204 protein-coding genes, 2 tRNA genes, 1 other RNA gene and 1 riboswitch (1 of these 208 running past the window's edge) are annotated in these 227,519 nt (G+C 64.1%); of the genes, 105 read left to right on the forward strand and 102 right to left on the reverse strand.

Annotated elements, in window-relative coordinates:
* The first annotated feature begins 332 nt into the window (after positions 1-332).
* The 6 genes from M4J40_RS17955 to M4J40_RS17980 all read left to right on the forward strand — a co-directional run bounded on the left by M4J40_RS17955 (position 333) and on the right by M4J40_RS17980 (position 7,390).
* Positions 333-1,331, forward strand: coding sequence for a substrate-binding domain-containing protein (locus M4J40_RS17955; protein ID WP_251755796.1), 999 nt, complete (start codon positions 333-335; stop codon positions 1,329-1,331).
* 38 nt (positions 1,332-1,369) lie between these two features.
* A complete protein-coding gene (locus tag M4J40_RS17960) occupies positions 1,370-2,659 on the forward strand; it encodes a sugar ABC transporter substrate-binding protein (RefSeq protein WP_251755797.1) in 1,290 nt (429 codons plus the stop codon).
* Positions 2,660-2,820: 161 nt separating this feature from the next.
* A complete protein-coding gene (locus tag M4J40_RS17965; protein WP_311134160.1) occupies positions 2,821-3,756 on the forward strand; it encodes a sugar ABC transporter permease in 936 nt (311 codons plus the stop codon).
* A complete protein-coding gene (locus tag M4J40_RS17970; protein ID WP_251755798.1) occupies positions 3,749-4,627 on the forward strand; it encodes a carbohydrate ABC transporter permease in 879 nt (292 codons plus the stop codon). Before M4J40_RS17965 ends, M4J40_RS17970 begins: the two co-directional genes overlap by 8 nt.
* Positions 4,628-4,629: 2 nt before the next feature.
* The gene (locus M4J40_RS17975) at positions 4,630-6,324 is read left to right on the forward strand and encodes a GH32 C-terminal domain-containing protein (RefSeq protein ID WP_251755799.1); all 1,695 of its coding nucleotides are present in this window, start codon (positions 4,630-4,632) and stop codon (positions 6,322-6,324) included.
* A 22-nt stretch (positions 6,325-6,346) separates the two neighbouring features.
* Complete coding sequence (locus M4J40_RS17980; protein ID WP_251755800.1) at positions 6,347-7,390, forward strand: ABC transporter ATP-binding protein; 1,044 nt, start codon at positions 6,347-6,349, stop codon at positions 7,388-7,390.
* A gap of 9 nt (positions 7,391-7,399) precedes the next feature.
* Here M4J40_RS17980 and M4J40_RS22575 read toward each other — a convergent pair whose 3' ends face one another.
* A complete protein-coding gene (locus M4J40_RS22575) occupies positions 7,400-8,302 on the reverse strand; it encodes a helix-turn-helix domain-containing protein (RefSeq protein ID WP_251755801.1) in 903 nt (300 codons plus the stop codon).
* Between the two features lie 160 nt (positions 8,303-8,462).
* Positions 8,463-9,500: an alcohol dehydrogenase catalytic domain-containing protein gene (locus M4J40_RS17990; protein ID WP_251756062.1), complete on the reverse strand. Its 1,038-nt coding sequence runs from the start codon at positions 9,498-9,500 to the stop codon at positions 8,463-8,465.
* Between the two features lie 336 nt (positions 9,501-9,836).
* Between M4J40_RS17990 and ahcY the strand changes: the two genes are divergently transcribed.
* The 7 genes from ahcY (at position 9,837) to trxA (ending at position 23,560) form a co-directional block, all read left to right on the forward strand.
* Entirely contained in the window at positions 9,837-11,234 is a 1,398-nt protein-coding gene (ahcY, locus tag M4J40_RS17995; RefSeq protein WP_251755802.1) for an adenosylhomocysteinase, read from the forward strand.
* A 454-nt stretch (positions 11,235-11,688) separates the two neighbouring features.
* The gene (locus M4J40_RS18000) at positions 11,689-14,181 is read left to right on the forward strand and encodes a PAS domain-containing sensor histidine kinase (protein ID WP_251755803.1); all 2,493 of its coding nucleotides are present in this window, start codon (positions 11,689-11,691) and stop codon (positions 14,179-14,181) included.
* Positions 14,178-15,701: a tRNA (adenosine(37)-N6)-threonylcarbamoyltransferase complex ATPase subunit type 1 TsaE gene (gene tsaE, locus M4J40_RS18005; RefSeq protein ID WP_251755804.1), complete on the forward strand. Its 1,524-nt coding sequence runs from the start codon at positions 14,178-14,180 to the stop codon at positions 15,699-15,701. Before M4J40_RS18000 ends, tsaE begins: the two co-directional genes overlap by 4 nt.
* A 40-nt stretch (positions 15,702-15,741) precedes the next feature.
* Positions 15,742-16,485 carry a nucleotidyltransferase family protein gene (locus M4J40_RS18010; RefSeq protein WP_251755805.1) on the forward strand — a complete coding sequence of 248 codons (744 nt, stop codon included), beginning with the start codon at positions 15,742-15,744 and terminating at the stop codon, positions 16,483-16,485.
* A 3-nt stretch (positions 16,486-16,488) separates the two neighbouring features.
* Positions 16,489-19,554: a double-strand break repair protein AddB gene (gene addB / locus M4J40_RS18015; RefSeq protein WP_251755806.1), complete on the forward strand. Its 3,066-nt coding sequence runs from the start codon at positions 16,489-16,491 to the stop codon at positions 19,552-19,554.
* Positions 19,551-23,048, forward strand: coding sequence for a double-strand break repair helicase AddA (gene addA / locus M4J40_RS18020; RefSeq protein WP_251755807.1), 3,498 nt, complete (start codon positions 19,551-19,553; stop codon positions 23,046-23,048). Before addB ends, addA begins: the two co-directional genes overlap by 4 nt.
* A 191-nt stretch (positions 23,049-23,239) precedes the next feature.
* A complete protein-coding gene (gene trxA, locus M4J40_RS18025; protein WP_251755808.1) occupies positions 23,240-23,560 on the forward strand; it encodes a thioredoxin TrxA in 321 nt (106 codons plus the stop codon).
* Between the two features lie 72 nt (positions 23,561-23,632).
* On the opposite strand, the gene M4J40_RS18030 is transcribed toward trxA, so the two are convergent.
* Genes M4J40_RS18030 through M4J40_RS18040 form a run of 3 tightly spaced genes read right to left on the reverse strand, consistent with a single transcriptional unit; the run spans position 23,633 to position 26,519 of the window.
* Positions 23,633-23,878 (reverse strand): FeoC-like transcriptional regulator, encoded by a 246-nt coding sequence (locus tag M4J40_RS18030; RefSeq protein ID WP_251755809.1) that lies wholly within the window; start codon positions 23,876-23,878, stop codon positions 23,633-23,635.
* Positions 23,879-23,883: 5 nt separating this feature from the next.
* Positions 23,884-26,289 (reverse strand): Fe(2+) transporter permease subunit FeoB, encoded by a 2,406-nt coding sequence (gene feoB / locus M4J40_RS18035; RefSeq protein ID WP_251755810.1) that lies wholly within the window; start codon positions 26,287-26,289, stop codon positions 23,884-23,886.
* On the reverse strand, positions 26,286-26,519 hold the full coding sequence (locus M4J40_RS18040) for a FeoA family protein (RefSeq protein ID WP_251729277.1): 234 nt from the start codon (positions 26,517-26,519) through the stop codon (positions 26,286-26,288). Before M4J40_RS18040 ends, feoB begins: the two co-directional genes overlap by 4 nt.
* Before the next feature lie 821 nt (positions 26,520-27,340).
* On the opposite strand from M4J40_RS18040, the gene M4J40_RS18045 reads away from it, so the two are divergent.
* Positions 27,341-31,969: a 2-oxoacid:acceptor oxidoreductase family protein gene (locus tag M4J40_RS18045; RefSeq protein ID WP_251755811.1), complete on the forward strand. Its 4,629-nt coding sequence runs from the start codon at positions 27,341-27,343 to the stop codon at positions 31,967-31,969.
* A gap of 295 nt (positions 31,970-32,264) precedes the next feature.
* Positions 32,265-33,953, forward strand: coding sequence for a methyl-accepting chemotaxis protein (locus tag M4J40_RS18050; protein ID WP_251755812.1), 1,689 nt, complete (start codon positions 32,265-32,267; stop codon positions 33,951-33,953).
* 80 nt (positions 33,954-34,033) lie between these two features.
* On the opposite strand, the gene M4J40_RS18055 is transcribed toward M4J40_RS18050, so the two are convergent.
* From M4J40_RS18055 to M4J40_RS18090, 8 genes are all read right to left on the reverse strand, one after another.
* Positions 34,034-34,888, reverse strand: coding sequence for a ferredoxin--NADP reductase (locus M4J40_RS18055; RefSeq protein WP_405030767.1), 855 nt, complete (start codon positions 34,886-34,888; stop codon positions 34,034-34,036).
* Between the two features lie 204 nt (positions 34,889-35,092).
* Positions 35,093-35,395, reverse strand: coding sequence for a hypothetical protein (locus M4J40_RS18060; protein WP_251755813.1), 303 nt, complete (start codon positions 35,393-35,395; stop codon positions 35,093-35,095).
* A 104-nt stretch (positions 35,396-35,499) separates the two neighbouring features.
* Positions 35,500-36,261 carry a 1-(5-phosphoribosyl)-5-[(5-phosphoribosylamino)methylideneamino]imidazole-4-carboxamide isomerase gene (gene hisA / locus M4J40_RS18065; RefSeq protein WP_251755814.1) on the reverse strand — a complete coding sequence of 254 codons (762 nt, stop codon included), beginning with the start codon at positions 36,259-36,261 and terminating at the stop codon, positions 35,500-35,502.
* Positions 36,258-36,905, reverse strand: a complete 648-nt coding sequence (gene hisH, locus M4J40_RS18070) for an imidazole glycerol phosphate synthase subunit HisH (protein ID WP_251755815.1) — start codon at positions 36,903-36,905, stop codon at positions 36,258-36,260. Before hisH ends, hisA begins: the two co-directional genes overlap by 4 nt.
* Positions 36,902-37,381, reverse strand: a complete 480-nt coding sequence (locus tag M4J40_RS18075) for a DUF2628 domain-containing protein (protein ID WP_251755816.1) — start codon at positions 37,379-37,381, stop codon at positions 36,902-36,904. Before M4J40_RS18075 ends, hisH begins: the two co-directional genes overlap by 4 nt.
* A 12-nt stretch (positions 37,382-37,393) precedes the next feature.
* Positions 37,394-37,987, reverse strand: a complete 594-nt coding sequence (gene hisB, locus M4J40_RS18080; RefSeq protein WP_251755817.1) for an imidazoleglycerol-phosphate dehydratase HisB — start codon at positions 37,985-37,987, stop codon at positions 37,394-37,396.
* Between the two features lie 41 nt (positions 37,988-38,028).
* Positions 38,029-39,087 carry a tRNA epoxyqueuosine(34) reductase QueG gene (queG, locus tag M4J40_RS18085; RefSeq protein ID WP_311134161.1) on the reverse strand — a complete coding sequence of 353 codons (1,059 nt, stop codon included), beginning with the start codon at positions 39,085-39,087 and terminating at the stop codon, positions 38,029-38,031.
* Between the two features lie 24 nt (positions 39,088-39,111).
* Positions 39,112-39,804, reverse strand: a complete 693-nt coding sequence (locus M4J40_RS18090) for a glutathione S-transferase family protein (protein ID WP_251755818.1) — start codon at positions 39,802-39,804, stop codon at positions 39,112-39,114.
* Positions 39,805-40,009: 205 nt separating this feature from the next.
* Here M4J40_RS18090 and M4J40_RS18095 point away from each other — a divergent pair, with 205 nt between their 5' ends.
* The gene (locus M4J40_RS18095; protein WP_251755819.1) at positions 40,010-40,819 is read left to right on the forward strand and encodes an undecaprenyl-diphosphate phosphatase; all 810 of its coding nucleotides are present in this window, start codon (positions 40,010-40,012) and stop codon (positions 40,817-40,819) included.
* A 10-nt stretch (positions 40,820-40,829) separates the two neighbouring features.
* Here M4J40_RS18095 and M4J40_RS18100 read toward each other — a convergent pair whose 3' ends face one another.
* Positions 40,830-41,810, reverse strand: a complete 981-nt coding sequence (locus M4J40_RS18100) for a complex I NDUFA9 subunit family protein (RefSeq protein ID WP_251755820.1) — start codon at positions 41,808-41,810, stop codon at positions 40,830-40,832.
* A 225-nt stretch (positions 41,811-42,035) separates the two neighbouring features.
* Between M4J40_RS18100 and M4J40_RS18105 the strand changes: the two genes are divergently transcribed.
* The 13 genes from M4J40_RS18105 to M4J40_RS18165 all read left to right on the forward strand — a co-directional run bounded on the left by M4J40_RS18105 (position 42,036) and on the right by M4J40_RS18165 (position 53,049).
* Positions 42,036-42,120, forward strand: a tRNA-Leu gene (locus M4J40_RS18105).
* A 240-nt stretch (positions 42,121-42,360) separates the two neighbouring features.
* Complete coding sequence (locus M4J40_RS18110) at positions 42,361-43,548, forward strand: FprA family A-type flavoprotein (RefSeq protein WP_251755821.1); 1,188 nt, start codon at positions 42,361-42,363, stop codon at positions 43,546-43,548.
* A gap of 174 nt (positions 43,549-43,722) precedes the next feature.
* Entirely contained in the window at positions 43,723-44,337 is a 615-nt protein-coding gene (locus M4J40_RS18115) for a ribonuclease D (protein ID WP_251755822.1), read from the forward strand.
* A 245-nt stretch (positions 44,338-44,582) separates the two neighbouring features.
* Entirely contained in the window at positions 44,583-45,323 is a 741-nt protein-coding gene (gene lptC / locus M4J40_RS18120) for an LPS export ABC transporter periplasmic protein LptC (protein ID WP_251755823.1), read from the forward strand.
* Between the two features lie 86 nt (positions 45,324-45,409).
* Positions 45,410-45,958, forward strand: a complete 549-nt coding sequence (gene lptA / locus M4J40_RS18125) for a lipopolysaccharide transport periplasmic protein LptA (protein ID WP_251755824.1) — start codon at positions 45,410-45,412, stop codon at positions 45,956-45,958.
* Positions 45,959-45,986: 28 nt separating this feature from the next.
* A complete protein-coding gene (gene lptB / locus M4J40_RS18130) occupies positions 45,987-46,763 on the forward strand; it encodes an LPS export ABC transporter ATP-binding protein (RefSeq protein ID WP_405030768.1) in 777 nt (258 codons plus the stop codon).
* 104 nt (positions 46,764-46,867) lie between these two features.
* Positions 46,868-48,388 (forward strand): RNA polymerase factor sigma-54, encoded by a 1,521-nt coding sequence (gene rpoN, locus M4J40_RS18135; protein WP_251755825.1) that lies wholly within the window; start codon positions 46,868-46,870, stop codon positions 48,386-48,388.
* A 348-nt stretch (positions 48,389-48,736) separates the two neighbouring features.
* Positions 48,737-49,342 carry a ribosome hibernation-promoting factor, HPF/YfiA family gene (gene hpf / locus M4J40_RS18140; RefSeq protein WP_251755826.1) on the forward strand — a complete coding sequence of 202 codons (606 nt, stop codon included), beginning with the start codon at positions 48,737-48,739 and terminating at the stop codon, positions 49,340-49,342.
* 93 nt (positions 49,343-49,435) lie between these two features.
* Positions 49,436-49,900, forward strand: a complete 465-nt coding sequence (gene ptsN / locus M4J40_RS18145) for a PTS IIA-like nitrogen regulatory protein PtsN (RefSeq protein WP_251755827.1) — start codon at positions 49,436-49,438, stop codon at positions 49,898-49,900.
* A 106-nt stretch (positions 49,901-50,006) separates the two neighbouring features.
* Positions 50,007-50,507: an MmcB family DNA repair protein gene (locus M4J40_RS18150; protein ID WP_251755828.1), complete on the forward strand. Its 501-nt coding sequence runs from the start codon at positions 50,007-50,009 to the stop codon at positions 50,505-50,507.
* A gap of 226 nt (positions 50,508-50,733) precedes the next feature.
* Complete coding sequence (locus tag M4J40_RS18155; RefSeq protein ID WP_251755829.1) at positions 50,734-52,134, forward strand: hypothetical protein; 1,401 nt, start codon at positions 50,734-50,736, stop codon at positions 52,132-52,134.
* Positions 52,135-52,224: 90 nt separating this feature from the next.
* Positions 52,225-52,653, forward strand: coding sequence for an Hsp20 family protein (locus M4J40_RS18160; protein WP_251729297.1), 429 nt, complete (start codon positions 52,225-52,227; stop codon positions 52,651-52,653).
* A 120-nt stretch (positions 52,654-52,773) separates the two neighbouring features.
* Entirely contained in the window at positions 52,774-53,049 is a 276-nt protein-coding gene (locus tag M4J40_RS18165; RefSeq protein ID WP_405030769.1) for a DUF1150 family protein, read from the forward strand.
* On the opposite strand, the gene M4J40_RS18170 is transcribed toward M4J40_RS18165, so the two are convergent.
* A complete protein-coding gene (locus M4J40_RS18170; protein ID WP_251755830.1) occupies positions 53,027-54,103 on the reverse strand; it encodes a hypothetical protein in 1,077 nt (358 codons plus the stop codon). The two genes, M4J40_RS18165 and M4J40_RS18170, sit on opposite strands and share 23 nt — an antisense overlap.
* Positions 54,104-54,175: 72 nt before the next feature.
* Between M4J40_RS18170 and M4J40_RS18175 the strand changes: the two genes are divergently transcribed.
* Positions 54,176-55,186, forward strand: coding sequence for a heparan-alpha-glucosaminide N-acetyltransferase (locus tag M4J40_RS18175; protein WP_251755831.1), 1,011 nt, complete (start codon positions 54,176-54,178; stop codon positions 55,184-55,186).
* A gap of 88 nt (positions 55,187-55,274) precedes the next feature.
* Here M4J40_RS18175 and fabI read toward each other — a convergent pair whose 3' ends face one another.
* The 3 genes from fabI to fabA are packed head-to-tail and all read right to left on the reverse strand — an operon-like array spanning position 55,275 to position 57,926.
* Complete coding sequence (fabI, locus tag M4J40_RS18180) at positions 55,275-56,105, reverse strand: enoyl-ACP reductase FabI (protein ID WP_251755832.1); 831 nt, start codon at positions 56,103-56,105, stop codon at positions 55,275-55,277.
* 51 nt (positions 56,106-56,156) lie between these two features.
* Positions 56,157-57,383 carry a beta-ketoacyl-ACP synthase I gene (fabB, locus tag M4J40_RS18185; RefSeq protein WP_251755833.1) on the reverse strand — a complete coding sequence of 409 codons (1,227 nt, stop codon included), beginning with the start codon at positions 57,381-57,383 and terminating at the stop codon, positions 56,157-56,159.
* A gap of 33 nt (positions 57,384-57,416) precedes the next feature.
* On the reverse strand, positions 57,417-57,926 hold the full coding sequence (gene fabA / locus M4J40_RS18190; protein ID WP_251755834.1) for a 3-hydroxyacyl-[acyl-carrier-protein] dehydratase FabA: 510 nt from the start codon (positions 57,924-57,926) through the stop codon (positions 57,417-57,419).
* A 328-nt stretch (positions 57,927-58,254) separates the two neighbouring features.
* Here fabA and irrA point away from each other — a divergent pair, with 328 nt between their 5' ends.
* The gene (gene irrA / locus M4J40_RS18195; RefSeq protein WP_251756067.1) at positions 58,255-58,665 is read left to right on the forward strand and encodes an iron response transcriptional regulator IrrA; all 411 of its coding nucleotides are present in this window, start codon (positions 58,255-58,257) and stop codon (positions 58,663-58,665) included.
* A gap of 19 nt (positions 58,666-58,684) precedes the next feature.
* Here irrA and M4J40_RS18200 read toward each other — a convergent pair whose 3' ends face one another.
* The 5 genes from M4J40_RS18200 to M4J40_RS18220 form a co-directional block, all read right to left on the reverse strand.
* Entirely contained in the window at positions 58,685-59,470 is a 786-nt protein-coding gene (locus M4J40_RS18200) for a GntR family transcriptional regulator (protein WP_251755835.1), read from the reverse strand.
* Complete coding sequence (locus tag M4J40_RS18205) at positions 59,467-60,336, reverse strand: BadF/BadG/BcrA/BcrD ATPase family protein (protein WP_251755836.1); 870 nt, start codon at positions 60,334-60,336, stop codon at positions 59,467-59,469. Before M4J40_RS18205 ends, M4J40_RS18200 begins: the two co-directional genes overlap by 4 nt.
* 279 nt (positions 60,337-60,615) lie before the next feature.
* A complete protein-coding gene (locus M4J40_RS18210) occupies positions 60,616-62,070 on the reverse strand; it encodes an NAD-dependent succinate-semialdehyde dehydrogenase (protein WP_251755837.1) in 1,455 nt (484 codons plus the stop codon).
* Between the two features lie 59 nt (positions 62,071-62,129).
* Positions 62,130-62,882, reverse strand: a complete 753-nt coding sequence (locus tag M4J40_RS18215; RefSeq protein WP_251755838.1) for an RluA family pseudouridine synthase — start codon at positions 62,880-62,882, stop codon at positions 62,130-62,132.
* A gap of 70 nt (positions 62,883-62,952) precedes the next feature.
* Positions 62,953-64,476, reverse strand: a complete 1,524-nt coding sequence (locus M4J40_RS18220) for a hypothetical protein (RefSeq protein ID WP_251755839.1) — start codon at positions 64,474-64,476, stop codon at positions 62,953-62,955.
* 408 nt (positions 64,477-64,884) lie between these two features.
* On the opposite strand from M4J40_RS18220, the gene M4J40_RS18225 reads away from it, so the two are divergent.
* Positions 64,885-65,337 carry an RbsD/FucU family protein gene (locus M4J40_RS18225; RefSeq protein WP_251755840.1) on the forward strand — a complete coding sequence of 151 codons (453 nt, stop codon included), beginning with the start codon at positions 64,885-64,887 and terminating at the stop codon, positions 65,335-65,337.
* Between the two features lie 132 nt (positions 65,338-65,469).
* Entirely contained in the window at positions 65,470-66,402 is a 933-nt protein-coding gene (gene rbsK / locus M4J40_RS18230; protein ID WP_251755841.1) for a ribokinase, read from the forward strand.
* Between the two features lie 9 nt (positions 66,403-66,411).
* Here the strand turns inward: rbsK and xylB are convergent, their stop codons facing one another.
* Positions 66,412-67,887 (reverse strand): xylulokinase, encoded by a 1,476-nt coding sequence (xylB, locus tag M4J40_RS18235; RefSeq protein WP_251755842.1) that lies wholly within the window; start codon positions 67,885-67,887, stop codon positions 66,412-66,414.
* A 208-nt stretch (positions 67,888-68,095) separates the two neighbouring features.
* Here xylB and M4J40_RS18240 point away from each other — a divergent pair, with 208 nt between their 5' ends.
* Positions 68,096-70,537 carry a glycoside hydrolase family 3 protein gene (locus tag M4J40_RS18240; RefSeq protein ID WP_251756068.1) on the forward strand — a complete coding sequence of 814 codons (2,442 nt, stop codon included), beginning with the start codon at positions 68,096-68,098 and terminating at the stop codon, positions 70,535-70,537.
* A gap of 282 nt (positions 70,538-70,819) precedes the next feature.
* On the opposite strand, the gene M4J40_RS18245 is transcribed toward M4J40_RS18240, so the two are convergent.
* Complete coding sequence (locus tag M4J40_RS18245) at positions 70,820-70,981, reverse strand: hypothetical protein (protein ID WP_251755843.1); 162 nt, start codon at positions 70,979-70,981, stop codon at positions 70,820-70,822.
* On the opposite strand from M4J40_RS18245, the gene M4J40_RS18250 reads away from it, so the two are divergent.
* Positions 70,980-72,029: an HD domain-containing phosphohydrolase gene (locus M4J40_RS18250; RefSeq protein ID WP_251755844.1), complete on the forward strand. Its 1,050-nt coding sequence runs from the start codon at positions 70,980-70,982 to the stop codon at positions 72,027-72,029. The two genes, M4J40_RS18245 and M4J40_RS18250, sit on opposite strands and share 2 nt — an antisense overlap.
* A 34-nt stretch (positions 72,030-72,063) precedes the next feature.
* Positions 72,064-74,604: an ATP-binding protein gene (locus M4J40_RS18255; protein ID WP_251755845.1), complete on the forward strand. Its 2,541-nt coding sequence runs from the start codon at positions 72,064-72,066 to the stop codon at positions 74,602-74,604.
* Here the strand turns inward: M4J40_RS18255 and kdsA are convergent.
* Positions 74,598-75,455: a 3-deoxy-8-phosphooctulonate synthase gene (kdsA, locus tag M4J40_RS18260; protein WP_251755846.1), complete on the reverse strand. Its 858-nt coding sequence runs from the start codon at positions 75,453-75,455 to the stop codon at positions 74,598-74,600. The genes M4J40_RS18255 and kdsA overlap by 7 nt on opposite strands.
* 64 nt (positions 75,456-75,519) lie before the next feature.
* A complete protein-coding gene (galE, locus tag M4J40_RS18265; RefSeq protein WP_251755847.1) occupies positions 75,520-76,512 on the reverse strand; it encodes a UDP-glucose 4-epimerase GalE in 993 nt (330 codons plus the stop codon).
* A gap of 276 nt (positions 76,513-76,788) precedes the next feature.
* Between galE and M4J40_RS18270 the strand changes: the two genes are divergently transcribed.
* Together M4J40_RS18270 and gdhA are read left to right on the forward strand one after the other, a co-directional pair.
* Positions 76,789-77,847: a two-component system response regulator gene (locus M4J40_RS18270; RefSeq protein ID WP_251755848.1), complete on the forward strand. Its 1,059-nt coding sequence runs from the start codon at positions 76,789-76,791 to the stop codon at positions 77,845-77,847.
* A gap of 404 nt (positions 77,848-78,251) precedes the next feature.
* On the forward strand, positions 78,252-79,607 hold the full coding sequence (gene gdhA, locus M4J40_RS18275; protein WP_251756069.1) for an NADP-specific glutamate dehydrogenase: 1,356 nt from the start codon (positions 78,252-78,254) through the stop codon (positions 79,605-79,607).
* A gap of 33 nt (positions 79,608-79,640) precedes the next feature.
* On the opposite strand, the gene rnk is transcribed toward gdhA, so the two are convergent.
* From rnk to ffs, 5 genes are all read right to left on the reverse strand, one after another.
* Complete coding sequence (rnk, locus tag M4J40_RS18280; protein WP_251755849.1) at positions 79,641-80,060, reverse strand: nucleoside diphosphate kinase regulator; 420 nt, start codon at positions 80,058-80,060, stop codon at positions 79,641-79,643.
* Between the two features lie 323 nt (positions 80,061-80,383).
* Complete coding sequence (gene recR / locus M4J40_RS18285) at positions 80,384-80,989, reverse strand: recombination mediator RecR (RefSeq protein ID WP_251755850.1); 606 nt, start codon at positions 80,987-80,989, stop codon at positions 80,384-80,386.
* A gap of 72 nt (positions 80,990-81,061) precedes the next feature.
* A complete protein-coding gene (locus M4J40_RS18290; RefSeq protein WP_251755851.1) occupies positions 81,062-81,388 on the reverse strand; it encodes a YbaB/EbfC family nucleoid-associated protein in 327 nt (108 codons plus the stop codon).
* A gap of 70 nt (positions 81,389-81,458) precedes the next feature.
* Positions 81,459-83,252 (reverse strand): DNA polymerase III subunit gamma/tau, encoded by a 1,794-nt coding sequence (locus tag M4J40_RS18295; protein WP_251755852.1) that lies wholly within the window; start codon positions 83,250-83,252, stop codon positions 81,459-81,461.
* A gap of 23 nt (positions 83,253-83,275) precedes the next feature.
* Positions 83,276-83,372: signal recognition particle sRNA small type (gene ffs, locus M4J40_RS18300), an RNA gene on the reverse strand.
* 215 nt (positions 83,373-83,587) lie between these two features.
* Between ffs and M4J40_RS18305 the strand changes: the two genes are divergently transcribed.
* The 4 genes from M4J40_RS18305 to M4J40_RS18320 are packed head-to-tail and all read left to right on the forward strand — an operon-like array spanning position 83,588 to position 89,373.
* A complete protein-coding gene (locus M4J40_RS18305; RefSeq protein WP_251755853.1) occupies positions 83,588-85,465 on the forward strand; it encodes an extracellular solute-binding protein in 1,878 nt (625 codons plus the stop codon).
* Between the two features lie 25 nt (positions 85,466-85,490).
* Positions 85,491-86,597 (forward strand): microcin C ABC transporter permease YejB, encoded by a 1,107-nt coding sequence (locus tag M4J40_RS18310; protein ID WP_251755854.1) that lies wholly within the window; start codon positions 85,491-85,493, stop codon positions 86,595-86,597.
* The gene (locus M4J40_RS18315) at positions 86,594-87,724 is read left to right on the forward strand and encodes an ABC transporter permease (RefSeq protein WP_251755855.1); all 1,131 of its coding nucleotides are present in this window, start codon (positions 86,594-86,596) and stop codon (positions 87,722-87,724) included. The genes M4J40_RS18310 and M4J40_RS18315 overlap by 4 nt, the downstream gene beginning before the upstream one ends.
* An 8-nt stretch (positions 87,725-87,732) precedes the next feature.
* Positions 87,733-89,373 (forward strand): ABC transporter ATP-binding protein, encoded by a 1,641-nt coding sequence (locus M4J40_RS18320; protein ID WP_251755856.1) that lies wholly within the window; start codon positions 87,733-87,735, stop codon positions 89,371-89,373.
* Positions 89,374-89,542: 169 nt separating this feature from the next.
* Here M4J40_RS18320 and M4J40_RS18325 read toward each other — a convergent pair whose 3' ends face one another.
* A complete protein-coding gene (locus M4J40_RS18325; RefSeq protein ID WP_251755857.1) occupies positions 89,543-89,995 on the reverse strand; it encodes a DUF1284 domain-containing protein in 453 nt (150 codons plus the stop codon).
* A gap of 9 nt (positions 89,996-90,004) precedes the next feature.
* Positions 90,005-90,553, reverse strand: coding sequence for a GcrA family cell cycle regulator (locus M4J40_RS18330; RefSeq protein ID WP_251755858.1), 549 nt, complete (start codon positions 90,551-90,553; stop codon positions 90,005-90,007).
* Between the two features lie 479 nt (positions 90,554-91,032).
* On the opposite strand from M4J40_RS18330, the gene M4J40_RS18335 reads away from it, so the two are divergent.
* Genes M4J40_RS18335 through M4J40_RS18345 form a run of 3 tightly spaced genes read left to right on the forward strand, consistent with a single transcriptional unit; the run spans position 91,033 to position 94,207 of the window.
* Complete coding sequence (locus M4J40_RS18335; RefSeq protein WP_251755859.1) at positions 91,033-92,262, forward strand: aspartate aminotransferase family protein; 1,230 nt, start codon at positions 91,033-91,035, stop codon at positions 92,260-92,262.
* A gap of 14 nt (positions 92,263-92,276) precedes the next feature.
* Positions 92,277-93,212, forward strand: a complete 936-nt coding sequence (argF, locus tag M4J40_RS18340) for an ornithine carbamoyltransferase (protein ID WP_251755860.1) — start codon at positions 92,277-92,279, stop codon at positions 93,210-93,212.
* Positions 93,212-94,207 (forward strand): Hsp33 family molecular chaperone, encoded by a 996-nt coding sequence (locus M4J40_RS18345; protein WP_251755861.1) that lies wholly within the window; start codon positions 93,212-93,214, stop codon positions 94,205-94,207. Before argF ends, M4J40_RS18345 begins: the two co-directional genes overlap by 1 nt.
* Positions 94,208-94,227: 20 nt before the next feature.
* On the opposite strand, the gene M4J40_RS18350 is transcribed toward M4J40_RS18345, so the two are convergent.
* The 7 genes from M4J40_RS18350 to aroA form a co-directional block, all read right to left on the reverse strand.
* Positions 94,228-94,710, reverse strand: a complete 483-nt coding sequence (locus M4J40_RS18350; RefSeq protein WP_251755862.1) for an NUDIX hydrolase — start codon at positions 94,708-94,710, stop codon at positions 94,228-94,230.
* A gap of 40 nt (positions 94,711-94,750) precedes the next feature.
* Positions 94,751-95,089, reverse strand: coding sequence for a lipopolysaccharide assembly protein LapA domain-containing protein (locus tag M4J40_RS18355; RefSeq protein ID WP_251755863.1), 339 nt, complete (start codon positions 95,087-95,089; stop codon positions 94,751-94,753).
* A gap of 28 nt (positions 95,090-95,117) precedes the next feature.
* Positions 95,118-95,408 (reverse strand): integration host factor subunit beta, encoded by a 291-nt coding sequence (gene ihfB / locus M4J40_RS18360; RefSeq protein ID WP_100081969.1) that lies wholly within the window; start codon positions 95,406-95,408, stop codon positions 95,118-95,120.
* Between the two features lie 39 nt (positions 95,409-95,447).
* On the reverse strand, positions 95,448-96,404 hold the full coding sequence (gene sppA / locus M4J40_RS18365) for a signal peptide peptidase SppA (RefSeq protein ID WP_251755864.1): 957 nt from the start codon (positions 96,402-96,404) through the stop codon (positions 95,448-95,450).
* 409 nt (positions 96,405-96,813) lie between these two features.
* Positions 96,814-98,508: a 30S ribosomal protein S1 gene (rpsA, locus tag M4J40_RS18370; protein WP_251755865.1), complete on the reverse strand. Its 1,695-nt coding sequence runs from the start codon at positions 98,506-98,508 to the stop codon at positions 96,814-96,816.
* Positions 98,509-98,735: 227 nt separating this feature from the next.
* Positions 98,736-99,431, reverse strand: a complete 696-nt coding sequence (cmk, locus tag M4J40_RS18375; protein ID WP_251755866.1) for a (d)CMP kinase — start codon at positions 99,429-99,431, stop codon at positions 98,736-98,738.
* Entirely contained in the window at positions 99,424-100,776 is a 1,353-nt protein-coding gene (gene aroA / locus M4J40_RS18380) for a 3-phosphoshikimate 1-carboxyvinyltransferase (RefSeq protein WP_251755867.1), read from the reverse strand. The genes cmk and aroA overlap by 8 nt, the downstream gene beginning before the upstream one ends.
* A 338-nt stretch (positions 100,777-101,114) precedes the next feature.
* Between aroA and M4J40_RS18385 the strand changes: the two genes are divergently transcribed.
* Together M4J40_RS18385 and M4J40_RS18390 are read left to right on the forward strand one after the other, a co-directional pair.
* A complete protein-coding gene (locus M4J40_RS18385) occupies positions 101,115-101,495 on the forward strand; it encodes a TIGR02300 family protein (RefSeq protein WP_251755868.1) in 381 nt (126 codons plus the stop codon).
* 277 nt (positions 101,496-101,772) lie between these two features.
* Positions 101,773-101,848, forward strand: a tRNA-Ala gene (locus M4J40_RS18390).
* Between the two features lie 140 nt (positions 101,849-101,988).
* Here the strand turns inward: M4J40_RS18390 and trpA are convergent.
* From trpA to M4J40_RS18410, 4 genes are all read right to left on the reverse strand, one after another.
* Entirely contained in the window at positions 101,989-102,825 is an 837-nt protein-coding gene (gene trpA / locus M4J40_RS18395) for a tryptophan synthase subunit alpha (RefSeq protein WP_251755869.1), read from the reverse strand.
* On the reverse strand, positions 102,822-104,045 hold the full coding sequence (trpB, locus tag M4J40_RS18400) for a tryptophan synthase subunit beta (RefSeq protein WP_251755870.1): 1,224 nt from the start codon (positions 104,043-104,045) through the stop codon (positions 102,822-102,824). The genes trpA and trpB overlap by 4 nt, the downstream gene beginning before the upstream one ends.
* 2 nt (positions 104,046-104,047) lie before the next feature.
* Positions 104,048-104,701 carry a phosphoribosylanthranilate isomerase gene (locus tag M4J40_RS18405; RefSeq protein WP_311134165.1) on the reverse strand — a complete coding sequence of 218 codons (654 nt, stop codon included), beginning with the start codon at positions 104,699-104,701 and terminating at the stop codon, positions 104,048-104,050.
* Positions 104,702-104,768: 67 nt separating this feature from the next.
* A complete protein-coding gene (locus tag M4J40_RS18410; protein WP_251755871.1) occupies positions 104,769-106,022 on the reverse strand; it encodes a penicillin-binding protein activator in 1,254 nt (417 codons plus the stop codon).
* A 182-nt stretch (positions 106,023-106,204) separates the two neighbouring features.
* Between M4J40_RS18410 and M4J40_RS18415 the strand changes: the two genes are divergently transcribed.
* The 5 genes from M4J40_RS18415 (at position 106,205) to gshB (ending at position 109,476) form a co-directional block, all read left to right on the forward strand.
* Positions 106,205-106,510, forward strand: coding sequence for a Dabb family protein (locus M4J40_RS18415; RefSeq protein ID WP_251755872.1), 306 nt, complete (start codon positions 106,205-106,207; stop codon positions 106,508-106,510).
* Positions 106,507-107,454: a 16S rRNA (cytidine(1402)-2'-O)-methyltransferase gene (gene rsmI, locus M4J40_RS18420; protein WP_251755873.1), complete on the forward strand. Its 948-nt coding sequence runs from the start codon at positions 106,507-106,509 to the stop codon at positions 107,452-107,454. Before M4J40_RS18415 ends, rsmI begins: the two co-directional genes overlap by 4 nt.
* Positions 107,455-107,472: 18 nt before the next feature.
* Positions 107,473-108,102: a LysE family translocator gene (locus tag M4J40_RS18425; protein ID WP_251755874.1), complete on the forward strand. Its 630-nt coding sequence runs from the start codon at positions 107,473-107,475 to the stop codon at positions 108,100-108,102.
* A gap of 2 nt (positions 108,103-108,104) precedes the next feature.
* Entirely contained in the window at positions 108,105-108,461 is a 357-nt protein-coding gene (locus tag M4J40_RS18430) for a YraN family protein (RefSeq protein WP_251755875.1), read from the forward strand.
* A 76-nt stretch (positions 108,462-108,537) separates the two neighbouring features.
* Positions 108,538-109,476, forward strand: a complete 939-nt coding sequence (gene gshB, locus M4J40_RS18435) for a glutathione synthase (RefSeq protein WP_251755876.1) — start codon at positions 108,538-108,540, stop codon at positions 109,474-109,476.
* A 10-nt stretch (positions 109,477-109,486) separates the two neighbouring features.
* Here gshB and M4J40_RS18440 read toward each other — a convergent pair whose 3' ends face one another.
* The gene (locus M4J40_RS18440) at positions 109,487-109,951 is read right to left on the reverse strand and encodes an SH3 domain-containing protein (RefSeq protein WP_251755877.1); all 465 of its coding nucleotides are present in this window, start codon (positions 109,949-109,951) and stop codon (positions 109,487-109,489) included.
* 262 nt (positions 109,952-110,213) lie between these two features.
* On the opposite strand from M4J40_RS18440, the gene M4J40_RS18445 reads away from it, so the two are divergent.
* A complete protein-coding gene (locus M4J40_RS18445) occupies positions 110,214-111,200 on the forward strand; it encodes a D-glycerate dehydrogenase (RefSeq protein WP_251755878.1) in 987 nt (328 codons plus the stop codon).
* Positions 111,201-111,299: 99 nt separating this feature from the next.
* On the opposite strand, the gene M4J40_RS18450 is transcribed toward M4J40_RS18445, so the two are convergent.
* Entirely contained in the window at positions 111,300-112,304 is a 1,005-nt protein-coding gene (locus tag M4J40_RS18450; RefSeq protein WP_251755879.1) for an adenosine kinase, read from the reverse strand.
* Between the two features lie 116 nt (positions 112,305-112,420).
* Between M4J40_RS18450 and M4J40_RS18455 the strand changes: the two genes are divergently transcribed.
* Positions 112,421-113,089: a sulfate transporter family protein gene (locus tag M4J40_RS18455; RefSeq protein WP_251755880.1), complete on the forward strand. Its 669-nt coding sequence runs from the start codon at positions 112,421-112,423 to the stop codon at positions 113,087-113,089.
* 6 nt (positions 113,090-113,095) lie between these two features.
* On the opposite strand, the gene M4J40_RS18460 is transcribed toward M4J40_RS18455, so the two are convergent.
* Both M4J40_RS18460 and accD read right to left on the reverse strand, forming a co-directional pair.
* Positions 113,096-114,418, reverse strand: a complete 1,323-nt coding sequence (locus tag M4J40_RS18460; RefSeq protein WP_251755881.1) for a folylpolyglutamate synthase/dihydrofolate synthase family protein — start codon at positions 114,416-114,418, stop codon at positions 113,096-113,098.
* A 90-nt stretch (positions 114,419-114,508) separates the two neighbouring features.
* Positions 114,509-115,384, reverse strand: a complete 876-nt coding sequence (gene accD / locus M4J40_RS18465; protein ID WP_251755882.1) for an acetyl-CoA carboxylase, carboxyltransferase subunit beta — start codon at positions 115,382-115,384, stop codon at positions 114,509-114,511.
* Positions 115,385-115,682: 298 nt separating this feature from the next.
* Between accD and M4J40_RS18470 the strand changes: the two genes are divergently transcribed.
* From M4J40_RS18470 to M4J40_RS18490, 5 genes are all read left to right on the forward strand, one after another.
* Entirely contained in the window at positions 115,683-116,153 is a 471-nt protein-coding gene (locus M4J40_RS18470; protein ID WP_251755883.1) for an L-2-amino-thiazoline-4-carboxylic acid hydrolase, read from the forward strand.
* Between the two features lie 90 nt (positions 116,154-116,243).
* Positions 116,244-117,536: a LacI family DNA-binding transcriptional regulator gene (locus tag M4J40_RS18475; protein WP_251755884.1), complete on the forward strand. Its 1,293-nt coding sequence runs from the start codon at positions 116,244-116,246 to the stop codon at positions 117,534-117,536.
* The gene (locus M4J40_RS18480) at positions 117,505-118,992 is read left to right on the forward strand and encodes a hypothetical protein (protein ID WP_251755885.1); all 1,488 of its coding nucleotides are present in this window, start codon (positions 117,505-117,507) and stop codon (positions 118,990-118,992) included. Before M4J40_RS18475 ends, M4J40_RS18480 begins: the two co-directional genes overlap by 32 nt.
* Before the next feature lie 521 nt (positions 118,993-119,513).
* The gene (locus tag M4J40_RS18485) at positions 119,514-120,458 is read left to right on the forward strand and encodes a tyrosine recombinase XerC (RefSeq protein WP_251755886.1); all 945 of its coding nucleotides are present in this window, start codon (positions 119,514-119,516) and stop codon (positions 120,456-120,458) included.
* 104 nt (positions 120,459-120,562) lie between these two features.
* Positions 120,563-121,480 carry a DMT family transporter gene (locus M4J40_RS18490; protein WP_251755887.1) on the forward strand — a complete coding sequence of 306 codons (918 nt, stop codon included), beginning with the start codon at positions 120,563-120,565 and terminating at the stop codon, positions 121,478-121,480.
* Positions 121,481-121,484: 4 nt separating this feature from the next.
* Here M4J40_RS18490 and lpdA read toward each other — a convergent pair whose 3' ends face one another.
* The 9 genes from lpdA to M4J40_RS18535 all read right to left on the reverse strand — a co-directional run bounded on the left by lpdA (position 121,485) and on the right by M4J40_RS18535 (position 133,101).
* The gene (gene lpdA, locus M4J40_RS18495; protein ID WP_251755888.1) at positions 121,485-122,873 is read right to left on the reverse strand and encodes a dihydrolipoyl dehydrogenase; all 1,389 of its coding nucleotides are present in this window, start codon (positions 122,871-122,873) and stop codon (positions 121,485-121,487) included.
* Positions 122,874-122,927: 54 nt separating this feature from the next.
* Entirely contained in the window at positions 122,928-123,560 is a 633-nt protein-coding gene (locus tag M4J40_RS18500; protein WP_251755889.1) for a LysE family translocator, read from the reverse strand.
* 121 nt (positions 123,561-123,681) lie between these two features.
* Positions 123,682-124,905, reverse strand: a complete 1,224-nt coding sequence (odhB, locus tag M4J40_RS18505; RefSeq protein WP_251755890.1) for a 2-oxoglutarate dehydrogenase complex dihydrolipoyllysine-residue succinyltransferase — start codon at positions 124,903-124,905, stop codon at positions 123,682-123,684.
* Positions 124,906-124,967: 62 nt separating this feature from the next.
* Positions 124,968-127,937, reverse strand: a complete 2,970-nt coding sequence (locus tag M4J40_RS18510; RefSeq protein WP_251756071.1) for a 2-oxoglutarate dehydrogenase E1 component — start codon at positions 127,935-127,937, stop codon at positions 124,968-124,970.
* Between the two features lie 135 nt (positions 127,938-128,072).
* The gene (gene sucD, locus M4J40_RS18515; RefSeq protein WP_251755891.1) at positions 128,073-128,987 is read right to left on the reverse strand and encodes a succinate--CoA ligase subunit alpha; all 915 of its coding nucleotides are present in this window, start codon (positions 128,985-128,987) and stop codon (positions 128,073-128,075) included.
* Between the two features lie 4 nt (positions 128,988-128,991).
* Positions 128,992-130,188 (reverse strand): ADP-forming succinate--CoA ligase subunit beta, encoded by a 1,197-nt coding sequence (gene sucC, locus M4J40_RS18520; RefSeq protein ID WP_251755892.1) that lies wholly within the window; start codon positions 130,186-130,188, stop codon positions 128,992-128,994.
* A gap of 115 nt (positions 130,189-130,303) precedes the next feature.
* Positions 130,304-131,266: a malate dehydrogenase gene (mdh, locus tag M4J40_RS18525; protein ID WP_251755893.1), complete on the reverse strand. Its 963-nt coding sequence runs from the start codon at positions 131,264-131,266 to the stop codon at positions 130,304-130,306.
* A gap of 147 nt (positions 131,267-131,413) precedes the next feature.
* Entirely contained in the window at positions 131,414-132,589 is a 1,176-nt protein-coding gene (gene zapE / locus M4J40_RS18530) for a cell division protein ZapE (protein ID WP_251755894.1), read from the reverse strand.
* 8 nt (positions 132,590-132,597) lie between these two features.
* Positions 132,598-133,101 (reverse strand): protease inhibitor Inh/omp19 family protein, encoded by a 504-nt coding sequence (locus M4J40_RS18535; RefSeq protein ID WP_251755895.1) that lies wholly within the window; start codon positions 133,099-133,101, stop codon positions 132,598-132,600.
* A 204-nt stretch (positions 133,102-133,305) separates the two neighbouring features.
* On the opposite strand from M4J40_RS18535, the gene M4J40_RS18540 reads away from it, so the two are divergent.
* The 3 genes from M4J40_RS18540 to M4J40_RS18550 all read left to right on the forward strand — a co-directional run bounded on the left by M4J40_RS18540 (position 133,306) and on the right by M4J40_RS18550 (position 135,150).
* Entirely contained in the window at positions 133,306-133,638 is a 333-nt protein-coding gene (locus M4J40_RS18540) for a hypothetical protein (protein WP_251755896.1), read from the forward strand.
* Positions 133,619-134,449 (forward strand): DUF429 domain-containing protein, encoded by an 831-nt coding sequence (locus M4J40_RS18545; protein ID WP_251755897.1) that lies wholly within the window; start codon positions 133,619-133,621, stop codon positions 134,447-134,449. Before M4J40_RS18540 ends, M4J40_RS18545 begins: the two co-directional genes overlap by 20 nt.
* A 197-nt stretch (positions 134,450-134,646) precedes the next feature.
* Positions 134,647-135,150 (forward strand): GNAT family N-acetyltransferase, encoded by a 504-nt coding sequence (locus M4J40_RS18550; RefSeq protein ID WP_251755898.1) that lies wholly within the window; start codon positions 134,647-134,649, stop codon positions 135,148-135,150.
* A 100-nt stretch (positions 135,151-135,250) separates the two neighbouring features.
* On the opposite strand, the gene gyrB is transcribed toward M4J40_RS18550, so the two are convergent.
* The 7 genes from gyrB to mutM form a co-directional block, all read right to left on the reverse strand.
* On the reverse strand, positions 135,251-137,680 hold the full coding sequence (gyrB, locus tag M4J40_RS18555) for a DNA topoisomerase (ATP-hydrolyzing) subunit B (RefSeq protein WP_251755899.1): 2,430 nt from the start codon (positions 137,678-137,680) through the stop codon (positions 135,251-135,253).
* A gap of 193 nt (positions 137,681-137,873) precedes the next feature.
* Positions 137,874-139,025 carry a DNA replication/repair protein RecF gene (gene recF, locus M4J40_RS18560; protein ID WP_251755900.1) on the reverse strand — a complete coding sequence of 384 codons (1,152 nt, stop codon included), beginning with the start codon at positions 139,023-139,025 and terminating at the stop codon, positions 137,874-137,876.
* Between the two features lie 20 nt (positions 139,026-139,045).
* Entirely contained in the window at positions 139,046-140,164 is a 1,119-nt protein-coding gene (gene dnaN, locus M4J40_RS18565) for a DNA polymerase III subunit beta (RefSeq protein ID WP_251755901.1), read from the reverse strand.
* A 337-nt stretch (positions 140,165-140,501) separates the two neighbouring features.
* Complete coding sequence (gene dnaA, locus M4J40_RS18570) at positions 140,502-141,965, reverse strand: chromosomal replication initiator protein DnaA (RefSeq protein WP_251755902.1); 1,464 nt, start codon at positions 141,963-141,965, stop codon at positions 140,502-140,504.
* A 324-nt stretch (positions 141,966-142,289) separates the two neighbouring features.
* Entirely contained in the window at positions 142,290-142,694 is a 405-nt protein-coding gene (locus tag M4J40_RS18575) for a rhodanese-like domain-containing protein (protein ID WP_251755903.1), read from the reverse strand.
* 664 nt (positions 142,695-143,358) lie between these two features.
* Positions 143,359-143,625 (reverse strand): 30S ribosomal protein S20, encoded by a 267-nt coding sequence (gene rpsT, locus M4J40_RS18580; RefSeq protein WP_251755904.1) that lies wholly within the window; start codon positions 143,623-143,625, stop codon positions 143,359-143,361.
* Between the two features lie 165 nt (positions 143,626-143,790).
* Positions 143,791-144,666, reverse strand: coding sequence for a bifunctional DNA-formamidopyrimidine glycosylase/DNA-(apurinic or apyrimidinic site) lyase (gene mutM, locus M4J40_RS18585; RefSeq protein WP_251755905.1), 876 nt, complete (start codon positions 144,664-144,666; stop codon positions 143,791-143,793).
* A 123-nt stretch (positions 144,667-144,789) separates the two neighbouring features.
* On the opposite strand from mutM, the gene ubiE reads away from it, so the two are divergent.
* The gene (gene ubiE, locus M4J40_RS18590) at positions 144,790-145,545 is read left to right on the forward strand and encodes a bifunctional demethylmenaquinone methyltransferase/2-methoxy-6-polyprenyl-1,4-benzoquinol methylase UbiE (protein WP_251755906.1); all 756 of its coding nucleotides are present in this window, start codon (positions 144,790-144,792) and stop codon (positions 145,543-145,545) included.
* A 25-nt stretch (positions 145,546-145,570) separates the two neighbouring features.
* A complete protein-coding gene (gene ubiB / locus M4J40_RS18595) occupies positions 145,571-147,094 on the forward strand; it encodes a 2-polyprenylphenol 6-hydroxylase (RefSeq protein ID WP_251755907.1) in 1,524 nt (507 codons plus the stop codon).
* Here the strand turns inward: ubiB and M4J40_RS18600 are convergent.
* Entirely contained in the window at positions 147,091-147,798 is a 708-nt protein-coding gene (locus M4J40_RS18600) for a Crp/Fnr family transcriptional regulator (protein WP_251755908.1), read from the reverse strand. The two genes, ubiB and M4J40_RS18600, sit on opposite strands and share 4 nt — an antisense overlap.
* Before the next feature lie 150 nt (positions 147,799-147,948).
* On the opposite strand from M4J40_RS18600, the gene msrA reads away from it, so the two are divergent.
* Positions 147,949-148,617: a peptide-methionine (S)-S-oxide reductase MsrA gene (gene msrA, locus M4J40_RS18605; RefSeq protein WP_251755909.1), complete on the forward strand. Its 669-nt coding sequence runs from the start codon at positions 147,949-147,951 to the stop codon at positions 148,615-148,617.
* On the forward strand, positions 148,614-149,192 hold the full coding sequence (locus tag M4J40_RS18610) for an NADPH-dependent FMN reductase (RefSeq protein WP_251755910.1): 579 nt from the start codon (positions 148,614-148,616) through the stop codon (positions 149,190-149,192). The genes msrA and M4J40_RS18610 overlap by 4 nt, the downstream gene beginning before the upstream one ends.
* 3 nt (positions 149,193-149,195) lie before the next feature.
* Here the strand turns inward: M4J40_RS18610 and M4J40_RS18615 are convergent, their stop codons facing one another.
* On the reverse strand, positions 149,196-150,509 hold the full coding sequence (locus M4J40_RS18615; RefSeq protein ID WP_251755911.1) for a cobyrinate a,c-diamide synthase: 1,314 nt from the start codon (positions 150,507-150,509) through the stop codon (positions 149,196-149,198).
* Between the two features lie 73 nt (positions 150,510-150,582).
* On the opposite strand from M4J40_RS18615, the gene M4J40_RS18620 reads away from it, so the two are divergent.
* Positions 150,583-151,698, forward strand: coding sequence for a cobalt-precorrin-5B (C(1))-methyltransferase (locus tag M4J40_RS18620; RefSeq protein ID WP_251755912.1), 1,116 nt, complete (start codon positions 150,583-150,585; stop codon positions 151,696-151,698).
* Here M4J40_RS18620 and cobM read toward each other — a convergent pair.
* Genes cobM through cbiE form a run of 3 tightly spaced genes read right to left on the reverse strand, consistent with a single transcriptional unit; the run spans position 151,695 to position 154,071 of the window.
* The gene (gene cobM, locus M4J40_RS18625; protein ID WP_251755913.1) at positions 151,695-152,477 is read right to left on the reverse strand and encodes a precorrin-4 C(11)-methyltransferase; all 783 of its coding nucleotides are present in this window, start codon (positions 152,475-152,477) and stop codon (positions 151,695-151,697) included. The two genes, M4J40_RS18620 and cobM, sit on opposite strands and share 4 nt — an antisense overlap.
* Positions 152,474-152,854 carry a cobalamin biosynthesis protein gene (locus M4J40_RS18630; RefSeq protein WP_251755914.1) on the reverse strand — a complete coding sequence of 127 codons (381 nt, stop codon included), beginning with the start codon at positions 152,852-152,854 and terminating at the stop codon, positions 152,474-152,476. Before M4J40_RS18630 ends, cobM begins: the two co-directional genes overlap by 4 nt.
* The gene (gene cbiE / locus M4J40_RS18635; RefSeq protein WP_251755915.1) at positions 152,851-154,071 is read right to left on the reverse strand and encodes a precorrin-6y C5,15-methyltransferase (decarboxylating) subunit CbiE; all 1,221 of its coding nucleotides are present in this window, start codon (positions 154,069-154,071) and stop codon (positions 152,851-152,853) included. The genes M4J40_RS18630 and cbiE overlap by 4 nt, the downstream gene beginning before the upstream one ends.
* Here cbiE and M4J40_RS18640 point away from each other — a divergent pair.
* Positions 154,070-154,849 carry a cobalt-precorrin-6A reductase gene (locus M4J40_RS18640; RefSeq protein ID WP_251755916.1) on the forward strand — a complete coding sequence of 260 codons (780 nt, stop codon included), beginning with the start codon at positions 154,070-154,072 and terminating at the stop codon, positions 154,847-154,849. The genes cbiE and M4J40_RS18640 overlap by 2 nt on opposite strands.
* Here M4J40_RS18640 and cobJ read toward each other — a convergent pair.
* The 7 genes from cobJ to M4J40_RS18675 are packed head-to-tail and all read right to left on the reverse strand — an operon-like array spanning position 154,825 to position 162,890.
* Positions 154,825-155,592 carry a precorrin-3B C(17)-methyltransferase gene (cobJ, locus tag M4J40_RS18645; RefSeq protein ID WP_251755917.1) on the reverse strand — a complete coding sequence of 256 codons (768 nt, stop codon included), beginning with the start codon at positions 155,590-155,592 and terminating at the stop codon, positions 154,825-154,827. The two genes, M4J40_RS18640 and cobJ, sit on opposite strands and share 25 nt — an antisense overlap.
* Positions 155,589-156,320: a precorrin-2 C(20)-methyltransferase gene (locus tag M4J40_RS18650; protein ID WP_251755918.1), complete on the reverse strand. Its 732-nt coding sequence runs from the start codon at positions 156,318-156,320 to the stop codon at positions 155,589-155,591. The genes cobJ and M4J40_RS18650 overlap by 4 nt, the downstream gene beginning before the upstream one ends.
* Positions 156,317-156,943 carry a precorrin-8X methylmutase gene (locus tag M4J40_RS18655; protein ID WP_251755919.1) on the reverse strand — a complete coding sequence of 209 codons (627 nt, stop codon included), beginning with the start codon at positions 156,941-156,943 and terminating at the stop codon, positions 156,317-156,319. The genes M4J40_RS18650 and M4J40_RS18655 overlap by 4 nt, the downstream gene beginning before the upstream one ends.
* 2 nt (positions 156,944-156,945) lie before the next feature.
* Positions 156,946-158,160: a precorrin-3B synthase gene (cobG, locus tag M4J40_RS18660; protein ID WP_251755920.1), complete on the reverse strand. Its 1,215-nt coding sequence runs from the start codon at positions 158,158-158,160 to the stop codon at positions 156,946-156,948.
* Positions 158,157-161,483, reverse strand: a complete 3,327-nt coding sequence (cobN, locus tag M4J40_RS18665) for a cobaltochelatase subunit CobN (RefSeq protein ID WP_251755921.1) — start codon at positions 161,481-161,483, stop codon at positions 158,157-158,159. Before cobN ends, cobG begins: the two co-directional genes overlap by 4 nt.
* A gap of 16 nt (positions 161,484-161,499) precedes the next feature.
* The gene (cobW, locus tag M4J40_RS18670) at positions 161,500-162,528 is read right to left on the reverse strand and encodes a cobalamin biosynthesis protein CobW (RefSeq protein ID WP_251755922.1); all 1,029 of its coding nucleotides are present in this window, start codon (positions 162,526-162,528) and stop codon (positions 161,500-161,502) included.
* On the reverse strand, positions 162,525-162,890 hold the full coding sequence (locus tag M4J40_RS18675; RefSeq protein WP_251755923.1) for a DUF1636 domain-containing protein: 366 nt from the start codon (positions 162,888-162,890) through the stop codon (positions 162,525-162,527). Before M4J40_RS18675 ends, cobW begins: the two co-directional genes overlap by 4 nt.
* Before the next feature lie 90 nt (positions 162,891-162,980).
* Positions 162,981-163,189: riboswitch (cobalamin riboswitch) on the reverse strand.
* A gap of 263 nt (positions 163,190-163,452) precedes the next feature.
* Here M4J40_RS18675 and M4J40_RS18680 point away from each other — a divergent pair.
* Positions 163,453-165,678, forward strand: a complete 2,226-nt coding sequence (locus tag M4J40_RS18680) for a transglycosylase domain-containing protein (protein WP_251755924.1) — start codon at positions 163,453-163,455, stop codon at positions 165,676-165,678.
* Positions 165,679-165,687: 9 nt separating this feature from the next.
* Here the strand turns inward: M4J40_RS18680 and M4J40_RS18685 are convergent, their stop codons facing one another.
* Together M4J40_RS18685 and M4J40_RS18690 are read right to left on the reverse strand one after the other, a co-directional pair.
* The gene (locus M4J40_RS18685) at positions 165,688-166,437 is read right to left on the reverse strand and encodes a M48 family metallopeptidase (RefSeq protein ID WP_251755925.1); all 750 of its coding nucleotides are present in this window, start codon (positions 166,435-166,437) and stop codon (positions 165,688-165,690) included.
* 105 nt (positions 166,438-166,542) lie between these two features.
* A complete protein-coding gene (locus tag M4J40_RS18690; protein WP_251755926.1) occupies positions 166,543-166,926 on the reverse strand; it encodes a DUF2852 domain-containing protein in 384 nt (127 codons plus the stop codon).
* 539 nt (positions 166,927-167,465) lie between these two features.
* Here M4J40_RS18690 and M4J40_RS22445 point away from each other — a divergent pair.
* Positions 167,466-168,197, forward strand: a complete 732-nt coding sequence (locus M4J40_RS22445) for a cold-shock protein (protein ID WP_257235291.1) — start codon at positions 167,466-167,468, stop codon at positions 168,195-168,197.
* A gap of 123 nt (positions 168,198-168,320) precedes the next feature.
* On the opposite strand, the gene M4J40_RS18705 is transcribed toward M4J40_RS22445, so the two are convergent.
* Entirely contained in the window at positions 168,321-168,683 is a 363-nt protein-coding gene (locus M4J40_RS18705; protein ID WP_251755927.1) for a cupin domain-containing protein, read from the reverse strand.
* Between the two features lie 47 nt (positions 168,684-168,730).
* Complete coding sequence (locus M4J40_RS18710; protein WP_251755928.1) at positions 168,731-169,588, reverse strand: amidohydrolase; 858 nt, start codon at positions 169,586-169,588, stop codon at positions 168,731-168,733.
* Positions 169,589-169,752: 164 nt separating this feature from the next.
* Between M4J40_RS18710 and M4J40_RS18715 the strand changes: the two genes are divergently transcribed.
* Complete coding sequence (locus M4J40_RS18715) at positions 169,753-170,595, forward strand: fumarylacetoacetate hydrolase family protein (RefSeq protein WP_251755929.1); 843 nt, start codon at positions 169,753-169,755, stop codon at positions 170,593-170,595.
* An 82-nt stretch (positions 170,596-170,677) separates the two neighbouring features.
* Here the strand turns inward: M4J40_RS18715 and M4J40_RS18720 are convergent, their stop codons facing one another.
* Positions 170,678-171,565 (reverse strand): GntR family transcriptional regulator, encoded by an 888-nt coding sequence (locus M4J40_RS18720; protein ID WP_251756072.1) that lies wholly within the window; start codon positions 171,563-171,565, stop codon positions 170,678-170,680.
* Positions 171,566-172,366: 801 nt separating this feature from the next.
* On the opposite strand from M4J40_RS18720, the gene M4J40_RS18725 reads away from it, so the two are divergent.
* The 3 genes from M4J40_RS18725 to M4J40_RS18735 all read left to right on the forward strand — a co-directional run bounded on the left by M4J40_RS18725 (position 172,367) and on the right by M4J40_RS18735 (position 176,071).
* Complete coding sequence (locus tag M4J40_RS18725) at positions 172,367-173,353, forward strand: ABC transporter substrate-binding protein (RefSeq protein ID WP_251755930.1); 987 nt, start codon at positions 172,367-172,369, stop codon at positions 173,351-173,353.
* A gap of 188 nt (positions 173,354-173,541) precedes the next feature.
* The gene (locus tag M4J40_RS18730) at positions 173,542-175,074 is read left to right on the forward strand and encodes a sugar ABC transporter ATP-binding protein (protein WP_251755931.1); all 1,533 of its coding nucleotides are present in this window, start codon (positions 173,542-173,544) and stop codon (positions 175,072-175,074) included.
* A 28-nt stretch (positions 175,075-175,102) separates the two neighbouring features.
* Entirely contained in the window at positions 175,103-176,071 is a 969-nt protein-coding gene (locus M4J40_RS18735; protein WP_251755932.1) for an ABC transporter permease, read from the forward strand.
* Between the two features lie 86 nt (positions 176,072-176,157).
* Here the strand turns inward: M4J40_RS18735 and M4J40_RS18740 are convergent, their stop codons facing one another.
* Together M4J40_RS18740 and M4J40_RS18745 are read right to left on the reverse strand one after the other, a co-directional pair.
* Positions 176,158-178,623 carry an ATP-binding protein gene (locus tag M4J40_RS18740; RefSeq protein WP_251755933.1) on the reverse strand — a complete coding sequence of 822 codons (2,466 nt, stop codon included), beginning with the start codon at positions 178,621-178,623 and terminating at the stop codon, positions 176,158-176,160.
* A 300-nt stretch (positions 178,624-178,923) separates the two neighbouring features.
* Positions 178,924-180,459, reverse strand: coding sequence for a YifB family Mg chelatase-like AAA ATPase (locus M4J40_RS18745; RefSeq protein WP_251755934.1), 1,536 nt, complete (start codon positions 180,457-180,459; stop codon positions 178,924-178,926).
* Between the two features lie 427 nt (positions 180,460-180,886).
* On the opposite strand from M4J40_RS18745, the gene M4J40_RS18750 reads away from it, so the two are divergent.
* The 3 genes from M4J40_RS18750 to M4J40_RS18760 all read left to right on the forward strand — a co-directional run bounded on the left by M4J40_RS18750 (position 180,887) and on the right by M4J40_RS18760 (position 183,427).
* Positions 180,887-182,242, forward strand: a complete 1,356-nt coding sequence (locus tag M4J40_RS18750) for an MFS transporter (RefSeq protein ID WP_251755935.1) — start codon at positions 180,887-180,889, stop codon at positions 182,240-182,242.
* 89 nt (positions 182,243-182,331) lie between these two features.
* Positions 182,332-182,898 (forward strand): XRE family transcriptional regulator, encoded by a 567-nt coding sequence (locus tag M4J40_RS18755; RefSeq protein ID WP_251755936.1) that lies wholly within the window; start codon positions 182,332-182,334, stop codon positions 182,896-182,898.
* A gap of 1 nt (position 182,899) precedes the next feature.
* Positions 182,900-183,427 carry an N-acetyltransferase gene (locus M4J40_RS18760; protein ID WP_251755937.1) on the forward strand — a complete coding sequence of 176 codons (528 nt, stop codon included), beginning with the start codon at positions 182,900-182,902 and terminating at the stop codon, positions 183,425-183,427.
* Here M4J40_RS18760 and M4J40_RS18765 read toward each other — a convergent pair.
* Together M4J40_RS18765 and M4J40_RS18770 are read right to left on the reverse strand one after the other, a co-directional pair.
* On the reverse strand, positions 183,415-184,242 hold the full coding sequence (locus M4J40_RS18765; RefSeq protein ID WP_251755938.1) for an RNA methyltransferase: 828 nt from the start codon (positions 184,240-184,242) through the stop codon (positions 183,415-183,417). The two genes, M4J40_RS18760 and M4J40_RS18765, sit on opposite strands and share 13 nt — an antisense overlap.
* 3 nt (positions 184,243-184,245) lie before the next feature.
* Positions 184,246-185,181, reverse strand: coding sequence for a class I SAM-dependent methyltransferase (locus tag M4J40_RS18770; protein WP_251755939.1), 936 nt, complete (start codon positions 185,179-185,181; stop codon positions 184,246-184,248).
* Positions 185,182-185,531: 350 nt separating this feature from the next.
* Here M4J40_RS18770 and rph point away from each other — a divergent pair, with 350 nt between their 5' ends.
* The 3 genes from rph to hemW are packed head-to-tail and all read left to right on the forward strand — an operon-like array spanning position 185,532 to position 188,138.
* Entirely contained in the window at positions 185,532-186,254 is a 723-nt protein-coding gene (gene rph, locus M4J40_RS18775) for a ribonuclease PH (RefSeq protein WP_251755940.1), read from the forward strand.
* Between the two features lie 11 nt (positions 186,255-186,265).
* Positions 186,266-186,931: a non-canonical purine NTP pyrophosphatase gene (locus M4J40_RS18780; protein WP_251755941.1), complete on the forward strand. Its 666-nt coding sequence runs from the start codon at positions 186,266-186,268 to the stop codon at positions 186,929-186,931.
* A 4-nt stretch (positions 186,932-186,935) separates the two neighbouring features.
* Positions 186,936-188,138, forward strand: coding sequence for a radical SAM family heme chaperone HemW (gene hemW, locus M4J40_RS18785; RefSeq protein WP_251755942.1), 1,203 nt, complete (start codon positions 186,936-186,938; stop codon positions 188,136-188,138).
* Between the two features lie 11 nt (positions 188,139-188,149).
* On the opposite strand, the gene M4J40_RS18790 is transcribed toward hemW, so the two are convergent.
* Positions 188,150-189,478, reverse strand: coding sequence for an FAD-binding oxidoreductase (locus M4J40_RS18790; RefSeq protein WP_251755943.1), 1,329 nt, complete (start codon positions 189,476-189,478; stop codon positions 188,150-188,152).
* A 194-nt stretch (positions 189,479-189,672) separates the two neighbouring features.
* Between M4J40_RS18790 and M4J40_RS18795 the strand changes: the two genes are divergently transcribed.
* Entirely contained in the window at positions 189,673-190,443 is a 771-nt protein-coding gene (locus tag M4J40_RS18795) for a carbon-nitrogen hydrolase family protein (RefSeq protein WP_251755944.1), read from the forward strand.
* An 80-nt stretch (positions 190,444-190,523) separates the two neighbouring features.
* Here M4J40_RS18795 and secB read toward each other — a convergent pair whose 3' ends face one another.
* Positions 190,524-191,015: a protein-export chaperone SecB gene (secB, locus tag M4J40_RS18800; protein ID WP_254004947.1), complete on the reverse strand. Its 492-nt coding sequence runs from the start codon at positions 191,013-191,015 to the stop codon at positions 190,524-190,526.
* Between the two features lie 135 nt (positions 191,016-191,150).
* Positions 191,151-191,780, reverse strand: coding sequence for an FxsA family protein (locus tag M4J40_RS18805; protein WP_251755946.1), 630 nt, complete (start codon positions 191,778-191,780; stop codon positions 191,151-191,153).
* 123 nt (positions 191,781-191,903) lie between these two features.
* Between M4J40_RS18805 and M4J40_RS18810 the strand changes: the two genes are divergently transcribed.
* Genes M4J40_RS18810 through M4J40_RS18825 form a run of 4 tightly spaced genes read left to right on the forward strand, consistent with a single transcriptional unit; the run spans position 191,904 to position 194,628 of the window.
* Entirely contained in the window at positions 191,904-192,605 is a 702-nt protein-coding gene (locus M4J40_RS18810) for a Tim44/TimA family putative adaptor protein (protein WP_251755947.1), read from the forward strand.
* Positions 192,606-192,612: 7 nt separating this feature from the next.
* Positions 192,613-193,707, forward strand: coding sequence for a murein transglycosylase A (locus tag M4J40_RS18815; RefSeq protein ID WP_251755948.1), 1,095 nt, complete (start codon positions 192,613-192,615; stop codon positions 193,705-193,707).
* 2 nt (positions 193,708-193,709) lie between these two features.
* Entirely contained in the window at positions 193,710-194,273 is a 564-nt protein-coding gene (locus tag M4J40_RS18820; RefSeq protein WP_251755949.1) for a Smr/MutS family protein, read from the forward strand.
* A 1-nt stretch (position 194,274) separates the two neighbouring features.
* Complete coding sequence (locus tag M4J40_RS18825) at positions 194,275-194,628, forward strand: helix-turn-helix domain-containing protein (protein ID WP_251755950.1); 354 nt, start codon at positions 194,275-194,277, stop codon at positions 194,626-194,628.
* 9 nt (positions 194,629-194,637) lie between these two features.
* Here M4J40_RS18825 and M4J40_RS18830 read toward each other — a convergent pair whose 3' ends face one another.
* On the reverse strand, positions 194,638-195,864 hold the full coding sequence (locus tag M4J40_RS18830; RefSeq protein ID WP_251755951.1) for an alpha/beta hydrolase: 1,227 nt from the start codon (positions 195,862-195,864) through the stop codon (positions 194,638-194,640).
* 112 nt (positions 195,865-195,976) lie between these two features.
* Between M4J40_RS18830 and M4J40_RS18835 the strand changes: the two genes are divergently transcribed.
* On the forward strand, positions 195,977-197,350 hold the full coding sequence (locus tag M4J40_RS18835) for a glutamine synthetase family protein (RefSeq protein ID WP_251755952.1): 1,374 nt from the start codon (positions 195,977-195,979) through the stop codon (positions 197,348-197,350).
* A 40-nt stretch (positions 197,351-197,390) separates the two neighbouring features.
* On the opposite strand, the gene ppk2 is transcribed toward M4J40_RS18835, so the two are convergent.
* The gene (gene ppk2 / locus M4J40_RS18840; protein WP_251755953.1) at positions 197,391-198,377 is read right to left on the reverse strand and encodes a polyphosphate kinase 2; all 987 of its coding nucleotides are present in this window, start codon (positions 198,375-198,377) and stop codon (positions 197,391-197,393) included.
* A 126-nt stretch (positions 198,378-198,503) separates the two neighbouring features.
* Here ppk2 and M4J40_RS18845 point away from each other — a divergent pair, with 126 nt between their 5' ends.
* From M4J40_RS18845 to cysK, 10 genes are all read left to right on the forward strand, one after another.
* A complete protein-coding gene (locus tag M4J40_RS18845; protein WP_251755954.1) occupies positions 198,504-199,886 on the forward strand; it encodes an ATP-binding protein in 1,383 nt (460 codons plus the stop codon).
* A 165-nt stretch (positions 199,887-200,051) separates the two neighbouring features.
* A complete protein-coding gene (locus tag M4J40_RS18850; RefSeq protein WP_251755955.1) occupies positions 200,052-201,086 on the forward strand; it encodes a substrate-binding domain-containing protein in 1,035 nt (344 codons plus the stop codon).
* 91 nt (positions 201,087-201,177) lie between these two features.
* Positions 201,178-202,635 (forward strand): phosphate ABC transporter permease subunit PstC, encoded by a 1,458-nt coding sequence (pstC, locus tag M4J40_RS18855; protein WP_251755956.1) that lies wholly within the window; start codon positions 201,178-201,180, stop codon positions 202,633-202,635.
* A complete protein-coding gene (pstA, locus tag M4J40_RS18860; RefSeq protein ID WP_251755957.1) occupies positions 202,632-203,969 on the forward strand; it encodes a phosphate ABC transporter permease PstA in 1,338 nt (445 codons plus the stop codon). Before pstC ends, pstA begins: the two co-directional genes overlap by 4 nt.
* Before the next feature lie 22 nt (positions 203,970-203,991).
* A complete protein-coding gene (pstB, locus tag M4J40_RS18865) occupies positions 203,992-204,810 on the forward strand; it encodes a phosphate ABC transporter ATP-binding protein PstB (RefSeq protein ID WP_251755958.1) in 819 nt (272 codons plus the stop codon).
* A 16-nt stretch (positions 204,811-204,826) separates the two neighbouring features.
* Complete coding sequence (gene phoU / locus M4J40_RS18870; RefSeq protein ID WP_251729558.1) at positions 204,827-205,540, forward strand: phosphate signaling complex protein PhoU; 714 nt, start codon at positions 204,827-204,829, stop codon at positions 205,538-205,540.
* Positions 205,541-205,564: 24 nt separating this feature from the next.
* A complete protein-coding gene (gene phoB, locus M4J40_RS18875; RefSeq protein WP_251729433.1) occupies positions 205,565-206,260 on the forward strand; it encodes a phosphate regulon transcriptional regulator PhoB in 696 nt (231 codons plus the stop codon).
* Between the two features lie 105 nt (positions 206,261-206,365).
* On the forward strand, positions 206,366-207,571 hold the full coding sequence (gene coaBC, locus M4J40_RS18880; RefSeq protein ID WP_251755959.1) for a bifunctional phosphopantothenoylcysteine decarboxylase/phosphopantothenate--cysteine ligase CoaBC: 1,206 nt from the start codon (positions 206,366-206,368) through the stop codon (positions 207,569-207,571).
* Between the two features lie 45 nt (positions 207,572-207,616).
* Complete coding sequence (gene dut, locus M4J40_RS18885) at positions 207,617-208,063, forward strand: dUTP diphosphatase (protein WP_251755960.1); 447 nt, start codon at positions 207,617-207,619, stop codon at positions 208,061-208,063.
* Positions 208,064-208,213: 150 nt separating this feature from the next.
* The gene (gene cysK, locus M4J40_RS18890; protein ID WP_251755961.1) at positions 208,214-209,179 is read left to right on the forward strand and encodes a cysteine synthase A; all 966 of its coding nucleotides are present in this window, start codon (positions 208,214-208,216) and stop codon (positions 209,177-209,179) included.
* On the opposite strand, the gene M4J40_RS18895 is transcribed toward cysK, so the two are convergent.
* The 6 genes from M4J40_RS18895 to M4J40_RS18920 form a co-directional block, all read right to left on the reverse strand.
* A complete protein-coding gene (locus M4J40_RS18895) occupies positions 209,143-209,709 on the reverse strand; it encodes an NUDIX hydrolase (protein WP_251755962.1) in 567 nt (188 codons plus the stop codon). The two genes, cysK and M4J40_RS18895, sit on opposite strands and share 37 nt — an antisense overlap.
* Positions 209,710-209,830: 121 nt before the next feature.
* Positions 209,831-210,550, reverse strand: a complete 720-nt coding sequence (gene dnaQ / locus M4J40_RS18900; protein ID WP_251755963.1) for a DNA polymerase III subunit epsilon — start codon at positions 210,548-210,550, stop codon at positions 209,831-209,833.
* 68 nt (positions 210,551-210,618) lie between these two features.
* The gene (gene coaE / locus M4J40_RS18905; protein WP_251755964.1) at positions 210,619-211,200 is read right to left on the reverse strand and encodes a dephospho-CoA kinase; all 582 of its coding nucleotides are present in this window, start codon (positions 211,198-211,200) and stop codon (positions 210,619-210,621) included.
* The gene (locus M4J40_RS18910) at positions 211,197-212,015 is read right to left on the reverse strand and encodes a shikimate dehydrogenase (protein ID WP_251755965.1); all 819 of its coding nucleotides are present in this window, start codon (positions 212,013-212,015) and stop codon (positions 211,197-211,199) included. Before M4J40_RS18910 ends, coaE begins: the two co-directional genes overlap by 4 nt.
* Positions 212,012-212,599, reverse strand: a complete 588-nt coding sequence (locus tag M4J40_RS18915; protein ID WP_251755966.1) for a Maf family protein — start codon at positions 212,597-212,599, stop codon at positions 212,012-212,014. Before M4J40_RS18915 ends, M4J40_RS18910 begins: the two co-directional genes overlap by 4 nt.
* A 3-nt stretch (positions 212,600-212,602) precedes the next feature.
* Positions 212,603-213,460, reverse strand: coding sequence for a pyruvate, water dikinase regulatory protein (locus M4J40_RS18920; RefSeq protein ID WP_251755967.1), 858 nt, complete (start codon positions 213,458-213,460; stop codon positions 212,603-212,605).
* Positions 213,461-213,982: 522 nt separating this feature from the next.
* Between M4J40_RS18920 and hemE the strand changes: the two genes are divergently transcribed.
* The 8 genes from hemE (at position 213,983) to M4J40_RS18960 (ending at position 223,203) form a co-directional block, all read left to right on the forward strand.
* A complete protein-coding gene (gene hemE / locus M4J40_RS18925) occupies positions 213,983-215,029 on the forward strand; it encodes a uroporphyrinogen decarboxylase (protein ID WP_251756073.1) in 1,047 nt (348 codons plus the stop codon).
* Positions 215,029-215,463, forward strand: a complete 435-nt coding sequence (hemJ, locus tag M4J40_RS18930; RefSeq protein WP_251755968.1) for a protoporphyrinogen oxidase HemJ — start codon at positions 215,029-215,031, stop codon at positions 215,461-215,463. Before hemE ends, hemJ begins: the two co-directional genes overlap by 1 nt.
* Positions 215,464-215,712: 249 nt before the next feature.
* Positions 215,713-216,978, forward strand: coding sequence for a transcription termination factor Rho (gene rho / locus M4J40_RS18935; protein WP_100080831.1), 1,266 nt, complete (start codon positions 215,713-215,715; stop codon positions 216,976-216,978).
* Between the two features lie 169 nt (positions 216,979-217,147).
* Positions 217,148-218,443 carry a tRNA uridine-5-carboxymethylaminomethyl(34) synthesis GTPase MnmE gene (mnmE, locus tag M4J40_RS18940; protein WP_251755969.1) on the forward strand — a complete coding sequence of 432 codons (1,296 nt, stop codon included), beginning with the start codon at positions 217,148-217,150 and terminating at the stop codon, positions 218,441-218,443.
* A 387-nt stretch (positions 218,444-218,830) separates the two neighbouring features.
* A complete protein-coding gene (mnmG, locus tag M4J40_RS18945) occupies positions 218,831-220,702 on the forward strand; it encodes a tRNA uridine-5-carboxymethylaminomethyl(34) synthesis enzyme MnmG (protein WP_251756074.1) in 1,872 nt (623 codons plus the stop codon).
* Complete coding sequence (gene rsmG, locus M4J40_RS18950; RefSeq protein ID WP_251755970.1) at positions 220,702-221,406, forward strand: 16S rRNA (guanine(527)-N(7))-methyltransferase RsmG; 705 nt, start codon at positions 220,702-220,704, stop codon at positions 221,404-221,406. The genes mnmG and rsmG overlap by 1 nt, the downstream gene beginning before the upstream one ends.
* Entirely contained in the window at positions 221,403-222,236 is an 834-nt protein-coding gene (locus M4J40_RS18955; protein WP_251755971.1) for a ParA family protein, read from the forward strand. Before rsmG ends, M4J40_RS18955 begins: the two co-directional genes overlap by 4 nt.
* Before the next feature lie 82 nt (positions 222,237-222,318).
* On the forward strand, positions 222,319-223,203 hold the full coding sequence (locus M4J40_RS18960) for a ParB/RepB/Spo0J family partition protein (protein WP_251755972.1): 885 nt from the start codon (positions 222,319-222,321) through the stop codon (positions 223,201-223,203).
* A gap of 117 nt (positions 223,204-223,320) precedes the next feature.
* Here M4J40_RS18960 and M4J40_RS18965 read toward each other — a convergent pair whose 3' ends face one another.
* The 4 genes from M4J40_RS18965 to M4J40_RS18980 form a co-directional block, all read right to left on the reverse strand.
* Complete coding sequence (locus M4J40_RS18965; protein WP_251755973.1) at positions 223,321-224,469, reverse strand: MalY/PatB family protein; 1,149 nt, start codon at positions 224,467-224,469, stop codon at positions 223,321-223,323.
* A gap of 103 nt (positions 224,470-224,572) precedes the next feature.
* Positions 224,573-224,965, reverse strand: a complete 393-nt coding sequence (locus M4J40_RS18970; protein ID WP_251755974.1) for a VOC family protein — start codon at positions 224,963-224,965, stop codon at positions 224,573-224,575.
* Positions 224,962-225,558 carry a septation protein A gene (locus M4J40_RS18975; protein WP_251755975.1) on the reverse strand — a complete coding sequence of 199 codons (597 nt, stop codon included), beginning with the start codon at positions 225,556-225,558 and terminating at the stop codon, positions 224,962-224,964. The genes M4J40_RS18970 and M4J40_RS18975 overlap by 4 nt, the downstream gene beginning before the upstream one ends.
* A gap of 22 nt (positions 225,559-225,580) precedes the next feature.
* Positions 225,581-226,252 carry an outer membrane lipoprotein carrier protein LolA gene (locus M4J40_RS18980; RefSeq protein WP_251755976.1) on the reverse strand — a complete coding sequence of 224 codons (672 nt, stop codon included), beginning with the start codon at positions 226,250-226,252 and terminating at the stop codon, positions 225,581-225,583.
* Positions 226,253-226,479: 227 nt separating this feature from the next.
* On the opposite strand from M4J40_RS18980, the gene M4J40_RS18985 reads away from it, so the two are divergent.
* Positions 226,480-227,154 (forward strand): YggS family pyridoxal phosphate-dependent enzyme, encoded by a 675-nt coding sequence (locus tag M4J40_RS18985; protein ID WP_251755977.1) that lies wholly within the window; start codon positions 226,480-226,482, stop codon positions 227,152-227,154.
* On the opposite strand, the gene M4J40_RS18990 is transcribed toward M4J40_RS18985, so the two are convergent.
* Positions 227,139-227,519: the 3' portion of a DsbE family thiol:disulfide interchange protein gene (locus tag M4J40_RS18990; protein WP_251755978.1), read on the reverse strand. Its footprint extends 204 nt past the window's final position; the window shows 381 of its 585 coding nt (coding positions 205-585); the start codon falls outside the window, past its right edge — the gene reads right to left on this strand; the stop codon is at positions 227,139-227,141. The two genes, M4J40_RS18985 and M4J40_RS18990, sit on opposite strands and share 16 nt — an antisense overlap.

Raw genomic sequence — 227,519 nt, forward strand, 5'->3', positions numbered from 1 at the left:
TCCCAGGCAGCTTTCGGCCCGCACCAACCTCTGGGAGGGCGAGGCGAGCCGGCTGGTCTTCTCCGACAGCGTGGCGACGCCGATCCGCAAGGCCAAGCACGGCGACAGCTCGGGCGTCAGGGGCGCCGCCTTCCTCTGGAAGGAGTAGGCGAGCAGAGCCAAGCAGAAGGCATGCGCAATCCGAGCCCCCCTCCGAACGGCGGGCTCGCTTTCCCTTGACAAGACTGGATCGGAATGGCATTGGGTAAACGATAACTCACGGCGCGAGCCGCAAAACGGTCGAGGAAGCCGTTTGCGAAGGATACAAAGGCGCCTGGGGAGGGGAGTTGCTCGTGGCCGTTTCGCTGCAAGATATTGCAAGCCTCGCCGGGGTGTCGGTCAAGACCGTCTCCGGCGCGCTGCATGGCGGCTCGGCCCGCATGGCGGACGAAACCCGCGACCGCATCCGCAAGATCGCCGAAGAGCTCGGCTACGTCACCAACTTCGCCGCCCGCAGCATGCGGCAAGGCTGGATGCCGCTGATTGCCATCATCGGCGACGAACTGCTCACTTCCCCCTTTGCAACAGAGATCATCCGCGGACTCGACAACTCGGCTCGCAAGGCCGACCTCTCGGTTTTCTTCACCACCATCGGCGGCGACCGCGACATCATCAAGGTCTATGACGACGTCAGTCGCTTTCGGCCGCGCGCCATCGGCTACGCGGCGATGTATCACAAGGAAGTCGTCCTGCCGCCTGAGGTCGCCGACCGCATTGGCGTCATGATCAACTGCCGCGATGCATCAGGGCGTGTGGCCTCGCTCGTCCCCGACGAGGAAGGCGCCGGCAACATCATCACCAACCATCTGATCGATGCCGGCCGTCGCAAGATCGCCTTCCTCAACCTGCCGGGACTCTTGGCCGGCGAGCTGCGCGAACGCGGCTTTCGCGCAGCGTTGGACGAGGCGGGGCTTGAACCCGTGGCCGTGTTGCCGGCGGTGAAGCGAGCCATTTACGCCGGCCGTGCCCGAAGCCTCGTGGCCCAACACGTTGCCGATCTGATGGCCGGTCCTGACCGGCCCGATGCCATCCTCTGCGGCAACGATCGCGTTGCCATGGAGGTCTATGCCGCGCTTCGCAAGATTGGCGCCGGCATTCCCGACGATGTCGCCGTTGCGGGATTCGACAATCAGGTCGACATCGCCACGCGACTCGACCCGCCGCTGACGACCATGGCCCTGCCGCACAGAGCCATGGGCCGGATGGCAGCGGAGATACTTCAGGCGGCAGAACCGCCGGAGGGGGGGCTGAAACTGCTCCCATTCCAGCTCGTGGAGCGAGCTTCCGTCTGAGCTGGCGAGGAAACCAACGATTGGAGGAGTCTTTCGCAATGGGTAATCGTTTACTTAGCGCTCTTGTCGCCACCACCGCGCTGATGGCAATCACCACCGCCGCCGACGCCAAGACCGTCGTGCGCATGATGCATCAGGGCGATCCCGGCTGGGTGGCGCTCTACGGCAAGGTCGCCGAACGCTTCGAGGCGGCCAATCCGGATGTCGATATCGAGCTGATCTATGCGCCACATGACGCCTATAACGAGAAGTTCTCGTCGGCGGTGATGTCCAAGCAGCTGCCTGATATCATGGAGCTCGACGCCCCGTTCCTCGCCAACTACGTCTGGTCGGGCTACCTCAAGCCGATCAAGAGCTACATCGACCAGGACCTCCTTGACGACATGACGGCATCCAACGTCGCTCAGGGCACCTACCCGATCGACAAGGACCTCTACGCCATCGGTCTCACCGACAGCTCGGTGGTGCTCTATGGCAACAGGAAGTATCTCGAACAGATCGGCGCCCGCATCCCGACGTCCGTGGACGATGCCTGGACGCGCGCCGAGTTCGAGGACTACCTCGCCAAGTTGGCCAAGGTCGATGGCGTCAAGTGGCCGATCGACACCTTCCGCGGCTATGGCATCAAGACCGAGTGGGTGACCTATGCCTACCAGCCGATCCTCAACTCCTTCGGCTGCGACCTGATCGATCGCACGACCTGGACGGCAACCGGCACGCTCGACAGCCAGCCTTGCGTCGACGCGATGACCATGATGCAGACCTGGGTGAAGAACGGCTGGGTCGTGCCAATGTCGTCCGGCACCAACCAGTTCTACGCCGAAGGTCAGCCGGCGGCGCTCGCCTGGGGCGGTCACTGGTTCTACGCCGAAGCCGCCGCCAAGCTGAAGGACGACGTGGTGGTCATGCCACTGCCCAAGTTCGGCGAGAAGAGCGCCAGCCCCGACGGCACCTGGATCTGGGCGATCACCACCCAGTCCGAGCATCCCGACATCGCCGGCAAGTTCCTGAGCTTCCTCCTGAAGGACAAGGACTATCGCGACTATGCCGTGAGCCAGAGCGCCTATCCCGGCCTCAAGAGCTTCGCTGCCCAGTCGCCGCTCTATGCCGAGGGCGGCCCGATGGCCGTCGCCTTCGAGCAGGCATCGAAAGTGGCCGTGCCGCGCCCGCCGCATCCGGCCTACCCGACGATCACCTCCGCCTTCATGCAGGCCGTCGACCAGATCTTCAACGGCGAGGACGCCCAAAAGGCGCTGACGGCCGCCGCGGAGAAGATCGACGAGGACATCGCCGACAACGACGGGTACCCGCCGTTCGACGGCAACTGATGTCCTGCCCGCGAGCCCGCCGTTCTTCGGGACAGCAGGCTCGCGGCCGGAACGCCGGGCCACGCTGATCCGCGCCCGCCCGGCACGGCTTGCCGGCGCGCGTCCGCCCTCCCTTCGGGCGCGCGCCGCTCTCCTGCCATTCATCGCTCGGCGAGGGCCCCATGTCCGCACTCACCACCGTTCCGAAGCGGCGTCGCCGTTCCATCATTGCCCGCGTCGGCTGGTCGCGTTTCCTTCAGGAGATCGGCATGCTGGCACCGGCGATCGTGCTGATGACCGTCTTCCTGATCACGCCCTTCGTGCTGTCGTTCTGGACGGCCATGACCAACCAGCCGCTGGTGCCCCGGCCGACGCCGGTGCGCTTCATCGGGCTCAAGAACTTCCTGCGCATTCTCAACGACGACCTGTTCTGGACGTCGCTCTGGAACGTCACCCGCTTTACGCTCTGGGTGCTACCGGTGCAGTGCGGTCTGGCCTTCGTGACGGCGCTGATCCTCAACCAGAAGATTCCGTTCCGGAACGTGTTCCGCGGCATGTTCTTCCTGCCGGCCATCACGTCGATGGTTGTGGTCTGCGTCATCTGGGGCACGTTGTTTCAGTATCCGACCGGCCCGCTCAATCAGGTCGTGACGACACTGTCGGGCGGTCACATCCAGCCGATCGACTGGTTGGGCGACCCGAGCTGGGCGATGTTCTCCATCGTGCTCTTGTCGGCCTGGCAGGCCTATGGCTTCCAGATGATCATCTACCTCGCCGGCATGCAGGGCATTCCCGACGAACTCTACGATGCCGCCCGTATCGACGGCGCCGGCCGCTGGGGTCGTTTCTGGCACGTGACCATGCCGGGACTCAGGCCGACCCATGTCTTCGTTCTGGTCATCACCACCATCCAGGCCTTCAAGCTCTACACGCAGATCGCCATCCTCACCCAGGGCGGTCCGAACTCGTCGACCGAGACCGTGGTCCACTACATGGTGCGCTCCGGCTTCGAGGAGCAGAAGCTCGGCTACGCCTCGGCGGTGTCGGTGATTCTGTTCCTGATCGTCCTGGTCATCGCGCTCATCCAGCGCAGGCTCATGAGGCGCTTCGATGTCTGATCTCGCCCTTACCCCTCGCAAGTCGGCCACGTCGACAAACGGCTATCGCATCGTCCAGTCGATCTCGGTGTTCGTCATCGCGCTGGTGATCATCTCGCCGCTGTTCATGCTGTTCATCGCCTCCTTGAAGGACGATCGCTTCCAGATCCTCGCCGACATGGGATCCTTCCGGGCCTTCTGGGTGGACAACCCGACCTTCAACAACTTCCGCGAGGTCGGCAACTTCGCCGGCGATCTGGCCTTCGGCCGCTATCTCGGCAACTCGCTGTTCATCCTCGGCTCGACGGTGAGCCTCGGCCTCATCATCAACTCGATGGCAGGCTTCATCCTGGCCTGGGGCAGCCTGCCGGGGCGGGCATTGATCCTGTCGGTGATCATCGCGCTCTATGTGATCCCGCAGGAAAGCATCATCATGCCCCTGCTGATCATCGTGTCGCGGGCCGGTCTCTCCGACACCTTCACCGCGCAGATCCTGCCTTTCGTGGCAAGCCCGCTCTACACCTTCCTGTTCTACCAGTTCTTCGCGCAGTTGCCGAAAGAGCTCTACGAGGCCGCATCCATCGACGGCGCCTCGATCTTCCGTACCTGGTGGTCGATCTTCGTTCCGCTCAGCCTGCCGGCGCTCGCCACCGTCTCCATCCTGATGGGTATCGAGACCTGGAACCAGTATCTCTGGCCGATCCTGATCACCCAGACCGACTATGCCCGACCGATCTCGGTCGCCATCGCCACCTTCTTCGGTCAGGACAGCATCTACTGGGACCGGGCCATGGCCGCCTCGGTCATGATGATGATCCCGATCCTCGTGTTCTATCTCGCCTTCCAGCGCTGGTTCATCAGCTCCTTCGTCGGCTCGGCGGTGAAAGGTTGATCATGTCGCAAAGAGTTCCCGAGACCGGCCAGCCGAGCCCGGAAACGATCCCCCTTGCTCCGGCCTCGGCTGGCGAAACCGTCGAGCTGTTCCTGATGGCCCGGGGTTCGGAGCCCGCCGTCGTGACACTGGGCGACAACGGCGAGATCATAAGCCGGCGAACGGACGCCTTCGAGCGCCATCGCATGGTTCTCACGAAGCCGCTCGACCGTCTCAGCTTCGATCCCGAAACCGCAATTGTCTCGGCCGTCTACGCCTATGATCCGACGACGGTTCTCGATAGGGGCATTCGCGTGCTCCATGCCGGACCGGCACCGACGCCGCCCGCTTTTGCCGACGGCTATCACTTCCGGCCGCCTTTCGGCTGGATGAACGATCCCAACGGCCTGGGACGCTTCGACGGGCGCGCCCACCTCTTCTATCAACACTACCCGCATCGCCTGCGCTGGCACGCCATGCATTGGGGCCACGCCGTCTCCGACGATCTCATTCACTGGCGTCATCTGCCGGTGTTCCTTGAGCCAGGCGAGGCGGTGTTCGCAGCCAATGGCGCCGGAGGCGCTTTCTCGGGCTCCGCAGTGGTCATTCCGGGAGAAAGTGGCTTCCGGGCGTTTTTCACCGACCATATCGACGCCCGAAAGCCGGAGATGGAAGTCCAGTGCTCGATGCGTTGCCACGACGGCCTCACGGCCGACACGCCGCAGGTCGTGCTGGCCGGCCGGCCGGAGGGGCTGGGTCTCGGCGAGGATAACCGCGACCCTTACGTCTTCCTGGGCCCTGACGGGCGTCTCAAGATGCTGCTGGGCGGCCGCGATGAGAACGGCGGCGTCATCCTTCTCCACGAAACCGACGACCCGACCGGCGCAACCGGCTGGCGCTTCGTGGACCTCATTCATCGCGAACGGGAGTATGGACGCACCGTCGGAGAATGCCCAGCCATGCTTCCGCTCGATGGCCCTGCGGCGGATCCCGGCACCCGATGGCTGCTGATCTTCGGCCTTCTGATGAGCCGCGATCCGTCGACACGGCGGCGCAACCTCACCTTCGGTATCGTCGGGCGCTTCGACGGCAAGAGCTTCATGCCGGAGTTCCGGCAGGAACTCGACTTCGGCACCGATGCCTACGGCTTTCAGGCTTTCGTCGACCGGGATGGCCCTGTCGGAATCGCCTGGCTCGCCAACTGGACGGACATCGTCAAGACGGCCGACTGGCCAACCGCGATGACATTGCCGCGGCGTCTGCTCCTGAAGGATGGCGTTCTGGCGACCCCGCCGATCGAAGCGGCAATCTCCCTGCGACAGGCGCTTCTCGATGATCGGCGCCTCACCGCAGGCGAAACGGTGGCCTTCGATAACGGCACCGCCGAGATCATCATCGAGTTCGAAGAAACAGGCGTGCCGTTCGAACTGACGCTATCACATCCGACGCTGAAGCTCGCCATCGTCGCCGGACCAGATGGTCTTGCCATCGTCCACGAGGACGAGGAAAGCAGCACGCCGTCGCCGCACTATCTTGCAGCCGGCGCGAAGGTGCGCTCGATCCGGGTCTTCCTCGACCGGGGTTCGATCGAAGTGTTCGCCGACGACGGGCGCTACGCCGGAACCAAGCGGCTCGCCGATCCCGCCCCCATTACTGCCATTCGCCTCGACGCGCCACAAGGACGCGCCACCGCACTCGTCTGGCGGCTCGGCCTCTAGATACGATCCAGGGAGGAACATCATGGCCAGCGTTTCCATCGACAACGTCGCCAAGTTCTACGGCAACCATCAGGTCATCCACGGCATCGACATCGACATCGCCGACGGCGAGTTCGTGACGCTGGTCGGTCCATCCGGTTGCGGAAAGTCGACGCTTCTCCGAATGATCGCCGGTCTCGAGGAGATATCGGACGGCGACATTCGCATCGGCGACCGCCTCGTCAACGACGTGCCGCCGAAGGAACGGGACATCGCCATGGTGTTCCAGAACTACGCGCTCTACCCGCACATGACCGTGGCCCAGAACATGGGCTTCGCGCTGAAGCTGAAAGGCGAGAGCAGGGCCGCCATCGATGCGCGCGTCAAGGAAGCCGCAGCCATTCTGGCGCTCGAACCCTACCTCGACCGACTGCCCAAGCAACTGTCGGGCGGCCAGCGGCAACGCGTTGCCATGGGCCGGGCGATCGTGCGCAGCCCGCAGGTGTTCCTTTTCGACGAGCCGCTTTCCAATCTCGACGCCAAGCTGCGCGTACAGATGCGCGCCGAGATCAAGGATCTGCACCAGCGCCTCGGCACGACCACGGTCTACGTCACGCATGACCAGATCGAGGCCATGACCATGGCCGACCGCATCGTGGTGATGAAGGGCGGCGTTGTCGAGCAAGTCGGCCGGCCTCTCGAACTCTACGACCGGCCGAACAATCTGTTCGTCGCCACCTTCATCGGCTCCCCGGCCATGAATCTCCTGAAGGGTAAGGTGGAAAATGGCGGCTTCGTCACGGAGGACGGCACGGTTTTGCCACTGCCGCCCACGGCCCGGACAGGTGCGGTCACCTACGGCATCCGCCCCGAACACCTGATGCTCGACGAGACCGGCTTTCGCGCCGAAGTGGCAGTCCTCGAGCCGACCGGCGCCGAAACGCAGGTGCTCGCCCGCTGTGGAAGCCAGACACTGGTCGCCGTGCTGCGCGAGCGGGTCGAGCTCAAACCCGGAGACCGCATCGGCCTCAAACCGGATCTTTCGGCAGTGCACCTGTTCGACGAGGATGGGCGGCGGCTTCAGTAGCCTGACAACTCATGCCGCAGCGCGGGCCTTGCCTCGTGGGCCGGCCCGCCGCTCGGCACGGAAGGCCGATGGCGTACGCCCGATCAGGCGCAGGAAGTTTCGATTGAAGGTCGACAAGGTCTCGTAGCCGACATCCATGGCGATCGAGGTCACCATGTCCTCGGTCTCCGACAGGAGCTGGCAGGCCTTGTAGATCCTGAGATGGTTGATGTACTCGGCGCAGGAACAGCGCAGGTGCCGCTCGAACAGGCGCGAGAAGGCCGGAAGGGCCATGCCCTCCGTCGATGCCACTTCACGGCAGGTGAGACCGGGGCGGTTGAAGTTGGCGGCGATGTAGGCAAGCATCCGTTCGAGCCGTCGGGGCTGGGCGCACTGGTGCTCCATTCCCTTCAACGAGAGTGACCGGCGTTCGCCGTCCTGCTCCAGAACGCGCATCAACTCGAAGAACAGGGCGATGCGCTCGAATCCCTCCGCGACGAGCAGTGCTTCCATCAGGGCAGCCGCTTCTGTGGCGGCGGCCTCGGAGAACTCGATGCCCGACCGCGTTGCGTCGAGTAGAGTGGAGAGGCCGGCGCAATCGGAAAACTCAGCCATGCAGCGCTCGGCGAAACCCGCCCCCATCTGGAGCACCAGGTCGCGATCGCGGATACGGCCGTCCTCGCCACGGTCGGCGCCATCGGACACCCACATGTGCGGCAAGTTCGGCCCCGTCATGACCAGGTTGCCCGGGCCAAAATCGCCGGCATAGGTACCGACGTAGAACTGGCCGGAGCTGCGCCGGATCAAGTGCAATTCGTATTCCGGATGATGGTGCCAACCGGAGTAGGCGAAGGGATAGTCGTGCGAATAGACGCGGAAGGTCCGCTCGAGCGGAGCCTCGATCACCTCCAAAACGGGCTTTGTCTGACCCACCTTCGCCTCCCTTTGGTGGACAACGGAACCGTTCGAGCCGGCAATTCTAGCAGACTTGGCCGTCAACGCCGAGACAGGCTCTGTCAGGCGTCGAGCGCAACGGCTCCGCCGCTTGCGGGAACCGGAAGCCCTTCGAGGCAGCTTCCGGTTCCGATTGTCCTCAGAACGTGATCTGGACCTTGACGTCCGAAGGGTTCTGCTGGGCGGCGCGCTCGAAGGCCTCGACCGACTTGTCGAACGGGTAGGTTGCCGAAATCAGCGGCTTCAGGTCGATCTTGCCCGAGCCGAGCAGCGCCAGCGTGCGGTCCCACACGTTGGCATAGCGGAAGATGCCCGTCAGACTGATCTCCTTGACCTCCAGCGCCACCACGTCCAGCGGCACACGGTCCTGCGGCATGCCGACCAGAACCACCCGGCCACCCTGCGTCACCACGTCCAGCATGTCGTCGAAGGCCTTCGGAGCGCCGCTCGCCTCGAAGAACAGGTCGGCGCCCTTGCCGGCCGTCCGCGCCGAGACCACGTCGGCCAGCTTTTCCCTGGTGAGGTCGACGGCGATGACGCCGGGGACCTTGGCGATGATGTCGAGCTTGGCCTTGGCGACGTCGCTGACGATCACCTCCGAACAGCCCGACGCCAGCGCGGCGAAGGCCACCATCATGCCGATGGTGCCGGCGCCCGCCACAACGGCGATGTCACCGGGACGGATAGCGCCCTTGGCGGCGGCATAGACGCCGATCGCCAGCGGCTCGACCATGGCGCCCTCGGCAAAGGAGACGCTGTCGGGCAGCTTGTAGGTCAGCGCCGCCGGATGAATCACTTCCGGCGTCAGGCAGCCGTGGATCGGCGGCGTCGCCCAGAAGCGCACGGCCGGATCGAGATTGTAGTGACCCTCCAGCGTCTGGCGCGAGCCGAAATCGGGAATGCCGGGCTCCATGCAGACGCGATCGCCGACCCTGAGGTGGGACACCTTGGCGCCGACCGCCGTCACCACGCCCGAAGCTTCATGGCCGAGCACCATCGGCTCGTTGACGATGAAGTCGCCGATGCGGCCGTGCTTCAGATAGTGAACGTCGCTGCCGCAGATGCCCACGGCCTTGATGGCGACCCGAACCTCGCCGGCCGCCGGCGTCAGCGTGCCGGGGACCTCGATCTCCCGCAATGCGATATTGTTGACGCCTTCCAGAACGACCGCCTTGATTTTCATGTTCTTTCCTCCTCGCCGCTCGGGCGTGGCCGACCGACCGGATCTTCGTCCGGCAATGGGGAAAGCATGCCTGTTCCCTCCAGGAGCGACAAAGCGTGAGAGAGCGACTTTAGTGCATGATTTTACATCCGACTCCAGCTCTTTCGTAGCAAGGGCCGCTCTCGCTGCTTTCAAGTGAGCACGAGTCTTTCATCATGATATAAGGATCTCTTTATGTCATGATTGCGCTGGACATCGACTTCTCCTATAAGACACGGACCGGCGGCCGAAAGCCGCCTCGTTGCTTTCAATCAGAACACTCTTCCCACCCTCGCACCCGGAGATCCGTCGATGGTCGCCAAGGAATACATCGTCAAGGACATCTCGCTCGCCGACTGGGGCCGCACTGAACTCGACATGGCCGAGATCGAGATGCCCGGCCTGATGTCGGTGCGCGCCGAATATGCCGCCGCCCAGCCTCTCAAGGGCGCCCGCATCGCCGGTTCGCTGCACATGACCATCCAGACGGCCGTGCTGATCGAAACCCTGAAGGCGCTCGGCGCCGATGTCCGCTGGGCGTCCTGCAACATCTTCTCGACGCAGGATCACGCCGCCGCCGCTATCGCGGCCGCCGGCATCCCGGTGTTCGCGGTGAAGGGCGAGAGCCTCAGCGACTACTGGAGCTATACCGACCGCATCCTCGACTGGGGCAACGGCGAGACCGCCAACATGATCCTGGACGACGGCGGCGACGCGACGCTCCTTGTCACGCTCGGCTCCAAGGCGGAAAGCGATCCGTCCGTTCTCGCCGATCCGAAGTCGGAGGAAGAGGAAGAGCTCTTCGCGACCATCAAGGCGCGCCTTGCCAAGGATCCGACCTTCTATTCGCGCGCCAAGGCGAACATTCGCGGCGTCTCCGAAGAGACGACGACGGGCGTCATGCGCCTCTACCAGATGGAAACGCGTGGCGAGCTGCCCTGGCCGGCCTTCAACGTCAACGACAGCGTCACCAAGTCGAAGTTCGACAACAAGTACGGCTGCCGTGAGAGCCTGGTCGACGCCATCCGTCGCGGCACCGACGTGATGATGGCCGGCAAGGTCGCCATCGTCTGCGGCTATGGCGACGTCGGCAAGGGCTCGGCCCAGTCGCTGGCTGGCGCCGGCGCCCGCGTGCTGGTCACCGAAGTCGATCCGATCTGCGCCCTGCAGGCTGCCATGGACGGCTTCGAGGTGGTCACGCTGGAGGATGATATCCATCGCGCGGACATCATCGTCACCTGCACCGGCAACCTTCATGTCGTCACCGTCGATGACATGCGCAAGCTCAAGAACATGGCCATTGTCTGCAACATCGGCCATTTCGACAACGAGATCGACGTTGCCGGGCTCCGGAACTTCAAGTGGAAGAACGTCAAGCCGCAGGTCGACCTCGTCGAGTTCCCTGACGGCAAGAAGATCGTTCTTCTGTCGGAAGGCCGCCTCGTCAATCTCGGCAATGCCACCGGACACCCGAGCTTCGTGATGAGCGCCTCCTTCTCCAACCAGACGCTGGCCCAGATCGAGCTTTGGACCCGTGGCGACAAGTACGAGAAGAAGGTGCACGTGCTGCCCAAGCACCTCGATGAGAAGGTCGCCCAGCTGCACCTTGCCAAGCTCGGCGCCAAGCTCTCCAAGCTGACGACCGAGCAGGCCGACTACATCGGCGTCAAGACGACCGGCCCCTTCAAGTCGGCCATGTACCGCTACTAACAGCGCGTTCGATCGCTCCTGCTGCCCGTCCGCTCCCCCAGGGGATCGGGCGGGCATTTTGTTGTCGGCAAAGCCTTATCCACAGCTGTTCCACATATGCGGATTTTTCCGGGTCAACCTGCCCGCATTTACGAGACGTTAAGAAAAAGATGCAGGCCGAACCGCATAAGGCGAGTCCGGTCAGTCCCATGGCGCCACCCTACCCATGGTTATCGACTCCCTCTGGCCATTTGCCGAGGCGACAGAATGCCGGAACGTTCTGCGAACATTCGCCATTCGGAGACCGGTTGCGCACCGATGCGCCGAGCCGGCCGGCCACGACTCTTTTTGCCCCTCCTGAAAGGCGGTATTTTGAGGTGATTCGGATCGGCGGTGGGGCACGCGCCGGTTCGGGGTGGGCCTCTCTTCAGGCGGCACACCCTTTTGTTGATGCGGCCAAAAAGGGGACATGTGCATGCCGGGGCTGGGCCGGACACGATTGCCGTTTGTGGGGCATGTCGGGAAGATCGCCCTGCTCTCGACCATCCTGTCACCTGTGGCTGCGAGCCCGGCGCTCGCCCAGGCCATCAAGTTCGGCGCCGATGGCTCGATCTATTTCGAGCCGCTTCAGGTGGCCGCCCTGTCGGCTTTCGTATCGGCGATCTGCATTGCCGTGGTCTCGGCCGCCGCCCTGATCCGGGCGCGCCGCATGGCAGAAGAGGATCGCGAGCGCCTGCTGCGCGAGAACGCCGACCTGAAACTCGCCGCCGACCGCACCGAAGCCGCGCTCAATGCCGACGACCAGCGCACCGTGATCTGGGGCTCCCGCGACGAGGCGCCGAAGGTCATGGGGTCGCTGCCGGAAGCCTCGGGCGTGCCGCGCAGCCAGGTTGGCTTCCTTGCCTTCGGCCAATGGCTTGAGCCGGCCTCCGCCCAGCTTCTCGAGGCCCGCACCCGCTCCCTGCGCACCGATGGCGAGGCGTTCCTCGACGTGCTGACCACCACCACCGGCGTTCATATCGAGGCGGCCGGGCGGGTCAACGGTTCTCGGTGTTTCATCCGTTTTCGCAATCTCACCCGTGAACGCCAGCAATATGCCGAGCTCGCCGAGCGGTTCGAACGGCAGCGGACCCTCGTCGAAACCTTCGAGGGGCTGATCGACAAGGTATCGATGCCGGCTTGGACGCGCGACAAGTCCGGCCGTCTGGTCTGGGTCAACGCCGCCTATGCCCGCGCCGTCGAAGTGGCGAGCGCGACGCAGGCAGTGGCCGTCGGCGCCGAGTTTCTCGACACCGCTGCTCGCAAGGCGATCACGGACAGCCGCCAGACCGCACCGGTATTCGAGAAACGTCTCTCGGTCGTGGTGGGTGGCGCCCGGCGTGTGTTCGACGTCGTCGACGTCGAAACGTCTTCCGGCAGCGCCGGCATCGCCACGGACGTGTCCGAGCTGGAACAGGCTCAGGTGGAACTGCGCCGGACCATCGACAGCCACGCCCGCACGCTCGACCAGCTGGCCACCGCCGTTGCCATCTTCGGCGCCGACAAGCGGCTCAAGTTCTACAACGCCGCCTATCGCGCCCTGTTCGACCTCGACACCGCCTTCCTCGAATCCGGCCCGGACGACGCGGCCGTTCTCGATCAGTTGCGCGTGTCCCGCAAACTGCCCGAACAGGCCGATTTCCGCACATGGAAGCGCGAGCAGCTTTCGGCCTATCAGGCGATGGAGGCTCGCGAGAGCTGGTGGCACCTGCCGACGGGCCAGACGTTGCGTGTCATCGCCAACCCGCACCCGCAGGGCGGCGTCACCTATGTCTACGAAAACGTCACCGAGCAGATCGAACTCAAGAGCCGCTACAACGCGCTGACACGCGTGCAGGGCGAGACGCTCGACCATCTCTCCGAAGGCGTGGCGGTGTTCGGCTCCGACGGGCGTCTTCGCCTGTCCAATCCGGCCTTTGGCAGCCTTTGGAGACTCTCCGACGAAATGCTGGCCGGTCGGCCGCATATCAATGACGTTGTCGGCCACTGCATGGCCACCCACGGCAACCGCGAAGCGTGGGACCAGGTCCGCCTCGCCGTCGCCGGCCTCGCCGACAGCCGCAACCGCCTCACCGGCCGGCTCGATCGCCGCGACGGCGGGGTCATCGACTTCACCACCGTTCCGCTGCCGGATGGTGCAACACTGATCACCTTCGTCAACGTCACCGATTCGGTGAACGTCGAGCGGGCCCTCACGGAGAAGAACGAGGCGCTCGAGGAAGCCGACCAGCTGAAGAACGCCTTCATCCAGCACGTTTCCTACGAGCTGCGTTCACCGCTCACCAACATCATCGGTTTCGCGCAGCTGCTCGCCGACGACAACGCCGGCCCGCTCAACATCAAGCAGCGGGAATATACCGGCTACATCATGGACTCGTCGACGGCGCTCCTGGCCATCATCAACGACATCCTCGATCTCGCCACCGTCGATGCGGGCATCATCGAACTCGACCTCGGCGAGGTGGACATCCCCTCGACCGTCGACGCGGCCACCACCGGTCTTCGCGACCGGATCGCCGAGGCGCACATCGACCTGAAGCTCGACGTTCCCGCTGACATCGGCTCGTTCATCGCCGACGAGAAGCGCATCCGCCAGGTGCTCTACAACCTCCTGTCCAACGCCATCGCCTTCTCCGACGACGGTGGCGCGGTGTCGCTCTCCTGCCGGCGGACCGGGGAGGAAGTCTCGTTCACCGTCGAAGATCATGGCCGAGGCATTCCCGACGAATACCTTCAGGCAGTGTTCGAGCGCTTCGAGAGCCGCACCAACGGCGCTCGTCGGCGCGGTCCGGGCCTGGGCCTGTCCATCGTCAAGAGCTTCGTCGAGCTGCACAAGGGCAGCGTCGAGATCACCTCCAAGATCGGTGTCGGTACGCGGGTGGTCTGCCGGTTGCCGATAAACCCCAGTATCGCCGAAGCGGCCGAGTGAGCGCCGCTGCGATGAGCTCGCCACTTCGCCGAACCGTGAACGTGGCCGACGAGGCTGGTACGCTTCGCCTCGCCGACGACATTGCCGCCATCGCCCGCCCGGGCGACGTCGTCGCTCTTTACGGCGACCTCGGCATGGGAAAGAGCGCTTTCGCCCGCGCCGTTGTCCGGCGTCTTGCCGGCGAGCCCGACCTTGAGGTGCCCAGCCCGACCTTCACGCTGCTGCAGAGCTACGAGACCGGCCGCTTCCCCGTCCATCATTTCGATCTGTATCGTCTCGCCGATCCCGACGAGCTTATCGAAATCGGCTTCTCCGAAGCCGTCGGGGAAGGCCTTTCGCTGATCGAGTGGCCCGACCGGGCCGGTGACGAGTTGCCGGCGGAGCGACTCGACGTCGTCATCTCCGAGGGCGATGGCCTCAATGGGCGCCGTTTCTCGCTGGAAGCGCACGGGAACAGCTGGGCGGAGAGGCTCGACGAGACCTTCGGCGTTCGCGATCTTCTCGACCGATCAGGTTTGGCAGGCGCCGAACGGCGGCATTTGCATGGCGACGCCTCGACACGCAGTTTCGAGCGAGCGACGGTCGGCGAAAAGGCCGCGGTCGTGATGCGCTGGCCAGCCTGGCGCGCCTACCTGAAGCGAGCCGACGACGACCGTTACGAGGAGATCGTTCACCTCGCCGATAGTCTCATCGCCTTTTCGGCCATTGCCGACACGCTGCGTCGCAACGGCTTCCGCAGCCCGCGCGTTCTCGATCGCGACGCCGAGCGGCGACTGATGCTGGTCGAAGATCTCGGGTCGGATGGCATCGTGCGCGACGGCGTGCCGATCCCCGAACGCTACCTCGTCGCTGCCCGGCGGCTCGCCGACCTCGCGGTCGTAGCCTGGCCTGACGTCGCCGTCGATGACGCCGGTGGTCGCTGGCCGATGCCACGCTACGACCGAAGAGCCCTGGCGACGGAGGTGGGCCTCTTCGCCACCTGGTACGTCCCACACCTGACCGGTGCGTCGCTCGGAGCCGACGCCCTTGCCGAGTGGAATGATCTCTGGGACGGACTTCTTTCCCGCTTCGATGATGACCAGGCCCAGTTGGTGCTGCGCGACTACCACTCGCCCAACATCCTCTGGCAGACCTCGGGTGATGCCATCGGATTGATCGATTTCCAGGACGGGTTGCTCGGCTCTTCAGCCTACGACTTCGCGGCTCTCGTCACGGATGCCCGTGTCGACATTCCCGATGAACTCGCGGCGGCAATGACCGCCGCCTATGTGGATCGTCGGAGACTCCACGATTCCGGCTTCGACGCGGTCGACTTCGCAGAGCGCGTCGCGATCCTCGGCGCCCAGCGCAATGCCAAAATCCTCGGCCGCTTTGTCGAGTATGCCGCGCGCACCGGCCGCACCCATCATCTCCGCTTCCTGCCGCGCGTACGTCGAAACCTTGAGAAAGCGCTGGACGACAAGGTTCTCGCCGGCGTCAAGCTCTGGTATGAACGGCTCGGACTCGCTGCAAGGCCGTGAGCCCGCCCTTTCCAACCGCAGAGAGCCCGACCTTTTCAAGATGACCGATGCTGCTTTATCCTCCGCCTTCCGCCCTCGCCGGGCCATGGTGCTCGCTGCGGGACGTGGCAAGCGGATGCGTCCGATCACGGCGACCACGCCGAAGCCGCTGGTGGAAGTGCTTGGCCGCAGCCTGATCGATCGGGTGTTCGACCGCCTGGTCGAGGCCCACGTCGAGACCGCGGTGGTCAACGTTCACTATCTCGCCGATCTCATCGAGGTACACGTCGGCAAGCGGAGCGACCTTTCCGTCGTCGTCTCCGACGAACGCAACCTGCTGCTCGACACCGGCGGTGGCGTCGTCAAGGCGTTGCCGCACCTCGGCTCCGAGCCTTTCTATCATCTCAACTCCGACTCCATCTGGATCGAGGGCGTATCCGCCAACCTGCCGCTGCTGGCCCGCGCCTGGGATGGCGATCGCATGGATGGGCTGCTGCTGCTCGCCCCCATCGTCGGCTCGGTTGGCTATCACGGCGTCGGAGACTTCGACATGGCCGGTGACGGACGCCTGACCCGCCGGCGCGAACGAACGGTTGCCCCGTTCGTCTACGCCGGCGTCGCCGTTCTCAAGCCGGAAATATTCGTCGATCGCCCGCTTGAGCCCTTCTCGCTCAATCGCGTTTTCGACGAGTTGATCGGACAGGGACGCCTGCATGGCGTTCGGCTTGAAGGCACCTGGCTGCACGTCGGCACGCCCGAAGCGATCAGACAGGCGGAGCGGACCATCCTGACATCTGCGGAGTAGGCAATGGCTGGGCGCGTCTTCACCATTCACCCAGGAGCGCCCTTCCTCGCCACGCTGGCCGAAGCGCTCCTCGATGGCCGTCTGATCGCTGGCCGCGACTATCGGCACAGTCCGCTCGACCTTGCCGACGTCAGCATCTACCTGCCGACCCGCCGGGCCGGCGCGGCACTCAAGCAGGCATTCCGGGACGCCTTCGGAACCGGCGCGGTGATCTTGCCGCGCATCCTCTCCATATCCGACGTTCTGGAGGCGGAAGACGACCTCCTGGCACCGGAAGCACTCGATCTGCCGCCGGTCATCGCCGCGACCGAGCGCCGGCTTATGCTTGCGCGCCTCGTCGCCCACTGGCGTGAACGCGTGGCGAGCGACCAGTTGCTGACACCAGCCGGTCAGCCGGTGGCCGTACCGGGCTCGCCAGCCGAAGCGCTCAACCTTTCCGCCGACCTTCTCGCACTTCTTGACCAAGCCGAGCTCGAAGGCGTCGACTGGAGCAAGCTCGATGCGCTGGTTCCGGACGATTATGCGGCCTGGTGGCAGCTGTCGCTGAATTTTCTCAGGATCGCCATCGAGGCGTTGCCGGCCGCCATCGCCGAGCGCGGCCGTATCGGCGCCGGCCCCTTTCACCGCGCCATGGTCGAGGCGACCATTGCCCGCTGGCAACGACGGCCTCCGTCCGGCCCGGTGATCATCGCCGGCTCCACCGGTTCGGTACCGAGCACGGCCGACCTGATGTCCGCCGTGCTGGCGCTTTCCGAAGGCGCGGTGGTGTTGCCGGGCCTCGACGTCGCCGCGCCGGCCGAGACGATCGCCGCCAGCGTCTTCGATTGTGCCCATCCCGAGCACACCATGAACAAGCTCGTCGAGCGGCTCGGCGTCGAACGGGAGAACATCGGTCTGCTGGGTGAGCCGGTGGCGGAGATGACCGCCCGCACCGACATTGTCCGGCGGGCCCTTGTACCGGCCGCCGTTACCGATCTCTGGCCGCAGCATGCCGCCGTCCTCGATGCCGACCCCGAGGGTACCGATGCCGCACTGGCCGGGATTTCCCTCGCCGTTGCCGCCAACGAGGCCGAAGAGGCGCTCGCGGCGGCCATCGCCCTTCGCCAGTGTCTCGAAAACCCGGATGCGCGTTCGATCCTCGTCACACCCGACCGCACCATCATCCGCCGCGTCGTCGCCGAGCTCGAGCGCTTCGGCATCGAGGTGGAGGACACCGCCGGCCAACCGCTTCCGCAAACGCCATACGGGCAGCTTGCCCTGCTCCTGGTGGAGGCCGCCGTCGAGGACTTCCCACCGGTGAAGGTGGCGGCGATCCTTGGTCATCCGGCTGCGCGCTTCGGCTGGGCCGCATCGCGAATCCGCCCGGCTGGTCGCCTGATTGCCCGCAAGGTGCTGCGTGGTCCCCGCCTTTCGGGTGGTGTTTCCGCGATATCGAATGCCGTGCGGGCGTTGGCCGAGCAGGCCGATGCGAGGGGTGAGAGTACCATCTTGTCGGACGCCGTCGCCCTTGCGGATGTCTTCGGCGAAGCCATGGCACCACTTGTCGCCGCAGCAACCCTGTCGGCACCAACTCTCGTCGACTTTATCGGCGCCCTGCGCGAAACGCTTGGTCATGTCACCCGCCGTACCGAGGATGACCACGACGAACCGGGCCGGGCGGAACGGCAGCTTCTGTCGATTCTCGACGAGCACCTCCGGGCTCCCGATGATGCCGCGCAGGTGCTCACCCACACAGACTTCGCCCCCGTCCTGAGGGCCCTGATCGGCAATATCCTCGTACTGACGCCAACCCGGAATGCCCGTGTCCTGGCCACCGGGCCAATCGAAGCACGCCTTCTACCCACCGATCGCCTCGTGCTGGTCGGTCTCGACGAGGGCGTCTTCCCGCCCGTGACCGATACGGGAGCCTGGCTGTCGCGACCGATGCGCGCCGGTCTCGGCCTCAGTCCGCCTGAAGTACGTATCGGCCTGTCCGCGCACGACTTTTCCTCAGCGCTCGGCACCGTGGACACGGTGCTGATCCGCTCGGCACGGCGCGGTGGCGCGCCGACGGTTGCCACCCGCTTCCTCCAGCGTCTCACCAGCCTTATCGGTCCGGCACGGACGAAGGCCATGGAGGCGCGCGGCAATCGCTTCATCGACTGGGCTCGACGGCTCGACGACCGGCCAAACCTGCCCCGCGCCGCCCGCCCCAGCCCTGCTCCGCCAGTTGTGGCAAGGCCGCGCATGCTGCCGGTCACCGACATCGAAACACTGATCCGCGACCCTTATGCCATCTACGCCAAGCGCATCCTTAAGCTCAGGCCGCTCGACAGCTTCGGCGAAACGCCCGACTTCGGCACTCGTGGTACCCTCATCCACGATATTCTCGCCAACTTCGCGGCGACCTGGACCGCGCCCTGGGATGAGGCAGCCGTCGCAGCGCTGATCGAGTTCGGCCGGGGACGCTTCTCCGAGACGCTGGCCGCCCATCCGGACGTCCACGCGCTCTGGTGGCCGCGCTTTCAGGCGTTGGCCCGTTTCATCGTGCTGGAGTTCGAAGCCAGGCGCGGGCCACTCGCCCGCCATCCGGAGATCGAAGGCAGCATCAAGGTCACCGACGACTTCGCGCTGACCGGTCGAGCCGACCGGGTCGACATCGAAGAAGACGGTCGCGTCACCATCATCGACTTCAAGACGGGACGGGCACCGACGGCGGCACAGATCGCAGCGCAGCTGACGCCACAGTTGCCGCTTGAGGCGGTCATCGCCCGCCATGGCGGCTTCGCACGCCTGGCGAGCCCGCGCGAAGCGGCCGAACTCGTGCATGTCGTCCTGCGTGGCCTCGAAGGTCGCGACGAGATCGAAAGCTACACTGGTCACGCCCCGCGCGGCGGCGATCCGGTGACGCTGGAGGAGACGATAACCGAGTCGGAGGCTCGGCTGCGCGGCCTCGTTCGCGCCTATGCCGATCCCAAGCGGGGCTATCTGTCGCGTGCGCGCCCCTTCCGCAAGACCGATCGCGGCGACTACGACCATCTTGCCCGGGTCAGCGAGTGGAGCATCGAGGACGACGGAGGCGAGGAATGAAAATCCCGACCGCAACCCGTCAAACGCAGCTTCTCGCCACCGATCCCAAGGCCTCCGCCTTCGTGTCGGCCAACGCGGGGTCCGGAAAGACGTGGGTGCTGACGCGACGGGTGATCCGCCTGCTGCTCGACGGCGTCGATCCCGGTCGCATCCTCTGTCTCACCTTCACCAAGGCGGCAGCGGCCGAAATGTCCGGTCGCATCTTCGACGAGCTCGGCCGCTGGGCTGGTCTTGCCGACGACGACCTGATCGGCGTTCTGTCCGAGCTTGAGGGAAAGCCGGTGCAGCCGGAGCGTCTGGCGCCCGCACGGCGGCTGTTCGCACGGGCCATCGAAACGCCGGGCGGCCTGAAGATCCAGACCATCCATGCGTTCGCCGAGGCCTTGTTGCAGCGCTTCCCGCTGGAAGCGGGGCTCGATGGTCGTTTCCGCGTACTCGACGACGCCCGTGCCGCCGACCTCTACGCCGAGGCGCGAACCGAGCTTCTTACCACCTGCACAACCCATCCCGACAGTCCCGAGGGACGCGCGCTGTCCGAGCTGGTGGCGATCGCCGGCGACGAAGCGCTCGATCGCGCTCTGTCCGCCGTCGTCGCGGCTCGCGACGAGCTCTCCGCCTTCTTCGATGGCACGGCGTCGGTCGATGACGCGCTGGCCGCATTGCCGCAGGCACTTGGTGCGCCGGCCGGGGCAACCCGCGAGACGCTTGTCGGGGAAATGGCAACGTCGCCCGCGTTCTCGGATCAGTTTCTAAGTCGGCTCATCGATATTCTGGACGTGTCGAAGTCGAAGTCCATGAAGACGCTCGGCGAGGGGTTCCGTACGGCGCTGGCAGCCGCCGACGCCGAAGCGCGCCGTCCGCTTTGGCGCGCGCTGTTCCTGACAGCCAAGAACGAGCCGCGCAAACGCCCGTTCACCAAGGACGTCCTCGACGCGCTGCCGGAGGCGAGCGAGCGTTTCGAAGAGGAAGCAGAACGACTCATCGGCCTGGAACGAGCGCTGTCGGCGACGCTGTGGGGAACGCGCAGCGCCGCTCTCCTTCGCCTTGCCGACCGTATGATCGGTCTCATGGAAGCCAAGAAGGCGCGGCTCGGTCTCCTCGACTTCGACGACCTGATCGAGCGGGCCGCCGCTCTCCTGTCGCATTCGGACGCGACAGAATGGGTGCAATACAAGCTCGATGAGGGCCTCGACCACGTGCTTGTCGACGAGGCGCAGGACACCTCGCCGCGCCAGTGGCAGATCGTCGAGGCGCTTACCGGCGAATTCTCAGCCGGCGAAGGAGCCAGATCGGACCGCCGACGCACCGTCTTCGCGGTCGGCGACGAGAAGCAGTCGATCTACTCCTTTCAGGGCGCGGCGCCTCATCTGTTCGGTCTGACGCGCAAGACGCTGGGGCGACGCCTTGCCGACGCCGGGCTGCCGGTCCACGATCTCCGCCTGACCCTGTCCTTCCGGTCGACGGCAGCCGTAGTCGGCGCAGTCGATGCCGTGTTCCGGAATCCGGCGGCGCATGCCGGCCTTTCCACCGATCCCGGCCCGACCGTCCACGAGACGGTACGCGGCCACGAGCCAGGGCTTGTCGAGCTTTGGCCGGCCGTCGAGAAACTGCCGACGCCTCCACCCGGAAACTGGGAAGACCCGGTCGACGCAACCGCCGCCGCGAGCCCGGCCGTGCGCCTCGCCGCCCGCGTCGCCGAGGAGGTGGCTGGATGGCTGCGCTCGGGCGTTCGCATCGCCGCCACTGGCGCGCCGATCCGGCCCGGCGACATCCTGGTGCTCGTCCGCAAGCGCGGCGCTTTCGTCGAGGCGGTCAACCGGGCCCTAAAGCAGCGGGGCGTGGCGGTGGCCGGCGCCGACCGGCTCGACGTGGTCGGACACATCGTAACTCAGGATCTGCTGGCCGCCGTTCGCGTCGCGCTCCTGCCCGAGGACGACCTGACGCTCGCCACCGTCGCCAAGTCGCCGCTCATTGGTCTTTCGGAAGAGGCGCTGTTCCGTCTCGCCCACGGGCGACCCGGTCGTCTCTGGGACGCTGTCCGGCGACAGGCGGCCGACGGGGATGCCGACGCGGAACGGCTGCGCGCCATCGTCGCGCTCTGGATGAGCCGGGCTGATCGGAGCGAACCTTTCGTGTTCCTGTCACGGCTGGTCGGACCAGATGGCGGTCGGGCTGCCTATCGTGCCCGCTTCGGCCGCGAGGCCGATGAGGTTATCGACGAGCTGCTGACGCTCGCGCTGGCCTACGAAGGCGAGGAGACGGCCGGGCTCAACGGCTTTGTCGACCGGCTCGCCAAGGGAGGGGAGTTGATCCGCCGCGAGCTCGACGCCGAACGTGACGAAGTTCGCGTCATGACAGTGCACGGCTCGAAGGGACTGGAGGCGCCGATCGTGTTCCTGATCGATCCCGGCGACAAGCCAGCCAGCGAGAAGAACCTGCCCGACATTCTTGCGGTAAGCGATGGTCCCAACCCGCCGATCGTCTGGCGGCAGGCAGGCGCCTTCCGCCCGATGCCCGTGGAGACGGCGGCGACGGCCTTCATCACCGCCCAGGAAGAGGAATACAAACGGCTGCTCTATGTCGGACTGACACGCGCCCGGGACCGACTGATCGTCGCCGGCATCAAGGGCGCCGAGGAAGGCGCCGACCGTCGTTGGCACGGCCTTGTCGAGGCGGCGCTCCGAACCGAAGCCGAGACGGTGAAGGACAGTGATGGCACCGTCATCGCCTGGCGCTGGCATGCGCCTGACGAAGCTTCCCCTGCGCCACCTCAGCCGGCCAGAGCGAGCGCCGACGCGCCCATGCCGTTGCCAGACTGGCTGACCCGCAAGGTTACGGATGGTGCTCCGGCGGCAACCGAGATCGCTCCATCACGCGCCGCCAGGGCAAGCCAGAATGGCGCGCCGGGGGACACCTTCGATCCGGCCGCTGCGGCCCGGGGAACCTTGCTGCATCGCCTCTTCGAGCTTTTGCCCGACATAGAGCCACCCGGCCGCGCCGGCGCGGCCGACAGCTACCTCACCCGCCTCTTTCCAGACCTATCCGACAGCGACCGCAACACGTTGGTCGAGAGCACCGTTGCTCTGATGGCCCGACCGGATCTCGCGCGGCTGTTTTCCCCTGACGCGCGCGCCGAAGCGGTGATCGCCGGCAGCATCGCAACGCCGGGAGGCCGATCGATCTCCGTAAGCGGCAGCGTCGATCGACTGCTGGTCGAGCCGGACACCGTGACGATCGTCGACTACAAGACGGCGGCGCGTCCTCCGCGCACCGTTCCCGAGAAATATGTGCTGCAGCTCGCCCTCTATCGCGCGGTACTCATGCGCCTCTGGCCCGATCGATTGGTGCGTGCGGCGATTCTCTGGACTGCGACCGCGCGGTTCGACGAGGTTGCGACAACGACTCTGGACGCTGTGCTCGCAACATATCTCGAAAGCGTGGACGGCGGTGCGGAGTCCATTGATCACGAATACGAAATCGACGACCGCCCCTGAAGCAAGAATTCGTTGACGAGTCGGCTCAAAGCATTGTTTTGACGGAGATCTTCTTTCAGGAGGCTCAACGGGGCATCGCTCCCCCTGCTTCAGCCCTGCTTGACGCTGCGGGGTCCGCTCCTTAGCTTTCCGACAACAGGCGCGGCCCGACGATGAGTCGGCGCCGCGTCGTCCATCTCGCGAGGTCCGCCATGTCGACCAAGAAAGTCACCGATCAGTCGTTCCCAACCGACGTGCTTGCCTCGTCGACGCCCGTTCTCGTCGATTTCTGGGCCGAGTGGTGCGGCCCCTGCCGCATGATCGCTCCGGCACTCGAAGAGATCGCCGGCGAGCTCGACGGCAAGATCACCATTGCCAAGCTCAACGTCGATGAGAACGGCAATACGGCAATGAAGTACGGTGTCCGCTCGATCCCGACGCTGATCATCTTCAAGGATGGCGAGCCTGCCGCCATGAAGGTCGGCGCGGCGCCGAAGAGCGACCTCGCCGCCTGGATCAAGGCTGCGATCTGACGACCTATCATCATGATACAAAAAACCCCGGTTCCGCGAGGCGAAACCGGGTTTTTTTGTTTGGCAGGCTTTTCAGCTGGCCAGCTTGATGTCCCCGATCCACTCGAAGATTTCTTCGGCCTTGCAGGAGCAGCCGCAGGAGCCTGCCCTCGAGCAAGTGGCACCAGCGGCCAGAGGGCGCACCTTGCCCTTGGCAACCCAGAGATCCAGCACGGCGCGGACGGCGTCCTCGCCTGCATCGAAGTGCACCGCGACGTCGGTGAGGGACGCGTTGCCCCGCTCCTTCAGATAGTCACGAACGGTGGAGGGCGTCATCATGGGCGTCACTCCGCCGGCTGGGCGGCGAGCGAACGCCCCCGCGCCCGACCCGCCATCCACATGGCAGCGATGCCCGCTGCGAAGATGATGGCGGTCGCCAGCAACCAGCGGGTAGAGCTGGCCGGATGGTCGGCAAACGTCGCCGCCTGATAGAATGACACGGCGGCGAGATAGCCGATGGCAGTCGTCCAGATGGTCGCGAAGGCCGTCCACTTGCCGCCGATCTCGTGACGCATGGCGCCGAGGGCGGCGACACACGGCGTGTAGAGCAGGATCAGCAGCATGTAGGAGAAAGCCGCGGCGGTTCCGCCGAAGTGCGACTGCATGGCGCCGAACACCGAACCGTCGACCTCGAGCTCCTGAGCAGCGGCCGCGCTGTCGTCCACGTAGCCGACGTTAATCCCGAGCGGATCCACGATGCTACCGCCAAGCGCGCCCAGGTTCTCGGGGATGGTCGCGAGCGCGCCGAGAAGCTTGCCGCCGAGGCCGGGCTCTTCCTCAACGGTAGTAGCGCCTTCGACCACGGAGTTAGCACTGCCATCCGTGCCGACTTGCTCGTAGAGAGCATTCAGCGTGCCGATCACCGCCTCCTTGGCGAAGATACCCGTGAACAGGCCAACGGCGGCAGGCCAGTTGTCCCGCGTCACGCCCATCGGCTCGAACACCGGCACCAGCTCCTGGCTGACGACTGCCAGCACGCTGCCACGCGTGTTGTCCCGGTCCACGCTGCCATCGGTGCCGATCGCAGACAGGAAAGACAGCACCATGACGATCGGCACGATGACCTGACCGGCGCGCAGGATGAACTCGCGCAGACGCTGCCAGGCCTGGGCGACGACCGACCGGATGGTGGGAATGTGATAAGGCGGCAGCTCCATGACGAAGCGGGTCGGCTCACCGTCAAGCAGCGTCGATTTCAGAACGAGGCCGGTGAGCACGGCAAAGGCGAGACCGACGATATAGAGACCGAACACGATGTTTTGGCCGCTCACCGGGAAGAAGGCGGCGGCGAACAGCGCGAACACCGGAAGGCGAGCGCCGCAGGACATGAAGGGCGCCATCAGCGACGTCATGATGCGGTCACGACGGCTTTCGAGGGTACGCGTCGCCATGATGGCCGGCACGTTGCAGCCGAACCCGACGATCAGCGGGACGAAGGATTTGCCCGGCAGGCCGATCGCCCGCATGGCGCGATCCATGACGAAGGCCGCGCGGGCCATGTAGCCGGAGTCCTCGAGGAAGGACAGGAACAGGAACAGGCAGGCGATGATCGGCACGAATGTCGATACGGTCTGGATGCCCGAGCCGAAGCCGACCAGAGCCGCCTCGACGATCGGCGGAGTTCCGAGGGCGGCCAGCAACTCGCCGAGACCATCGACGAAAACGGCGCCAAATGCCTGATCGAAGAAGTCGATGAAGGCTCCGCCCACCGAGATGGTGAACAGGAACATCAGATACATGGCGAGCAGGAAGATCGGGACGCCCAGGACGCGATTGAGAACGACGCGGTCGATCATCTGCGACAGCGACGCGGATAGCCGCTGCGTGCGCCGGAAGACGCCGGCCATCAGTTCGCCGATGAAGCGATAACGGCCGTCGGCGATGACGATGTCGGCATCCTCGCCGGTCGCCGCTTCGATGGCGGCGCGGGCCTTGGCGACGTCGGCGGCCAAACTCGGGCCGGCAATGGTTTCGGCGAGAGTATCGCCTTCGATCAGCTTGAGCGCCACCCAATCCGGATCGGCCTTTGCCGCGCGCGCGGCATCTGCGACGAGGGGCGCCAGGGTGGAGATGGCCGCGACGACGGCCGGGTCCTGCTCGGGCCGGGCAATCGGCCTTGCTCCAGCGCGGGTCGCATCGATGATCGCCGCCTTGATGGCGCGACGGCGACCATGATGGCCGTGGTGATGACCGTGATGGTGGGCGTGCTCGTGACGACCGAGCCCACGTGTCGCAATCGTCGGGATGACAGGACATCCGAGCCGTTTCGACAACTCGTCGATGTCGATCTCCACGCCGTCCGCCTTCGCCATGTCCATCATGTTGAGGACGACGAGCATCGGCACGCCGAGTTCGATCAGCTGTGTGGTGAGGTAGAGATTCCGCTCGAGATTGGACGCATCGACGATGTTGAGAACGAGATCGGCCTCGCCGGACATCACGAAATCGCGCGCCACCCGCTCATCCTGCGAACCGGCGTCGGCACTGCCGATCAGGTAAACGCCCGGCAGATCGACCACATCCACCGACTGGCCTTCGTAGGCGAAGCGCCCAACGCGCTTCTCGACGGTGACGCCGGGCCAGTTGCCGACCTTCTGCGTTGCACCGGTCAAGGCGTTGAACAGGGTGGACTTGCCGCAATTGGGGTTGCCCACGACGGCGACGACGAGGGATTTTTCCGCGATCATCATACGGCCTCCAGTTCGAGGATGGCCGCTTCGGACTTGCGAAGGGTCAGCGTGAAGTTGCGAACGGAGATTTCGATCGGGTCGCCAAGCGGCGCCTTGCGTCGGACTTCCAGCACGGCGCCAGGGGTCAACCCCATGGCGAGCAGGCGCTGTCGGTAACCACGATCACCGGCAACTAGGCCCGTGACGCGGGCGCTGTCGCCCGGCTTCATGGTTTCGATCGAAAGTCCCATCTTGCGCACTCCGCCCAGTGGAGCGCCCGGCCGGATGATCCCGACCGGCAGCATCGACACTGCAACTCACTCTCAACTGTATATGTCTTCGTGCAGATGCCTCTCAATTCGTATTCGACCTTAGGCTTAACGAATCTCACGGAGGGGGACATGACAATCACAGTGATTTCAGTCCCCATGCGCTGGCAAACGCGGCAGTACAACAATGCTCATTGCGAGTAGAATCCAGCTGCTCCCGCGAGGCACGGAATACGCCGCGCCGAAAGGAGGCTGGAAATTCTCTTTTCCTCGGCTTAAACTTGCTTTCTGCGGTGAAGTTTGAACCGCAACGCCGCGCAACGAAACGAGCCCGATCAACATCTCATAGATAAACCGATTAATCTGCCGACGAATACTGTTCTCGCCCGTGCAGCGAGGACGATCAGCCCTCGGCCAAGCAGACTGGCAAGGATAGCCCGAGGAGACCGGGCGTTTCAGGATTTCTTCTTTGAGACCAGAGTGTTGATGAGAAGCAAAGGGAAACCGGAGATCCTTGGGCGAGGAAGGTGCCCTGCAAAAAACGCATAGCAGTAAAACCTTCGCAGTTTCACGTAGTCCCCGGTTGAGTACTTACGACAACGCTCTGCCGCGCCTCTATAACGGCAGAAGGGTCCATCGGTAACAACACCGAAGCCCAAGTAAGTTTCGTATAGTTTTGACTGAAATCAAGGTCAGAACTCCATCGGCAGCTGAACATCGGAGTACGTTGCCCGCGCCTCGGCCAGTGACTGATCGGACGGGGGCGGACAGAAACACCAGATGCAGCAGGACGGATGCAGCAAATGAGCGCGAAATATCCAGGTCTTCCCACGGTCATCAACGGCAACGGCGCCGTTGCCCATGTCATGGGCCAAGTATGCGGCGGTGTCATCGGCTACCCGATCACGCCTTCGACCGAAATTTCCGAAATCTACGAAAGCTTCCGCGCTGGCGGCGGCTGCAACGTTTGGGGTCGCCACCCCTTCTTCTACGAGCCGGAAGGTGAGCATTCGGCCCAGTCGGGCGCCCTTGGCGCGGCGCTGACCGGCGGCAAGTTCATCTCCAACGCCTCGTCCTCGCAGGGCATTCTCTACGGCCTCGAGTCGCACTACGTGACCGTTGGCAAGAAGGCCGGCGGCTTCGTGCTGCAGGTGGCCGCCCGCGTCGTGTCGAAGCATTCGCTCAACGTCATGGCCGGCCATGACGACGTCTATTCGCTGCTGCCCACCGGCTACACCATCCTGTTCGGCGCCAACCCGCAGGAAGCGGCCGACCTCGCCGCCATCTCCTACAAGGTATCCGCCCTGTCGCTGGTTCCGGTCGCCAACTCCATGGACGGCTTCGCCACCTCGCACATGCTGTCGGAAGCCAAGATGCCGGAGCCGGCGCTGCTGAAGGAATTCCTCGGCGACCCGACCGGCCGCATCAAGTGCCCGACCGTCGCCCAGGAGATCCTGTTCGGCGCCAAGGGCCGCGCCTATCAGCTGCGTCAGTGGCTGGTCCGCAAGAAGGACACCTTCGTCGCCGCCGACGCCACCTCGCTCAAGGCCTACATTGACGCCAACGAAGAGGCCATCGAGGCCGACAACGAAGGCAAGCTGATCGAGGCCGCCGCCAAGTGGGTTCCGGCCGAGCTCAAGGGCCAGTTCAAGCGCCAGTGGCTGAACGCCTGGGAGAAGGGCACCCGTCAGCTCGTCCCGGCGCTGGTCGACATCCACAACCCCGGCCTGACCGGTGGTGTGCAGAACCAGCCCGACTTCCAGTCCGGCGCCGCCGACCATCGCACTCATTTCGTCGTGGACGTGCCGAAGTTCGTCAAGCAGGCCATGGACGAGTACGGCGAGCTGACCGGCCGTCATTACTCGCCCGTCATGACCTACAAGACCGAAGACGCCGACTATGTGATGATCGGTCTCGGCTCGGTCACCGATGACGTCGAAGCCGTTGTCGACTACCTGCGCTCCAAGGGCCGCAAGGTCGGCTCGATCGCCATCAAGCTGCTTCAGCCGTTCCCGGAAGCCGAGCTGATCGCCGCCATCGCCGGCAAGAAGGCCGTCACGGTGCTCGAGCGTTCGGACGATACCGCCCTCACCAGCTTCGTCACGCAGGCCCTGTTCAAGGCCCGCGAGAACGCCGACGGCGGCCGTCACGAAGGCATCCCCGCCATCGACAAGCTGCCCAAGGTCACCACGGCCATCTTCGGTCTCGGTGGTCATGACCTGCAGTCGCGCCACATCGTTGCCGCCTTCGACAACATGGAAGCGGCCCGCAACAACCCGTTCGTCTACCTCGGCTCGCAGTTCTTCTCGAAGAACCCCAATGCGCGCATGAGCGAAGTCCAGGCCAAGCTCAAGGCTGCCTATCCGCAGACCGAGTTCATGGCTCTCGAGACGGGCGAGAATCCGCGTCTGCTGCCCGACGAGGCCTTCCGCGTCCGCTTCCACTCGGTGGGCGGCTACGGCACCATCGCCACCGGCAAGCTCCTGACCGACATCCTGGCCGGCGCCCTCGGCCTCTACTCCAAGGCCGCCCCCAAGTACGGCTCGGAGAAGTCCGGCGCGCCCACCAACTACTACATCACCCTGTCGCCGGAGCCGGTGAAGATCACCAACGCCGAGATCGAGGACGTCGAGATCGTCATCTCGCCGGACCACAAGGTCTTCGCGCACTCCAACCCGCTGCGCGGGCTTGCCAAGGGTGGCACCTTCATCCTGCAGACCTCGAAGTCGCCGCTCGAAGCGTGGCTCGACATGCCGGCCTCGGCCCGCAAGACGATCCGCGACCGCGAGATCAAGTTCCTGGTGGTCGACGCCTTCGCCGTCGCCAGCAAGAACGCGCCTTCGCCGGAACTCGCCACCCGCATGATGGGCATCGCCTTCATCGGCGCGCTCTGCGGCCACGAGAAGCGCATCACGGCCGGTGCCGACCGCAACGCCATCCTGGAGAAGGTGCGTCAGCAGATCTCCAAGAAGTTCGGCGCCAAGGGTGAAGCCGTCGTTGCCGGCAACATGGCGGTCATCGCCGAAGGTGCCGAAGCCACGCACGAAGTCGCCTACAACGACGCGGCCTTCCTGAAGGCCGAGGCCGATGCTCCGGCACACCAGGGCCGTTCGGTGGCGATCTCCGCCTCGATGTGCAGCCTCGAGACCAGCTCCCCGGCCGGCATCTTCGACGCCGAGTATTACGAGGACATGCTGGCTGGTCCCTTCAAGGACGGCACCATCGGCGAGTCGCCGGTTCTGCCGGGTACCGGCATGTTCATGCCGGCCGGTTCCGCCGCCATGAAGGACAAGGGTCTGTTCCGCCGGCAGGTGCCGGTGTTCGACGCCGAGAAGTGCACTGCCTGCCTCGAGTGCACCCTGGTCTGCCCCGACGCCGCCATGCCGTCGACGGTTCACGAGATCGATGACCTCGTTGCCACCGCCGCTCGTCAGATCGACGTTTCGGAAGCCCGCCGTGCCGAGATCGTGGGCAAGGTACCGGCGATCGCCGCTGCCATCCGCGAAGTCTACAAGGCTCAGCCGAAGGCCCGTGCCTTCCACGAGATCTTCGCCCAGGTGGCGCCGGGTATCGCCGCCGGCGATGCCTCGCTCGCCCTCGACTTCGACAAGATGACGTCGGTTCTCGCCAACTTCCCGGTGGCGCGTACCCGCCTGTTCTTCGACCAGGCCGAGAAGAAGGCGCCCGGTTCCGGCGCTCTCTATTCGGTCGGCCTCGACCCGTGGAAGTGCTCGGGCTGTCTCGAGTGCACCACCGTCTGCGGTTCCGATGCCCTGGTTCAGACGGAGCAGGACGACGCGCTGCTCGATACGCTTCAGGCTCGCTTCGAGTTCCTGACCAAGACGGCCAACACGCCGTCCCGCTTCACCGAGCAGCTCACCGGCGCCAACGCCAAGCGCCTCATCCTCGACCGTGACAACTACTATGCCATGACCGGTGGTCACGGCGGTTGTCGCGGCTGTGGCGAGGTCACCGCTCTGCGCCTGATCATGGCGGCGAACAACGCTCTCCAGGGCCGCGCCCGCAAGGAGCACATCGCCGAGGTGGAAGCGCTGATCGGCAAGCTCGAGGCTAAGCTCGCCAGCGTGACCGACGAGGCGCGCGCCGCCCGCATCAAGTCGTCGCTCGAGACGATCAACCATCACCTCTTCCTCTTGGAGAGTGGCCCGACGGGTGAAGGCCCGGCTGCCGCGGTGGTTGCCAACTCGACCGGCTGTTCGAGCGTTTACTCCTCGACCTTCCCGTACAACCCCTACCGCGATCCGTGGGTGAACAGCCTGTTCCAGGATGCTCCGGCGCTCGCCAAGGGCATCTACGAAGGCATCGCGGCCGACGTGCTGGTGAACTTCAGGGCCATGCGCATCGCCGAGCTCGAGCTCGACGACAAGTATGATCCGGCTGTCCACGACAAGATGTTCCGGACCTTCGGGTGGGAGCAGTTCAACGACACCGAACTCGGCCGCCTGCCGACCGTGTTCTCGATCGGCGGCGACGGCGCCACCTACGACATCGGCTTCGGCGCGCTGTCGCGGCTCCTGTCGACCAAGACGCCGATCAAGGTGATCGTGGTCAACACCGGCGTGTACTCCAACACCGGTGGCCAGGCTTCGACCTCGTCGCTGATCGGTCAGGACTCCGACCTCGCCCGCTATGGTGCGGCGCACGCCGGCAAGACCGACAACCGCAAGGAACTCGGCCTCATCGCCGCCTTCCACCCGTCCGTGATGGTGGTGCAGACCGCTACCTCCATCCAGGGCCACTTCCTGAAGAACGTCCTCTCCGCCCTGTCGCGGACGACGTCTCCGGCCATCATCGACGTCTACACGCCCTGCCAGGGCGAGCAGGGCATCGGTGACGACGTGTCGAGCGAGCATGCCCGCCTCGCCGTCGAGAGCCGCACCAGCCCGGTCTACGTCCACAATCCGGACGGCGGCTCGGTGCTGAAGGAGCGCTTCACGCTGGATGGCAACCCCGACGTCGAGCAGGACTGGACGACCCTCGTCCTGACCTACAAGGACGCCGACGGCAACGAGCAGACGAAGGAAGTGCCGCTCACCCCGGCTCACTTCGCCCACCAGGAAGGCCGCTTCAAGAAGCAGTTCACCGGCAAGCCGCTTGCCGATGACGTCAACAACGGCGTGTCGATCGATGAGTTCATCGACCTCAGCGACGAAGAGCGGGTCGGCAAGATCCCATTCATCTGGGAAGTCAAGAAGGGCAAGCTCATCCGCTTCCCGGTGCCGGCCCAGATCGTTCGCCTGGTCGAAGAGCGCCGTCGCTTCTGGCGCACGCTCCAGAACCTCGCCGGTATCGACGCTGCCAAGATCGATGAAGCCCATCAGGCTGAACTCGACGCCCTGCAGAGCCGCTACGACGAAGCTCTGGCGGAGATCGAGTCGCTGAAGGGTGCCTCGACCAGCGCCGCCGAGTAATACGGCGTAAAACTGAAGACTATCGGGCCGCCGGGCAACCGGCGGCCCTTTCTTTATTTGTCTACTTCGTCATAAATCGACTACGTCGAATTACGGTCCCGCGCGAAACAATATATCTTTTTAAGACCATATTAGTTCGCCCCGCCAAATATGCGGCACCGAGGACCGAATGCACGCCCCTCCCCTGGTGGCTCGGCAATGGGTCTCGTTTCTCTATCGTAAGCCATGTTGCCTCCGCCCTTTATCTCCGAGGGGCGGCGCTGACGCTTTCCCCAATTCTCCCCAGGGAGCCTTTATGCGGAACTACTTCGCTCGCGTATCCGTACGATTCTACTCGATCGTCGCCTTCGTCTTGATCGGACTGGGATTCATGGCCGGCTATGGCCTGTGGCAGCTGGCTGCCGAGATCAGAGCTGGACGCCTCGACCAGCTGCAGGCCGTCGTCGACAGCGCCGCGTCGATGGTGGTTGCGGAAGCAGAGCGCGTGTCGACTGGAGAGGTAGACGGCAAGACCGCCGCAGAGATCGTCGCCGACATCATGTCCAACATGCGCTTCAACACGTCGGACTACGTGTTCGTCATCGACGACAATGGCCTGATGCTCGCCCATCCCGATCCCAAACTGCGCGGCAACAATACCGCCTATACCCACAAGGGACCGGACGGGCGTACCGTCATCCGGGAAATGGTTGCCCTCGCCCGCAAGGAGGGCGAGGCGTCGATGACCTATGATTGGACCAACGCCAAGACCGGAGCCAGCGAGCCGAAGGCCGCAGTCGTGCGCCATATCGACGCCTTCGGGGGCCTTACCGTCGCCGCGACGACCGTCGTGGCCGACATCAACGCACAGATCCGAGCCGCGGCCGGACGCTACTCGGGATTGGCTGCCTTGCTGACCCTGGCGTTGACCGCCGTCGTTGTGTTGATCGCCCGATCGATCAGCCAGCCGATCGCCCGCATCCAGGGCGCCCTCAAGGCGGTCGGGGACAGGGACTATCACTTCGCAATCGACACCAGCGCCAACGGCGAGCTGGGCGACATGGCACGAACGCTGGCTCAGTTGCGCGACAGTCTCGCGGTTGGCGAGGAAGATCGCGCTGCCGGCGAGCGCTTGCGCGAGGAGATGCAGGCCCAGGTGACCGCCAATCGACTTCTTCTCGCCGACAATTTCGAGAAGTCGATCGGCGAAATGACCCGCGCCTTCGTGGCTTCGTCGGATAGCCTGCTCGGCTCGGCCCGACAACTGTCACAGGCCGCCGACGCCGGTATCTCCAATGCCCGTACGGTGGCCGACGCGGCCGACGAGTCGGTTCGCAATGTCGAGACCGTAGCGGCGGCCACCACACAGCTTGCCATGTCGGTAGAGGAAATCGCCAAGCAGGTTGCCGAGTCCAACAAGGTTGTCGGTCTCGCGGCCGAGGAGGCTATCCGCACGGAGGTCGACATCAACGCCCTCTCCGACTCTGCTGCGAAGATCGGCGAGGTCGTGGCCCTGATCAACTCGATCGCCGAGCAGACAAACTTGCTGGCGCTCAATGCCACCATTGAAGCGGCGCGAGCTGGCGAGGCCGGAAAGGGGTTTGCCGTCGTGGCGAGCGAGGTCAAGCAGTTGGCCTCTCAAACCGCACGGGCGACCGAGGACATTTCCTCCCGTGTCGCCGGCATTCAGAAAGCGACCGGCGACACCGTTTCATCGATCGGTCGCATCGTCGGAACCATCGACTCCATCCGCAGCATATCCGCGGCAATCGCCGGTGCCGTCGAGGAGCAGAGCGTCACAACGCAGGAAATCGCCGGCAACACCCAGCTCGCCGCCGACGGATCGGCGACGGTGACGCAGAACATCCACGCACTGTCGGGCAATGTCGGCACCACAGCCGAAGCGTCTCGGACCCTCGAAACGCTGTCGGGCGATCTCGCCGGGCGATCCGAGCGCCTGAAACAGGACGTCGCCGACTTCATCGCCATGCTGAAGTCCGCCTGACCCCGTTCAAAACATGACAAAGCAGAAAGGGCGCCCCGAAAGGACGCCCTTTTTTTGAGTCTGGTTGTCGCACCGGAACGTCAGCCGACGAAGGCGCGCTCGACGACGAATGTGTTGGGATCGTTGTTGGCGCCCTCGACGAGACCGAAATGCTCCAGGCGATCCTTGGTGTCCTTGATCATCGCCATCGATCCGCAGATCATCGCGCGATCGGTCGCGGGGTCGAAGGAGGGTACGCCGAGATCGGAGAACAGCTTGCCGGAATCGATCAGGTCAGTGACGCGGCCCTGGCGCGGATGGGGCTCGCGTGTCGCCGAATCATAGAGACGAAGCTTTCCGGCTGCGAGTTCGCCAAGGAACTCGTGATTGACCACTTCGTCGTAAAGCTCGCGCGCATAATCGAGCTCGGCCACTTCGCGACAGGTCTGGACGAGAATGACCTCGTCAAACTTCTCGTAGACCTCAGGATCGCGAATGAGGCTGGCGAAAGGAGCGACGCCGGTACCCGTCGACAGAAGATAGAGCCGCTTGCCCGGCAGCAACGCATCAATGACCAGCGTTCCCGTCGGCTTCTTGCGCAACAGAATGGTATCGCCGACCTTGACCTTCTGCAGGTATTCGGTCAGCGGGCCTCCCGGCACCTTGATCGAGAAGAACTCGAGTTCGTCGTCCCACGCCGGGCTCGCCACGGAGTAGGCGCGAAACACCGGTCGCTCGGCGTTGGGCAGGCCGATCATCACGAACTCGCCGGAGCGGAAGCGGAAGCTCGCCGGACGCGTGGTGCGGAAGCGGAACAGCCGATCGGTGTAGTGGCGAACTTCGGTCACCGTCTCAGCGAAGACGTTTTCGGGGATAGGGAAGGCCTGAGCGCCCTCGGCGCTGGTCGCAACGGTCGACGTATGGGCGTTCAAGGTCGGCTTCCTCTGCCTGTGCATATCGGACCGCGACCGGCGCAAACCAGCGCCATCGGGTCATGCTCACGTGCAAGGGTGATAGCACCCGCTTCCTTCCTAAATGAAGCAAACGAGTTGCAAATTCCAGTCATTCCAAGGAAAAAACCGCCGATGAGGCCGCATAGCTGAAATGCAAGGAGGGCGACCAAGGCCTCGCCCGCGGCCCAAGAAGGCCTCGTCCAGCATTCACCGGACCGCAGCCGCCCCCGCTCGCGAGGCACGTGCGGACTTGGCGCGAACCTCTTGCGCTGCCGGCGCGTTGCGCGACAGGCCGACGCGAACGGACATGGCGGCGAAGGCCGCCAGCTCGAAAGCCGTGACGGCGAGGACCACCGAGAGAGCGATCTTCCAGGCGGGCATCGCCAGCGCAAAAGCGCCGACGCCGGAACCGAAGGCCACGATTGCCGCCAGCAAGCCGAGCGCAACGAGGCGAACCCGCACACCGGCGACGAACCCCATCAGACCCGACATCGCGACTATGAACAGCATGGCCTTACTCCGGACAAATCCTGATATCCGGACTATGGCAGACCGCGCTTAGGACCCGCTTACAAAAATAGCTCAAATTTGATTGAATTCCGCGAGAGCCCTTGTCACACCCCGGACAGCACCGACGCAGGGCGGATGCCGGCAAGCCGCTCGAGGGCAGCTCGCGGATCCAGACGCCCGTCGTAAAGCGCCCGGCCGGTGATGGCGCCGTCGAGGATCGCCGATTCCGGCAGGCAGAGCCCCTCGATGTCGTCCATCGAAGCAAGTCCCCCGGAGGCGATCACCGGGATCGAAACGGCCCGGGCGAGCGCCAACGTGGCAGGAAGGTTCAGACCCTTCAGCACCCCGTCGCGATCGATATCGGTGTAGACGATGGCGGCAACGCCGGCGTCCTCGAAACGATGGGCAAGCTCAGTGGCGGTCAGTTCGGCGCTTTCCGCCCATCCCTCGACGGCAACCTTGCCGCCGCGCGCATCGATGCCGACCACGACGCGACCGGGAAAGGCCTTCGCTGCCGCCTTCACCAGATCCGGATCGCGCAGGGCCACAGTGCCAAGGATGACGCGGGAGATGCCCTTTGCAAGCCAGGCCTCGATGGCCGCCATGTCGCGAATGCCACCGCCAAGCTGGACCCTCATGTCCGGCGTCACCGCCGCCAGGATGGCCTCGACCGCCTCGCCGTTCACCGAGCGGCCGGCAAAGGCGCCGTTGAGGTCGACGACATGCAACCACGGAAAGCCGATGTCGCGGAAGGCGCGCGCCTGGGCAGCCGGATCGGCGTTGTAGACCGTGGCGGCGTTCATATCACCGAGCTTCAGGCGGACGCAGGCGCCGTCCTTGAGATCGATGGCGGGATAGAGAATCACGGGCGCCACCTCAGGAAGTTGGCAATGAGACCGAGGCCGAGCGTCTGGCTCTTCTCGGGATGAAACTGGGTGCCGGCAATGTTGTCGCGGCCGATCATGGCCGTGACCGGTCCGCCGTAGTCGGCAACGGCGACCAGCGCATCGGTTTCGCGCAGCGTCATGTGATAGCTGTGGACGAAATAGGCGTGCAGCCCGTTGTCTCCGGTCCGCAGTCCCTCAAGAAGGGCGTGGGGACGGACGAGATCCAGGGTGTTCCAGCCCATGTGCGGCACCTTGAGCGCGGGATCTCCCGGCGAGATCGGCTCGACATCACCATCGATCCAGCCAAGGCCTTCGGTAATCGCCTTTTCGAGGCCACGGCGCGCCATCAGCTGCATGCCGACGCAGATACCTAGGAAAGGCCGGCCTTTTCGCATGACCGTTTCGGTCAGCGCCTCGATCATGCCAGGAACGGCGGCGAGGCCCGCCTTGCAGTCGGCGAAAGCACCGACACCCGGCAGGACGACACGCTCGGCGGCGCGAACGGCGTCGGGATCGGAGGTGACGACGATGGTATCGCCGGCTCCGTCGCGAGCCGCCCGCTCAAAGGCCTTGGCCGCAGACCGCAGATTGCCGGACCCATAATCGATGATGGCGACGGTCATGGCCGCGCTCCGCTTTCAGGAAAAAGACCGAGGACGCCCGGTGGGACGCTTCTGCCGGGGTGCAGAACAGGAGGGGGCGTCGACGACGACGACGCAGGCCGCGGCTGGACGAGCCATGCGTCGAAGAAGCGCCGCTCGGCCGCATCACGGCTTTCGCCCTCCACGACGCCACTCTCCCGGAAGCCGCGCAGCCTCAGCGAGAGGCGCCGAACATCATTGGCGGCGACGCCGGTAGCGATCGCCAGAATCAGTTCGAAGCCCCCGGAGGTGACAGGCCCGAGCCAACGCTCGGAGAGGGTGATCAGGACAGCCAGCGCGATCCAGCCGCCAAGCCCCAGCCATTCACGATGCCGCAGGAACCACAACGGTCCGAACAGCAACGCCCAGACGGCAAAACCGTCGCGCACGAACACCGCACGCTCGGCGACAACTTCCGGAGCAGCCTTGTCCGGCAGATGAACGCTGAAGATGGCCATCAAACGTCTCCGTCAGGCTTCCAGCACGCCCTTGGTGGACGGCACGCGACCGCCCTGGGCCGGATCGATTGCGATGGCGAGCCTCAAAGCCCGCGCCAGCGCCTTGAAACAGCTTTCGGCGATATGGTGGTCGTTCGAGCCGTAGAAGGTCTCGACGTGCAACGTCAACCCGGCCTGCATGGTGAAGGCGCGGAACCATTCCTCAACGAGCTGGGTATCGAAACTGCCGATCTTGGCCGCGTGGAAAGCCGTGCGGAACACCAGATACGGACGGCCGGAGATGTCGATTACGACACGGGACAGCGCTTCGTCCAGCGGCAGCGTCACGTCGGCATAGCGGGTGATGCCGGCCTTGTCGCCCAGCGCCTTGCGAAAGCACTGGCCCAGCGCGATTCCGACGTCTTCGACGGTATGGTGATCGTCGATATGAAGGTCGCCCTTGGCTCTGACTTCCAGATCGATCAGCCCATGACGGGCAATCTGGGTCAGCATGTGATCGAAGAAACCCACACCGGTCGAGATGTCGGCGTCGCCACGACCATCGAGGTCGATACGGACGGAAATCTCGGTTTCGCGGGTCGAGCGGCTGAGGCTGGCCGTACGCATGGCTCGCTGTCACTCCTTCGGCGGGATTAATCCGGCTTCTATCAGGGGTGGCCGGAAATGGAAACGTCAAATGATTCGCGCCGCGGAGATCCCAACCGGTCGAGCGCCCAGCGGGCAGCATCGGCGACGACCGGGTCGGGATCGCCGAGGAGCGGAACGAGCGCCGGACCGAGCGCTGCGTCCTTCGAGTTGCCAATGGCAATGGCGACGTTGCGGATGAAGCGATTGCGACCGATCCGCTTGACCGGCGACCCGGAGAACAGAGCGCGAAAGGCGGCATCGTCCAGCGCTGCAAGGGCGGCAAGAGACGGAGCGGTGAGTTCTGGCCGTGGCCGCAGCTTCATTTCCGCAGCCGCGCTGGCGAACTTGTTCCATGGGCAGACGGCGAGACAGTCGTCGCAACCATAGATGCGGTTGCCCATGAGAGGCCTCAGATCCTCCGGAATGGGACCCGCATGTTCGATGGTGAGATAGGAAATGCAGCGGCGCGCGTCGATCTGATAGGGCGCAGGCAAGGCGCCGGTCGGACAGGCGTCGAGGCAGCGACGGCAGGCGCCGCACCGGTCGGTGGCCGGCTCGTCCGGCGTCATCTCGGCGGCCGAGAGGATCACGCCGAGAAACAGCCAGGAGCCGAAATCGCGCGAGACGAGGTTGGTATGCTTGCCCTGCCAGCCGACACCGGCCAGCGCGGCCAGCGGCTTTTCCATCAGCGGGGCGGTATCGACGAAAACCTTGACGTCGGCACCGGTGTCGCGCGCAACGAGACCCGCCACTTCCTTGAGGCGGCCTTTCAGCACGTCGTGATAATCGCGATGGCGGGCGTAGACGGAAATGTTGCCGACGGCGGGTCTTGCGAGATTGTCCAGCGGATCGCTGTCCGGACCGTAGTTCATTGCAAGAACCACCGCCGACCTTGCCTCGGGCCACAGCACGCGCGGATCGACCCGGCGGTCGAGCGTCTCCTCCATCCAGACCATGGAGCCGTGCCGCCCGAGGTCGACGAAGGCGCGCAATCGTCGCGCCTCGTCACCGAGCCGATCGACCGGGGCAATGCCGATCGCCGAAAAGCCGAGATCGCGAGCACGCGCGCGCCACGTCACGGGGCCGCTCCCTCGGAGGCAGCGTCAGAAATCGAGATCGGTGTAGATCGGCGCCGCGGGAAGACCGGGCAACCGGTCCGCCAGCAGGGTGCGGAAGGTCGGGCGCGACTTGATCCGGGCATACCAGTATTTGGCATTGAGATCCTCGTCCCAGGGAACATCACCGACATAGTCGACGACCGACAGCTCGGCGGCGGCGGCTAGGTCGGCGAAGGTCAGCTGCTCGCCCGAGAGCCAGTTGCGCGAGCCAGCCAGCCAGCCGACGTAGTGAAGATGATGCTTGATGTTGACCCGGGCAACCCTCAGCACCTGGTTGTCGGGCGAACCACCCCCCAGCTCCCGCGGCAGCTCCAGCTTCGTGATCTTTTCGTGCAGGAAATACTGCACTGCCTCTTCATGGGCCTTATGCAGGAACCAGTCGACGAGACGACGCATTTCGGCGCGCGCTTCGGGATGATTGGGCATCAGGCGACGATCCCCGAGCGCGTAGCCGCGCGTCTCGTCGACATACTCCATGATCGGACCGGCGCCGACGATCGGCGGGCCATCGTTCTCGACGAGCACCGGCACGTTTCCCGCCGGATTGAGTTCGAGGAACTCCAGCCGCCGTTCCCAGCTTTTCTCGACGACGAGGTCCACCTTCGCGTCATGCTCGGCGAGCATCAGCCGAACGAAGCGGGACGTGGTGGAAAAGGGATGATGATAGAGCTTGAGCATCGCGGCACCGGATCGCCGGCCGCGCCGGCGTCAGACAAGGAAGGTGGAGACAGTTCGCCTGGAGTATCCGTCAAAGCCCCGCGCCGCTCCGAAACGGAATGGCGGCAGGGCGTGAGACTGGCCTATAGAGCCGACGACATGTATGAACAAGCGGTTACCGACCTATCGCATTCGATCCACCCATTTTGACCGAAAGTTTCGCGACATGGATCTTACGGGCCTCATTCAAGCGCTTATCCTCGGCATTATCGAAGGTATCACCGAGTTCCTGCCCATTTCCAGCACCGGCCATCTGATCATTGCGGAACAGTGGCTCGGCGCTCGTTCGGACATGTTCAACATCGTCATCCAAGCCGGCGCCATCCTGGCGGTGACGGTGATCTACTGGAAACGGCTTCTTGGCTTCATCACGGGTTGGCGCAACCGGGAAACGCGCCTTTATCTCGGCAAACTGATCGTTGCCTTTCTGGTCACCTCGGTGCTGGGCCTTCTCGCCAAGAAGCTCGGCTTCAAGTTGCCGGAGACGGTGGTGCCAATTGCCTGGGCGCTGGTCATCGGCGGTTTCTGGATGATTCTCGCCGAGCATTACGCAGCCAAGAAGCCCGAAAGCAGCCATGTCAGCTGGACCGTCGCGGTGGTGGTCGGCGTGGCGCAGGTGATAGCAGGCGTCTTCCCGGGCACGTCACGGTCGGCCTCGACCATCTTCGCGGCCATGCTGCTCGGCACTGGAAACCGCGCGGCGGCCACCGAATTCGCCTTTCTGGTCGGCATCCCCACCATGTACGCCGCGAGCGCCTATGAGATCGTCTCCACCCTGAAGGACGGCGCAGCGACCGCCAGCGAGGACTGGCTGGCCCTCGCGATCGCCTTCGTCGCCTCGGCGATCACCGCCTTCGTCTCGGTCAAGTGGCTGCTGGGCTACATCCAGACCAACCGCTTCACCGCCTTTGCAGTCTACCGCGTGCTGTTCGGCGGCCTTCTGTTCGCCATGCTCCTGACCGGTTGGGTCCACTGAACCGAGGGCTTCAGGCCGGGCTGCCGTCGCGATCGTACTGACCGTGAGGGCGGAAGCGGATGGCATACTCCGGAAGCACCACGCCAAGCGATGTCGGCGAGATGCCGAAGGCGTCGAGCGTGCGGCCTTCGCCGACGGCGGCGGCCGACACGACGCTTCCCGTCTTCAGGAGCTCGACCTGATCGGGCGTCAGGGGCGCGCCGGGCATCCAGGCGGTCAATCGAGCCAGCAACGAGGCCAAACCGAAGGGGATCGTCAGAAAACGCCGCGGACGGCCGGTCTCGGCGAGCAGACGTTCGAGAATGGCCCGGAAGGTAAGCACCTCGGGCCCACCCAGTTCGTAGATGCGACCGCCCGCGATGTCGCCATCCACGGCACGGGCGACGGCGGCCGCAACATCACCTGCGAACACGGGCTGGAGGAGCGTCAGACCGCCACCGATCAAGGGCAGAACCGGGCTGAGCATGGACATCTCGCCGAATCGATTGATGAAGTGGTCCTCGGGGCCGAAGATGACCGAGGGTCTCAGGACCACCGCATTCGGCACGACATCGAGGACCGCCGCTTCACCGGCGGCCTTGGTCCGGGCATAGACCGAGCGGGACGCGGCGTCGGCGCCGATGGCGGAGACGTGGACGAGGCGGGAGATACCGGCAGCGGCAGAAGCTTCGGCCACCGCGCGAGCGCCGAAGGCCTGCACGGCCGCGTAGGTCTGGCGGCCGGTGGGAGCCAGAATGCCGACCAGATTGACGACAGCATCGGCACCGCTGATGGCCCGATCGATCGAGGCGCGATAGCGAAGGTTGGCTTGCATCGGCATGATCTGGCCAGGAGCGCCAAGGGGTAGCAGATGCGCCGCCAGATCGGGCCGTCGGCAAGCCGCCCGAATGCGCCAGCCCTCTTTGGCCAGTGCCCCAACGACATGGCGCCCCAGGAAGCCGGAGGCCCCGAAGACGGTAACGATCGGCTTTTCTTCCCGAACGAGGGGCATGGCAATCCCTTCCTGCGAACAGTTGCGATGAACGATCCCGGCCGCCAGCGATCACGATGGCCAGCGTCCCTGCAAAACCAACTTATTAAGGCAGGAAGCCGCGCCCTGTACAGACCGCACCGCGTAGCATTCCGTAGCCGGCACCATTTCGTCAGCAAGGATCGAAATGGCGGTTGACAACATCGCGCCGACCCCGTATTCACCCCGCCAGCCGACGACCCCTGTGCCCAGGTGGCGGAATTGGTAGACGCGCACGGTTCAGGTCCGTGTGCCGCGAGGCGTGAAGGTTCGAGTCCTTTCCTGGGCACCATCGTCGATCATCATGATCGACGCGATGTTGGCCTCATTTTCTGAATGCGAAACAACCTGCCTCACGGCGGGTTTTTTCATGCCTGCATTCCACGCGGGGCAGCCTTGCGGCGCATCGTTTTAGAACCGTTCCATGCTTGCCGAAATTTGGCAACGCGCATAATCCCTTGCTTGCAAACAACGACGAGCGCCGACGCGGCATTCGGCCGCGACGAGAGCCTATTTCGAGGAACGATACCCCATGATTGCCCAGCGCATCACCGACGACATCCATTCGCTTCGCGCCATTGACTGGGACCGAAAGCTGTTTGACGAGCTGGTGCCGCTGCCTGAGGGAACGACGTACAACTCCTACCTGATCCGTGGACGGGAAAAGACCGCACTGATCGATACGGTCTATCCGCCCAAGGCCGAGGAACTGCTCGCCGCGATCAAGGCGGCTGGCGTCGAGCGTCTCGACTACATCGTCGCCAATCACGCCGAACAGGACCATTCGGGCTCGATTCCCGCGCTTCTCGCGCTCTTCCCCGACGCGAAGGTGGTGACGAACGCCAAGTGCAAGCGCTTCATTCTCGACACGCTGCCCGTCGAGCGAGACGCCTTCGTCACCGTCCGCGATGGCGACACCCTCGACCTTGGCGGCAAGACGCTGTCGTTCCACCTGACGCCGTGGGTGCACTGGCCGGACACGATGGTGACTTTCGCCGTCGAGGATCGAGTCGCCTTCACTTGCGACTTCCTTGGCGCCCACTTTGCCACCACCGAGCTATTCGCTCGCGACGAGGCGCAGGTCGCCATCTCCGCGAAGCGCTACTATGCCGAGATCATGATGCCCTACCGTCGCTTCTCGGCCGAAGCGCTCGGCAAGGTCGAAGCGCTCTCTCCGCTCTTCGTGGCGCCCAGCCACGGCCCGGTTCATGATCGCCCGTCCTTCATCTTCGACCTCTACCGGAGCTGGACGTCCGACGAGGTAAAGCCGCTGGTCGTCATTCCCTACGTGTCGATGTACGAGAGCACGGCCAAGATGGTCGCCCTTCTGGTCGACAAACTCACCGAGCGCGATGTCGCCGCGCAGCCGGTCAACGTCGTCGACCTGGACAGCGGTGCGTTGGCCATGAGCGTCGTCGATGCCTCGACCATCGTCTTCGCCTCCCCAACGGTGCTGTCCGGTCCGCATCCGAGCCTTGCCGCTGCGGCCATCCTCATCAACGCGTTGTCCCCGAAGACACAGAAGGTGGCGGTGATGGGGTCCTTCGGCTGGGAAGGCAACCTTCCCGACCAGGTGATCGCCCTGCTGCCCCGCCTCAAGGCGGAGGTTCTGGAACCGGTCATGACCAAGGGACTGCCGCGGGAAGAGACTCTGGAGGAAATCGGCCGACTCGCCGACGAGATCGCCGGCCTCCGGGCCACCGAGGCGGCGGCGGCCTGATCGCCAGGCGGCCGGCTGGCGCACAATTTTCTTGCGCTTGTCCGGCCAGCGTCCGCATATACGGAAAATCGTTTCCTGGGACCGGCGACCATGCCGCCGGTCGCCTTTGCGTATCCACACGCCGTAATGGTCCTGCGACCTTTCGGCTGGAGCGCCAACCAGCAGAGTTCGACCATGACCATCCGCCTTCACGCCGGCGACCTTCCCGATCTCGACGCTTACGGCGATGTCGTCGCCATCGACACCGAGACACTCGGCCTCAACCCGCATCGCGACCGGCTATGCGTCGTGCAGTTGTCGCCGGGTGACGGATCGGCCGATGTCGTGCAGATCGCCCAGGGTCAAACCGCCGCGCCAAACCTCGTCCGTCTGCTCACCGACCCCAGGCGGATCAAGGTGTTTCACTTTGCCCGCTTCGACATCGCCATCCTCAAGCGCGCTTTCGGCATTACCGTATCTCCCGTGTTCTGCACGAAGATCGCGTCTCGGCTCACGCGCACCTACACAGACCGGCACGGCTTGAAAGACGTCACCAAGGAACTCCTCGGCATCGATATCTCCAAGGCGCAGCAGTCGTCGGACTGGGGCGCCACGACGCTCAGCCAGGCGCAGCTCGAGTACGCCGCCTCGGACGTGCTCAATCTTCACGCGCTGCGAGCGCGGCTTCTGGCGATGCTCGAACGCGAAGGGCGGACGGAAATGGCGGAGGCCTGCTTCCGCTTCCTGCCGACTCGCGCCGATCTCGATCTGGCCGGGTGGGCGAACGAGGACATTTTCGCCCACAGCTGAGTCCGGTTGCGCGACACCCCGGCGAGCGAACGTCATGGCGCCGTCGAAATGACGGAAAAGCGAGGCGTTCGCCGTCCGGCGATTGCCTGAATGTGATTGAAAGCCTCTCGCGACGCGGCAAGCGTTGGTTTATCTTTTTTGTCTAAAGTCCGCCGGGCAACCTTCGATCTGCCCGGCCCGCAAGGGTGATTGGGGCTCAATCGGGATCGAAGACAAGGGTACCGTCGACAAAACGGGAACGAGGGATGAGCGGCATCGCGGCGAACCGCGCTTTCGATGGCAGTGATCTGGAGCCGTTCGGCAACACCGCCGAGCGGGCACGTCAGTTTGCCATGGCGGCACGAGAAAGCAGACGCGTTCGCCGCCTGCGCGTTATCCTGCCGGCGGTCGGAGCTTTGCTTTGCCTGATCGTGGTGGGCGCCACGGTCATCACCCGCATCACCATAAGCCTCAGCATCGGCGACCTGAAGATTACCACCGAAGGGCTCGCCATGGATGCGCCGCACCTATCGGGCAGCGACGGCAAGGGGCGCACTTACGCCGTCAGCGCCGAAAGCGCCGTGCAGGACCTCGGCGATACGAGGATCATCCGCCTCAAGGGTATCGAGGCGACCGTGACCCAGGCCGACGGCAGCCGCGCCCGCCTTCTTGCGGACAGCGGCGTCTACGATTCCGCCGCGCAGACGGTGGTGCTCAAGGAAAACATCCGGTTGAGCAACTCCGACGGCTCTGGCGGCGCTCTGGAACGGGCGGAGATCAACCTTTCCACCGGATCGCTGACGTCCGACAGTCCGGTCGCATTCTCCTCTCGCCTTGGCGAGATCAGCGCCGAGAAGATGGGCGTCGAGAAGAAAGCCGGCACGGTGACCTTTTCAGGCGGCGTCCGCATGACCGTCGATCCGAGCGCCCACCCAGGCAGTGGCGACAAAGCACTTCCCAGCCGAACCGAACAGGGCGCAGGGGGCGCTCCGGAAGCGGCTCCCTGACAACAATCAGACGGCGCGGCGCTCCACCGGAGTCCACGACGTTCTAGCCGCCTCAAGAAGGCAGAAGGCAACTCAAGATGACCCGCATGCCACGTACCAGCCTTCTCAGCCGGGCCGCAGCCGCCGGCCTGCTGGTCGCCCTTACGCTCTCCTCGGCCCTCGCTGCCGATCAAACCGCAAAGCTACCGCCCAACGCCTACCAGGGCCTTGGAATGTCCTCCGACCAGCCGATCCAGTTTGAATCGGAACAGCTCGAGGTGCACGACCAGGACAAGACGGCAACCTTCATCGGTCACGTGATCGTTCGGCAAGGGGCAACCGTTCTGAAGACCGATCGCCTCATGGTGTTCTACCAAGGCTCGCCCACCGGGGAGGGGCCGCAGCAGGTCAGCCGCCTCGAGGCGAAGGGCAGCGTACTGGTGACGTCGGCCAGCCAGACGGCGAGTGGCGACGCGGCGACCTTCGACACAGCGGCCAATACCATCGTGCTCACCGGCAACGTCGTGCTCACCCAGGGCGACAATGTCATTCGCGGCTCGAAGCTCCTGATCGACATCAACACCAGCCAGGCCAAGATGCTGGGCGGGCGGGTGCAGATGCTGATCGCTCCGAAGTCGCTCGACACCAAGGGCTGATGCGCCCTCCACGCCGGAAACCAGAGCCTTGCTGAAGAGTTTCGCCCAGACTGAAAGCCCGTCGCCTCCCGCGGCGGCAGACACATCCGACCTTGTCGTCTTCAACCTCGTCAAGACTTTCGGCCAACGGCCGGTGGTGCGCGGCGTTTCCATGCAGGTTCGACGCGGAGAAGCCGTCGGCCTTCTCGGCCCCAACGGCGCCGGCAAGACCACGCTGTTCTACATGATAACCGGGCTGATCCCGGCCAACGGCGGCAGCATCTTCCTCGACGGGCACGACATCACCGGCTACCCGATGTTCCGTCGTGCCCGGCTCGGCATCGGCTATCTGCCGCAGGAAGCGTCGATTTTTCGAGGACTGACAGTCGAAAACAACATACGAGCGGTTCTCGAACTGGTCGAGCCGAACCGCGACGCCCGAGAGGCGGAACTCGATTCGCTGCTTGAGGAGTTTCACCTCGCCCACCTGCGCCGCCAGCCGGCGATCGCCCTTTCCGGTGGCGAGCGCCGACGCGCCGAGATCGCGCGAGCACTGGCAAGCCGACCGATCTTCATGCTGCTCGACGAGCCTTTCGCAGGCGTCGACCCAATCGCGGTCGGCGACATCCAGGCGCTGGTGCGTCACCTCACCGGGCGAGGCATCGGCGTTCTGATCACCGATCACAACGTTCGAGAAACGCTCGGCCTTATCGACCGCGCCTACATCCTGCATTCCGGCATGCTGCTGGTGGAGGGGACGCCCGACGACATCATTGCCGACGCCGACGCGAGGCGCGTTTACCTCGGCGAGCAATTTAGCCTTTGAAGCCGCCCTCTGCCTAGGTTATGAAGCAAGAAGCGGACCACCTTCGGCCGCCTCACTGACTTTCATGGCTTCCGCTTCGACGCGGAATGGACGGGGGTTGCTCGATGGCGCTGTCGGCGCGGCTCGAACTCAGACAAAGCCAGTCGCTGGTGATGACGCCGCAGCTGATGCAGGCCATCAAGCTGCTCCAGCTGTCCAACATGGATCTCGTCACCTATGTCGAGCAGGAACTCGAGCGCAATCCGCTCCTCGAGCGTGTCGATGATAGTGGTGACGGCGAGACGCCTGTTGTCGAGCCCGCCGATGCCGACATGCCGGCACGAGCCGATGCGCCGGACTGGTTCGAAACGGAAGGCGCCCCCAGCTCGGAGCGCGTTGCCAACGTTCTCGATACCGATATCGGCAACGTCTACCCCGACGATGCCGGTCAGCCCGAGCGCCAACCTCTCGACGTCGGTGCTCTCGCCGGGGGAGACTGGTCATCGGTCGGCCGTGGCGGCACCGGCGAGGACTACAGCCTAGAAAGCTTCGTGGCCGGCGAAATCAGCCTCGGCGACCACCTCGCCGAGCAGTTGGCCGTCGCCATCACGGACCCGGCGTTGCGCCTCATAGGCCACGATCTCATCGATCAGGTGGACGAGGCCGGCTACCTCAGAGCCGACCTTGCCGCGACCGCCGAGCGACTGGGCGCTTCGCTTTCCGAGGTCGAGAAGGTGGTTGCCGTGCTCCATACCTTCGAGCCAACCGGCATCTGCGCCCGCAACCTCTCCGAATGCCTGGCTTTGCAGCTTGCCGAGAAGGATCGGCTCGACCCGGCAATGCAGGCGCTGATCGCCCATCTCGATCTTCTCGCCCGGCGCGATCTCGCCGCGCTCAAGCGCCTTTGCGGCGTCGACGACGACGATCTCGGCGACATGATCAAGGAGATCCTGGCGCTCGACCCCAAGCCGGGCCATGCTTTCGGCACGACGCAGGTGCAGACGGTGGTGCCCGACGTGATGGTCCAACCGGCCGCCGATGGGGGCTGGACGGTGGAGCTCAACACCGACACGCTTCCGAAGGTACTGGTCAACCAGACCTATTACGCCGAGGTGTCGAAGACGGCCCGCGAGGATGAGAAAACCTATCTCGGCGAATGTTTCCAGTCGGCCAACTGGCTGACAAAGAGCCTGGATCAACGTGCCAAGACCATCCTGAAGGTGGCAACCGAGATCGTCCGCCAGCAGGATGGGTTCCTGACCTATGGCGTCGCCCATCTGAAACCACTCAATCTTCGGATGATCGCCGATGCGATCGGCATGCACGAATCGACGGTATCGCGCGTCACCTCGAACAAGTACATGGCGACGACGCGCGGCATCTTCGAGCTCAAGTACTTCTTCACCTCGTCAATTGCTTCCTCCGAAGGCGGCGACGCCCATTCGGCCGAAGCCGTGCGCCATCGCATCCGGCAACTGATCGACGCAGAGACCGCCGACGACGTGCTTTCCGACGATACCCTCGTCAAGATGCTGCGCGACGACGGCATCGATATCGCCCGTCGTACGGTCGCCAAGTATCGGGAAGCACTACGCATTCCCTCCTCCGTGCAGCGTCGGCGCCTGAAGCAGCTTGCCGGGGCGTAAAATCGCGGTAACCTTTCGGAAATCGGGGGTCATCCGGAAGGCGGATTGATATCGCCACCGGCCGACGCCACATCTGATGCATGCGGGCGCGTCGCCCGACAACGCCAGCTCAGGGGAGGTTCTCGGCTTTTCCGCTTCCAAACCCCCGATCGGCGCTTGCTCCGGCCGAGAGCCGCAGAGCAAGGGGGAAAGCGGCAACACCACCCACCGACGAGACGGAAAGCCGCGCCCCCGCTCGCCGGCGCCGGTCGAAACCCGCCAGACGCGGACGACCGGAGATCCGGGTGCTGGACGAGATATTTCCAGCAATCCGGTCGGTTCATAAAGGCGCGAGAAACGAGGACTCTGATGCCGCTTCGCATTACCGGAAAGAACGTCGACATCGGCCAGGCACTTCGCGAGCACATCACCACACGCACCACCGAGGAACTCGGGAAATATTACGACGGGACCTTCACCGGGCATGTCGTGGTGCAGAAGGAGGGCAAGGCCTACATTGTCGACTGCTCGATCCAGCTCGCCTCCGGCACGACGCTGCAATCGCGGGGTGAGGATTTCGAGGTTTATCCGGCAGCCGAGAAGGCAGTGGAACGAATCGGCAAGCGGATGCGGCGCCACAAGCGCAAGCTGAAGAACTTCAAGGGCGGCGAGTCGGCGGCCGGCGATCAGACGCCGGGCGGCCCGTCCTGGGGCGATATCGATGCCCAGACGACGGTGTTCGCCGCTTTCGACGACGAGGAGCTGGGCGAGGACTTCGCGCCGACCGTCGTGGCGGAGACTACGCAGAAAATCCGCACGATGAGTGTCGGATCGGCGGTCAGCGAACTCGACTTCACCGGAGCTCCCCTGGTGATCTTCCGCAACGCCGGCAACGGTGGCGTCAACGTCGTCTATCGCCGCAACGACGGGAATATCGGGTGGATAGACCCCTCGCTCAACGAAATCGCCGGCTGACGGGACTCATCCCATCTGTCCTTTTTCGGTTCACACCTATATGAAGGCGAGGGTCGGGGTTACCCGGCCCTCTGCCAAACTTGGAACAAGACGATGGATCTGAGCGACCTCCTTGTGATCGACGCAATCCTGCCGCGGCTCAAGACCGCCAACAAGAAGCAGGCGCTTCAGGAGATGGCCGCCAAGGCTGCCGCTCTCACCGGACGGGACGAGCGCGACATCTTCGAAACGCTGATGCAGCGCGAGAAGCTTGGCTCGACCGGCGTGGGACACGGCGTCGCCATTCCCCATGGCAAGCTGGTTGGCCTCGAGCGCTTGGTGGGCGTCTTCGCGCTCCTCGACCGGCCGATCGACTTCGATTCGCTCGACGGCGAACCGGTCGACGTGCTGTTCCTTCTGCTTGCGCCGGAAAGCGCTGGCGCGGATCACCTGAAGGCGCTGGCCCGCATAGCTCGCGTCCTGCGCGACGATGAAACGGCGGCGAAGCTTCGTGCCGCCGACGATGCCACGGCGATGTTTGCGCTTCTCACCGAGGATGTCCGCTCGGACGCTGCCTGAGGTCTGTTCTCCGCACACTGGTTGCCCTGTGCGGCGCGCTGCGATCGAGTTCATGGCCGTTGATTTCTAAAAACAAATCATGAACAATGGCGACGGAGACTTGATCATGCCCGTGCCGATCGCCGCGTTTTCCTCCCCAATCGAAAGCTTCGTCAACGACGGCCGACAATCGGAAGCCGCTCGCCTCGTGCAGCGCGGTGTCGGGCGTCTGTTGGCGGGCCATGGATTTTCCATTCTTTACGAGTTGCCACTCGCGTCGGGACGGCGCGCCGACGTGGTAGCCCTCGGTGGCAACGGCGACATACTCATCATCGAGATCAAGTCGTCGGTGGAAGATTTCCGCACAGACCGCAAATGGCCCGACTATCGACTCCACTGCGATCGGCTCTTCTTTGCCACCCACGCCGACGTTCCCACCGATATCTTTCCCGAAGAGGCCGGGTTGATCGTCGCCGACGGTTATGGCGGAGCGATCCTGCGGGAAGCTCCCAACCACCGGCTCGCCGCTGCCACGCGCCGAGCGGTGACCCTGCGCTTCGCCCAAGTGGCAGCGCGTCGCATCCAACAGCTGATCGATCCGCAGTTGCCGGACATGGGTGCCTTCTAGAGTGCCGCCGCGCAAGCTGGATTCAACGAATCAGCGACTTCGCCGGGTGCTAGTTCGAAGGGCGAACAGACCGAAGTCTATGCCAAAACAGCGGCTTCCAGCGTCCGTTCGCGACTAAGAGCGGGGGTGCGGCCGCTTGTCGCGGTGGATACGAGCGCTATCCTTTTTCCACCGACAACAGGGGCTGAGAGCATCGGGGGACGGTCGTAACCACCTGGAGGACGGCGTGCCGTATTATCATAGCTACTCCGGATCCGAAGCGGACAATCCACCGCGATCACCCAGCCGTCGATCGCCGGAAGCATCCGGCCCCTCGGCCGACCTTTACGCTCGCGTTGCGCGCCGATATTGCCCCCCGACGTTCAATCTTGGTACCGCCTTCGTCTCCGGGGTACGCGGTCCTGTCGTCGAGCGCGTGTTGCGAGCGTCGCCCTTCTGGAAGCTCATCGCTTTCGATCGTCTGGCGCCAGAGTCCGACGCTACCGCCCCCTCCGTGCTGGTGCTGCCGCCCTACGCCGGGCACTGTCCGACCCTTGTCCGAGACACCGTGGCTGCCTTCCTGCCCGATCATTCGGTACACGTCGCGGGTTGGGCCGACGCCCGACGCGTACCGCTTTCGGCCGGTCCCTTCGGGCTAGGCGAAGCCGTGGAGGCCGTCGCCGACATGATTGCCGAGATCGGAGGTCCGGTGCATGTGGTCGCGATCGCAGAAGCCGGCGTCATCGGCATCGCGGCCGCTGCCTTGCTTGCAAGAGGTAACCGCAGCCCAGCATCGTTGACGCTGATCGGCGGGCCGGTCGATTGCCGGGCCGATCATGCCGGACTTGCCGCCGAGGCAACCGTGCGCGGACTCGACTGGCTCGTCCGAACGGTGATTGCGCCTGTCCCGCCACCGTTCGAAGGCGCGTACCGGGAAGTGTTCCCAGGCTTCTTCGCCCTTACCGGCTTCCTGACGCGCCATCTCGATCGCTCTTCCATCGATCACAAGGAGCTGTTCCTGGGGCTGGTGTCCGGCGACGGTGACGGCGCCGACGGTCATCGGGGCTTCTTCGAAGAGTTCCTGGCGGTCATGGACGTACCCGCCGAACTCGTTCTGCAGTGGATCGAGGCGGTGTTGATCGAACGGCCATTCACTCCCGATCTCGGCAAAGCCTTCCCGCCAAACGGTGAGCCTCCCCTCGCCGGCACCCCCTTGATGACGGTAGAGGCCGGGCGCGATGCTTTCGGCGGAGGCGGCCAAACGCATGCCGCCCACCAGATGACTGGCCTGCCGCAAGGGGGGTGTCGCCATACCGAGGATGAGGCAGGCCGTTTCGCGCTCTTCAGCGGGGCGCGCTGGCGCGCCTCGATATTTCCACGTGTTGCCGACTTCATATCCAGCCATGCCGATCCGCCCGGACGATCGAGGCCGCGCAAGGTCGAGGATCTGTTGACACTGCCCGGACTTACGCCGGCACTTGTTGGCCGGCTCAACCGCGAAGGCATCTACTTCATCCATCAGCTCGCCCGTCTCGACGAGACTTCGGCAAACGATCTGGACAGGCGCCTTGGGACGGTTGCCCATCCGCTTGTCGGCCAACTCGGACGTCAGGCGCGCTTTCGCCTTGGCGAGATCGGTCGGCCTTGAACGGCGAAGACCGCAAGGCCATATAGAGCGCTGATCACCGGGTGCCTCAGGGGCCCGGTCAAGGTCGCTTCCTTGCGAGGACTTTGAAAGATGACGAGACTGGCAGGCTTCTCAAGCCCGTTTCTCCTGGGCTTCGACGAAATCGAGCGCGCGCTGGACCGAGTGTCGAAAGCCGCGAACGATGGTTATCCTCCGTACAACATCGAACGGATCGAACGCGAAGGCCCGGAAGGCGACGTGCTGCGCATAACGTTGGCCGTCGCCGGGTTCACGCGCGAGCAACTCGACGTTTCCGTCGAAGAGAACCAACTGGTGATCCGTGGCCGACAGGCGGACGACAAGTCTCGCCTCTATCTCCACCGAGGTATCGCAGCGCGGCAGTTCCAGCGCACCTTCGTTCTTGCCGAAGGTATCGAGATCCTCGGAGCCGATCTGCGAAATGGCCTCTTGTCGATCGATTTGGTCCGCCCGCCACTCGAGCGAGTCATTCGGCGGATCGAGATCAACGCCGAGGATTGACCATAAACGCGCCGGTCACCTTTTCCCACTAAATTGCGTTTCAGACCCGTTCGCCCTTCGTCGGCGAACGTGTCCCTCCCCCTGCCCGGTCAAGACCGCCAAGGGGAAAGGAGTAAAGCGATGGCTACTTTCACCAAGACCACTTCCGCCGACGACCGGAAGATCATGCCCGATGCTGCCTTCCGGCAACTCGGTGGTGGCACGGTTGCCTATCTGCGTCGCGTCTCCTCCGATGACGTGATCGCCGCCCATCCCGGGTATCTCGATCTCAGACCCGGCATGAAGCTGTGGGCGCTGCATTCGGCCGACGGACAGCCGATCATGCTGACGGACAGCCGTGAGGCGGCCATTGCCAACGCTACCGAGGCCGACCTTACACCGATGATGGTGCACTGATCGGGTTGCCGTCCGAAGCCATGGCGAGGGCCGCAAAGCCCTCGTCGGTCGGAAACCGCGAAGCGGCCTCGCTCGCAAGGCGGCGCGACGCTGCGATGTCGCCCACCTCTTCAAGAAGCCGGATGCGACGCCGCGGAACTTCCTTGAGATAGCGCTTGGCAAGGCCGGACAGGACGCCGTCGCCGGCGATCGCCGCATCGAGTCCGGCGAGCAGTGTCAAGGCGCGGCCAATATCGCCTGCCCTCTTGGCCGCCTCGGCGGCAAGCAATATCAGGCCAGGATTGGTATCCGGCAGAAGCCCCACAAGAGCATCCGGATCCAGATCGATACCGGCATCGAAGGCGGCGCGGGCTGCGGCGAATCGCGCATGAGCCGGCCAATCGATCGAAGAGACAAGAAGATTGCGGACTGCGGCTTCGACGAAGATATCCCGCCGGAAAGTCGCGGTAACCTTGCGAATGATGTTGAGGCTGTAGAGGTGGTCGTGAACTTCGTGACTTGAGCGGAGCGGCACCAGCGCAACCTCGCCCGGCAACCCGAGATCGGCAAGACGGGCACCGACACCGGCATCGTATGGATCGTAAGTCGGAACGATCACCCGCGCCATTCCCCTGCGTGGAACCGCAAGCAACTCCCCGAGATCGGCCTCCCCCGACCTTTTCGCAAGGCCGGCCGCCGCCGACTGGCTGCCCGGCTCCCCAATCCGGAAATCCGGCGCAAAGGCATAGAGCTCGGCGTCCGGGTATCTGGCTGCTGCTGCCGCGGCACCAAAAGCGCCCATCGAGCTGCCGTAGAGAATGATGCGCGCAGCCTTTGCCGTCGATGCCGCCTCGACGATCAGGCGATCGATATCGGCACCGCAGCTCCGATACCAGTTGTTCACCGGCTGGTTAAGAAGCAGAAGGCTGTGGCTCGTGCCCGCGAACAGACGCTCAAGACCGAACTTTCCAGCCGGCACCCGTACCTGACTGAAGACGACGACCAGCGTGTCGCCACCTGGGCGGAACTTGCTGGCGAGGTTGTACTCGCCTGCGCCGATCAAGGAAGATGTCATTTTCGAACTGCCGCCGGTTGCCTTGGCTGCGCCACTGCCGCACACCCTTGATCGACGCTGGAGAGACGGGACATGGCTGATTCGGTACCCCAGAGAGAGCATGGCGGCGGCCGTTCGCCGCGCCTGCCGCTGATCGACGTCACCCGTGGCGTGATGCTTCTCGCCATGGCCTCCTACCATTTTTCCTGGGATCTCGCCAACGTGCGGCTGGTCAGCTGGGGCGTCGCCAGCAACCCGCTCTGGCGCGCCTATGCGGCAGCAATCGCCGGCAGCTTCCTGCTGTTGTCCGGCATTTCATATCGCCTGGCCGAGCGCAACGGTTTCGACCCGTTCCGCTACGGAGGCCGTCTCGGCCGCCTTGCAATCGCCGCTGCGGCCGTTTCTGTCGCGACCTATTTGGTTTTTCCCGACGCCTGGGTGTTCTTCGGCATCCTGCACATGATGCTGCTGGCCAGCCTCCTCGCGCCGCTGCTTGTTCGTTTGCCGAACGGGGTCTTGCTCCTTCTCGCGGCTGCAGCGCTCGTTCTTCCTCAGGTCTGGCGATCGCCTGCATTCGACGGCATGGCATGGGGTTTTCTGGGTCTTGCGGAAACGCCACCGGTTGCCAACGATCTTGTGCCGCTGTTCCCGTGGATCACTCCCTATATCGTCGGTCTCGTTGCCGGCGGTCCGTTGGCGCGCCGTGGAGAAAGCCAAGCATGGCCGCTGCCCCGCCGTACACACTGGCTCGCCTGGATCGGCCGGCACTCGCTTCTGTTCTATCTCCTGCACCAGCCGTTGCTCTATGGCCTGGCTGTCGGCCTCGCGACTCTCATTCCGGTCGACCCGGCGGTCCAGAGGGCGAGCTTCGTCACCGACTGCCGCCTTGAGTACGAGCGCCACGGCGCGACCAAGGAGATGTCCGAGCGCTTCTGCGGCTGCGTCGCGACCTCGGTCGACGACACCGGCATCTGGGAGAATAGGGACGACGATCCCTCTTTCGGGCCCCTGCTCGCCACCGCCGTTCAGGCTTGCCAGGCCCAGCCATCGAGCGACATTGCCGATCCGTCGACGCCCGAAGGAACAGCGGACGGCAACGACTAGGTCCAATCGGCATTCAGCCTGGCGGCGGCGAACAAAAAAAGCCGGCAGGAGCCCCGCCGGCTTCAACGTCTTCCCGACTGATCCGACATCAGCCGGCGGGCCCCTCGGCAGATTCGCGGCGGTCCTGTTCCTTCAGCTCGCCAATGCGCGGCATCGACATGATCGAGTAGCCGGAATCAACGAAATGGATCTCGCCGGTCACGCCCGACGACAGATCCGACAACAGGTACAGGGCCGAGCGACCGACCTCGTCGATCGTCACGGTGCGCTTCAGCGGCGCGTTCTTCTTCTGGAAGTTGAACATCAGCCGGGCGTCGGTGACACCCGAGCCGGCCAGCGTGCGCACCGGACCGGCCGAGATGGCATTGACCCGAATACCGTCGCCACCGAAGTCGGCCGCGAGATAACGCACCGAGCTCTCGAGCGCCGCCTTGGCAACGCCCATGACGTTGTAGTTCGGCATGACACGCGTCGAGCCACCATAGGTCAACGTGAGCAGCGTGCCGCCCTCGGTCATCAACGCGGCCGCCTTGCGCGCCACTTCGGTGAACGAGAACACGGAGATGACCATGGTGCGCGAGAAATTGGCGCGCGTAGTGTCGGCGTAACGGCCCTTGAGCTCGTTCTTGTCGGAGAAGCCGATGGCATGCACCAGGAAATCCAGCCCTCCCCATTCGGCCTTGAGAGCCGCGAAGACAGCATCGACCGACGCCTCGTCCTCGACATCGCAAGGCAGAAGAAGCTTCGCCCCAACCTCTTCGGCCAGAGGCTTGACGCGCCGACCGAAGGCTTCGCCCTGATAGGTGAAAGCCAGTTCGGCGCCGGCGGCGGAGAGAGCCTTGGCGATGCCCCAGGCGATAGAATGGTCGTTGGCGACGCCCATAACGAGGCCGCGCTTGCCGGCCATGAGTCCATTCATGATCTGACGTCCCGAGAAGAAGAAACCGCCCGGCGAAGCCGGGCGGAAGGATCAGGCGGCGTAGCGCTGGAGAACCAGCGTTGCGTTTGTGCCGCCGAAGCCGAAGCTATTGGAAAGCACTGTGTCGATTTTGGCATCGTCGATCCGATCGCGCACGATCGGCATATCGGCAAAGGCCGGATCGATTTCCTCGATGTGCGCGCTCTTCACGATGAAGCGGTTATTTATCATCAGAAGCGAATAGATCGCTTCCTGCACCCCGGTGGCGCCCAGCGAATGACCGGTGAGCGACTTGGTCGCCGAAACCGGCGGACAGTTGTCGGCACCGCCGAACACCGTTCTGATCGCCTCGATTTCCGGTGCATCTCCGGCCGGCGTCGAGGTCGCGTGCGGATTGATGTAGTCGATCTTCTCTTTCACCGTGGAAAGAGCCTGACGCATGCAGCGCACCGCCCCCTCGCCCGAGGGTGCAACCATGTCGTAGCCGTCGGAGGTGGCGCCATAGCCGACGATCTCGCCATAGATCTTGGCGCCGCGCGCCTTGGCGTGCTCCAGCTCCTCGAGAACCAGCACACCGGCGCCGCCAGCGATGACGAAACCGTCGCGATTCTTGTCATAGGCGCGCGAAGCCGTAGCCGGCGTGTCGTTGTACTTGGAGGCCATCGCGCCCATGGCATCGAACAGCACGGACAACGTCCAGTCGAGTTCCTCGCAGCCGCCGGCGAACATCATGTCCTGCTTGCCGTACTGGATCATCTCGTAGGCGTTGCCGATGCAGTGGTTCGACGTGGCGCAGGCCGAGGAGATCGAATAATTGACGCCCTTGATCTTGAACCAGGTGGCCAGTGTCGCCGAGGCGGTGGAGCTCATCGCCTTGGGAACCGCGAACGGGCCGACCTTCTTGGACGAGCCGCTTTCGATGGTCTTCAAGGCCGACTCGACGATGACGCGCGTCGAAGCACCACCCGACCCCATGATGATCCCGGTACGTTCGTTGGAGATGTCGCCGGCCTCAAGGCCCGCGTCCAGGATCGCCTGATCCATGGCCACATGGTTCCAGGCGGTGCCGCCACCGTGGAATCGCATTGCGCGCCGGTCGACCACCGACGCAGGATCGAGGGTGGGCGATCCGTAAACCTGGCAGCGGAAGCCGTGCTCGGCGAAGGTCGGGGCGAAGGTAATACCGGAGCGGGCATCATGAAGGGACGCCAGCACCTCCTGCGTATTGTTGCCGATCGAGGACACAATGCCCATGCCGGTGACGACGACGCGTCTCATGGCTGTCTTTCCTTGTTCTGATACGGGCGGCGCTCAGGCGGCCTTGAACAGGCCGACGCGGAGATCCGTCGCCTTGTAAATGGTCTCGCCGTCGGCCTTCAGCCAGCCGTCGCCAATACCGAGCACCAGCTTGCCGCGCAGCACGCGCTTGAGATCGACGCCATACTCGACCAGCTTGACGGCAGGGGTGACCATGCCGCTGAACTTCACTTCACCGACCGAAAGAGCCCTTCCCTTACCGGGAGACCCCGACCAGCCGAGGAAGAAACCGAGCATCTGCCAGAGGGCATCAAGGCCCAGGCAGCCGGGCATGACCGGATCGCCCTTGAAATGGCAGGGAAAGAACCAGAGATCGGGCCGGATCGCCAAAGTGGCACGGATGAGGCCCTTGCCAAACTCGCCACCCTCCTCGGCGATCTCGGAGATGCGATCGAACATCAGCATCGGCGGCATCGGCAGTTGGGCATTACCCGGTCCGAACAACTCCCCGCGTCCGCAGGAAAGGAGATCCTCATACTCGTAGCTGTTCTTGCGAAGACTCATGCTGCTGTCCGTACCTTATCCCTTCGGGCCTGCCCAAGGCAGCGCCAATCGCCGTCCGTCAGGACGGTGTTCGTGGTGGCTCGATCTCTAGCACAGGCAAGGCGTCCTCGAAAGCCTTGGTACAAACGCGGCAATGGCCTTTTTGGCGCGTTCTTGCAGTCTCCACCCACTTTGCTAATATGTCGCAATCGAAAAAGCCGTCTGGCCTCCGCCGACCACCCAGGATAACGACATCATGGACCGCCCGCTTCCTTCCAGCCCGTCCACTGCCGCGACGGAGATGGCACACCGCACTGCCGTCGGCGCTCAATCGGCGGCCAGCGCCCCCATGATCACCAAGGTCCCGGTGCGCACGCGCCTCCGGGATGTCGGACTCAGGCCCACCCGCCAACGCGTGGCGCTCGCCGAGATCCTGTTTTCGCATGGTCACCGCCATCTTTCGGCCGAGGACCTGCACGCCGAAGCTCTGACGGCCAAGGTGCCGGTGTCGCTCGCCACCGTCTACAACACGCTCAACCAGTTCACCGAAGCCGGTTTGCTGCGCGAGGTAGCCGTCGAGGGCACGCGCACCTATTTCGACACCAATACCGACGACCATCACCATTTCTACGTCGAGGACGAGAACCGCGTGTTCGACATTCCCGGACCTCACGTGGAGATCGGCAACCTGCCGCCAGCGCCAGCGGGTATGGAAATCGTCCGTGTCGACGTGGTTGTCCGCCTGCGCAATATGCGCTGAGCACGTGGCGGCTCGTGAGTCACTCGCTCGATAGCGCCGCCACAACCTCGTAACCGTCGCCGCGACAAAAGGCTCGGCTGATTTCGACGGCGCGACCGCTCGCCGTGTAGCTGACGCGCTCCACCCGCATGGCCGGCGTTCCCTCGGCCAACTCAAGCAGCCCGGCTTCCACCGCCCCGAGCGCCACTGCCCGAAACCTCTCGACACCGCGCGTCGCCGGCAGACCGGCATCAGCCAGCGCGGCCGCAGGAGAGATTGTAGCGACCTCAAGATCGACAGTCGCCGCCGGCAGCGTGGTAAGTTCCAGAATACGTGGGCGGCCCTCCACGCAGTGGAGACGGTAGAGCCGAAGGACGCGCTCCCCCGGGCCAAGCCCCAGCGTCATTGCCTCCGGGGCCGACGGCGGCCCCGTCAAGCGGTCGACGAGGCGGGTCTCCACCGACTCGCCCTTTTCCGCCAGCTCGTCGGCATGGGACCGCAGCACTGTCTGACGTCTGTGAGCCGTATCTGAAGGCTGCCCCTCCTCCTTGCGGGCAGACTCGGTACGGGCGACGGTGGAGCCGCCTCCCGGACGGGTGGTCACGAGCCCTTCCGCCACAAGCGGCGCCATCGCCTGCCGCACGGTGATGCGAGAAATGGAAAGGCCAGCCGCTATCGCGCGTTCGGAGGGCAACGGCACGCCAGCCACGAGACGTCCGCTTGAAATGGCGGTCCTGAGGGCCGCCTCGAGGCGACGACAAAGCGGCGCATCCCCGCCGCGTTCGCGCCAGTCCTGACCGACCACCCGAGTAAAGGGCTCCATCATTCGCTGGCATCCCTTCTCGCAAGACTGAGCGCACCATCCAAGGCATCGCCTGCGGGTTCGGCAATCAAACAGGCAAATCGGGAGGACAGGCGCGGCAGATAGCTCGACGCGAGGCCACCCACCAAAGCGATCCGATCAATACCCTCACCGGCAAGACGACCGATCAGCGCTTCGATTTCGGCCACAGCGGCGGCAATGATCGCGCCGGCCGCAGCATCTCCAGCTTCCGCGTAATCGAAGACAACCGGTGCAAGAGCCGCCCAGTCGCTTGGACGCGCCGTCTTGCCGAACGCCGACAGCGCCGGGCCAGAGCCTCCCAAACGATCGAAGATCGTCGCCGTCATCGGAGACGGAGCGGCGAGCCCTTCATAAGCTTCGAGGGCCCTGCGCGCCGCGTTCCTGCCAATCAACACGCCCGAGCCACCGTCGGAGAGAGCAGCCCCCCAGCCGCCGACGCGAATACGCCTGTCACCCAGGCGGCCATAGGCCTGGCTCCCCGTGCCGACAATCACAATGCCGCCATCACCGCCGGCAAACGCGCCCTCAAGAGCGATCTCCGCGTCGGTGACGACCCGCAGGCGACCAAATCCGAACGGGGCACCGATCAGCCGAGCAGCCATCCCTGGATCCGCGGCGCCAGCGGCGCCGATCACCGCCACGACATCGGCTCGATCGCACTTGGCAAGGCCGGCAGTGGCGAGGGCCATGCTCACCGCCGCCTCAAGCGACATCACGGCACCTTCAGGATCGCTACCGATGTTGGCCGGACCGCCACGGCCTTCACCCAGCCAGCGCCCCGTACCGTCGACAAGACGAGCGCGAGCATTGCTGCCACCTCCGTCCATGCCGAGAAAAAGCCGACCCATAATGTCTCGCCGCCACCTTCGAAGACGCCACACGCACCAAAAACCAAGCAAAGACCGTCTCCGGTCGGCTGGCAATCGGTCTCAATGCGGTATCAACGACTATCTCGGCGGGCAGCCCGAAGAGACCGGATGAATCATCAGGATTTCCGGAGTTTCGATCCGAGTTCAACGACTAACTTGAGTCCACTCGATGAGTCCAAAATGGAGTCCGGAGGAGAGTCCGGAGAGGAGTCCAATTCGATAATCGGGCTTAAGCGGACGAGTCCGGATGACAACCGCTCAGCGGTCGAGTCCGGCGATTAGGAGATATTTTTTCTCAACATATTCGTCGATACCGTGGTGCGATCCCTCGCGGCCGTTGCCACTTTCCTTGACGCCGCCGAACGGCACCAGTTCGGAGGAAATGGCGCCGGAGTTGACCCCGACCATGCCGGCCTGAAGACCCTCGGCCACACGGAAGATACGGCCGACGTCGCGGGCATAGAAATAGGAAGCGAGGCCGAACTCGGTGTCGTTGGCGAGCCGGATAGCCTCCTCCTCGGCGTAGAAGCGGAACACAGGAGCAAGCGGCCCGAAGGTCTCTTCGCGAGCGACGGCCATCGCGCTGGTGACGCCAGTGAGCACGGTCGGTTCGAAAAAGCTGCCACCGAGCGGCGATCGACCACCGCCCGTCACGACCTTCGCCCCCTTGGCAAGCGCGTCGGCGACATGCGCCTCGACCTTCTCCACCGCCTTGGCATTGACAAGCGGCCCCTGCGTCACACCCGGCGTGCGGCCATCGCCGAGCTTGAGCGCCTTTACCGCCGCCGTGAGCTTCTCCACGAAAGCGTCGTGGATGCCTGCCTGGGCATAGATGCGGTTGGCACAGACGCAGGTCTGACCCATGTTGCGGAACTTGGAGGCCATCACCCCCTCGACGGCGCCGTCGAGATCGGCATCGTCGAAGACGATGAAAGGCGCGTTGCCGCCGAGCTCGGTATAGACCTTCTTCACGGTGCCGGCGCACTGGACGATCAGCTTCTTGCCGACCTCGGTCGAGCCGGTGAAGGAGACGACGCGGACCGCCGGATGGCTGGTCAGAACATCACCGATTACCGAAGACTTGCCTGTGACGACGTTGAGAACGCCCTTCGGCAGACCGGCACGAGCCGCGAGACGGGCAAGCGCGAGGGCCGTCAGCGGCGTTTCGGACGCAGGCTTCACCACCGCCGTGCAGCCAGCGGCCAGGGCCGGCGCTACTTTTCGGGTGATCATAGCCGCCGGGAAATTCCAGGGCGTGATGGCGGCCATGACACCGGCTGCCTCGCGAATCACAAGAACACGCGCCCCGTCCTTCGGCGAGGGCAGCGTTTCGCCTGCGATGCGCTTGGCCTCCTCGGCATAGAACTCGACATAACCGGCGGCATAATCGATCTCGCCCAAAGCTTCGGCCAGGGGCTTGCCCTGCTCGGACGTCATGATGAGAGCAAGATCGTCGCGGTGCTCGATCATGAGGTCGTACCAGCGACGAAGAAGGCGCGACCGCTCCTTGGCAAGAGTTCGCTTCCAGGCCGGCAAGGCGCACTCCGCCGCCTCGACAGCCCGCGTCGTACCGGCAGCATCGGTGAGGGGCACGCGCCCGACAACGGCGCCGGTCGAAGGATCGGTCACGTCGAGCGCAGGAACGCCGACGAACTCACCGTCGATCAGGCAAGCTTCCACGAGAAGCGAGGGATCCTTGAGCTGTAGCGTCATGATAGCGGCCTTTCATGCTTGATGGCGTACTGCGGCTCGGCCTTGCTTGGCGCAGCGTCTCAGACAGAGCCACGGCCGGCTAAGTCCGGCGTCGCGTCGGTCGACAGATGCAAGAGCACACCCTCTTCGTCGACGGCGCCAAGACGACCAAGTAGACGCAACATATGGGCAGGGACTCGCGCCTGTGCCAGGATGGGCGGCTTCTTGCGATAATAAGGAAGCTCCAGCTGACGCGCATGAAGATGAAGGTTGCGGTCGACGGACCGCGCAGCATCGCCGCCATAAACGCCGTCACCGACGATAGGGCATCCGAGGTGGGCCATGTGGACACGGAGCTGATGGGTACGACCGGTGCGCGGCATCAGATCGACCACTGACAGACGATCCCCCTTCGCGATCACCCGATAGTCGGTAACCGATGGTTGCCCCGATGGATCAACCTTCATCCACCATGAGCGCTTTTCATGGCTGACCTTGGCGAGCGGCGCATCCACGCGCCCCTCGTCGCTGGGCAAATGGCCGAGCACCACGGCAAGATAGGTTTTCTGCGCTTTCTGGCCTGAGAAGATCTCGCCGAGCTCGCGGACGGCGCGCCGATGTCGGCCCAGTGCCAGACAGCCTGATGTATCCTTGTCGAGACGGTGGCCAAGCTGCGGCGGGTTGGGCAGGCCGAACTGCAGAGCGGGAAAATGCTGGTCGAGGGTCTCGCCGCCCCCGAAGCCGGCATGCACCGGTATGCCGGCGGGCTTGTCGACGATGAGGACCGAGCCATCACGATAGAGAATGCGGGCAATCAACTCGTCGTCGGTCATGAAGCAATCCGGAACCCCGGCGATGTCCCGCCGTCTGGGCTTCATAACCCGAAGGGAGTTCGAAGCGAAGTCATTTCACCTCGCCCAGCAGAGTCGCGGTGTTGCAGGTCGCGCCAGCCGCCACCACGTCCATTTTTCCGGGCACGATGCCGAAGGTCGCAAAGACGCTGGACAGAACGGCATCGACAGGCTTGACGCTGCCGACAATCAACCGTTCGATTTCGTCACGAACACCACCCTCCGACATCACGTTCCTCGCATTGCCTTCCAGAGACACGAGCACTTGCGTCTCGGCTGCCAGTCGCTCCAGCCGGTTGGCGAAATCGATCGGCGCCCGAAGACTGGCAACCGCGTTGCCACCCCCTGGGCGGAAAACCATGTCGACCGGCGGATCCTCGGCAAAGGAGGAGCGTCCCTTGCCCCAGGCCGTCAGTCCTTCGGCCGCCAGCAGACGGACATAGTCAGACGCACCGGCTGGCGAGGCCGTCATCTCGGCAGCGAATGCCACACTGGCCCGCACCGGCCGGCCGATCACGGCGACTTCGGGACCTGCCGGACCGCAAACGATACGTCGGATGCGGGCATCGCCCGAGCTCAGAGTGACCTCAAGGGGCAGTTCCAGAGCGTCGGCGCCCGGGATGGCTAGTCCGCCAACGATGAAGCGCGTTGCGATACGAATGCTGGGAATGCCGACGAGACCGTCCTCACCGCCAATCAAAACCGCCGCCGATGCCTTCTCCGACACCATCATCACACTGACCGCGTTGATGCCGGTAATCGGCGACTTCAATTCGACGTTGATCGCGCCCTGGGCGAGACGGGCGCGCATGACCGCCTGTATGAACTCCAAAGGCCTGAGCGGTGCGGCAAGCGTCAGGTCGGGATCATCTCCGCTCAAGCTGATCACGCCGGAGAATGGCAAGGCCGTCTCGTCCGCCGCCCCTCCAAGAGCGAGGCGACGCAGAACAGCCAGGATATCGGCTGCTTGCGCCGAACTCCTGGCACTATCTTGATAGAGGGTTGCGAGCGCCGTCAGCAGTTCGGCCGGCTTGAACGATGCTTCGGCCACCATCGCCACACCGGTTTCGGTGCCCCCCTCGCGCGTGGCGAGGATCCGGCCGAGCTCCGCCACAAGGTCGGCGACGCGAAATGTCGTCTGGCCAAGCAGGGCCCGCTCGCCGACGGTGAGCGCACCGGTTGCCCCAAACAGCCGCGCCTCGATGGCGGCCGGCACCGTGGGCAGCTCCGGCACGGCGGTTGTCCGTTCGGTAAGGGCGGCAACGCCGGCCCGCGACGCCATTGCCGTAGCAGCAATGGTTCTGTGCCCCAAGCCGACCGGAGTGCCGAGCAGACTTCGAGCCGCCGTCGAAACGGTGACGCGTGTGACCTCCCCCGGTCCAGCGGTAAAGACCAGTCCGGACGGCCCAGGCAGAGCTTTGCCTTGCTCCGTCGTGACGACGATGTCAGCACCGTTTGCGAGGGCTCGCGCAGCAGATGCCGCGGCGGCAACAGGGGCCGCAGGTGCCTTCGCCGCTGCCAATGCCGCAACGGAGGCGGCTTCACCGGCGAACCGTCGGGTCGCAGACAGGCTCATCCAATCGATAGCCGCGAGAGACGGCAAGGCGACAAGCAAAACGCCGCCAGCAACGATGCCGGCGGTAGCCGGCCTCGGCAAGGAGCGGAGGCAAGAAAGAAAGGTTCTGAATGGCAAATCAGCAAAGACCAATGGCGGGTTTTGCGCGACTATTGCCTGAATTGTCTTCCGAGCGGTTAACTCGCGCTCGCAACTGACCATCAACGTAAGCTTTTTGCCGGATTGCCCCCGTGCAGGCCTGACAAAGCGCCGCCAACGGCCTATGGATGACATGGCGCTGGAGACGCCAAACGAGTCCTCGCAAAGTGGCAGCACCACCGTCGAACGAGGACCGGTACCGTTCTGTTGTCACGCATCGGCTTGCCGCCAGAAAACGCGGGTTTGCAAAGGGATGCGTCAGGAGGAAACATGCTCAAGGCCATCGATCCGCTGCTCAACCCCGACCTTCTCTACGTTCTGGCCTCCATGGGCCATGGCGACACGATCGCCATCGTCGACAGCAACTTCCCCATCCATTCGGTGGCGCAGGAGACCGTTTACGGCCACCCGCTGCGTCTCGACGGCGTATCGGCGCCGCGTGCGGCTCGGGCGGTGCTTTCGGTCCTGCCGCTCGACACCTTCATTCCCACAGCGGCCTTCCGCATGGAAGTGGTCGGCGAGCCGGAGAAGTGGACCGACGTCCAGCACGAGTTCCAGCAGGAAGTCTTCGATGCCGAGGGGCCGACCTTCAAGCTGGGGGGCATCGAGCGCTTTGCCTTCTATGACGCGGCCAAGAAGTCGTTCGCCGTGCTTCAGACCGGCGAGGGACGCCTCTACGGTTGCTTCCTTCTCACCAAGGGCGTGATTCCGCCGAAGGCCTGACATCGGGGACGCCCGAAACGGCCAAGATACCGATCTTTGGCACTTCCCACAGAGCCGACACAATCGGAAAGACCCGAGTATCCCGTCGCGGAGGGCTTCGGCATCTTCGCAAGTCGACAAGAGACCAACGACATGACCGATACCCAGAAATCCGGCGTTGCCATCCTCGGCATCTTTGCCGTCGACGTTACGTTCCTCGCTCCACGACTGCCGGCCATTGGCGAGACGCTGGCCGGTTCCGGTTTCGTCATGGGGCCGGGGGGCAAGGGGTCCAACCAGGCGGTAGCGGCGGCGCGGGCTGGCGGCGAGGTCAGTTTCATCACCAAGATCGGCAAGGACGCCTTCGGCGATATCGGTCTCAAGACCTGGGCCGAGGCCGGAGCCACCGCCCGCGTGCAGCGGATCGACACCCATCCGACCGGCTCGGCCTTCATCTTCGTCAACGACGCAAATGGCCAGAACGCCATCATCGTCTATGCCGGCGCATCGGGCACGCTCTCGCCCGATGACCTCGACCTCGAACAGGAGACGATCGCCAGGGCGAAGGTATTTGTGACACAACTCGAGCAACCGATCGACGCCGCCTTGCGCGGCCTCCAGATCGCCCGTGCCGCCGGCACGATCACCGTGTTCAATCCGGCACCGGCCACAGCCTTCCCGGACGAGATCTATCGGCTCTCAGATTATATCGCGCCCAATGAAACGGAAGCGGCCATGCTGACCGGCATTGCGCCGGGAACGGTGGACGACGCCCGCAAAGCAGGCGATGCCCTTCTCTCCAAGGGCGCCAGAAACGCGTTGATCACGCTCGGCGGCAACGGCGTTTTGTTGCACAACGCCACGCAGTCGGTGCATCTGCCTGCCCGCGCGGCCGGTGAGGTGATCGACACCACCGGAGCCGGCGATGCCTTTCTTGGAGGCTTCTCCGCGGCGCTTTCCAAGGGGCTCGATCCGATCGAAGCAGCTCGCTACGGTTCGGCGACGGCCGGCATTTCGGTGACACGGCGCGGAGCCGCTGCCTCGATGCCAACGGCAGCCGAGATCGAAGCCTTCCTCAAAAGCTGACGAACATCCTCACCGTGGAAACAGCGGCTTCAGCGCACGATAGAGATCGCGATAGAGCGGCAGGCGGGCGGCGAGCGCCGCCTGTCGTTCGGCATTGGGCTGGATGACATCGCGCAGTTCCGGCTTGCCACAGACCTCGGCAACGGTCTCGCCGGTCACGGCCAGGCGGGCAAGGCGCGCGACGCCGAAGGCTGGGCCACGCTCGCCCCCGACATAGCGCCGGATTGGCCGGCCAAGGGCGCTTGCCACCACCTCCATGACGATACGACCCCGGCTACCGCCGCCGACGGCGGCCAGAGCCGCCGGCACGGGACCGGCGGTTTCCAGGGCTGCCACGGCATCGACGAGCGTAAAGGCCATACCTTCGACAGCCGCTTGCAAGAGGTCGAGACCGTCAGTACCTCCATCCATGCCGAAAAAGACGCCACGCGCCGCCGGATCGTCGTGCGGCGTTCGCTCGCCTTGAAGATACGGCAGGAAAGTGACCGGCGAAATGGCCTGTCCTCGTTCCGCAACGGCCTCAAGCGCCGCACCCAAATCGGAAACACCGGTAACGCCGGCCGTCCAAGCCATGACCGAGGCGCCGTTGAGCATCGCCGCCATCTGGAACCACCGGTTTGGCAGGGCATGGGCGAAGGCATGCACCAGAACGGACGGATTGGGGCGGTAATCGGCGGTCGTGAGAAACAACTGGCTCGATGTACCGAGCGAAATGAAGGCATCGCCGTCGGCAACCGCACCGATGCCGATGCCGGCGGCAGCGGCATCGCCAGCACCGGCAACGACCGGGATACCTTCCGGAAGACCGGTGGCAGCGGCGGCACCAGGGGTGACGCGGCCGGAAATGTCAGGTCCTTCGAGAAGGCGGGGCAGCTGATCGAGATGGAGCCCGACCGCCTCGACGACGGTCACAGCCCATTGCCGCCTCGCCTCGTCGAGCAAAAGGCTGCCGGCGGCATCGCACATATCGGTGGCAAACTCGCCGGTCAGTTGCAAGCGCACCCAGTCTTTCGGCAACAATATGCGCTTGGTCGACGCAAGTGCGTCGGGTTCGTTGTGGCGCAGCCAGGCAATCTTCGGAGCGAGAAAGCCTGCCATGGCGGGGACGCCGGCGATCTGGCCCAGATCGGGCATGGCCGCGTTGAGTGCGATCGCCTCTGCGGCGGCTCGTCCGTCGTTCCAGAGGATGGCAGGACGGATGGGCCTGTCGTCGTCTCCGATCAAGACCGCACCGTGCATCTGACCGGAGAGCCCCACGGCCGCGACGCGGCTCAGTACGCCGGGCGTTGAGGCGGATACCTCGGCGAGCGCCTGTCGCACCGCTTGCCACCAGATGTCCGGATGCTGTTCGGACCAGCCTGGTGCCGGCCTGCTCGTGGCGAGCCCCACTTCCGCGTCGGCCACAGGCCGCTCATCTGAATCGACAATCAGGACCTTTACGGCCGACGTTCCGATATCGACCCCCAGGAAACAAGCGTCGCCCACAGTCCCCTCCCGTTCCTTCCGGCATTCGGTCTAGCCCGCCAGAACGGGACCCACCAGCCCTACGCCGTAGGCCGTTGGTCGAGGTGATGGCCTCTACCAACCGGCCCGCTCGCGACGACAACCGGAACATGCTATGAAGACTCGATTGTATCGTTTCATACAGGAGGTGTACGTGTCGGAACGGGATATCGAGGCACTTCTCGACGCTATGACGCTCGAGGAACAGGTGTCGCTGCTTGCCGGCGCCGATTTCTGGACAACGGTGGCGATACCGCGCCTTGGCATTCCCGCCATCAAGGTCTCGGACGGCCCCAACGGCGCCCGGGGTGGCGGTTCGCTCGTCGGTGGCGTCAAGGCGGCAAGCTTTCCGGTCGGCATAGCCCTTGGCGCCAGCTGGAACCCGGCGCTGGTCGAGGAAATCGGAGGCGCGCTCGCCGAGGAAGCGCGCTCGAAGGGGGCCTCGGTCCTGCTTGCGCCAACCATCAACATCCAGCGATCCGCCGTGAACGGCCGCAATTTCGAATGCTACTCGGAAGACCCATGCGTCACGGCGGAGCTCGCAGCCGCCTATGTCACCGGCCTGCAGAAAGGCGGCGTCGGCGCCACCGTCAAACACTTCGTCGGCAATGAGTCTGAAATTCAGCGGACGACCATGAGTTCGGACATTGGTGACCGCGCGTTGCGCGAGATCTATCTGCCGCCCTTCGAAGCCGCAGTGAAAACAGCCGGCGCCTTCGCCGTCATGAGCTCCTACAACCGCCTGAACGGAACCTTCACCTCAGAACACAAGGTGCTTCTGGGCGACCTGCTGAAGGACGAGTGGGGCTTTTCCGGCATCGTGATGTCCGACTGGTTCGGCTCCCACTCGACTGCACCAACCGTCGAGGCCGGTTTGGATCTCGAAATGCCCGGCCCGACGCGCGATCGCGGGGACAAGCTGGTTGCTGCGGTGCAAGCCGGTGAAGTCGAGGCGGGGAAGGTGCGAGAGGCGGCGCGACGCGTGCTGAAGCTGATCGAGCGCGTCGGCGGCTTCGACGCACCCGGCATTCCGGCCGAGCGCGCCATCGACAAGCCGGCGCATCGGGCACTGATCCGCAGGGCCGGCGCCGAGGCCATCGTACTCCTCAAGAACGACGGCATTCTGCCGCTTGATCTGACCGGACGGACGATTGCCGCGATCGGGCCCAACGCCGAAGCGGCGCAGATCATGGGTGGCGGCAGCGCCCAGCTCAATCCTCATTACGCCGTTTCACCGGCCGACGGCCTTCGCGTTCTCACGTCCGAAAACCAGTTGCGAACCACGCCCGGCGTGACCGCAAACCGGCTGATGCCGCTGATTGCCGGCCCCTTCGAGGTCGACGTCTACGGCCGCCCCGATTTCACCGGCCCCGTCGTCGAGCATCAGAGCCACCCGCTCGGTGAAGTGATGTGGTTCAACGAGGTCGCGCCCGGGGTTGCCGACGCGGACTTTTCGTTGAGGGCCACCACTCGCTTCACGCCGACCGAGTCGGCCGAGCATGTCTTCGGCCTCGTCAGCGTCGGACCAAGTCGGCTGATTGTCGATGGGAAGACCGTGGTCGATCTGCGAGGCGACTGGGCTCCGGGCGACAATTACTTCGAATGCGGTAACCGCGAGGTACGCGGGACAATCGCGCTCGAAGCGGGGCACCCGGTCGACGTCGTCGTCGAATACCGCTTCGTGCAGGCCATCGCCCTCAATCTCAAGGCCATTCGTGTCGGTGTCGCCGTGCCGCTGGGTGACAAGGCTTTCGCGGATGCCGTCGAACTCGCCCGCGTCTCCGATGTTGCCATCGTCTACGCCGGCCGTTCCGGGGAATGGGACACAGAGGGCAACGACCTTCCCGGCATCGATTTGCCGGGCCGGCAGGATGAACTGATCGCCGCCGTCGCCGCCGCCAACGCCAACACCGTCGTGGTGCTTCAGACCGGTGGTCCGGTGGCCATGCCCTGGCTCGACAGCGTGAGGGCGGTGATCGAGGCCTGGTATCCGGGGCAGGAAGCCGGCAACGCCATCGCCGACGTTCTGACCGGTGCCGCCGAACCGGGCGGACGTCTCGCGCAGACTTTCCCTCGGCACATCGCGAACACGCCCGTCATGACCGGCGATCCGCTGACCTATCCCGGCCAAACCGGCCATGTGGTCTATCGGGAGGGCGTTTTCGTCGGCTACCGGCATTATGAGAAGGCCGGCATCGAACCGCTGTTCCCGTTCGGACACGGCCTCAGCTACACCCGCTTCGACTGGGAGGCTCCGACGGTGGACCGACCGTCGTTCGATGGAGAGGGCATCGTTACCGTTCGCGTCCGGGTGACCAACAGCGGAGAACGCTCCGGCTCGGAGGTGGTGCAGCTCTACGTGGCTCCGCCGGCTTCTCGGATCGATCGGCCACTGAAAGAGCTGAAGGCCTTTGCAAAGCTTCAGCTCGCACCCGGCGAATCGACGGATGCGGTGATGACGCTTTCGGCGCGGGCGTTCTCCTATTTCGATACGGAGAGGAACGCCTTCGTCTCGGAAAAGGGGCGCTACCGACTGATCGCCGCCGCCTCCTCGGTCGTGACGCACGGCAGCGTCGACATCGAGTTGACGCGCGAAATCGTCGAAGCGGTGCAGGCTCGCTTCCACGACTGAGACCGGCATTGATGAAAAAAGAAACCCGGACATGGCCTGACCATGTCCGGGTTGGTAAGTCTGCAACCTGGTGGCTGCAGTGACCTAGAGGCGTGCTTTCGGAAAGTGAGCTGGGTTTCCGTCGGCTCGATGTTGTCGTTATGCCCTTGTCACCGAAGCCACGCCAGCGGCAATCGCCGCCCCGTCGCCAAGTCTTGCCAAGTCGTGAACGGGATCCGCCTTACCTTGTCATTTATGACAATACCAACGAGAGAATGGAAAGCTTACCTGGGCCAATTTGTCTCAATTTCGGCCTCCTGAGGGCAACAGGATGAATATTTCACTTACGATTTCTGTAAAATAAGTCTCTCCCAAGTTCATATCCCGTTTCTCATGCTCATTTTCTGAAGTTTCATGTTTCCCGGATACGTTGTCCTTCAGAATAATCCGCATGGAAACCGTCATGAAGCTCCTCCTGGTCGACGACAATCCAAGTAATCTCTTCATGCTCGGCAAACTGGCGCAGAGCTCAGGTATCGCCGACGTGCAGTCGTTTCGCGATCCCCTGCAGGCACTCGACGAGGCCCGCCGGACCTGCTTCGACCTGATCATCGTCGACTACATGATGCCGGGAATGGATGGGCTCACGCTCATTCGCGAGGTGCGCAGCCTCCCCGATTATGTCGATGTGCCCATTGTCATGGTCACCACCGTGGACCAGCGCGAGATCTGCTATGCCGCACTCGAAGCCGGCGCCACCGATTTCCTGACCAAGCCCGTCGACATGGCCGAAGCCAAGGCTCGCCTTCGCAACCTCGCCATGATGCGGGAAATGCAGAACAAGCTCCGAGACCGCGCCGACTGGCTGCAGACGGAGATGCAGAAAGCCTCCTACGACCGATCGGGCCTTGAAGAGGAGATCATCCTGCGTCTCGCGCGTGCCGTCGAGCGTCGAGATCCTTCGATCGGCAGCCACCTTGTGCGTGTCTCCCGCACCGCTCGCGAACTCGCCGAAGAACTTGGCCAGGGCGAGCCCTATTGCCAAGACCTCTACGTCGCCTCGCTGATGCATGACATCGGCAAGCTCGGCCTTTCCGACGACCTTCTCTACAAGACCGGTCCGTACACGAGCGACGAACGCCGCCGGATGCAGGAACACACGCTGATCGGCGGCGAAATCCTCGAGGGATCGAGATCGCGCGTCATCCGCCTTGCCGCCGAGATCGCCGAGACCCACCACGAATTCTGGAACGGTACCGGCTACCCGCGTGGCCTCAAGGAGACGGCGATCCCACTTGCCGGACGCATTGTCGCCGTGGCCGACGTGTTCGATGCCCTGACGTCGGAGCGACCTTACAAGACAGCTTGGACGGCCGAGGAGGCGGCCCGCTACATTGCCGACAACGCCGGCCAGCAGTTCGATCCAGAAGTCGCGAGGGCATTTTCGCTGCGCTACTTCCGCATCCTGAAGATCCGGGAACAAGGCGGGGCGCCCTTCGGCTTCGCCGCCTGACTTCTAGTGCGTTTCTTGCCGGACCCGATCCATCGTGACGACCACCACTCCTTCTTCATCCGGACTTGGCACCGGAAAGACCACGGCGCAAGACCGTCCGCTCAGGGGCGCGCTCCTGTATGTCGTCGTCGGCTTTCTGTTCCTTGTATCCGCCGTCGCTGTCTTTACCATCCTGATCCGCCAACAAGCCGACGTGGCGAATCTCGAGGAGACGCGTACGCTGGCCGCAGCCTATCGGCTCGACAGGGCGGCCGAGAAACTGCTGCGCTCGGTGGAGACGGCACGACGGGATCCTTCGGAGACCAACGCGCAAACGGTCATCGCGCGCTTCGTGCTGTTCGGCGCTACGGCGCGCGACTTCATGACATCCGCCCCCGACCGCACCAGCATCGACGCTGTGACGAAGATCGTTGCCGACGCCAAGACACTCATCGATCGTCTTGATGGCGCACGGAAGATCGACCCTCAAGCTCTCGATGCTCTCGGCATCCGCCTGGGCGACCTTCCCAGCCTCACATCGCGTCAAGCCGCTTACGCAGAAGCGGCGGAGACGGCCGCCCGTTCCGAAGAGCGCATGCTCCGCGAGAAGCTCTACCGCGTACTTGTCGTCCTCGTCGGCGCGCTGACGCTCTCCATGTGCATCTTCATTTTCAGCCTGATCCGGCAGATCCGCGAGATCTGGAGCTCGCGGCTGCGCCTCGAAGCGATGGCAGCCGAACTCAAGCAGGCCGTTGCCGCCGCCGAAGCGGCCAATCAGGCGAAATCGGCCTTTCTCGCCACGATGAGTCACGAGATCCGCACACCGATCAATGGTGTGCTCGGCATGGCGCATCTCCTCAAGGATACGCAGCTCGATGCCGAGCAGCGCGGTTTTGCCACCAACATCGAGACCTGCGGGCGCAGCCTGATCGCTCTCGTCAACGACATCCTCGATTTCTCCAAGCTGGAGGCTGGTTCTTTCGACGTCGATCGGGTCGTGTTCGATCCGGTGAGCACTGCCGAAGCGGCCATCTCGATGGTGGAAGCCTCCGTTCGCGAGAAAGGGCTCGTCGCCGTGTTGGCGCCTGAGATCGCCATGAGCGCCCGCTATTCGGGCGACTCGACGCGCGTCCGGCAGGTGCTGATCAACTTCCTTTCCAACGCGGTCAAGTTCACCGAAAGCGGCCTGATCGCCGTACGAATTCGCGAAGTGAGCGGTGGTGACAAGCCGATTGTGCGTTTCGAGGTGGAAGACACCGGAACAGGAATTTCCGAAGAGGGGCAAAAGCGCCTGTTCAAGGAGTTCTCGCAGGTCGACGCTTCGATCACCCGTCGCTTCGGTGGTACCGGCCTCGGGCTCGCCATCAGCCGGCGCATTGTCGAGGGACTTGGCGGGACAATTGGCGTCACGAGTCGGGAAGGACGGGGATCCACGTTCTTCTTCGAGCTACCGCTGGCGCGAGCCGAGGCAGCCGACCTCGATCCTGCTCCGCTCCACGGCGCCAGCGTTTGGGTGAAAGGGCGAACCACCGCCGAAGCCGCGGCAATCGTCACAACTTTCGCCTATTTCGGTGCCCATACCACGGAAGACGAGTCCGGCGCCGACATCGCGGTCATCGTCACGACGCTGCCGCCTGACCATCAACGCGCGCGCCTCGATATCGCCTTCTCGCAGACGGCGCCCCGTGTCGTCGGCAAACCCGCCCGCCCCGCCAATACCCTGACGCCGGCCATCGTTGCCGCCTCGATCGCCGGCAGTCTCGCAACGGAAGACAAGTGTCGCGCCCCGGGCGAAGACGCCGCCGTGCCGAAAGGCCTGAGGGTGCTGGTGGTCGAGGATAACCGCATCAACCAACAAGTGGCGCTGCGCCTCCTCTCCCGACTCGGCATCGAAGCCGCGCTGGCCGAGAACGGCGCCGAGGCGCTGGCCATGGTCAACGCTCGCGATTTCGACATCGTCTTCATGGACATGCAGATGCCGGTGATGGACGGGCTGGAGGCAACGAGAGCCATTCGCCGCTCTAGCGGGCGCGGTCGCAACGTGCCGATCGTCGCGATGACCGCCAATGCCTTTGCCGCCGACCGCGAGGCCTGCCTCAAGGCCGGCATGAACGGCTTCCTGCCCAAGCCCGTCGAACGGGACGATCTGCTATCCGTTCTCGCGGCCCTCCCCGAGGGAAGTGTGCCCGTGACGCGGGCACCCTCCACCGCCGAGGCAGTCCGCGGGGAAACGGTCAATCGGCGACGGATCGACGCACTTCTGCGCGAGCTTGGTCCGGAAGATACGGCTTTCCTGCTCGACTCCTTCGCTACCGACGTCGCCAGTCTTCTTGCCGACCTGTCGGAGGCGCTCGAACGCGGCGACACCGAACTCGCCAAGCGCAGTCTGCACACGCTGAAAGGCGCATCAGCCAACGTCGGCTTCGACGACCTGTCGCGGCAGGCAGCGGCGTTGATGGCCGATCTGCCGGATCCCGACGTCGGCGCCCTCGGCAAGCTGATGATGACCATCGCCAGCGCCGGCAGCGTCGTTTCCAACCTCAAGGCGGGGTTCGCGAAAGAGTCCCGGACCGGCGAGGCGCTGGCAGCTCAATAGGCCTCGATGAGCGCCCGCCCCTTGGCGGCGACGTCGAGCGCCTTGAGATCGGACAGAAGCGGTGCGATCCACGGCAGCGGCAGCATGTTTGGCCCATCCGATGGCGCCCGGTCCGGATCGTCATGCGCCTCGATGAACACGGCCGAACACCCGACCGCGACGGCCGCCCTGGCGAGCGCGGGAGCGAAGACGCGCTTTCCACCCGAGGATGAACCACGTCCGCCGGGTTCCTGCACCGAGTGGGTGGCGTCGAAGACCACGGGATAGCCGGTTTCGGCCATGGTCGGCAGCCCTCGGAAATCGGTGATCAGGGCACCATAGCCGAAAGACGTGCCGCGATCGGTGAGGAGGATGCGCTCATTGCCGGTCGAAGCCACCTTGTCGGCGACATTCTGCATGTCCCACGGAGCCAGGAACTGGCCCTTCTTGACATTGACCGCCTTGCCGGTCTCCCCGGCGGCGATCAGCAGATCGGTCTGCCGGCAGAGAAAGGCGGGGATTTGCAAGACGTCGACCACTTCACCCGCTCGGCGCGTCTGCTCGATATCATGGACGTCGGTGAGAACGGGACACCCCAGACGGCCTCGGATCTCGGCAAGGATGGAAAGCCCCGCGTCGATGCCAACGCCACGCGTACCCTTCAGCGAGGTGCGGTTGGCCTTGTCGTAAGAAGCCTTGAACACGAAGGGCACACCGGCCGCCTTGGCCGTATCCGCAAGGAAGGTGGCGATCTTCAGCGCATGTTCGCGGCTCTCGATCTGACAGGGGCCGGCGATCAGCACGAAGGGAGCGGCGTTGTCAAAGGTGACGGAGCCGACGGTGACGGCTTTTTGCGGCGTGGCGACGGCCATGGGCGGGAACCTTTCCGGAAGGAGGACGCCCGGCCTTTGACTGGCCGGGCGTGACGCGTTTGACTCAGCGCAGGATATTTCGGCCAGCCAGTGACTTTTCCCAAGCCAGGGCGTGGCTGACGATGGTGTCGAGATCGTCGAGCTTCGGCTGCCAGCCGGTGATGGAGCGCAACCGGCTCGAATCGGCAACCAGCGACGGCGGATCGCCGGCGCGGCGCGGCGCCATGCGGACGGGGAAGTCCACGCCCGATGCGCGTTTCACTGCGTCGATCACCTCGAGCACCGAGAAGCCACGGCCATAGCCCGCGTTGGCGACGAACGTGTCGCCACCATCCATCAGGTGCTTGAGCGCAAGGACATGCGCCTCGATGAGATCGCTGACGTGGATATAGTCCCTGAGGCAGGTCCCATCCGGCGTGGGATAGTCGGTGCCGAACACGTCCATGCCGTCGCGCTGGCCGAGGGCAGCCTGGGCGGCGATCTTGATGAGATGGGTGGCGCGTTTGCTCGACTGACCCGTGCGACCCTTCGGATCGGCTCCGGCGACATTGAAATAGCGCAGTGCCGCGTAGCGGAAGCCATAGGCAAGGGCGCTGTCGCGCAGCATGATCTCGGTCATCCACTTGGACGAGCCGTAGGGCGAGACCGGTCCGAGCGGCACCGTCTCGTCGATCAGATCGACGCCTGGTTCGCCATAGACGGCAGCCGTCGAGGAGAACAGGAAAGCCTTGACCTTGCCGCGCACGGCCGCCGCGATCAGCGAGCGCGATTTGACCGTGTTGTTCTCATAGTAGGATAGCGGATCGGTCACCGAGTCGGGGACCACGATCGACCCGGCGAAGTGGGCGACGGCAGTGATGCCGTGATCGGCGATCAGCTTGTCGACCAGATCGCCGTCGCCGATGTCGCCGACGACCAGCGTCGCCGCACCGGGAATGACGGCGTCGTAGCCGGTCGAAAGGTTGTCGAGCACGACAACGCTCTCGCCGTGATCGACGAGGGCATGCACCATGTGGCTGCCAATATAGCCGGCGCCACCGGTCACCAGAATGGACATTGAGAACTCCTCGGATCCTATCGGCACCTTTTCGGGGGTACCGGAAGCGAGACTTCTCTATCGCCCGTTTGGCTTTGCTTTTCCAGTGGGGCGATACCGAGGAGACGCAAATGTCCGTCAAGGCCATGCCCACTGAAATTCATGTGCACATTTTCAGCCAGTAGGGGAAATTAACGGCTCGTTAACTACTTTTTTCGCAGTTTCCTGCATATTTTTCAATGTCCGCGGTGAAGATGCGATTCGATAGCCGGGGCCGGAGAGGGAAGAGGATCGTTCATGGCTCGACTGTCGGGGCCGTTCATTCCAGTCATCGAAGACGCGGCGATACGGCGACTCCGCCTAGTCGACGCGTCGGATACCGGCGTGGAACGGCGGGCGATCACCGTTCTTCACATTGGCGATACGCCGGAGGATACTTTCCTGATCGGCCGCCTCGTCGGCGCGCTGCCCAGCTTCGCCGCCACTTTCGTGGCCGCCGGCACCCGAGAGGCGGCGCTTTCCGCATTGTCGCGCCAGCCTTGCGATGTCGTGCTATGCGAGTTCTGGATGGCCGGATGCACCACCATGGCGTTGATCGACGAGATCAAGCAGGTTGCGGACGTGCCGGTGATCCTGACCTCGGCGCTCGACAATGACGACATCGAACTGATCGGCCGCCGGGCCGGCGCCGATGGGCTTCTCACCAAGAGCGATCTGGCGGTGGCAACGCTCGACAGGGTTTTCTCGACGCTGCTCCCGCGGCGTCAGGCCCCGCGCCGCGACGCGGCGGCGATGCTCAGGGAACTGATGTCCAACCTCTACGCTACCGGACTCGCGCTTCGCCCCGAGCGGGGCCGCCACCGGATGGCGGACCAGGAGGCCAGGCGAGCCGCCCTCGTTCGCTCGATTGCCGACCTGGAGGCCGCCAGCCGGTTCGGTGCCGGTGTTCAGCGCTTCGACGCCATCCCCTTCTTTGTCGATGCGGTGAAGAAGCAAGACCTCAGAGCCGGGGCAGGGGGCAACATTACTTTCCTTGCCCCCTCGCTGCCGCTGCCGATCGAGACCAGCCCAACGCTCTATGCCGACCTTGTCGAAGGCTTCCTCGCTGAAGCCGGTGATGCGGCGGCGGCGGGCGGCGTGGCAACCGTCTCGCTCAGAGCATCGTCCGGCCGCCTTATCGCTACGGTTCGCCAGTCGGGCAGGGAGCCCATCGTGGGGGATGCCGAAGCGCGAGCAGCCGCGGCCGAACGACGCCTGCTGATCGAGGGGCTGGCGAGAGCTTGTGGCGGCGTGGTGACGTTTTCGGCCAGAAACGGGCATGCCCTTGAGGTCCCGCTTCGTCTATCCGGCACCTAACTGACTAGATATAAATATCGACCACCAATACTCGGCAACCTTGTGTGTTGCTCCCGGGTGATGGCGAGCGTTTGGCCGTGCGACGCCTTCTCCCATGCGGGTCGCGACATTTTTTGGGCGAATGCTCCTATAATGCCCACACCTCGGCTTGCATCTTGATTTTCTCTTCATCACAGTGCCTCTAGATTGGGCACTTTCTTGTTCTCGGAGACACGGGACACATCATTGGCCTCGCACAAGGTGCCTCGGTGCCTTTTGTCTGTACTCGCAAAGGTTGCGATTACAGCGAGAGCGACGTTTCCTTTGCAACGGCGGCCAAGGCCGTCGGGCGAAAGCAGCCCGATCGCAGCGCCACAATGTCCGGCTCTCGAAAGAGAGCTGGCGTGAAACGAAGGAAGTCGCAGTTGGTTTCGATCGATGAGAAGTTGGTTCCAGTTCTGTCGGAAGTGCTGAGCCGCAACCCGGCGGAATCGGAGTTCCATCAGGCTGTACGCGAAGTGCTGGAAAGCCTCGGCCATGTGGTGGTCAAGCATCCGGACTATCTGGCCGATGCCTTGATCGAGCGGATCTGCGAACCCGAGCGCCAGATCATATTCCGGGTCCCGTGGACCGACGACCGTGGCCAGGTTCACATCAATCGCGGCTTCCGCGTACAGTTCAACTCTGCGCTTGGCCCCTACAAGGGGGGACTGCGTTTCCACCCCTCGGTCAACCTGGGTATCATCAAGTTCCTGGGCTTTGAGCAGATCTTCAAGAATGCCCTGACCGGCCTGCCGATCGGCGGCGGCAAGGGGGGCTCCGATTTCGACCCCAAAGGCAAGTCGGAGGGCGAAATCATGCGTTTCTGCCAGTCCTTCATGATCGAGCTCAGCCGGCACGTTGGCGAACACACCGACGTACCGGCGGGAGACATCGGAGTCGGCGGGCGTGAGATCGGCTGGCTGTTCGGCCAGTACAAGCGCCTCACCAACCGCTTCGAGGCCGGTGTGTTCACCGGAAAGGGGCTCAGCTATGGCGGCTCCCTGGTTCGGCGGGAAGCCACCGGCTATGGCACCGTCTACTTCACCAGCGCCATGCTGGCCACCAGGGGCGCCGACCTTGAAGGCCGGAAAGTGGTGGTCTCCGGCTCAGGCAACGTAGCCATTTACGCCATGGAGAAGGCCATCCGCCGCGGCGGCAAGGTGATCGCTTGCTCCGACAGCTCCGGCTACATCGTCGACGAGGCGGGCATCGACCTCGATCTGGTAAAGGAAATCAAGGAAGTGCGGCGGGCCCGTATCTCGGACTACGTCGCACTGAAACAGAAGGGGACCCATTTCGTTCCAACCGACAAGGGCAGCATCTGGGATGTGCCCTGCGAGGTCGCGTTGCCCTGCGCAACGCAGAACGAACTCTCCGGCCGCGATGCCGCCACGCTGATCAACAATGGCGTCATCGCCGTCGCGGAAGGCGCCAACATGCCGTCGACCCCGGAAGCGGTGCATGCCTTCCAGGCAGCCGGCGTCCTGTTCGGTCCGGGCAAGGCCGCCAATGCGGGCGGCGTTGCCACGTCGGCCTTGGAGATGCAGCAGAATGCCAGTCGTGACAGCTGGACTTTCGAGGCCACGCGCGAGCGGTTGGCCGGAATCATGAGCGGCATTCATGATCGCTGCGCCGAAACGGCTCGCGAGTATGGAGTGGCCGGCAACTATGTGCTGGGCGCCAATATCGCCGGCTTCATCCGTGTTGCCGAGGCGATGCGCGCCCAAGGCATCATCTGATATCCAGTCCCGCGTGAGGGCGGCGCGCCGCCCTCACGATGCCGTCGCCAGATCTTCCACGCCAACTTCCAGCACCTGCAGTTGGCGCGTCTTGCCATCGCGATCCGCCCAATCGATGCTCTGTCCGGCAGTCAGACCGATCAGTGCGGCTCCAACCGGCGTCAACACGGAAATGCGCCCCTGCTCGATGTCCGCCTCGCCCGGGTAAACCAGGCGAATGGTCCTCGGCTCGGCTCCATCCAGGCTGAAGCGCACGACCGCGCCCATACGCACCGTCCCCTCCGCCAGTCGATTGTCCGCGACGACGCGCGCCCGATCGAGCTCCGCGGCCAACTGGTCGGCCGCCTTGGGATCGCGATCGGCGAGCGCATCGGCGAGATTGGCAAGACGCTCGTGATCCGACCGGGCGAGCGTGATGGCCGGCAAGCGACGCCGGCGTGTGGTTGTTGTCATGTTCATTCCTCCAAAAGAAAAAAGGGCCGCTCTCAGGCGGACCTGATTTGAGAAAGCTGGGGGTAGGTGTCGCGCAGCGATGGCGGCTGGAAAACCGGCAGCAGAGCCTCACGGCCTGCGCGCGACATGCGGGACCGTGAGATCAGTATCCCGCGACGGGATAGATCCTGCAAAGCACTCGGAGGTGGTTGGTCCGCGGTTCCATGTCCGGAAAGATCGGCATTCGATCGGCTAAAGTCAAGCCGGCCTTATTGGACCACCGCCAAATGCCGCCAGTTGCCGGCCTCGGCTTTCGGACGCTCGCGCCTCGTTCGGCGCCGCAATCAGAACGGCGTACGTGAGCGTATGGCCGCCGTCAGCGTGCCCTCGTCCAGATAGTCGAGCTCTCCGCCCACCGGTACGCCATGAGCAAGGCGCGTCACCTTGACGTCGAGGCCGTCGAGGCGATCGGTCACGTAGTGCGCGGTCGTCTGGCCGTCGACGGTGGCATTGACGGCGAGAATCACTTCCTTGACCGCCGGATCGGATGCCCGCTCGACGAGGCCGGCGATGTCGAGATCGTCAGGCCCGATGCCGGAGAGCGGCGACAGCACACCGCCGAGAACGTGATAGCGGGCGTTGACGGCACCGGCCCGCTCCAGTGCCCAGAGGTCGGCAACGTCCTCCACCACGACGATCACCGAGCCGTCCCGTGTCGGATCGGTACAGACGGTGCAGGGATCAGCGGTGTCCACATTGCCGCAAACCGAACAGACGCGCACATGATCGTGGACGGTGCGCATGGCGTCGGTCAGCGGGGCGAGCAACTGTTCGCGCTTTTTGACGAGTTGCAGCGCCGCGCGACGGGCCGAGCGCGGCCCGAGGCCGGGCAGACGGGCAAGCAGCTGGATCAGCCGCTCGATTTCCGGTCCTGTCACGCGTCGGGCCAAGGCGATCTCCGCTCAAAGCACGGGCTCCGAAACGGCCAGACCGTCCGAAAAACCCGTGCGTCACCAAACCTGTCAGAAGGGCAGCTTGAAGCCGGGGGGCAGCGGCAGCTTGCCGGTGACCGCCTGCATGCGCTCGGCGACGAGAGCGTCGACATGCGACTTCGCGTCAGTAAAGGCAGCAACGATAAGATCCTCGACGATCTCGGCCTCCTCCGGCTTCATGAGCGAAGGATCGATGCGAAGCCCTTTCATTTCGCCTTTTCCGGTGACCGTGACCGAAACGAGGCCGCCACCGGAGGTCCCCGTAGCTTCAGTCTTGGCGATTTCCTCCTGCGCCTCGGCCATGCGGGCCTGAAGCGCCTGAGCTTCCTTCATCATCTTGCCGATGTCGCCGAACATGTCTCTTCTCCCGGTGGATCAGTCTTGTCGCCAGATGGCCGCTCCGGCCGCCCTTGTCAACGGCGTCGGATCAATCGTCGAAGTCACCGAAGCCGGGATCGGGCATTTCATCGATGAAGCCTTCGGTCCAGTCGCCGGTATCCTCGAAGGTCGCGCCACCGCCGGCGGGACCTGCCGGCAACGGCTCTGGTTCGTCTTCAAACTTGACGTCGACGATCTCGGCCCCGGGGAACAGACGGAAGATGGCCGCGACCACCGGATCGGCCAGCGCATCGTCCACGGCTTCGCGCCGGCGGACTTCTCGCATCTCGGCAAGCGTCGGGCGCCCCTCCTCGCGGGAAATGGCGACGATCCAGCGGCGTCCGGTCCAGCCGGTCAACTTTCGGCCGATTTCACCGGCGAGACCCGGATTAGCCCCCTCGACGGGAGAGAACTCGATGCGCCCATCCTCGAAGCGGACGAGCCGGACGTGCCGCTCCAACGCAAACTTAAGACCGATGTCGCGATTGCTTTCGGCCAGCGCCACCACCGCCTCGAAACTGTCGAGACGTGGACCGGCCGCAAGCTCGGGTTCGGCGCGACGGGCGACGGCTCCGCCAAATCCGTGGGCGCTACGCGCGCGCGCTCCATCTCCTCCGCCCGGGAGACCGCCCCCCGGCGGGTTCATCCCAGGAAAGCTACCTTCCCTCAGCATCTTTAACGCTTCGTCAGGCGTCGGTAGATCGGCAGCGTAGGCGAGCCGGACCAGCACCATCTCGGCGGCCGGCAGCGGCCGTGGCGCCGTCTGCACCTCCTGGATGCCCTTGAGCAGCAACTGCCAAGCGCGGGAGAGAATGCGCACCGAAAGCTTCTCGGCGAAGTCGCGACCACGCGTCCGCTCGGCTTCGGTCAGCGACAGGTCGGTCGCCCCTTCGGGCAGATGCTTGAGGCGCGTCACCAAATGCACGAAAGCGGCGAGATCGGACAGCACCGCCGCCGGATCGGCGCCCGTATCGTATTGGTCGGCCAGAATCGAAAGCGCGCCGGCGACGTCGCCCTTCATCACCGCCTCGAAGAGGTCGACCACGCGCACCCGGTCGGCGAGGCCGAGCATGCCGCGAACCGCATCGGCCGAGACGTGGCCGCCGCCGTGGGCGATCGCCTGGTCGAGAATGGTCAGGCTGTCGCGCACAGACCCCTCGGCGGCGCGGGCGATCAGCGCCACGGCTTCAGGGTCGGCGGTAACCTTTTCCGAAGCGATGATGCGCTCGATATGAGCGGCAAGCTCGCCGGTCGGCACGCGACGCAAGTCGAAGCGCTGGCAGCGCGACAGAACCGTGATCGGTACCTTGCGGATTTCGGTGGTGGCGAAGACGAACTTCACATGCTCCGGCGGCTCTTCCAACGTCTTCAGAAGCGCGTTGAATGCCTGCGTCGACAGCATGTGCACTTCGTCGATGATGTAGACCTTGTAGCGGGCCGACACCGGTTTGTAGCGAGCCGCCTCGATGATGTCGCGCACGTCGTCGACGCCGGTATGCGAGGCGGCGTCCATCTCGATGACGTCGACGTGCCGCCCCTCCATGATGGCGCGACAGTGGGTGCCCTCGCGATCCATGTGCACGGTGGGTCGGTCGATCTCGCCTGGAATCTCATAGTTGAGGGCGCGGGCGAGAATGCGGGCAGTGGTGGTCTTGCCGACGCCGCGAACGCCGGTCAGCATCCACCCTTGCGCGATACGACCAGTGTCGAAGGCGTTCTCGAGCGTGCGCACCATGGCGCCGTGGCCGATCAGGTCGGCAAAGCTCTGAGGGCGATACTTGCGGGCAAGAACCCTGTAGGGCGAGGCGGCCGTCTGATCGGCAGGCGTCAGAGTGTCCGGCATGCTCGCAACCTGGGAAAAGAAGGGTGGGAGGCCGACGAGTGACCCGAGCCGAGGCTCGTTGGGGCTGCTTCCTTCCGGACCTGACCCGGTTGGCGAGTGGTTCGTCCACTGCCAACCTCCCGAGCCACATATCGCGGTGTTGCCGGCAAAATGCAAGAGGCGGATTTCACAGAAGCCTATCTTCCCATCCCAACAACCGCGCGCTCAAACGCCATTTTCGCCGCGATCGTCCTTTGTCCAGGAGGACTCGAAAAGCATGCGGTCTCGCGAAACCATTGCCTTCGTGCCGCAATGATGAAAATTTCAGGGCGTTTTCAAATGCGCGGGGACGCCCAATGATTCGACCTTTTGCCCTGAGCTTCCCTGGCCGGCTCCACATCGCCGTCCTCTCCGTTCTCCTGCCGCTTCTGGCCAGTACGGCGGTGCGGGCCGAAGAACCGGAGTGGCGAACCGCGACGACGCTGGGCGGCGAACCGCACTATGCCGCCGATTTCGCCCACTTCGATTACGTCAACCCCGACGCTCCCAAAGGGGGCGAGGCGCGGTTCGGCGTCGAAGGCAACTTCGACAGCACCAACCTCTTTCTCGGCACCAAGGGAACTCCGGCCACCTCGGTCGCCTCCGCTTACGAGTCGCTTTTCACGGCGTCGTTGGACGAGCTGGACATTTCCGCCACCTATCCGCTTCTGGCCGACGCGATGCGTTACCCCAGCGATTTCGCCTGGGCGGAGTATCGGCTCGATCCGAAGGCGCGCTGGCAGGACGGCGAGCCTGTGACGGTCGACGACGTCATCTGGTCGTTCGACACGCTGAAGGAGATCTACCCTCTTTTTGGCAGCTACTACAGTCATGTGACGAAGGCCGAGGCGACCGACGACCGGGTCGTCCGGTTCACATTCGATGCGCCAGGCAACCGTGAGCTGCCGCATATTCTCGGGCAGCTCTACGTGCTTCCCAAGCACTGGTGGCAGGGCAAGGACGCCTCGGGAAAGCAGCGCAACATTCGCGAGACGACTTTGGAGCCGCCGCTCGGCTCAGGCCCTTACAAGGTGACGGCCGTCGACCCTGGCCGGCGCGTCACACTGGTTCGAGATCCCGACTATTGGGGAGCGAAGTTGCCGGTCTCCATCGGGTCCAACAACTTCGACCGCCTGATCTATGACTATTACGTCGACCCAACGGTGCTGATGGAGGCCTTCAAGGCCGACAAGTACGATTTCCGTGCCGAACGCTCGGCCAAGATGTGGGCAACCGGCTACGACTTCCCGGCGAAAAACGAAGGCAAGGTCGTGACCATGACCTTCCCGCGCAACGCCTCGGGCGTCATGCAGGCGCTCGTGCCAAACCTGCGCCTGGCAAAGTATCAGGACGCGCGTGTTCGTCGGGCGCTCAATCTCGCCTTCGACTACGAGACGCTGAAGCGAACGGTTTTCTTCAATCTCTACGACCGTATCGACAGTTTCTACTTCGGGACCGAGCTGGCTGCCAAGAACCTGCCGAGTCCAGGCGAGCTGTCGCTCCTGGAACCACTGCGCGACAAGTTGCCGCCCGCGGTGTTCACCACCCCATACGCCAACCCGGTTGGAGGTACGCCCGAGGCGGTGCGCGAGAACCTCCAGCAGGCGGTCGCGCTGTTCGCCGAAGCCGGCTGGACTATCCGGGACGGCAAGATGCGCAATGCCAAGGGGGAGCCCTTCCGTATCGAGTACCTCACCTTCAGCTCGCTCGACGAACGCTACATCTCCCCCTTTGCCAAGGCACTGGGTCGCATCGGCATCGACCTTGACCTGCGCCTCGTCGACGATGCCCAGTACCTGAACCGCACGCGGAGTTTCGATTTCGACATGACGGTCGATGTCTGGGGCCAATCGCTGTCGCCGGGTAACGAGCAGCGCGAGATGTGGGGATCGAAGGCGGCCGACCTGCCCGGCTCGCGTAATACCGCCGGCATCAAGAATCCGGCCGTCGACGCACTGATCGAAAAGGTGATCTACGCCGAGAACCGGGAAGCGCTCGTGACCGCGACGCGCGCACTCGACAGGGTGCTGCTTGCGGGCAACTACGTCATCCCGCTCTTCTATTCGAAGAACAGCTTCTACGCCTACTGGAAGCGCTTCGGCCATCCGGAGGCCCTGCCGAAATACTCCGTCGGCTTCCCCGATGTCTGGTGGTACGACCCAGCCGTGGCTTCGGCGGCCGGCCTTTCCCGCTGACGACGTCGAGACGAGGTTCCGCTTCATGGCAGGCTACATTCTCAGACGCCTCCTCCTGATGATTCCGACGCTGATCGGCATCATGGCCATCAACTTCGCCGTCGTGCAGTTCGCCCCCGGCGGGCCGGTGGAGAAGGTGATCGCCAAGCTGCAGGGCACCGACATCGGCGCCACCGATCGCTTCACAGGCGCCGGCGCCGACCTCGGGGGACAGTCGCCCGACCAGATGTCGGGCGAGGCGATCACCTCGAAATATCGCGGAGCACAAGGGCTCGACCCCGAGTTCATCAAGAAGCTCGAGAAAGAGTTCGGCTTCGACAAGCCGCCGCTCGAACGCTTCGGCCTGATGCTGTGGAACTATGCCCGCTTCGATTTCGGCGAGAGCTATTTCCGCTCCATTTCGGTGATCGACCTCATCAAGGAAAAGCTGCCGGTCTCGATCTCGCTCGGCCTCTGGATGACGCTTCTTTCCTACGGCATCTCCATTCCGCTCGGCATCGCCAAGGCCGTGCGCGACGGTTCGCGCTTCGACGTCTGGACGTCCTTCGTCATTGCCGTCGGCTATGCCGTTCCGAGCTTCCTGTTCGGCATCCTGCTCATCGTGCTGTTCGCAGGCGGGTCGTTCTGGTCGATCTTCCCCCTGCGCGGGCTGACATCCGAGGGCTGGAGCGCCATGGCCTGGCCCGAGCGCATCCTGGACTATTTCTGGCACATGGCCTTGCCCCTGCTCGCCATGGCAACGCACGCCTTCGCCACAACGACGCTGCTGGTCAAGAACTCCTTCCTCGACGAGATCCGCAAACAGTATGTGCTGACGGCGCGCATGAAGGGCCTTTCGGAGCGAAAGGTGCTGTATGGCCACGTGTTCCGCAACGCCATGCTGATCGTCATCGCCGGCTTCCCAGGCGCCTTCATCGCCTCCTTCTTTGCCGGATCGCTGCTGATCGAGACGATCTTCTCGCTCGACGGTCTCGGGCTGCTGTCCTTCGAATCGGTGATCAATCGCGACTATGCCGTCGTGTTCGCGACCCTTTACGTCTTCTCGCTGATGGGCCTCGTCATCAACATCCTCTCAGACCTCACCTACATGTGGATCGATCCGCGCATCGATTTCGAGAGCCGGGAGGTATGACGTCCATGAACGCCCTTCCCGCAGCAAGGCGCCCCTGGCTATCGCCCGTCAACCGTCGCAGATGGCAGAATTTCAAGGCCAACCGCCGGGGCTGGTGGTCCTTCTGGATCTTTCTGGTGTTGTTCGTGGCGACGCTTCTGTCCAACGTCATCGCCAACGACCGGCCTATCGTCGTCTCCTACAAGGGCGAGATCCTGTTCCCGGTGCTGGTCGACTACCCGGAGGAAAAGTTCGGCGGCTTCCTCGCGATCACCAATTATCGGGATCCCTTCAATCGCGACGAGATCGAGAGCAACGGCTGGATGCTCTGGCCGCCAATCCGCTATTCCTTCGACACGCCCAACACCGACGCGCCGACGCCAGCGCCCTCGCCGCCCGCCTTCCTGCTGTCACCTGCCGAGCGCTGCTCCGCTTATGCCGAAGGCGTGAACGACAGGGAGTGCGTGTTCGGCAACATGAACTGGCTCGGAACCGACGATCAGGGTCGCGACGTCGTTGCCCGCGCCCTCTATGGCTTCCGCATCTCCGTTCTGTTCGGTCTGACGCTGGCTGTGGTTTCCTCGTTCGTCGGCATCGCCATCGGCGCCGTGCAAGGCTACTACGGTGGCCTCACCGACCTCCTGATGCAGCGCTTCATCGAGATCTGGAACGCTGTGCCGACGCTCTATCTCCTGATCATCGTCTCCTCGGTGATCGCGCCGTCCTTCCTGGTGCTGCTGTTGATCCTGCTCGCCTTCTCATGGACGCATCTCGTCGGCGTCGTGCGCGCCGAGTTCCTGAGAGCCCGCAATTTTGAGTTCGTGCGCGCGGCGCGGGCGCTCGGCGTCGGCAATCTGACCATCATGTGGCGGCACCTTCTGCCCAACGCGATGGTGGCGACGCTGACCTTCCTGCCCTTCATCCTCAATGGCTCCATCACGACCTTGACGTCGCTCGACTATCTCGGCTTTGGGCTGCCGGCGGGCTACCCGTCTCTTGGAGAACTGCTCCGCCAAGGCAAGACCAACGTTTTCGCGCCCTGGCTCGGCATCACCGGCTTCTGTGTGGTCGCCGTCATGCTGAGTTTGCTGATCTTCATCGGCGAGGCGGTGCGCGACGCCTTCGATCCACGCAAGACGTTCGAGTGAGGCCTGCCATGACTGATACCACCGGCGGCACCCTCCTCTCCGTCCGCAACCTCTCCGTCGCATTTCGCCACGAGCATGGCGAAATGCTTGCCGCCTCCGGCGTTTCCTTCGATCTGGAGAAGGGCCGGACGCTGGCCGTCGTCGGCGAAAGCGGCTCGGGCAAGTCGGTGACGGCCCTGTCGATCGTTCGCCTGCTGCCCTACCCGGCCGCCCGGCATCCCTCCGGCGAGATCCTCTACAAGGGACGCGACCTCCTGAAAGCGGACGAAGCTGAGCTCAGGAAGATCCGTGGCGCGGACATCACCATGGTATTTCAGGAGCCGATGACCTCGCTCAACCCGCTGCAATCGATCGAGCGGCAGATCGGCGAGATCCTGAAACTGCACGGCGCCAGCGGCGACGCCAACGTGCGCCGTCGGGTGATCGAACTGTTGAACGAAGTCGGCATTCCTGATCCGGAGACCCGGCTTTCGGCCTATCCGCACCAGCTTTCCGGCGGCCAGCGCCAGCGGGTGATGATCGCCATGGCGCTCGCCAACGCGCCCGACCTCCTGATCGCAGACGAACCAACCACCGCCCTCGATGTCACCGTTCAGGCACAGATCCTGACCCTGTTGAAGACGCTGCAGGCACGGCACGGCATGGCCATCCTGTTCATCACCCATGACCTCGGCATCGTCGAGCGCTTTGCCGACGACGTGGTGGTGATGACTGGTGGCGAGGTGGTCGAGGCCGGGCCGACGGCGGAGGTGTTCGCCGCGCCGCGGCACGCCTATACGCGCCACCTGATGGCGGCGGCGCCAAAGGGCGAGCCACCGGCTGCCTCGCTGGAGGCTCCGGTCATCGTCGAAGCCGAGCAACTGCGTGTCTGGTTCCCGATCAAGGCCGGGTTCCTTCGCCGCACCGTCGGCCACGTCAAGGCGGTCGATGGCGTCGACCTCAAGCTGCGGGCCGGTCAAACGCTGGGCGTGGTCGGCGAAAGCGGCTCGGGCAAGACGACGCTCGGCCTTGCTCTTCTTCGCCTCATTTCCTCCCAGGGGCCCATCGTGGTGCTTGGCCGCCGCATCGACGAGCTTGATTCCCGTGCCATGCGGCCGCTCAGGCGCGACGTACAAGCCGTCTTCCAGGATCCCTACGGCTCACTCTCTCCGCGCATGACGGTGGCCGACATCGTCGGAGAGGGGCTTTCCGTGCATGAACCGGCCCTCACCCCGTTGGCTCGCGATGCCCGTGTCGTGGAGGCCCTCACCGAGGTCGGCCTCGACCCCGAAACGCGCCACCGCTACCCACACGAGTTCTCCGGCGGGCAGCGCCAGCGCATCGCCATCGCTCGCGCCATGGTACTGAAACCCAAGTTCGTCATGCTCGACGAACCTACTTCGGCCCTCGACATGAGTGTCCAGGCCCAGGTGGTCGATCTCTTGCGTGACCTGCAGGCGCGGCATGGCCTTGCCTACATGTTCATTTCCCACGATCTGAAGGTGGTAAGGGCGTTGGCCAACGATCTCATCGTCATGAAAGCGGGAAAGGTGGTGGAGGCGGGACCGGCCACCGAGGTGTTTGCGGCGCCGAAGGAGCCCTACACCCAGGCACTGCTGGCCGCGGCGTTCCGTCTGGAGGCCGTAACCGGCGCGGTCACGGAACCCTAGCCCCCCCCCTTGCAAAGGCTGGCACCGACGCCGTATCAGAGTTGTGTAAAAACAAAGGGATAGCATGTTGGCGAACCAGGTTTCGCCGGGCCTGCTCCAGTGGAGCTTATGACCGAGACATTTGCTCTGAGGCTTGTGTCACGCGGACGCAAATGTCTCGGTCGAACCACTAGGCTGGGTCGAGTGCCGACCGGAACAGTGTCCCCTTGTAGCCGCCAGCGGCAATGTCGCGACAAAGCGGTTGCCATTCGCAAAGAGCGCAAGCCGCTTCAAACGCACCGTCGTGGTAAGCGGACCGAAAGCGTGCCCGAAGCCGTTCGTCGAGAACGAGACGATCGCCGGGCTTGAGCGGTCTGTCGAGCAGCTTGGAAACAAGGGAAAGTGCTCGCCGGTCACGCTCGGGCACCGTTGCCTCGTGGCAGTGGGGATGCTCCTCGGTACGGCAAAGAGGCTCGCAGATATCGTCGGGGCCTTCGACAATCTCGGCGATCGAGCCAGCAACGAGCCTGGCGGCGGTGGCCGTCATTCCAGCCACGAACTCCGGCGAATAGCCGAGCCCCTTGTAGGTCAGGAGGCAAAGGAGGTGATGCCCCCTTAGCCTGACCGTGTTCTCATCGACCACGACCGACGATCAGCCGGCCGCCTTGCGATCGCGCTCGCGGCGGCGCTCGGCCGACGGCTGGTAGGCGATCCGGGCATGGAAGGCGCAATAGGGGATACCGACCTCCGACTTGCGGCCGCAGAAGAAGAAGTCCGGCTTGCCGGGGTCGCCCACCGGCCACTTGCAGGTGCTCTCGGTCAAGGAAAGGATGGTCACCTTTTCGAACACCGGCGGTTCGATCTCGGTGACCGGAGCCATTGCCAATGCCTCTTCGGCCTGGGAGTCCGCCTTGAGAGCCGTGGCGCCAATCGTGATCGGACGAACAGGCGCCGTCGGCCGGCTCGCCGGCTGGGCTTGGGCAACCGGACGACTGGCTGATTTGACGCGCGGCGGAGCGGCAACAGTCGGGCGTGCCGGCTGTACCTGCGGCTTCGACCGGCCCGACAATCCCAGCCGGTGCACTTTGCCGATCACCGCGTTTCGTGTCACGGCGCCGAGTTCAGCCGCGATCTGGCTGGCGCTCAACCCTTCAGACCAGAGCGTCTTGAGGCGCTCGACACGTTCGTCGGTCCAGGACATCTTCTCATCCTCTCTTCGCCGCATCACCCGGGGAATCCCTAGGGACACGCCCGGTCCACCTATTGGTCCGGCAACGCAAAACACATGCGATTGTATCGCTGAAGCGTCCCGCCACGATATCTCGTGGCGACGACATCTAGGCTACAATGGGCATTCTCTCCGGCGCAATGACCACTGAGTCACGCCCTGCGGCGCTTTACGACTTTTCAACAAATATCGTGGCGCCGGCGTTTCCGTTCAACCGCCATCTCTCCATCTGATTCGCTCGAGCCGGAAATGCCTGTCGGACTGCTTCAATTTCGGGCGGTCAAAGCTCAAAAACCTTGACAGATCCGGCGTTTCCCGTGGTATAGAGCCGCCTTGCGAGAGGCCGCGCCGCCGAGATGCCGGGGGCGCGGCCTGCTTTTTTCATTCGCCGGCCTCGCGCTATCGGCACCGGCGCCCGCAGGAAAACCCCTATCACTGAAAAGGAAACTGTCATGACCGCCCCCGGTTCCACCTCTCCGCTCTATGCGACATTCTCGCGCGCGGACGTGGCCTTCGAACGAGGCGAGGGGGCCTGGCTCATCGACAGCCGAGGAGAGCGCTGGCTCGACTTCGGATCCGGTATCGCCGTCAACGCCCTTGGACACGCCCATCCGCATCTCGTCGAGACGCTGAAGGCGCAGGCCGAGAAGGTCTGGCATGTCTCCAACGCCTTCCGGATTCCCGATCAGGAGCGGCTGGCCGAGCGGCTGGTCGCCAACACCTTCGCCGACCGTTGCTTCTTCACGAACTCGGGCGCCGAAGCTCTCGAATGCGCCTTCAAGACGGTGCGCCGCTATCACTGGGCGAACGGTCATCCCGAGCGCTATCGCTTCATCACCATGGAAGGCGCCTTCCACGGCCGCACCCTGGCGACCATCGCCGCCGGTGGTCAGGAGAAATATCTCGAAGGCTTCGGACCAAAGGTCGACGGCTTCGATCAGGTTCCCTTCAACGACATCGCGGCCGTCAAGGCGGCGGTGACGGCGGAAACCGCCGGCATTCTGGTCGAACCGATCCAGGGCGAGGGTGGCGTGCGTGTCATTCCGTCCGAGAGCCTCAGGGCGCTCAGGCAGATCTGCGACGACAACGGCCTGCTTCTGATCTTCGACGAGGTTCAGTGCGGATACGGGCGGACGGGCCGCTTCTTTGCCCATGAGTGGGCCGGCGTCACGCCCGACGTAATGGCCGTGGCCAAGGGTATTGGCGGCGGCTTCCCTCTCGGCGCCTGCCTCGCCACCGAGGCAGCGGCCGCCGCGATGAAGGCCGGCGTGCACGGCACCACCTACGGCGGCAACCCACTGGCGATGGCTGTCGGCAATGCCGTTCTCGATGTTGTTCTGGCCGACGGTTTCCTCGAGCGGGTACGCGCCGCAAGCCTCCGCTTCAAGCAGGCGCTGGCCGCCATCATCGATCGACATCCGGACCTTTTTGAAGGCGTGCGCGGCGAAGGCCTGCTCATCGGCCTCAAGTGCAAGCGCCCGGTGGCAGAGATGAACGCCGCCTTCCGCGACCAGCACCTGCTGACCATCGCAGCCGGTGACGGCGTCGTGCGTCTGCTGCCGCCGCTGATCGTCAGCGATGAGGAGATCCTGGAAGCGGTGAAGCGCATCGACGCCGCCGCGACCGCCCTCACCGCAGCTTCTTCCGCCGCCCCTGGGGTGGCCGCCGCCAAGTCGGCCTGAGCGAGACAACAGACATGACCGACCATACTCCGAAGCATTTCCTCGACCTCACCGACCTCTCCGGCGACGAGCTTCGCTCCATCCTTGCCCGCGCCCGCGATCTCAAGTCGAAGGTGAACGGCTGCCGCCCGGGCGTCGGCCCGCTATCCGGCAAGGTGCTGGCGATGATTTTCGAGCGTCCGTCGACGCGCACCCGCGTTTCGTTCGACGTGGGCATGCGCCAGCTTGGCGGCGAGACCGTCATGCTGACCGGCGCCGAGATGCAGATCGGCCGCGGCGAGACCATCGCCGACACCGCTCGCGTCATGTCGCGCTATGTCGACGCCATGATGATCCGCATTCTCGATGTCAACGCCCTGCATGAGCTGGCCGAGTATGCCACCGTGCCGGTGATCAACGGCCTGACGAAAGTCAGCCATCCGACGCAGGTCATGGCTGACATCATGACCTACGAAGAGCATCGCGGCTCGGTGGCGGGCAAGACCTTCGCCTGGACCGGTGACGGCAACAACGTCCTGAACTCCCTGGTGCATGCGGCGGCCCGCTTCGGCTACACGATGCGCATCGCGACCCCCAAGGAACTCGCCCCGGCGCAGGCGCCGATCGACTGGGCGCGCGCCAACGGCGGCAGGATCGAAGTGACCAACGACCCCTTCGAGGCCGTCGATGGCGCCGATGCCATCTTCACCGACACCTGGGTATCGATGGGCGACGAGGAAGGCGAACGCCGCCGCCATAACCTCCTCACGCCCTATCAGGTGAACGACCGCCTGATGGCCGCTGCCGACAAGGACGCCGTGTTCATGCACTGCCTGCCGGCTCACCGCGGAGACGAAGTGACCTCGTCGATCATGGATGGGCCGCGGTCGATCGTCTTTGACGAGGCCGAGAACCGGCTGCACGCCCACAAGGGCATCCTGGCCTGGTGCTTTGGAGCCATGGAGGACTGATGAGCTCTGTCGATCGCCCCCTCATGGCCGCGACCGGCGATGACGCCGTGTTGCCGTTCGCCGTCGATGCCCTCGACGTGCGAGGCCGCGTCGTGCGGCTCGGGCCGGCGATCGACGCTCTGCTCGGCCGTCATGACTATCCGCCGGCCGTCTCGCGCCTTCTCGCCGAAGCAGTCGCTCTGACCGCCCTGATCGGCACGTCGATGAAGTTCCAGGGGCGCTTCATCCTGCAAACGCAATCCGACGGGCCGGTCGGCATGCTGGTCGTCGACTTCGAGGCCCCCGATGCTCTGCGCGCCTGCGCCCGTTTCGATGCCGGCGCAGTCGCGGCGGCCGTTGCGGCCGGGCGTGACCGCCCGGAGGACCTGCTCGGCTGCGGTCACCTGGCAATGACGGTCGACCAGGGCACCCACATGAGCCGTTACCAGGGCATCGTCGAGCTTGACGGCCGGTCACTGGAAGAGGCGGCTCATGGCTACTTCCTGCAGTCCGAACAGATCCCGACCCGTGTCCGCCTGGCCGTGGCCGAGGTACTGACGCGCGATCCGGGGCGCGAACCGCGCCGTACTTGGCGGGCAGGCGGACTGTTCCTGCAGTTCCTTCCGGAGTCCTCCGAACGCTCAGGACATCGCGACCTGCACCCTGGCGATGCCCCCGAGGGGGCTCTATCAGCCATCGAAGAGGACGATGCCTGGGTGGAGGCACAGAGCCTTTCGGGCACGGTGGAAGATATCGAACTGACAGATCCCTCGGTCAGTGCCGAGACGCTGCTTTATCGACTGTTTCATGAGCGTGGCGCCCGCGTGTTCGAGCCGCAGCCGCTCGTCGAGCGTTGTCGCTGCTCACGCGACAGCGTCAGGTCGATGATCGCCTCGTTCTCGCCAGCCGAACGCGTGGACATGGTGGAAAACGGTCGGATCGGCGTGACCTGCGAGTTTTGCTCGACACACTACGAGTTCGATCCGCAGGAGTTCGAAACGGGCAAAGAAGACTGAAGCCAGGAGGCTGTCGCCTTTCAGCGCGCCCGACTTCCGTAGATCGGCAGGCCGAAAGGCTCGCGTCGATAGGCGCGGAAAAGCTCCAGACTCTCGAAATGATCGAAGGCGAACTCGGACGCCGAGGGTAGAGCGGCAAGCGGAAACCAGCGCTGCTCGTCACTCTCGTCGTCGGCCGCCCCGACCTTCTCCGCCGCATTGCAAAAATGCACGAAGCTGATGTTCTGGCGATCCTCGCCCGGCCGGTCCGGGCGGTCGACGATCCGCAATAGCGTCAGGTCGCGGACCTGATATCCGGTTTCCTCGAGAATCTCGCGTATAGCGCCTTCAGGCAGCGTCTCGTCGCGTTCGACAAAGCCACCGACCAAGGCCCATTTGCCGCCTTCGAGCAACCGCTGACTGCGCTTGACCAGCAAGACCTCGTCGCCGCGCAAGACAATATTGTCGGTCACCACATGGCGCAGCGCCGCCTCGCGGCCACCCTCAAACTTGCATGTGATCACGAGACAGTCCGTCCCCTTCAGCCGAAGGCCGCTAACTCGCTCACGCGGCCTCGGGGCCGCCGATGCTCAACGTATCGGAGCTGTCGGCCGCCCGATGGCGCTCCACCTCGGCCTTGAGGCGATCGGCTTCCCTGCGGCTCTGCCGCGCAGCACGCCGCACATGCCCCTGGCCGAACCAGGAGCCGACGCCACCGACCAGCACCCCAAGCGCCAGCACGGCGAAGAACACCACGTAGAGCGGCACCGTGAGCGAGAAGAAGGGTGCCGACGGGTTGAACGGGTCGAGCACCAAAGTCACCGGCTGATTGTTGACGACGGCCAGCGCCACCACCACGATGGCCAGTGGGCCGAGAACGACGATCCGAAGAAAGGTCTTCACGGGGCGTCACTCCTGCGCCGACCGGAGGTCAGCTTACCTTGCCGTCGTTGAGGCGCTCGCGCATTTCCTTGCCGGTCTTGAAGAAGGGCACGAACTTCTCGGACACCGGCACCTTCTCGCCGGTGCGCGGGTTGCGTCCCGTGCGGGCCGGACGGCTCTTTACGGAAAACGCGCCGAAACCACGGAGCTCGACGCGGTCGCCACTTTTCATGGCGTCAACGACAGTGCCGAGGATGGTATTGACGATGTTCTCGATGTCGCGCTGGTAAAGGTGCGGGTTCTGCGCCGCGATACGCGCAACCAGTTCAGACTTGATCATGGGCGAAAAGCTCCCTGCCGGCTGAGCGAATGGAAAAAATCATTGAAGGCTCGAGCTTTGAGGGTGCCAAACGGACACGAGTCCGTCAAGCCGACCTTCGCTGCTCCATGCCGAAAGATCGATGCCGACCATGCGTCCTACCGCCGCCATGGCACGGTCTGCAAGCCCCAGTCCGGCATAAGGCCGCTCGGGCGACCAGTCGACGAGCTTGAGGCCCTTGTCGACCCCCTTGGCGCTCTCGAGCCACGCGACGGCCGCGTCCTCGCCGCCGATCTCGTCGACAAGGCGGAGATCGAGCGCCTGCCGCCCGGAGTAGATCGACCCATCAGCCAATTTCAGCACATCGGGTCTCGGAATGCCGCGCCGTTCGGCGACAATGTCGACGAACCAAGCGTAGGTGTCATCGACGAGGCGCTGGATCATCTCGGCGGCGCCCGGCTGCTCGGGATAGGTAAAGGGAGACGGTTCGGCCTTGAGAGGCGCCGACTTGATCGTCTTCACGTCGACACCGATCTTCTGCATCAGCGCACCGACATTGCCGTACTGGAACAGCACGCCGATGGAGCCGGTGATGGACGTGCGCTCGGCGAAAATGCGGTCGGCGGCAATCGCCGTCATGTAGCCCGCCGAGGTGGCAAGCGTACCCATGGTGGCGACCACGGGCTTCTTCTCGGCAATGCGGCGCAGACCGTCGTAAAGCTCTTCGCCGCCGACCGTGGTGCCCCCGGGACTGTCGATGGAGACGATCACCGCCTTGACCGCATCCGAGGACGCGATGTCCTTCAGCATCTTGCGCTGGCCGGCGTCGGCCAGGATCATGCCGGAAACGGTGACGCGAGCGATATGGGCCCCGCCCTTGTCAGACAGACCGCCGCTCGCAAAAAGTCCGAGAGTCACCGCGAGGCCGATGGCCAGCACGAGGGTGATGCCACGCCAGACGTACAGGCGCCGCCGCAGCCGTCGCCGCTCCACGATCGCATCTGCATCAAGGGTCATCAGGCGCCTCTCCGCTTGCCGGTTCCGATTGTCCTGAGGTAGCAGCCCGCCGATCAACGGGCAAGGCAAACCGACAAGGGGCGCCGTTGCCCAAGACGACTCCACCAGAAGTGGAGATCAAGTCTATCCAGACATCGAAACGACCCAGAAAAGAAAAAGGGCGTCGTGTTCAGCGACGCCCTCATTTCTGACCTTGCGATGCCAAGCATCGTTTGAGGTCGGCAAGCCTCGAAGGTTGAGGCCCGTCTTGACGTCCGGACTCTTATCGAGTGGACAGTTACTAATATTGCCCCGATGCTTGCATTCGTCAAGGATACCTTGGGAGCAATGGTAATAATTCGTAGCAAGAAAAAAGGCCCGCATCGAGCGGGCCTTCCTTCATGTCGGAAAAACAACGGCTTGCGCCGGCTTATTCGCCGTCCTGGCGGGCCTTGAGAGCGGCACCGAGGATGTCGCCGAGCGAGGCGCCCGAGTCGGAAGAGCCGAACTGAGCGACGGCTTCCTTCTCTTCGTAGATCTCCAGAGCCTTGATCGACAGGCCGACCTTGCGGGTCTTCTTGTCGAACTGGGTGACGCGGGCATCGAACTTCTCGCCAACGGCGAAGCGCTCGGCGCGCTGATCGTTGCGGTCGCGAGCAAGGTCGCCACGGCGGATGAAGGCGGTGATGTCGGTGTCGACAATCCGCACTTCCAGACCGGCTTCCTTGACCTCGATCACCTCACAGGTAACCACGGAGTTGCGACGGATCTCGCCAGCCGACTCCATCGGGTCGCCGCCGAGCTGCTTCATGCCGAGGCTGATGCGCTCCTTCTCGACGTCGACGTCGAGGACGACAGCCTTGACGACGTCACCCTTGCCGAACTCTTCGATGACCTGCTCGCCCGGACGGCTCCAGTCGAGGTCGGAGAGATGGACCATGCCGTCCACATCGCCGTCGAGACCAATGAACAGACCGAACTCGGTCTTGTTCTTGACTTCGCCTTCGACCACCGAACCGACGGGATACTTCTCGAGGAAGGCTTCCCAGGGGTTCTGCAGGGTCTGCTTGAGGCCGAGGGAGATGCGGCGCTTGACCGAATCCACCTCGAGGACCATGACCTCCACTTCCTGGCTGGTCGAAACGATCTTGCCAGGATGGACGTTCTTCTTGGTCCAGCTCATCTCGGAGACGTGGATCAGGCCTTCGATGCCCGGCTCCAGCTCGACGAACGCACCGTAATCGGTGATGTTGGTGACGCGACCGGAGAACTTGGCGCCGACCGGGTACTTGGCCTCGATGGCATCCCACGGATCGTTCTCGAGCTGCTTCATGCCGAGGCTGATACGGTGCGTCTCCTGATTGACGCGAACGATCTGCACCTTGACCTGCTGGCCGATCGACAGCACCTCGGACGGGTGGTTGATGCGGCGCCAGGCAATATCGGTGACATGCAGCAGACCATCGATGCCGCCGAGATCGACGAACGCACCGTAATCGGTGATGTTCTTGACGACGCCGTCGACGATCTGGCCTTCCTCGAGGCTCGAAACCAGCTCGGAGCGCTGCTCGGCGCGGGTCTCTTCGAGAACGACGCGGCGCGACACGACGATATTGCCGCGGCGCTTATCCATCTTCAGGATCTGGAAGGGCTGCGGCGTGTGCATCAGCGGGGCGACGTCGCGCACCGGGCGGATGTCGACCTGCGAACGCGGCAGGAAGGCCATGGCGCCATCGAGATCGACGGTGAAGCCACCCTTGACCTGGTTGGAGATCTGGCCAACCACCTTCTCGTTCTTCTCGAAGGCCACTTCGAGACGGACCCAGCTCTCTTCGCGGCGGGCCTTGTCGCGCGACAGAACCGCTTCACCGAGCGCGTTCTCGACGCGCTCAAGGTAGACTTCCACCGTGTCGCCGACCTTCATCTCGCCGTCGCGAGCCTTGGCGCCGAACTCCTTGAGCGGCACGCGCCCTTCGACCTTCAGGCCGACGTCGATGACGGCAAGGTCCTTCTCGATGGCGACGATGGTGCCCTTGACGACGGTGCCCTCGGCCACGTCCGAAGCGGTGAGGCTCTCGGCGAGCAGCGCGGCGAAGTCTTCGCGGGTGGGATTGAGTTGAGACATTGAAACTCCTGGGGTGCCGGGATCGCCCGGCGGCGTCGGCGGGTAAGAGTGGCCCCGTCCCTCCGATCCGGTGAAACACCTGACCCGGCCTTAAGCAGGGTGCCGACGCGATTTCGACCGAATGGACGAGGATAAACGGCTTCACGGGCGGGGCCAGGGGCTCCGCCCGAAAGTCGGGCTTCTATAGCGGAGGTTTTCGACCGCTTCAAGGCATAAAAAGGCGGAATTTAGCGCCTTTCGCCGCCTCCGGCGGAGACACGCCGCCCCTCGCGCCAGTTTTCGACGATCGACAGCGCGGTCGCGAGCACTTCGGCCGGCCCAAGCGCCGAGGTATCGATGACGATGGCATCGTCGGCCGGGCGCAACGGCGCCTCGGCGCGGCCGCTATCGCGGGCGTCGCGAGCCTTGACCTCGGCCAAGATCGCTTCGTACTCGACCGCCCTGCCCTTGGCGAGAAGCTCATCTGTGCGGCGTCGCGCCCTGACCTCGGCACTCGCGGTGACATAGAGCTTCACGTCGGCGTCAGGGCAGATCACCGTGCCGATGTCGCGACCGTCGAGCACGGCGCCACGTGAACCATGGGCGAAATCGCGCTGAAAGGCCAAGAGGGCGGCGCGAACACCGGGGTGTATGGCCACGCGCGACGCTAGCTCGCCGGCCTCACGCCCCCGCAGATCGGTCCGGCGCAGGTCGTCCGGCGCAAGCTTTTCGGCGACGCTCGTGGCCGCCGTGGGATCGTCGAGATCCTGACCGGCGTCCCGCATCAGCTTGCCGATGGCCCGATAGAGAAGGCCGGTATCGAGATAGGGCAGGTCGAGCTTGCCGGCCAGGCTCTGGGCCAGCGTCCCCTTGCCGGCGGCCGCCGGACCGTCGATGGCGATGAGCGGCGGCTTCCGCGACGGCTCGAGAGACGCCTCAGACATCGGCAACCTCCGCAGCCTCGAAGGAAGCCCCGAGACCGGCCATCAACGCCTCAAAGGTCGGGAAAGAGGTGGCGATCATCGACGCGTCGTCGACGCTGACGGGATTGCCCGCCACCATGCCCAGAATGAGGAAACTCATGGCGATGCGGTGATCGAGATGGGTGACCACCCGGCCACCGCCGGCGACCCGGCCACCGCGAACGGAAAGCCAGTCAGGCCCCTCAGAGCAGGTGACGCCATTGACCCGGAGGCCGGCTGCGACGGCGGCGAGGCGGTCGGATTCCTTGACGCGCATCTCGCCGATGCCAGGCATGCGCGTCTCGCCGCTGGCCTGGGCCGCTGCCACGGCCAGGATGGGATACTCGTCGATCATCGAAGGAGCCCGCTCGGCGGGCACCGTGACGCCCTTCAGCTCGGCATGGCGAACCCTGAGGTCCGCGAGACGCTCGCCACCGGTGCTCCGCTCGCTCGTCACTTCGATATCCGCGCCCATTTCGAGGAGCGTATCGATGAGCCCGATGCGGGCCGGGTTCATCAGGACGCCTTCGACGGTAACGTCGGACCCTTCGACCAGGGTGGCCGCCACGATCGGGAAGGCGGCTGAAGACGGGTCGGTCGGCACGTCGATCGCCTGCGCCTTCAGCTCGGGTCGACCGACGAGAGCGATCCGCCGGCCGCCTTCGGGCTCGTCGACAATCTCGATGTCGGCGCCAAACCCCTTCAGCATGCGCTCGGTGTGGTCACGCGTGAACACCGGTTCGATGACCGTGGTGACGCCGGGCGTGCCGAGACCGGCCAGCAGCACGGCCGACTTCACCTGCGCCGAAGGCACCGGCAAACGGTAGGTGATCGGCAGGGGCAGGCGAGGCCCACGCATTGTGAGGGGCAGGCGACCTCCGGATCGGGCGATGACCTCCACGCCCATCTCGGACAAGGGCTCCAGCACCCGGCCCATCGGGCGTTTGATGAGGGACGCATCGCCCGTGAAGGTCACCGCGATCGGCTGGGCAGCGGCAAGCCCCATGGTCAAGCGCACGCCAGTGCCGGCATTGCCGAAATCGATGATGCCGGACGGCTCTAGCAGACCGCCGACGCCAAGACCTCGCACCCGCCAGACACCATCGTCTCCGCGGATCACCGTGGCGCCAAAGGCGCGCATGGCCGCCGCGGTATTCATGACGTCCTCGGCCTCGAGGAGACCGGTAATCACCGTCTCGCCGACAGCGAGAGCGCCGAGCATCAACGCGCGGTGGGAGATCGATTTGTCGCCTGGAACACGGACGCGACCCCTGAGAGGGCCGGATTTCCGAGCGATCAGCGGGCGGGCGGTCGCGTGGGAAGCCATGGAGCGGGACACCTGATACCAATTTGCGAAATGCTCTCGCATTCGCTCATCGAGACTGACGGACCTCTCATTGCCTGAGGACCGAGCAATCCGCAAACGGAATGTCGGGAGGTCATTTTCCCAACGACTCCCGGCATGGCATCTTTGCCGCAACAGATTGTTGCGGATGCCGGGTTGGCTCTAGCATAGCCAAATGGCCGCGTCACTCGCCCGCCGAGGCCGCCATCTGAAAAGGCCTTGCCAAACTCGCCGACCATCGCCACCAATTCACCTTTGACAGAGGCACTGGTTTGCCTATATGTGCCTGCCCGATTTCCCTGACAAACGCGAGGCCGACCGTGGCAAAACCTGAACTTGGGCTGAAGCGTCTTTGCCCCAGCTGTGGCGCGAAATATTACGACCTCAACCACTCCCCCATTCTCTGCCCGAAATGCGGCACCCAGTTCGATGCCGGGCTGGCGGCGCGGGCACGGCCGGCGACAGCCGTCGACGACGAAGAGGACTCCGAGGAGGAGATCACCGAGGTGGGCGCGCTCACGCCGGAATTCGTCAGCCTCGAGGATGCCGAGGATGCCGACGGCGATGATGTACCCGATATCGAAGATCCCGATATCGAAGATGAGACACCGGAAGATGACGTCTTCCTTGAGGAAGAGGATGAGGACGGCGGCGACATGTCCGACCTGATCGGAGATGTCGGAGACGAGGAAGAGCACTGAGCTCCCTCCCTTTCCGGAAAATAGACAGGCCGGCTGGCGCTCCCAGCCGGCCTTTCTTTTGCCAAGCATTGAGGCGCGGAATGACAACCCATTAAAAAAGCTCGGAAATCCGCCTTTTCTCCAAAAAGATGACGGAAAAATCGCTCGAGCCCGAAAAACCTCTTGATCGGCGAGGGAATGCTGAGTATATCCCGCCTCGTCGAGCCGGAACCCACACCGGCGGCGCCTGAAAGCGAAAGCCGGACGGCTTCTTCCGAGACCGGAAGCGACACCTGATGGGGCTATAGCTCAGCTGGGAGAGCGCCTGCATGGCATGCAGGAGGTCAGCGGTTCGATCCCGCTTAGCTCCACCAGTCATTTCCAATTGTTGGTTTGATCGTAGTGTTCGCCTAGGTTGGCGGCTGCGTCGATTGTTCGCCTGCCTCGCAGGCAGGTCGGTAAAACGGCCATCCTCTTATGAGAATGGCCGTACCGTGTGTCACAATGCTTTCGGTCAGCTACGCCCGCGCCGGACGCCGGCTGAGAGATCGGCGACCAGATCGGCAACCGCCTTCACCGTTGCGGCGGTCGCCTTGCCGTCCACCAGCGAATCGCGCACCGCGTTCACCAGAGCCGAGCCGACCACCACGCCATCGGCATGCGCGGCGATGGCCGCGGCCTGCTCGCCGGTCTTGACACCGAACCCGACCATGACCGGAAGCGGCGTATGAGCCTTGATGCGGGCCACCGCAGCGGCAACGTCGCCGGCCGCAGCCGACTTGACGCCCGTCACGCCGAGCACCGAGACGTAGTAGACGAAGCCCGAGGAGTTCTTCAGCAGCACGGGCAGACGCTTTTCGTCCGAAGTCGGCGTTGCCAGACGGATGAAGCTGATGCCGGCCCGGATCGCCGGCAGGCACAGTTCCTCGTCTTCTTCCGGCGGCAGGTCGACGACGATCAGGCCGTCGACGCCGGCCGCCTTGGCGTCGGCCACGAAGCGCTCCACGCCGTAGATGTAGATGGGGTTGTAGTAGCCCATCAGCACGATAGGCGTCTCGTTATCGCCCGCACGGAAGGCACGCACCTGCTCCAGCGTCTTCACCATGGTCTGGCCAGCGGCGAGCGCCCGGATGTCGGCGGCCTGGATCGGCGGTCCCTCGGCCATCGGATCGGAGAAGGGCATACCGAACTCGATGATGTCGGCCCCGGCCCCGGGGAGCGCCTTCAGGATGGACAACGAGGTCTCAGTATCAGGATCGCCGGCCGTAACGAAGGTGACCAGAGCGGCACGCCCCTCGTCCCGGAGCTTTGCGAGGCGAGCGTCGATGCGGGTGACGGGAAGAGAACTCACAGATCGACTCCCAGGATCTTGCCGACGGTAAAGACATCCTTGTCGCCGCGACCGGACAGGTTGACGACGATGATCTCGTCCTTGCCCATTTGAGGTGCGCGCTTGATCGCCTCGGCGACGGCGTGGGCGCTTTCGAGCGCCGGGATGATGCCCTCGACCTTGGTGAGCGTCTGGAAGGCGTCGAGCGCCTCCTGGTCGGTGGCAGGCACGTAGCTGACGCGACCGGTGTCGCTCAGCCAGGAGTGCTCGGGGCCGATGCCGGGATAGTCGAGGCCGGCCGAAATCGAATGCCCCTCAAGAATCTGGCCATCGTCGTCCTGCAGCAGATAGGTTCTGTTGCCGTGCAGCACGCCTGGCTTGCCACCGTTCAACGACGCTGCGTGTCCATTGTAGACCTGCATGCCGTGACCGCCCGCCTCGACGCCGACAATGCGAACATCTGGATCGTCGAGGAAGGGGTGGAAGATACCGATGGCGTTGGAGCCGCCGCCAACGGCGGCGATGACCAGGTCGGGCAGCCGTCCCTCGACCGCCATGATCTGTTCGCGCGTCTCGTTGCCGATCACCGACTGGAAGTCGCGCACCATGGCCGGGTATGGGTGGGGACCGGCAGCCGTGCCGATCATATAGTAGGTCGTCTCGACGTTGGTCACCCAGTCGCGCATCGCCTCGTTCATGGCATCCTTCAGCGTGCCATTGCCGGAGGTGACCGGATGAACCTCCGCTCCCAGAAGCTCCATGCGAAAGACGTTGGGCTTCTGCCGTTCGACGTCGGTCGCGCCCATGTAGACTTCGCAAGGATAGCCGAAACGGGCGCAGACGGTTGCCGAAGCGACGCCATGCTGGCCGGCGCCGGTCTCGGCGATGATCCGCGTCTTGCCCATGCGGCGGGCGAGCAGGATCTGGCCGAGGCAGTTGTTGATCTTGTGGCTTCCGGTATGGTTGAGCTCTTCGCGCTTCAGATAGATCTTGGCGCCACCGAGGTGGGCGGAAAGCCGTTCGGCGAAATAGAGCGGGCTCGGCCGGCCGGTATAGGTGGCGTGCAACGCCTTGAGTTCGCCCTGGAAGGCCGGATCCGCCTTGGCGGTCTCGTAGGCCTGATCAAGCTCCAGGATCAGCGGCATCAACGTCTCGGCGACGTATCGACCGCCGAAGATGCCGAAATGACCCCGCTCGTCCGGGCCGGTCCGGTAGGAATTCAGCGTCGTCGCCTCGCTCATCGTTACCCCTCTTCATTCGCTGCGCGTGCCGCCGCCACGAAGGCGCGGATGCGAGCCTCGCTCTTCTGGCCCGGTGCGCTCTCGACGCCCGACGAAACGTCAACGCCGGAGGGGCGCACCCTTCGCACCGCTTCATCGACGTTGGTAGGATCAAGCCCACCGGAAAGCAAGAAGGGCGTCGGCGCCCCCGCCAGCAGCGACCAGTCGAACGTGACGCCCAACCCGCCAGGCCGGGTGGCGCCCTTCGGCGGCTTGGCATCATAGAGCAAGAGATCCGCGGTTCCGGCATAGGGACGGGCGGATGCCACGTCCTCGGCGGAACCAATTCCAAGGGCCTTGATCACCGTCAACCCGAGGCGCCGCCGCACTTCGGCAACCCGTTCAGGCGTTTCCCGACCGTGCAACTGAATGGCGTCCGGGGCAATCGTCGTAACGAGGTGATCAAGAAGACCATCTTCGGCATCGACCGTCAGCACGACCGTCTTGGCCCGGGTGCCCACCTGACGAGCCAGCGCGGCGGCGGACTCGGCGGGGAGATGGCGCGGACTTTTCGGAAAATGCACGAAGCCCACGAGATCGGCACCGGCGGACAGCGCCCATTCCAGGCTTTCCGGTGTGGAGAGACCGCAAATCTTGACAAGAAACGGGGACATCATGACCACAGCCCGACGGTCGCGACGACCCGAGGCCGCCGCAAGCCGCACAAAGAGAATGCCGCCTTCGTCAGGCGCCGGTAAAGGCGCGCGGCGCGGCGGAGACCAGCGACGGGGTCGAGCCCGTCACCTCATAGACGGCGAGACCGCGATCGTTGGTGCCGAAGGCATTGAAGCGGAACAGGCCGTTGACCGAGGACAGGAACCCCTCGGGGTTGGTGATGACCGACAGTTGGAAGCGCTGGGCGCCCGCCGTCTTCGTCAGGCCGGCAGCCAAGACAACTGCATCGTAGGCGAGCGAGGCGGTGAGTGGCGGCTCGCTACCGTAGGTAGCCCGGTAACGACTGGCGAAGGCCGAGAAGCCGGAGATTTCTGGCGACGGGAACCAGCCGCCGGTAAGCGCCGGGTCGTTGTAGACGGCCGGATCGTTCCAGACGCCGGTGCCGAGCAACTTGATCCGGGAGAGATCGACGCCAGCGCTCCGCAGCGAGCGGGCGATGGCCGGAGCCACGCCTGCCCCCTCGGGCACAAGGAGGCAATCGATCTGAGCGGCAACGGCCGCGACGGCCGCCACCGCCTTTGCCTCACCGCCGGCGGAGAAACGCTCGACCGTGATGACGCGCATGCCATAGCGGCCGGCCTCCTGGCGCAGCGCCGCCTCGGCAAGGTTGCCGAAAGCGCTCTGCGACATGATGGCGGCGATGGACTTGCGACCCGATTTGGCCGCCTCCGCGACGACACGGCGCACCTGACCGTCGACCAGGAAACCAAGGATATAGACGCCGGCCGCCGCCACGGAAGGATCGGAGGAGAAGGCGATCACCGGCACGGAGGCCGCACGCGCCACGGGGCCGACACCGCCCACCTCGGCGGCAAAGATCGGCCCAATGATCAGCTCGGCACCTTCGGAAATTGCCAGGCGCGCCGCTTCGGCCGCGCCTTCCGCGGTGCCGCGCGTGTCCTTCACCAGAACGGTGAGATCATTGCCGGCAAAGTCGTTGAGGCCCAGCGAGGCCGCATTCTGCATCGCCATAGCCAGCGCGGCGCCATTGCCGGGCGCCGTTTTCGGCAGCAGGAGAGCAACGCGCACCGTGCCGGTGCCCAGCACCTCGCCCGAAATGGCCGGGCCGGTCGGCGCCGGCAGGAAACCATCGCCGCTCGGCCTGCTCATCGGAGAACAGGCAGCGAGCGCAGCGCCACCCAACAGGACGAGCGCGAGACGCCGGCTCAGACCCGCTGCCTCCGAACGCTGGTCACTCATCTCCGGGGACTCGGCCGTGCCAGCCACGCCGCTCGCAACCATGCCATCGTCACGGGTCATCATCTTACCTTCCGCCGCAAAAGCATTCAGGCCATTTCAATGACAAACGGCCGTAGATGCAACTCCTTACATGCCATTTACCGGTGGAGAGGCGTGGAATCGGCCCGGACGGCTCGATTTTCCCGCCGAAGTGTGGTTTTGGGAGCTAGAAAGCACGGCGTTCAGACGCCCGCCAAGGGAATTTCATGATCAGGCACATCGTCTACTTCTCAGCCCGTTCCGCCGACGATCGCCAGCGAGTCCTCGAGGGGCTTCGCCTGCTCGAGGCCAATCCGCACGCCCTTCTTCTCGAGGTGGAAGAGAATCTGAAGCTCGACAGCCTTGGCAACGAAGTCGACTTCGTCGTCTACGGCGAGTTCGCCAACGCCGCCGCCCTTGAAGCCTTCAAGACGCATCCCAGCTACGAGGCTTCGATCGCCGCGGTACGGCCGCTTCGCGAACTCCGCATGGCAGCCGATGTCCTTGCCAGAAGAGGGCGGCAGTCGTCATGAGCGAGGCAGGCGGCAAGACCACCACGACGGGTTACGCCATTGACGGCACGGCCTTTGCCGGCAAGCCGGTCGAGCCGGGCCTTTATCCGGTCGCGACGCCGATCGGCAACCTCTCGGACATTTCGCTCCGAGCGCTTGACGTGCTGGCTGGCGCCGACCTCATCGTTTGCGAGGACAGCCGTGTCACCGCCGTCCTCCTCGACCGCTATGGCATCAGGAAACCGCTTGCCATCTACCATGAGCACAACGCCGTTCGCGAACGGCCACGTCTTCTCGCCATGCTCCGGGGTGGCATGCGCCTCGCACTGGTCTCCGACGCTGGCACACCGCTGATATCCGACCCAGGTTACAAGCTGGTCGAAGAGGCCCTCGCCGAAGGTATCCGCGTCATTCCCATTCCCGGCGCCTCGGCCATCCTCTCGGCTCTGGTCGCCGCCGGTCTCCCTCCCGACACCTTCCTTTTCCTCGGATTTCTGCCGCACAAGGCCGGCGCCCGGCGTAATCGGCTGAGCGAATTCCGTACCGTACCGGCAACGCTCGTGGTCTACGAGTCGCCGCACCGGGCGGCCGAGACGCTTGCCGACATGGCCGAAGTGTTGGGGCGGGACCGGCCGGCGGCGTTATGCCGCGAACTGACCAAACGCTTCGAGGAGGTGCGCCGCGGCCCGCTGTCCGAACTGGCGGAAGGCGCCGAGGCCGATCCCCCGCGCGGCGAGATCGTCCTGGTGGTCGGCGCGCCGCTCGGCGAGACGGCCGCCGAAGCCGACCTGGAGGCTTTGCTGGCCGCCGCTCTTGAAACCCAGGGCGCGGGTCAGGCTGCCGCCGAGGTGGCCAAGGCCACCGGGCGGCCGCGCAAGGAACTCTATGCCCTGGCCCTCAAGCTCAAGGCGGTCATCGATGCCGGCGGCGGCGACGATGACGCCAGCTCGCCGACAGGGAACTGAGCCAACAGGAGAAACACGATGCCGCCGGTCGACCTTCTGATCGCCTTTTTCGTGTCGGCGGCACTGTTCGCATTCATCCCCGGCCCGGCGATGTTCTATGCCGCGGCCCGAACGCTTGCCGGCGGTCGACGGGCAGGCCTGATGGCCGCTCTTGGCGTACACGTCGGTGGCTACGCCCATGTGTTTGCCGCGACGATGGGTCTGTCGGTGTTGTTTCATGCCGTTCCCGTCGCCTACACGATCGTGAAGCTGGGCGGCGCGGCCTATCTGATCGCCATGGGGTGGCGTCTTGCCACCGCCAGACATGAGGGTGCGGCCACGAACGGCGAGGTCCTGCGGGAATCGCGACGCGCCTTCGCCCAAAGCGTCCTTGTCGAACTGCTCAACCCCAAGACGGCGATTTTCTTCCTGGCCTTCCTTCCCCAGTTCGTCAGTGCGCAAGCCGCTGCGCCGTTGTGGCTCCAGTTTTTTGTCCTCGGCGTGATCACCAATCTCATCTTCTCCCTCGCCGATCTGGTCGCCGTCGTCGCCGCCAGCGGTATCCTGTCCAACCTTCGCTCCTCGCCGGCGTGGGGGAAATGGCTGAAGCGGGCCGCCGGATCGCTGCTCATCGGCCTCGGTACCCGCCTCGCTCTGGAGAGAAGCTAGAAATGGTCGCCGACCGCCGGGCAGGTCATGCGCGCGGCCTCGTGGCCGAAGGCATCGCCGGCTGGCTTCTGCGCCTCAAGGGCTATCGCGTGCTGGCGACCCGCTATCGCACACCGCTCGGCGAAATCGACATCGTGGCCCGGCGCGGCAAGGTATTGGCCTTCGTCGAAGTCAAGGCGCGGCCTTCCATCGAAGCGGGCCTCGAAGCCATCGCCGCCGAGGGCTATCGTCGCATCGAGGCGGCGGCCGATCTTTACCTGTCCCGGCACCCGCAATTCGTCGATTTCACACTTCGCTTCGACCTCGTGGTGGTCAGCCCGCGCCGCTGGCCGTACCATGTCGAGAACGCGTTTTCGTGAAGCGCTTTCCCGTTGCGCGCCACCCGGAAGCCGACCATAAACGACGGCACCCCATTTCCGAAGACGAGTTGCCGCCATGAGCCTTTCCGTCGCCGTCCAGATGGACCATATCGCCTCGATCCGCCTCGCCGGCGACTCCTCCTTCGCGCTGATGCTGGAAGCACAGAAACGAGGCCACAGCCTTTTCCATTACACCCCCGACAAGCTGACGCTCCGATCGGGTCGGGTCACGGCCGCGATCGAACCGGTGGTGGTGCGCGACGAGCCCGGCAATCACTTCACGCTCGGCTCGCCCGAGAAGACCGACCTTTCGACGCTCGACGTGGTGCTGCTCCGGCAGGACCCGCCGTTCGACATGGCCTATCTCTCCACCACCTACATGCTTGAACGCATTCATCCGGCAACGCTGGTGGTCAACGATCCGGCCGAAGTGCGCGACGCGCCGGAAAAACTCCTGGTGATGAACTACCCCGAGCTGATGCCGGAGACGATCATCACGCGCGATCCGGACGAGATCCGAGCCTTCCGTGCCGAGTTCGGCGATATCGTGCTGAAGCCGCTCTACGGTGCCGGCGGTCAGGGCGTCTATCACGTGAAGCCCGAGGACGACAATTTTGGTGCGTTCCTCGAGCTGTTCATGACGCAGTCGCGCGACCCCTTCATCGCCCAGCGGTATCTGCCCGCCATCCGGGCCGGAGACAAACGGATCATCCTCGTCGACGGCAAGTTCGCCGGCCTTGTCAACCGCGTGCCGGCGGAAGGCGACCTCCGCTCGAACATGGTGCGCGGCGGCGCGGCGGCCACAACCGAGGTGAGCAAGCGGGATCTCGAGATCTGCGAGGCGATCGGTCCGGAACTCAGGGATCGCGGCCTGATTTTCGTCGGCATCGACGTCATCGGCGACAAGCTGACCGAGATCAACGTGACGTCGCCGACCGGCATCCGCGCCATCAAGCGCCTCGGCGGCCCCGATGTGGCGGCGCTGGTGTGGGACGCCATCGAATCACATTTCTGAACGCGAGAGATCAGAACTTCTCGTCGGGATAGACGCCCCAGAGCGAAGCCTGGGCAATCCAGCCGGAGAAACCCTTTCCGTCGAGCCGGCACCATGTGCCGTCGCACTTTTCGACCGGCGCCTGCACTTTCGGCTCGACGCGCGCGGTGACACGCGTCGTGTCGTCCGGGCCGGCATGCAGATCGAACATCGTATTGTCGGTGGCCCAGGGCGCGACAATCGCCGTTCGCGTGCCGGAAAGAAGCGAGTGGAACACCCAGCCCTCGCCACCTTCGAAATCACGAATGCGGCGCCAGTTCTCGAACTCCTGGGTGACTTCCACGGGCATGCCGGCGCGAACGTAGCGCCAGATCACCGCCTGATCGCGCGATGGCCCCTGGCGAACGTTGACGGAATCCGACTTGAGGCTGACGAATCGCGGCACAGGAAGTCCCGAACTGCCGACGGTTTGCGCCAGCGTGGGACTCGCGAGCATCAGTCCCGCGGCCAGAGCCGCCGCCGCCCGTCGCCTCGCCGCCCCCATCGTGATCTACCTTCCATGCCAGAAAATTCGCCACTAGAAACGACGGCGCTCCTCGCAATGGTTGCCGGTCGAAGTTAACGTCGCGTCAACGCCGCCGTCGCATGGAATGACGCGGATCGGACCTCAGCCGGATTGACGCCCGGCGACGGCTGACCGACACTTGCCGCGACGGGTTGCCGCGCGCCGGCAACCTCAAGAAGGACGGAACGATAATATGGCCGGTAAGAAGCCTTTGGTGGTGGTAACGCGCAAGCTGCCTGACGTTGTCGAGGCGCGGATGCGCGAGTTGTTCGACGTCCGCCTCAACTCAGACGATCGCCCCATGACGCAAGCCGAGCTGGTCGAGGCCAGCCGCATTGCCGACGTGATGGTGCCGACGGTTACCGACCGCATCGACGGCGGCGTGATCGCCCAAGCCGGTCCGAGCCTGAAGCTGATCGCCAACTTCGGCAACGGCGTCGACAACATCGATGTCATCAAGGCGACGGAACGCGGGATCGCCGTCACCAACACACCCGGCGTTCTCACCGAGGACACCGCCGACATGACGATGGCGCTGATTCTCGCCGTACCCCGCCACATGGCCGAAGGCATGCGAGCGCTGCAGGCCGGAGAGTGGCAGGGATGGGCGCCGACGGGCATGCTCGGCAGCCGTCTTCGCGGCAAGAAGCTCGGCATCGTCGGCATGGGCCGCATCGGCCAGGCGGTTGCCCGCCGCGCCCTCGCATTCGGCCTGTCGATCTTCTACCACAACCGCCATCGCCTGCCCTCGGACGTCGAAGACAAGCTCTCCGCCACTTGGTGCGAAAGCCTCGACCAGATGCTGAACAGGATGGACATCGTCACCGTCCATTGCCCGCATACGCCGGCCACCTACCATCTCCTGTCGGCGCGCCGGCTGAAGCTGATGCGCCCGGAGGCCTATCTCATCAACACCGCGCGCGGCGAGATCATCGACGAGGCGGCCCTCACTCGCATGCTGGTTGCCGGCGAGCTCGCCGGTGCAGGTCTGGACGTCTACGAGCAGGAGCCGTCGATCAATCCGAAACTGGTCAAATGCGGTCGAGCGCTGCTCCTGCCGCATATGGGATCGGCCACCATCGAGAGCCGCGTAGAGATGGGCGAAAAGGTAATCGTCAACATCCGCGCGTTCATGGACGAGCACCACCTGCCCGATCGCGTGCTGCCGTCGATGCTTTAACCTCCGGCCGGCCCTTCGGCTTCCGTTCCGCCAGACGCATTCGAGGCACTTCGTGTCTCGAATGCTACCTTAGGTTGATTTTGACGTTGGAGAGTTCGCTCAGGCCGGAAGCTTCAGGCCACTGTCGCGGGCGAGTTGGGAGAGGTTGATCGCCGGGCGCGGACCGATGTGGCCGACGCACTCGCCGCCAGCGAGGCAACCGAGGTTGGTCGCTTCGGCAAGCGAGAGACCGCGCGAGCGGGCATAAAGAAAGCCGGCGGCGAACTGATCGCCGGCACCGGTCATGTCGACAAGCTCGTCCACCTGGGAGGCGGGCGCCGAGACCAGTTCATCTCCTTCGAAGGAGAGAGCGCCATCGCCACCCAACGTCACCGCCGCGGCCTTGCAATCGCGCCTGAGGCAGCTCACGGCCGTATCGAGATCGTGCGTTTCGTAAAGCGCCTTGGCCTCTTCCTTGTTGGCGAAAACGAGGTCGACCGTGCCAGAGCGCATCAGGTCCAGGAACTCGGCGCGGAAACGATCGACGCAGAAGCTGTCGGACAGCGTGATCGAAGCAAGGCGACCATGCGCGTGGGCAATGGCCGCCGCCTTGCGGAAGGCCTCCTTGGCCGCCGGCGGGTCCCAGAGGAAGCCTTCGAGATAGGTGTATCGAGCGGCGGCCACCGTCTTCTCGTCGATGTCGTCCACCGTGAGGTGATGGCAGGCACCGAGATAGGTGTTCATGGTCCGCTCACTGTCAGGCGTGATCAGGATCATGCAGCGCGCGGTCGGAGCACCATCGAAGAGCGGCCGCGTCTCGAAGTGGACGCCTTGGGATCGAATGTCGTGCGTGAACACTTCGCCGAAGGCGTCCGTTGCGACCTTGCCAATATAGGCGGCGTGACCGCCGAACGACGCAACGCCGGCCGCCGTGTTGGCAGCTGAGCCGCCGGACGCCTCAACGGCTGGTCCCATCATCTCGTAGATGCGTCCGGCTTCCTCGGCATCGATCAATCGCATCATGCCCTTGGTCACACCGAGTCTCACCAACGTATCCTCTTCGGTGGGCGAGAGAATGTCGACGATGGCATTGCCGATGGTCAGCACATCGAAATCGAGGCTCATGGGAAAAATGTCTCCTTTGCCCGGCATTGATACGGACGGCTCTTCCATTTGGCCTAGACCATTCCCAAGTGACCGGCAAGCCGCGCCAACACGGCATCGAAGGGAGAATTCCAAGAATGTTGAACGCCGTGCTGACAGCGCTCCGCGACATCCCGACACCGCCGTTCCGGGCGGTGCTGTGGAAGTCGATCGGCCTGACACTCGCTCTGCTCGCCGTCGTCTGGATCGGCACTTTCTCGGTGGCGGACTATCTCGTCGCCAAACTGCCAACCGAATGGCAGACGGCCGCCGATTGGCTGGCCGGTCTCCTCCTGTTCGTCGGCCTCGGCTTTCTGGTGGCGCCGGTGGCGGCGCTGTTCGCAGGCCTCTATGCCGACGAGGTCGCCGAAGTCGTGGAGCGGACACGCTATCCCCTGGACCGGCCCGGCGTGTCTCAACCGTTGATGACGGGGCTGGTTTCCGCTTTGCGCTTCACCGGCTTCGTGGTGCTGGTCAACATCGCCATGCTGCCGCTTCTGTTCCTGCCCGGCATCAACGTGCCCATCTTCCTCGTCGTGAACGCCTATCTCCTGGGGCGGGAGTACTTTGAACAGGTCGCGATGCGATTTCGCCCGCCGGCGGACGCACAGGCGCTCCGAAGCGCCCATTCCGGAAAGGTCATGCTGGGTGGGCTGACAATAGCCGCCATGCTCGCCATTCCCATCGTCAACATCCTGACGCCGCTCTACGCCACCGCGCTGATGGTCCACGTCATGAAGCTCACGGAGCGACAAGACCGGCTCTGAAGCCTCTCAAACCGGTGGCGTTCCATTATCGGACAACACCTCGCCAGCAAGATAGAGCGAACCGCAGATCAGAATGCGCGGCGCGGGACCCGACCAGGTGTCGCGAAGATGGGAAAGTGCGGCGTTGACACCGGACGTCGCCATGGCCGTGACACCGGCGCCGCGCGCCTCAGTGGCGAGCGCTTGCGGCTCGCGCGCCGCGTCCGAACCCCGAATGGGCACCGTGTAGACGCGCCGGGCAAGCCCGGCGAATGCCTCGAAGAACCCGACGGGATCCTTGGTGGCAAGCATGCCGGCGATGAGGACCAGCGGCCGCGCGACACGCTCCTCGAGATCGGCCATGGCCGACGCGATCACCTCGCCGGCTCCGGGATTGTGCCCGCCATCAAGCCAGATCTCCGCCCCTTGCGGTGCAGCCTCGACGATTGCGCCTGCCGTCAGGCGCTGCAGACGCGCCGGCCATTCGACACGCTCCATGCCGCGCTCGAAGGCCTCGTGTCCCACACGGAAACCGGCCGCGCGCACCGCGGCGATAGCCGTCCCCGCGTTGACAATCTGGTGGCTGCCGGGAAGGCGAGGCCTCGGCAGGTCCAACAGGCCGTCGACATCCTGGAACACCAGGCGGCCCTGTTCCTCATAGGCCGTCCAGTCCTGGCCGCCGATCATCAGCATCCCCGCTCCGACTTCCGCCGCCACACGCTCGACGACGGCCACGATACCGTCAGGGTTCGGCGAGAGAACCGCCGGCGCGCCGGCCTTGAGGATGCCGGCCTTCTCGAAGGCGATCTTTTCAACCGTGTTGCCGAGATAAGCCTGATGATCGAGTGAGATCGACGTGATGACCGACACCGCCGGACAATCGACCACGTTGGTGGAATCGAAGCGACCGCCAAGACCGACTTCAAGAAGCAGCGCATCGGCCGGGCGCTCGGCAAACAGCAAGAAGCCGGCGGCCGTCAGGAGCTCGAACACCGTGATCGCCTCGTCGCCGTTAGCCTTTTCGGTCCGGGTCAGCGCATCGGCGAAAAGCTCGTCCTCAACGAAACTCGACGTACCCGGTCCGTCGGCAAGACGGAAACGCTCGTTGTATCGAACCAAATGCGGCGAGGTATCGGCATGCACCCGGAGACCTTCGGCCTCCAGAATCGCCCGAAGGAAGGCAATCGTCGACCCCTTGCCGTTGGTACCCGCGATGTGAAAGACCGGCGGCAGACGACGCTCCGGATTACCAAGCGCGCCAAGCAGGCGGCGAATACGGCCAAGCGAGAGGTCGAAGCCTTTCGGCCAACGGGCACTGAATCGGTCGATGATGTCGAGCGGCGTTTCCATGGCAGCGGTCCGGATACAGGCGAGTCGCCCGAAAGGAACACGCCGCCCTGACGGCGGCGCGACGAACTGGAAAATCGAGGCTGCGGCCCGTCAGGCAGGAACGAGCGCGGAACCCTTGGCGTGGGTGAGCAGGCGAACCAGACGCCCGATGGTGGCGCGCAACTCGTGCCGATGCACCACGAGATCGACCATGCCATGCTCGTGGAGATACTCGGAACGCTGGAAGCCCTCAGGCAGCTTCTCTCGAATGGTCTGCTCGATGACGCGAGGACCGGCAAAGCCGATCAGCGCGCCCGGCTCGGCGAGATGAACGTCGCCCAACATGGCATAGGACGCAGTAACGCCGCCGAGCGTCGGATTGGTCAGTACGACGAGGTACGGAAGGCCTGCCTCACGCAACATCTCGACGGCCACGGTGGTACGCGGCATCTGCATCAGCGACAGAATGCCTTCCTGCATGCGGGCACCACCTGAGGCGGTGAACATGACGAAGGCCGCCGAGCGGGCCACGGCCTCTTCCACACCGCGAATGATCGCCTCGCCGGCGGCGGTGCCTAGCGAACCGCCCATGAAGTCGAAGTCCTGAACCGCGGCAACCACCGCATTGCCCTCGACTCGGCCGGCGCCGACCAGAACGGCATCGTCGTTGCCGGTCTTGGCGCGCGAGTCGCGCAAGCGGTCGACATAGCGCTTCTCATCACGGAACTTGAGCGGATCCTGCGTCACGGCCGGCGTCGAGATGGCCTCGTAGTCGCCGTCGTCGAACAGCTGCACGAAGCGCTCCTTCGGCGGCATGCGCATGTGGTAGCCGGAGTTGGGGATCACCCACTGGTTGGCTTCGAGGTCGCGGTGAAAAACCATCTCGCCCGTCTCCGGGCACTTCACCCAGAGATTCTCCGGCACATCGCGCTTGGCGGACCAGAGGGAACGGATTTTCGGGCGGACGACGTTGTTGATCCAGTTCACGGAGAGTTTCGACCTTTGCTCGCGGAACGCCGGCCGGCCATGCCGTTCCCGGCGCGGAACCGGCCGCAGCCAAGCCTCGGGGCGCCGCCGTTCCTTCGTCGAGGCTCTCATAGCACAGCCTTCCCCGGGACCAAAGCCGTTTCACCTAGAGCCTTCGCCGACCAAGTTGAAGCATTTGGCCGCCAAGCGAAGACACAAGGTTTGTCTGCTGGAGCACCCGCCAGACCACCCGGGATCGAGTCGGCACTTTCCAGCGGCCTCCGACCGGGCTAGCCTCGGATCGCTCCAGGAGACCTTCATGCCGCTACCCATCATCGAGCGCCGCCGTATCGAAGCGGAGATCGTCGGCCACCTTTATCGCGAGCTCGTGGCGCGCATTGGCGAAGGGCCTGCGCGGGACGTGATTGACGTGGCCATTCGGAAAACCGCGATCGCCCATGGAGAGAAATGCCGTGCCGACCTCGGCCGAATGCCCGACTTCAGGGATTTCGAGACTATCCTGCCAGACTGGACAGCCGAAGATGCCCTGACGATCGAAGTGCGCGAGGTCGGGCCGGATGTCCTTTCCTATGACGTCACTCGCTGCAGATATGCCGAGACCTACCAGGAGATGGGGCTCTCGGAGATTGGCGCGTTGCTGTCATGCAACCGCGACGCCGCCTTTTGCGAAGGCTACAATCCGGCCATGCGACTTGAACGCACGCAAACCATCATGACAGGCGGCCACCGTTGCGACTTTCGCTATCGCCTCGACCGGAACGAGGACTGATCGACCGCAAGGGCTCATGCCTGCCGGAGCAGTTTTCTTAAGGGCGTTTACCTCAAAACCGCCGTTCGTTGAAATTGCCGCCAACATCCGTTGCTGGTCTTGCATCCACCGGCTAAATCGGATGATGAATGGACGGTCAGAAACGATAGTTACATCCACCCGGGCACAAAGGTTTTCTCGGACCTTTGTCGGCGTCGTTTTGCCTTCGGTCGTCCGGCGCGAACAGCGCGGCGCGGAAAGAATGTGATGAAAATCGGGGTTCGCGATATTGCCAGGGAGGCGGGCGTTGCGGTCAGCACCGTATCGCATGTCCTCAATGGGACCGCCTCGATTAGCCGCGAAGTGCGCGAGCGCGTTCTGGCCGTGGCGCGCGAGCTCGGCTATCTCGACCAGCGGCGCGCCAAGGCTACGATCGCCACCATGGAGCGTGTGGTCGTCGCCTTCGACCAGAGCTTTGAGACCTCGGGCGATGCCGCATTCCGCAATCGAGCCCTCTATCAGGGCCTCAAGCGGGAATGCGAGCGCCGGTCGCTCAAGACAACCGTCCATATTTCCGATGACATCGGTTTTGACGCAGGCAAGGTGGAAGAAATTGCCCGTACAGAGAAAGCCAGCGGTGTCATCTTGATGAGCAGCGGCGACCAGCTGGATCTGGGCGACCTCGTCAAGACGGGGTTGTCGATGGTGATCATGAACGGCGAGGAACGGCTTCGACGCGCCGATGCGGTGGTGCCGGCCAACAGCTTCGCCGCCGGTGTCGCGGTTCGGTACCTGATCGAGGCCGGCCACCGCAACGTACTGATGCTGGGTACAACGGGTCGCGATCATCTGGCGGGACGGCGCACCGGCTTCGTCGAAGCGATCGGAGCCCTAGGCCTTGAACTGCGCGACGCCTTTCTGGCCAAGGAGGACAGCGCGGATGCCGGCGAGGCCGCCGTAGCGGCGCGATTGGACGAAACCGGCCATCTCGGAGGCGCGACCGCCATTTTCTGCCTGTCCGATCCGCTGGCCGAAGGTGCCTTGAGAGCCCTTTCTGCGGCCGGCCTCAATGTCCCAGCCGATGTGTCGGTCATTGGTTGTGACGGCATACGGGAGGCCCGGCCGGCCGGTCTTGCAACGGTCAGCGTCGGCTATGAGTACCTTGCCGCGTCTGCCCTGGCGATCATGGAATCCCGATTGATGGTCCCCAAGACAGCCCGCTCCTGCATCCTGGTGGAGTTCGGCTCCGAGCTCATCGTGGGGACCACCGTTGGCCCGCCACCCGGCGAACGCGCACCAAGAAAAGGCGTCGGCACGGCGCCAATACGTGGCAGACGAGTTCGCCGCGGCAGCATCGGCGGGGGAGGGCCGCATGCGCGTCTTGTTCTTAATCGACCCCACTGATCTCAGGCGCTGGCAAGCCGAGGCGATCAACGGTGTGCTGGCTGCCACGGGCGGCAGCGGCGCCATTGCTGCGGCAGCCGGTCCGCCGCCTGCCAGTCTGCTCGATTTCTGTCTAGCCTTCGAGGCTCTCGCCTTTCGCCGGCCTCTCAGCGAACCGCTTGCGCGGTTATCGCCCACCGCGCTCGGTCTGCCCAACGTCGATGAAGGGGCGGATCTCATCGTCGATCTGGCCGCGGCGACCGAAATCTCTTGCGATCGGCTGCTGATCAGCGTGAGCGGAACCGGAGTGGCCGCCGGCGCCGCGGACGCGATCATGGCCGGAGAAGAGCCGTTTCTCGATCTCATCGCGGTAACGGGCGATACGCAGCGTCTGGTCGGCCGCTGGCACATCGCGGTCGAAGACCGGCGACAGCTCGGATCCGGTATGTCCATCACCACCGGCCGGGCGATCGAGATGCTGACGCTGGCAGCCGGGCACATTGCAGCCGGCGCCACCCTGCACGATCTCACGCTGCCGCTTGTCGAAGCCGACCCGCCGCCGCGTCGAGCCGGCAATCCGGGCCGCTTCGCGGCTGCGACATTCGCACGGTCGCTTGCCAATCGCCTGGAGCGTCTCGTGCGCAACCCGCCAAACTGGGCGGTGGCCTGGCGAGTCGACGAGACCGGCGAGGGCGCCCTGCCGATCATTGCCGGCTCTCCCTGGCGACGGATCGCCGATAACGGCGATCGCTTTTACGCCGACCCCTTCGTGGTGCGGCATGGCGACCGTACCGTCCTGCTGATGGAAGAGTTTCCGTTTGCAACGCAAAAGGGCATCATTTCCGCCGTGGACCTTGGCGCCGATGGCCCCGTCGGTACGCCTCGTCCGGTGATCGAGACCGAGTGCCACCTGTCCTATCCCTTCGTCTTCGAGGAAGACGATGTGCTCTACATGATCCCGGAAACGTCCGGCCAACGTCAGGTTCAGCTTTGGCGTGCGGTCGAGTTTCCGGACCGCTGGGAGCAAGTGGCTGTCCTGATCGACAACATCGACCTTGGCGACGCCACGCTTCTTCAGGCGGGCGGCCGACGCCACCTGTTCGGCACGGTGCGGCCCCACTGGGGCTCCAGTTGGGACGGACTTGCCATCTTCACGGCCGAGACGCTCACCGGGCCGTGGGTTCCATTGTTCGCCGGTCCAGCCAAGGTCGATGTCGCCTCGGCTCGGCCGGCCGGTCGGATGTTTTCGGTGGGCGGCAGCATTATCCGCCCGTTCCAGGATAGCGCCGGCGGTTATGGCGCCGGCCTCGGCTTTGCCCGCATCGATCGCCTCGATACCGGCGGCTACGCCGAGACGGCCCTTGTCGCATTGCGGCCGGCGCCTCCGCTTTCAGGCCTGCACACCTACAACCGGGGTGGCGGCTTCGAGGTCATCGACGTCATTGCAGGCGGCGAGCTGGACGTCGTCATCCCGTAGTGCCCCTGCCGACTACCAACGGTGACGGCGGGGGCCGCAGTCCATGATCTCCACCCGCTGATAGCGAACGATTCGCCCCCAGGGGTCGACGATCGGTCGGTTGACCAAGCGGGGCCGACACATCGGAGGCGGCCCCCACTGATGCCGTGATGGCCCCCAACCCGGCCGCCCCCAGCCCGGTCCGGGAGGCGGCGGCGCTCCCCAACCCCAACGCGGAGGCGGGGGTGCCATGCGCGGGCCGTCGTGGTAGCCAAAATAGAACCCGTCGGCCGCCGCGGTCGAAGCCGTGCCGGCGAGACCGGCGGCAGCGATCAATGCCACCGCCAAAGAAGCGGCAAGGGTTGTGAGAAGACGCCTGTGCAACATGGGACGGCCCTCCTTGGAGCTCAGACCCTCCGGTTTCCGGCCGGCGGGTCATCTTGAGCGTGTTTCTACGCCGTCTCCCTTGAACCAACCCTGAGGCCCACGTTCATCGGCCATTCAGCTTTTCAGCCGACAGTCCGCCGAGAAAGTCGAGGCCGATGACCGAAACCGCTCCTCTTGTCACCATGGCGCCCGATCTCGCCACTGCCGTTCTGGATTGGCAGCGCTGGCTGGCCGATTTGCGTCGCCTCAGCCCGCGCACGGTTGAAGCCTATGCGCGCGATGCCGATGACTTCGTCCGCTTCCTGACAAGCCACCTTGGCGCACCTCCCGCGATCGCCGATCTCGGACGTCTTTTGCCGGCCGACTATCGCGCCTTCCTCGCGCGTCGCCGACGCGACGGGCTCGCCGCGCCGAGTCTTGCGCGCGGCCTCTCCGGCATACGCTCGCTGATTCGATTCCTGGAAAAGCGGGGAGAAGCGACCAGCGCCGCCGTCGCCGCTGTCGCCGCGCCGAAGACGCCCCGCCGGCTACCACGACCGCTCGGCGTTGCCGACGCCCTCTCCATCGTGTCCGACGCCGGCGCTCTAGTGGAAGAGCCATGGGTCGCGGCCCGCGACGCCGCCGTGTTGGCATTGCTCTATGGAGCAGGCTTGCGCATTTCCGAGGCCCTTTCGCTGACCGCCGCCGAAGCGCCGCCGGAAGCAGGTGGCGCGATTCGCATAACCGGCAAGGGGGGCAAGACGCGCTTGGTTCCGGTGCTCCCCGCGGTCGGCCGGGCCGTGGCCACCTATGTTCGCCTCGTGCCCTTCCGCCTCGCGCCGCAAGAGCCGTTGTTCCGGGGCGTGAAGGGAGGGCCACTGTCGCCCCGCATCATCCAGCTTGCCATTCAACGCCTGCGTGGAGCCCTGGGCCTTCCCGAGACGGTGACACCACATGCGCTCCGACATTCCTTCGCCACGCATCTTCTTGGCTCTGGAGGCGATTTGCGCACCATCCAGGAACTACTTGGCCACGCCAACCTTTCGACGACGCAGGTCTATACCTCGGTCGACGCCGAGCGGCTGGTGGCCGCCTGGAAAGGCGCACATCCGCGCGCGTGAAACCGGACGCTTCCCTCGCTAGCCGACTATCCTTGGCCGACCCGATAGCTTAAGGATTGCTACTTAAGCCCAACAGTCGGGAGGCCCGTCCGGGCCGCGATTTCTTGACCGCCTCTTCTGCCCCTTCCACCGGCACACCATGGCTCGGATACGGCTTTGCCGCCCTCGGAGCAGTGCTGTTCGCCTCCAAAGGCATCCTCATCAAGCTCGCCTTTGCCGAGGGCGTGGACACGTTGACGCTGCTTGCGCTCCGGATGGGGCTGTCGGTGCCCGTCTATGTTGCCGTCGGTTTCCTGGCTCATGCGCGGGAACGCCAGCGGGTTATCCCGATGCCGACCTATGCCAAGGCGTTGCTGATCGGCGTCATCGGCTACTGGTTCTCGTCCTACGCCGACTTCAAGGGCCTCGAGACGCTGACGCCACAGTTCGAGCGTCTGATCCTCTTCACCTATCCGCTTTTCGTGCTGTTGCTTGGCGCGGCCCTGTTTCACATGCCCTTGCGCTGGAAACCACTTGCGTCCTTCGGCCTCGCCTATCTCGGCCTTGCCGTCGTCTTTCTTGCCGATTTCGAGACGGGCGGTGGCGATATCGTCGTCGGCGCCCTATGGGTGCTGGGCGCCGCCGTCACCTTCGCGCTCTATCAGTTGCTCGCCGGTGGCAGCATCGCCGCCATGGGGGCGCCACTGTTCACCTCGGTCGCCATGACCGGTGCGGCGGTGGTAATCCTGGGGCTGTTCCTGCTCACGCATCCGCTATCGGCACTTCTCGTGTCCGAGAGAGCCTTTGCGCTGGCGGTGGCGCTGGCCATCGGCGCCACCATACTGCCGAGTTTTCTGATGAGCGCGGCTCTGTCGCGCATTTCGGCCGCAGCCAACTCCACCATCGGCACGCTGTCGCCGGTGGTGACGCTGTTCCTCGCCGTCCTGATCCTGGACGAACCGCTCCGCGGCGTTGATATTCTCGGCACGGCTCTGGTGGTGGGAGGCGTCGGTCTGTTCACCGTTGTCGATCGACGCCGTTGAGCGGTCAGGCGTGAATCGCTCGCTTGTCGACGGCGAGCGCCGCTTCCTTCACCGCCTCCGACAACGTCGGATGGGCATGACAGGTACGAGCAAGATCCTCTGCGGAACCCGAGAACTCCATCAGAACAGCCGCTTCGGCGATCGCTTCTCCGGCCCCAGGGCCGACGATGTGAACTCCGAGCACGCGATCGGTTTCGGCGTGTGCCAGCACCTTGACGAAGCCGTCCGTCTTGAGGATCGACTTGGCGCGGCCATTGGCGATGTAGCTGAACTTGCCGGCCTTGTAGGGAATGCCGGCCGACTTGAGTTCTTCCTCGGTACGGCCGACGGCCGCGACCTCCGGCGAGGTGTAGACCACGGCCGGGATGACGTCGTAATTGACGTGACCCGCCTTGCCGGCCATGAGCTCCGCCACCGCGATGCCTTCGTCCTCGGCCTTGTGGGCCAGCATGGGGCCGGCGACGACATCACCGATGGCATAGATGCCCGGCACGTTCGTCTGATAGTGCCCATCGATCTCCACGCGTCCCTTGCCGTCGAGCTTGACGCCGACCTCGGCAAGACCAAGTCCTTCAGTAAAGGGCTTGCGGCCAACCGCCACCAGCACGACGTCCGCATCAATGGTTTCCGCTTCGCCACCGGCGGCGGGTTCGAAATGCACCTTGCCGCCGTCAACGCCGGTGACCTTGCGTCCGAGCTTGAAGGTGAAACCCTGACGCTCCAGAAGCTTCTGGAACGTCTTCGCCACCTCGCCGTCGAGGCCCGGAAGGATGCGGTCGAGATACTCGATCACCGTGACACGCGCACCAAGGCGCTGCCAGACCGAACCAAGCTCAAGACCGATGACCCCGGCGCCGATCACCACCAGATGCTCGGGTACTTTCTCCAGCGACAGAGCGCCGGTTGAGGAGACTACGCTCTTCTCGTCAACGGTGATGCCGGGCAAGCCCGCCACATCGGAGCCGGTGGCAATGAGGATTTTCTTCGCTTCGACGACCGACTTGTCGCCGCCTTCGGCGGTCACTTCCACCTTGCCCGCGGCAATTATGCGGCCGGTGCCGCGATGGACGGTGATCTTGTTCTTCTTGAAGAGAAAATCGATGCCCTGGACGTTGCTGCGGATGGTGGCGTCCTTGTGGCCCATCATCGCCGAGAGATCGAGCTCCGGCGCGCCGACCTTGACGCCGAGCTTGGCGAACACATGCCCCGCCTCGTGGAACATCTCGGATGCGTGCAACAGCGCCTTGGACGGGATGCATCCAACGTTCAGGCAAGTTCCGCCGTGGCTTGCGCGCTTTTCGACGACGGCGACGTTCATGCCGAGCTGGGCGGCACGGATGGCAGCCACGTAGCCGCCAGGGCCGGTACCGATGACAACGAGATCGAAGGACATGAAGGCACTCCTCTGAGGCTGCGGCGGCTTGTGTTCAGGTGCGCAACACGAAAATCACTCGGCTCGCGAGAGGGCGAGACGGACGCTGAAGGCAATGAAGACCGCGCCGGTCACGCGGTTGATCCAAAGGCCTGCCCGCGCAAAGGCATCCCTCACCCGCGGCATGGTCAGAAAGCAGGACACGGCCGAGAACCAGAGGATGAGGCAGGTGGCCATGACAAGGCCGTAACCGCCCTTGACCAGCGCGGGCGTCTGGTGGCTGACCAGCGCGGAGAACAGGGACAGGAAAAACAATATCGGCTTGGGATTGAGGGCATTGGTCAGGAAGCCGAGACCGAAGGCGCGGAGATTGCTCATGGGTACCGCAGGCTGAGTGCCGGATTCCGGCAGCGTCGGCGCGGGCGCTCGCAACGCCATGATGCCCATGTAGGCCAGATAAGCCGCACCGGCCCACTTGATCACCGAGAACAGCAGCAAGGACTGCGAGACGATCAGCCCCAGGCCGAGGATGGTGTAGGTGAGGTGGAACAGCAGCGACGTACCGACGCCGAAGGCGGTGAGAATGCCGGCCCGCCTGCCGTGAACGAGGCTCTGCCGCATGACCATGGCGGTGTCCGCGCCGGGCGCCACGATGGCAAAGGAGAAGACCGCCATGACGCTGGCCAGTTCGCCGAGATAGGGAGACATCGGCTTCCTTTCGATTATCGAACCGCTCTCATCGGCGGACGTAGGCACAACGGGTCGAGCCACCAGTCATCCTCCCTCCACTTAGGGAGGGAGGCCTGGGATCATGCGCCGTCCGCTTGAGCTAGAGATCGAGGACGAGCCGCTGCGGCTCCTCGAGGTTCTCCTTGACGCGAACGAGGAAGGTCACCGCCTCCTTGCCGTCAATGACACGGTGATCGTAGGACAGCGCCAGATACATCATCGGCCGAACTTCGATCTTGCCACCGACCACCATCGGCCTTTCCTGGATCTTGTGCATGCCAAGAATGCCCGACTGCGGCGCATTGAGGATCGGCGTCGACATCAATGAACCGTAGACGCCGCCGTTGGAGATGGTGAAGGTGCCGCCCTGCATTTCCTCGATGCGGAGGAGGCCGTCACGCGCCCGCTTGCCGTATTCGCCGATCTTCTTCTCGATACCGGCGATGGACAGCTGGTCGGCGTCGCGGACCACCGGTACGACGAGGCCCTTGTCGGTGCCGACAGCGACGCCGATGTGGTAGTAGTTCTTGTAGATAAGGTCTTCGCCGTCGATCTCGGCGTTGACGGCCGGGATCTCCTTCAGCGCCTGCACCACGGCCTTCACGAAGAAGCCCATGAAGCCGAGCTTGACGCCGTGCTTCTTCTCGAACAGCTCCTTGTAGGAGGCTCTTAGCGCCATCACGCCGGTCATGTCCACCTCGTTGAAGGTGGTGAGCATGGCGGCCGTGTTCTGCGCCTCCTTGAGGCGACGGGCGATGGTCTGGCGGAGCTTGCTCATCCGGACCCGCTCTTCACGACCGGCGTCGTCGGAGGCGACCGGCGCACGGGGCGCTGAGGGAGCGGCGGCAGCCGAGGATGAACTCTGAACGGCGGCAACGGCCGCGAGCACGTCTTCCTTCAGCACCTGTCCGCGCTTGCCAGAACCACTCTCCACGCTGGTGCCGGTTTCAGCCATGACACGAGCGGCGGCGGGTGACGGAGGCACCGGCGCGGCGGCCTTGACGGGCTCGGCCGGCTTGACGGCAGCGGCAGGTTCAGCCGGCTTGACCGGCTCGGCTGCCTTCGGCGCGGGAGCAGCCGCCTCGGAAGCCGGGCCGAGTGACCCCAGAAGGGCACCGACGCCGACGGTCTCGCCAGCCTCGACCAGAACTTCGGACAGCGTGCCGTTGGCGGGCGCCGGCACTTCGATGGTCACCTTGTCGGTTTCGAGCTCGACCAGAGGCTCTTCCGCCTTCACGGCTTCGCCTACTTTCTTGAACCAGCGGCCGATGGTGGCCTCAGTAACCGATTCGCCGAGCGTCGGGACGCGGATCTCGTTGCTCATTTGAGCTTCTCTCCAGATGCGAAAAGGGGTGGAGACGGCCGGATGGCCGCCCCGAGGACCGTTCAGCCGAGCGCTTCGTCAAGGAAGGCGGCGAGCTGGGCGAGGTGCTTGGACATCAGGCCGGTAGCGGTGGCCGCGGCCGGTGCCCGTCCGGCGTAGCGGGCGCGCGGGTTCTTGGCGCCGATCTGCTTCAGGACCCATTCGAGGTAGGGATCGATGAAGGTCCAGGAGCCCATGTTCTTGGGCTCTTCCTGACACCAGACGTGCTCGGCGTTCGGGAAGCGACCGAGTTCGTTGACCAGCGCCTTTGCCGGGAAGGGATAGAGCTGCTCGACACGCAGGAGATAGACGTCGTCAACGCCCCGCTTCTCGCGCTCCTCGAGGAGATCGTAATAGACCTTGCCCGAGCACATCACCACGCGGCGAATCTCGGCATCCGGCTTCAGACGCACGGTCACGGTCCCTGGATCCGACTCGGCGTGATCCCACAGCAGACGGTGGAACGAGGTCTCCGCCCCCATGTCGGCAAGCCTGGAGACCGCCCGCTTGTGACGCAAGAGCGACTTCGGCGTCATCAGGATCAGCGGCTTGCGGAAATCGCGCGTCAGCTGGCGCCTGAGGATATGGAAGTAGTTGGCCGGCGTCGTGCAGTTGGCGACCTGCATGTTGTCCTCGGCGCACAGCTGCAGCCAGCGCTCGAGACGAGCCGACGAGTGCTCCGGCCCCTGACCTTCGTAGCCATGCGGCAGCAGGCAGACGAGACCGGACATCCTGAGCCACTTGCGCTCGCCGCCGGAAATGAACTGGTCGAAGACGACCTGCGCACCGTTGGCGAAGTCGCCGAACTGCGCTTCCCAGAGGGTCAGCGCATTGGGACGAGACAGCGAGTAGCCGTATTCGAAGCCGAGCACCGCCTCTTCCGACAACATGGAATTGATGGCTTCGAAGGGGGCCTGCTCCGGGGACAGATTGGCGAGCGGGATATAGCGCGCCTCCGTCTCTTGATCGTAGAGCACAGCATGACGCTGGCTGAAGGTGCCGCGCTCGCAGTCCTGGCCCGACAGGCGGATCTTGTGGCCACCGAGGGCCAGAGAACCGAAAGCCAGCGCCTCGCCGAGGGCCCAGTCGATGCCTTCGCCAGTCTCGATCGCCTTCTTGCGGGTGTCGAGGAAGCGCTGGATCGTCCGGTGGGCGTTGAAGGTCGGCGGCACCGTGTTGATCTTGATGCCGATTTCCCTGAGCGTATCGATGTTGACACCGGACTGGCCGCGCCGCTGTTCGTCGAAACTGTCGGCCACCCTGAGGCCTGCCCAGGCGCCATCGAGCCAGTCGGCCTTGTTGGGCTTGTAGGCTTGCCCCGCCTCATACTCCTGATCGAGCTTCTGGCGGAAGGCGGCCTGCATGCCGATCACTTCGTCCTGGGAAACGACACCCTCGTCGATCAGCTTCTTGGCGTAGATCTGCAGTGTCGTCGCATGGCCGCGGATCTTGGAATACATGATCGGCTGGGTGAAGCCCGGCTCATCACCTTCGTTATGGCCGAAGCGGCGATAGCAAATCATGTCGACCACGACCGGCTTATGGAACTTCTGCCGGTAATCGATGGCGACCTTGGCTGCGTAGACCACGGCTTCGGGGTCGTCGCCGTTGACGTGCAGGATCGGCGCCTCGACCATCTTGGCCACGTCGGAGGGATAGGGCGACGACCGCGAGAAGTGCGGGTTGGTGGTGAAGCCGATCTGGTTGTTGACGATGAAGTGGATCGAACCGCCGACGCGGTGGCCGCGCAGCTGGCTGAGGCCGAAGCACTCGGCAACAACCCCCTGGCCGGCGAAGGCTGCGTCGCCGTGCAGCAACAAGGGGAGAACCTTGACGCGCTCGTGCAGCGGGATGATGTCGCCTTCCCAGACAGTGGCGGAAACATCCTGCTTGGCGCGGACCTTGCCGAGCACCACCGGGTTGACGATCTCGAGATGAGAGGGGTTGGGCGTCAGGCTGAGATGCACCTTGTTGCCGTCAAACTCGCGATCCGAGGAGGCACCGAGGTGGTACTTGACGTCGCCCGAGCCTTCGACGTCGTCGGGAGCGTAAGAGCCCCCCTTGAACTCGTGGAACAGGGCCCTGTGCGGCTTGGCCATCACCTGGGTCAGCACATTGAGGCGGCCGCGATGCGGCATGCCCAGCACGATCTCCTTCACGCCGAGATTGCCGCCACGCTTGATGATCTGCTCGAGCGCCGGGATCAGGCTTTCGCCACCGTCGAGGCCGAAGCGCTTGGTACCGGTATACTTGACGTCGAGGAACTTCTCGAACCCCTCGGCTTCCACCAGCTTGTTGAGAATGGCCTTTTTGCCATTATCGGTGAACTCGATCTGCTTGTCCGGACCCTCGATGCGCTCCTGGATCCAGGCCTTCTCCTCGGGAGAGGAAATGTGCATGAACTCGTAGCCGATGGTGCCGCAGTATGTGCGCTTCAGGATTTCGATCATCTGGCGCACGGTGGCGTATTCCAGCCCGAGCACGTGATCGATGAAGATCGGTCGATCCATGTCGGCTTCGGTAAAGCCGTAGCTCGCCGGGTGCAGCTCTTCATGGTCGAGCTTCTTGGCGACACCGATCGGATCGAGATCGGCGTGGAGATGGCCGCGCATGCGGTAGGCGCGGATCATCATGATGGCACGGACCGAATCGAGCGTCGCCTGCCTGAGTTCCTCGGCAGTGATGCCGGCCGGCTGCGCCTTCGCCTCGATCTTCTTTTCCAGGACCTTGCTGGCCTCGGGCCAGTTGCCGTCAAGCGCCGAAACCAGCTCACCATTGGCCTTGGGCGGCCAGTCGGTCCGCGTCCAGCTGGCACCTCGCGCGCTCTGCGCCGTCGTCGGCTCGGAGAGGGCGTCGAAGACCTCTCGCCACTCGGGATCGACCGAGGTGGGATCGGCAAGGTAGCGAGCCTCGAGCGCCTCGATATAGGCGGCATTGCCGCCATAGAGGAACGAGGTTCCGGCGAAAGCGTCGTTATCGTTCTGCCGTGCCATGTGCGTTTCGGAGCCGTCCGCTCCGTCCTCGCGTTCCGGCGACAGCACGATCGCGTCGCCGTAGGTAGATGGTGACCCCGCGGACGGCGACAATCCGCCTCCGCGAGATCCTCTCGGTCGGTGAGGCGCTGCGCCTCACCCCTTCAAACGTTCGGCCAACGTACGGCCAAGCTGTGCCGGGGACGGCGAAACGACAATGCCCGCCGCCTCCATCGCGGCGATCTTGTCCTCGGCGCCACCCTTGCCACCGGAAATCACCGCGCCAGCGTGCCCCATGGTGCGGCCGGGCGGCGCCGTGCGACCGGCAATGAAGCCGACGGTCGGCTTCATGCGGCCACGCCTGGCCTCATCCTTCAGGAACTCAGCCGCCGCCTCCTCGGCCGAGCCGCCAATTTCACCGATCATGACGATCGAGGTCGTCTCGGGGTCGGCGAGGAACATTTCCAGCACGTCGATGAACTCGGTTCCCTTCACGGGATCACCGCCAATGCCGACAGCCGTCGTCTGGCCGAGCCCCTCGTTCGTCGTCTGGAACACCGCTTCGTAGGTCAAGGTTCCCGAGCGCGACACGATACCGACCGAGCCCCGCCGGAAAATCGAGCCGGGCATGATGCCGATCTTGCATTCGCCGGGCGTCAGCACGCCGGGGCAGTTGGGACCGAGCAGACGCGACGCCGAGCGATCGAGCCGGGCCTTCACCTTCACCATGTCGAGCACGGGAATGCCCTCGGTGATCGTGACGATCAGAGGCATTTCGGCGTCAATCGCCTCGATGATCGAAGCGCCAGCCGCCTTGGGCGGCACATAAACCACCGAGGCGTTGGCCCCGGTCTTCTCGCGCGCTTCTGCGACGGTGTCGAACACCGGCAGAAGCGCCTTGCTGCCGTCGGGCAACGTGCCTTCCCAGGTGGTGCCACCCTTGCCCGGGGTGACGCCGGCAACCATCTTGGTGCCGCAGTAGCCGAGGGATTGCTCGGTGTGGAACGTGCCGGTCTTGCCGGTCAGGCCCTGGACGACGACCTTGGTGTCCTTGTTGACGAGGATGGACATCGCGTCAGGCTCCCTTCACGGCGGCGACGATCTTGCGGGCGGCATCGTCGAGGTCGTCGGCGGCGATGACGTCGAGACCGCTGTCGGCGATGATCTTCTTGCCGAGGGCGACGTTCGTTCCCTCAAGACGGACAACCAGAGGCACCTTCAGCCCAACCTCGCGCACGGCGGCGATGACGCCTTCGGCGATGACGTCACACTTCATGATGCCGCCGAAGATGTTGATCAGGATGCCCTTCACGGCCGGATCGGCGGTGATGATCTTGAAGGCAGCGGTCACTTTCTCTCGCGATGCACCGCCGCCGACATCCAGGAAGTTGGCGGGCTCTGCGCCGTAGAGCTTGATGATGTCCATGGTGGCCATGGCAAGACCGGCGCCGTTGACCATGCAGCCGATGTTGCCGGAGAGCGCCACGTAGGCGAGATCGTGCTTGTGAGCCTCGATCTCCTTCTCGTCTTCCTCGGTGAGGTCGCGCAGCGCCTCGACGTCCGGATGACGGAACAGCGCGTTGCCGTCGAAAGACACCTTGGCGTCGAGCAGACGAAGATGACCGTCCTTCAGGACGATCAGCGGATTGATCTCGAGAAGGCTCATGTCCTTGTCGACGAAGGCCCGGTATAGCAGCGGGAACAGGGTCTCGGCGTCCTTGACCGCAGCGCCCTCCAGCTTCAGAGCGGCGACGATGGCCGCAACGTCGGCGGACGTCACGCCGGCTTCCGGATCGATGGCGACGGTGACGATCTTCTCCGGCGTATCATGAGCGACGGTCTCGATGTCCATGCCGCCCTCGGTGGAAACGACGAAGGCGATGCGACCGACCGCACGATCGACCAACAGCGAGCAGTAGAGCTCGCGGGCGATGTCGGCGCCATCCTCGATGTAGAGCCGGTTCACCTGCTTGCCGGCCGGGCCGGTCTGCTTGGTAACCAGCGTCGCGCCCAGCATCTCGCGCGCAAATCCCACAACCTCATCCACCGACCGGGCCAGGCGGACACCGCCCTTGTCGCCGGCGGACGCTTCCTTGAACCGGCCCTTGCCTCGACCGCCGGCATGAATCTGGCTTTTCACGACCCAGAGCGGACCAGGGAGAGACCGGGCAGCCGTCTCCGCCTCGTCGGCGGAAAAGATAGGCACGCCAGCGGCGACGGGCGCGCCGAACCCCTTGAGCAGGGCCTTGGCCTGGTATTCGTGGATGTTCATCCGGAAGTCCTTGGCTGAGGAGTGAGAGGGCTATCTGAGTGAAAATGCGGATGGATTCGCCGGAGACGAAAAGGCCGGGTCGCCGTCTGGCGGCCCGGCCCATGTTTTCAGACGATCAAGCCAGCGCGGGAGCGATGGTCTTGCACGCTTCGATCAGACCCTTGACCGAGGCAACCGACTTCTCGAAGCCGGCCTTCTCCTCGGACGACAGTTCGAGGTCGACGATCTTCTCGACGCCACCGGCACCGATCATGGCGGGCACGCCGACATAGGTCTCGGTCACGCCGAATTCGCCCTTGAGATAGGCGGCAACCGGCAGGATGCGCTTCTTGTCCTTGAGGTAGGACTCGGCCATGGAGATGGCCGAAGCGGCCGGCGCGTAGAAGGCCGAACCGGTCTTCAGAAGAGCGACGATCTCGCCGCCCCCCTTGCGCGTGCGCTCGACGATGGCGTCCAGCTTCTCCTGGGTGGTCCAGCCCATCTTCACCAGCTCCGGAAGCGGCACGCCGCCAACGGTCGAATAGCGGATCAGCGGAACCATGTCGTCGCCGTGGCCACCGAGGGTCATGGCATGGACGTCTTCAACCGAAACGCCGAATTCGTCCGACAGGAAATAGCGGAAGCGGGCCGAGTCGAGCACGCCAGCCATGCCGACGACCATGTGGGCCGGCAGACCGGAGAACTTCTGCAGCGCCCAGACCATGGCGTCGAGCGGGTTGGTGATGCAGATCACGAAGGCCTTCGGAGCATACTTGGCGATACCGGCGCCGACCTGCTCCATGACCTTGAGATTGATGCCGAGAAGGTCGTCGCGGCTCATGCCGGGCTTGCGCGGCACGCCGGCGGTGACGATCACCACGTCGGCGCCTTCGAGCGCCTCATAGCTATTGGTGCCGGAGAGCTTGGCATTGAAGCCCTCGACAGGAGCGGTTTCCGCCAGATCCAGAGCCTTGCCCTGCGGCACGCCGTCCATGATGTCGAACAGAACGACATCGCCAAGCTCCTTCTGACCGGCCAGCAGGGCCAGAGTGCCGCCGATCTGGCCAGCACCAACGAGTGCGATCTTTTTCCGCGCCATTGATTATTACCTTTCCCTTTACGTAAAGGTTAGTTAGATCGAAATCGATCGGCATGGAATTACAATGATCGTCAGTCGCGTGCAAGCGAGACTATCGGGGAAAGTCAACTTTTCACGAAGACGATACCAGTTTGCCGACCTACTTCTTCATGCGGTAGGTGACGCTTGCGTCATGCTACCTTGGGGTGAATGTTTGACGGGTGGATTGGCCGCGCGACGCAGCCACGTTTCGGTGCGCATCTCGACAAGCCGCGAGGCCGTGCGCGCGAACTCGAAGGCTTCGTTTCCCTCCTTCGCCATGTAGAGATCTGCCGGTTCGCCATCGGCCGTCAGCACGAGCGCACGGCCTGCATCATAAAGCACATCGACCAGGGTGATGAAACGCTTGGCCTTGTTGCGCTCGCCAGGGGCGATGCGGGGCACGCCGGTCACCATGACAAGTTCGAAATGACGGGCGATCGCGCGATAGTCGGCGGCGCCGAGCGGCTGATCACAAAGCTCCACGAAGGTGAAGCGGGCGCGGCGGTCGGCGGCGCGCCGCACATGAACGAGCCGCCCCTTGACGCGCAGATCGCATCCGGCCTCACCGCCGGCCGACAGGTCCAGCCACAGGCGTTCGGCGGCAGCGTCCGTGGCCGCCCCTAGGGGGGAAAGATAGACATCGGCCGCCGAAAGTCCCTCAAGCCGATGATCGACGCCGTCCCGGAGGTGGACGATCTCGCAATGCTCTTTCAGGATGCCCACGAAAGGAAGGAAACTCTGGCGATTGAGACCGTTCCAGTAGAGACGATCGGGGGCGACATTGGAGGTCGCGACCAGGGTCAAGCCAAGATCGAAGAGCCGGCCGAACAGGCGGCCGAGAAGCATGGCGTCGGCAATATCCGTCACCGAGAACTCGTCAAAACAGAGGAGTTCCACCTCGTTCGCGAGGGACCGCGCCACGATCTCGACGGGATCCCGCTGGTCGCCGGCCGCCATGGCTCGCCTCGCCGTGGCGATGGCCTCGTGCATGTCGGCCATGAAGGCGTGAAAATGCTGCCGTCGCTTCCTGCCGACCGGCGCCACCTCGTGGAAGCGGTCCATCAGAAGCGTCTTGCCACGCCCCACACCGCCCCAGACGTACAGACCACGCACTGTCGGCGCCGCTCCCACCGGAATGAGACCGAGTAGACGACGGCGCGGGCGCGGCGTACCGAACCGCTTGAGCAGTCGATCGAAGGCTATGGCGGCCTGCCGTTGCGCGGAGTCGGCCGCCAACCGGCCAGCAGCAACCTCCCCATCGAGCCAATGGGCGATTTGGCCGACCGGTCCGTCCGCCACCATTCGGGCTATCAGCCGCGGAAGAACTGTACGCCGCGCTTGCTGACGTCGGTCAGACCGGAGTAGCGATTGGGAGCTGCGGTATAGAGACGAGCGACGACAGCGCCGGACGCATCCTTCAGCAGGATTTCCTTGCCAGCGACGTCCCAGGCGCCAATGGCCTTCAACTCGTCGGACACGCACCCACGAGTCGACGCGCGGTAGCCGCCGCTCCAGGTGGTCAGATTCATGGACAGCTGGCAGGTTTCGCCGGCCGAGGCCAGCGTCCAGCCACCGATCAGATCGGCCTTGCGTACCTCGGTAGCGGCAGCTGGATTGACGGTCGGCGCGGCCATGGCGACATCTGCCGTCGGCTGCGACATAACCGGAGCAACCGGTGCCGGCAGAGCCTGGCTCGCTACGGGATTGACGGGCTGCGGTGCCAGCGGAGCGATGCGCGGCGGAGGCGGTGCGTAGCTGCCGCAGGCAGCAAGTGCGAGGACAGAAACGACGGAGGCGGCGGCGGTGATGCGCATCAGGTGAGGCTCCCAAGGAACGAAGAGAAGGCGCCGTGGCTCCCAGCGTGATTCTCTTCATGGCGGCAGATGATAGCTGCCCCCGCCCCGGAGGGGAACCGGAGGCTGAAGAAACTTCAAAATAGAAATAAATACTCATGGTCGTCGTTGCATGGAAGACGCGGAAGCCGCAAGATGCTCCTCGTGTTCGGGGGACCACGTCGTATGTTGTCATTCGTTGCGCGTGTTTTTGGCCTTGTGCTGTTTGCCATTGGCGTTGTGGCGCTGATTTCCGATGGCATTTCGTCGATCGCTGCCGACGCGGTGGTCATGACACCTTTGTCCGAAAGCCTGTCTCTCATCGCGCCGGATTTCGTCGATCAGGTAGAGACGGCGCTAAAGCCTCTCGTCGGAGAGGCGACCTGGGCCGAATGGGGCTCCGTTGTGCTCGCCTGGCCGACCCTCGCTGTTGCCGGCATTTCCGGCATCTTTCTGATGCTGGCCGGTGCCCGCCGTTCGCCGCGCCCGACAAAGAGCCATGTCGGTTTTACCATCTGAGAAAGTCGTACTCGGCATTGACGCGGCTTGGACCGCGGTCAACCCCAGCGGCATCGCCCTTGTCGGCCAGACCGGTTCGACCTGGCATCTGATCGCCGCGGCAGCCTCAGCCGAAGAGTTCGTCGGCTTGGCCGACGGTGGCATGGGGACCGGACCGGCGGCCCTGATCGCGACCGCTCGCCATCTGGCCGGCAAAGCGCCCGATCTCGTCACAGTAGACATGCCGATGATGGACACTCCGATCATCGCACGCCGAACTGCCGACAATGCCATCAACCGAGCCTATTCGGGCCGAGGCGCCGGCACCCATTCGCCAACTCTGGATCGCCCCGGAGAGGTCGGACGCGCCCTGGAGGCCGGACTTTCCGCCGCCGGCTACCCGCTCGCCACCCTTGATGTCCGCCCGCCATGCCGCGTGGAGATCTATCCGCATCCGGCGCTGATCGAGCTCCTCGGCGCCGCCTATCGTCTCCCCTACAAAGCCGGCAACACTGGCAAATACTGGAGAGACTTGCCGCTCATCGAACGCCGCGCCCGCCTTTACGAGGTTTGGAAGAGTATCGTCGCAGCCCTCGACGAAGTTTTGATCGGCAGCGCCATCGCCCTTCCCCTCCCGCCGGAGGGCGCACGCGGCCGAAGCCTCAAGGCCTTCGAGGATCGTCTCGACGCCGTCGTCGCCGCCTTTGTCGGCGCCATGGTGCTCGACGGCCGGGCACGACCCTATGGCGATGCGTCATCGGCGGTCTGGGTGCCCCGTGGCCCCGCTCGCCCGCAGAAGGAAGAGGCCACGCCGAAGACCAGCCCGGCCTGAAGGACCACCTCGAAGGCCCGACCAGCTTCACATCGCGCAACCATTGTTCGCCTACGCCCTCGTGAAGATCACCACCGGCTCTCGCCGTAGCTCGTATCCCGCGCCGCTGGCGGACATTCACTGGCTGATGTCGCTTGACGGATCCGAGTACACCCGAGACGGTACATCGAACCGTGGCATAGCGAGGTCATGCGATCGTGCTCGAAACCGAAAGACTGATCCTGCGTCCCTCGCGGCGCGCGGACGTTCCGGAGCTTTTTGAGTTCCTCGGAGATCGCACGGCAATGCACTATACCCACCGCGACGAAACCCTGCGGGACTGTCGACGGCGGGTGATGGTCCATGAGTGGCGAAGACGACGCGATGGTTGTGCGCCATGGGTGGTGGCGCGTCGCGAGGATGCCCGCGTCATAGGATGGGGTGGCTTGTACGAAGACCCTTTCGATCCGGGGTGGGGTTTCGAGGTAGGGTACTTTTTCCGGCCTGAAGCCTGGGGAAACGGCTATGCTTCCGAGCTCGTCCGCGCCGCATTGGGCGTGGCGGATCGGCAACTTAGGCTTCGCGAGGTCTGGGCGATGGCCCACCCGGATAACGGAGGCTCAAAGCGAGTTCTGGAGAAGGCCGGTTTTCTGTTCGCCCGCCATCTTCCCGACCGAAACCGACTGTTGTTCCGAAGACCCCATCCGGCCGGAGAGCCATGATCGGACATAGGCGATCGACCGAGCTACCCTGGCAGCCCGGAGGGGCAGCCAAGGTCCACTCAACTGTCATACGCCAAGATTTGGCCAAGCGGGATCGACGTCAAACGTCGAGATTGGCGACCGAAAGCGCGTTGGCCTGGATGAACTCGCGACGCGGCTCGACCTCGTCGCCCATCAATCGTTCGAAGATGTCGTCGGCTTCGATCGCTTCGCTGACGTGCACGCGCAGCAACGACCGGGCGTTGGGGTCGAGCGTCGTCTCCCAGAGTTGCTCGGCATTCATCTCGCCAAGGCCCTTGTAGCGCTGCATGGCAATGCCCTTGCGGCCAGCGGCGTAGACGGCATCGAGCAACGTACGTGGACCACGCACCGTGATTTCGTTTTCTCGACGCCGGAGAACGGCGGCCGAGCCGTAGGTGGCGGCAAGATGTTCACGATGAGCGGTGAGTTTACGCGCGTCGGCCGACGACAACAGGGCAGCGTCGATGATGCTGGTCTCGGTGACGCCGCGCACGACGCGGCGGAAGACGAGGCTGCCATCGGGCGTCGCCTCACCCGTCCAGCCCTTCTCGAACTCGTCGGCGATCACGTCCAGGCGAGCCGCAACCTTGTCGGCAGCCTCCTGAGCCGCCGCGTGATCGTCGATCAGCCTGGCGTCGAGGGCGCCGGCGATTGCCGCCTGCTCGACAACGTCATGACTGTAGCGATGGTGCAGCCCTTCAATGAGACTGCGCACCGATCGCGCCCGGTCGACGATGGCACGAAGGTCTTGTCCGGCGCTGGCCTCGCCGTCGGCCAACCTCAGGACCGCCTCGTCGAGACCCTGGGTCACCAGAAAGTCCTCAAGCGCCCGCTCGTCCTTCAGATACTGTTCGGACTTGCCGCGCGTCACCTTGTAGAGCGGCGGCTGAGCGATGTAGACGTGGCCGCGTTCGATCAACGCCGGCATCTGCCGGAAGAAGAACGTCAGCAGCAGCGTGCGAATGTGGGCGCCGTCGACATCGGCGTCGGTCATGATGATGATCTTGTGATAGCGCAGCTTGTTCGGATCGAACTCGTCCGTGCCGATCGACGTGCCAAGTGCGGTGATCAGCGTACCGATTTCGGCCGACGACAGCATCTTGTCGAAGCGCGCACGCTCCACATTAAGGATCTTGCCCCTCAGCGGAAGCACCGCCTGGAACTCGCGGTTGCGACCCTGCTTGGCCGAGCCACCGGCCGAGTCACCCTCGACGAGGAACAGCTCGGTGTTGGCGGGATCGCGATCCTGGCATTCGGCGAGCTTGCCGGGGAGGGACGCCATGTCGAGAGCGCCCTTGCGGCGTGTCAGCTCGCGAGCCTTGCGCGCCGCCTCGCGGGCCGCTGCGGCTTCGACCACCTTGCCGACCACCGTTCGCGCCTCGGCGGGATGTTCCTCAAACCAGGTCGAAAAGGCTTCATTGAGAGCGCCTTCGACAACCGGGCGCACTTCCGAGGACACCAACTTGTCCTTGGTTTGGCTGGAGAATTTCGGATCGGGCACCTTCACCGACAGCACGCAGGTGAGGCCTTCGCGGCAATCGTCACCGGTTAGCGTCACCTTCTCGCGCTTGGAGATGCCGGCGCTCTCGGCGTAGCTGGTCACCTGGCGGGTCAGCGCGGCACGGAAACCGGCAAGATGGGTGCCGCCGTCGCGTTGGGGAATGTTGTTGGTGAAGCAGAGGACATTCTCGTGGTAGCTGTCGTTCCACCACAAGGCGACCTCGACGGTGATCCCGTCCTTTTCGGTCGAGACCAGAATCGGCTTGGCGATTGCCGGCTTCTTCGAACGGTCGAGATAGCGGACGAAGGCTTCAAGCCCGCCCTCGTAATGAAGCACCTCAGAGCGCGGCTCGACGCCACGATTGTCCTCGAGGACGATACGAACGCCGGAATTCAGGAAGGCCAACTCGCGCAGGCGCCGTTCCAACGTCGCGAAATCGAAGTCGGTGACGCCCTTGAAGGTCTCGTGGCTCGGCATAAAGGTCACCTCAGTGCCCTTTTCGCCAACGGAATCGCCAGTCACGGTGAGCGGACCATCCGGCACACCGTTGGAAAAGCTCATCTCGTGCACATGGTCATGGCGCCAGATCCTGAGTTTCAACCAAACAGACAGCGCGTTGACCACCGATACGCCGACGCCATGCAATCCGCCTGAGACCTTGTAGGAGTTCTGGTCGAACTTTCCGCCGGCATGCAGCTGGGTCATGATGACCTCGGCCGCCGATACGCCCTCTTCCCTGTGGATGTCGGTGGGGATGCCACGGCCATTGTCGCGTACGGTGCAGGACCCGTCGGCGTTGAGGCGAACCTTCACCACGTCGGCATGACCGGCCAGCGCCTCGTCGATGGCGTTGTCCACCACCTCGTAGACCATGTGATGGAGACCGGAGCCATCGTCGGTATCGCCGATATACATGCCGGGGCGTTTGCGCACCGCGTCGAGCCCCTTCAGCACCTTGATGGATTCGGCGCCGTAGTCGTCGGGGTCGTAGGCTGTGGTGTCGGTCATGGAGGCCTTCGTTTCTCGTCTCGGGAACATCCCGCCTGTGTTCTCATAAAGGCTGGCGGGGATGGCTTCAACCACCCAGGGCGCGGGGCTGAAATCCTTTATTTTTCAATCGCCTCTAGGAGCATTTAGTCCACAGGGGCGATGGTGGCCGCACCATGGCCCGGCAATCGGGTGGAAATGGGGCGAATCAGGCTCAAAATTCCCGGAAATCCGGCTCGCCGGGGTCTGGAATCGTGATGATTTCAGTTTCGCCGGCAAAGGCCTCGAACGGGGCGGCGTCGGTCCCTGTCATGAAGGCCTGAACACCAAGCGCGGCAATCAGATCGACCAGCGCCCGGCGCCGACGGGCGTCGAGGTGAGCGGCCACTTCATCGAGCAGCAACACCGGCGGGCTGCCGGTCAGCTCGGTGACCAGCGCCGCTTGCGCAAGCACGAGACCGGTCAGCAGCGCTTTCTGTTCGCCCGTCGAGGAAGCCGAAGCCGGCATGTCCTTCTCGGCATGGCGAACCGAGAGGTCTGAGCGATGCGGGCCGACCAGCGTGCGACCAGCAGCACGATCTCGGGAACGGCCAGCCCGGAGGTCGGCTCTCAGCCAGTCCTCGACGTCGGCCGCCGCCACGCCATCAAGCGCCGCGTCAACGTCACCCGTCAGCTGGACGATTGCGCGGGGGAACGCGTCATCGCCATCCGGGCGCGTCGTGATGAGCCGTGCAAGGCAATGCACCGTCTCGCGCCGCGCCGCCGCAACGGCAACCCCAGTTGCGGCAATCTCGGTTTCAACGGCGTCGAGCCAGGCGGGATCGGTATCGCGCCCCTCGAGCAGGCGATTGCGGGAGGCAACGGCCTGTTCGTAGGCCGACACACGCCGGCCATGTGCTGGATCGACCGCCAGCACCAGGCGATCGAGAAAGCGGCGGCGATCGCCTGCCGGACCGGTAAAAAGCCCGTCCATAGACGGAATAAGCCAGATCAGACGCAGATGATCGGATAGCCGCTCGCTACCCTTCTGCGGTTCGCCGTCGACAAGCAGCCGTCGCCCCGGCTCGTCGGGCACCGATCCTGTTCCAATCCGCACCGCTCCATAAGGCCCTTCGACATCGGCCAGCACGGAAAAACCTCCGGGGCCGCCAAGTCGCGCCATGTCGGCCAGCGTCGCCCGCCGAAAACCGCGGCCGGGGGAAAGCAACGAAAGGGCTTCGAGAACATTGGTCTTGCCGACGCCGTTCTGGCCGACGAGCACCACCGACCGTCCCGGGAAGTCGAGCGACAGGTCGGCATGGTTGCGGAAATCGTTAAGGCGAAGGCGGCTTACGCGCACCTTCGCCTCCGGACGGGATTCTGTCATGGCGTTCCAGCGGCGGCGGACTACACCCGCATCGGCATCAGCACGTAGAGCGTGGCGCCATCACCGGCATCCTGGATCAACGTCGGCGAGCCGGCGTCGGCAAGATGGAACACCGCCGTCTCCGACGTCAGCTGCCCGGCAATGTCCAGCAGATAGCGGGCATTGAAGCCGATCTCGAGCGGCGTGTCGGCATAGTCGACCATCACCTCTTCGGTGGCGGTGCCCGAGTCCGGATTGACGACGGTGAGGATCAGGCGTCCTTCGGCGAGCGCCAGCTTCACGGCGCGACCGCGCTCGGAGGAGATCGTGGATACGCGGTCGACGGCTTCTGCAAACTCGGCCTTGTCGACGCGAAGCTCCTTGTCGTTGCCCTGAGGGATCACCCGGCCATAGTCGGGGAAAGTGCCGTCGATCAGCTTGGACGTCAGCACCACGTTGCCAACCGTGAGGCGAATCTTGGCGTCCGACAGCTCGACCTTGAGCTCGGCCTTGGGATCCTCGATGAGGCGCTGGATCTCGCCCACCGTCTTGCGGGGGACGATGATGCCCGGCATGCCTTCGGCGCCATTCGGCGCGGCGATGTCGGCGCGGGCAAGGCGGTGACCATCGGTGGCAACAGCCCGGAACAGCGGTCCATCGGGGCCATCGACGGTGTGCAAGAAGATGCCGTTCAGATAGTAACGGATCTCCTCGTTGGAGATGGCGAACTGGGTGCGATCAATCAGCCGCTTGAGATCGCCGGCTTCGAGCGTGAAGGCATGGCTGAGCTCGCCGACGGTGATGTCTGGAAAATCGCTCTCCGGCAGCATCTGCAGCGAGAAGCGCGAGCGACCGGAAGAAATGGAGAGCGTGGCCCCATCGGCCGATCCCTCCAGCGAAACCTGCGAACCTTCGGGCAGCTTGCGCACGATGTCGTAGAACATGTGCGCCGGCACCGTGGTGGCGCCCGGACGTTCGACGATAGCCGGCACCGTTTCCTGAGCCTCGAGGTCGAGGTCGGTTGCCTTCAGCTTGAGCTGGCCTTCGTCGGTCCGGATCAACACGTTCGAGAGAATCGGAATGGTATTCCGACGCTCGACGACACGGTGAACGTGGGTAAGGGAAGCGAGGAGGTGCGACCGCTCCAGCGTAACGCGCATGGATAAACCCGTCTGTCGTGGCTGCCGCGCACAGATCGGTCGCGCTGGGCACGACCGGCGCGGCCTCCGGAGAATCTGGCGATGAGCAACCGTCGGTCAGGCATACCCTGCCCTACCGAGATAGGCTGCTCCCGTAAACAATCCGAAGCGCCCACCTCTCCGCCCGCTGTTGCAGTCAGGCCGGCGAACGCTCTTGGCCGTTCTCCCCGCCGCCGCCGGGGCGGCTGCGGGGAAGAGCACATTACGGCAACTGCCGATTTCCGCAAGCCAGCATGCCGTCAACGGCGCGGGTTTTCGCAGGCGTTTTTCGCTTCCGGCCGTTTTGAACGTCCGAGCCTCACGCCTCGAGCATACGCTTCAGGACCTCGATCTCCTGCGTCAACGCCTCGTCGGAGCCGAGCAACTCCTCGACCTTGCGCACCGCGTGCAGAACAGTGGTGTGATCGCGACCGCCGAAGCGCCGGCCGATTTCCGGCAGCGAGCGCAGCGTCAGCGATTTCGCCAGGTACATGGCGATCTGACGCGGCCAAACGATGGAGCGGGTGCGGCGCGAGGAGAGGAGATCCTGCTTGGACACGTTATAATGCTTGGAGACGACGCGCTGGATGTCCTCGATCTTGACGCGACGGGTATCGGTCACCCGGATGAGATCCTTCAGCGTCGTCTCGGCCATGGCAAGCGACAACGTCAAGCCGGTCAGCTGATTGTGGCCGGCAAGGCGCGTCACCGCGCCCTCGAGGTCGCGCCCCGAAGTCGTGACGTTGCGAACGATGAAGTCAATGACATCGTCGGGAACGGAGAAGCCGGGCATATGCTGGGCAGTGAGTGCGATGCGACGCTCGACGATGGACCGGCGCAAGGCCGAATCGGGCGCGCCGATCTCGATCAGCAGACCGCCGGAGAGACGCGAGCGAACGCGCTCGTCCATGGTCTCCAGCTCGACCGGGGGCCGGTCAGCGGCGACGATCACCTGCCGGGCACCGTCGATCAGCGTGTTCACCGTATGGCAGAACTCCTGCTGGATCTGCTTGCCATGAAGGAACTGCATGTCGTCGATGACCAGGAGGTCGATGGTGCGAAGCGCTTCCTTGAAGGCGAGCGCCGACTGGGTCTGCAACGACTGTACGAAACGGTACATGAAATGCTCGGCCGTGAGATACAGCACACGCATTTCCGGGTGCTCGGCCTTGAGGCGGTGGGTGAGCGCCTGAAGAAGGTGCGTCTTGCCCTGACCGACCGAGGAATGAATGTAGAGAGGATTGAACTTCACGCCGGAAGCCGAACCGTCGGCGACCTGGCGAGCTGCGGCAAGAGCCAGGCGATTGGAGGCGCCTTCGACAAAGTTCTCGAACGTGTAGCGAGGATCGAGCGGGGAGGAGATGTCGTCGAACAGGCGGCTGGAAGCGGCGTCGGCGGCTTGTCGCACGGGAGCGGGAACGCGCGGCGACGGCGCTCCAGTCGGACGAGCCGTCTCTGGGGTCGAGAATCGAGCCGGTGTTTCGATCTTTGCCCGCATGGCGGAACGCACCGACACCTCGACCTTCCTGAAAGCCGGCCCTTCAGCCTGCCAGAGAGCGGCCAGCTTGTCGCGATAGTGAGTGGAGATCCAGGTCTTGAGAAAACGGCTCGGCACCGAAAGCCAGACAGTGCCTCCATCAATCTGCTCGACATTCATGCCGGCAAACCAGCAGGAAAACACCTCTTCGCCGAGATCGGCCTTGAGGCGGCCACGTACGCGCGCCCACGCATCGGCATGACCAACTGCCGCTCCAGCGACGCCGCCGGCTTCCGCTTCCAACATTCTCGGCCTCCATCCTATACTCTATACCAGTCTTTCACTCGAAAGACGCCTCCGCCAGGAGCGCCCTTCGTCGATCTTCCGAACACACGTTCCGGGAGATCATTTGCGTCCGCCGACGAATGATCGGCAGGGAAAGAGCGCGATCCCCAGGGGAGCGATCTTTCAATTCTTGTCGGCGGCAAAGCCGACAGAAACACTCATGACGGGCGGGAACCCGTCATCTACCGGAACCCGAGGTTCCGGAACTCAGCATGTGATCAGTGTGACAGCTCTCCCGATCTGCGCGTACGCCGGCCGCACGGCCGCCCCGTCCAACACATCGGTTCAACTCTGGATCCAGGGCAAACCGCTTGCCTTCCAGCCATCGACACAGCCCCTATGCCGATCTGGGCCAAGCGCGCCCTCGAAACCACCTGCCACGTTGAAGGCCCGCACGAAACCACCGGCCGTCGCCGAAGTTGCCGCAGATCGACTGCGCGCTCCCGATCGGCAAATAAAGTAGAGCGGCGCGTCGGCGCCAACACCAAGGTCGGCAAGCGCCTCCCTCAGTTCGTCGGCGAAGACATGGTTGACGGCCATGTCCGGAAAGCGCTGCCACTCAATGAGTAGAACGCGCTTGCCGATGCTTTCAAGGTCCGGAAGCCCGACGAAGTTCCATTCCGCCACGGTCCGAACATCGACCAGCACAGCCGAGGGATCAGCGGCTAGCGCCTCCCAGGTCTCGCGCACGCCAACGTCTCCCGCATAGCCCGGATCTTCGTTGAATAACCCCGCACCCAAGATTGCCCCACCACCCCGAAATGACCAAACAGAAAAGACAAAACAAACCCATGCGCAAAATGCGCATATAACTTGAATTACCTTTCCTGGATTGGGCTGGCTACTTGCCTCGGCTATCGCACTTTATGAGTTACCGACGGCTAGCCCCCTGCTTTAGTTTGTTTTCACAAGCGACTTATTGGCTCGCTCGCTTCAACTGGGCTGACCATACACAGGCCCCATGGGGGGAGCAAGAGCCGAATCTTCCTATGTCGTTAACCTGCTTTTTACCGGAGAGGACGCCCCCGGAAGAGTGAACGGCGAACGCTAGGGGATTCAAACATTTGCGGCCACCCTTCTCGCCAAACCCTCTTTGGTCGTACGCCGGCTGCTCTGCCATTCATTAGCCGCGTTTTCGTTTCCGAGCCCCCGGATTCTTCCTTGCCCGAACCTGACGTATATCTATCTATTTGTTTTACAACGAAAAAATCTGTCACCCGACTCTCAGGGCAAAGTGGGCACCAACCCTGACCACGCGAGCCGGAAAAGCAAAAGGGCCCAGCTCAAAGCTGGGCCCCAATAGCCATGCTCATGACACAAATAGAGTCGCAAGAACGCCGTCAGGCGTCCTGAATCAGGCGCCGACCGTCTTCAGACGGGCAGCGAGACGCGACACCTTGCGCGAAGCAGTGTTCTTGTGAACGATACCCTTGGTGGCCGCCCGCATGATCTCCGGCTCGACCGCCTTGAAAGCTTCGGTGGCGGCGGTCTTGTCGCCGGCAGCGATGGCTTCCTCGAACTTGCGAACGAAGGACCGCATGCGGCTGCGACGGGCCTTGTTGACTTCGGTACGAGCCGCGATCTTGCGGGTCGCCTTCTTGGCCGACGACGTATTGGCCATTCTAGAGCCTTTCTCTCTCCCGGCCGCGCCGGGACTTGTTGTTGAGCCGCCGCGGCTGCCGAGCCCGGCCACACGGACGAAATAAATCTATCAGGCGGCCGACGACCGCCGGCCACCGTCCTTGGGGCGGGCTTATAGACGGTGAAGCGTCCGCCGTCAACGCCGTCAGCGCTGGCAGGACGTACAAAAGAAGGTTGATCGCCCGGATTGCCGGATCCGCGCCACCGCCCCGCCACACCCCGGCCGCCGGCAAGGCTCGCCCTCACGGTCGTAGACGGCAAAGCGGTGCTGGAAGTACCCCAGCGTGCCATCGGTCCGCATGTGATCGCGCAGGGTCGAGCCACCGGCCTCGATCGCCTCGGCGATGACGGCACGGATCGAGCCCGCGAGCTTGTCGGCCACCTCCGGATCGGCAAGCACCGAAGCCGGTCGGCGCGGATCGAGCCCTGCCCGCCATAGTGCTTCGCAGACATAGATGTTGCCGAGACCAGTGACGACGGCCTGATCCAGGAGAGCCGCCTTCAGCGGCGTCCGTCTCTCGGCGAAGGCAGCCAGCGTCGCAGCCGAGAAGACATTGGAGGTCGGCTCGATGCCCAACCCGGCGAGGCGAGGGTGCCGCTCGAGGTCCGCTGTCGGCAGAAGATCCATGAAGCCGAAGCGCCGGGGATCATTGTAGACAACCACCGCCCCACTCTTCAGCTCGAAACGGACGTGATCGTGACGAACGTCTCGCGACCGGGCCAAAGCAAAGGCGCCCGGCGTGGATTCGGACGAACCCGCCCCACCAAGACCTTCGATCCTGAACGAGCCGGACATGCCGAGATGGGCAAGCAGCGTCTCGCCGCCCTCGATCTCCCAGAGAAGATACTTCGAGCGGCGACCGAGGCCGAGAACCCGCCGATTGCCGAGACGCTCCACGAAGCGCTCCGGAAAGGGATAGCGAAGCGCCGGCCTCGCCAGCGTCACAGCCGAGATGACCGCCCCCTCAAGCACGGGCTGAAGGCCGCGCCGCACCGTCTCCACTTCCGGCAGTTCAGGCATTCCCGGACTTACTCCCTGACACGCATTGCCCTGTCGCGCCGCCAACATAGCGCCCGCCGTTCTCTTCGGCTATGGTCGCGGGCGCGCCGCTGGCGCGAGACTTATGGCAGGACGGGACGGACGATGACGGACAACAGCACTTCCTTTGGTTTTCGCGAGGTCAACCCAGGCGAAAAGCAGGGCCTCGTCGACAGCGTCTTCCATTCGGTCGCCGGGCGCTACGACCTGATGAACGACCTTATGTCGGGCGGCCTGCACCGTCTCTGGAAGGATGCCATGGTCTCGCGCCTTGCCCCGCCGCGCTCGGGACGGCGTCCGTTCAAGGTGCTCGACATGGCTGGTGGCACAGGTGACATCGCCTTCCGCATCGCCGAGCGGTCGAACCGCACGGCCGAGATCACCGTCGCCGACATCAACTCCTCGATGCTGGAGGTCGGCCGCGACCGGGCGCGGGCGCGCGGCCTCGACAAGATGGAGTTCGTCGAAGCCAACGCAGAGAGTTTGCCCTGGGCCGATGCCAGCTTCGACGCTTACACGATCGCCTTCGGCATTCGGAACGTGCCCCAGATCGACAAGGCGCTTTCCGAAGCCTTCCGGGTGCTGAAGCCGGGCGGCCGTTTCCTCTGTCTCGAGTTCTCGCACGTCGATGCGCCGGTCGCCGACAAGGTCTACGACCTCTATTCCTTCCATCTGGTGCCGAAGATCGGCCGGGTCGTCGCCAAAGACGAAGAAAGCTACCGCTATCTCGTCGAGTCGATCCGCCGCTTCCCTGACCAGGAGCGCTTCAAGGCCATGATCGAGGCCGCCGGATTCTCTCGCGTCGGCTATACCAACATGACTCTCGGCGTCGTGGCGCTCCACGTCGGCGTCAAGATCTGACGCCCCCTCAAGGAACCGCCCGAAAATGCTACCCGTCGATATCGCTCGCCTCGTCCGCGCCTCCTGGGTGCTCGCCCGCGAGGGAGTGATCAACGCTTTGCCTCTGCCGGAGCCGCGCCCCTTTGTCGTCTCCGTTGCATTGCTGCTTGCCGGGGCGATCCGTCGGCGTGGCGCTGCCAGTCGGGCGGAGCGGTTGTCCATCGCCTTTTCCCGGCTCGGTCCATCCTACGTCAAGCTCGGCCAGTTCCTCGCGACGCGACCCGACTTGGTCGGCGCGGCGCTCGCTACCGACCTTGCCGAGTTGCAGGATGCCATGCCGGACTTCGGTCTTGCCGGTGCCCGGGCAGTCATTGACGAAAGCTTCGGCCCGGAAGCTGCCCGACTGTTTCCCGAACTCGGCGGACCAATCGCGGCGGCCTCGATCGCCCAGGTCCACAAGGCAGCGGTGACCGACCGGGATGGCCGTCGCGACATGGCCGTGAAGGTGCTGCGCCCAGGAATCGACCGGCGCATCGCCTCCGACCTCGCCGGCTTCTACCTCGCCGCCCGGCTGATCGAGCGGCTCGCGCCCCGGGTTCGCCGGCTCCGCCCCGTCGCGGTAGTCGACACGCTGGCCCGCTCGCTGACGCTGGAAATGGACCTGCGCCTCGAAGCGGCGGCTTTATCGGAGATGGCGCAGAACACGGCCAATGACGAAGATTTCCGAGTGCCTACCGTCGACTGGAGACGGACCAGCCGATCGGTCCTCACCATGGAATGGGTCGACGGCATCAAACTGTCGGATATCGCGGCGATCCGGGCCGCCGGCCATGATCTGCCGAAGCTCGCCGCCACGCTGCTGCAATCCTTCCTGAGGCATGCGCTGCGCGACGGCTTCTTCCACGCGGACATGCATCAAGGCAATCTCTTCGTCGATAGCGCCGGACGGATCATCGCCGTCGACTTCGGCATCGTAGGGCGCCTCGGTCCGCGCGAGCGCCGGTTTCTCGCCGAGATCCTGCACGGCTTCATTACCCGAAACTACCGCCGGGTTGCCGAGGTACACTTCGAGGCCGGCTATGTGCCGCCCGAACAGGAGCTGGAGACCTTCGCCCAAGCCCTTCGAGCGGTCGGCGAGCCGCTTCATGGCATTCCAGCCTCGGAAATCGCCATGTCGCGGTTGCTCAACCAGTTGTTCGAGACGACCGAACTGTTCGCCATGCAGACGCGGCCGGAACTTATCCTCCTCCAGAAGACCATGGTGGTGGTCGAGGGAGTGGCACGCAGCCTCGATCCCGATCTCGACATGTGGAAGGTGTCCGAGCCGGTGGTCACCAGCTGGATAACGCGCAACCTCGGTCCGATCGGCCGCATCGAGACGGCGGTGTCGGCGGCCGGCGATCTTCTCGCCCTCGCACCGCGCCTGCCGCGTCTCTTCGACGCCATCGAGACAATCGCCGCCCGGACCGAACGATCCGACGAGAGCCGGCGTCGCTCGCTCGCGCCACCGTTATGGATCGGCGCCCTGTCACTCGCGGTGATCGCCGCCGCCAGTCTCGGCTGGCTCTAGGACCTTCCGCCGTGGGCGAGCGCGGCCAGCCGGCTCTCGTCGGTAACGGCGATGCGACGTCGCGCACTGCGAACGACTCCCTGCCCTTCCCAGGCGCTGAGCAAACGGCTGACCGTGTGCAGCGTGGTGCCCGTCATCTCCGCGATGTCCTGGCGGGTCAGCGGAAAGTCGATGAGAATGCTGCCGTCCGGCTCCTTTCGTCCGGCACGCCGGACGAGGCGCTGCAGCGCATGGGCGACGCGACGCTCCACTTCTTCGGTCGAGAGTTCGCGAATGCGCGTGTGCGCTTCCTGCAGCCTCTCGCCCACCGCCTCCAGCGCATTGATTGCCAGAACGGGATTCAGCGCCACGAAATCCTGCCACTGCGACGCCATCCAGACAAGAACGAGACTCTCGGTCACCGCCTCGGCTGTCGCCGGGTAATCGGTTCGGCGTATGGCCTTTGCTATGCCGAAAACCTCGCCGGGCAGCACGTGACGCACGACGACCTGTTCGCCCGATGGCGTCACCTGAACGACCTTCAGGTGGCCATTGAGCAAAAGGAAGAACTCATCGGCCGGCGCGCCCTGGCTGAACACAGGCTCGCCGGGATCGACGGTGCGCACCTGCACCGTGGCGAGAACGGCATCCAGGTTTTCTTCGGTCATGTCGCGGAACAGATCGAAGCCGCGGATCAGTGACCGGTCAAGCTTGCGGGACGCCATGGGTAAAGGTCTCCTCTCGGTGCCCGTTATAGCAAAGCGGTCATCGAGCGCCAGCCACGGCCGTCTTGCAAAGCAGTTGCAACGGTCCCATCTTGGAAACCCTGTTCCCTGGCGAACCGCATCCGACAGGACCGGGAGACAAGGAAAACCATGCCTTTTTTTGAATCACTCCGGAAACCGGCCACCCTGCCGACACCCGACACGGCTCTGCCGGGCCGCGACCGGCCAATCGCCACAGCCGAGACTCATTTCGTCAATGGCCGACCACTGAAAGGCCCGGTGCCCGAAGGACATGCGGTCGCCATCTTCGCCCTCGGCTGCTTCTGGGGCGCCGAGCGGCTGTTCTGGCGCTCGCCGGGCGTTTACCGGACGTCGGTTGGCTATATTGGCGGCTTCACCGAGAATCCGACCTATGAAGAGGTCTGCTCAGGGCGCACCGGGCATGCCGAGGCGGTGGAGGTGGTGTTCGACCCAAGTACGATCTCCTATGCCGATCTTGTCCGCCTGTTCTTCGAGAGCCACGACCCGACGCAGGGCATGCGTCAAGGCAACGACGTCGGTACGCAGTACCGTTCGGTGATCTTCGTGCATGACGAGGCGCAGCGTGCCGTGGCGGAGTTGGTCCGTGACGCCTATGCCAAGGCGCTCGACCAAGCCGGACGGACGGCCGCGATCACCACCACGATCGAACCGGCCGGGCCCTATTATTTCGCCGAGGACTACCACCAGCAGTATCTCGCCAAGAATCCGGGCGGTTATTGCGGCCTCGGGGGCACCGGAGTCTCATGTCCCACGCCAGGCGTTGGGGTCCGTCCATGAGGAGACGACCAAACTTGCTGGTGCTGTCCGGTTCGACGCGCGGAGGCAGTTACAACAGCCGCCTCGCGGCCCTCCTGGCGCGCGAGCTGGCGTTGCGCGACGCCGAGGTGCGGCTCATATCGCTCGCCGACTATCCAATGCCACTTTATGACGGAGATCTGGAGGCCGCACGGGGCGTCCCCGAGCCAACGCTGAAACTCGCGGATCTCTTTATGGCGTCGCATGGCGTGTTCATCGCCTCGCCGGAATACAATCAGTCGGTTACACCGCTCCTCAAGAACACCATCGACTGGCTGAGTCGCATCCGCGACGACCGCTATCGCGGCCTCTGGACCGGGCGCGTGTTCGCCATCGGGGCCGCGTCGCCCGGCCATTTCGCGGGCATCCGCTCGCTGATGCACTTGAGACTGATCCTGGAAAATGCCCTGGGGGCTCGCGTGCTCACGCAACAGGTGGCCGTGCCCAATGCCGACAAGGCCTTCGACGAACGGGGCAACCTTGGCAACGACAAGGCGACGGCACAGCTCGAGCGCCTCGTCACTGCGCTGATCGATGAGGCCGCACGCTTCACTTGACCCTTAATCCATGCGCGCAATGGCATGAAAGAAGCTGCCGCTCACGGTGCCGCGCCGCGATCCGTCCGGCCCAGGCGCGCCACCGTGAGCGTCGGAAACATCGGCAAGCGGATCGTCAGAGCCGATGGTCAGGATCGTGGCATAGTGAAACTCATGGCCGCTGAGCACGGCTCCCTCCGGTCCGAGTGGACCGCTTGAGAACAACCTTGCTCGACGATAGCCGAGATGCAGACGTCGCTTTTCATAGCTCGTCTCGAGACCGAGCAGACTGGCCATGGCATGACGGATGCCGCTCGCATCGACCAGGCCGGCACCGAGAACCATGTAGCCGCCGCATTCGCCATGCACCGGCTTGGCCGAGGCAAAGGCCCTGAGTCCGCCAAGGAAGCCATCCGCAGCTGCGATCGCGCCGGCATGGAGCTCAGGATAACCTCCCGGCAACCAACACACGTCGGCCGTGGGATCCGGCCCCTCGTCGGCCAGTGGCGAGAAGGGCAGGATTTCCGCTCCGGCCGCCCGCCAGGCCGCGAGATGATGCGGATAGACGAAACTGAAGGCGGCGTCGCGAGCGAGCGCGATGCGCTGGCCGGGCGGCGAGAGCAGGGGCGCGGAGGCAGTGGCTATCGGCGTTTCGGCGTCGCCGCACAGCTCGATCAGGCGACCGATCTCGACATGGCGCTCCACGAAATCGCCGAGCGCATCGAGTCGGCGGCGGAGATCATCCGTTTCTTCGGCCTGGACGAGACCGAGATGCCGCTCCGGCAACTCGACGGCCGTCTCGCGCGGCAACGCGCCAAGCACCGGGAGACCGAGTGCTTCCACGGCTTCGGTACAGAGCCGACGATGCCGCTCCGACCCGACGCGATTGAGGACGATGCCGACGATCGTCAGACGCGGATCGAGAAGCTTGGCGCCGAGCGCCACGGCGGCTGCCGAGGTCGATTGCCCAGTCACGTCGAGCACCAGCAGCACCTTGAGACCGAGGGCGGCGGCGATATCCGCCGACGATCCGGTCCGGCCGGGCTCGTGGCCGACGCCATCGAAGAGGCCCATCAGCCCCTCGGCCACCAACAGGTCGGCGCCCTCGGCCTGATGCGCGGCGAGGCCAGCCACCTGCGCCGGCGTCATCGCCCAGCTATCGAGATTGACGCCGGGCCGACGGGCGGCGGCGGCATGGAAAGCCGGATCGATGTAGTCCGGCCCGCATTTGGCCGGTGCGACCTTCAGTCCACGCCGGGCGAGGGCTGCCATCAGCCCCAGCGACAACGTCGTCTTGCCGGCGCCGGAGCGTACCGATGCGACCAAAAAACCCTTCATCACCGCCTTACCTTTCCCCTTGACCGGATAGCAGACAGCGTCGACCTTGTCGCCCGAAAGGAACGTGCGTTCGATGGCGGACAAGGACAAGGAAGCGGACGGCGGAACGCCGCATCTGAGGCGCGGCTGGACCACCGGCAGTTGCGCCACCGCCGCGACCCGCGCCGCCTTCGAGCGTCTTGTCGGCGGCCACTTTCCCGACCCGGTAACCGTGACCTTGCCGGGAGGCCAAACCCCCTCCTTCGCGCTAGCGGTTACGGCCATAGGAGACGGGTGGGCGCGAGCCGGCGTGGTCAAGGATGCCGGCGACGATCCGGACGTCACCCACGGCGCCCTCATTCTCGCGACCGTTCGACCGGCAGCCAGGGGCGCAGGCCTCGTCTTCCGCGCAGGACCTGGTGTCGGCACCGTCACGCGCCCCGGCCTGCCGCTCGCCATCGGCGAGCCGGCGATCAATCCAGTGCCGCGCGCCATGATCGCCCGGACGCTCGACGAGGCGCGCGCGACCATCGGCGGGCCAGAGGATGTCGAGGTGGAGATCTCGATCGCGGATGGCGAAAAGCTGGCCGAGCGGACGCTCAACGGCCGGCTCGGCATTGTCGGCGGCCTGTCCGTTCTCGGCACCACCGGTATCGTCGTGCCCTTCTCCTGCGCGGCGTGGATCTCGTCCATTCAGCGCGGTATCGACGTGGCGCGCGCCTCGGGCTTTTCCCATGTCGCCGCTTCGACCGGCAACACCTCCGAGCAGGCGGTGAAGACCCTCCATGGCCTCGATGAGGTGCAACTGATCGACATGGGCGACTTCGTCGGTGGTACGCTGAAATACCTCCGCAAGGCACCGGTGCCACGCGTGACGCTGGCGCTCGGATTCGCCAAGGGAGTGAAACTCGGCCAGGGCCTTCTCGACCTTCACTCCAAGCGAGGATCAGTCGACCTCCTGGCGCTTTCGGCCATTGTCGCCGACCTTGGCGGTGACAGCGATCTCGTCGAGAGCATTGGCAAGGCCAACACCGCCCTGGAAGCGCTCACGCTTTGCCACACGGCCAGACTTCCCATCGCCAATGCGGTGGCCGAGCTCGGCTTTGCGACCGCCGCCAAGGTACTCGCCGGCAGCGGCATGGAGCTGGAAGTCGTCCTGTTCGACCGGAGCGGCGGACCGCTGGCCAGCACAGGCTTCAGGCAAGTCTAGTCCTCACCCTCCCCGGCCCGCGAATCGCGCCCCCGGAAACGGCGTTGATAGTCGGCCGAATAGAGGGCGCTTGCCCGGAAGTCCTCGGCGCCGAGCACCTGCCCAACCAGAATGAGCGCCGTCCGCTCCATGGGCGCCGTCTGGAGTTCGTCAAGAATGGTCGCCAGCGTTCCCTTGACAATCCGCTCATCCGGCCAGCTCGCGCGATAGATGACAGCGACTGGGCAGTCGGCGCCATAATAAGGCGTGAGGTCCTCGACGATGCGGTCGAGAACGTGGATGGAGAGATGAAGGGCGAGCGTCGCGCCAGTGGCAGCGAAGGCCGAGAGCTTCTCCTTCTCCGGCATGGCGGAAGCCCGGCCGGAAGTGCGCGTCAGCACCAGCGATTGGCCAACCTCCGGCAGCGTCAACTCGCGGCCGAGCGCCGCCGCCGCCGCCGCGAAGGCCGGCACACCGGGCGTTACCGTGTAGGGAATGGCGTGTCTCTCCAGCAGTCGTATCTGCTCGCCAAGAGCGCTCCAGACCGAAAGATCGCCGGAATGAAGGCGTGCCACGTCCTGGCCGCTCCTTTGCGCTTTCAGATACTCCGCTTCGATCTCTTCGAGTGACAGCGGCGCCGTATCGACGATGCGCGCACCTTCGGGACAGTGGGCGAGAATGGCCGGCGGGATCAGAGAGCCCGCGTAGAGACAGACGGGGCAGGCGGCGATCAGGTCGCGGCCACGTAGCGTTAGAAGGTCGGGAGCGCCGGGGCCGGCGCCGATGAAATGCACGGTCATTCCTGTATCTCCTCGGCCACAGCGACGGTGACGCCGTCTTCGGCGCGGCGTGGAACGACAAGACGCGCCTGGCCGGCAAAGGCGGCGAGCGCGGCGGCTTCAGCCACCGATGGAACACCGAAACGAGCCAACGCAGCCGGTGACGGCGTCACGATTCGGTCGGCCATCGCCGAAAGCGCATCGCGGGACAGAAAGACGAGCGGCACTACAAGGCGTTCCGCCGCCTCGCTCAATCCGGCTTCTCCCCGCTTGTCCTCAGTGGTGAACAGGCCGATGGCGGGCGCAAGACCTGCCCTCGCCTGATCGATCAACCGGATGATCGCCTCGGTCGAAGCGCCGCGTCGGCATCCGACACCAATGGCCATCCGGCCGCTCACGGCTTCACCCAAGTCCACTGGACCACCGGCAGAGCCGGCCGCAGCGCATGGAAGCCGCCGATGCGATCAAGCCGGGAGATGGCGACTTGCGTGAGATCGCCACCCAACCGGGCTTGAAGGGCAAAGACCTCGGCTGTCGTTTCCACCGTAACCGCATTGATGACTAGCCGTCCGCCTGATCTGAGCCGACTGACACAGGCGTCGACCACGCCCGGATCGCCCGAACCGCCACCGATGAAGATCGCGTCGGGATCGGGAAGAGCGTCGAAGCCATCCGGCGCTTTGGCCTCGATCACACGAAGATCCGGAACGCCAAAGGCTTGGGCGTTGCGGGTAACGCGGGCGGCACGCGTCGCGTTTTCTTCAATGGCGCAGGCGCGCAACGAAGGATCGCACAGCATCCACTCGATGGCGACCGAGCCCGATCCCGCGCCGACGTCCCACAGCGTCTCACCGCGTGTGGGCTTTAGCGCGGCGATGGTGAGCGCCCTGACCTCGCGCTTGGAGATCTGCCCGTCATGCTCGAACCAGTCGTCCGGCAGGCCGGGCGTGAAGGGGATGACGCGAGCATCCTGCCCGCCCTCGACCTCGACGGCGACAAGATTGAGGGGATCGATGTTGTCGATTTCGAAGGCGCCGGCAACCGCCGAGCGACGACGCTCCCTGAGGCCTCCCATCGCTTCCAGCACGGTAAGGCGGCTGTTGCCGAGGCCGCGCGTCGTCAGGAGCTCGGCGAGCTTTGCCGGCGTCGTGCCATCCCAGGACAGGGCGAGCAGGCGGGCCCCAGGCTGGACATGCGGCAGTACGCGCTCGAGCGCCCTGCCATGCAGGCTGACGCGGACGACATCCTGCCCCGGCCAGCCGAGCCGGGCGGCGGCCAACGCAAAGGCAGAGGGTGCCGGCAGCACGATCATTTCCCCGGGATCGACGATCTCGGCCAAAAGCGAACCGACGCCATAGAAGAAGGGATCACCGGAGGCGAGTATCGCTACCGGAGTGCCGCGCCGGGCCAGAATGTCCGGGAAAGCGTCCTTGAGCGGCGACGGCCAGGCGAGCGAGATCGCCGGCTCGGCCTTGATGAGATCGAGATGTCGACGGCCGCCTACGATGAAACCCGCTTGTGCGATGGCCGAAACTGCCGCAGGAGAGAGACCGTCGAGACCGTCCTCTCCGAGGCCGACGATCGTCAGCCAGGGTGAAAGGGAGGTTTCAGCCATGGGGGACTCCGCAAGACCGATGCGCATTCTCGTCCTGGGCGGGACCACAGAGGCCTCGCGCCTCTCCGAGCGGCTGCAAAAGCGCCAGGATATCTGGGCACTGCTGTCGCTGGCCGGCCGCACCCATGAACCGGCGGCTCAGGCCCTCAACACCCGCGTCGGCGGGTTCGGCGGCATCAACGGGCTCGCCGCCTTCCTGCGCGAGGAGAGCATCGATCTCCTGATCGACGCCACTCATCCCTTCGCTGCCCGTATCTCGGCCAACGCCGTGGCGGCCAGCGAGATGACCGGCGTGCCGCTCGTCCGCTACACCCGGGAGCCGTGGAAACCCATTCCGGGCGACAACTGGCTTGAGGTTCCCGATCTCGACGCCGCCTGCGCGGCGCTCGGCTCCGAACCGAGATGCGTTTTCCTGACCGTCGGCCGGCTCGGCCTTTCCGCCTTCGAGGCGGCGCCCCAGCACCACTATGTCGTCCGCTCCATCGATCCGCCGCACGAGCTGAACCTGCCGGACTATCGCCTGCTGCTTGAGCGCGGTCCGTTCGACGAGGAGTCGCAAGCCCGACTGATGCAGGCCGAGGGCGTTGAGATCATGGTGACCAAGAATGCCGGTGGCGACGCCACCTATGGCAAGGTTGCGGCGGCGCGTCGTCTGGGCTTGCCGGTGATCATGGTGGCGCCGCCCGAACCGGTGACCGTCACCACCTATCACGAGCTCGACGATGTTATGGCCGACATCGAGACGCGGCTCGTTCATGCCGCCCCTCCCCTCGACTGACGCGGGCTGAGAATCCACGGCGTTCCACCCGGCCGGTCGATCAGCCGACTTTCCGACGAGCCGATGATGACCATCGTCGCCATGTCGACGATGGACGGATCGGCGTCGGCGAGCGTCGTCACAACGATCCGCTCGTCGGGGCGACCGACGGCCCGGGCGAAGGCGACGGGTGTCGCACCGGCTTTCAAACCGCACAGAAGCTCGAAAGCGTCAAAAATGCGGGTCGGCCGAGCCTTCGAGGCCGGGTTATAGAAAGCGATGACGAAATCGCCCTCGGCGGCAGCGCGAAGCCGCTTCTCGACGAGCGCCCAGGGCTTGAGATTGTCGGATAGCGAGATGGCGCAGAAATCGTGCCCGAGCGGCGCACCGAGCCGGGCCGCCGCCGCCTGCATGGCCGAAATGCCGGGCAATACGGTGACCTCGAGATCGCCCGCCGCCCCATCTGCCTCCACCGCCTCGACGACCGCCGCCGCCATGGCGAAGACGCCGGGATCGCCGCCTGAGACGACAGCGACGATACGACCGGCGCGGGCGAGATCGATGGCAAGGCGCGCCCGCTCGAGTTCGACGCGATTGTCGCTGCCGTGGCGCGTCTGGCCAGGCCGCTCCGGGCAGCGGGCGAGATAGGGTTCGTAACCCACAAGGTCGGTCGCCCGTTCGATCGCGGCGCTTGCCTCCGGCGTTCGCCAGACATCCGGCCCCGGACCAAGGCCGACCACCAGAATCTCGCCCGTCTTCCTCATGGCCGTCGTCCCTCGCCACCGATCAGGATCAAAGAGAAGTAAGGCGAGGCATCGTCGGTCTTCTCGCTGAGAGGCAGCACGATTTCGCCTTGCATCGAACCACGCTCGATGTAGATCGCGCGCCGCTCAAGGCCGGCGCGGACGATCGCGCGGCGTACCTTCGGGAAATTCGAGCCGAGTTTCATGATCACGGCGGCATCAGCACCTTCGAGGCGAATGGCCAGATCGTCCTCGGCAAGCGTGCCAGGCAGCACGGCCAGAACATCGTCACCCCAGGTCATCGGCAGACCGGCCGCCGATGCGCAGCCGGAGAAACCGGTGACGCCCGGCGTGATCCGAACCGGAAATCGATCCTTGAGGCGCACGTAGAGGTGCATGAAGGACCCGTAGAAGAGAGGGTCGCCCTCGGCGATCAGCACGACATCGCGACCGGCGGCGAGATGACCGGCCAGCATCTCGGCCGCCTCGGCATAGAAACCGCCGACCTCACGCACATAAAGCGGATCGGCAAAGCTCATCTCGGTGGTGAGCGGGTAGTGGAGCGGCAACTCCTCGGTGCCCGGGCGAACATAGGGCTCGACGATGGTACGGGCGTGTCCCCGTCGCCCCTTCTTGGCGAAATAGGCGAGGACCGGCGCCGACCCGATCAGTCGCGCCGCCTTGACGGTAACCAGTTCGGGATCGCCCGGTCCGACACCCACACCATGAAGCGTTCCGGGAGTGGTCATTCTCGTTCGCTCGCCAGTGCGTTGACGGCCGCCGCCGCCATAGCCGAGCCGCCCTTCCGTCCGCGCACCACGATGTAGGGTACCCGGCCATCGGCGATCAGCGCTTCCTTGGACTCGGCAGCCCCGACGAAACCAACCGGCATGCCAATCACCGCCGCGGGCCTGGGAGCACCGGCATCAAGCATCTCGAACAGGTGGAAGAGAGCGGTGGGCGCGTTACCGATGACAACGACGGCACCCTTGAGGCGCTCTCCCCACAGCATCATGGCCGCTGCGGTGCGTGTGTTGCCAATGGTGAGCGCCAACGTCGGCACGGAGGGATCGTCGAGGGTACAGATCACGTCGTTGCTGGCCGGCAGGCGGGAGCGGGTGATGCCGTTGGCTACCATTCGGGAGTCGCAGATCACCGGAGCGCCGACTTCGAGCGCCGCTTTCGCAGCCGCGACCGCACCAGGACCGAACGCAAGATCGTGAGCCACTTCCACCATGCCGGCGGCATGGATGACGCGGACGGCCACCTTCTCCTCTTCGGGTGGAAAACGGCCAAGGTCGGCCTCCGCGCGGATGATGGCGAAGGACCGCCGGTAGATCTCCGCGCCATCGCGGATGTAATCGTGACTCATCTTTATTGTGTCCCGGAACGGAAAAGAGCCTCGGCCACTTCGGGCGAAAGGCCCGCGTGGCGAGGAAGATCGGCTGGTCTGCCGTCTAGCACGAGGTCGAGGCCGCCGTCACGGCCGACCAACGTGACGGCATGCCTTGCGGAACTGGCGCAGCTCTTCTCGCAGCCCGAAACATGCAGCCATATGCCCCGATGGCTCGATTTAAGCTGCGCAAGGCGGCGAGCAAGACCTCGGGTCTCGACGGTGGCCGTAGCGCAGGCAGGCGCGCCCGGGCAGGCAACGACGGCAAGAAGCGGGTCGTCCGGCGCGGTGACAAATCCGGCATCGGCAAGGCGCGGCAGGACATCGGCCGAAACGCCTGGCAACAGAACGACCCGGAATGGCGTCAGCCTGATATCGGTAGCTGCGAGGCTGGCAAGGAAAAGCAGCTGATCGGCGGTGATCCTGCCAAACGGCAGACCGACCCCGACATGCACAGAAAAGGCGCCGATCAACGGGGCGGCATCGGTGCGATTGGGCCGCGAGATGTCTCCCATACCAAGTCCGGCAGAGGCGAACAGGGTTTCAGCGCCGACATGATCAACAAGCGCCGCCATGCGACGCGGTGGCGGATCGATGCGAGATGCGAGATCGAGAAAAGTGTGGGCCAGGCGGAGAGCGATTGCCACGGTCTCTTCGGGGGGCAACATGACCGTCCGAACATCACCGTCGAGCGAAACGGCCACATTGTTGCGTTCGAATCTCAGGCGCACGTCGGCGGGGACCTCTGTCAGACCAATGCGGCCTCCGTCGTCGACGGAAAAGCCGAACTTGGCCGGTAGCGACCGGAGACCAGTCTCGGCGACGAGCGCCGCTTCCAGCTGCCTAGCCAGCGCGAAGGCATCGCCTTGGGCCGTCTCGTCGAGATCCGACAGGGGGGAGGCCACGACGTTGCGCACCGCCTCGGCCCCCGCGTCTCCGTCGAGCAGGCCGAGAGCGGCGAGTTCGATTTCCAGCGCGCCGAAGTCATGGTCGCCAACGCCGCGAAGCTGCAAGCCACCTCGTCGGCCAAGGTCGAGCTCTCCATTTCCGTAACGGGAAGCAAGGTCGGCAATGGCGCGCACGGTGTCCGGTGAAAGGCGCCCTCCGGTCACCCGGAGGCGCAGGATCAGGCCGTCGCCACTCCGCATGGGGCGACGCGCACCGGGGCACCATCCACGAATGCGGGTCTCACTCATTTGAGGCGCGCCTCCGTATCGGCGAGACGGGCCGCTACTGAGTTCCGACGCAGAACCCAGGCACCACGATCGATCACTTTCCTCAAACGTTGGAGCGCATCGCGGGCAGCCGCCGGGTTGGCCTCGACGAGGAAATCTCGCACGAGATCGTCGCCGAAGGTTGCGTCGAACAGCCGGTCGAGATGCTTGACGTCAACGGCGTCGGACAACACCGCGAAGGCGCAGAGATTGGCGACCGCCTCACAGATCTCGGAAGCGCCGCGATGACCATGACGCATCTGCCCGGCAATCCAGCGCGGATTTGCCGCGCGGCCATGAACGACGCGGGCAACTTCCTCATCGAGCGTGCGCGCCTTTGGCGCGTTGCCGGTGGTATCGACATGGTAGAGCGCCGCCCGGCCGCCGAGCACCTTCGATGCCGCCGCAAAGCCACCCTCGTGGGAAGCGAAAGCGTCGTTGGACAGAAGATCCTGGCCGTCGAGGTCCTGCACGTGAACGAAAGCATCGGCGGCGGCAACGCGCGCCGCAAAGCCGGTGGGATCGGCCGAATCCCCCTCGCCCGCATAGGCATGGCCGGAGGCCGCGAGATAGGCATCGGCCAGAGCACTCCGGGTGGTGGAGAGATCGTCCGGGGTCATCTCGCCAAGCCCGCTGCCGAAAGCACCGGGCGCGGCACCATAAACACGAGACGGCTCGGGCTCTCGCCTTGCAGCAAGCGGGTTGGTTTCCACGTCCTCGTCGAGCGCCGCCACCGCCTTCACCGCCTGATCGAACAAGGCGATCTGGCCAGGGAAAACGTCCCGGAACAGGCCGGAGACGCGTAGCGTCACGTCGATGCGCGGCCGGCCGAGGCGAGCGGGCGAGAGCACCGTGAAGCCCGAGACACGGCCTGAGGCGGCATCCCACGTTGGCCTGACACCCAGGAGCGCCAGGGCTTGAGCGATATCGTCGCCGCCGGTGCGCATCGACGCCGACGCCCACACATCGAGCACGATGGATTTCGGCCAGTCGCCATGGTCCTCGACGTAGCGTGCGACGACCTCCTCGGCCGTTCGGGCCCCAATTTCCATGGCGGTACGCGTCGGCACGGCGCGCGGATCGATGGCGTAGAGGTTGCGGCCCGTCGGGAGAACGTCGAGCCGTTTCGGCCCCGGCGCTCCAGAGGGTCCCGGCGCGACACGGCGACCATCGAGAGCGGCCAGAAGTCCCTCGCGTTCGGTTTCGGCAGAAGCGAGGAAAGCGCCGGCAGCAGCGAGATTGCCATCCAGAGCCTCAAGATGCGCAGCGACGCGCGTCTCGCTCGGCGCACGACCGAACACGTGCAGGCCTTCGGAGATGCGCATGTCCTTGACGTCGCAGATCCAGGCATCGAGACGCGCCAGCTTGTCGGCCGGATCGAGATCGGCGGAAAGACCAGCCGCCTCGGCGATGCCCGCCGCCTCAGCCTTTTCGGTCAACGCGGCGGCGAGATGCCTGGCCCGGCGCGGGTCGAGCGCCTGGGCATTGGCGAACTCGTCCACCAGCATCTCGATGTCGGCGATGTCGCCATGGGTACCGGACCGCATCAGTGGTGGCGTCAGATGGCCTAGGGTGACGGCGGCGATGCGGCGCTTGGCCTGGGCGGCCTCGCCGGGATTGTTGACGATGAAGGGATAGACGACAGGAAGCCCATCCGCGAGCACCGCCGGCGCGCAGTCGCCTGAGAGCCCCGCCGCCTTGCCAGGCAGCCATTCGAGGGTGCCGTGGGTGCCGAGATGGACCATGGCGTGGGCATCAAAGCCGTGCCTGAGCCAGAGATAGAAGGCGGCATAGGCATGGCGCGGCGGCAAGTTGGGGTCGTGATGGTCGGCGGCGCGGTTGTCTGGCCGGCCGCGATCGGGCTGCACGGCAATTGCGAGATGGCCGGCAACGATCGCAGCGAGGCGGAAGACGCCGCCCTCGACAAATGGATCAGCCTCGGGTGCGCCCCAGGCCGCCGTCATCGAAGTGCGCAATACCTCGGGCAGACGGGAAAACCAATGGCGATAATCGGCAAGCGGGATATCGATGGTGGCCTTTCCGGTTTCCAGCGCGTTGATCAACGCCATTTGGTCCGGCAATGGATCGACTTCGTAGCCGGCGGACCTGAGATCGTCGGCGATCGCTATGAGCGAGGCAGGTCCGTCCAGACCGACGGCATAGGCTGTGCGCCCCCCCTTGCCGGAGTAGTTGGAGAGCACCAGACCGAGGCGCCGGTCGCCGCGCGGCGTTCGTCTCAGCCGCGTCCAGCTATCCACGAGGCGCACGAGCCGCGATATCCCCTCTTCGTCCGGCCGGTGACGGATCGGCGTGTACTCGAGCGCCTCGGCAAGATTGGTCGGCGCCTTGAAACTGATTACCGGGCCGTCCAGACGCCCATCGACCTCCGGCAGCACCACGCTCATGGCGAGATCGGTAGCCGACAGGCCGCGTGACGAGGCCACCCAGGCCTCTCGTGAAAGCGTGGAAAGGGGAGCCTGGATCACCGGGACGTCTGCGACATCGAGAAGCGTCGTGCCATCGTCGCGGCGGGCGGAGAAAGCGGTACAGTTGACGATGACGTCAGGCTTGAAGGCGGAGATGGCCTCACAAAGCGGATCGGCAACGTCCGGATCTTTCAATGAGGTGACCCAGACCGGAGAAACCGCGAATCCGCCCCCCGCCAGTGCATCGGCCAGAGCTTCGATCGGCGCGGCGTCGCCTGCGTTGACGAGCGCCCGATAGCCAACGATCAGCACCCGTCGATCATTGTTGACCCCGACCTGGGGGAAGCGCCCAAAGGCCGGCTGTCTCGTCGGCGCGCTCCAGGCCTGATCACGCCCCAGATGTGCGGCAATGAAGGCGAGCGCGGCAGCAATGTTGTCCGGTCCGCCAAAAGCGAACCAGCGCTCGAGAAGGTCAAGATCCTCCGCCGGCAATGTCGAGGCGACGGAAAGACGCGGATCGGGTCTGTCGTCGCCGGGGATCAGCGCGAGATGGATGCCCCTGGAACGCGCCAGCATCGAGAGTTCATCGACGCCGTAGCGCCAGTAATCGGCGCCACCCAGCAGCCTCACCAGCACGAAGCGTGCTTTCGCGGCGACCTTCTCCAGATAGAGATCGACGGAGTAGGGGTGGCGCAAGGCGGCGAGCGAGGCAAGGCGGAGGCTCGGCGAATCTGCACCGAGCCGCCCATGCACGGCGGCCACAAGGCCGAGATCGCTGTCGGAGAAGGACAGAACCACGATGTCCGCCGGAGTCTGGCCGAGATCGACCGCAGCGACGCTGTCGTCGAGCGAACGGATCTGTTCGGCCAGAATGTGCAAGGTCGTTTTCCTTTAATCAGGCGAGAGCTGCGCGGATGGCCGCCTCGTCGATACCCTTTTCGCCGATCACCACCAGGGCGCCTCGGCGCGGGCCGGCCGGCCAAGGGCGATCGAAGGCATGGCGGAAGCGGCCACCGACCCCCTGCACCAGCAGGCGCATCGGCTTACCGGCGATTTCCACGAAACCCTTGATGCGCAGGATGTCGTGCGCCTCAGCCACCGCCTTCAGGCGGCCGATCAGACTGTCCGGATCACTGACAGCGCCAATCTCGACGGCGAAGGTCGAGAAGTCGTCATGGTGATGATCGCCAAGGCCGTCGTGATGACTCGGCCGGCTGGAAAGGTCGTCCTCGGCGGCGGCTGCGAGACCGAGCAGGATCTCGGGGGCGATTTCACCCTCCGAAGTCGACACGATGCGGACCGCCTTCGGCAGGGAGGATTCGATATCGCGGGAAACGCGAGTCAGCTCTTCGGTGGAGAGAAGATCGACCTTGTTGAGCACGACCAGGTCGGCGGCGAGAAGCTGATCCTCGTAGACTTCTTCGAGCGGATTGTCGTGATCGACCGATGGATCGTCTTGCCGCTGGGCGAGCACGGCGTCTGGATCGTCGGCGAAGCGGCCGGCGGCAACGGCGGCGGCATCCACCACCGCGATGACACCATCCACCGTCAGGCGGGCCCGTACATCCGGCCAATCGAAGGCCTTGATCAACGGCTTCGGCAACGCAAGGCCGGATGTCTCCACGATGATGTGGTCGGGCCGGCGCGTGCCCTTGGTCAACGCCTCGATGGCCGGCAGGAAGTCGTCGGCGACCGTGCAGCACAGGCAGCCATTCGCGAGTTCGACGATCGAGTCTTCCGGGCAATCAGCGGCTCCACAAGCCCTGAGTATGTCGCCATCGACCCCGACATCGCCGAACTCGTTGACGATGAGCGCCAGACGACGGCCGCCGGCGCGTTCGATGACGTGGCGGATCAGCGTCGTCTTGCCGGACCCGAGAAAGCCGGTGACGATGGTGACGGGGATCTTGGATTGGGCGTTCATCGGCTGGGCTCCGACTGTGGCGGGATGCGGGCGACGAGGCCCGATTTCAGAAGAGGCGGGCGCTCGCGCCACGGCACGCGGCCATCCTCGCTCGCGGCGTAGCGCTCGGCAGCGTCGATCACCTCATCGGGATGAACAGCGTCGGCGGAAATGTAAGTCCATTTGTCCGGGGCGACGAAGGCAACGGTAACGGGTCGTTTGCAGACAGAGAGACATTCCACGCCGGAAAGGCGGATGTCACTTCGCCCATCGAGCCGGTCTGCAAGGGCAGCATGGAGACGGGCCCCAGCCCTGACAGCATCGTCGTCGCCCGCCGCGCGGCAGGCAAGACAGACGTGCAGCGTAACCGGATGCGCCGTCATGGCCGGCACTCCCGAAACGTCAAAAAGCGGCGGCCGAAAGCCGCCGGGGCAAGCGTCATGATCTGGTCCTTTCCCGCCCCACCGGCGGTCTCGACTTTCCTGCGTGGCGGCAGGTCTCCTGGCTCGCGGTTCGTCGTCGGACGCGGCCTTCCCGATCCCTGGGGGATCAGTGGCACGCGGGGCATCCGGCTCGCCGCTCACAGTTGCGGGGGCAGCCGCGGCTTTCGGGACCTTGCCCGATTCCGCGTTCCCTCTTTCGCCCTCCCCACGGAGGAGGGACCGTCACGCGCCGGTATTTGCGGCTTGTTGCGAGGCAAAGTCAACCAAGCCGCCCGCGATCACTCTTTACGCCCCCTAAACCGCCGCTTTTTCATAAGCCTCAAGCGCCGGCGGCCCCCCGGTCCTTGGCTTCCGCTTCGCGCGGCGCCGCATGTCGCCGAGACCCCGACAGCGCCTGTCCCAGGCGGCGTCATCCTTTACGACCCCTTAAACCGCCTCATTTAGGGTGAATCGGATGCTCCATGGGACCATCCGGCCCGGACCGAAGGAGTGGCGGCGGACGATGCGGAGCAACAAACGGGACACTCGACGCGAGCGAGCCGAGCCAACCTTCGAGGCCCCTGCTCGGGATGGTGATTTTTCAGCCCGCGAGGGCGACCGCTTCACGCCGCCCCGTCGCCTGCCCAACTCGCGCAGCGGAAAACCGGCGCCTGCCGAGCGGATGGAGCCCAGCTTCGATGACGATCATGGCGGCGAGGAGGTGGAAATGACCGAACGGCCGCCACGCCGCCGCAAGTCCACCAAACGCCAGCCAAAACGAAGCCGACGCTCAGGCATGGGACTGATCGGACGCCTTTTCTACTGGGGCGTCGTCCTTGGCATTTGGGGGTTGATCGGCATCGCCGGCGTCATCTGCTATACGGTCGCCACCATGCCGCAGATCGACGACTGGAAGGTGCCCACACGGCCGCCCAACGTCGAAATCGTGGACGCATCGGGCACGATGATCGCCAACCGTGGCGATACCGGTGGCGAGGAAGTGTCGCTGTCCGAGATGTCGCCCTTCCTGCCGGAGGCAGTGGTAGCCATCGAAGACCGCCGCTTCTACCATCACTTTGGCGTCGATCCGATCGGCCTGTCGCGCGCGATGGTCACCAACCTCTTTGCCCGCTCCGTGGTGCAGGGCGGCTCGACGCTGACCCAGCAGCTCGCCAAGAACCTGTTCCTGCAGCCTGACCGCACGCTGGAGCGAAAGCTTCAGGAGGCCGTGCTCGCCCTGTGGCTGGAGTGGCGCTTTTCCAAGAACCAGATCCTGGAAATGTATCTTAACCGCGTCTATCTCGGCGCCGGCGCCTATGGCGTCGACGCGGCGGCTCGGCGCTATTTCGGCAAGTCGGCTCGCGAGGTCAATCTGGCCGAGGCGGCCACCATCGCCGGGCTCCTGAAAGCACCCTCGCGTTACGCGCCGACCAACTCGCCCAAGCTGGCCGCCGAGCGCGCCAAGGTCGTCCTCGCCGCCATGGCCGAGCAAGGCTATGTCAGCCGCGACGAAGCGGCGCGGGCATCGGCTGTCGGTGCTCCCTCAAAGCCGAACAAAAACGGGTCGGCCGCCAACTACGTTGCCGACTGGGTGATGGACCTCCTGCCCGGCTATGTCGCCCGCTATCGTACCGACCTTGTGGTGACCACCACCATCGACGCCCGCATGCAAGCCGCGGCGGAGAACGCCATCCGCACCACGCTCGACAAGGAGGGCGTCAAGTACAAGGCAAGCCAGGGCGCCCTGGTCGCCATCGACAACGACGGCGCCGTCAAGGCGCTCGTCGGCGGCAAGGACTACGCGACCAGCCAGTTCGACCGCGCCATCGAGGCGCGCCGTCAGCCGGGATCGGCTTTCAAGCCCTTCGTCTACCTCACTGCCATCGAGCACGGTTTCACGCCGGATTCCATCGTCGTCGACGAACCGGTATCGATCAATGGCTGGGCGCCGAAAAACTACGAGAACGAGTATCTCGGTCCCGTAACGCTGACCACGGCGCTGGCCCGCTCGCTGAACACGGTGGCGGCGCGCCTCACCGCGACACTCGGACCGGACAACGTGGTCCAGACAGCCCGACGCGTCGGCATCGTCAGCCAGCTCCATGACAACCCGTCGATCGCCTTGGGAACTGGCGAAGTGACGCCGCTTGAGATCACCGCCGCCTACGTGCCCTTTGCAAATGGTGGCTGGGGCATCATCCCCTATCTCGTCGAGGATATCAGGACCAAGGACGGAAAGGTGCTGTTCCATCGACAAGGTGAGGGCACCGGCCGGGTGATCTCGGAAGTCGCGGCAGGCACCATGAACCGCATGCTATCGGCAGTGGTCACCAACGGAACAGGCCAGAAGGCCATGCTTTCGGACCGGCCGGTTGCCGGCAAGACCGGCACCAGCCAGGATTTCCGCGACGCCTGGTTCATCGGGTATACCAATGGCCTCACGGCGGGCGTCTGGCTCGGCAACGACGACAACACGCCGACGAGAAAAGCCACCGGCGGCGCACTGACCGCGCTGCTCTGGAACCGCTTCATGACCGAAGCGACGCGCGGGCTGCCGGCCCGACCCCTGCCAGGCGTGGAACTGGTCCCTCCCCCGACCAACGTCGGCGTCAGCTTTGCCGAGACCGACGGCCTGCCGATGCAGGGCCCCCAACTTCCGGGCAACGCACCGATGCCGCCGTTTAACGTGCCCGTGACATCTGCGAGCCCTGAGGAGAAAGGGCTTCTTCAGCGACTGTTCGGAAACTGAGCCGCGAGATCATGGCTGCCGGTGAAGGCCGGCGCCATTTTTCTTCAGCCAGTCCTTGGCCGCATCCATGGCCGGGCAAAGGTGCTCGCAGATCGCCCAGAATCGGTCGGAGTGGTTCATCTCCCTGAGATGGGCCACCTCATGGGCCGCCACATAATCGAGCACAAAGGGCGGCGCCATGACGAGCCGCCAGGAAAAGGCAAGCACGCCTCGCGCCGAGGCAGATCCCCAGCGCGACGTCGTATCCTTGAGACGGATGGCGCTGGGTCGAACACCAAGGGCGTCGGCATGGCGCGCCACGGCGGCGGTCAGATCGGCGCGCGCCTCCTTCTTCAGATGATCGGCGAGACGACGACGGACATGGGGGGCCTCGCCGGGCACCTCGATCGCGGGACCGCCCTCGCATGCGACGAGCCGAACGCTACCGCGCGGGGATCCGGTTGGAATGACGCGATGAACGACGCCCCGGATGGAAACGGCCGCCGGCACGTCCGGAATATCCGGCCGCGACACCAGCCGATCGGCGATCCATCCGGCGTGCCGGGCGACAAATGCCTTGGCTTCGGCGAGCGAGCCGCGACGGGGGATGGTCACCACGGCTCCATCACCCTTCCGATCGAGCCGCAACGTGTAGCGCCGGGCGCGAGCGTTCCGCCGCACCGTCACCTCTATCGTGCGTTCACCCGCCAGGATGGGAAAGCTCGTTGGCGGAGAACGCTTCTTTTCGGGAGCTTGCAGGAAGGGCAGACGAATCGGCATGACCACAGTGTATGAGCGGCGCCGGTCATGACAAAGCCCCCACGCCGATGGGCGCAGGGGCCTGTGTCAGCCTTCCCGGCGTGGAGGGATCCGGGAGAGGCCCTCTTAGGCAGCAGGACTGCGGCTTGCCTTGAAGCGATCGAACTCTTCCTGGTCTTTGGCGCGACGCAGGTTGGCCAGAAACTCGTCGAACTCGTCACGCATCCGATCGAGAGCCGCGCGTTCCTCTTCGAGGCGCTTCAGCTCGGCTTCCCGGTAGGCGTCAAAGGCGGTGTTGCCGGTTGAGCCGGCACGGTAGTGTTGAAAACTGCCACGTTCGAAACCGGCGCGACGAGCCGCACGCTCGAGATCGGGGCGAAAGTCGTTCCAGCGAGCGCGCATGCGATCCCCCCAAAGTATATAGGCAAGTACTGCCAGGCCGATCGGCCAAAAGATCACGAAACCGACGATCATCGCCGCGATGGATAGCGGATGAAAGCCGGGTCTCATCACGCAGCTTCTCATTTTTCTTCCCTTTCGGAGTGTTCCGAGCAACGATACCGAAGTGGCCCCGGTCAAAGCCACCTTCAAGGGTGGGCGAGGACTTTTTTGGAACCGGCTTTGGAACTATTCTGATCTTGCGTCATCCAGCGCGGCTGCGCGCAAGACGATTCGGCCGGCTGGTGGTGGGTCGATCTTTCGCGATCGTTTCGGCTGAGCGGCACTACATTGGCGATTCGTCGTGGTCCTCGCCTTTGGTCGGCGCACAGGGTGCGTCAAGCACGTAAAAAAACGCAAAAAGTGACCCGCTGACCACCCTCCGCGCGATTTTCAAGCAGCAGAAACGCTAATATCTGTGGTAAGACTAGAGGTGGAGCGGTTCTGAAGTGCGGGCGGTCTGGCGTACCATTGCCTAGGTGATGGTGCGATGTGCCGGGTAAAATAGACGAATTCTGCGGTGGAATAGCTCTCTAGAAACAAACTGGCTCGATGCAGCTCTCCGCGGGCATCGGTCTGGAGCTATGTTTTGGCGGAGACGAGAAGACAGAATGGGTAAGGGTAAGGATTTCCGCCCGCCGCGGCGGCGTGGCGGATTTGATGACGACATGATGCCGTCGTTCGACATTCGTCCCGAGCGGCCGGCGCGCAGTTTTGGCGGTCCTTCGCCGTATGACAGCGCCCCGCCGAGCGGCCCGGTGGTCGAGGCGACGGTATCCTGGTTCAACCCGGAGAAGGGTTTCGGCTTTACCGCGCTCACCGACGGTTCGGGCGATGCCTTCCTGCATATCGGTCAGTTGCAGGCCGTGGGGCGCGACAGCGTTCCGCCGGGCTCGACGCTGAAGGTTCAGGTGGCCCAGGGCGCCAAGGGCAAGCAGGTGGTCAAGGTGCTTGAGGTCGATGAAACGACCGCGACGCCGCAGGCCCCGCGCGGTCCACGTCCGGGCGGCTTCGGCGGTGGCGACCGCGGTCCGCGTCCGGGTGGCTTCGGCGGCGGCGATCGTGGCGGCTTCGGCGGTGGTGGCTTCGGCGCGCCTCGTCCGCCGCGTCGGTCGGTCGACACCTCTTCGGCGACGCCGCTCGACGGCACCGTCAAGTGGTTCAACCCCGAGAAGGGCTTCGGCTTCGTGGCCGGCGAGGATGGCGGCAAGGACGTATTCGTCCATATCTCCGTCCTGCAGTCGGCCGGCATGGGCCCTCTGACCGATGGCCAGCGCGTTGCCATGAAGATCGTCGAGACCCCGAAGGGGCGCGAGGCGGTCGAGATCAGCCTTCTCGACTGATCGCTAAGCAATCAGAATTTCCGGGCGGCGGCACACAGTCGTCGCCCGGTATTTTTTGTGCGGACTCCTGCACCGCAGGATTTCGTATCGGGCTGTTTTCATGCCCATTGACGATATGGCCGCTCAGGGCATTCGCACCACGAAGAGCTTGCGCGTCGTCTCAACCACTTCCCATATACCGGAGAATCCCGGTCGCAGGATGAAGCTGTCGCCAGTCCTCAGGATGCGCGGCGTCTCCTTGCCGGTCTCATGCACGATGGAAACCCCGGAGAGGATGGTGCAGAACTCCCACTCGTCATAGACGACACGCCAGGCACCCGGCGTCGATTCCCAGACACCGGCATAGAGCTTCTCGGCGTCGCGCTCCTCGACAAGCCAAGTCCGGCTCCTCGGATTGCCCTTGATGATCCTGTCGGGATCCGGGCCGCCATCTTCCGGTTCGACGGCAGTGAGATCGAAGCCGAGGAACAGTGCGTCGTCTTCCATCACGGACCTCCCTTCCGCCGACAAACCGACAGGTTTGCGGGTTCCCGTCAGCCAACTCCGTAAATGCGGGCTGCGTTGCGGTGAAACAGCTTGTCCCGTTCCGTTTCGCTGGCACCCTCGAGAAGCCGGTTTGTGGCGTTGATCCAATCCGTTAGCGAGGCTCGCTGCGCGGACCACGGCCAATCGCTTCCCCAGACCACCCGGTCCCATCCGAAAACTTCAATGGTGGTTTCCACCACAGGTCTGAGATCGTCGACGGTCCAATTGTCGCCTACCGTGCCGATGACGCCGGACACCTTGGCCACCACATCCGGGCGCCGGGCAAGTTCGATCAGACCAGCCTTCCAGGTCGCGAAAAGCTCCGGCTGCGAAGCCGAACCACCGCCACAATGATCGAGCACGAAAGAAACGCCGGGACAGGCATCGACGAGCTCCGCCGCGAGGCCGAGTTGGTCGGAACGAACGCAGATGTCGAAGGTCAGCCCCGTACCGGCAAGACGGCCTACATTCTCGCGAAAAACCCGGGCTCTTGAGACGTCATCCGGCACGACATGCAGGATGCGCCGAAAACCTCGGACGAATGGATCGCTGCAAGCGCGATCGACTTCGGCGGCGAAACCGGTCCGCTCCGGCCGGGCATTGGAGATGGCGGCACGGATACGGCGAGCAGCTCCTCCGGCCAGGCTTCGAACGAACTCGATCTCGTGACCGAAGTCGGATTCGATGACATCGACCTCCATATGAAGACAGTCGGTGACACCGTGCGGGTGCGCCTCCTCAGCATAGAGCTCGTAGGTCCAGTCGTGCGAGGCGAGTGTCGGCTCGCTTCCAAGCCAAGGATAGGTGAGACTATCCCGGTAGACGAGATGCAGATGCGTGTCGATCAGACGCGTCGGAACGCTCATGGAAGCCTCGGGCAAATGAGAGACGGCGGCCATTGCCGCGAACAGTAAAGGAATTTTATGACCTCAGGAGCCCGACGAAGGTTGCAGAGGCACCGTTTGCTGCCTTTCCGCCGCCGCGCTCCCGCGATAGAAGCAAAGACCGCTTCTTTTACGGAACATCCCTCATGAAGCTCATTCGCCATGGCGCTGTCGGCGCCGAGAAACCCGGCCTCGTCGACACGGCAGGCCGCCATCGTGATCTCTCCTCCCACATCGCAGACCTCTCCGGCGCAGCGTTGTCGAGAGCCTCACTCGCCAAACTTGCCGCCATCGATCCCGAGAGCTTGCCGCTGGTGCCGGAGGGTACACACCTCGGTGCGCCGGTAGCCGGCACACGCAACTTCATTGCCGTAGGCATGAACTATGCGGATCATGCCGCTGAGACTGGCGGCACGGTGCCATCCGAGCCCCTCCTGTTCAGCAAGGCGCCCAACTGCATCGTCGGCCCGAATGACGACATCCTGATTCCCCCCGGGGCCACCAAGCTCGACTGGGAGGTAGAACTTGCCATCGTGATCGGCGAGACCGCGTGGCAAGTCGAGGAAACAGATGCCTTCGACCACATTGCCGGATTCGTGCTTTGCAATGACGTTTCCGAACGCGCCTTCCAGATGGAAGGCTCCGGCCAGTGGCTGAAGGGGAAGAGCGCCCCGACTTTCGGCCCGCTCGGCCCGTGGCTGGTAACACCCGACGAGATCGCCGACGTGCAGGCACTCGCCATGGAGCTCGACCTGAACGGTTCCGCACGCCAGCGCGGCAGCACGGCAACCATGGTGTTCGGTGTCCGGACGCTGGTGTCCTACGTGTCTCGCTTCGTCAGGCTTGACCCGGGCGACGTCATTACCACCGGTACGCCGCCGGGCGTCGGCATGGGCAGGAAGCCGCCGGTATTCCTCAAGGCGGGGGACATGCTGCGCCTTTCCGTCGAGGGGCTGGGCGAGCAACGCCAGAAGGTGGCTACCTACTGAGCCACGCCAAGCCCTCATACCCGTTTCGCCCGGTCGAGCAATTCGGTTCCGTCCGAAAGGTTCAGAGGTGACGGAAGCGGTGTTAGGCGACAGTTGACAACGACTGCATCAAAGACTGACGCGCCGACGAAAGGTGCAGCCGGCATGCGGCCTCGACGGCTTCCGGTCGGCGCGTCTTGAGGGCCTCGATATAGTCGAGGTGCTCCAAGATCGCCTTGCCGTTACGCTCGCGGGCGTTCGCCTTGTTCCATTGATAATGATAATGGAAAACGATGGCGATGATGTCGTAGAAGTCGATGATGAAGCGATTGCCCGAAGCTTGCTGGATGAGCCGGTGAAGGCGATCGTCGAGTTCGGAAAACTCAAGATAGCGACTGTCGATATCTGCCAGAACTTCGACGTGGGCGCGGCGAAGAGATTCCAGCTCGACCCACGCGGGATCGTCCGCCGGCAAGCCGGCAAAGGCGGCGGCCGACTTCAGCTCGAACATTTCGCGCACATCGGTCAACTCCTCGGCGAATTGACGCGTGAAGCCTTTCAGCACCCAGTGGCTGTTGGGGCGCTTTTCGATCAGCCCGAACCGACTGAACCGGATCAGAAACTCGCGGACGGAGGTGGTGCCCACACCAATTTCCCGGGCAAGCTCCAACTCGTTGATCTGCATGCCCGGTTCGGCGCCTCCCATCAGGATGCGCTTCATGAACGTTCGCTCGATCATGTCCGACAGAGAGCTGGTCTCGTGCTCGGGAAAGTAATCGGCTCTGGAAGGCGGACGTTGCACCGCCTTAGAGCGCTTGTTCCACTCGATAAGGCCAGACTCGACCATCTGCGACAGTATGGAGCGGACCGTCGTACGCGAGACGCCGAGCAAACTGCAAAGCTCCGGCTCGGAGGGAAGACTCTCTCCCACCACAAGCAACCGCAGGCACCTGTTATAGGCATCCTTGAATACGGTATTCTGCTTCGGCATTTTCACCTCGCGTCCGGCATGCCTCTTCGTGGAAGAGGCGTGGCCCAGCGTCCTAATCGATCGGCCGGATTTCTGCACACGCGTCGCTGTCCTAAAGAGGATGTCCACGCTTTCACAGCCATCGCCCCGCAGCCCGGGCCCGCGGGCCAAAACGTCGAGCACCCCTCTTTCATCAGTCGGCGCCGTGTGCGAGCTGCACATTATCGACAAAGAACACGGAACGAAACTGGTCTTTCGCAATAGGTCGTGGAACGGCTTGACGCACATCTCTTGTGCCGACCACAGCACCATCATCCTGCGCAGATGCAATATGACTGAGCAGTTCCATGACAACAAATATAGAGTTTTCAGGCCGGTTCGACTTCAAGCAACAGTCATCATCCGGAATATGAATAACCATATTGGATGTCGATAGAATAAACATTCTGAACTAGATATTGGCCAAAAGTCGATGTCAATCTGTAACTTATTGAAAAATAACATATTGGTGAAAATTGAAACGATATGGAATGTTCTGACAATTAGAAAATACGAAGGATGGTCCGAACGTCGAAACAAGTTCGTTTCATTTTTGCCTGAAATGAGGTAATAAGCTCTTGTCCAGCTTCGTTTAGCGGCGGCATTGGGGAATGCGGGTGGTGTCGACCAAAGGGTCGGTCGCCCAGGGCTTGCGGGCCTTGCGTCGTAAGGGAGTTTCGGCTAGTTGTCATCTGTCGCTGTTTTTTATCGATAAAGTCCGATGGCTGAGGAGCATGGATCGGGCCTTGTCGAGAGCGACGCTGATCTCGGGAGGATCGCATCATGAAAGCTGTTGGCATTACACGTCGCACGCTTGTCGCGCTGGCCGGCGCCGTCGCGCTGTCGGCCGTCGCCCCGGTCGCCGCGCAGGCGGAAGACTACACGATTCCGATCATCGTCAAGGACACCACCTCCTTCTACTGGCAGATCGTTCTTGCCGGTGCCCGCAAGGCCGGCGCTGATCTCGGCGTGAACGTGCCCGAGCTCGGCGCCCAGTCCGAAGCCGACATCAATGGTCAGATTTCGATCATTGAGAACGCCGTTTCCTCGGGCGCCAACGCCCTCGTCATCGCGCCGACGGAGTTCAAGGCACTTGGAAAGCCGATCGACGAGGCCGCCAAATCGGTGCCGATCATCGGTATCGACTCCGCTGCCGACTCCAAGGCCTTCACGTCCTTCCTGACCACCGACAACGTCCAGGGCGGCCGGATCGCCGCCGACGGTCTCGCGGCTGCCATCGGTGCCGCCAATGACGGCAAGGTGGAAGGCGACGTGGCTCTCATCACCAACCTGCCGGGCGCCGGTTCGCTCGAGCAGCGCGCCCAGGGCTTCAAGGAGCAACTGGCGGCCAAGTATCCCGGCCTCAAGCTGGTGGCCGACAAGGTCGGTGACGGTCAGGCGACCACCGCCCTCAACATCATGACCGACCTCCTGACCGCCAATCCGGACCTCAAGGGCGTATTCGCCTCGAACCTGATCGCTGCCCAGGGCGCCGGCCAGGCCATCGCGGAGAACAAGCTGGGCGAAAAGGTCGCGCTGATCGGCTTCGACAACGACGACAAGCTCGTCGGCTTCCTGAAGGACGGCGTGATCGACGCGCTTGTGGTTCAGGATCCCTATCGCATGGGCTACGACGGCATCAAGACCGCGCTCGCCGCCGTCAAGGGTGAGAAGGTCGAGCCCTTCGTCGACACCGGTGCCAACCTGGTAACCACGGCCAACATGAACGAGCCGCGCGCCCAGGAACTGCTGTACCCGAAGGTGAAGTAAGTCTCGTTTCGGCGTTCGGGTGGCTCCAAGCGGGCCATCCGGACGCCGAGGACGTCGCGCCGGACCTTTTCGGCGCTCCTGCATGCCGAGCCGGACCGCGGTCCGCCGCCCTCCCCGTCGATGTCTGGGACCGCGGCTGGAGCTGTGATGGCCGCATGCCCAGTATTTCCAACTGACGCGGGTCGATCATGGTCGGAACCAATCCCCACGGGCAGGCGGCCGAGACCGCCGTCGCCGCCGCGAGTGTGCCAATTCTCGAACTGCGCGGCCTCGAGAAACGCTACGGCGCCACCCACGCACTCAAGCCGGCAGACCTCACCTTCGCCCGAGGCGAAATCCACGCCATCGTAGGCGAAAATGGCGCCGGCAAGTCGACGCTGATCAAGCTTCTGACCGGAGTGATCACTCGCACTTCCGGCGAGGTTTTCTGGGAGGGCCGACCGGTCGCGCTGGCGACGCCTCACGAAGCCATCGAGTTCGGCATCAACGCGGTTCACCAGGAGGTGGTGCTCTGCCGACACCTCACGGTCGCCGCCAACATGTTCCTCGGCGACGAAGACGTCGGCTTCGGCTTGCTGCGAAAGGGTGAGATGACCCGAAAAGCGCAGTCGATCCTTGACGATCTGGGCTTTCAACTGCCTGCGCACGTGCTGCTTGGCGACCTTACCATCGGACAGCAGCAGCTGATCGCGACTGCCCGCGCCTCCATTCGCGGCACCCGCTTCCTGATCTTCGACGAGCCGACCGCCTACCTTACCCGCACCGAAGCGGCGCAGCTCTTCGCACTGATACGTCGCCTCAAGGAGCGCGGCGTCACCATCGTCTACATCAGCCATCGCCTCGAAGAGGTATTCGAGCTGTCGGATCGCGTTTCGATTCTTCGCGACGGCACGTTGGTCGGTACGCGCATCACGGCCGAAACCAACGAAACCGAACTCATCTCGCTGATGATCAACCGTTCGCTCGAACAGATCTATCACAAGGAGTTCTTCGAGGCCGGCGACGTGCTGCTCGAGACGAAGAATCTCAGCGGCCCCGGTTTCCGCGACGTATCGTTGAGCGTCCGCGCCGGCCAGATCGTCGGGCTCTACGGATTGATCGGCGCCGGACGCTCGGAGTTCGTTCTGTCGCTGTTCGGCCGCCATCACAAAACCGGAGGCAGCATCTTCTGGCAAGGCAAGGAGGTGGACATCCGCTCCGAACGCCAGGCGATGGATCTTGGCATCGCGCTCGCCCCCGAAAGCCGCCGCGACCAGGGCCTCTGCATCAACCTGCCGGTCGGCTTCAATCTCAACCTGCCGATCTTTCCACATATCACCATGGCCGGCTTGGTGCCGTTCTCCGCCGACCGACAGCGGGCCGATCGGCAGATTACCGATCTTCAGGTGAAGGCGTCCGGCCGGGGGGCGCTGGTGTCGTCGCTGTCAGGCGGCAACCAGCAGAAGATCGTCATCGGCAAGTGGCTCAACCACGGCGCACGGCTGTTCATCTTCGACGAGCCGACCGTCGGCGTCGATGTCGGCACCAAGGCTGAGATCTATCGCCTTCTGGCCCGCCTTCTCGCGGAGGGAGCCGGCATCATCCTGATCTCATCCTACCTGCCCGAGGTCTACGAGCTCGCCGACGAGCTGCACGTCTTCCGGCAAGGCGAGGACGTCGCCCGGCACGCCTACCATGCGGCGAGCCACGAGGAAATTCTGTCCGAAGCGATCGGTGTGTGAACGGGGAGCGTTCACGGGGGAGAAATACATGTCCACGGATACCAAGTCGGCGGCGGTCGTCCGCAAAAGCAGCGCCAACTGGCTGTTCGGCCTGACGCTGCTGGGACTTCTGCTCGCCATGTGCCTTGTCTTGAGCCTGACGACCAAGAGTTTCATGACCGAAACCAACATCATGAACCTGATGCGTCAGGGTTCAATGATCGCCATTCTGGCCGTTGGCGAAACCTTCGTCATCATTACAACCGGCATCGATCTTTCCGTCGGCGCGGTGGTCGGTTTCTGTACCGTCATTGCGGCCTGGCTGCTGACCCACGACTTCTCAATCTTTGCCACGGTGATCATCACCTTGGGCGTAGGCGTGGCGATCGGCATGTTCCACGGCTTCGGCATCGTGCAAATGGGGCTGCCACCTTTCATCATCACCTTGGCGACACTGACATCCTTGCGCGGCATCGGCCTCCTGGTCACCAACGGCGCCACCATCAACATCGTCAACGACACCTTCACGGAGTTTTCGCGCAACGACTTCGTGGGGCTGCCAAACCTGTTCTGGATGGTAATTTTGGTAGGCGTGCCAGCCTACATCTTCCTCCACCATAGCCGTTATGGCCGCTACGTTTTCGCCGTCGGTTCCAACATGGAAGCCGCCCGCTTGTCCGGCGTCAACGTCAAGCTGACCGTCTATCTGGCCTATACCCTGTCCTCGACCTGCGCCGCCTTCGTCGGACTGCTGCTCGCCGCCCGTATCGGCGTCGGCAACGCCATGCAGGCCGACGGCTGGGAGCTCCAGGCCATCGCGTCGTCCGTGATCGGCGGTACCTCTCTGTTCGGCGCCGTTGGTTCGGTCCATGGCCCGCTGATTGGAGCCTTTATCCTGGCGACAATCAACAACGGCGCCAACCTCTTGAACGTCAACTCGTTCTGGCAGCGCATCATCACCGGCTTGCTGATCATCCTGATCGTCTACTTCGACCAGTTGCGCCGTCGTCGCGGCTAAGGCCAAGGCAAGAGAGCGACCAGAAGCAGAAGGAGGCCGAGCCCAAAGGTTCCGCCTCCTTTGCATTTCAGGTTACCGCCGAGCCATCAGGACGCGTGGGCGATGTCCCCGTTGGCGCTCGCTTCGAGCAGCGTTTCAAGATCAGCAGGTCTCAACGGCTTGGAGAGCCAAGCGTCGAACAGGCCATCTTCGCAGCGCGCCCTGGTTTCGGGCAACGCATCGGCGGTCAGCGCGGCGATCACCGGCTGCCGGCCGTCACGATCGGCGATCATCGCGCGGATGCGGCGGGCCGCTTCGATGCCATCCATCTCGGGCATGTGCAAGTCCATCAGAACCACGTCGAAACTGCCGCCCGACGACAGCATGGTGGCCGTTGCCGTCAGTGCTTTCTGGCCATCCGCCCCTAGCGTGACGGCGTGACCGGCCTTCTCGACCAGCGCTCTGCCAAGCAGCAGGTTGATCTCGTTGTCGTCGCAGAGAAGCACAGAAAGACGATGCGCCGGAGGCGGTGGCTCGGAGACGATGGGCTCCGCTGCGGCTGCGAACTGACCATGACCGAGCAAGGTCTCGACGACGGCGGAGAGAGAACGAGCCCTGACCGGCTTGACCAGATACCCGCCGTAACCGGCAGCTTGCAGCTCAGGCAGCATCGGTCGCTCGGCAGCGCTGATCAGAATGCCCACCGGCGTCGAAGAGAAAGCACGGATCCGCTCGATGACCGCCAGCGGATCGCCAGCGGCAGCGTCGATCAGAACGGCATCGGGCTGCCAGGAGCCAACCACTTCCTGCTCGATATCCTTCTGGGTCGCAAGGGTGACGTCGGCACCGGCGTCAAAAAGCCGGCGGATCAGGAACGGACCTTCGATGAGGGCGTGTGACACTACCAGGATGCGGCGGCCGGCAAACTGCCGATCGGTCGGGGTGGGGGCTGCCGGTGCGGGAGTCGGCGTCTCATCCTTCGTCGCGAAGCTGGCGGCGAGCAGGGCCAGAGCGGCACGAGCGCCGACGGCCACGCTGGAGGAGGGTTCTTCCACCTCATCCGGCGCTTCGGCAGGAAATGGCTGAGCCGGAGCAGCGGAAGCGGCGGAGCTACTTGCCTCGATCAGCGGGAAGCTGAGCCTGAAGCTGAAACTCGCTCCCTCTCCGGGTGTCGATATCAGGCGAATGTCGCCTCCCATCAGCCGCGTCAACTCGCGCGCGATGGCGAGGCCTAGACCGGTGCCGCCGTGAGAGCGAGCCGGACCGGGATCGGCCTGTTCGAACTCACCGAAGATGCGCTGCTGGTCGGCCTCGGCAATGCCGATGCCCGTGTCGCGCACCAGGAAGGATACGTCGACCGCACAATCGGCTTCCTCCACCATTTGCAGTTCGATGGCGACGCCGCCCTCGGAGGTGAACTTGATGCCATTGCCGGCGAGATTGAACAGTACCTGTCGGACACGGATAGGATCGGCCTGAACAAGGCGGTCGAGCCGTGGATCGATGTAAGCGGCTAGCTCGATCCCCTTCATTTCGGCGCGCGGCGCCATGAGCTCGACGAGATCCTCGACAACAGCGACGAGCGAGGTTGGCTCGAGCTGCAGACTCAGCCGGCCAGCCTCGATCTTCGAGAAATCCAGGAGGTCCTCGATCAGGGTCAGCAAAGCTTCCCCGGATGTCTCTACGGCGCGAGCGTAGGTCCGCTGCTCGGCAGAGAGCGGCGTTTTCTGCATCAACGCCGTCATGCCGAGGATGCCGTTGAGCGGTGTGCGGATCTCGTGGCTGACCATGGCGAGGAAACGGCTCTTGGCGGCGCTTGCCGCCTCCGCTTCATCGCGCGTTTTCTCGAGCGCCGCTTCGATCGCCTTTCGCTCGGTGATGTCGCGGCCGAGTGTGCGGGTTCCTGTAATCCTGCCGTCCTCGATGATCGGAGCCTCGGAGAAGGAGAACCAGCGGGGCCCCTCGATCGTCTCTATGCAGATATCGCCGGTGAGGCGGTTGGAGCCTTGCCGAACCACGCCATGGCCGGGCAGGGCCGCAAGTGCCGTCAGACGACGGCGCAATTGCTGCCAAGGATCGGCACGGACCTGCCGGACATCGTACGAGACGACGTCGGATGCCTCGAACAGCTCGCCAGCGGCGAGATCAGCGGCAAATGTGGAGTAGTCGAGACCGACAAAAGCACCGAGCGACTGACCCAGACGTGCGGTGGTCGCCGGGCTGGTGGAGGTAATCCGGCCGGACGTATCGCAACAGATGACCAGATCGCCGAAGCCGTCGCCCTCTTCCGCGGCCCCCACGGCAGCGTCATAGAGACGGCCGAAGTCGCGCCGGGCCGAGCGGCGGCCCGCTTCGAACAAAGCCCCCCCGCAAGCAATTGCGGCACCAATGACGAGCAGTGACGGTGACGCAGCAAGCGACAGCAGAACGGTACCCGCTGCGGCGGTCAATGCCAGCGCCGCCGCGGTCAGGAACAGACCACGGCGCCAGTGGGCACGCGACTTGCGCAACCGTCCGGCAGACAGGCGGGGCGACGATGAGTCGTCGGGCGAAGCGTGCGGTTGGTCGGTCATGTCCGTCCCGAAGGTGCGGCGCGATCATGCGACGCTCCCGGCAAGGGAATGCGTCCACCCGGCCGCTCTCGACAGGGCAGGCAAAGGCTAGGCTGGCAAGGTTGCCAATCGGTTGATGGTCAGGTGAAAATCGGGACTTTGACAAGAATGAAGCTTCTTCGCGGCCCGGTCGCGCCACCAAACCGGTTATTGAGCGATCGACCAACCACCCCAGACGCCTCCGCAACACCAACGTCGGCACTCCGTTGCGACGCGCCGCCTTCGAGACAGCCACCCTGCCCTGACTTGAAGAGGGCCTTGTCAGGCGGCTCGAGCCCTTCGGTCCGGCCCCGTGCGATAGGCAAGGGCCTCGCCGACATGCAGGCGACCAACGTTATCCGCGCCATCGAGATCGGCAAGCGTCCGAGCGACCTTCAGAACGCGGTGATAGCCGCGCGCCGTGAGAGACAGCCGTTCGGCGGCCTGTTTCAGAAGTGCCAGGCCGGCGCCGTCGGGCTCTGCTACGCCATCGATCACCGCCGCCGGCGCGGTGGCGTTCGTGACCGAGGAATCGAGACCGAGCGAGACATAGCGTTCGGACTGGACGGCACGCGCCGCCGCGACGCGGGCAGCAACCGCTGACGACGGCTCGCCGCTCCTCCGCGCGCCGATCAGGTCGGACGCCGACACGGCCGGCACTTCGACCGTCAGGTCGAAGCGATCGAGCAGAGGGCCGGAGATACGCTCCTGATATTCGGCCGCGCAGGCCGGACCACGGCGACAGGTATGGCCAGGCGTGCCGGCGAGACCGCAGCGGCAGGGGTTCATGGCGGCGATGAGCTGAAAACGGGCCGGATAGGTGACGCGGTTGTTGGCGCGGGCGATCACCACGTCGCCGGTTTCGAGCGGCTGGCGCAAACTGTCGAGCACCGCCGGATTGAACTCCGGCAGTTCGTCGAGGAACAACACGCCACGATGGGCCAGCGAAATCTCCCCAGGCTTCGCCCGCACACCGCCGCCAACCAAAGCCGCCATCGAGGCCGAATGGTGGGGCGCGCGGAAGGGTCGTCGATCGGACAGCCGCCCGTCGGCGAGCGTACCGGCAATCGAGGCGATCATCGAGATTTCGAGGAGTTCCTGCGGCGTCAACGCTGGCAGGATGGACGGCATGCGGCTCGCCAGCATCGACTTGCCGGAACCCGGCGGGCCGATCATCAACAGGTTATGTCCACCGGCTGCCGCGACCTCAAGCGCTCGGCGGGCACTCTCCTGTCCCTTGACGTCGGCGAGATCGGGTAAGCTCGCAACGGCATCGGCCACCTTCGGCTCGGGCCTTGACAGAACCTGGGTGCCCTTGAAGTGGTTGACGACGGCGATCAGGCTGATCGGAGCGAGGATCGGCATTTCCGCATCGGCCCAAGCCGCTTCCGGTCCCGAAGCGCGCGGGCACATCAAGCCCAGCCCCTCGGCGTTGGCGGCGATCGCCGCCGGCAGCACGCCGGCCACCGGCGCAATGGTACCATCGAGGGAGAGTTCGCCAAGCACGATATAGTCGGCAAGAGCATCGGCCGGCAATGCGCCCATCGCCACCATGAGGGCAAGCGCTATGGGCAAATCGTAGTGGCTCCCCTCCTTTGGCAGATCGGCGGGGGCCAGATTGACCGTGATGCGCCTGGCGGGCAGCGCAAGACCAGAGGCGGCGAGTGCCGCACGGACGCGTTCGCGGCTTTCCGTAACCGCCTTGTCGCCAAGGCCGACGATATTGAACAGCACCCTACCCGGCCCCATGTGGACCTGAACATCGACAGGCGTCGCCTCGACGCCTTGAAAACACACGGTCCTGACATGCGCGACCATTGTTCGATCTCCCGAGCCACTACAACCTAAGCGGATGCCCGCAGGCCTGTCAAGAACGAGAAGGGAACAAAGAGAGGCCTTCTGTTCCTTTCAGACCGGCATAGCTGCGTGAGGATGCCCCGGGATTCATTTGCTTTCTTCCAAAAGCGTCATCGATTGCGAATGGTTCGGTCGCAACATGGCAGCCATGCGTAACAAAATTGCTGGGGCGCTTGTTGACCGCTTAACATGAGCACGACCTTCGTCTAATAAGCGCGCTTCCTGCGGTGCCTGTTCGGCTTGCCAACGCCGTCGCAGACATCGCAACGATGGGAGCGGAAGCTGACAGGCTCGAAGAGGCTTTCGCTCCCCGTCCTTGTTTTCGCGCATCTGCTGTCGCCGAGGGATCTCAACCTTTCGGGTGGATGCCTTTGACGAACGGAAAGTCATGTCCAGTACCACTCTCGCCGGCTCGTCCGGCGCCGCCCGCGCCGGCAATTCGCGCGCGCGCGTCATCCTCGCCAGTCTCGTAGGCACCACCATCGAGTTCTACGACTTCTACGTCTACGCCACAGCCGCCGTGCTGGTGTTCCCCCACCTGTTCTTCCCGGCCGGCAACGACACGACGGCGCTACTTGCCTCCTTTGCCATCTTCGGCGCCGCGATGATTGCCAGACCGCTCGGCGCGGTGTTTTTCGGCCACCTCGGCGACAAGCGTGGACGCAAGGTGACGCTGGTGGCCGCCCTCTTGACCATGGGCATTGCAACCTTCCTGATCGGCTGCCTGCCGACCTATGCCTCGGTCGGCTGGTTCGCGCCTTTCCTGCTGGTGGTGATGCGCCTGACCCAGGGCTTCGCCATCGGCGGTGAGTGGAGTGGCGCGGCTCTGGTCGCAACGGAAAACGCCCCGGCGGGCAAGCGAGCCTTCTATGGCACGTTCCCGCAGCTCGGTGCGCCAATCGGCTTTATCATTGCCAACGGCCTGTTTCTCATTATCTCGGCGGTGCTGCCGTCCGACGACCCGACCCGGCCGTCGACCGCTTTCCTCGACTGGGGATGGCGCATTCCCTTCCTGTTCTCGGCGGTGATGGTCATTGTCGGCCTCTGGGTGCGCTTCAGCCTGGTGGAAAGCGCCGCCTTCGAGAAAACCGTGAAGTCCGGCAAGGTGCGCAAACTGCCGATGGCCGATGCCGTCCGGCACCATTGGCGTGAGCTGATCCTCGGCACCTTCTACATGCTGGCGACCTACGTGCTCTTCTACCTGATGACGACCTTCTCGCTCAGCTATGGGCGCGCCGCCACCACGGCCGCAGTTCCCGGCCTCGGCTACGACTATCGAACCTTCGTCATGATGATGATCGTCGGCGTGGTCTTCTTCGGCATCTTCACCATGGTGTCCGGCCCCTGGGCCGACCGCTGGGGTCGCCGACGGACGCTGCTCTGGGTCACCGCCGCCATTATGCTGTTCGGCCTCGTCTGGGTACCGATACTGTCGCTCGGCAGCTTCGGCGTCATGGCCTTCCTGATCATCGGCTTTACGCTGATGGGCATGACCTTCGGCCCGATGGGCGCCCTGTTGCCCGAGCTATTCCCGGCCAACGTTCGCTACACCGGCTCCGGCATCTCCTACAACGTCGCGTCGATCCTCGGCGCCGCCGTGGCGCCATTCATTGCCGTGGCGCTCTGGACATATGGGGCGGGCAGCCCGTTCTGGGTCGGCGTCTACCTGACGGTAATGGCTGGCCTCACCTTCATTTCGCTGGTGCTCGGCAAGGAAACGAGTGGCGTCGACATCGACGCCTGATCGACAGCGACCGAAGAGTAGCGAATGCGGTCGCCATTGGCGGCCGCTTTTTCGTTGTCTTTGATCCAAACGTCTCTTAAAAGAGACGAATGGATACTTTTAAAGACGAAACAAGCGCCCGCCTTGCCGCGCGCATCCGCCTTGAACGCGAGGGGCGTGGTTGGTCGCTGGCCGATCTCGCGGCGCGCTCCGGCGTCGGCAAGGCGACCATTTCCAAGATAGAGCGCGGCGACGCCTCGCCGACCGCCGGCGTGCTGGTCCGCCTCGCGGCAGCCTTTGACCTGACACTGGCGAGCTTGCTGGTTCGAGCGGAAGCCGGCGCCGGCCGTCTTGTCCGGGCTTCCGATCAGGCCGTCTGGCGCGATCCGGACACCGGCTATTTGCGGCGGCAGGTGTTTCTCCGCCCCGATCATCCGCTGGAGATTGTCGAGGTTGTGATGCCGCCCGGCAAAAGCGCCGTGTTGCCTGCCGCCACCTACGCCTTCATCCGGCAGGTGATTTGGCTGATCGAGGGGGAGCTCGTCGTCACCGACGCGGACGGGCGGCATGGTCTCGCAGCCGGCGACAGCCTGGGCTTCGGGCCACCGGCCGACGTCACCATTTCAAACGAGAGCAATGCACCGGCCCGCTATGTGGTGGCGCTGACGAGGACCTGACATGTCGAACATCACCATCCACCCACTCGGCCTTGGCGCCGTCACCGTCGACGCGTTGGCGACCATGATCGTAGAGACGGTTGCCGGTGGCGGTTCGGTCAGTTTCATGCACCCGCTTGCCATGGAGGACGCACGAACGTTCTGGCGGGGATCGCTGACCGCCGCCGACAAGGGCCAGCGCGTCATACTCGGTGCCTTCGACGGGGAAACGCTTGTCGGCACACTGACCTTGTTGCTCGACTGCCCTCCCAACCAGCCGCACCGGGCTGAGTTCGCCAAGATGATGACGCGACCGAGCCATCGTGGCCAAGGCATTGCCACGGCCCTGATCGGCGCGGCTGAGCGGATTGCCCGAGACAAGGGGCGAACGCTGATCGTGCTGGACACCGCGAGCGATGGCGGCGCCGGGCCACTTTACGAGCGCTGCGGCTTCCGCCTCGCCGGAGAAGTTCCGAACTACGCGCTGAAACCGCATGGCGGCTACACCGGCACGCTCTACTACTACAAGCAGCTGGCTCAACTGAGCTGATCGCGCCTCAGTTCGTAAAGCATGATGCCCGTGGCAACCGCCAGGTTGAGGCTGTCCGCCTGACCGGCCATCGGTATCTTGACGCGGACATCGCAGGCGGCCGTCATCTCCTCGGTCATGCCGGCTTGCTCGTTGCCCATGACCAGCAGCGTCGGTACGCGGCTTTCAACCTTGCGATAGTCGTGCGTCGCCTTGAGATGGGTCCCGACGAGACGAACACCGGTTGTCTTCGCCCATGCGAGGAAGGCCTCGCGGCCGGTCTTGATCAACGGCACATGAAACAGCGACCCCATGGTGGCGCGCACCGTCTCGAAGGAGAAGGGATCGCAAGTCTCGCCGACAAGGATGACGCCCTTGGCGCCAACGGAATCCACTGTGCGGATGATGGTGCCGAGATTGCCGGGATCCCGCACCTGTTCAAGCGCCACCCAGACCTCTCCCTCGCCCACCTTGACCTCTGCAAGCGGCTTCAGCCTCTGGCCGAATACCCCGACTACCATCTGCGGATTGTCGCGATGGGTGATCTTGGCGAGCACCGCCTCCGACATCTCAAGCACATCGCCACCGCGCGCTCTCACGGCTGCCGCAGCTTTTGCGACATGCGGCTGGTCGCGGACTGCCGGCGCGTAGGCTATGGCGGCAATCGGCCAGTTCTCCTCAAGCGCATCGGTAACGAGCTTCAGCCCCTCGCCGATGAAGCGGCCCGTTTCCTCACGCACCTTCTTCATCGCAAGCGCCCGGATGTCCTTGACGAGCGGGTTGGTGAGCGAAGTGATCTGCCGGACGGCGCCGGGCGCCCTTTCCCTGTCGGCCATGGCTCAGGCTCCGAGAAAACGTGAGAACATCGAGGTGGCGAGCAGCCGGCCAGGCTGCGACGGGTCGCCGGTTTCGCGGACGGCAAGCTCGCCCGAGGAGATCGTGCCGGGACGATGGCCAAGGAGGTCGGCGGTGATCTCGTGAATGGACAGGAAGGAAGCGCGGATGGCATAGGCCGTCAGCACCATGAAAGAAGGCCCCGGCGCAAGGATCTGTCGCGTCAGGTCGAGAAGGTGCGGCAGGTCGGCTTCCAGCGACCAGACCTCGCCGTCCGGACCGCGACCGAAGCGCGGCGGGTCGAGCAGAATGCCGTCGTAGCGTTTGCCGCGACGCACCTCGCGCTCGGCGAACTTCACGGCATCGTCGACGATCCAGCGGATCGGCGCAGCATCGAGACCGGCAAGCGCCTGGTTTTCCCGGCCCCAGGCCACTGATTTCTTCGAGGCATCGACGTGCGTCACTTCGGCGCCCGCCTCGGCCGCGATCAGAGAGGCGATGCCGGTATAGCCGAAGAGATTGAGAAGCTTCGGCTTCTCCGGTCCGCGATGCGCCTTGAGGCGTTCGGACATCCAGGTCCAGTGGGCGATTTGCTCGGCGAAGATGCCGACGTGACGAAAGGCGGTCAGCTGGCAGACGACCGGCAGGTTCATCACCCGCATTTCCCAGGACGTTCCGATTCCGGGCTCCGTGCGCCAACGGCCTGGACCATCTTCCTCGACGTCGCCCGTGAAGGCGGCGCCAGCCGCCGCCCAGACCGAAGGCGCCAGGCGGCGCGGCCCCATGGCCTGCGGCTCGGGCCTTATGACGGTGAGAGCCCCGTAACGCTCGAGTTTCTCGCCTTCCCCCATGTCGAGAAGGCGATATTCATCCCAGCCCTCGGTGACCAGCAGCCCCCCCACCTCTTCGCGAGCGATGCGAGGGCCGAGAATGGCCGGCATCGGCCGTTTCGGCGCGGCGGCGCCGGATGGGCGCGCCGGGCCGCGAGGTTCCTGACCACGCGGTTCCTGGCGCTCCGTATCCTTGCCCGAGGTTTGGGGCCTGTTCGGCTTGCGGAATGGGGGGCGACCGGCACGAGGGGCGGGCTTTGCGGGGGAGGGCGGCTTGGCCAAGGCGGATTGTCCGGCAAAAAGTGTCTTTGGCCCCTTATACACGCCCCTCGGCCGGAATGAAGCGCCGCTTTCCCCGCCGCACATCGCTCGCCGCCCTTTACGGAGCTTCCCCGACAGGGATACAAGGGCGCAACCCTGCGGAACCCACGTGTTCCGCTCCCGTTGCATATGGAGAAGCCATGCGCCCGTCCCGTCGCGCCCCCGACGAACTGCGTCCCGTCAGCCTCGAGCGGGGCGTGTCGCGCCACGCCGAAGGCTCCTGCCTCGTCAAATTCGGCGACACCCACGTGCTCGTTACCGCCTCGGTCGACGAAAAGGTGCCACCGTGGCTGAGGGGTGGCGGCAAGGGTTGGGTGACTGCCGAGTACGGCATGCTGCCGCGCGCCACCGGCGAGCGCATGAAGCGCGAAGCGGCGGCCGGCAAGCAGTCGGGCCGAACCCAGGAAATCCAGCGGCTGATCGGCCGCAGCTTGCGCGCCGTCGTCGACCTGATCGCTCTCGGCGAGCGGCAGATCGTCATCGATTGCGACGTCATCCAGGCCGACGGCGGCACCCGTACCGCCTCGATCACCGGCGCCTACGTTGCGCTTTACGACGCTGTCGAGTGGATGCGCCGGCGCAACCTGGTGCCCGCCCAGGCCAAGGTGCTGCGAGATCATGTCGCCGCCATCTCCTGCGGCATCTCCGACGGCGTGCCGGTGCTCGACCTCGACTATATCGAGGACTCCTCGGCCGAGACCGACGCCAACTTCGTGATCACCGGTTCCGGCGGTCTCGTCGAGATTCAGGGCACGGCCGAGGGCGCTCCCTTCTCCGAAGACGAGCTGCAGAAGCTGCTAAACCTCGCCAAGGGCGGTATCGCCCAGCTGATCGAGCTGCAGAAGGCGGCCATCGCGTCCTGAAAGGGCTGAACATGACCGAACAGCGCCGCATCGACGGCAAGCGTCTTGTTGTCGCCACGCACAACAACGGCAAGCTCCGGGAGTTCTATTTCCTGCTGGGCGGCCTTTCCATCGAGCTGGTCTCGGCTGGCGATCTCGGCCTGCCTGTGCCGGTCGAGGACGGCGAAACCTTCGTCGACAACGCCCGCATCAAGGCTCTGGCGGCCGCTCGTGCCGCCGGCGAGGTGGCGCTTGCCGATGATTCCGGTCTGTGCGTCGAGGCACTGGATGGTCGCCCCGGCGTTTACACGGCAGACTGGGCCGGCCCGAACCGCGACTGGTCGATGGCCATGCGCCTCGTCGAGGAAGAGCTGTTCAAGGTGGGGGCCTCGACGCCCGACAAACGGCGGGCAACCTTCGTGTCGCTCCTTTGCCTTGCGTGGCCGGACGGGCATACCCAGGAGTATCTCGGAAAACGTGAGGGCACGCTCGTCTGGCCGCCACGTTCGGGCGACTTCGGCCATGGCTACGATCCGGTCTTCATGCCGGATGGAGAAACCAGAACCTATGGCGAGATGACCGAAGCGGAAAAACACGGCTCCATCTGGGGGGCGCCGGGCCCATTGTCGCACCGGTCGCGATCGCTGAAGTTGCTCGTCGAGGGCGCCTTCCCCATCGGCTTCGGGCCGCGCGGGTGAGCCGATGAGCGAACGGGATCTCCTTTCGGGGGTGGAAGCGGCGGCCGAAGGCACGCCAGACATCGGGTTCGGTGTCTACGTCCATTGGCCCTTCTGCGCCCGCAAGTGTCCCTATTGCGACTTTAACAGTCACGTCCGGCCGAAGGGGATCGACGAGGCCGGCTATCTCGCCGCCATGGAGCGGGAGATCGCCGCCCATGCCCGCCTGACGCCGGGGCGGACCGTGACCTCGGTGTTCCTTGGCGGCGGTACGCCCTCGCTGATGAAACCGGAGAGCGTTGGCCGCCTGCTCGATCTGATCGGCCATCATTGGCAGATATCCGCCGACGCCGAGATCACTCTGGAAGCCAATCCGTCGTCGGTGGAAGCCGAGCGCTTCCGTGGCTATCGGTCAGCGGGCGTCAATCGCCTGTCGCTCGGCGTACAGGCGCTCAACGATGCCGATCTCAAGTTTCTTGGCCGGTTGCACAATGTCGGCGAGGCGTTACGTGCCCTCGAACTGGCGCGCGAGACCTTCCCGCGTCTCTCCTTCGACCTGATCTACGCCCGCCCCGACCAGCGTCCCGACGCCTGGGAGACGGAGCTTCGGCAAGCCATCGGTTTTGCCGCCGACCATCTGTCGCTCTATCAGCTCACCATCGAGCCGGACACCGCCTTCGAGAAGCTCTACGCCGCCGGCAAGCTGGTGGTGCCCGACGCGGACGCGGCCGCCGATCTCTACGAGTTGACGCAAGCGGTTGCCGGAGCGGCCGGTCTTCCGGCCTATGAGATCTCCAACCACGCCGCGCCGGGCGGCGAGAGCCGGCACAACCTGCTCTACTGGCGCTACGGAGAATATGTCGGCCTTGGACCGGGGGCGCATGGGCGGATCGTCCAGGGCGACGATCGCGGTCGCCTCGCCACGATCGCCGAGCGCAACCCCGAAGCCTGGATGCGGCGCATCGCCGAGACAGGCAATGGCGTGATCGAAACCGAGGAGATTTTCGGCGAGACGGCCGGCGACGAGATGCTGCTGATGGGCCTTCGCCTCGTCGAAGGCATCGACGCGGCCCGCTACCGGAGGCTATCCGGCCGTGGCTTCGATCCGGCCCGGATTTCCGATCTCGTCACCCATGGCATGGTGGAAGTGCTGCCCGACGGTCGCATCCGCACCACGCCGGCCGGAGCCTTCGTGCTTGACGCCGTGGTCGCCGATCTCGCCGCCTGAGATCGCGGAAATCAGAGTCGCGACGCCGGTTTCGGCTTCGATCCGTCGGAAAAGCGAGACAGGCGAAAATGCGCGGGGTCGACGAAGGGCGTCGTTCCCGTGACGAGGTCGGCGACCAGCCAGCCCGCGCCCGGCCCAATGCCGAAGCCATGGCCGGAGAAGCCGGTGGCAACGACGAGGCCGGCAAAACCGTCCACTTCCGAGATGACCGGCACCACGTCCGGCGTCACGTCGATGTAACCGGCCCAAGACTGGACAATGCGCGCCTCGCGGAAGGAGGGGAAACGCCGCTTCAGTTCGGTCATGGTGCGCCGCAGGAAGCGAGCATCGGGCTTGGGATCGAGGATGCGCATCTTCTCGTAAGGCGACACCTTATCGAGAGGCTTGGTCGGCCAGTCGTCGATCTCACGGAAGAAGCGCGAGCCGAACGACAGCGACACATGTTTCCAGTCGGCCATCAGCGCCGGCAGGAAGTCCAGGGTGAAGCGGACATGATCCGGCGTCAGATCGGCGACATTGGCAACACCGTTGGCCACGGTAAGCCCACCGTCGGCGCGCTTGCGGATACCGATCACGTCGTCCCAAATGCCGGCATCGGGACCACCGGTCACCGGACCGGTACGCGAAACCGTCGACCGCATCTTGAGCTGCGGCAACGTGATGTCGAGATCCTTGAGGAAACGGCGCGACCAAGCGCCGGCCGCAAGCACCACTCGCTTGGTCCTGATGGTTCCGCGCTCGGTGACCACCGACACGATCTCGCCGAGGGCTGTCTCAAGGCCGCGCACCGCGCTGTCGGTGAGAATGACGGCTCCCTTGGCGCGGGCAGCGAGCGCAACGGCCGGAGCCGCCTTCTGCGGTTCGGCCCGGCCGTCGCTCGGACACCATAGACCGGCGGGAGGCGGCGACAGATCGTCCTTCATGACGGCTTTGACAGCCTCACCCTCGATCACCTCGGCGCCGATGCCGTGCTCGGCCGCCGCCTTGACCCAGGCTCGATAGCCGTCGACTTCACGCTGCCGTCGGGCGGCGAAGAAAATGCCGGTCTCGCGGAAGCCGGTGTCGCCGACACCATGGTCGCCCATCTCCCGCCAGAGGCGCATGGCCTCTCGGATGAGGTCGAACTCGCGCGGATCGCGATCGGCCTGCCGGACCCAGCCCCAGTTGCGACTCGACTGTTCGCAGCCGATATGCCCTTTTTCGAGCAGAACGACCTTGAGCCCTCGTTCGGCCAGATAGAGCGCCGAGCAGGTCCCGATGATTCCACCGCCGACGATGACGACGTCGGCCTCCTTCGGCACGGCAACATCTGACGGAACGGGATCGACCTGCGGGCCCATTTTGGTAACTCCTCGGAAGGCGCCGATCATCTCCGGCGGCACTGTGCCGTTTTACGCCAAAAGCGCAGGCAATCCAGTCCGACAGCATCCGATGTGCGCCTATATAGAGAGCTTTTTCCATTCCGGCCGCCGCTTGAGCGATGCCGCCCTGGCCTGTATCCCTCATCGGGTCGTCTCTTCCCATGGAGCCAACGATGCTACTCGCCGCCCAACAGATGCAATCCCACCCTTCCGACGTGGCTGCAAATCTCGACCGCCTGGACAAGGCGGCCGCCGAAGCAGCGGCGGGCGGCGCTCGCCTCCTGGTCACACCGGAGCTCGGTCTTGTCGGATACGGCGCGGGCCCTGACCTGCCGCTTCTGGCGGAGCCGGCTGACGGACCGCTGGCCGAGAGTCTCGTGGCGATAGCCCGCCGACACTCGCTGGCCGTTGTCGCCGGTTTTGCCGAACGCGATGGCGACGCGATCTACAACAGCGCTCTGTTCGTTTCGATCGATCAACGGGCAGTCTATCGGAAAAGCCATCTCTACGGCGCGTATGAAAAGCGCTGGTTTCGGGCTGCGGCGCCTTCGACGGTGCTTGTCCGCCATGATGGGCTGAGCTTTGGCCTTCTGATCTGCTACGATGTGGAGTTCCCGGAAAACGTCCGCCGTCTCGCCCTGGCCGGTGCCGACGCCGTGCTGGTACCAACGGCCTTGCCGGCGGGGGAATCGGGCGATTTCATTGCCGCCCACATGATCGCCGTGCGAGCCTTCGAGAACCAGACGTTCGTCGCCTATGTCGATAACTGCGGCAAGGATGGCGATTTCGATTACGCCGGCCTTTCCCGCATAGCCGCACCCGATGGCACCATTCTCGCAGCGCCGCCCGGTCGGGACGAGACGTTGCTTTTCGCGAACATCGCCCCCTCGGCCTACGCACGCTCGCGCGCCGAGAACACCTACCTCGCCGACCTCAAGACCTGATCGACCTCCTCCACCGCCCAAAAAGCAAACGGCGCGCCCCTTTCGAGACGCGCCGTCGCGTTGTCTTCAAGGCGCCTGCCTCAGTTGGTGGCAGCGCCCTGCTGCTGCTGCGCCTGCTGGAGGCGGGCGAGGTACTGCTGGTAGAGAGCGACGAAATCGATCGGATCGATCAAGAGTGGCGGGAAGCCACCACGGATGACCGCGTCGGCAATGATCTGGCGCGCGAAGGGGAACAGAAGGCGCGGGCCTTCGATGTTCACGTAAGGATGAAGATGCTGGGCCGGCACGTTCTGAACCGTGACGAGACCGCCGTAGGTCAGCTCGACGTTGAAGAACACCTCTTCACCGATGGCAGCCTTGGCTTCGAGATGCAGCTCGATCTCATAGTCGCTCTGGCTGCGCTGACGCGAGTTGACATTGACGCCAATGGAAATCTGCGGCGCGGTCTCGCGAGCCCTGAGGCTATCGGGCGCCTTCGGGTTTTCGAAGGACAGATCCTTGACGTACTGAGCGACGACGCTCATCGACGGCTGGGCTTCAGCGGCCCCATTTTCGGGCTGAACCGAACTCATTATCCGCACTCCTCCGGCCAGCCTGGGCGACGATACCCGCAAGGTGACCCGTTGTTTTGGTGGAACCGGCGGCTTTTGACGGCCGTTTCCCGGTTTTTCCGCGGGTCCGAGCGCTATCAGGCTTGGGGGACGAGATCAAGACCGATCGCCGTCACGATCGGGGGGAGGGATCGGCGTGTGATCCGACCAGGGCGAATCCTTCCTGCCCCGGCTCTCCCATTCGTCTTCGTCAAGGTCAACGACACCATCATCCTTTGGGCGGCCATGACCGGACGCCATCGTCGACACCGTGACTCGCGCGGCGACCGCCGCAATGATCAGCCGGCGGACGGGCGCGAATAGCAGCAGAAACGCCAGAACATCGGAGAGGAAGCCCGGCAGGATCAGCAGTACGCCGGCAAGGAGCACGACAAAACCCTCAAGCAGCGTACCGCTGGGCATGCGGCCACCGGTCAACTCCCCCTGCACACGGCGCAGGAGACCGAAGCCGACATAGCGGAACAGCGCCAGGCCGCCAAAGGCGGCGAGCAGGACAAGGCCGACGGTGTTGATGACGCCAATGTGGCCGCCGACCCAGACGAGCGTCGCAATTTCGGCGATCGGCCAGGCGATCAGGAGGAAGGGCAGATAGGGCGAAAGGCGCATGTCGGTTCCGGTTCGAAGGGTTTGTTCGGCCATGATGCGCAGGGCGGCCAGCCCGGCGCAAGAGGCGCGTCCCGTGCATATGGTCGGAGCTCGAACGATCGCAAGCGACGGGCTCGTCATCGAAATCGCCGTAGATTCACCGCATGTCCGTCTTTCCCTCGCCGCCGCCGTCGCCTACATAGGCAGACGACACAAACGCGATGATGCGCCCATTTGGCGCCAACTGAGGGAAACGATGCTCGGATGAACGCCTTCCTCGATCTCACCAGCCTCATCTTCCTCGTGATCGCTGCCGTCATCTTCTGGCGCCTGAGAAGCGTACTCGGCACCCGCACCGGCAACGAGAAACCTCCCTTCGATCCGTTTGCCGGTCGCAAGGCGGAAGTCGAGCCGCCGCCAGCAGGCGACAATGTGGTGACGCTGCCTCGCGAGGGGCGCCCCGACCCGCGCGAAGCAGTGCTTGCCCGTATCGATGAGGCGTTTCCCGAGGGTGGCGTCAACACCGGCCTCAAGGCGATCGCCACCGCCGATCGCAATTTTGACCTCGACAGCTTCATGGGGGGCGCCAGCGCCGCTTACGAAATGATCGTCTCGGCCTTTGCCGCCGGCGATCGGCAGACACTGAAGCCGCTGTTGTCGCGCGAGGTCTTCGATGGTTTTTCCAGCGTAATCACCGAGCGCGAAGGACGTGGCGAGAAGATCGACTTCACCTTCGTTGGCATTGACAAGTCAGATGTCGTCGACGCCGGAGTTGAAGAGGGCATCGCGCAGGTGACCGTGCGTTTCTCCTCGCAGCTCATTTCCGTGACCCGTGATCGCGATGGCTCGGTGGTCGAGGGCGACCCGCAGAAGGTTGCCGAAGTAACGGATGTCTGGACCTTCGCACGCGAAATCAGGTCGTCGGACCCGAACTGGAAGCTGGTTGCCACCGACGCCGGGGCCTGACGTTATCTTGGCCGACGCTCTCCCCGCCGCTCACCTCGTAGAGGTTGACTTCTCCGACCTTGCCGGCTGGGCCGACGACGACCACGCGGCCGCTTTCATCGCCTTTCGTCGTTCGGCCGTCCGGCTGGCCGAGAAATCCCCGACAACGAAGGCGCTCGGCCCGGATGGCATGGCCCTGGTCCGGAAAGGTCAAGCCGCGCTTGCGCTCGACGAGAGCGTTGATCGTACCGCCGCCCGTGCCTTCTTCGAGAGCCATTTCAGGCCGTTCCGCATCGAACCCGCCTCGGGGGAAGGCTTCGTCACAGGCTTCTTCGAGCCCGAAGTGGACGCGCGCCTTCAACCATCGCTCGCCTTTCCGATCCCTCTCCTCGAGCCGCCGCGTGGCCTTCGCGAGCTCTACTCCGAGGATGACCGGCACGACCTCGATCCATCCCTGACCTGGGCACTCGAAGATGGACGAGGAGGTCTCATTGCCTGTCCCGACAGACGGGCGATCATGGCCGGCGCCCTGGATGGACGAACGCGGGTGATTGCCTATGTGAAAAGCGCCGTCGAGGCCTTCTTCATTCATGTTCAGGGTGCGGCTCGGCTTCGACTGCCGGACGGCAAACTCCTGAGAGTCACATTTGCCGGAAAGAGTGGCCACGCCTATTTTCCGGTGGCGCGCCTGATGCTGGAGCGCGGTGTCGTGGCCAGGGCTTCCGAGGCTACCGCCGACGCGCTGCGCGAATGGCTTGAAGGTCTTGGCCCACAGGAACGACGGGCGGCCCTCGCCCGCAATCCTTCCTATATCTTCTTTCGTGAGGCACCGGTCGACGATCCCACGCTTGGTCCGATCGCCGCGGCCGGTGTGCCACTGACGGCAGGCCGTTCGCTGGCCGTCGACCGATCGCTGATCACCTTTCATGCGCCGGTGTTCGTCGAGACCCACCTTGCCGCCGGACCGTTCCGACACCTGATGATGGCGCAGGACACGGGGTCGGCGATCGTCGGGTCAGCCCGGGGCGACATTTTCTTCGGTTCGGGCGACGCCGCTTTTGCGCTGGCGGCCCGGGTGCGTGACACCGCCCGCTTCACCCTGCTAGTGCCGCGGGAGGTCTAGCCATGTCCCGCCGCAAAGGCCGATCGCTGGCTCCCGAGGAGGAGGAACTCTGGCGGGCGGTGAAGAAGACCGTGACGCCACTCCTTCCCGAAAAGGCGCCGCCGCAACCGCCGCCGGCTGCACTCACCGGACAACCCGAGCCACGACGGTCCTTGGTTCAAATGCCACCGACCGCCGCAGCCGCTCCACCGCCCAAACCAGCCTTGCCGAAGCTGCATCCATTCGGCAAGCGTGAGCGGCAGGCGGTCAACCGGGGTCGCACCGCCATCGACGGCCGCCTCGACCTGCACGGTTATCGGCAGGATGAAGCGCATGCTCGTCTTTCCGGCTTTCTGTCCTACGCGCAATCCATGGGCTGGAAAGTGGTGCTGGTGATCACCGGCAAGGGACGGCCCGGAGGCGACTTTCAGAGCTTGCACGATCACGAGCGTGGCGTGTTGAGACGTGTTGTGCCACTCTGGCTGAGTTTGCCGGAGTTTCGCCGTGTCGTGCTGGGCTACGAGGATGCCGGGCCGGTGCATGGCGGCGGTGGCGCTCTCTACGTGCGGATCCGCAAGAGGAAATAGCATGACCCCGTTCGGGGCGCGCCTGCGCGAGATTCGCGAGGCGCGCGGCATGACCTTGAAGTCGATGGCGGCGGCGATCGGCGTATCGCCGGCCTATCTGTCGGCGCTTGAGCATGGTCGGCGCGGCCGACCGACCTGGGACCTCCTGCAACGGATCATCGGCCATCTCAACATCATCTGGGACGAGGCCGAGGAGCTCGAACGGTTGGCCGACCTGTCGCATCCCCGCGTCGTCATCGACACCGAGGGGCTTTCGCCAAAGGCGACGGAGGTGGCCAACCGTCTTGCCGAGCGCATCGGAAGTCTAGACGAGAGCAGACTCGATCAACTGATCGAGCTGATCGGCAAGCGCTAACCCGTTGGATCAGCCGCCTGCGGCTCGAACCGGCAGCGTCAGGAGATAGGCCGGCAAGGTGACCACGGCGCCAGCCGTGGAGCCGATGAGATTGCCAAACGATCCGGTCAGGCCTCGGGCCGTCTCCGAGAAACTGTCTTGCCCCGTCGCCAGCCGGTCACCCCGTCTCAAGCGTTCGCCAAGCCGGCTCACGAAGTCGGGCAGAACGACGGCGAACTTGTTGTGAGCGAAGGAATCGTTCGCCTTGGTCGCCGATAGGTCGATGACGATGACGCCGAGATCGGCGATGGCTTCCTTGTCTTCGGTATAGGCACCAAGGCGCGGCTTTTCACCGGCGATCAGGCCGGACAGCCAGAGAGCATGGTCGTCGGAGGAGGAAAACAGCACAAAAGGATACTTCGGCCGACCGATTACTTCCATTTCCGACTTGAAGACATCGACGTCGATATCGGGCGCGGCCAGAACCACCGTACGGAGCTTGCCTCCGAAATCGCCGTCGCCAGCGATCTTGGCTTGGCGCAGGGCCTCGACGGTTGCCCAATTCCCCATCGAATGAGCGAAGACATAAATATCTTCGACGCCACTTTGGGCGGCAAGGCGCAACAACTCTTCCAGGCCGTCGCGGGCGATGGTGGCGCTGTCACGATCATAGACATATTCGAACACCGAACCACGTGATGCCCATGTGAACAGCACCGGCACGCCATCGAACCCGGTATCGTGAACGATCTGGGTGGCGCGGAAGACCGCCTCGTCGAAGTCGGTGTTGAAGCCGTGGACGATGACGGCGACCGAGCGGCGGCCCTTGGGCAAGGAGGCCAATCGAGCTGCGAGCCGAGTCTTGAATGCCGCCGCGCCGTCGACATAGGCGAGCGAACGCGCCACGAACTGCTTTTTCGGATCGCCGGGCAACGGCGATGGCCACTCGATATTGCCAGTCTTGTGGCTCGGCGGCACCGAGATCGAGAGATCGGCGAAATCAAGCCCACTCGCCCGCTCGCCGTTGAACATCGCGAGGCCCGTCGTCGCCCGTTCGCGCGTAGCGGCCACCAGCAGTTCATGCTCTATCGCTTCGGGCGCCGGCGCGACCGCCACTTCGAGAGCCCCGCCTTCGGGACGCGATCCCGCGCAGGCCGCGAGGAGAAGGATAGGCAGGAGGAGGGCGAAACGAAAGCGCATGGGCGACCCGCCGACAAATGGAATCCTGTTGTAGCCGAGCAGGAGCGAGTAGGCCAAGTCCGAACTCGTGCGCTGGACAAAAGGCTGCCGGAAATGCCATGACAACCGGGATTTTCCATCCTGTCGTTGCCGTTTTCTTCGGAACCACGACATGCCGGGGCCGTCATCCATGTCCGCCGTCAAGATCGCCGATGTCACGGAGGCCGAGGCCTTCCTCGCTGCCAATCCCGACGTTGTCCAGTTCGAGTGTTTCCTCACCGATTGTTCCGGCGTGCAGCGTGGCAAGATGCTCCGCCGATCCGAGCTTCTTGGCGCCTACCGCACTGGGCGGCCTCTGCCCTGCTCGGTCCTGTCTCTGGACATAAAGGGGGCGGATGTCGAGGAAACCGGGCTGCTTTGGGAGCAGGGCGACGCGGACCGCATGTGTCGTCCTGTCGCCGGCACGCTCGTCCGCTCACCCTGGCGGCAAACGCCGACCGCCCAGTTCATCCTCACATCTTTCGAAAATGACGGGGCGGGCTCCGCAAGCGACCCGCGCCACGCCCTTGCGCGGGTTGTCGACGAGGCGAGGAGCCTCGGTTTCCGGCCGGTCGCTGCGGTCGAGCTCGAGTTCTATCTTCTCGATGGCCGCGCGGCGGCCGAGGGCAGGGTGGCGCCGCCGACGGCGCCGAACGGATTCCGCCAGACCGACCTCCAAGCCTATCTCGTTCAGGATCTTTCCGATTTCTCGGCCTTTCTCGAAGCCGTCTATGCCGCAGCCGAGACGGCTGGCCTGCCGGCCCGTACCCTGATCTCGGAATACTCGCCCGGTCAGTTCGAAATCGTCTTGGAACATCGCGACGACGCGCTGCGTGCCGCCGACGAAGCCATCCTCTGGAAGCGGCTCGTCAAAGGCGTTGCCGAGCGCCACGGGTTCGTCGCCACGTTCATGGCCAAACCCTACGAAACGCTGGCCGGGTCCGGCGCCCATTTCCATGTCAGCCTTTGCGACGAAACCGGCAAGAACCTCTTCGCGGGCAGCGAGCCCGAAGGCAATGCGCTTCTCCGCCAGGCCATCGCCGGACTTGAGGCGACCATGGCCGAGAGCATGGCGGTCTTCGCCCCCAACGCCAACAGCTACCGGCGGTTCAAGCCCAACTCCTACGCCCCGCTGGGCCCGGCCTGGGCGATCGACAACCGGTCGGTGCCCATCCGGGTCACTGGAGGGCCGCCGGAAACGCGCCACCTCGAACAGCGCGTCGCTGGCGCCGATGCCAACCCCTATCTGGCGCTTGCCACGGTCATCGCCGGCATGATCGAAGGCATCGAGGCAAAGGGCGAGCCGTCAAAGCCGATTTCCGGCAACGGCTACTCGCAGGTGCCGTCATCGCTGCCTCGGTTCTGGCCGGAAGCCTTGCGGCGAGCTCGCGAGTCCGAGTTCCTGAAGCGGCGGCTTGGCGCACGGCTTGCCGACATCTATCTCACCATCAAGGAGGCGGAATGCGACCGCTTCTTTGCCGAGATCAGCGATCGCGACATCCACTGGTATCTGAGGTTGGCGTGAGAGGATGCGGGGCGCCGTGTCGGGCGATCCGGCAGGCGACTCACTTCTTGCCCTTGTCGTCCTTGATCTTCAGGAAGTTCGGCCCCTTGCCGAGAATCTTGTCATCGATCTCGCCAATGGCTGCCAGGTTCTTGCGATCGTAGTCCAGCCTCGACAGCAGATAGCGAATGGCGTTGAGGCGGGCTCGCTTCTTGTCGTTGGAGCGGACGACGATCCAGGGGCTGAGGTCCGAATGGCTGGCCTTCAGCATGCGGTCGCGAGCGACGGTGTACTGGTCCCACATGCTCAACGCCTTGAGATCGACCGGCGAAAGCTTCCAGATGCGCAGGGGATCGTGGCGGCGATCATGGAACCGCTTGAGCTGCATCTCGCGGCCGATATCAAGCCAGATCTTGATCACCACGATGCCGTCGTGGATCAGCATGCGCTCGAAATGCGGTACTTCCTCCAGGAACAGATTCGACTCCTCGGCCGTACAGAAGCCCATGACTGGCTCGACAACGGCGCGGTTGTACCAGGACCGGTCGAAGAACACGATTTCGCCCTTGGTGGGCAGCTCCTTGACGTAACGCTGGAAGTACCACTGGCCACGCTCGACATCGGATGGCTTGGTGAGCGCCACATGGCGGGCCGAGCGCGGATTCATGTATTCAAGGAAGGTACCGATGGTGCCGCCCTTGCCGGCAGCGTCGCGACCTTCCAGCAACACGACGATGCGCTGACCGGCATCGTTGGCCCACTTCTGCAGCTTGACCAGCTCGATCTGCAGGACTCTCAGCTCTTCAAGATAGGGCTTTTCCTTGAGGCTCTCCTTGTAGGGATAGCCACCGGAGCCAAGCGCCTCCATCTCGATCTCCTCAGGGAGGTAGGGATTGTCGAGATCGAAGGTAACCTTGCCGAGCGTGATCGGCGGCGCGTCGGGCGCTTGCGTCGCCAACACGGCGGCGCCTTCGCGGGCGGCGATCAGCTCGACGCTCGAAACGAAGCGACGGGCCATGTCGTTCTTCGATTTGTCTTTCTTTCCCATCGGCTTTCCCCCAGAATCCGCCCACCCGCAGTCGGCGCGGGCACGGCGAGCCGCGCTACAACCGTCATAAAAGACGTTTATCAATATGACAGACTCCGCGTTTCCGCTTAAGGACCAATAAACATCATGAGCCCCACACCGGACAGGCCGGAAAATAGCGACGCGGCGCGTGACGGACGGGGACGCTTTGCTGAATCGGTTGCCGAAGGACGTTTACCGGCCGTGCTTGCCGCGACGGTCGCATTCTGGCTGGTCATGCTGTTCGCGGCCGACCTTGCACCGGCCGTGGCGTTGTTGGGACTTGTATCCACTGCGACAGCCGTCGTTTGCGTTCTGCCAACAGGCGGAAAGACCGCCAAGTCGCATTCGACAGATCGATCACCGGTTCGTCGCTGGCCCGACACCGGCATGAAGCTGCTGCTCGACGGCATGGACGAGCCGGCGTTTCTCACCGATGCGGACGGTACGTTGCGCTATCAGAACGCCGCCGCGGCCGCCGAGTTCGGGCCCGCCCGCGTTGGCGATCCGCTCGCTTTCCGCTTGCGCGTGCCGGAGATCCTCGACGCCGTTCAGCGCGCCGGGCAGGGGGAGAACCTCTTGCCGGTTCGCTTCATCGAGCGGGGGGCGGGGGAACGGCACTTCGTCGTGCGTTGTTCGCCACTGCGCCTGCCGCGACCGGAACCAAGACGGCGACCGGATTTCGTTCTGTTGCGATTCCGGGACGAGAGCGATGCCGTTCGGCTGGATCGCATGCGCAGCGATTTCATTGCCAACGCCAGCCATGAACTCAGGACGCCTCTCGCCTCGCTCACGGGCTTCATCGAGACGCTGCTAGGGCCTGCCCGGCGGGACGAGGCCAATCGCGAGCGATTTCTCTCCATCATGCTGGAGCAGGCCCGGCGCATGGGCCGGCTGATCGACGATCTGATGTCGCTGTCTCGCCTTGAGATGAAGGCGCACCTCCGCCCGACCGGCACCGTCGATCTTGCCGAGGTATTGCCGGCGGTGGCGGACATGCTGGCGCCCGTGGCGGCCGCTCGGAAGGCCGGGATCGTCGTGGCAGGCAGCCCTGCCGATGCGCCCATCGCAGGCGACCGTGACGAACTGACGCAGGTTTTCGCCAACCTCGTCGAGAATGCCATCAAGTACGGCCACGAAAGTGGCAACGTCACTCTGACGCTCGCCGAAGAGCTGGGCGACGATGGCCGACCCGGTTTCCGGGCCAGCGTGTCCGACGATGGTCCGGGCATCGCGGCCGAGCATCTGCCGCGCCTTACCGAACGCTTCTATCGCGTCGATGCCGCACGAAGCCGCGAACAGCGCGGTACGGGCCTCGGCCTCGCCATTGTCAAACATATCATCAACCGCCATCAGGGACGCCTTGTTATCCGCTCGGAGGTTGGAGTCGGCACCACAGTCAACGTTTGGCTGCCCCGGCGGCCCGCCCTGTCCGGTTCCGAGATGACGAAAGAGGCCGAAGCGATCGCCACAGAAGGCCTCGCCAGATAGATTTCTCTTTTTATTTCATATAATTATATTGTCACAATATTGTAGCCTATTCGTCATAGAAGGGTAGTGCCAGGTCGCTAGGGTCCGCGACGTGACGGGGACGAGACAGCCAGCGGGCTTTCAGGGCTCCGACCGTCATGATCCTAAACCGTTAGGAGTACTCCCGTGAAATTCTCCACCGCCGCCAGCGCCTTCGTGCTTGGTCTTTGCGCCACCGGCACGTCTGCCTTCGCCGCCGAGCAGATCCACATCGCCGGCTCGTCCACCGTTCTGCCCTATGCGACCATCGTCGCCGAAGCCTTCGCCGAGGCCAACCCGAGCTTCAAGGCCCCGATCGTCGAGGGTGGCGGTTCGTCGGCCGGCCTCAAGGAGTTCTGCAAGGGCGTCGGCGACGACACCATCGACATCGCCGATGCGTCCCGCCCCATCAAGGACAGCGAGCTTGAAGCCTGTAAGGCTGCTGGCGTTACCGAAGTCCAGGAAATCCGCATCGGCTACGACGGCATCGTCTTCGCCTCCGACATCAAGGGCCCGGACTTCGCCTTCGAGCCGGCCGATTGGTTCAACGCGATCGGCGCTCAGGTGCTGAAGGACGGCCAGCTCGTCGACAACCCCAACGCCAAGTGGTCGGACGTCAAGGCCGGCTTCCCGGATTGGGACATCGCCGCCTATATCCCCGGCGAAAAGCACGGCACGCGCGAAGTGTTCGAGCTCAACGTTCTCCTCGCCGGCTGCAAGGCCACCAAGGCCTATGACGCCTTCATCGCCTCCGGTCTCGCCAAGGGCGATGCCGAGAAGGCCTGCGCCAAGGTGCGCAAGGACGGCAAGGCGGTCGACATCGACGGCGAGTACAATGAGACGCTTGCCCGCATCGACTCGAACAAGACCGGCATCGGCGTGTTCGGTCTCGCCTTCTACGAGAACAACAAGGACAAGCTGAAGGTCGCCACGATGAACGGCATCGCGCCGTCGGTGGAGACCATCGCCAAGGGCGAGTATCCGGTGTCCCGTCCGCTGTTCTTCTACGTAAAGAAAGCCCACCTCGGTGTCGTTCCGGGTCTCAAGGAATACGTCGAGTTCTTCCTTGCCGACCAGATGATCGGCCCGCGCTCGCCGGCTGTCGCCAAGGGCCTCGTCCCGGCGCCGAAGGAAGAGCGCCAGAAGGTTCTGGCCGACTTCCAGGCCGGCAAGACCCTCTGATCGATCGACACGATTTTCGGAAGGGCCTCTCCTCGGAGGCCCTTCCTTCTTGCGCCGCGCCGATCGGCGGGCGAAACATCGGGGAGGCCGTATGGGTCCGCTCTGGCTGCTCGCGCTGATCGCGGGTCTTTCCTTCTTCGGCTTTGTGCTTGGCCGCTGGAAGTCTGTCGTTCTCTCAGGCAAGGGGCGGGGAACGCTCGCCGCCCGACCCGGCTACTACGGCGCCTATGTGCTGATCTGGACGGCGATGCCGGCGCTTGTGATTCTCGTCGCGCTGTCGATCGCCAAGCCTTTTCTGATCGAACATACGGTACGCGCCAACCTGCCCGCCCAGGTTCTGGCCAACTCGGCGCAGCTCTCGCTCGAGGTTTCCGGCGTTGAGCAGGTAGCCGCCGGGCTCAAACTGGTGACTCCCGAGGAACTCGAGAACATCCGGATCGGCGTCGTATCGGCGCGTTCGGTGTTCGCCCAGCATGGCTTGCCTCTTGGCGGCGACGTCAAACCTTATCAGCTGATCGCGGCCGGCGCGCTCAACCTTGTTTCGGATGGTCTCGATACCGCTGTCGATGCGGCGGTCGTCGCCGCTCTCGCCTTCGGCCTGATCTTCGCCTTCGTTCGCGTGAAGCCGCGCCTCAGAGCCCGCAACCTCGTCGAGAACACCGTTTTGGTGTTGTTGATCGCCGCGTCATCGGTTGCCATCCTCACCACCATCGGCATCGTCCTCAGCCTGCTGTTCCAGGCTTTGCAGTTCTTCTCCATGGTGTCGCCGGCCAGCTTCTACTTCGGAACGGTCTGGGATCCGCGCTTTGCGGCCGCCGGCTCGACCGAAAGCGGCCAGTTCGGCTTCCTGCCTCTCTTCTGGGGTACGCTCTACATTTCGTTCTTCGCCATGGTCGTAGCCGTACCGGTCGGGCTGTTCTCGGCCATCTACATGGCCGAATACGCCACTTCGAAGGTCCGCTCGGTCGCCAAACCTCTCATCGAGATTCTGGCCGGCATCCCAACCATCGTCTATGGCTTCTTCGCCCTGACAACGGTGGGACCGCTCATTCGCGACTACATCGCCATGCCGCTCGGCCTCGGCACCTCGGGCAATAACGTGCTCACTGCCGGCCTGGTGATGGGCATCATGATCATCCCCTACGTTTCCTCGCTTTCCGACGACATCATCACCGCCGTTCCTCGCTCGATGCGCGACGGTTCGTTGGCCCTTGGCGCCACGCGCTCGGAGACGATGCGGCTGGTTACCTTGCCGGCGGCGCTACCCGGCGTGGTCGGTGCGATCCTGCTCGCCGTGTCACGCGCCATCGGTGAGACGATGATCGTCGTTCTGGCGGCTGGCGTCGCAGCACGCGCCTCGCTCAACCCCTTTGCGGAAATGACCACCATCACCGTGAAGATCGTCAATCAGCTGACCGGTGACCTCGAGTTCACCAGCCCGCAAACCCTGGTGGCCTTCGCGCTGGGCATCACGCTGTTCGTCATCACGCTCGGCCTCAACGTGCTGGCGCTGACCATCGTCCGCAAGTACCGGGAGCAATACGAATGACGGAAGCTGCTTCTTCTCCTCCGGCTTCCCGGATTGGCGGCACGGACGTCCGGAAGATCTCGAAGATCGACATTGGCCTGAAGCGTCGTTATGCCGCCGAGCGTCGCTTCCGCACCTACGGCCTTCTGGCCGTGACCATAGCGATTTGCTTCCTGGTCGCGTTGTTCGGCTCCATCGTTTCGCGGGGCTACACCGCCTTCCAGCAGACGCGGATCAGCATGATCGTGGATTTCGATCCGAGCATCATTGCGCCGAACGGCGACCGCTCGGCCGCCGCGGTCATGTCCGGCAACGCTTTTCGCTTCGACGATCTGATCGCGGCCTCGCTCCAGAAGACGCTGGAAATCGACCCTAACGACGAGGATGCCCTCTACGACGGTCTCGATCTCTTGTCCAAGGGCTCCGCGCCGATGCTGAGGAGCATGATCGCCGCCGATCCTTCGCTGATCGGCACCAAGAGAAGCGTCGACTTCTACGCCACAGGCGACGTCGACGCCTTCATCAAGGGGTCGATCAGGGCCGACATTCCCGAAAGCCAGCGCCTGATCAAGGACAAGCACATCGTTCTCATCGAGAAGCTGGAGAAGGAGGGTGCTCTTCGCCTCGCCTTCAACACAGGCCTGTTCACCAACGGCGCCTCGACGCGCCCGGAAATGGCCGGTGTCGGCGTGGCGCTGGTCGGCTCGCTCTACATGATGCTTGTCGTGCTGGTGCTATCTCTGCCGCTTGGCGTGGCGGGCTCGATCTATCTCGAGGAGTTTGCTCCGAAGAACCGCTGGACCGACCTGATCGAGGTGAACATCAACAACCTCGCGGCCGTACCCTCCATCGTCTACGGCCTGCTTGGTCTCGCAGTCTTCATCAACTTCGCCCACCTGCCGCGCTCGGCGAGCCTGGTCGGCGGTCTGGTGCTGACGCTCACGACCCTGCCGACCATCATCATCGCCACCCGCGCCGCGCTGAAAGCGGTGCCTCCGTCGATCCGCGAGGCCGGTCTCGGCGTCGGCGCCTCGAAGATGCAGACCGTGTTCCACCATGTGCTGCCGCTGGCGATGCCCGGTGTGCTGACGGGAACGATCATCGGGCTGGCGCATGCCCTTGGCGAAACCGCGCCGCTTCTCATGATCGGCATGAAAGCCTTCGTCGTCGAGTACCCAACGACACCTTTCGACCCGGCCACGGCACTGCCCACGCAGATCTACATGTGGGCGACAGAACCGGAGCGCGCCTTCACCGAACGGACCTCGGCGGCAATCATCGTGCTGCTCGCCTTCCTGCTCGCCATGAACAGCCTTGCCATCATTCTCCGCCGCGCCTTCGAGCGCCGCTGGTAACCCGTTCCCGGAGTTTCTCGCCATGTCCGCAGTCCAGGCCACGACGGCCTTCGACACCGTCCGCACTCCCGATCCGGCGAACCGCCCGATCAAGATCCACACGGCCAGCGTCAAGGTGACCTACGGCCAGAAGGAAGCCCTGCACGGCGTTTCCATCGATATCCCCGAGAGGGCCGTCACCGCCTTCATCGGCCCGTCGGGTTGCGGCAAGTCGACGTTCCTGCGCTGCATCAACCGCATGAACGACACCATCGCCGGCGCCCGCGTCGAAGGCACCATCAAGCTCGACGACCAGGACATCTACGATCCCGATCTCGACGTGGTGGAGCTGCGGGCCCGCGTCGGCATGGTGTTCCAGAAGCCCAATCCCTTCCCAAAGTCGATCTTCGACAATGTCGCCTACGGACCGCGCATCCATGGCCTCGCCCGCTCCAAGGCCGATCTTGAGGAAATCGTCGTCACGTCGCTTCAGAAGGCGTCGTTGTTCAACGAGGTCAAGGATCGTCTCAACGAGCCGGGCACCGGTCTTTCCGGCGGCCAACAGCAGCGACTTTGCATCGCTCGTGCGATCGCGGTTTCACCCGAAGTCATCCTGATGGACGAGCCCTGCTCGGCGCTCGACCCGATCGCCACCGCCAAGGTGGAAGAGCTGATCGACGAGCTTCGGGCCAACTTCACCATCGTCATCGTGACCCATTCCATGCAGCAAGCGGCGCGCGTGTCGCAGCGCACTGCCTTCTTCCATCTCGGACACCTGATCGAAGAAGGTCCCACGGACCACGTCTTCACCAATCCGCTCGAACAGCGGACGCAGGACTACATCACGGGCCGCTTCGGCTAATCGGAAACGGCAGGAGATTTCCATGGAACATACGGTTTCCGCCTACGACGACGACCTCAAGGCGATTGCTCGCATGGTCACCGAGATCGGCGGCCTCGCCGAGCGCGCCGTCGGCGACTCAGTGGCGGCCCTGACCCGTCTCGACCTTGCCCTCGCGCAGCGCGTCGTCGCCGGGGACAAGGAACTCGACCGGCTGCAGCACGAGATCGAGGAAAAGGCGATCCTGGTGATCGCTCGCCGCCAGCCAATGGCCAACGACCTCAGAGAAATCGTTGGCGCCATGCGCATCGCCAACGACATCGAGCGGATCGGCGATCTCGCGAAGAACATTGCCAAGCGCGTCGTCGCCATCAACGGCGTCTTCCCGAACAAGCAACTCATCACCGGCGTCGAGCATATGTGCGAAATCGCCTTGCAGCAGCTCAAGCGGGTGCTCGATGCCTTTGCCAGCCAGGATGACCAGGCGGCTGGCGCGGTGCGCCAGCGCGACGACGAGATCGACGCTCTCTACACTTCGCTGTTCCGCGAACTCCTCACCTATATGATGGAGGATCCGCGCAACCTCACCTTCTGCATCCATCTGCTGTTCTGCGCCAAGAATATCGAGCGGATCGGCGATCACGCTACGAACATCGCTGAATCGGTGCATTATGTCGTGACGGGCCGGTCCTATGAAGAAGAGCGGCCGAAGGCCGATGCTTCGATCACCAGCACTATCAGCGGTTCCTAACAAGCCCGGGAGTTAAGGACGACCATGGCCAAGGTGATGATCGTCGAGGACGAGGAGGCCGTGTCACTGATGCTTCGCTACAATCTCGAAGCCGAGGGCTTCGAGGTGGAACAGGCATTTCGCGGTGACGAAGCCGACATTCGCCTCAAGGAGATCACTCCCGACCTGCTGCTGCTCGACTGGATGCTGCCGGGTCTCTCGGGTATCGAGCTTTGCCGCCGCCTCCGGGCGCGACCGGAAACCGAACGGTTGCCGGTGATCATGCTGACGGCGCGTGGCGAGGAATCGGAACGCGTTCGCGGGCTCGCGACGGGGGCCGACGATTATGTGGTGAAACCATTCTCGGTTCCCGAGCTGATCGCCCGCGTCAAGGCGATGCTTCGACGCGCCAAGCCGGAAGCGGTGTCCAGCCTGCTGATGGCGGGCGACATCGAGCTCGATCGCGAGACACGGCGCGTCCGGCGCTCGGCGCGCGAGATTCATCTCGGGCCGACAGAGTTCCGGCTTCTGGAATTCCTGATGCAGTCGCCCGGTCGGGTGTTCTCGCGCGAACAACTGCTCAATGGCGTGTGGGGTCACGACGTCTATGTCGACGAGCGCACCGTCGACGTGCACGTCGGTCGACTCCGGAAATCGATCAATCGTGGTCGCGCCCGCGATCCGATCCGCACGGTTCGCGGTTCGGGCTACTCCTTCGACGAGAAGTTCGCCGCCAGTTAAGTCGTTCTTGTCGTTCCAGGCTGGACGATCCCGTCCGCTTTTCTCGTTTACGCTTCGCGGCCCGATGGTCTAGGTTCCCTTCCGTCATCCGAGAGGGAACCTGAAATGCTGGCGGGCAAGCGCATTCTGATCGTCATTGGTGGTGGCATCGCCGCCTACAAGGTGCTTGAGGTGATCCGTCGCCTCAAGGAGCGTGGCGCCGCCGTGCGAGTGATCCTGACCCGCTCGGGTAAGGAATTCGTAACACCGATGACCGTGGGCGCGCTCTCGGGCGAGAAGGTGTTCAGCGATCTGTTCGACCCGACCGAGGAGCAGGATATCGGCCATATCGTGCTTTCCCGCGACACGGATCTGATTCTGGTTGCGCCCGCCACTGCCAACCTCATCGCCCGCATGGCCAACGGCATCGCCGACGAGCTTGCCACGGCCAGCCTGCTTGCCGCCGCCGCGCCGATCATTGTCTGCCCCGCCATGAACCAGCGCATGTGGGCGCACCCGGCAACCCAGCGTAACGCAGCGCAGCTCGCCGCCGACGGCGTTCGGTTCATCGGTCCGGCCGAGGGACGAATGGCCGAGCGTAACGAGGCCGGCGTTGGTCGCCTGTCCGAGCCGATGGAGATCGTCGCCGGTGTCGAGGCTTTCTTCACCCAGGCGGAAAAGCCGAAGCCTCTGGCCGGTCGGCATGTGCTCGTCACCTCCGGCCCGACCATTGAGCCGATCGACCCCGTGCGTTTCATCACCAATCGCTCCTCGGGAAAACAGGGACATGCCGTCGCCGCCGCCGCTGCTCGCGCTGGCGCCCGCGTAACGCTCATCTCCGGTCCGGTTTCGATCCCCGATCCTCTGGGTGTCGACATCGTTCGGGTGGAAACGGCCCGTGAGATGCTTGCGGCCGTGTTGGCCGCCCTGCCGTCCGACGTCGCGGTGATGACCGCGGCCGTGTCTGATTGGCGGCCGGCGGAGGTCGCCCCGCAAAAGATCAAGAAATCGGCTGGCGACCCGGCACCGTTGTCATTCATTGAAAACCCCGACGTGCTGGCGACGCTCGGCCATGACGCTCAACGACCGAAGATTGTCGTTGGATTCGCTGCCGAAACGACCGATATCGAGGCCAACGCGGCCAGAAAGCTGGCGACCAAGGGAGCCGACTATATCGTCGCCAACGACGTGTCACCGGCTGGCGGTGTGTTCGGCAGCGATCTCAACAGCGTTCGCGTTCTCTCGGCGGCGGGCATCGATGTCTGGCCGACACTCTCAAAGGACGAGGTCGCCGAGAGGCTGATTGCGCTTGTCGCCGAGCGGCTTGGCTAATTATCGATTCGTTCCCGCAACAAACCAGCTTTCTTGAGGTTATTCATGATCGAGGTTGCTCTTCAGCGTTTGCCTCATGCCAAGGACTTGCCGCTTCCTGCTTACCAGAGCGAAGACGCGGCTGGTCTCGACCTTCTGGCAGCCGTCGAAGAACCGGTAACCTTGCCGCCGCTCGGGCGAGCACTGGTACCGACCGGACTCGCCATGGCTCTGCCCTCCGGTTACGAGGCGCAGGTTCGACCGCGCTCGGGGCTCTCGGCCAAGCATGGTGTTACGGTCCTCAACTCACCCGGCACAATCGACGCGGATTATCGCGGCGAGGTGAAGGTTATCTTGATCAATCTTTCCGACACGCCCTTCACCATCGATCGTGGGGAGCGCATCGCCCAGATGGTGATCGCACCGGTCAGCCGCGCCCGTCTCGTCGAAACGGACACACTTGACGCGACCGCTCGAGGCGCCGGCGGCTTCGGGTCGACAGGTCGTTCCTGACGAAGGGGCAGTTCATTCTCACTTGTGTCTAGATTGGGGAATCATTTTCCAATTCGGTCGTTCGATGCGACCTCGGTTGACTGGTGGCGTTCTGCCGCCACCGGTAGAATGGGCTTAATTTCAGAAGGCCCGTACAACGAGGATTTCCCCATGAGCGATCTTTCCCGCCGCGGTCGCGGCAAGATCTACGCCTCCATTACCGACACCATCGGCGACACCCCGCTTGTCCGTTTCGACAAGCTGGCCAAGGAGAACGGCGTCAAGGCAACCATTCTCGGCAAGCTGGAGTTCTTCAACCCAATCGCTTCGGTCAAGGATCGCATCGGCGTCGCGATGATCGAAGCGCTGGAAGCGCAGGGCAAGATCAAGCCTGGCGAGTCCACGTTGATTGAGCCGACCTCTGGCAACACGGGCATCGCCCTTGCATTCGTCGCAGCGGCCAAGGGCTATCGACTGATACTGGTCATGCCGGAGTCGATGTCCCTCGAGCGTCGCAAGATGCTGAAATTGCTCGGTGCCGAGCTTGAGCTGACCGAAGCGGCCAAGGGTATGAAAGGCGCCATCGCCAAGGCCAACGAGTTGGCCTCCGCCATACCCGGCGCCATTATCCCGCAGCAGTTTGAAAATCCGGCCAACCCGGAGGTGCATCGCGTCAGCACGGCCGAGGAAATCTGGAACGACACCGAAGGCAAAGTCGACATTTTCGTTGCCGGCATTGGCACCGGCGGCACGATTACCGGCGTCGGTCGCGTGCTGAAGGAGCGCAAGCCTGAAGTGAAGGTGGTTGCCGTCGAGCCGAACGAGAGCCCGGTGCTCTCGGGTGGAAATCCCGGACCCCACAAGATCCAGGGCATCGGCGCCGGTTTCGTTCCGTCGGTTCTCGACACCAAGGTCTATGACGAAATCCTGCCGGTTCCTTCGGAAGAGGCGCTCTCCACCGCTCGCCAAGCAGCGAAGCTCGAAGGCGTGCCGGTTGGCATTTCTTCCGGAGCGGCGTTGACGGCGGCGATCAAGCTCGGTCAGCGGCCTGAAAATGCCGGCAAGACCATCGTTGTGATCGTGCCGTCCTTTGCCGAGCGCTACTTGTCGACCGCCTTGTTCGAAGGGCTTGCCTGATCCGCATACTCTTGCGCAAGCAGGGACGACGTTTTTTCGGCGGTCGGTGCCTTGAGGGTGCCGGCCGCCTTCTTCTTGGCAATGTCGACGAAGAAGGCGAGGATGATATCGCCTACGCCGACATCCGATACCAACGCCGCCGCATCGACCGGATTGAAGAACCGCACCTCTCGCTGGTCCTTTTCCTGCCAATGGTCGAGCTGTCGTTCGACGGCCAGGGGAAAGACGTCGACCAGCACCTTCTCCTGACGTTTGGGAAACTGCTTCACATAAGTGAAGCGTCCAATGGATTTCGGCGCCGCGCTGCCAATCAGGCCGGCTTCCTCCATCGCCTCGGTTTCCGCGCTCTCGTGAGGTTTCAGGCCTTTGATCGGCCAGCCCTTGGGCAATATCCAGCGGCCGCTGTCTCGGGTGGTGATCATCACCACCTCATACCCTTCGACCGTCAGACGATAGGGCAGGGCGGCGACCTGTCGGAACTTTTCGGGCGTCGCCTTTGCCACAACCAACCCTTTCGAAGACTTGATCACCTGGCGCCTCCCGATCATTCAAGCAGATGGAACAAGCGCCGGGGCGCTCTATGACATAATTCGCCGGCTAAAGACAGCCCGACCAGATAGACCCGGAATATTGCGGACTTATCCGCTTCTATCAGGCCGTTTCCGCTTGCTCGTCGTGATCCAGATACGTGTTCCAGAGCGCCTTTTCTCCGATGGCAGCGATGAAGGCAGCGTGCGCCTCCACTTCGGCGGCAGAGAGGCGTGAAGGCAATGGTGAAGGACGCGGACGCAGGGCGACACGACCGCCAACCTCGCCGCTCTCGGACGACTGCACCGATACCGTCAGATCAAGGCCGGCTTGCCGGCCGCCGGTCAGCTCAAGATAAACTTCAGCCAGGAGTTCGGCGTCGAGCAAGGCCCCATGCTTGATACGCTTGGAACGATCGATGCCATAACGGTTGCAGAGCGCATCAAGGCTTGCCGGCGCACCGGGATGCTTCCGACGCGCCATCATCAGGGTATCGACGACCCGTTCGTTGCCAAAAGTCGACCGCCCCGATGCCTTCAGCTCGAAGTTGATGAAGCCCATGTCGAAGCTGGCGTTGTGGGCGACCAGATGAGCTTCGCCGACAAAGTCGACAAAGGCGTCGGCGACCTCCTCAAAGCGCGGCTTGTCGGCCAGAAACTCGTCGGACAGGCCGTGGACGTCGAAGGCTTCCTGGGGCACGGGACGCCCCGGATTGATGTAGACATGGAAGTTGCGGCCGGTCGGGAAGCGGTTGACCACCTCGACGCAGCCGATTTCGACAAGGCGGTCGCCTGTCTTGGGATCAAGGCCAGTTGTTTCGGTATCGAAGACGATTTCACGCATGGCCGAATCCTGCCTGCCGGCGAGAAGGATTTCAAGGAAATCCGGCCAGCTTGTCCCCCACCAATTCCCTAGAGAAGCAGTTGACGGAGAATGGCCTCGACCGCTGCCTTGGCCGCGGCGATACCCTTTCCGGAGGGGACTATGAAATCGGCTCGTTCTCTTTTCTCGGCATCCGGCATTTGCCGCGCGAGAACCGCCTCGAACTTTTCCGGCGTCATGCCGGAACGAACGAGCACCCGGGCGCGCTGCACCTCGGCCGGAGCGGATACCACGACTATCTTGTCGAAGTCGCTCTGGCGGCCGGTTTCAAAGAGAAGAGGAATGTCGAGCACCACCGCCGGCGCACCGGCGCGGCGATATCGTTCGACAAAATCGTCCTCGGACCGACGCACGGCTGGATGAACGATGGCCTCCAGTTTGCGAAAGGCGGCTCCATCGCCGGAAAGTCGCTCGGAAAGTCGCCCGCGGTCCACCCGACCTTCCACGGTTGTACCCGGAAAGGCCGCCTCTATGTCGGCGGCAAGCGGGCCTTCGTAGAGCGCGTGCACCGTCGCGTCGGCATCGAACACCGGCAGACCCGCTTGCCGGAACAGATCGGCGGTGGTGGTCTTGCCCATGCCGATCGAACCGGTGAGGCCAATGACGATCAAAGGTCGGCCTCGATCAAGGCTCGGAGTTCCGCCGTCACCGAGGGCCGGCGGCCGAACCAGTGTTCGAAACCAGGAACCGCTTGGTGAAGCAGCATGCCGAGGCCATCGACGGTACGGAGGCCACGCGCTGCCGCCATGCCAAGGAAAGGCGTCACGAGCGGCACGTAAACGATGTCCGTCACCACGGCATCTTCCGGGATGACGGACATGTCGAGATCGATGGCACCATCGCCTTTCATGCCAAGCGAGGTGGTATTGACGACAAATCCAGCCGTTGCCGCATATCGATTCGCTTCCGAAAGGACATCGGCGTGCGCCCGTCCGGGATAGCGAGCCGCCAAGACCTCAGCTCTCGACAGGGTGCGGTTGACGATGCGTACGCTGAAACCACGATCGATCAGGACATCCACGACAGCGGCGGCTGCACCGCCGGCGCCAAGGACGAGCGCTTCGCCCGGGGTCCTGTCCCAGCCCGGCGCGCGCTCGTCGAGATTGGCTGCGAATCCGGTTCCATCGGTATTGTCGGCGTGGAGCACGCTATCCTCGATCCACAACGTGTTGGCCGCGCCCACCCGCTCGACAATCGGTGTGCGATGGTAGGCGGCACGGGCGGCGACTTCCTTGTAGGGAATGGTGACGTTGCCGCCAATCAGGCCGCTATCGGCAAAACGAGCGAAGAAATCACCCGCTCGATCCGGTTCGATGGCGACGCGGCCATAGTCGCCCTTGATGTCGAACTGCTTCAGCCAATAGCCGTGGATCAACGGCGATCGCGACTGGCTCACCGGCCAGCCCATGACGGCGGCACGGATCATTGTTCGATCATCCTTTCCTCACGCAAGAACTCGAGCAATGGCAGGAGAGGGAGACCAAGAATGGTGAAATGATTGCCTTCGATGGCCTCGAACAACTGAACGCCATAGCCCTCGAGCTGATAGGAACCGACCGAACCCAACGCCGTCTCGCCGACCACAGCGAGATAATGACTGATGAAGCGGGTGCTCAGGGGCCGCATGGTCAGCTTCGCATTGTCGATTGCCCGATGGAGAACTTCGCCATTCCGGGCGAGCGACAAGGCGGAATGAAGCTCGTGGGTGCGTCCCGATAGGCGAACCAGCTGCCGGCTGGCTTCCTCCCGGTCTCTGGGTTTATGAAATCTCTCATCGCCCAGCGACAGGGTCTGATCCGCGCCGATGACAAGATCGCCGGGCCTGCGAAGCGACACTTCGACCGATTTGACGTCGGCAAGCGCTTGCGCCACATCGGCAGCGGAAAGGCCGACGAGATCCTCTTCGATGAGGCGTTCGTCGATATCGGCCGGAATCCGCTTGAAGATCAGGCCGGCGCCGGTCATGAGGGCGGAGCGAGCGGCGCTCGCCGAGGCAAGGACAAGGCTCATATTTCAACCGGCGTCCGAAAAGGGGTCTAGCGCCTTACCATACCGATGCTGGTCCCAAAGGGCGAGGATGGCGGCAGCGGTTTCCTCGATCGATCGACGCGTGACGTCGATCATCGGCCAGCCATGCTCGGTACACAGACGCTTTGAGTAGAGGATTTCCTGAGCGATCGATGCCTTGTCGACATAAGTCGAGTTCTGGTTTTGATCGGCAAGGGCCAGCAGTCGGTTCTGCCGGACATGCATGATGCGCTCGGCTGTGGCTATGAGGCAAACCACAAGCGGCCGCCGTGCCGCGACGACCTTATTGGCGATGGGTATGCCTGGCACCAAAGGCACGTTGGCGGTGCGTATGCCACGGTTTGCGAGATAGATTGACGTCGGTGTTTTCGACGTGCGGCTGATGCCGATCAGGATGACATCGGTTTCCTCGATGTCATCGGGCAATGCGCCGTCATCGTGGGCCAGAGTGAAGTTCAGGGCATCGATACGCTTGAAATAATCGGCATCCATGGCGTGCTGGGCGCCGGCCTTGCCGATCGCCTGCACATTGAAGAAAGAACGGAACACGTCGAACACAGGGCGCAGCACATCGATGCAGGGAATGGCCGCTGCCTGACATGCTTCCTCAAGGCGAACAGCGAGATCCTGCTGCACCAGCGTATAAAGAACGATGCCCGGAGCCGCCTCGATGTCGGCAATGACTCTTTCTATGTGTCGTACCGATCGGACCAACGGATAGATGTGTTCGATCGCCACCATCGATTCATATTGGGCGGTAGCCGCCCGACCGACGGCAAGCAGCGTCTCGCCCGTGGAATCGGAGACGAGATGGATATGGAAATAGGTTTGGCCCCGCTTCATGGCCTGCGTACTCCGAAAGACGGAGGCGCAGCATCTCAGATGCCAGGATGCTTGGCGAGTTCTTTTTTGTCTTCTTCGATCAATGGCTTGAACGCCTTCGGTCAGCTTCTATCCACAGTGCGACACCCGCTTCGTGGATGAGCGTGAACAAAAAGGCTCCCCACGGCAGCTTCCATCGACCCCTGTGGGTAAGTCGCCAAACCATCAACAGGCAGGCGAAAAACACCTCTCTCCGGCCGCCCCTGTGGGTGCTGTGCAAAAGCGAAGCCGGTGCTTAATGGTTCATTAACTTTTAGACGGTCATCCCCATTAACCATTCGTTAGGACTTGCGGCATTCCGCCATTCGTTAATGTTTTCCACAAAAGCCACAGGCAACCATCTTATGCGCTGGCGATGGGATGCGGCGATGCTCTCTCGTTGGTTCGGATTGTGGAGAGACGACAATCCCTGCTATCCCTCGCCAATAAAAAAAGAAAGTCTCTTCAAATAGGATTCTTAACTTGGAAACGGCCGACCGTGGGATGAATGGCAAGACGACTGGCAACCGTCGTCTCCTGAGAGTTCTCGATGGCGAGCGGCTGTGGCCGCCTCCGGTCTGGATGATGCGGCAAGCCGGCCGCTATCTCCCTGAGTATCGGGCGACACGTGCCAAAGCGGGTTCCTTCCTCGATCTTTGCTATGCGCCCAAACTTGCTACCGAGGTGACGCTCCAACCCATTCGGCGTTTTGGCTTCGATGCAGCCATCCTGTTTTCAGACATCCTCGTGCTGCCGCATGCGCTTGGTCAGAAAGTCTGGTTCGTCGAAGGGGAAGGGCCAAGGCTTGAGCCTGTCGACCTGTCGCGCCTAGTCCTTGAGCCGGATCGCCTGCTCCCAAGGCTCGAGCCGGTCATCGAGACGGTATCACGCATCCGCGCCGAGCTCTCCGAGGAGACGGCTCTGCTCGGCTTTTGCGGAGCTCCCTGGACGCTCATCACGTACATGATTGCGGGACGTGGCACACCGGACCAGATGCCGGCGCGGCGGGCAGTGCTCGCGGACCCGGCGGGTATCGATCGTCTGGTCGATATTCTGGTAGGTGCTTCCATCGATTATCTGACGGCGCAGCTTCGTGCCGGCGCCGATGCAGTCCAGATTTTCGATACCTGGGCGGGGGCGCTCGACGATACGGGATTTAGGCGCCTGGTGATCGAGCCGACGAAGCGGATTGTCGCTGGTGTGCGAGAGCGAGTCCCTGGAGCGCGGATGATCGGCTTTCCGAAGGGAGCGGGTGGTCATCTTCCTGCCTACGTTCGGGAGACGGGGGTCGACGCTGTCGGTATCGACTGGCAGGCTTCGCTCGATTTCGTGCGGGATGCCGTGCAGCCGCTAACGGCTGTACAGGGGAATCTCGATCCGTTGCATCTGGTCGTTGGTGGGGAAGCGCTCGACGCCTCGGTGGACAAGATCCTCGATCGCTTGGGTGATGGCCGGCTGATCTTCAATCTCGGCCATGGCATCACGCCGGATGGCTCGATCGACAACGTTTCACGCATGGTGGCGCGCGTTCGTACTGCGGGGAGAAGGTGATGGGTCTGGCCTACGATTGGATCAAGATCGGTCACCTGTTCTCGGTGATCGCGTGGATGGCCGGCATCTTCTATTTGCCGCGGCTCTTCGTCTATCACGCCGATGCAGTGATCGGATCTGTGCAATCGGAAACCTTCAAGGTGATGGAGCGTCGACTCTTCCGCGGTATCATGCGGCCGGCGATGTATGGCACCTGGGGCTTTGGGCTTTGGCTCGGTCTGAAAGGGGGATGGTTTTCAGGCGTCAGTTGGCTCTGGCTTAAAGGTCTCCTGGTTCTCGCCTTGACCGTGTACCACTATCAGCTCGATGCTTGGCGCAAGGCGTTCGAGCTCGACGCCAATCGGCACAACTCGCGTTTTTTCCGGATGATGAACGAGCTGCCGACTGTCCTTCTCCTGGGCATTCTGGTGCTGGTGGTGCTGAAGCCGCTCTAGCTCTGAACAGTCCCATAGACCGGCTGCCGTCTTGCCGCGCCGGACGGAACAGGGTATAGCGAACTCGTCCCTCACTTCGCGGGCAGGCGTCTTCCGGACGAGGAGGTTCGGAAAGGTTCTCCCGCGGCGGTTCCCCACCGTCGCCGCCAGCTCGCGTCTTTCGGAAAAGATTGTCGATGCGTACCCCCGGTTGGGGCGTTTTTTGTTTTCGACTTCGATTCCAATTTCCAGCCAAGAGATGCCGTATCCATGTCGGAGATGAAGCTCCAGGATCTCAAGAAGAAGACCCCCACCGAACTTCTGGCCGTTGCGGAAGAAGTCGAGGTGGAGAATGCCTCGACCATGCGCAAGCAGGAGCTTCTGTTTGCCATTTTGAAGCAGCTTGCCGAACAAGAGGTCGATATCATCGGCGAGGGCGTCGTCGAGGTGCTGCAGGACGGTTTTGGTTTCCTGCGTTCTCCCGATGCCAACTATCTGCCCGGTCCGGACGATATCTACATCTCCCCGGCTCAGATTCGTCGCTTTTCGCTCAGGACCGGCGATACCGTCGAGGGGCAGATCAGGAGCCCCAAGGAAGGCGAGCGTTATTTTGCGCTGCTCAAGGTCAACACGGTCAACTTCGAGGATCCGGAGAAGGCGCGCCATAAGGTGCACTTCGACAATCTGACGCCGCTCTACCCGGACGAGCGCTTCCGTATGGAAGTCGAGGGCGTACCCTCGAAAGACTTCTCGGCGCGCGTCATCGATATCGTGGCGCCGCTCGGCAAGGGCCAGCGCGCCTTGATCGTGGCGCCGCCGCGCACCGGCAAGACGGTGCTGCTCCAGAATATCGCGCATTCGATCACCACCAATCACCCGGAATGCTATCTGATCGTTTTGTTGATCGACGAGCGACCGGAAGAAGTGACGGACATGCAGCGCTCGGTGCGCGGCGAGGTGGTCTCTTCCACCTTTGACGAACCGGCGACGCGCCACGTCCAGGTCGCGGAAATGGTCATCGAGAAGGCGAAGCGTCTGGTTGAGCATGGCCGTGACGTCGTCATTCTTCTCGACTCGATCACTCGTCTCGGCCGTGCCTACAACACGGTGGTGCCGTCTTCCGGCAAGGTGTTGACCGGTGGTGTCGATGCCAACGCGCTGCAACGGCCCAAGCGCTTCTTCGGTGCCGCGCGCAATATCGAGCAGGGTGGTTCGTTGACCATTATCGCCACGGCGCTGATCGATACCGGCAGCCGCATGGACGAGGTGATCTTCGAAGAGTTCAAGGGCACCGGTAACTCGGAAATCATCCTGGATCGGAAGATCTCCGATAAGCGTGTGTTCCCGGCGATCGACATTCAGCGCTCCGGCACCCGCAAGGAAGATCTTCTGGTGGCTCCGGACAAGCTCAAGAAGACATTCGTCCTCCGCCGCATTCTCAACCCGATGGGAACCACCGACGCCACCGAGTTCCTGTTGGACAAGCTGCGGCAGACACGGACCAACGGCGATTTCTTCGATTCCATGAACACGTGACCGATTACCGGTGTTTCACGTGAATCAGTGGACGGTCATCGATTCGTTCCCGTTTCAATTTTGATGATATCGAGGGCCCCATTGGGGCCCTTGTCATTTTGAGCGCACCTTCCAAAACTTCCGCTTCAGTACTGTTTGAAGCGGATAGGGGCCCACGGAGGATTGAATCGTGATCGACACGATTTTCGCTTTGTCGTCGGGAGCGCCACCGAGTGGTGTTGCCGTGGTTCGTGTGTCCGGACCCAGCGTTCGATTCGCCCTCGAAACAACGATCGGCCGCTTGCCTGTACCCCGGCGCCTTGAGCTGAGAACTATCGGCGGCGAGGGGGATCCTATTGATCACGGTCTGGTGGCGTTCTTTCCCGCACCGAGCAGTTTTACCGGAGAGGATGTTGCCGAGTATCACCTGCATGGCGGTCGCGCTGTGTTGTCAGCCTTCCTTGAGCTTCTTGGAGGTCTTCCCGGGCTGAGACTGGCGGAAGCGGGGGAGTTTACGCGCCGCGCCTTTGAAAACGACCGACTCGACCTGACGGAAGCCGAAGGGCTCGCCGATCTCATTGCCGCTGAAACCGACGCTCAGAGGCGACAGGCTCTGCGCCTGGCAGGAGGGGCGTTTCGACAGAAGGCGGAAGATTGGCGTCGGCGGCTCATAGAGCTTCGCGCCCATGTCGAAGCTGATCTTGACTTCTCAGATGAGGAAGATGTTCCCGCTGATGTCTCGAGTGGCGTTGTGTCGGCCATTGCCAGGCTGCGAGCGGAACTCGAACGCGAACTGTTGGCCGGGAAGCGAGGGGAACGCATTCGCGACGGCCTGGAGGTTGTGGTGCTCGGCCCACCCAATGCGGGCAAGTCCAGCCTCATCAACGCGCTTGCCGAACGCGATGTCGCCATCGTCACGGATATTCCGGGCACCACCCGAGATCTTCTGGAGGTTCGCCTTGATCTGGACGGCTACGCCGTGACCTTGGTCGACACGGCCGGTCTTCGCGAGGGCGGTGACGTCATCGAAGTCGAGGGGATGCGTCGAGGCAGGGCTCGGGCGGCGTCGGCCGATATCGTTCTATGGCTGGACGAGAACGATGATACTCCGCCGGAGGAGGTGGCGTCGATTGGGTGCCAGGTGATTGGTGTCAGGACGAAGGCTGACTTGGCCCCGATGGGAAAGGTCGAGCAGTCCGTTTCCATCCACGATCGGGCATCACTCGATCGGCTTCTCCATCGGCTGGCTCTTGAGGCCTCCAGCCGGCTCGGGGGTGAGGCTCCCCTGGTTAGCCGCGCCCGGCAACGGCAGTGTCTGGAACAGGCCGAGGCGGCGCTGCGAGAGGCTGAGCGCTTGGACCTACCAGCGGAGGTGATAGCCGATCAGCTTCGACGGGCAGGGGACGCGCTTGGTCGGCTATCGGGTCGCATCGACGTGGAAGATGTGCTCGGGTCAATATTCTCGACTTTTTGCATCGGAAAATAACCGATTCCTATCCGAAACGATTCCTTAGGACCGGACGGAGTTGCCGCAGTGAACTTGCGCCGTCCGCTGGTCGGGTTATACATAATTAACGGTGTTTCACGTGAAACACTCCACAGCCTGTGGAAAACCTTTCGGATTCGCCTCCGATCCGAATTAGGGAATCGGGCCTTACCGGGTGAAGTCTAGGCGAGAATGACCGGAAAACAGCGCTTTCGGCTTTGACCTCGCGACCTCATTTGCCCTATGAAGGCCCACCTGACCTCTCCGCATCGACGCGAAGGCTTTGGGAAAGAGGGCTGGATAACGATCGGAGCCTGATGGCGACTGACGATCGAGCCATTCGAGCAAACAGCGAAACTTGCAGATATCGGAACGACGGTGGGCGATCTGGAACGCTTCGACGTAATTGTTATTGGTGGTGGCCACGCAGGCGTCGAGGCCGCGCACGCTGCTGCGCGTAGCGGGGCCCGGGCGGCGCTGGTCACGCATCGCTTCTCGACCATTGGTGCGATGTCTTGCAATCCTGCGATTGGAGGGCTCGGAAAGGGGCATCTTGTTCGTGAAGTGGATGCACTTGACGGCTTGATGGGGCGAGTTGCAGACGCCGCCGGCATCCAGTTTCGCCTGCTCAATCGTCGGAAGGGGCCAGCGGTGCGCGGGCCGCGCGCTCAAGCCGACCGCAAACTCTACAAAGCGGCAATGCAGGCCGAGATCGCCTCAGCCGCCAATCTCTCGGTCATCGAAGGCGAAGCGGATGACATAGAGATCTCGAGCGGGCGGGTCGCGGCTGTCGTCATGGCTGACGGTCGCCGATTGGCTTGCGGCGCTGTCGTTCTGACTACCGGCACCTTTCTGTCTGGCCTTATTCATCTCGGCCCCAAAACGACGCCTGCCGGGCGTATCGGCGAGCAGCCGGCGATGGGGCTGTCGCGAACGCTTGCGCGGCTTGGGCTGAGGCTGGGCCGGCTCAAGACAGGGACGCCGCCCCGTCTCGACCGCCATTCGATCGATTATGCGTCCCTGGAGGCTCAACCGGGCGACGACAGTCCTGAACCGTTCTCAACGCTCACATCGGCGATCGAGCAGCCGCAGGTGGCCTGCCACATTACCCGGACGGTTGAGGCAACGCACCGCGTGATCCGGGACAACGTTCATCGGTCGCCGATGTACTCCGGCCAGATCGGCAGTCGTGGTCCGCGTTACTGCCCGTCGATCGAGGACAAGATCGTCCGCTTTGGCGACCGCGATGGTCATCAGATCTTCCTGGAGCCGGAAGGGCTCGACAGCGACCTCGTTTACCCAAACGGCATCTCGACGTCTTTGCCAGAGGACGTTCAGGACGCCATCATTGCGTCCATTCCCGGGTTGGAGCGTGCTCGTATCGTCCAGTACGGCTATGCCATTGAGTACGACCACATCGATCCTCGGGAACTGCAGCCGACACTGGAGGCCAAAAAGCTAACCGGTCTGTTCCTCGCCGGTCAGATCAACGGTACAACGGGCTACGAAGAAGCCGCGGCCCAGGGCCTGGTTGCCGGTCTCAACGCGGCCCGGCGGGCAGGCGGAGCTGATGGTGTCGTTTTCGATCGTGCGGAGGCCTACCTGGGCGTGATGATCGACGACCTCGTGACGAAGGGTGTGAACGAGCCCTATCGCATGTTCACCTCTCGCGCCGAGTACCGGCTGTCGCTCAGGGCTGACAACGCCGACCAGCGACTGACGGCGAAGGGGGGGGAGCTTGGAGTCGTGGGGGCGATGCGCGCCACCGCGTTCTCGACGAAGATGTCGGCGCTTGAAGCGGCTCGACAGTTGGCCGTCTCGCTGTCCTTAAGCCCACGTGAGGGCGAGGAGCACGGTCTTTCGCTCAATCAGGACGGCGTCCGAAGGACCGCCTACGAGCTTCTGTCCTATCCGGACATGTCGCTGGCGCGTCTCGCTGGCATCTGGCCCGAGCTTGGTCGTTTCGACGGCGTGACGACTACGGCGCTTGAAACCGAGGCGCTCTATGCCGTCTACCTCAATCGGCAGGAGGCCGACATAGCGGCCTTTCGGCGAGATGAGGCGCGCGCGTTACCGGCCGACTTCGATTATCGCGCGGTAACAGGGCTTTCAAACGAGGTCCGGCAGAGGCTGGAGACCGTGAGGCCGACCACTCTCGGTCAGGCCGGCCGGATAGATGGTGTGACGCCGGCCAGCTTGACGCTGCTTCTTGCCCATCTGCGCAAACTCGCCACACGACAGAAAGGGGAGGCTGCCTGATGGCCGGCAAGGCAGCAGACATGATTGACGTCGCCAACGATCTCGATGCCGTGCGCGCCATTGTGCCGCTGGACGAGGCCATGGAAAAGCGTCTCGTCGCCTACGTGGATCTCGTTCGCAAATGGCAACCCGTCAAGAATCTGGTTGCCCCGTCAACGCTTCCCGACATCTGGCGGCGGCATGTCGCGGATGGGGCGCAGGCTTTCGCTGCACTGCCAAAGGCCAGGCGTTGGCTGGATCTCGGTTCCGGCGCAGGATTCCCGGGGCTCGTGACGGCCATCCTGTTGGCAGACGTTGAAGGCGCGTCGGTGACGCTCGTCGAGTCCAACGGGCGCAAGGCGGCCTTCCTTCAGGCTGTCGCTCGCGAGCTTAGGCTACCGGCGAAGATCGTTTCGGAGCGTATCGAGTCGCTTCCGGAACGACTACCGGCCGAAGAGATTCGATTCGATGCCGTTTCAGCTCGGGCTCTCGCCTCGCTCGATCGCCTCCTCGACTATGCCGAACCCTGGCTGGGCGCCGGAGCCACGGGTGTTTTCCACAAGGGACAGGATTTTGCCGCCGAGCACAGGCAAGCGGCTCTCTCGTGGAGCTTCGATCTGGTAGAACTGAAGAGCCGGATCGAAGCCGACAGTCGCATCATTCTCGTCGATCATGTCCGCCGGCTTCCGACTGCCGGTCTTCCAGAACAGGATGCCCGCCGATGAACCGCCTTCCGCACAATCCCCGTGTGTTGTCGTTGGCCAACCAGAAGGGCGGCGTCGGCAAGACGACGACGGCCATCAACCTCGGGACGGCTCTCGCGGCCATCGGCGAGGAGGTGCTGATCATCGACCTTGATCCGCAAGGCAATGCCTCGACCGGTCTCGGTATCGATCGCAAGTCGCGCAAGGTCTCGACCTACGACGTTCTGATTGGCGAAGCGGAGCTGCGAGAGTGCCTTGTTCCGACCGCTGTGCCACGGCTTACCGTTGCACCGTCGACGTTGGACAATCTTGGCGTCGAGCTGGAGATCGCCGGTTCGGGTGATCGTGCCTACCGTCTGAGAAAGGCCATCGCTCGTCACGTGGAGGTGGCGGAAAGCTCGGCTGGCCGCGAGAAGAACTTCAGCTACGTGCTGATCGACTGTCCGCCGTCGCTCAATCTCCTGACCATCAACGCCCTGTCTGCCTCACACTCCATCCTGGTGCCGCTGCAGTGCGAGTTCTTCGCCCTTGAGGGCTTGTCGCAGCTTCTGTCCACCGTCGAGCAGGTCAAGCGCAGCCTCAACCCGGAGCTCGGCATTCATGGGATCGTGCTGACCATGTATGATGGCCGCAACAATCTCAGTGCGCAGGTGGTTCAGGACGTCCGCGCCAACATGGGCGATGCCGTCTACGAGACGATCATTCCGCGTAATGTCCGCGTCTCCGAAGCGCCTTCCTACGGCAAGCCGGCGCTGCTCTACGATCTCAAGTGCACGGGCAGCCAAGCCTACTTGAAGCTTGCTTCCGAGATCATCCAGCGCGAGCGACGTTTCCGTGCCGTTGCGGCGTAAGGTGTTGCAAACTCAGGAAATCAGGACTTAGGGCCTCATCGGTCCGTCGGAACCCGAGGCGGAAGAAAGTGAAGGAAAAATCATGAGCAGCGTCAGCGACGAAAGCGGACGTCGGCGGCTTGGCCGGGGACTGGCGGCGCTGATTGGCGATGCCAGTTCCGAGTTCGAGGTGGTCGAGCGGGTGCGCGGCATTCGCAAGGTTGCGATCGATCTCATCAAGGCCAACCCCAAGAACCCGCGTCGTCTGTTCAAGGAAGAAGACCTTGAAGAGCTGGCAGGATCCATTCGCCAGCACGGCATGATTCAGCCGGTGGTGGTGCGGCCGGCGCCGGCCGGCGCCAGCGGTTACGAGCTGATCGCAGGAGAGCGCAGGTGGCGCGCGGCGCAGAAAGCCGGTCAGCATGAGATCCCGGTCATCATCCAGGATGTTACCGACCGCGAGGCGATGGAAATTGCCATCATCGAAAACGTTCAGCGGCAGGACCTCAACCCGCTGGAAGAGGCCATGGGTTACGACCAACTCATCCAGGAGTTCGAGTACACGCAGAACGATCTGGCCTCGGTGATTGGCAAGAGCCGCAGTCATGTCGCCAACACGCTGCGCCTTCTCAAGCTGCCGGAGCCGGTCAAGCAGTATCTCAATGACGGAGCTCTGACGGCGGGCCATGCCCGCGCTCTGATCGCCGCCCCCGATCCGGCGGCGCTCGCCAAGCGCATCGTCGAAGAGGGAATGACCGTGCGTTCCGCGGAAACCATGGCCCAGGCGACCATTTCCGAGCCGCATGGCCGAGCGAAAGCGGCAAAGCCGGACAAGGATGCGGACACTCGCGCGCTGGAAAAGCGACTGTCCGATGCGCTTGGACTGACCGTAGAGATCCGGCACAAGCCCAATGGCTCTGGTGAGATCAGGTTCGGCTACGCCAATCTTGATCAACTCGACGATATCATCCGGCGGCTGGAAGGCTGAGACATCTCGTTTCGCAATCGATCGATTCGTAAACGAAACGCCCCGACGAGATCGATCGTTGGGGCGTTTTCATTTCGACTCCGTTTCCCGAACTCCGCGGAGCTCGGTTGACGGTCCTCAGCGCTGCGATAGGGCGTTCACCATGCGGTTGATCCCTTCGTCGAGGAGCGACCGGGGGCAGCCAAAGTTGAGGCGAATGTGATGGTCGTCGCCACCGAAACTTGGGCCGGGGTTGAAGGCAACCTTGGCCTTGTCGAGGAAGAAGCGGTAGGCGTCGCCCAGATCGAGGGCGGAGCAGTCGAGCCAGGCAAGATAGGTTGCGTCGGGCGTATGGACCCGGATGCCCGGGATTTCTCGTTCGAGGCGAGCAATCAGATGGTTCCGATTGGCCTCGAGATAGGTGAGGAGCGCCTGCTTCCACGGCCGTCCGTGGCGAAGGGCGGCTTCGGTGGCGATAAGGCCCAGCACGTTGGCGCCTTCGCTCATGCCGAGACTGGCTGCCGCGAAGCGGTGGCGTAGCTCGGCATCGGGAATGATGGCATAGGCGGTCTTCAGGCCAGCAATGTTGTAGGTCTTGCTGGCGGCCATCAGGGTAATGGTGCGACTTGCGACGTCGGGTGACAGCGAGGCAATGGGCACGTGCTTTGCGCCGCCGTAGACGATGTCACAATGAATCTCATCCGAAATGATCACGGAACCGGAAGAAAGGCAGGCCTTCGCGATGGCTTCGAGCTCTGAACGTGTTCTTGTCCGGCCCGTGGGATTATGCGGGTTGCAGAGCAGGAAAGCCGCTGAGTCCTCAAGAGCGCCGGTCAAACGGTCAAGATCTACCGCCGACCCTTGTTCGACCGACAGAAGCGGGACATCGACGCGCGTGAGGTCCCAGTTGCCGGCAGCGGCGAGGATTGGGGGGTAGACAGGCGTTTCCACCACAAGCCGATCACCCGATTTGGTGAGGGCCTTGAGCGCCTGGTTGAAGCCGGGTACGACACCGGGCAGAAACACCACGTCGGCGGGCGAAATGGACCAGCCGTAGAGATCCAGCATGTCAGCTGCGATTGCGTCACGGAGGGAGGCCGGGCCGGGACCGCCATAGCCGAACACCGGGTGGTCGAGACGGTCGCGCAAGGCGGCCAGGATCGGTTCGGCAACCGGGAAGTCCATATCGGCCACCCACATCGGCAAAACGCCCTCGGGATAGCGGTCCCATTTGGACGTAGGCACCTGCCGTCGATCGATGACGGTGTCGAAGTCGTGGGCAGCCATGAACAAAAGTCCTTATTCTGGAAGCAGATCAGGAAACACTAGACCCAAAGGCCGGATCTGATCCAGTCTTTGGGTGGGCGAGGGCTGATGGCAAGGGAAACTGTCAGGGGCGCTTCAGCTCGATAAGGTCCCAACGGTTGCCGTAGAGATCCTCGAAGACGGCAACGGTACCGTAGGTTTCCAAGCGCGGCTCTTCGAGGAAGTGGACCCCTCTGGCCGAAAAGAGCGCATAATCGCGAGCGAAGTCGTCGGTTTCGAGGAACAGGAAGACCCGGCCACCGGTCTGGTCGCCAATATGCGCGGCCTGCTCTGGTCCGTCGGCTTGGGCAAGCAACAAGGCGGCGCCGGTGCCGCCTGGACCGACCCGCACCCATCGTTTGCCGTCACCAAGCGGTGTGTCTTCGATCAGCGAGAAGCCGAGCGTATCGACGTAGAATGCGATCGCCTCGTCATAGTCGGCTACGAGAAGTGCCAGGTTGGCGATCGTCCGGGTCATGCCGGATCCTTGGAGGCATCCGGTTGCTCGATGGCATGGCGCGACAGAAGCGGCAACTGCGCGATCGAGAAAACCAAGGTCAGCGGCATGATGCCCCAGACCTTGAAGGCGACCCAGAACTCCGTCGACTGGGTCCGCCATATCAGCTCGTTGAGGATGGCCAGCAGGAAGAAGAACAGGCCCCAGCGGATCGTCAGCTTGCGCCAGCCGGCGGCGTCCAGGTGGAAGGCGCCGTCGAAGACATAGCCGAGCAGCGTCTTGCCGAAGAGGAGGCCGCCGAGAAGAGCGCCACCGAACAGGCAGTTGACGATGGTCGGCTTCATCTTGATGAAGGTGTCGTCGTGGAGCACCAGCGTCAGCGTTCCGAAAACGGCAACGACGATACCGGTAACCAGCGGCATGATGGCAAGCCGTCGATTGATTATCCACGAGGCGACAAGCGCCACTGCCATGGCCGCCATGAAGGCCCCGGTGGCGACAAAAATACCAAAACGACCGTTCGCAAAGAAGAAGACGAGAAGCGGCCCCAGTTCAAGGGCCATCTTGAGCCAAGGGTTCTCGGCCTTGCGGCCAGCGGCGGGCAGTTCGGTCATCGATCACTCCTGGAGGGGCGCGTCACTTGTACTTGGAATAGTTGATCTCGAACCACTCGGGATTGGTGGGGTTGCCCACCTTGGTCTCGTAGATGGCCACCGTGGTGTCAAAGCCCTGATCGTCGGTTACGGTCCACTGCTTCAGTTCGGTGGTGCGCGCGTCGAAGTAGAGCGTCAGATGGCTGGTGACGAAGGTTCCGGGGTCCTGAAGGCGGATGACGATGAAATCGGAGTCGGCACTGACCGACTGCACCACCGCTTCCTCAAGAAGATTGATGTTCTTGTCCAGCAGGAAGCGCAACGGCGTTTCGGACAGCAGGTAGAGTGTTTGCGACTGCATGGCCTTGTCGTCGACCGCTACCGTCCGGCCGTCGACGGTAATGTCCAGCTGTGCCGGCGGGTAGTAACGGAAGCGCATCTTGCCGGGTCGGTCGATGACGAAATAGCCTGTCGTCTCACCGCCATCGGGCGCCGTCTGCAGGAACTTTCCCTCGAATGTGGTGATCGAGTTGAAGTAGCGATTGACCGCCTGAACCGTGGCAAGCTGCTCCGGCGAGAGATTGGCAAGGTTGGGCTTGGCGGCTGCTTCCGTCGCAGCGAAGGGCGAACCCGCGGTGGCGAGCGCCAGCGTCGCGCCGGCTCCGGCAAGGCCGTTCAGGAACGCGCGGCGCCCCATCTTCTGGGTATGAAACATCGCGGATAGCCTCTCCGTTGTTGCCTTCCGCAGGCTATGAAGGCGCTGCGGCACACGCCTCACCCACTTAAAGATCAGAAGATGGCGAAACAAGGTAGAGTTTCCTGCGTCGTATTGACAAGACGGCGGCGGGCGCCAAAGACAGGCATCAGATCGGGTGGAAGGAGAAGTCTTCCGCCTTCAAGGCTTGGGCCTTCGCGGGGTTTGCGGAGAATGGAGAGGCCAGTATGACCATTTCCGAAGCGCTTGGACGGGTGCGAGCGACAATCGAGGGTGCCGAGGAAGAAGCTGGCCGGCCGGCCGGATCGGTGAAGCTGATCGCCGTTTCCAAGACCTTTCCGGAGGCGGACGTCCGCGCCGCCATCGCGGCGGGACAGCTTGTCTTCGGCGAGAACCGGGTACAGGAGGCCGCTGCCAAGTTTCCGTCGGTCAAGGTTGATTTTCCCAGCGTGGAGCTGCATCTGATCGGGCCGCTTCAGTCGAACAAGGTGCGAGAGGCCGTGGCCTTGTTCGACGTCATCCATAGCGTTGACCGTGAAAAGATCGCTGCGGCCCTCGCCAAGGAAATGCAGGCGCAGGACCGCTTTCCGAAGCTGCTCGTTCAGGTCAACACGGGCGAGGAACCGCAGAAGGCCGGCATCCCGCCGCGCGAGACGGTGGATTTCGTGAAACGCTGCCGCGACGAGCACGGCCTGACCATCGCCGGTCTGATGTGCATTCCGCCCGTTGGCGATCCGCCGGCGCCGCATTTCGCCCTGCTTGACGAGTTGGCTCGCCGCGCCGGGGTTGCCTTTCGCTCGATGGGGATGTCGTCCGATTACGAAACGGCGATCGGGCAGGGCGCGACGCATGTCCGGGTCGGTAGCGCCATCTTCGGCTATCGCACCTACGGAGCTGCCTGAGCCGCGATGGCCTTCTCGATGGCCGGCATCAGTTCCGCCGAAATCCTATCGGGTGTGAGCGGCCCAACCAGCTTCGCGGCAATTCGACCGTTGGCAACCACGAAGGTTTCCGGCACGCCATAGACGCCCCAGTCGATGCCGACGCGGCCTTTGCGATCGGCGCCGACGGCGGCATAGGGATTGCCCAGGCCGTTGAGGAAGCGCAGCGCCTGGTCGTCGGCGTCCTTGTAGTTGAGGCCGTAGAGGCGAAAGCGCGGGTCCTGGGCAAGACCGGTCAGTAGCGGGTGCTCCGCACGACAAGGTGCGCACCAGCTGGCGAACACGTTGACGACGGAAACGCCCTTGGCAAGGTCGGCGGTCGAAAG

The sequence above is a fragment of the Pleomorphomonas sp. JP5 genome (assembly GCF_023721815.1).
Lineage (GTDB): Bacteria > Pseudomonadota > Alphaproteobacteria > Rhizobiales > Pleomorphomonadaceae > Pleomorphomonas.

Excerpts from the sequence above, each read along its gene's own strand:
- M4J40_RS17960 (WP_251755797.1), top strand. The coding sequence starts at position 1,370 with ATGGGTAATCGTTTACTTAGCGCTCTTGTCGCCACCACCGCGCTGATG.
- M4J40_RS17965 (WP_311134160.1), top strand. The coding sequence starts at position 2,821 with ATGTCCGCACTCACCACCGTTCCGAAGCGGCGTCGCCGTTCCATCATT.
- M4J40_RS17970 (WP_251755798.1), top strand. The coding sequence starts at position 3,749 with ATGTCTGATCTCGCCCTTACCCCTCGCAAGTCGGCCACGTCGACAAAC.
- M4J40_RS17975 (WP_251755799.1), top strand. The coding sequence starts at position 4,630 with ATGTCGCAAAGAGTTCCCGAGACCGGCCAGCCGAGCCCGGAAACGATC.
- M4J40_RS17980 (WP_251755800.1), top strand. The coding sequence starts at position 6,347 with ATGGCCAGCGTTTCCATCGACAACGTCGCCAAGTTCTACGGCAACCAT.
- ahcY (WP_251755802.1), top strand. The coding sequence starts at position 9,837 with ATGGTCGCCAAGGAATACATCGTCAAGGACATCTCGCTCGCCGACTGG.
- M4J40_RS18000 (WP_251755803.1), top strand. The coding sequence starts at position 11,689 with ATGCCGGGGCTGGGCCGGACACGATTGCCGTTTGTGGGGCATGTCGGG.
- M4J40_RS18010 (WP_251755805.1), top strand. The coding sequence starts at position 15,742 with ATGACCGATGCTGCTTTATCCTCCGCCTTCCGCCCTCGCCGGGCCATG.
- addB (WP_251755806.1), top strand. The coding sequence starts at position 16,489 with ATGGCTGGGCGCGTCTTCACCATTCACCCAGGAGCGCCCTTCCTCGCC.
- addA (WP_251755807.1), top strand. The coding sequence starts at position 19,551 with ATGAAAATCCCGACCGCAACCCGTCAAACGCAGCTTCTCGCCACCGAT.
- trxA (WP_251755808.1), top strand. The coding sequence starts at position 23,240 with ATGTCGACCAAGAAAGTCACCGATCAGTCGTTCCCAACCGACGTGCTT.
- M4J40_RS18030 (WP_251755809.1), bottom strand. The coding sequence starts at position 23,878 with ATGATGACGCCCTCCACCGTTCGTGACTATCTGAAGGAGCGGGGCAAC.
- feoB (WP_251755810.1), bottom strand. The coding sequence starts at position 26,289 with ATGATGATCGCGGAAAAATCCCTCGTCGTCGCCGTCGTGGGCAACCCC.
- M4J40_RS18040 (WP_251729277.1), bottom strand. The coding sequence starts at position 26,519 with ATGGGACTTTCGATCGAAACCATGAAGCCGGGCGACAGCGCCCGCGTC.
- M4J40_RS18045 (WP_251755811.1), top strand. The coding sequence starts at position 27,341 with ATGAGCGCGAAATATCCAGGTCTTCCCACGGTCATCAACGGCAACGGC.
- M4J40_RS18050 (WP_251755812.1), top strand. The coding sequence starts at position 32,265 with ATGCGGAACTACTTCGCTCGCGTATCCGTACGATTCTACTCGATCGTC.
- M4J40_RS18055 (WP_405030767.1), bottom strand. The coding sequence starts at position 34,888 with ATGCACAGGCAGAGGAAGCCGACCTTGAACGCCCATACGTCGACCGTT.
- M4J40_RS18060 (WP_251755813.1), bottom strand. The coding sequence starts at position 35,395 with ATGCTGTTCATAGTCGCGATGTCGGGTCTGATGGGGTTCGTCGCCGGT.
- hisH (WP_251755815.1), bottom strand. The coding sequence starts at position 36,905 with ATGACCGTCGCCATCATCGATTATGGGTCCGGCAATCTGCGGTCTGCG.
- M4J40_RS18075 (WP_251755816.1), bottom strand. The coding sequence starts at position 37,381 with ATGGCCATCTTCAGCGTTCATCTGCCGGACAAGGCTGCTCCGGAAGTT.
- hisB (WP_251755817.1), bottom strand. The coding sequence starts at position 37,987 with ATGCGTACGGCCAGCCTCAGCCGCTCGACCCGCGAAACCGAGATTTCC.
- M4J40_RS18090 (WP_251755818.1), bottom strand. The coding sequence starts at position 39,804 with ATGCTCAAGCTCTATCATCATCCCTTTTCCACCACGTCCCGCTTCGTT.
- M4J40_RS18095 (WP_251755819.1), top strand. The coding sequence starts at position 40,010 with ATGGATCTTACGGGCCTCATTCAAGCGCTTATCCTCGGCATTATCGAA.
- M4J40_RS18100 (WP_251755820.1), bottom strand. The coding sequence starts at position 41,810 with ATGCCCCTCGTTCGGGAAGAAAAGCCGATCGTTACCGTCTTCGGGGCC.
- M4J40_RS18110 (WP_251755821.1), top strand. The coding sequence starts at position 42,361 with ATGATTGCCCAGCGCATCACCGACGACATCCATTCGCTTCGCGCCATT.
- M4J40_RS18115 (WP_251755822.1), top strand. The coding sequence starts at position 43,723 with ATGACCATCCGCCTTCACGCCGGCGACCTTCCCGATCTCGACGCTTAC.
- lptC (WP_251755823.1), top strand. The coding sequence starts at position 44,583 with ATGAGCGGCATCGCGGCGAACCGCGCTTTCGATGGCAGTGATCTGGAG.
- lptA (WP_251755824.1), top strand. The coding sequence starts at position 45,410 with ATGCCACGTACCAGCCTTCTCAGCCGGGCCGCAGCCGCCGGCCTGCTG.
- rpoN (WP_251755825.1), top strand. The coding sequence starts at position 46,868 with ATGGCGCTGTCGGCGCGGCTCGAACTCAGACAAAGCCAGTCGCTGGTG.
- hpf (WP_251755826.1), top strand. The coding sequence starts at position 48,737 with ATGCCGCTTCGCATTACCGGAAAGAACGTCGACATCGGCCAGGCACTT.
- ptsN (WP_251755827.1), top strand. The coding sequence starts at position 49,436 with ATGGATCTGAGCGACCTCCTTGTGATCGACGCAATCCTGCCGCGGCTC.
- M4J40_RS18150 (WP_251755828.1), top strand. The coding sequence starts at position 50,007 with ATGCCCGTGCCGATCGCCGCGTTTTCCTCCCCAATCGAAAGCTTCGTC.
- M4J40_RS18160 (WP_251729297.1), top strand. The coding sequence starts at position 52,225 with ATGACGAGACTGGCAGGCTTCTCAAGCCCGTTTCTCCTGGGCTTCGAC.
- M4J40_RS18165 (WP_405030769.1), top strand. The coding sequence starts at position 52,774 with ATGGCTACTTTCACCAAGACCACTTCCGCCGACGACCGGAAGATCATG.
- M4J40_RS18170 (WP_251755830.1), bottom strand. The coding sequence starts at position 54,103 with ATGACATCTTCCTTGATCGGCGCAGGCGAGTACAACCTCGCCAGCAAG.
- M4J40_RS18175 (WP_251755831.1), top strand. The coding sequence starts at position 54,176 with ATGGCTGATTCGGTACCCCAGAGAGAGCATGGCGGCGGCCGTTCGCCG.
- fabI (WP_251755832.1), bottom strand. The coding sequence starts at position 56,105 with ATGAATGGACTCATGGCCGGCAAGCGCGGCCTCGTTATGGGCGTCGCC.
- fabB (WP_251755833.1), bottom strand. The coding sequence starts at position 57,383 with ATGAGACGCGTCGTCGTCACCGGCATGGGCATTGTGTCCTCGATCGGC.
- fabA (WP_251755834.1), bottom strand. The coding sequence starts at position 57,926 with ATGAGTCTTCGCAAGAACAGCTACGAGTATGAGGATCTCCTTTCCTGC.
- irrA (WP_251756067.1), top strand. The coding sequence starts at position 58,255 with ATGATCACCAAGGTCCCGGTGCGCACGCGCCTCCGGGATGTCGGACTC.
- M4J40_RS18200 (WP_251755835.1), bottom strand. The coding sequence starts at position 59,470 with ATGATGGAGCCCTTTACTCGGGTGGTCGGTCAGGACTGGCGCGAACGC.
- M4J40_RS18205 (WP_251755836.1), bottom strand. The coding sequence starts at position 60,336 with ATGGGTCGGCTTTTTCTCGGCATGGACGGAGGTGGCAGCAATGCTCGC.
- M4J40_RS18210 (WP_251755837.1), bottom strand. The coding sequence starts at position 62,070 with ATGACGCTACAGCTCAAGGATCCCTCGCTTCTCGTGGAAGCTTGCCTG.
- M4J40_RS18215 (WP_251755838.1), bottom strand. The coding sequence starts at position 62,882 with ATGACCGACGACGAGTTGATTGCCCGCATTCTCTATCGTGATGGCTCG.
- M4J40_RS18220 (WP_251755839.1), bottom strand. The coding sequence starts at position 64,476 with ATGAGCCTGTCTGCGACCCGACGGTTCGCCGGTGAAGCCGCCTCCGTT.
- M4J40_RS18225 (WP_251755840.1), top strand. The coding sequence starts at position 64,885 with ATGCTCAAGGCCATCGATCCGCTGCTCAACCCCGACCTTCTCTACGTT.
- rbsK (WP_251755841.1), top strand. The coding sequence starts at position 65,470 with ATGACCGATACCCAGAAATCCGGCGTTGCCATCCTCGGCATCTTTGCC.
- M4J40_RS18240 (WP_251756068.1), top strand. The coding sequence starts at position 68,096 with ATGACGCTCGAGGAACAGGTGTCGCTGCTTGCCGGCGCCGATTTCTGG.
- M4J40_RS18250 (WP_251755844.1), top strand. The coding sequence starts at position 70,980 with ATGAAGCTCCTCCTGGTCGACGACAATCCAAGTAATCTCTTCATGCTC.
- M4J40_RS18245 (WP_251755843.1), bottom strand. The coding sequence starts at position 70,981 with ATGACGGTTTCCATGCGGATTATTCTGAAGGACAACGTATCCGGGAAA.
- kdsA (WP_251755846.1), bottom strand. The coding sequence starts at position 75,455 with ATGGCCGTCGCCACGCCGCAAAAAGCCGTCACCGTCGGCTCCGTCACC.
- galE (WP_251755847.1), bottom strand. The coding sequence starts at position 76,512 with ATGTCCATTCTGGTGACCGGTGGCGCCGGCTATATTGGCAGCCACATG.
- M4J40_RS18270 (WP_251755848.1), top strand. The coding sequence starts at position 76,789 with ATGGCTCGACTGTCGGGGCCGTTCATTCCAGTCATCGAAGACGCGGCG.
- rnk (WP_251755849.1), bottom strand. The coding sequence starts at position 80,060 with ATGACAACAACCACACGCCGGCGTCGCTTGCCGGCCATCACGCTCGCC.
- M4J40_RS18290 (WP_251755851.1), bottom strand. The coding sequence starts at position 81,388 with ATGTTCGGCGACATCGGCAAGATGATGAAGGAAGCTCAGGCGCTTCAG.
- M4J40_RS18295 (WP_251755852.1), bottom strand. The coding sequence starts at position 83,252 with ATGCCGGACACTCTGACGCCTGCCGATCAGACGGCCGCCTCGCCCTAC.
- M4J40_RS18305 (WP_251755853.1), top strand. The coding sequence starts at position 83,588 with ATGATTCGACCTTTTGCCCTGAGCTTCCCTGGCCGGCTCCACATCGCC.
- M4J40_RS18310 (WP_251755854.1), top strand. The coding sequence starts at position 85,491 with ATGGCAGGCTACATTCTCAGACGCCTCCTCCTGATGATTCCGACGCTG.
- M4J40_RS18315 (WP_251755855.1), top strand. The coding sequence starts at position 86,594 with ATGACGTCCATGAACGCCCTTCCCGCAGCAAGGCGCCCCTGGCTATCG.
- M4J40_RS18320 (WP_251755856.1), top strand. The coding sequence starts at position 87,733 with ATGACTGATACCACCGGCGGCACCCTCCTCTCCGTCCGCAACCTCTCC.
- M4J40_RS18330 (WP_251755858.1), bottom strand. The coding sequence starts at position 90,553 with ATGTCCTGGACCGACGAACGTGTCGAGCGCCTCAAGACGCTCTGGTCT.
- M4J40_RS18335 (WP_251755859.1), top strand. The coding sequence starts at position 91,033 with ATGACCGCCCCCGGTTCCACCTCTCCGCTCTATGCGACATTCTCGCGC.
- argF (WP_251755860.1), top strand. The coding sequence starts at position 92,277 with ATGACCGACCATACTCCGAAGCATTTCCTCGACCTCACCGACCTCTCC.
- M4J40_RS18345 (WP_251755861.1), top strand. The coding sequence starts at position 93,212 with ATGAGCTCTGTCGATCGCCCCCTCATGGCCGCGACCGGCGATGACGCC.
- ihfB (WP_100081969.1), bottom strand. The coding sequence starts at position 95,408 with ATGATCAAGTCTGAACTGGTTGCGCGTATCGCGGCGCAGAACCCGCAC.
- sppA (WP_251755864.1), bottom strand. The coding sequence starts at position 96,404 with ATGACCCTTGATGCAGATGCGATCGTGGAGCGGCGACGGCTGCGGCGG.
- rpsA (WP_251755865.1), bottom strand. The coding sequence starts at position 98,508 with ATGTCTCAACTCAATCCCACCCGCGAAGACTTCGCCGCGCTGCTCGCC.
- cmk (WP_251755866.1), bottom strand. The coding sequence starts at position 99,431 with ATGTCTGAGGCGTCTCTCGAGCCGTCGCGGAAGCCGCCGCTCATCGCC.
- aroA (WP_251755867.1), bottom strand. The coding sequence starts at position 100,776 with ATGGCTTCCCACGCGACCGCCCGCCCGCTGATCGCTCGGAAATCCGGC.
- trpB (WP_251755870.1), bottom strand. The coding sequence starts at position 104,045 with ATGAGCGAGGCGACGACGCTGAATTCCTACCGGACCGGCCCGGACGAG.
- M4J40_RS18405 (WP_311134165.1), bottom strand. The coding sequence starts at position 104,701 with ATGATGTCCCCGTTTCTTGTCAAGATTTGCGGTCTCTCCACACCGGAA.
- M4J40_RS18410 (WP_251755871.1), bottom strand. The coding sequence starts at position 106,022 with ATGATGACCCGTGACGATGGCATGGTTGCGAGCGGCGTGGCTGGCACG.
- M4J40_RS18415 (WP_251755872.1), top strand. The coding sequence starts at position 106,205 with ATGATCAGGCACATCGTCTACTTCTCAGCCCGTTCCGCCGACGATCGC.
- rsmI (WP_251755873.1), top strand. The coding sequence starts at position 106,507 with ATGAGCGAGGCAGGCGGCAAGACCACCACGACGGGTTACGCCATTGAC.
- M4J40_RS18425 (WP_251755874.1), top strand. The coding sequence starts at position 107,473 with ATGCCGCCGGTCGACCTTCTGATCGCCTTTTTCGTGTCGGCGGCACTG.
- M4J40_RS18430 (WP_251755875.1), top strand. The coding sequence starts at position 108,105 with ATGGTCGCCGACCGCCGGGCAGGTCATGCGCGCGGCCTCGTGGCCGAA.
- gshB (WP_251755876.1), top strand. The coding sequence starts at position 108,538 with ATGAGCCTTTCCGTCGCCGTCCAGATGGACCATATCGCCTCGATCCGC.
- M4J40_RS18440 (WP_251755877.1), bottom strand. The coding sequence starts at position 109,951 with ATGCTCGCGAGTCCCACGCTGGCGCAAACCGTCGGCAGTTCGGGACTT.
- M4J40_RS18445 (WP_251755878.1), top strand. The coding sequence starts at position 110,214 with ATGGCCGGTAAGAAGCCTTTGGTGGTGGTAACGCGCAAGCTGCCTGAC.
- M4J40_RS18450 (WP_251755879.1), bottom strand. The coding sequence starts at position 112,304 with ATGAGCCTCGATTTCGATGTGCTGACCATCGGCAATGCCATCGTCGAC.
- M4J40_RS18455 (WP_251755880.1), top strand. The coding sequence starts at position 112,421 with ATGTTGAACGCCGTGCTGACAGCGCTCCGCGACATCCCGACACCGCCG.
- M4J40_RS18460 (WP_251755881.1), bottom strand. The coding sequence starts at position 114,418 with ATGGAAACGCCGCTCGACATCATCGACCGATTCAGTGCCCGTTGGCCG.
- M4J40_RS18470 (WP_251755883.1), top strand. The coding sequence starts at position 115,683 with ATGCCGCTACCCATCATCGAGCGCCGCCGTATCGAAGCGGAGATCGTC.
- M4J40_RS18480 (WP_251755885.1), top strand. The coding sequence starts at position 117,505 with ATGCGCGTCTTGTTCTTAATCGACCCCACTGATCTCAGGCGCTGGCAA.
- M4J40_RS18485 (WP_251755886.1), top strand. The coding sequence starts at position 119,514 with ATGACCGAAACCGCTCCTCTTGTCACCATGGCGCCCGATCTCGCCACT.
- lpdA (WP_251755888.1), bottom strand. The coding sequence starts at position 122,873 with ATGTCCTTCGATCTCGTTGTCATCGGTACCGGCCCTGGCGGCTACGTG.
- M4J40_RS18500 (WP_251755889.1), bottom strand. The coding sequence starts at position 123,560 with ATGTCTCCCTATCTCGGCGAACTGGCCAGCGTCATGGCGGTCTTCTCC.
- odhB (WP_251755890.1), bottom strand. The coding sequence starts at position 124,905 with ATGAGCAACGAGATCCGCGTCCCGACGCTCGGCGAATCGGTTACTGAG.
- M4J40_RS18510 (WP_251756071.1), bottom strand. The coding sequence starts at position 127,937 with ATGGCACGGCAGAACGATAACGACGCTTTCGCCGGAACCTCGTTCCTC.
- sucD (WP_251755891.1), bottom strand. The coding sequence starts at position 128,987 with ATGTCCATCCTCGTCAACAAGGACACCAAGGTCGTCGTCCAGGGCCTG.
- sucC (WP_251755892.1), bottom strand. The coding sequence starts at position 130,188 with ATGAACATCCACGAATACCAGGCCAAGGCCCTGCTCAAGGGGTTCGGC.
- mdh (WP_251755893.1), bottom strand. The coding sequence starts at position 131,266 with ATGGCGCGGAAAAAGATCGCACTCGTTGGTGCTGGCCAGATCGGCGGC.
- zapE (WP_251755894.1), bottom strand. The coding sequence starts at position 132,589 with ATGGTGGCGGACGGACCGGTCGGCCAAATCGCCCATTGGCTCGATGGG.
- M4J40_RS18535 (WP_251755895.1), bottom strand. The coding sequence starts at position 133,101 with ATGCGCATCACCGCCGCCGCCTCCGTCGTTTCTGTCCTCGCACTTGCT.
- M4J40_RS18540 (WP_251755896.1), top strand. The coding sequence starts at position 133,306 with ATGTTGTCATTCGTTGCGCGTGTTTTTGGCCTTGTGCTGTTTGCCATT.
- M4J40_RS18545 (WP_251755897.1), top strand. The coding sequence starts at position 133,619 with ATGTCGGTTTTACCATCTGAGAAAGTCGTACTCGGCATTGACGCGGCT.
- gyrB (WP_251755899.1), bottom strand. The coding sequence starts at position 137,680 with ATGACCGACACCACAGCCTACGACCCCGACGACTACGGCGCCGAATCC.
- recF (WP_251755900.1), bottom strand. The coding sequence starts at position 139,025 with ATGACAGAATCCCGTCCGGAGGCGAAGGTGCGCGTAAGCCGCCTTCGC.
- dnaN (WP_251755901.1), bottom strand. The coding sequence starts at position 140,164 with ATGCGCGTTACGCTGGAGCGGTCGCACCTCCTCGCTTCCCTTACCCAC.
- dnaA (WP_251755902.1), bottom strand. The coding sequence starts at position 141,965 with ATGTTGGAAGCGGAAGCCGGCGGCGTCGCTGGAGCGGCAGTTGGTCAT.
- rpsT (WP_251755904.1), bottom strand. The coding sequence starts at position 143,625 with ATGGCCAATACGTCGTCGGCCAAGAAGGCGACCCGCAAGATCGCGGCT.
- mutM (WP_251755905.1), bottom strand. The coding sequence starts at position 144,666 with ATGCCTGAACTGCCGGAAGTGGAGACGGTGCGGCGCGGCCTTCAGCCC.
- ubiE (WP_251755906.1), top strand. The coding sequence starts at position 144,790 with ATGACGGACAACAGCACTTCCTTTGGTTTTCGCGAGGTCAACCCAGGC.
- ubiB (WP_251755907.1), top strand. The coding sequence starts at position 145,571 with ATGCTACCCGTCGATATCGCTCGCCTCGTCCGCGCCTCCTGGGTGCTC.
- M4J40_RS18600 (WP_251755908.1), bottom strand. The coding sequence starts at position 147,798 with ATGGCGTCCCGCAAGCTTGACCGGTCACTGATCCGCGGCTTCGATCTG.
- msrA (WP_251755909.1), top strand. The coding sequence starts at position 147,949 with ATGCCTTTTTTTGAATCACTCCGGAAACCGGCCACCCTGCCGACACCC.
- M4J40_RS18610 (WP_251755910.1), top strand. The coding sequence starts at position 148,614 with ATGAGGAGACGACCAAACTTGCTGGTGCTGTCCGGTTCGACGCGCGGA.
- M4J40_RS18615 (WP_251755911.1), bottom strand. The coding sequence starts at position 150,509 with ATGAAGGGTTTTTTGGTCGCATCGGTACGCTCCGGCGCCGGCAAGACG.
- M4J40_RS18620 (WP_251755912.1), top strand. The coding sequence starts at position 150,583 with ATGGCGGACAAGGACAAGGAAGCGGACGGCGGAACGCCGCATCTGAGG.
- cobM (WP_251755913.1), bottom strand. The coding sequence starts at position 152,477 with ATGACCGTGCATTTCATCGGCGCCGGCCCCGGCGCTCCCGACCTTCTA.
- M4J40_RS18640 (WP_251755916.1), top strand. The coding sequence starts at position 154,070 with ATGGGGGACTCCGCAAGACCGATGCGCATTCTCGTCCTGGGCGGGACC.
- cbiE (WP_251755915.1), bottom strand. The coding sequence starts at position 154,071 with ATGGCTGAAACCTCCCTTTCACCCTGGCTGACGATCGTCGGCCTCGGA.
- cobJ (WP_251755917.1), bottom strand. The coding sequence starts at position 155,592 with ATGAGGAAGACGGGCGAGATTCTGGTGGTCGGCCTTGGTCCGGGGCCG.
- M4J40_RS18650 (WP_251755918.1), bottom strand. The coding sequence starts at position 156,320 with ATGACCACTCCCGGAACGCTTCATGGTGTGGGTGTCGGACCGGGCGAT.
- M4J40_RS18655 (WP_251755919.1), bottom strand. The coding sequence starts at position 156,943 with ATGAGTCACGATTACATCCGCGATGGCGCGGAGATCTACCGGCGGTCC.
- cobG (WP_251755920.1), bottom strand. The coding sequence starts at position 158,160 with ATGAGTGAGACCCGCATTCGTGGATGGTGCCCCGGTGCGCGTCGCCCC.
- cobW (WP_251755922.1), bottom strand. The coding sequence starts at position 162,528 with ATGAACGCCCAATCCAAGATCCCCGTCACCATCGTCACCGGCTTTCTC.
- M4J40_RS18675 (WP_251755923.1), bottom strand. The coding sequence starts at position 162,890 with ATGACGGCGCATCCGGTTACGCTGCACGTCTGTCTTGCCTGCCGCGCG.
- M4J40_RS18680 (WP_251755924.1), top strand. The coding sequence starts at position 163,453 with ATGCGGAGCAACAAACGGGACACTCGACGCGAGCGAGCCGAGCCAACC.
- M4J40_RS18685 (WP_251755925.1), bottom strand. The coding sequence starts at position 166,437 with ATGCCGATTCGTCTGCCCTTCCTGCAAGCTCCCGAAAAGAAGCGTTCT.
- M4J40_RS18690 (WP_251755926.1), bottom strand. The coding sequence starts at position 166,926 with ATGAGACCCGGCTTTCATCCGCTATCCATCGCGGCGATGATCGTCGGT.
- M4J40_RS22445 (WP_257235291.1), top strand. The coding sequence starts at position 167,466 with ATGGGTAAGGGTAAGGATTTCCGCCCGCCGCGGCGGCGTGGCGGATTT.
- M4J40_RS18705 (WP_251755927.1), bottom strand. The coding sequence starts at position 168,683 with ATGGAAGACGACGCACTGTTCCTCGGCTTCGATCTCACTGCCGTCGAA.
- M4J40_RS18710 (WP_251755928.1), bottom strand. The coding sequence starts at position 169,588 with ATGAGCGTTCCGACGCGTCTGATCGACACGCATCTGCATCTCGTCTAC.
- M4J40_RS18715 (WP_251755929.1), top strand. The coding sequence starts at position 169,753 with ATGAAGCTCATTCGCCATGGCGCTGTCGGCGCCGAGAAACCCGGCCTC.
- M4J40_RS18720 (WP_251756072.1), bottom strand. The coding sequence starts at position 171,565 with ATGCCGAAGCAGAATACCGTATTCAAGGATGCCTATAACAGGTGCCTG.
- M4J40_RS18725 (WP_251755930.1), top strand. The coding sequence starts at position 172,367 with ATGAAAGCTGTTGGCATTACACGTCGCACGCTTGTCGCGCTGGCCGGC.
- M4J40_RS18730 (WP_251755931.1), top strand. The coding sequence starts at position 173,542 with ATGGTCGGAACCAATCCCCACGGGCAGGCGGCCGAGACCGCCGTCGCC.
- M4J40_RS18735 (WP_251755932.1), top strand. The coding sequence starts at position 175,103 with ATGTCCACGGATACCAAGTCGGCGGCGGTCGTCCGCAAAAGCAGCGCC.
- M4J40_RS18740 (WP_251755933.1), bottom strand. The coding sequence starts at position 178,623 with ATGACCGACCAACCGCACGCTTCGCCCGACGACTCATCGTCGCCCCGC.
- M4J40_RS18745 (WP_251755934.1), bottom strand. The coding sequence starts at position 180,459 with ATGGTCGCGCATGTCAGGACCGTGTGTTTTCAAGGCGTCGAGGCGACG.
- M4J40_RS18750 (WP_251755935.1), top strand. The coding sequence starts at position 180,887 with ATGTCCAGTACCACTCTCGCCGGCTCGTCCGGCGCCGCCCGCGCCGGC.
- M4J40_RS18755 (WP_251755936.1), top strand. The coding sequence starts at position 182,332 with ATGGATACTTTTAAAGACGAAACAAGCGCCCGCCTTGCCGCGCGCATC.
- M4J40_RS18760 (WP_251755937.1), top strand. The coding sequence starts at position 182,900 with ATGTCGAACATCACCATCCACCCACTCGGCCTTGGCGCCGTCACCGTC.
- M4J40_RS18765 (WP_251755938.1), bottom strand. The coding sequence starts at position 184,242 with ATGGCCGACAGGGAAAGGGCGCCCGGCGCCGTCCGGCAGATCACTTCG.
- M4J40_RS18770 (WP_251755939.1), bottom strand. The coding sequence starts at position 185,181 with ATGCCGGCCATTCTCGGCCCTCGCATCGCTCGCGAAGAGGTGGGGGGG.
- rph (WP_251755940.1), top strand. The coding sequence starts at position 185,532 with ATGCGCCCGTCCCGTCGCGCCCCCGACGAACTGCGTCCCGTCAGCCTC.
- M4J40_RS18780 (WP_251755941.1), top strand. The coding sequence starts at position 186,266 with ATGACCGAACAGCGCCGCATCGACGGCAAGCGTCTTGTTGTCGCCACG.
- hemW (WP_251755942.1), top strand. The coding sequence starts at position 186,936 with ATGAGCGAACGGGATCTCCTTTCGGGGGTGGAAGCGGCGGCCGAAGGC.
- M4J40_RS18790 (WP_251755943.1), bottom strand. The coding sequence starts at position 189,478 with ATGGGCCCGCAGGTCGATCCCGTTCCGTCAGATGTTGCCGTGCCGAAG.
- M4J40_RS18795 (WP_251755944.1), top strand. The coding sequence starts at position 189,673 with ATGCTACTCGCCGCCCAACAGATGCAATCCCACCCTTCCGACGTGGCT.
- secB (WP_254004947.1), bottom strand. The coding sequence starts at position 191,015 with ATGAGTTCGGTTCAGCCCGAAAATGGGGCCGCTGAAGCCCAGCCGTCG.
- M4J40_RS18805 (WP_251755946.1), bottom strand. The coding sequence starts at position 191,780 with ATGACGAGCCCGTCGCTTGCGATCGTTCGAGCTCCGACCATATGCACG.
- M4J40_RS18810 (WP_251755947.1), top strand. The coding sequence starts at position 191,904 with ATGAACGCCTTCCTCGATCTCACCAGCCTCATCTTCCTCGTGATCGCT.
- M4J40_RS18820 (WP_251755949.1), top strand. The coding sequence starts at position 193,710 with ATGTCCCGCCGCAAAGGCCGATCGCTGGCTCCCGAGGAGGAGGAACTC.
- M4J40_RS18825 (WP_251755950.1), top strand. The coding sequence starts at position 194,275 with ATGACCCCGTTCGGGGCGCGCCTGCGCGAGATTCGCGAGGCGCGCGGC.
- M4J40_RS18835 (WP_251755952.1), top strand. The coding sequence starts at position 195,977 with ATGTCCGCCGTCAAGATCGCCGATGTCACGGAGGCCGAGGCCTTCCTC.
- ppk2 (WP_251755953.1), bottom strand. The coding sequence starts at position 198,377 with ATGGGAAAGAAAGACAAATCGAAGAACGACATGGCCCGTCGCTTCGTT.
- M4J40_RS18845 (WP_251755954.1), top strand. The coding sequence starts at position 198,504 with ATGAGCCCCACACCGGACAGGCCGGAAAATAGCGACGCGGCGCGTGAC.
- pstC (WP_251755956.1), top strand. The coding sequence starts at position 201,178 with ATGGGTCCGCTCTGGCTGCTCGCGCTGATCGCGGGTCTTTCCTTCTTC.
- pstA (WP_251755957.1), top strand. The coding sequence starts at position 202,632 with ATGACGGAAGCTGCTTCTTCTCCTCCGGCTTCCCGGATTGGCGGCACG.
- pstB (WP_251755958.1), top strand. The coding sequence starts at position 203,992 with ATGTCCGCAGTCCAGGCCACGACGGCCTTCGACACCGTCCGCACTCCC.
- phoB (WP_251729433.1), top strand. The coding sequence starts at position 205,565 with ATGGCCAAGGTGATGATCGTCGAGGACGAGGAGGCCGTGTCACTGATG.
- coaBC (WP_251755959.1), top strand. The coding sequence starts at position 206,366 with ATGCTGGCGGGCAAGCGCATTCTGATCGTCATTGGTGGTGGCATCGCC.
- dut (WP_251755960.1), top strand. The coding sequence starts at position 207,617 with ATGATCGAGGTTGCTCTTCAGCGTTTGCCTCATGCCAAGGACTTGCCG.
- cysK (WP_251755961.1), top strand. The coding sequence starts at position 208,214 with ATGAGCGATCTTTCCCGCCGCGGTCGCGGCAAGATCTACGCCTCCATT.
- dnaQ (WP_251755963.1), bottom strand. The coding sequence starts at position 210,550 with ATGCGTGAAATCGTCTTCGATACCGAAACAACTGGCCTTGATCCCAAG.
- M4J40_RS18910 (WP_251755965.1), bottom strand. The coding sequence starts at position 212,015 with ATGATCCGTGCCGCCGTCATGGGCTGGCCGGTGAGCCAGTCGCGATCG.
- M4J40_RS18915 (WP_251755966.1), bottom strand. The coding sequence starts at position 212,599 with ATGAGCCTTGTCCTTGCCTCGGCGAGCGCCGCTCGCTCCGCCCTCATG.
- M4J40_RS18920 (WP_251755967.1), bottom strand. The coding sequence starts at position 213,460 with ATGAAGCGGGGCCAAACCTATTTCCATATCCATCTCGTCTCCGATTCC.
- hemE (WP_251756073.1), top strand. The coding sequence starts at position 213,983 with ATGAATGGCAAGACGACTGGCAACCGTCGTCTCCTGAGAGTTCTCGAT.
- hemJ (WP_251755968.1), top strand. The coding sequence starts at position 215,029 with ATGGGTCTGGCCTACGATTGGATCAAGATCGGTCACCTGTTCTCGGTG.
- rho (WP_100080831.1), top strand. The coding sequence starts at position 215,713 with ATGTCGGAGATGAAGCTCCAGGATCTCAAGAAGAAGACCCCCACCGAA.
- rsmG (WP_251755970.1), top strand. The coding sequence starts at position 220,702 with ATGGCCGGCAAGGCAGCAGACATGATTGACGTCGCCAACGATCTCGAT.
- M4J40_RS18955 (WP_251755971.1), top strand. The coding sequence starts at position 221,403 with ATGAACCGCCTTCCGCACAATCCCCGTGTGTTGTCGTTGGCCAACCAG.
- M4J40_RS18960 (WP_251755972.1), top strand. The coding sequence starts at position 222,319 with ATGAGCAGCGTCAGCGACGAAAGCGGACGTCGGCGGCTTGGCCGGGGA.
- M4J40_RS18965 (WP_251755973.1), bottom strand. The coding sequence starts at position 224,469 with ATGGCTGCCCACGACTTCGACACCGTCATCGATCGACGGCAGGTGCCT.
- M4J40_RS18970 (WP_251755974.1), bottom strand. The coding sequence starts at position 224,965 with ATGACCCGGACGATCGCCAACCTGGCACTTCTCGTAGCCGACTATGAC.
- M4J40_RS18975 (WP_251755975.1), bottom strand. The coding sequence starts at position 225,558 with ATGACCGAACTGCCCGCCGCTGGCCGCAAGGCCGAGAACCCTTGGCTC.
- M4J40_RS18980 (WP_251755976.1), bottom strand. The coding sequence starts at position 226,252 with ATGTTTCATACCCAGAAGATGGGGCGCCGCGCGTTCCTGAACGGCCTT.
- M4J40_RS18985 (WP_251755977.1), top strand. The coding sequence starts at position 226,480 with ATGACCATTTCCGAAGCGCTTGGACGGGTGCGAGCGACAATCGAGGGT.